Source organism: Streptomyces sp. NPDC058240, from assembly GCF_042882135.1.
In the GTDB taxonomy this organism is placed as follows: Bacteria; Actinomycetota; Actinomycetes; order Streptomycetales; family Streptomycetaceae; genus Streptomyces.
Map to the genome: position 1 here is coordinate 56,315 of NZ_JBHVWT010000009.1, position 165,748 is coordinate 222,062.

Consider the following 165,748-nt stretch of genomic DNA (forward strand, 5'->3'; position numbering starts at 1 on the left):
CGAGGCCAAGGCGGGTGGACCGCTGCCGCAGAAGCTGCGCGAGAAGGTCCGCTCGCACGCCTCCGGTGCGGACACCATCGGGGTCTTCTTCGGCGAGGACTGCTTCATCGCCATCGGCTCGATCCTGCTGATCACCGGCTTCGTGAACTCCACGTACGACCAGCACCTCGAACCCCTGCATCTGGCCCTGTGGGCGATCCCCTCCGCGATCTGCGCCTTCCTCATCCACGGGGCCCGCCTGCTCAACCTGGACCGGCAGCTGGAGCGCGAACTCGCCGTCGCCGCCGCCGAGAACGACCTGTCGGCACACGCCGGGCTCCGGACGGAGGACGCCAAGTGATCAAGTCCGAGCACTTCTTCTGGCTGGTCGGCGCGGTGTTCCTCGTCATGGCCGCGCAGATGCTCAGGGACCGCACCAACCCCAAGCGCCTCGGCTCGGCCGGCTTCTGGGGTCTGCTGGGCGCCTCGTTCTTCTACTCCACCGGGGTCGTCGACAAGTCCCTGCCCGCCGAACCGCTGGGCGTCGCCGTCCTGGCGCTGATCGTCCTGGGCGGCTGCGGTCTCACCGGCAAGGGCGAGCCGCACACCCCGTCCCGTGAGCAGCGCGCCGCCTCGGCCGCCCGCTTCGGCAACAAGCTGTTCCTTCCGGCCCTCACCATCCCCGTGGTCGCGATGATCTGCGCCACGCTCGTGAAGAACTGGAAGATCGGCGGCGAACCGGTCCTGGAACCGGGGTACGAGACCATCCTCGGCCTCGGCATCGGCGCCATCGCCGCACTCGTCGTCGGCATGGTGGTGCTGCGCGAGCGGAAGCTCTCCGTACCGCTGCACTCCGGCCGCAACATGCTCGAATCGATGGGCTGGGCGCTGATCCTGCCGCAGCTGCTGGCCGTCCTCGGCTCGATATTCCAGTCGGCGGGCGTCGGTGAGCAGGTCCGCAGGATCAGCGAGGCGGTGCTGCCCGACGGCCAGAAGTTCGTGGCCGTGGCGGTCTACTGCTGCGGCATGGCGCTGTTCACCATCGTCATGGGCAACGCCTTCGCCGCCTTCCCGGTGATGACCGCCGCGATCGGCTGGCCCGTCCTCATCGAGCAGATGAACGGCAACGCGCCCGCGATCCTCGCGATCGGGATGCTCTGCGGCTTCTGCGGCACGCTCGTCACGCCGATGGCCGCCAACTTCAATCTGGTGCCCGCCGCCCTTCTGGAACTCAAGGACCAGTACGGACCGATCAAGGCCCAGCTCCCCACGGCGGCGGCCCTGCTGGTCTGCAACGTCGCCATCATGGCCCTCTTCGCCTTCTGACCCTCCTCCCCCTGGCCCGTCCCTGCCCCTCCCTCTGGCCCGAGCCGCCCCTTGACCCGAGCCGCTCGCCCACCCCCTGGAGTGACCCCGATGTCCCCCACGCTCCCCGCCCCGTACGCCGTCCCCTTCGCGGAGCTGGCCCTCGCCAACGTCGTACGCGAATACCCCAACGCACCGGCCCACCTGTACACGGGCCCCGCGGAACTGGTCGCGCCCCGCACCCTGCACCCCGCCTTCTACGGGGCGTACGACTGGCACTCCACCGTGCACATGCACTGGCTGCTCGTCCGGCTGCTGCGCCGCTTCGCCGCCACCGGCGACCTTCCGGCCGCCGTCACCACCCGCGTCCACGAGGTGCTGAACTCCCATCTCACCCCGGAGAACCTCGCCGTGGAGGCGGCCTACCTCCGCGGCCGTCCGCACTTCGAGCGCCCCTACGGCTGGGCGTGGCTGGTGGCACTGGCGGCGGAGTGCCGCGCGCTCGCCACCCCCGAGGGCGACCGCTGGGCCGACGCCCTCGCCCCCGCCGTGACGACGGTCGGCGACCTCCTAACCGACTGGCTGCCCCGGGCCACGTACCCGATCAGGCACGGGATCCATCCCAACAGCGCGTTCGGTCTGGGGCTGATCCTGGACGCGGGTGAGCGCGCCGGGCTGCCCCGCCCGGTCCTCGACGCGGTGGCGGAGCGGCTGCGTACCTGGTTCGCGCCGGACCACGACGCCCCCACCCACTGGGAACCCTCCGGCCAGGACTTCCTCTCCCCCGCCCTGACCGAGGCGGACGCGATGCGCCGAGTGCTGCCGGTCCAGCAGTTCCGGACCTGGCTGGCCACGTTCCTGCCCGGCCTGACGGACTCTCCGCTGCTCACCCCGCCCGTGATCTCCGACCCCTCGGACCCGCAGATCGGCCACCTCCTGGGCCTCACCCTGAGCCGGGCGGCGGCCCTGCGCACGATCGCCGACGCACTGGACGAGGGCCCCGCCCGCACCGCCCTGACCGCGTCCGCCGAGGCCCATCTCGCCGTCGGCCTGCCCGCCGTCTCCTCCGGCGACTTCAACACGGACCACTGGCTGGCCACCTTCGCCGCACTGGCCCTGGACACCCCGCCCGGCCACTGACCGGTCCGGCCGTGGAGGTACCCCCCGTCGCGAGAACGTGACACTCACGCCCGATGTGTCACGTTCACCATCACCCCCACCCCACCGGAACGGTGTCGGACGGGAGGCGCCCGGAGTTGCCGGAAGCCGGCCGGTCCCGGGCTATAGGGCAAGGCCGTAACTTCACGGCCTTGGGCTATAGGGTCATCGCATGAGCGACAGTTCGCGTGCGGGCGGTGCCCACGGCGCCGACGGCGCCGATGACTCCCTCCGCGAGCGCTGGCAGGAAGCGCTCATCCGCGCCCGGGGCGGGGCTCCCGGGCCCGATCCGGCGCCGTACGCCGCCAACCTGCTGGCGCGCTGGGCCGAGCCGCAGCGGCGGTACCACACCACCGCGCACCTGGTCGCGGTGCTCGATCACATCGACACGCTCGCCGGGTACGCGGCCGACCCGGACGCGGTACGCCTCGCCGCCTGGTTCCACGACGCGGTGTACCGGCCCGACCGGTCCGAGAACGAGGAGCGCAGCGCGGCCCTCGCCGAGCGCGCCCTCCCGGAGGCCGGCGTGCCGGACGGTGTCACGGCCGAGGTGGCCCGTCTGGTGCGGCTCACCATCACCCACGACCCGGCGGACGGCGACAACGACGGCGAGGTGCTCTGCGACGCGGATCTGGCCATTCTCGCGGCGGCCCCGAGGGAGTACGCGGCGTACGCGGCGCAGGTGCGCGAGGAGTACGGCTTCGTGCCCGACGATGCGTTCCGGGAGGGGCGGGCGACGGTGCTGAGCCAGCTGCTCGGGCTGCCTCGGCTGTTCCGTACGCCGTACGGGGCGGAGCACTGGGCGCCGCGGGCGCGGCAGAACCTGCTGACCGAATTGCAGCTGCTCAGCCACTGACCCGCGGCAGCGGGTGGGGAATGCCGGGGCCGTGATCGCTGTTGGCAGCTGTCATGCCCGACTCTGCCGCTAACCGCTCTCGCATGCCCCTGGCCGTATACATCCTGGGCCTCTCGGTCTTCGCCCTGGGGACCAGCGAATTCATGCTCTCCGGGCTGTTGCCGCCCATCGCCGACGACATGAACGTGTCGATCCCCCGTGCCGGACTCCTCATATCCGCCTTCGCGATCGGCATGGTGATCGGCGCCCCGCTGCTCGCCGTGGCCACGCTCCGGCTGCCGCGCCGCACCACGCTGATCGCCCTGATCTCCGTCTTCGGCCTCGGCCAGGTCGCGGGCGCGCTGGCCCCGACGTACGAGGTGCTCTTCGCGTCCCGGGTGGTGAGCGCGTTCGCCTGTGCCGGGTTCTGGGCGGTGGGGGCGGCGGTGGCCATCGCGATGGTGCCGGTGAACTCGCGGGCCCGTGCGATGGCCGTGATGATCGGCGGTCTGTCGATCGCCAATGTGCTGGGCGTGCCCCTGGGCGCGTTCCTCGGTGAGAACCTCGGCTGGCGGTCGGCGTTCTGGGCCGTGGGCGCGGCGTCCGCCGTGGCACTGGTCGGGGTGTCGACGCTGATTCCGCGCATTCCGCTGCCGGAGCAGAAGCCGCGGCTCAAGCAGGAGATGAGCATCTACCGGGACCGGCAGGTGTGGCTGTCGATCGTGATCACGGCGCTCGCCGCGGGCGGTGTCTTCTGCGCGTTCAGCTATCTGGCCCCGCTGCTGACGGATGTCGCCGGGCTGGACTCGGGCTGGGTGCCGACGGTGCTCGCGCTCTTCGGGATCGGTGCGCTGGTCGGTACGACGATCGGCGGCCGGGTCGCGGACGCGCATCTCTTCGGGGTGCTGATGAGCGGTATCGCGGCCTCGACGGTCTTCCTGGTCGCGCTGGCCCTGTTCGCGTCGAACCAGGTCGCGGCGATCGGGCTCTCGTTCCTGCTGGGCCTGTCGGCGTTCTACACGGCCCCGGCGCTGAACGCCCGGATGTTCAACGTCGCGGGCGCCGCCCCGACGCTGGCCGGCGCGACGACGACGGCCGCGTTCAACCTCGGCAACACGGGCGGCCCCTGGCTGGGCGGCACGGTGATCGACGCCGACTTCGGTTTCGCGGCGACCGCGTGGGCCGGGGCGGCGATGACGGTGCTGGCGCTGGTGGCCGTGGTGTTCTCGCTGCGGCTCCAGCGCAGCCGCGGCTCGTCGTCCCGGCTGGTGACGGGCGCCCCTGCCGCCGCGTCGCGGGACGCGGCGGAGGCGTGCGCGCCCTCGCCGACCGCCTGAGCGCGGATCAGCCCGGTGCGGGCCGGCCCTTGGGCCGCCGCAGCCCCGCCTCCGTGATCCGGCGGACGAGCTCCTTCGAGCCGATCTGCCGGGCCCCGGCCCGCACCGCGTCCTCGTACCGTGTTTCCGGTACGTCGTAGTGATCCCGCTCGAAGGCGCGCGGCGGGCAGCCGATGGACGCCGCGAAGGCGTGCAGTTCCTCGAAGGACACATCGCTGACCAGGTGCGACCAGAGCCGCCCGTGTCCCGGCCACGTCGGCAGGTCGATGTAGACGGTCACCGCCGCAGTATCCCGCTCAGCGAACCGACCGGTGCCACGGCCACCGCGGCCTTGGTGCACACCCAGTGCGGGTCCGGGCCCAGTTCGGGTTCGACGTCCAGGGCGTGCGGGTCGCCCGCGTCGCAGACCGGGCAGAGCGGCCATCGCCCGTACCGTTCGAGCAGGGCGTCCTGTACGTCCTGGGCGACGAGCCCGACCACGAACGCCGCGCCGTCGGGCCACTGCTCGACCCACCAGCGGCGGTGCGTCACCGCGTCCTCGACCAGCGAGACGATCCCGGCCTCGGCGACGTCACCCGCGGCAAGATCGGCCATGACCAGCGCGCGGGCCGTGTGCAACGCCTGTTCCAGGGGGTTCATCTCCATGGGCCCATTGTCACCCCGCCCGCGAACCCGCCTCGCGCGCCCGCCGCTTCCGTTTCCGCGCTGTCGGCGGCAGCGACCGAAGAGGCAGGGACCAAAGGGGGGGTTGACGGGCAACCCGGTTGAAAATATCTTTCAAAGGTGACCCGTGACCTGAAGGAAAGTTTCAGCGCTGACTCCCCGCCCGCCCCGGCGGCCCTCGCGGCCAAGGTGCGCACACTCGCGCCGTCCATGACCCGTTCCATGCAGCGCGTCGCCGAGGCCGTCGCCGGTGACCCGGCCGGCTGCGCAGCCCTCACGGTCACCGGTCTCGCCGAGCTCACCGGCACCAGCGAGGCGACCGTGGTCCGCACGGCCCGCCTCCTCGGCTACCCCGGCTACCGCGATCTGCGTCTGGCCCTCGCCGGGCTCGCCGCGCACCAGCAGTCCGGCCGGGCTCCCTCCGTCACCGCCGACATAGCGGTCGACGACCCGATCGCCGACGTGGTCGCCAAGCTGGCCTACGACGAGCAGCAGACCCTCGCCGACACGGCAGCGGGGCTCGACACCGTCCAGCTCGGTGCCGCTGTGGCCGCCGCCGCCACCGCCCGGCGGATCGACATCTACGGCGTGGGCGCCTCCTCCCTCGTCGGCCAGGACCTCGCGCAGAAGCTGGCCCGGATCGGCCTGATCGCGCACTCCCACACGGACCCGCACCTCGCGGTGACCAACGCCGTGCAGCTCCGCTCCGGCGATGTGGCCATCGCGATCACGCACTCCGGCTCCACGGTCGACGTCATCGAGCCGCTACGGGTCGCCTTCGACCGCGGCGCGACGACGATCGCGATCACCGGCCGCCCCGACGGCCCCGTCACGCAGTACGCCGACCACGTACTGACCACGTCCACCGCCCGGGAGAGCGAGCTGCGGCCCGCCGCCATGTCGAGCCGTACGAGCCAACTGCTCGTCGTCGACTGCCTGTTCATAGGCGTCGCACAGCGCACGTACGAGACGGCCGCACCGGCCCTCGCCGCCTCCTACGAGGCGCTGGCCCACCGCCACACCCCACGCCCACGCTGACCGGCCCGCCCCGCCGGACCAGAGAACCCGCACCCGCACCCGCACCCGCTGAACCGTACGAGACCGAGAAAGCAGAGCCGCCCTCCATGACCTCCACCACCGACGCCGACCCCACCCCCGCCGACGGATACGGCGAGCTGCGCGCCCAGCTCGCGACACTCACCACCGAGGCGTTCCGTCCCGAGCTCGCCGAGATCGACCGGCTCGGCACGCTTGAGATCGCCCGCATCATGAACGGCGAGGACCAGTCCGTCCCGGCCGCCGTCGGCGCCCGGCTGCCCGAGATAGCCGCCGCCATCGACGCCACCGCGGAACGCATGGCCCGCGGCGGCCGGCTGATCTACGCGGGCGCGGGCACCGCCGGCCGGCTCGGCGTACTCGACGCCAGCGAGTGCCCGCCCACCTTCAACACCGACCCCTCCGAGGTCATCGGCCTGATCGCGGGCGGCCCGTCCGCCATGGTCAAGGCCGTCGAAGGCGCCGAGGACAGCAAGGAGCTGGCCGCCGCGGACCTCGACTCCCTGGACCTCACCGCCGACGACACCGTGGTCGGCATCTCCGCCTCCGGCCGCACGCCGTACGCGATCGGCGCCGTCGAGCACGCCCGCAGGAAGGGCGCGCTGACCATCGGGCTGTCCTGCAACGCGGACTCCGCGCTGGGCGCCGCGGCGGAGCACGGCATCGAGGTCGTCGTCGGCCCGGAGCTGCTCACCGGCTCCACCCGGCTCAAGGCGGGCACGGCCCAGAAGCTCGTCCTCAACATGCTCTCGACGATCACGATGATCCGGCTCGGCAAGACGTACGGGAATCTGATGGTCGATGTCCGCGCCTCCAACGAGAAGCTGCGCGCCCGCTCCCGCCGGATCGTCTCGCTCGCCACCGGGGCGTCCGACGAGGAGATCGAGGCCGCCCTCGCCGCGACCGACGGCGAGGTGAAGAACGCCATCCTCACCATCCTCGGCCAGGTCGACGGCCCCACCGCCGCCACCCTGCTCGCCGCGTCCGACGGCCATCTCCGCGCCGCCCTCGCCGCCGCCCCCCGCACCGCCTGACAACACCGGTTCCATCCCCGCACCACCTGACAACACCGGCCCCACCCCCCGCACCCCCGCACAGCAAGGCCCCACGCACCATGGCAACAGAAGACAAGAACCGCGCCACCGCCGCCGCGATCCTTCCGCTCGTCGGTGGCGCCGCGAACGTCAGCTCCATCGCCCACTGCATGACCCGGCTCCGGCTGGGCCTGCACGACCGTTCGCTCGTCGACGACGAGGCCCTGAAGGCGGTCCCCGCCGTCATGGGTGTGGTCGAGGACGACACGTACCAGATCGTCCTCGGCCCCGGCACCGTCGCCCGGGTCACGCCGGAGTTCGAGCAGCTGGTCGAGGAGGGCAGGACGGCGGACCCCGCACCGGGCGAAGCCACACCTCCCGCCCCGGCCTCCGCCTCCGCGGACGAGCTCGCCACTCAGGGCGCCGCGATGAAGGCGGCGCGGAAGACGAAGAACGCCACCCCGTTCAAGCTGTTCCTGCGCAGGATCGCGAACATCTTCGTCCCGCTGATCCCGGCGCTCATCGGCTGCGGCATCATCGCCGGCCTCAACGGCCTGCTGGTGAACCTGGGCTGGCTGACCTCGGTCACCCCCGCCCTGGCCGCGATGGCGTCCGGCTTCATGGCGCTGATCGCCGTGTTCGTCGGCTACAACACGGCGAAGGAATTCGGCGGTACGCCGATCCTGGGCGGTGCGGTCGCCGCGATCATCGTCTTCCCGGGCGTCGCGAACATCGAGGCGTTCGGCCAGAAGCTCTCCCCCGGACAGGGCGGTGTGCTGGGCGCGCTCGGCGCGGCGGTGCTCGCGGTGTACGTGGAGAAGTGGTGCCGGCGCTGGGTGCCCGAGGCACTGGACGTACTGGTCACCCCGACCCTCACGGTCCTGGTCTCCGGCCTGGTGACGATCTTCGGCCTGATGTACGTGGCCGGTGAGATCTCCACCGCCATCGGTACGTTCGCCGACTGGCTGCTCTCCAACGGCGGCGCGGGCGCGGGCTTCGTGCTCGGCGGCCTCTTCCTGCCCCTGGTGATGCTCGGCCTGCACCAGGCACTCATCCCGATCCACACCACCCTGATCGAGCAGCAGGGCTACACCGTGCTGCTCCCGATCCTCGCGATGGCGGGCGCCGGCCAGGTCGGCGCGGCCGCCGCGGTCTACTTCCGTCTCCCGCGCAACGAGTCGATCCGCCGCACCATCAAGTCGGCCCTCCCGGCCGGTCTGCTGGGCGTCGGCGAGCCCCTGATCTACGGCGTCAGCCTCCCGCTCGGCCGCCCGTTCATCACGGCGTGCGTGGGCGGTGCGTTCGGCGGCGGCTTCATCGGCCTGTTCAACCAGCTCGGCGACAAGGTCGGCTCCACGGCCATCGGTCCGTCCGGCTGGGCCCTGTTCCCCCTCCTCGACGGCAACCACGGCCTGGGCACCACGGCCGCGATCTACGCGGGCGGCCTGCTGGTCGGCTACTTCGCCGGGTTCCTCGCGACGTACTTCTTCGGCTTCAGCAAGGACCTGCTGGCGGAGTTCAACGTCTCGCAGGAACCGGCCGAATCCACAGTCGCGGCAACGGGCGGCCCGACGTCCCCGACGACGACCGGCCCCGACAGTCCGACGAAGGAACCGGCCGGGGTCTGACCCCAGGCACACGGAGATGGACGAGGGCGGCACCCGACACCGAGTGCCGCCCTCGTCCATGTCCGCTCAGACCGGGAAGTCATCCATGAGGAGCGTCGTACCGAACGGCTCCGGCAGGACCAGCGACTTCCCGAACGGCACCGGATCGGAGTGCTTGTACGTCCCGTCCTCGTTGGGCTCCGTGAACAGGGTGGCCATCGCCCCACGTGTGTCGAACCGGTCGATCAGCAGATACATCGGCACGCCCGCGCGGGCGTAGGCGCGGTACTTCTTCGTCCGGTCGTCCCGGGCGTTGCCCTTCGAGGTGACTTCGACGATGAGCAGCGCTTCCGCCGCGTCCATCGGGTCGTTGACCTCCGGGTCGGCGGCGTCGATGAGCTCCGACGGCATGACTACCAGATCAGGCACGTAGAGCTTGCCGAGCGCGGCTACGTGGATGCCGAGGGTCTGGTAGATCTCCAGCTCTTCGGGCAGATCTCTGTAAAGCCTGCGCTGCACCTTGGCGGCGATGCCGTTGTGATGCGCATGAGGCGGAGGTACCAAGACGATCCGCTCTTCATCGATCTCGGCGCACCACCCCTCGGGCACGTCCAGTTCACGCCATGTCCGCAGCAGGTAGTCCCACGGGCGGCCCCCGGATGTCTGGTCGTTCTCGACCATCGCGGCAGTCATCACGGGTCCCTTCTCCTGTGGCCTGTCGAAGGAGCGTAGATCGACGGTTCCGCGGCAGTTTCGCCGTTTCCCTCGGCGTCCCACGATCGTGTGACGCATGCAGTGACCGGCCGCGTAATACTGGCCCGGTGACCGCAGCACGCATTCTTGTCGTCGAGGACGACCACGGCCTGCGCGACGTCCTGGCCCGTGGCCTGCGCGACGAGGACTTCGACGTCGTGACCGCCGCCGACGGCGCCACCGCCCTGAAGGCGGTCGACGCGTCGGTGCACGCGGTCGTGCTCGATGTGGGGCTGCCGGACTCGGACGGGCGGGATGTGTGCCAGGCGATGCGCGGTGCAGGGTTCACCGTTCCGGTGATCTTCCTGACGGCCCACGGCAATCTCACCGACCGGCTCTCCGGCTTCGCCTCCGGCGGCGACGACTACCTGGTCAAGCCGTTCCACCTCAGCGAGCTCGCGGCCCGCGTCCGCGCGGTCCTGAACCGCGCCGGGCACCGCGGCAGCACCCTCGCCGACAGTGCGGGCGCGATGCGGCTGGACCCGATACGGCACGAGCTGACGGTGCACGGCCGCCCCGTGGCCCTGACCCCGACCGAGTTCCGCCTGCTGGCGTGCCTGATGGCGGACCCCGGCTCCGTGGTGCGTCGCCGGACGCTGCTGCGGGCGGGATGGCCGGAAGGGGCGCAGGTCAGCGACAACACCCTGGACCAGTACCTGGCCCGCCTGCGCCGCAAGCTCCGCGAGTCGGACAGTCCCCGGGGCATCGGCACGGTCCGGGGCGTCGGCTACCGCTTCGGCTGAGGTCCCCATGAACCGCCACCTCACCCCCCGGACCCTCCGTGGCCGCCTCGCCCTGATGGCCCTCGCCACCGGCGCGCTGTGGATCGGCGTCCTGACCACCGTCTTCAACCTCGCCCTCGACAAGCGGCTGCACGGCCAGGCCGACGACGTCCTGCGCACCCGCGCCGAGGCCGTGGCGGCGACCGTGGACATACGCCCGGACGGCCGGCTCGTCGTCCGGGAACCGGCCGAGGACCGGGCCCTGGACGCCGGAGTCTGGATCTTCCAGGGCGGCACGGTCATCGAGAAACCCCCCACCGCACCCGCCGGCCTGGAGGCGCGGGCGGCCCGGCTCGCCGGCCGGCGCGAGACCTTCGCCGACACCAGGGGCCCCGGCTCGTGGCGGCTGTATGCCTTCCCCGTCGACACCCCCGCCCGGGAGGGACACCCGCCCGTCCGGGCCGGTACCGTCGTCAGCTCCGTGAGCCTCGACCCCTACCGCAGCACGGCGGACACCGCCCTGATCGGTTCGATCGCCCTGGCCGTGCTCCTGCTCGCCACCATCTATCTCCTGACCCGCCTCGTCGTACGGCGGGCCCTGCGCCCCGTGACCGCGATGAGCGAGCAGGCCACCCGGTGGAGCGCCGCGGGCGCCCCGGAACGGTTCGGCGCCGAGGGCAGGCCCGCCGAACTCGCCACGTTCGCCACCAGCCTGGACGCACTGCTGGACCGGCTGGCCGCGGTCCTGCGCCACGAGCAGCAGCAGGCCGCCGAGCTGTCCCACGAACTGCGCACCCCGCTCGCCAGGATCACCGCCGAAACCGAGTGGCTCACCGGACGGCCGCGCACCGCCGAACAGCAGGAGACCTCCCTGGCGGCCATAGCGGGCGCCGCAGCGACCATGCAGCAGATCTGCGACTCGCTGCTCTCGGAGGTCCGTACCCGCAACACGCACACCCCCGGCCGCTCCCGCTTCCCCGACATCGCGCACCGCCTGGCACAGCGCTACGCGGCCCAATTCCCCGACGCCCCACCCCTGACCGTCACGGCGGACGGCACGCAGGACGTGACCATCGGCGTCTCGGAGGACGTCGCCGAACGCATCCTCACCCCGCTCCTGGACAACGCCCGCCGCTACGCGACCCGGTCGGTCACCCTCACGTGCGCACCGGGCGCGGGGGAGATCACGCTGTACGTGTCCGACGACGGCCCCGGCGTCCCGCCGGACTTCGTCGCCTCGCTCTTCGAACCCGGCCGCCGTGCCCACCCCGAGGACGGACACGGCGGCGCGGGACTCGGTCTGGCCCTGGCCCGCCGACTGGCCAGGGCCGCGGGCGGCGACATCACGCTGGACGCCACCGCCCCCGGCGCACGCTTCGTGGTCACCCTTCCCACGGGCTGACCTACCGCGCGCCGGCCGCCTCCAGTGGGTCGTCCTCCGCCACATCGCGCCGGGTCCGGGTCAGAAAGACGACGAGGCCGAGGATGACGACGAGGAACAGGATGCTGGTGCCGACCGTGCCCAGTCCGAGACCACCGTCCGCGGTGGGCTGCGACAGGTAGTCCCCCAGCGAGGCCCCGAGCGGCCGGGTCAGGACGTACGCGATCCAGAACGACCACACCGCGTTGAAGTCGAGCGTGCGGTGAGCGAGGGCGACGGCCGCGATCAGCGCCGCGAACACGATCGCGGAGAGCCAGTACCCCAGGTTCAGCTTCTCCGCCGTCAGGTCGCCGGCGGACGTGCCCAGGGCGAACGTGAACAGGATCGCCAGCCAGTAGAAGGCCTCGCGCCGCGTCGTCCGGATCGAGTGGATCGACAGCGTCCGCTCGCTCGCGTACCAGGCGAAGAACGTGACGGCGAGCGCCACCGCGAACACCACGGTCGTGGTCTGGAGCGGGACGCCGAGGTTGTCGGTCAGGTTGTCGCTGATCAGCGTGCCGACCACGCTGATCAGGACCACGGACAGCCAGTACAGCCCCGGTACGTAGGAACGCGCCCGGAACTGGAAGACCAGGGTGACGACCAGCAGCGCACTCATCAGGTACGAGGTGTTGGTCAGCCCCATGCCGAGATTGTCATTGAGCAGATCGGCCGCGGTCTCGCCCACGGTGGTGCACAGCACCTTGATCACCCAGAAGTAGAGGGTCACTTCCGGGACCTTGTTCAGCATCTGCCGCGCCCGCGTGGGCCCGCCGGGCGCGTAGGTGTCCGTCATGTCGGTTGTCATGGAACGGCACGCTGGCAGGGGCTCCCTGAACTTTTCCTGACTGCGCTCCTCCACCGGCCCCGGGAGCGCCGATCGCGACTTTGCGCATTCACTACATTACATTGCGTCACGAGCGCCCATGATCATCATGGTTTGCCACGCACCGTTGGAGAACCTCGTGCGACACATGTTCACCAAGATCGGGAGCCTCGCCGCCGTCGCGGTGCTCGCCTTCACCGCAGCGCCGCAGGCCCAGGCCACCCAGCACGGCGAGGGCGCCCAGCGCACCGCCGCCGTCGCGCCCGCGTACTTCGAGATGACCGACATCACCCGGAGCAGGTTCATCGTCAAGCTGGTGAACGAGCGCCAGATCCAGCACGCCAGGGACCTGGTGAGCGGCGCCACCGATGACGAGCCCCACCTCATCGGCAGGATCACGAAGCGCCCGGCCCCGTACAACCCGGGCTGGAGCTTCAACTACAACCCGGAGTCGGTCGACTTCTTCAACGTGGCCTTCGAGGTCTGCGACGCGACGCTGCCGTACGTCGAGGACCACCTCGACGAGGCCGGCGGCCCCTTCCTGCCCGGCCTCATCTTCTGCCCCTGGACTTCGACTCTCGTACGCGAAGTCCCTGCTCCGTAACCAAGGCGGAACGGGCCTCACCAGCCCGCTCGAAGGGCGGCACCCTCCCGGGGCGTCGCCCTTCCGTGCATCCGCCGCCGAGTCACACCCGGCGCCCGGACGCCCTCAAGGCAGCCTCCCCTCCCTGTTGACCTCCCGGACCCGGGCCCGCAGCACCTCCCCCAGTGGAGCCGGGCGCACCGACTCCGGCGGACATTCCCACTCCGGCCCACCGCCCGGCGCCCGCAGTTGTACGTACGGTCCGACGTTCCCCATCACGCGCCCCACCCGGCCGTCCCGGGTGTCCACCGCGAACGACCCCGGCTCGGGCGCGCACGGCTCAAGGCCCTCACCCGTCATGACCGGCCTGCCCCTGCGCCTCCAGCACCACGCTCAGCCGCAGCGCCGTGTCGAGGTTGCACCGGCCGAGGTCGACCAGCGGCGACACCGGGTCGCTCCCCGCACACGACACCGGGTCGATCCGCAACGACGGCAACGTGATCCCGACCCCCGAGAAACCGTCCTTCAGTCGCGCCACCGCATCCTCCGCTGCCCGCACTCTGCCCTCCGTCATCCTGCGCCGCTCCTTGATCGTCATGGCCCATCCCTTTCCACGCTGAGTAATGACAATGCATACCCAGCGTGTCCAACGCGCCGCTAACCTGGAAGAGGCGCAGAACCAACAACCGCACATGTGTCACAGGGAGTTGTCATGCCGGGTCCCAAGAAGCTCGACCCCTCCTCCTCGCCACGTGCCCTGCTCGGCGCCGAACTCCGCCACCGGAGGGAGTGCGCGGGCCTCTCCCAGGAGGAGTTGGGGCTCCCGCTGTTCGTGAGCGGTTCCTTTATCGGACAACTGGAGTCCGGTACGCGCCGGATGCAGCTGGACCAGGCCCAGAAGCTGGACGAGATCCTGGGGGGCGGACGGGTTCTTCGTCCGCAACTGCGCCGCCCTGAAGAAGTCGAAGTACCCGGACCACTTCGCGGAAGCGGCCGACGCGGAGGGGGTCGCGAAGGCGATCAGGGAGTACGGAAGCGTCCCTGGCCCTTGTCGAGTCGATGGCGGAGGGCTACGTCCATGAAGCTCAACAGCTCTGACTACGAATTGCCCACCACGACTTGGTACAAGTCCTCCTACAGTGGCGGCGAGGGCGGCAACTGCCTCGAAGTCGCGACCTGGCGGAAGTCCACGTACAGCGACGGCAGCGGCGGAGACTGCCTCGAAGTCGGCGACGGCCACCCCGGCATCGCCGCCGTGCGGGACTCCAAGGTGGCCGAGGGCCCGACGCTCGTGTTCCGGGCTACCGCCTGGACGTCGTTCGTCGCGGACCTCAAGAACGCCTAGCCGCCGCGTCCGCGCCCGCTTTCCAGGCCGTGGCAGCGATGCCCTGGAGCGCCGCGACATGCAGGGCCAGGGCTTGCCGCCCGGCAGGGGTGAGCGAGAGCCAGGTTCGGGGGCGCTTGCCGACGTAACCCTTGCGGATGGCGAGGTATCCGATCCCCTCCAGGGCAGAGGCGATCTTGCTGAGCATCGAGTCGGACACCTGGCAACTACTGCGCACCGTGGCGAACTCGGCCTCGTCGCAGGCCGAAAGGAAGGCGACGACCGCCAGCCGGGTGGGGTGGTTGATCGCCGCGTCGATCGTGGGCTCGCCCTGCGCGGAGGCGGCAGTCATCTCGCCGCCTGGAGCTTCTGCTTGATCGTCGCGTTCCGCGCGACGAACACCACCCAGGCGCCGAGCCCCAGGACGGCGAACATCGCGATCTTGCCGACCGCGTTGTCGGCCCCGAACTGCCGGCACAGTCCGTACGTCGCGCCCCCCGCGACGAGAAGGATCAGGAGGGGAGCCCCGGCCCGGCGCAGGCGTGCGGACCAGGGCAGCGTCACCATCACTCCCGACCTGCGCCTGGCGACGTTGACGAGCACCAGCACCACACCCAGGCCCGCAAAGGCGATCAGCAGGGACAGGAGCACCGCCCAGCCGCCCCACCCCTGGGCCCAGGCGTCGACGAGGGCGGGAACGATCAGGGCCACGGCCGCCGCGGGGCCGTACCAGGCGGGAGTCAGCCCGGCCGTGAGACGGGCCCGCTCCCTGGCCGTGTCGATGCCCTGCAGAGCTTCGGCCGCGAGGTCGGCGGACACGTCTATTCCGCCCGGACGGGCGGGGGTGTTCTCCTGCGGTGCCATCGTGCTCTCCCGGACCTGCTCATCACTGCCTGAACGATCTACCCCCTCATCCTGACATCTACTTTCCAGGAAGGAAAGTACTTTCCCCTCGTGGAATACGGCCGCTCCAACTACCCCACCGGACAGGGCGTTTGACGCACACCCCGGGGAACGGGGAAAAGAAGGGCGGGAATCGCTCGATTGAGTGGAGGTTTCAGGCCATACATGCGGTTTGGGTGAGGAATGGCCTCTTCGAACGCGATCATTCGGCGGTGATCTCAACATTTCGGACGGCACACCGTCCCAAGTCGCTGCGCACGGCCGGGTTCGGCGCGCTCGCCGTACTGACTCTGCTTCCGGCGATTCCGGCCGCCGCCGCCCCCGCGAAGGAGCCGACACCCCGGCCCGCCGCTCATGCACTGCCCCGTCCCGTCACCCCTGCCGAGGCCAGGACCGCCGCGCACCTCGCCTCGTTGCAGGGCAGGCCGGAGAAGCTGAAGGCCTTCTTCAAGGCGCTGCCCAAGGGGGGCGACCTCCACAACCACCTGTCGGGGGCGGTCACCACCGAATACCTGATCAAGCTCGCGGGCGAGAACGGGCTGTGCATCGACGCGACGGACACGGCCGTGGCGCCGCCGTGCGGGCCGGGCACGAGGCCCGCGATCGACGCGCAGCACGACGCCGCGTTCCGGCAGCGGATCGTCCGGGCCTGGTCCATGCAGGACTTCCCGGCCGACCAGTCCGGGCACGACCACTTCTTCGACACGTTCGGCAAGTTCGGGCTGGCCACCGCGTACACCCGCGGCAAGATGCTCGCCAATGTGGCCAACACCGTGGTCGAGCAGAACCAGTTCTACCTGGAGACCCTGGTCACCCCCGCGTCGGACAGCAGCAAGAAGCTCGCCGACAAGGTGGGCTACGACGCCGACCTGGCCGCCCTCCACCGCAAGCTCGTGGCGGGCGGTCAGCTCGACCGGGTGGTGGACGAGGCGGTCCAGGAGGCCGACGACACCGACGTGCAGTTCCGGGCGGCAGCACACTGCGACACCGCCCGCCCCGCCCCGGGCTGCAGGCTCCCCGTCAGGTGGATCTCCCAGGTGTCCCGGGGCAGCTCCCCGGTGCGGGTGTTCACGCAGATGGCGGTCGGCATGCGACTGGCCGAGCGCGACCCGAGGTTCGTCGCGGTCAACCTCGTACAGCCCGAGGACGGCGAGAGCGCGCTGGCCAACTACAGCCTCCAGATGCGGATGCTGAAGTACCTGCGCGGCCAGTACCCGGACTCCCACCTCACCCTGCACGCCGGTGAGCTGGCCCCCGGCCTGGTCAAGCCCGAGGACCTGACCTTCCACATCCGCGAAGCCGTACTCGTCGCCGGGGCCGAGCGCATCGGCCACGGCGTGGACCTGGTCCACGAGGACGACTGGCGGCAGCTGGCCCGCACGATGGCGCAGCGCAAGGTGGCCGTCGAGGTGCCGTTCTCCAGCAACAAGCAGATCCTCGGCATCGCGGGCGACGACCACCCGTTCAACGCCTACCGCCGCTACGGCGTCCCGATCGTGCTGGCCACCGACGACCCGGGCGTCTCCCGTATCGACATCAGCCACGAGTACCAGTACGCGGCCAAGACGTACGGCCTCAGCTACGTCGAGCTGAAGGACCTGGCCCGCGCCTCGCTGGAGTACGCGTTCCGCGACGGCCGCAGCCTGTGGGCCACCGGTTCCGCCCCGTCCGGCTACCGCCCGGTCTCCGCCTGCCTGGGCAACCGTCCGGGCACCGGGCACCCGAGCACGCGCTGCGCCCGCTACCTCGCCGCCAACCCGAAGGCAGCGACCGAGTGGCGTCAGGAGACGGCCTTCGCCGCCTTCGAACACAACAACCGCTGAGACACGACAACCGCTGTGCCGGGCCCGGGGCTCAAGTCCCGGGCCCGACGCTCGGGCCCCGGGCCCGGACGTGCGCCGTACGGCCTCTAGCCTGGCCGCCATCCAGCCGGCCCCGACCGCGGGAGTGCGTGTGGAACAGCCGATGGTCGACTAATCCCTTAATCCCTGGTCCCGTCCTACGAGTTGCCCGATCCTCTGGTCCGGGGCAACGGCGCCCCGGTCGCCCGGACGGCCGACTGGTGGCTCACCCTACGCCCGGAGCTCCTCGGACTCTTCGCGGAGCACATGTACGGACGGACGCCCAGCCTGCTCCCGGACGTCGAGTACACCGAGACGGCGACCGCCGTCCGGGCCCTGGACGGCGCCGCCACCCGCAGCGAGGTCGTCTGCGCATTCCGGACGGCTGCCGACCGGCACCGGATGACGCTGTTGCTGTACGTCCCCAACCACCGTGCGGGCCCGGTACCTGTCTTCCTCGGGCTGAACTTTTACGGCAACCACACCGTGGACCCCGATCCCGCGATCTCGCTCGCCGAGAGGTACGGGCTGGCCACCGTCTACTGCGGCGACCTCGCCCCGGATCACGACGACGGGTTCGACAACGGCGTCCACCGGCTGTTCCCGGCCGAGGACGGCGGCGGGCAGGGCGACGGACGGGGTGCGTCCCACACCTGGGGCGCCCTGGGCGCCTGGGCCTGGGGCCTCTCCCGGGCCCTGGACCACTTGGAGACGCGTCCCGAGGCGGACCACACCAAGGTTGGCCGTGACCGGTCATTCCCGGCTGGGCAAGGCCGCGCTGTGGGCCGGGGCACAGGACCTCCGGTTCGCAATGGTCGTCAGCAACAACTCCGGTTGCGGCGGCGCCGCGCTGGCCAGACGGACGGTCGGTGAACGGATCACGGCCGTCAACACCCGTTTCCCGCACTGGTTCAGCGTCAACCACCGGCGTTACAACGGTGCCGAGGCCGAACTGCCGGTCGACCAGCACATGCTGCTGGCCCTGATCGCGCCGCGCCCGCTGTACGTGGCCGGCGCGACGGAGGACCTGTGGGCCGACCCGCGCGGCGAGTTCCTCGCGGCCCGTCACACCGGACAGGTGTACCGGTTCCTGGGCGAGACCGGGCTGAGCGGCTCCGAGCCGCAAGCGGTGTCCGGCCCGCACGTGCCTGGCCCGCACGTGCCTGGTCCGCACGTGCCTGGTCCACACGTGCCTGGTCCACACGTATCCGGTCCACACGTGCCCGAGCCACACGTGCCCCAGCCACACGTGCCCGAGCCACACACCGAGGGTGTCGCCGAACCCGACTTCCCGGCCCCGGCCACCCCGCTGACCGAAGGCCGCATCGGCTACCACCTGCGTTCCGGTGCCCATGACATCACCCCGTACGACTGGGGCCGCTACCTGGACTTCGCCGACCGCAACCTGCTCACGCCCCGGGCCGGGCGGACGGCGCCGTAGCACCGAAACCTCGTCTCCCCCGGACTCCCTCCCCTACTGCGGGGCGGCCCAGAGATGGCTGAGCGTGCCCAGCACAAGGCGGCAGACCTCGTCCGGCTCGGCGTCGGCCAGGGGTTCCCGCGCGACGACCGTCCGCATCAGGCCGATCCCCAGCAGCCAGGCCATGGCGAGATCCGCACGCAGCGCACCGTCCGGGGCGCCGGAGAGCCCGGCGAGCGCTCTCTGGTACTCCTCGCCCAGCTCCCGCAAGGTTCCGGCCGCCTCGTCGCCCCGCCCGACCGACCGCAGATAGACCTCCAGGGAACGGTCCTCCGTCCCCTCCGCGCTACGGGTCAGCATCGAACGCAGGGCGGTCTCGAAAAGCTCCTCGGGCGGCGTCGCCCGCAACTGCTCCAGCCCGCCCAGCGCGACGACCTCCGTCAGCAAACCCCGTTTCGAGCCGAAATACCGGAACAGCAGAGCCTGATTGACCCCGGCGCGCGCCGCGATGCCCCGGACCGTCGCCCCCTCGTAGCCCCGCTCCGCGAACAGGTCGCGGGCCGCCTCCAGCAACCGGCGGCGGGTGGCCGCGGCGTCCCTGCGGCGCTCTTCGGACGGCGGGACGGAACCGGGTTCCATGGTGGCATTCCTCTCGGACGGCCCGTCAGGATAACGGCTGTAAAGCGTCGTTGACTGCCCGCGAGGGCCGCTCCTACCGTTGTAAGCAGCTGCTTACATCCGGGAGGCCGCAGTGACCACAACAGATGTCGCACCCCTCTCCTACCCCTTCGACACCCCCGACGGGCTCCAGCTCGCCGAAGCCTACGAGCACGTCCGTGACCGGCCGGGCCTCTTACAGGTCCAGATGCCGTACGGCGAACCGGCCTGGCTCGTCACCCGCTACGCCGACGCCCGGCTGGTCCTCGGCGACCAGCGCTTCAGCCGGGCCGCGGCCGCCTCGCACGACGAGCCCCGTCAGTCCGAGGGGCAGCGCAACGGCGGCATCCTCGGCATGGACCCGCCCGACCACACCCGGCTGCGCTCCCTGGTCGCCAAGGCGTTCACCGTCCGCCAGGTCGAGAAGCTGCGCCCCCAGGTCCGGGAACTGACCGCCGGTCTCCTCGACGAGCTGGAAACCGCCGGACCACCCGCCGACCTGGTCGACCTGTTCGCGCTGCCGCTGCCGGTCGCCGTGATCTGCCGCATGCTGGGCGTACCCACCGCGGACCGGCCGCGCTTCCGTGTATGGAGCGACGACGCGCTGTCTACCAGCTCGCTCACCGCCGAGGAGTTCGACGCCAGCCGCGAGGAACTGCGCGCCTACATGGCCGGGTTGATCGACCAGCACCGCCGGTCGCCGCAGGACGACCTGATGACGGCGCTCATCGAGGCCCGCGACGGCGGCGACCGGCTCTCGGAGCTCGAACTCATCGATCTGTGCGTGGGCATCCTGATCGCGGGGCACGAGACCACCGCGTCCCAGATCCCCAACTTCGTCCTCACCCTCCTCGACCACCCGGACCAGCTGGCCAGGCTCAGGGCCGAGCCCGAGCTCGTCCCGAACGCGGTGGAGGAGCTGCTCCGCTTCGTGCCCCTGGGCAGCGGCGCCGGTCAACCCCGTTACGCCACCGAGGACATCGAGGTCGGCGGAACCCTCGTCCGCGCGGGCAGCCCGGTCCTGGTCGCCGTCGGCGCCGCCAACCGCGACGCGCTGCGGTTCGCGGCCCCGGGCGTGCTCGACATCGCTCGCGAGGGCAACCAGCACCTCGGATTCGGCCACGGGGTCCACCATTGCCTGGGCGCCCCGCTGGCCCGGCTGGAACTCCAGGAGGCGCTGTCCGCCCTCATCACCCGCTTCCCGGAACTGCGTCTGGCCGGCGACGTGACCTGGAAGTCCGAGATGCTGGTGCGCGGCCCGCGCGTCATGCCGGTGGAGTGGTGACCGCCATGACCTGGAACGTACGCGTCGACCCCGAGCTCTGCCAGGGATCGGGCATGTGCGCCGGGACCGTCCCCGAGGTGTTCGCCCTGGACGGTGAGCACGCCCACGCGCGGGCCGACGGGATCGAGCCGGACGAACGGGTCCTGGACGCCGCCGACATCTGCCCGGCCCTGGCGATCACCGTGCACGACGGAACCACCGTCATCGGCCCCCGCCGCGACTGACCTGCCCCACCCTGCCCCGCCCGGTGTGCCGGAACAAGGAAAGGAAGTTCCCACCCTGCCCCGCACACCGGGCCACGGACCACGGATCCGTCCCGCCGGATCAGTCCCGGCGGATCAGCTCGGGATTCACCCGCCGCCCCACCAACGGCAATGCCCCGATCGCCGCGACCACCACCACGCCCAACGCCGAGAACAGCAACAGCGGAACGCCCTCTCCGTCCCAGAACACCGCGCCGCCCCCGGTGATCAGATAGCTGGACTCGGTGAGCTTCCCCGTCACCAGCGCAAGCAGCAGCCCCATCGCCAGCGGCAACACCACCTGGGCACACTGCACCGCACGCAGCGTCCGAGGGCGCGCGCCGAGCAGGGAGAGCGCGGTGACCTGAGCTCTGCGTTCGACGGCCCGGTCGGTAACGGACACCAGATAGGCCGCGACACCGATCACATGATCGCGGTGGTATCTCCTGTCCGTGTGACAGGAGATACCACCGCGTGGAGATTTACTCGTGCCGGGCGGTCCGAATTTCGGCCATGACCGCCTCGAAGACCGGCGCGTCACCGGCCTGGCCCGCGGTGACGTGGATGGACGGAGGCCTTGCCCGGCTGTCATCGGAATGACCAGGCACCCCCGGGCCCGGTCACGGAATGTGCGGGCGACTAGCCGAGCCGCTGCAGGACCCACTGGGAGCCGCCGTCGGGGAGAAGGACCGCACGGTTACCCTCCGTGGTCAGGTAGCCGAGCTCGCCCCGGCCGAGGGCGATGGCCACCGGCGCGCCGCCGTCCGGGCCCTGGATCGACCACTCGTCGGGCTGGTTACCGCACCGGTCCACCCGTACCACCGGCGGGTAGATCCGGATCGGCGAGAGCGCGAGGCAACGGCCTTCGCCACGCGCCTCGACGATCCGGGCCAGGCCGTTGCCCTGGTTGCGGATCTCCCACACGGTGCCGGGGTTGCACGGCTCGACATGGCCCCCGAGCGGACCTTCGCCGCCCGCGAGACACTGACCGCTGCGCGCGTCACGGATGAAGTAGGCGCCGTCGTCGGCGGCCTGGGAGGGGGTGGCGAGCGCCAGGACCGCGACGGCGGACGCGGCCAGCGACAGGATGGATCGGATACGCACGGGACTCCTCGTACGAGTTGAGTGGGGGGTGGTTCGGGCCCGATCGACCCGGCACCCAAGATCACAGGAGCCCGCTGCCTCTCTCCCGTTTTCCGCCTCGCGCCCCACCGACCCACCCCGTCAGCAGCGGCTCATTCGGAGTGCATGCGGCGCATTCGGATCACTGCGCACGCCCCCTCCCGCCAGGGATGTTCCGCCCTGAGTTCAAGCCACGAAGTCCGAGCGCTCTTTTATCAACATCCGCGTACCGAACGCGATTTCGCGCACCTCCCGGCCCGCGAGGCATCCATCGCCGCGTACATCGACCGGCTGCCCGAGGGCGCCGACATCTCCGTGAAGAAGCTGGCCAAGGTCCTCCCGTACGGGCAGTGCGCACTGCGAACCTCCCTCAACCGACTCCAGGACGCCGGGCATCTGCGGCGCGGCAGCGAGCGCGGCGCCACGGAGGCGGAGCTGCTGCGCGCCCTCGCCGACGGGCTGCCCACCCCCGTCCACCACCCGGCGGCCCTCGTCCGCAGGCGGCTCACCGACAAGATGCCACCCGAACGAGTCACTCCGGCACAACAGCAAACGGTGTTGCGCACCCTCGAATGCAGCGAATGCCGCTCGCCGGGCAGCACGGAGGCCCTGATCGGCGGCCGGTGCAGGCCGCGCCGGGGCGAATCGGTCGCCGCACCCGCCGGGCCCGGCGGAGCCGTACCGGCGGACGGCGTACGCGGCCGGATGAACGACGTACGGGCCGGACCTGCCCGACGGTCCGTACGGCCGAAGTCGCGCTGACCCGAGGAGGCGAGAAGCCGCGCCGGGTGTCCGAAACCGGCTCCCACCTGGGAGTGGTTTGATCCGCTTCCCCTAGGCGGTCGTTACGTTGCGTGTTCCTCTTGGCGCACATCGTAATCAACCGCCCCAAAGGGGAACGAACCATGTCCGAACCATCCCACGAGCAGATCGTCTCCGAGCTCCACGACAAGCCCCCCATCGCCCTGGCCCCCGGCCCCCGCCTGGACGCCGAGAAGCCCGTCTCGCTCCCACTGCCACCCAGCACCGTGTGGGACCTGCCGGGCGGTACCGCCTGGGTCTACTACGGCGAGGGGAACACCGGTCTCGTACGGCCGGTCATTTTCGCCGACGGCTTCAACACGGGGCCCAGCGAGCTGGAATTCTCCTGGGAGATCATGGAGTTCGGTGACTACGCGCTCATCAGCGAGCTGCGCCGCCGTGGCCATGACGTCATCCTCCTCGGCTTCCATGAGCGCAGCGCATCGATTCTGGACAACTCCCGCACCGCGCAGGCCGCGATCATGCAGGCCATCGCGGAGCGGCTGGGTGACACACCGCTGGCCGTCGGCGGGTTCAGCATGGGCGGGCTCGTCACCCGGCATGCGCTGGCCAAGCTGGAGTACGAGAGCATCGACCACCAGACCGCTCTGTACTTCTCGTACGACAGCCCGCACCGAGGCGCCTGGATCCCGATCGCGCTCCAGGCGTTCGCGCACTACATCAAGGATCTCGACAGCCGGTTCTCCGACCAGATCAACAGCCCGGCCGCCCAGCAGCTGCTGTGGCGGCACATCGAGAAGTGGGACGACACGCCGGACCAGAGCGTCTTGCGCGCCCAGTTCCTCGCCGAGATGGCAGCCGTCGGCCAATGGCCGCGCCGACCCCGGCTGATCGGTGTCGCCAACGGCGTAGCCTACGGCACCGGCACCGATGTGCGGGCGGGCGAACTGGCTCTGGAGGGCAAGGGCCTGTCGGTTCTGGGAACCAAGCTCTACACCCAGGCGCCGGGCCCCGACGAACTCGTCGCGAAGCTGCGGGTGGTGACGCTGAAGACCAACGAGGTGCGCACGAACGGACTCCCGTCGATCGACGGCGCACCCGGCGGCTCGCTGGAAGGCTTCGGCATCCTCGCCGACGGGCTCAACGCCCTGAACCCGCTCCTCGGCTTCAAGACCGACGTACGTATCCGGTCGCACTGCTTCGTGCCGTCCGTCAGCGCGGTCGACGTCGGCGACCTGGACACGGACGCCGAGCTGTACAAGAACATCTCGGAGCTCCCGGAGGACGCGAGCGGGCTGGACGAGTTCAAGCTCGCCTCCCGGAACGAGGGACACACTCTCGTGACGGAGGAACTCTGCACCTGGCTGCTCGACCGCCTGCCGTAGGGCTGGGCGTCCGTGGTGTCCGACTCCGACACCCCGTCATACCGGGAGCCGGACGCCCACGACGGAATGGGGGCCGCGGTATCACGTGCCCACGATGCTCCGGCGGGCATCGTGGGTGCGTCCACCGCACGCCCACGGGGGAGCCGCGGTTGGAAGGCCGATGTGACGCCGACCGGTTCGCGGCACGCCTCGTATCCGGGCGCACAAGCGCCGTTCGCCCCGGAAACGACATCGGGCCCCTGGACCAGCTGGTCCAGGGGCCCGATGCGGCAAAGCTGTACAGGAACTACCGATCCGTCAGGATCAGAAGTCCATGTCACCGCCCGGCATGCCGCCCGGAGCGGCCGCGGCGGCCTTCTCCGGCTTGTCGGCGATGACGGCCTCGGTGGTGAGGAACAGCGCGGCGATGGACGCGGCGTTCTGCAGAGCGGAGCGCGTGACCTTCGCCGGGTCGAGAATGCCCTCGGCGATCATGTCGACGTACTCGCCGGTCGCGGCGTTCAGACCGTGACCGATCGGCAGGTTGCGCACCTTCTCGACGACGACTCCGCCCTCAAGACCACCGTTGACGGCGATCTGCTTGAGCGGGGCCTCCAGCGCCAGCTTGACGGCGTTGGCGCCGGTCGCCTCGTCACCCGAGAGCTCCAGCTTCTCGAAGACGGCCGAGGCCTGGAGCAGAGCCACGCCACCACCGGCGACGATGCCCTCCTCGACGGCGGCCTTGGCGTTGCGCACCGCGTCCTCGATGCGGTGCTTGCGCTCCTTGAGCTCGACCTCGGTCGCGGCGCCGGCCTTGATGACAGCCACGCCGCCGGCCAGCTTCGCGAGACGCTCCTGGAGCTTCTCGCGGTCGTAGTCCGAGTCGGAGTTCTCGATCTCGGCGCGGATCTGGTTGACGCGACCCTGAACCTGGTCGCTGTCACCGGCACCGTCGACGATCGTCGTCTCGTCCTTGGTGATGACGACCTTGCGGGCGCGGCCGAGCAGGTCGAGACCGGCGTTCTCCAGCTTGAGGCCGACCTCCTCGGAGATGACGGTGCCACCGGTGAGGATGGCGATGTCGCCGAGCATGGCCTTGCGGCGGTCACCGAAGCCCGGGGCCTTGACGGCGACGGACTTGAAGGTGCCACGGATCTTGTTGACGACCAGGGTCGACAGGGCCTCGCCCTCGACGTCCTCGGCGATGATCAGCAGCGGCTTGCCGGACTGCATGACCTTCTCCAGCAGCGGAAGGAGGTCCTTCACGTTGCTGACCTTGGAGTTGACGATCAGGATGTACGGGTCGTCGAGGGACGACTCCATGCGCTCCATGTCGGTGGCGAAGTACGCCGAGATGTAGCCCTTGTCGAAGCGCATACCCTCGGTGAGCTCCAGCTCCAGACCGAAGGTCTGGGACTCCTCGACGGTGATGACGCCTTCCTTGCCGACCTTGTCCATGGCCTCGGCGATGAGCTCGCCGATCTGGGTGTCGGCGGCGGAGATGGAGGCCGTCGAAGCGATCTGCTCCTTGGTCTCCACGTCCTTGGCCTGCTCCAGGAGGGCGGCGGAGACGGCCTCGACGGCCTTCTCGATGCCCCGCTTGAGGGCCATCGGGTTGGCACCCGCGGCGACGTTGCGCAGACCCTCGCGGACGAGAGCCTGGGCGAGAACGGTGGCGGTGGTCGTACCGTCGCCGGCGACGTCGTCCGTCTTCTTGGCGACCTCCTTGACCAGCTCCGCACCGATCTTCTCGTACGGGTCCTCCAGCTCGATCTCCTTGGCGATGGAAACACCATCGTTGGTGATCGTGGGGGCGCCCCACTTCTTCTCAAGGACGACGTTGCGACCCTTGGGGCCAAGGGTGACCTTGACGGCGTCGGCGAGCTGGTTCATGCCGCGCTCGAGACCGCGCCGGGCCTCCTCGTCGAACGCGATGATCTTGGCCATGTGAAGTGGTCCTCCCGGACAGGGGTGGATTTCTCCGGACCGAGTGGCGCCCGCGACGGACGGCCTGCCTGACCGGTGGTTCCTTGCCCCACCGGCCTGCGGGCCTCACCGGCCCGGTCCAAGTTCTGTCACTCTCACCTGGAGAGTGCTAACGCCAATGATTAGCACTCGACCCCCGAGAGTGCAAGCGTCCCCCTCGGGATGTGGACACCGCGCCGGGGCGCGCGGGAGGCAGGCGCGGGAGGCAGGCGCGGGAGGCAGGCGCGGGACGCACTGAGGGCCCGTACCCCCGGGGTACGGGCCCTCAGTGCGTGAGTGCAGTGCGTGAGTGGCGTCGTTGGCCGACCGCTCGAACTCAGCCGACGGCGAGCTTGACCATGTCCGCCTGCGGCCCCTTCTGGCCCTGCGAGATCTCGAATTCAACTCGCTGACCCTCTTCGAGGGTGCGGTACCCGTCCATCTGGATCGCGCTGTAGTGGACGAAAACATCCGCACCACCGTCGACCGCGATGAAGCCGTACCCCTTCTCCGCGTTGAACCACTTGACGGTGCCCTGAGCCATGCCTAACTCCCCTATTACTGGCCCTTGCGCAGGACCGCACTTCGCGGACCCGGGTCAGAACTCACCCTCCGACAGGAGAGGGTGTGTGCGCCGGAACGCGTCGACCGCGGCTGAATGTATCTGCCCAACTGCCCTCTGCAACAGGTCAATCGGACGAGAATTCTCGGCAGAACCGAACGCCCGGATATGCGGAATTCATATGAATCCTGGGCAAGTCGGGCCAGGCAAAGGCGACTTATGCCTCAAGCGGATCGCGCACTTTGGCTGCATCTTGTCGTGGCCGGGCGCATTCTCGTATGCGGGCGGCACGGGCAGCTGGGGGGACTTCCCACACTGTACCGCGCTCAACCATGCAGAATTGCCCCCTCCGTTTCAATCATGGAGAGGGCAATTCGATAACGCGGTGCGGTCGGACGGGACGTCAGCAGCCGCCGGCCACGGCCGGGATGATCGAGATGCCGGCGCCGTCCGGCGTGGCCGTCTCCAGGCCGCCCTCGAAGCGCACGTCGTCGTCGTTGACGTACACGTTCACGAAGCGGCGCAGCTTGCCCTGGTCGTCCAGGACGCGGGCGGCGATGCCCGGGTGGTTCTGCTCCAGGGACTCGATGACCTGGGAGAGGGTCGAGCCCTCGGCCGGGACCTCGGCCTGGCCGCCCGTGTAGGTGCGGAGGATGGTGGGGATGCGGACCTTGACGCTCATGGTGGGTGCCCTTCCTGAAGTCTCGGGTGGTCAGCTGGTGGCGAGGCCGGCAGCGCGGAACGCGTCCAGGCTGGGCCGGATCGTCGCGGTCGCCTGAGAAGTGTCGGCCACCGCGTCGAGGGTCTTGAGGCCGTCACCCGTATTGAGTACGACGGTGGTCAGCAACGGGTCGATCAGACCGGCCTCGATGAGCTTCTTCGTCACGCCGACCGTCACACCGCCCGCCGTCTCCGCGAAGATGCCCTCGGTGCGCGCCAGCAGCTTGATCGCGTCGACGACCTGCTCGTCGTTGACGTCCTCCACGGCACCGCCGGTGCGGCGGGCGATGTCCAGGACGTACGGGCCGTCGGCCGGGTTGCCGATGGCGAGGGACTTGGCGATCGTGTTCGGCTTCTGCGGCCGGACGTCGTCGTGGCCGCCCTTGTACGCGACCGAGACCGGCGAGCAGCCCTCGGCCTGGGCGCCGAAGAGCTTGTACGGCTTGTCCTCGACCAGGCCGAGCTTGATCAGCTCCTGGAGGCCCTTGTCGATCTTGGTGAACTGCGAGCCGGACGCGATCGGGATGACCAGCTGATCCGGAAGCTGCCAGCCGAGCTGCTCACAGATCTCGTACGCCAGGGTCTTGGAGCCCTCGCCGTAGTACGGACGCAGGTTGACGTTGACGAAGCCCCAGCCCTCGCCGAGCGGGTCGCCGATGAGCTCGGAGCAGAAGCGGTTGACGTCGTCGTAGTTGCCCTCGATGCCGACCAGCTCACCGCCGTACACCGCGGCCATGACGACCTTGCCCTGCTCCAGGTCGTGCGGGATGAACACGCAGGAGCGGAAGCCGGCGCGGGCGGCGGCGGCGCCGACGGCACCGGCGAGGTTGCCGGTGGAGGAGCAGGAGAGGGTGGTGAAGCCGAAGGCGCGGGCGGCCTCGATGGCCTGCGCGACGACGCGGTCCTTGAAGGAGTGCGTGGGGTTGCCGGAGTCGTCCTTGACGAACAGCTTGCCCTGCTCGACACCGAGCTCACGGGCGAGGTTGTCGGCCTGGACGAGCTTGGTCCAGCCGGGATTCAGGTTCGGCTTCTCGGCGACATCGGCAGGGACCGGCAGCAGCGGCGCGTAGCGCCAGATGTTGGCCGGTCCGGCCTCGATGCGCTTCTTCAGCTCTTCGGGGGAGCCGCTCGGCAGGTCGTACGCGACTTCGAGCGGCCCGAAACAGGACGCGCAGGCGAAAATGGGGCCGAGTTCGAAACGCTCGCCGCACTCGCGGCAGGAAAGGCCCGAGGCGGGACCGAGGTCGACGGCTTCGGCGTTGGCGTCAGCGTCGGCGGAAGAATTGGTGCTTACTGCAACGGTCTGCGCAGCCATGGTGGCGAGGCCCTTTCTCCTCATCTTCCTCGCGGCGCGTTTCGCCACGAGACGGAATTGGCACCTTCCCCACCTGACCTCACGGTCGGCGGGGGGGTTGCCGGGACTTCAACGGGCCGTTCCCTCAGTCCCTCTGGATGAGCGCTGTGGCACCGGATCTTCGATCCGGGCATTTATCGGCGGACGGACCCCGGCATGCGATGGTCGTCCGCGTTGTTCAAGACTGTAACCGAAGCACCGGACTGTTGAGATAGTCGTCCGAACCGCGAGATGGATCACATACAGGGAGTATCGACCGTGCTGGAAGAGGTCGAATGCTGGCTGGCCAGGCGTTCCTGGTCGGCCGCCGACCGCCCGTTGGACCGCCTCCTGGCCGCCAGGGCCACGGCCGGGGAAGCGGGCCGCGGGAGCGTCAGTGTCGTACTGCCCGCGCTGAACGAGGAGGCGACGGTCGGCGAGATCGTCGCGACGATCCGGCGCGAGCTGATGGAGAAGGTCCGGCTGGTCGACGAGCTCGTGGTGATCGATTCCGGTTCCACGGACGACACCGCGAAGGTGGCCCGGCAGGCCGGCGCCCGGGTGGTGCACCGGGACGCGATACTCCCCCGGATACCGGCCGTGCCCGGCAAGGGCGAGGTGCTGTGGCGCTCGCTCCTGGTGACCGGCGGTGACATCGTGTGCTTCATCGACGCCGACCTGAAGGACTTCTCGGCGGACTTCGTCTCCGGCATCGTCGGCCCGCTGCTGACCGACCCGGACGTGCAGTTCGTGAAGGCGATGTACGACCGCCCCTTCGGCGACACGGCGGGGCAGGGCGGTCGCGTGACCGAGCTGGTGGCCCGTCCGCTGCTCAATCTGCACTGGCCGCAGCTGGCCGGTTTCGTCCAGCCGCTGGGCGGCGAGTACGCCGTGCGCCGCTCCCTGCTCGAACGGCTGCCCTTCCCCGTCGGCTACGGCGTGGAGTTGGGCCTCCTGGTCGACGCGCTGCACACGGTGGGGCTGGACGCGCTGGCCCAGGTCGACGTGGGAGTGCGCAAGCACCGGCACCAGGACGGGCAGGCGCTCGGCCGGATGGCGGCGGCGATCTACCGGACCGCGCAACTTCGGCTGTCCCGCGGCCACCTGGTACGCCCGGCGCTCACCCAGTTCGAGCGCGGCGCGAACGGCTTCGTACCGCGCACCCATGCCGTGGACACCGAGGAGCGGCCCCCGATGTGCGAGATCGCGGAGTATGTTTCGCGCCGCGCGGCCTGACTTCGCACGTTTGGGCGGTTCGTGATCGGGCTAGATTCCGCAACATGGTCTCCGAGCACGAAGCCCAGTCCTCCGCCCATCCCTCCGCCCAGGTCCTCGTCGCGTCCAACCGCGGCCCGGTGTCGTACATCCTGGGCGCGGACGGATCGCTCGACGCGAAGCGGGGCGGCGGCGGGCTCGTCTCCGGGCTGAGCGCCGTCGACGACAAGCTGTGGGTGTGCGCGGCGCTGGGTGACGGGGACCGGGAGGCGGTCCGGCGCGGGGTCGGTGAGCCGGGCGTACGGATGCTCGACATCGACGCGGACGTGCACGCCGACGCATACAACGGCATCGCGAACTCGGTGCTCTGGTTCGTCCACCACATGCTGTACCAGACGCCGCTGGAGCCGGTCTTCGACGCGGAGTTCCGGCGGCAGTGGGCGTCGTTCGAGACCTACAACCGGGCCTTCGCCGAGGCGCTCGCCGAGGAGGCGGGGCAGGGCGCCGCGGTGCTGGTGCAGGACTACCACCTGGCGCTGGTGCCGGGCATGCTCCGCGAGCTCCGCCCCGACCTGCGGATCGGCCATTTCTCGCACACCCCGTGGGCGCCCGTCGACTACTTCCGGCTGCTCCCCGACGACATCGCCGAGCAGCTGTTGCACGGCATCCTGGGCGCGGACCGGGCGGCGTTCCTGACCCGGCGCTGGGCGGACGCGTTCATCGGCTGCTGCACCCAGATCCTGGGCGGCACCGGGCGGACCAGGATCGGGGTGCACGGTCTCGGCGCGGACGGGGACTTCCTGCGCCGCCGGGCGCACGAGGCCGATGTGGACGAGCGGATGGCGGCGCTGCGCGAGCAGACCGGCCCCGGCCGGAGGACGATCGTACGGGTGGACCGAACGGAGCTGTCCAAGAACATCGTGCGTGGCCTGTTCGCGTACCGCGCGCTCCTGGACGAGCGGCCCGAATGGCGCGAACGCGTCGTCCATGTCGCCTTCGCGTACCCCTCCCGGCAGGACCTCGCGGTGTACCGCGACTACACGGCCGAGGTGCGACGGGTCGCCGACGAGATCAACGCCGTGTACGGCACGGAGGGCTGGATGCCGGTCGTGCTGCACGTCAAGGACGACTTCGCCCGCTCGCTCGCCGCGTACCGGCTGGCAGACGTGGCGCTCGTCAACCCCATCCGGGACGGCATGAACCTGGTCGCCAAGGAGATCCCGGTCGTCTCCGACCACGGCTGCGCGCTGGTGCTGTCGCGGGAGGCGGGGGCGTACGAGGAGCTGGGCAGCGACGCGGTCGTGGTGAACCCGTACGACGTCTCGGCGACGGCGACGGCGCTGCACGAGGCGCTGACGATGGCGGAGGACGAACGGACCGCGCGCACGGAACGCCTGGCCGCGGCGGCGGTCGCGCTGCCGCCGCAGCAGTGGTTCCTGGACCAGTTGGACGCGCTGCGGCGGGAGTGAGCCGCCAGGGGTGTCAGATCCGCCGGGCCAGCCCGGCCAGGAAGGCGACGACGTCGCCCGGTCCGGCCAGCAGCAGGTCGGCCCGCTCGGCCAGTTCGGGCACCTCCGCGCTGCCGCTGCAGACCAGCAGTCCGGGGATGCCGTCGGGGCCCTCGGTGCGGAGCTTCTCCACCGCGGCGTACGCGGCGAGGTCGCCGAGGTCGTCGCCCGCGTACAGCACGGACTCGGCGTCCGTCTCCCGTACGTACTGGGCGAGCGCCACGCCCTTGTCCATGCCCGGCGGGCGCAGCTCCAGGACCAGCCGGCCCGGCTCGACGATCAGTCCGTGCCGGGCGGCGAGCTCGCCGAGCGGGCCGCTCAGCGCCTCGAACGCGGCCTGCGGATCGGCGGCCCGGCGGGTGTGGACGGCGATCGCCCGGCCCTTCTCCTCGATCCAGGTGCCGTGCCACGAGCCGGCCCGGTCCAGCACGCCCGGGAGCTCGGCGCGGACCGCGGCGATGCCGGGGTGCGGGGCGGGGGCGTGGACGGTGCCGGACACGGCGTCCCAGCGTTCGGCGCCGTAGTGGCCGAGGACGACGAGGTGGTCCAGGCCGGGCACTCCGGCGAAGCCGCCGTGCCGGACCGCGACGCCGGCCGGGCGGCCGGTGATCACGGCGATGGAGGCCACCTTCGGGGCGAGCGCGGCAAGGGCTGCGACGGCGTCGGGGTGGGCGCGGGCCTGCTCCGGGTCCGGGACGATGTCGGCGAGGGTGCCGTCGAAATCGAGCGCGATGACGGCGCGGTCGGGGCGGGCGAGGATCGCGGCGAGGGCCTCTTGGCCGGCCGGGGTGGTGGGAGTCGGGAGCGCGGACGGGGTTTCGCTCGGTGTGGGTGCTTCGGGGTTGCTGCCCATGGAGGGAGCCTATAGCCGGGACGCGGGGTCGGGGCAGGTGCGGGCATTCCCGGGGGCGCTGCCCCGGACCCCCGCTCCTCGATCGCCGGAGGGGCTCGGTTCTGCCGGAGGGGCCCGATCCCGCCCTCAGCGGCGTTCGCGTCTCGCGTCCCTCACCCGGCGCAGGCGGTTGACCGTCACCGGGTCCTCCGCCAGTGCGCGGCGGTCGTCGAGCAGGGTGTTCAGGAGCTGGTAGTAGCGGGTGGGCGAGATGCCCAGCCGTTCGCGGATCGCCCGCTCCTTCGCCCCGGGGCCGGACCACGACTGCCGTTCGACGGCGAGCACGGCACGGTCCCTGTCGGAGAGGCCGTCGGGGCCGTTCGTGGGGGCGGTCATATCAGCCAACATATCGCCCGCCCGAAAGGCCGCCACCCGCTAATCCTCTTTCGCCGCCGCGGCCGAATCGCGCGCGATCCGCCCCAGCACGCTCCCGGGGCTGCCGTTCGGCTCGACCGCCTTGCCGATGTTCTCCTTGATCGACTCGCTGGACCGGGCCCAGGACCTCTTGCCGTACGGGTAGAACTGCGAGTCCGGCAGCGCGGCCAGGAACTTCCACAGCGGCTTGTACCTGGCGTCGGACTCCATGGCCGCGGAGGCGCTGTCGGTGACCGGGAGGAGGTCGTACTCGTCGGCGAAGCCGATGACGTTCTTGTCGGTGAACAGATAGTCGAAGAACTTGCCCAGCTGCACACGGTGGCCGCGCTGCTTGAAGCCCATGATCCAGTCGGCCACGCCCAGCGAGTTCTTGCCGGGGCCGCCGCTGCCGGGCATCGGCACCATCCCGACGGAGACGCCCTTCCGCTCGGCCTCCTGCATCAGCGTCGGGTGGCCGTTCAGCATGCCGACCCGGCCGTCGGTGAACGCGTCGAACGCCTTCTGGCGGTCGAGCTTCCCCGGGGCGACGGGGCCGACGAGGCCCTTGTCGACCAGGTTCGCCTTCAGCCAGTCGAACGTCCTGACGTTCTCGGCCGAGTCGATCTCGTACGAGCCGCTGTCGTCGATGTAGCCGCCGCCCCCGCTGAGCAGCCACATCATGGTCTCGGCCTGGGGCTCCTCCGGACCGAGCGGCAGCGCGAACGGGTAGGTCACGCCGCGCTGCCTGAGCACCGCCGCGTCGTCGCGGATGTCGTCCCAGGTCCGCGGGGCGTCGAGGCCCGCCTGCGCGAAGTACTTCTTGTTGTAGAAGAGCAGCCGGGTGCTGGCGACGAACGGCAGTCCGTACTGGGTGCGGTCCACGCTGCCCGCGTCGGCGAGGGACGGCAGGAAGTTGGCCTGGGTGCGGATGGACAGCATCTGGTCCGCCCGGTAGAGCTTGCCGGCCTTGGCGTAGTCGGCGTACGAGCCGATCTGGGCGATGTCGGGGGCCTGCCCCTTCTTCACCATCGCGGCGACCTCGCGGTCGATGTCCTTCCACGAATAGACGCTGACGTCGACCTTGATGCCGGGGTGGGTCGCCTCGAAGCCCTTGACGAGTCCGTCCCAGTACTTCTCGGAGCTGTTGGCGGGGCCGGTGCCGTAGTCGGCCGCGACGAGCTTGAGGGTGACCTCCCCCGAACCGCCGTTGCCGCCGCCGCACCCCGCCAGCGTCGCCGTCATGCCCAGCGCGGTCACGGCCGCGGTCAGTACCCGGTAGCGCAGCTGCACAGCCCAGACCGTCCTCATCCATCGCGTCATCCGTGCCGGCCACGCCGTCGTGGGGCCTTCGAACGGGGTGCGATCCTCCCCCAGGCCGTCGCCGATGGTCTACACCACGGCGGTATCGCTTTCGCAACGTAACCGGGCCGGTACCCGGCGCCGTGCCTGAGAGCATTGCCCCCGAACTGCGCCTACTGCTAAGTAGGTTCCGGTGCGGGTGCCTTCGGGGTCCGCCTGCCCCGCACCGCCGCTGTGCCGTACCGCCCGCACCGTTACGTTCCACGCCGCAAGGAGCCGTTCAGCATGTCGCGTACCGCATCAGAAATTGCTACCCAGCCCGGCTGCTGGCGGCGCGCCGCAGAGGCGGGGGCGGCGTTCGACGGGCTGCCGCGGCCGGGTGAGCGGGTTGCCGTCACCGGGTGCGGCACCTCCTGGTTCATGGCCATCGCGTACGCGGCGCTGCGCGAGGCGGCCGGGCAGGGCGAGACGGACGCGTACCCCTCCTCGGAGTTCCCGGCCGGGCGCCCGTACGACCGGGTGGTGGCGATCACCCGCTCCGGCACCACGACCGAGGTGCTGGAACTCCTCGGCGAGCTGCGCGGCAAGGTCGCCACCGTCGCGCTGACCGCCGACCCGAGGACGCCGGTGATGGACGCCGCCGACGCGGTGGCCGTACTGGACTGGGCGGACGAGGAGTCGGTCGTCCAGACCCGGTTCGCGACCACCGCGCTGGCCTTTCTGCGGGCCGGTCTGGAGGCGTCGGGTCCGCTTCCGGCCGGGGTGAAGACGGTCGCCGCCGCCGCGGTGGACGCGGAGCTCGCCGTGACGGAGCCGCTGGACGAGGCGGTGGTCTCGGCCGAGCAGTGGACGTTCCTGGGGCGCGGCTGGACGTACGGGCTGGCGCAGGAGGCCGGGCTGAAGATGCGCGAGGCGGCGGGCGCCTGGACGGAGTCGTACCCGGCGATGGAGTACCGCCACGGCCCGATCTCGATCACCGGGCCGCACCGGGTGGCGTGGGTGTTCGGCCGGCTGCCGGAGGGGCTCGCCGGCGATGTGGCACGGGTGGGCGGAACGCTGGTCGCGCATGCCACGGCGGACCCGATGGCGGATCTGATCCGGGCGCAGCGCCTGGCGGTCGAGCTGGCGGAGTCGAAGGGGTACGACCCGGACCACCCGCGCAACCTCTCGCGCAGCGTGATCCTTTCGCCCTGAGGTGTCCCGGGGCGGCCCGGTTCCCGTGCCGCTCCCGTCCCGTGAATCCGTGGGCGCGGTTTTGTATGGATCCGCAACAAACCGGGATAGTGGACTAGACCTTTTTGCCTCCTCGGGCGAAACTGTTTCCCGTGAAACACGTCATCGCCCTCGATGTGGGCGGCACCGGAATGAAGGCCGCACTGGTCGGGGCCGACGGCACCCTGCTGCACGAGGCGCGGCGGGCCACCGGCAGAGAGCGCGGCCCCGAAGCCGTCGTGGAGTCGATCCTCGGCTTCGCCGCCGATCTGCGGGCGTACGGCGAGGAGCACCTCGGCGAGAGCGCCGTCGCGGCCGGCGTCGCCGTGCCCGGCATCGTCGACGCCGAGAACGGGATCGCGGTCTACGCCTCGAACCTGGGCTGGCGCGACGTACCCATGCGGCAACTGCTCGGCGAACGGCTCGGCGGTGTCCCCGTCGCGCTCGGCCACGACGTACGCACCGGCGGGCTCGCCGAGGGCCGGATCGGCGCGGGCAAGGGCGCCGACCGCTTCCTCTTCGTCCCGCTGGGCACCGGCATCGCCGGGGCCATCGGCATCGCGGGCACGATCGAGGCGGGCGCGCACGGATACGCGGGCGAGATCGGGCACATCGTGGTCCGGCCGGACGGACCCGACTGCGGCTGCGGACAGCGCGGCTGTCTGGAGACCCTGGCGTCCGCCGCCGCCGTCAGCCGCGCCTGGGCCGCCGCGTCCGGCGACCCGGAGGCGGACGCGGCGGACTGCGCGAAGGCCGTCGAGTCGGGCGACCCCGCGGCCGTACAGGTCTGGCAGAACGCCGTGGACGCGCTCGCCGCCGGGCTGGTCACCGCGCTGACGCTGCTCGACCCGCACTCCCTCATCATCGGTGGCGGTCTCGCCGAGGCCGGGGAAACCTTGTTCACACCACTCCGTGCGGCCGTCGAGGAACGCGTCACGTTCCAGAAGCTGCCCCACATCGTCCCGGCGGCCCTCGGGGACACCGCCGGATGCCTGGGCGCAGGGCTGCTCGCCTGGGATCTTCTCTCCACGGAGGTATCCGCCTGATGGCCGGACGCGCAGACAGCACAGTTCTCGCAGGTGCCCGGGTGGTGCTTCCCACCGGGATCGTCGAGAACGGCCGGTTGATCGTCGAGGGCACCCGGATCGCCGGTTCCACGGCGGAGGGCGCACCGACCGTCGACCTGAGCGGCCACTGGGTGGTCCCCGGCTTCGTCGACATGCACAACCACGGCGGCGGCGGCGCGTCCTTCACCTCCGGCACCGTGGACGAGGTCCTCACCGGCATCCGCACCCACCGCGAGCACGGCACCACCACACTGGTCGCCTCCACGGTCACCGGCGAGATGGACTTCCTCGCCCACCGGGCCGGTGTCCTGTCCGAGCTGGTGGAGCAGGGCGACCTGGCCGGCATCCACTTCGAGGGGCCGTTCATCTCGCCGTGCCGCAAGGGCGCGCACAGCGAGGACCTGCTGCGCCACCCGGACCCGGCCGAGGTCCGCAAGCTGGTGGACGCGGCGCGCGGCACGGCGAAGATGTTCACGCTCGCCACCGAACTGCCGGGCGGCATCGACTCGGTGCGGCTGCTCGCCGAGCACGGCGTCATCGCCGCGATCGGGCACACCGACGCCACGTACGAGCAGACCGTCGAGGCGATCGACGCGGGCGCCACCGTCGCCACGCACCTCTTCAACGCGATGCCGCCGCTCGCCCACCGCGAGCCCGGACCGATCGCGGCGCTGCTGGAGGACGAGCGGATCACCGTCGAGCTGATCAACGACGGCACGCATCTGCACCCCGCGGCCCTGGAGCTGGCCTACCACCACGCGGGCGCCCACCGCGTCGCGCTGATCACCGACGCCATGGACGCGGCCGGCTTCGGCGACGGCCTGTACCAGCTCGGCCCGCTCGCGGTCGAGGTCAAGGACGGCGTCGCGCGGCTGGTCGAGGGCAACTCGATCGCGGGCTCCACGCTCACCCTGGACACCGCGTTCCACCGGGCCGTGACCATCGACCGGATCCCGGTCGGCGATGTCGTGCAGTCCATCTCCGCCAATCCGGCCCGGCTGCTCGGCGTGTACGACCGGGTCGGCTCGCTGGAACCGGGCAAGGACGCGGACCTGGTGGTCCTGGACGAGGACTTCGCGCTCAAGGGCGTCATGCGCAAGGGCGAATGGATCAAAGCGCCCCAGATCGGCTGATCTGCCCCATTATTGACGGTGAGTCGAATACGTAACGAAGAGACGGCGGTTGGTCCCGAGGTCTGGGCCGACCGCCACCTCTTTGGCATGATCGCCTGGAAAACAGCCAGAGAAAGCGCATTCCGTCCACGGTTTCGCGCTTCGGAGCAGGGATCGAGGGAGCGGCCGCGGTGATCCTCACGGTCACACTGAATACGGCACTCGACCTGACGTACGGCGTCCCGGAACTCGTCCCGCACGCCAGCCACCGCGTCAGCGACATGTCCGAGCGACCCGGCGGCAAGGGACTCAACGTGGCCCGGGTGCTCTCCGCCCTCGGCCACGAAACAGTTGTCACCGGCTTCGCCGGGGGCTCCACCGGAGCCGTGCTCCGCGAGCTGCTGGCCGGCCTGTCGCCGCGGGAGACCGGTACGGACTCCCCCGCACCGATCGCCGCCGCGCCGATCACCGACGCTCTCGTCGCCGTCGCCGGGAACACCCGCCGCACCATCGCCGTCGTCGACCGGGCCACCGGCGACACCACCCAGCTCAACGAACCCGGCCCGCTCGTCAGCGCCGACGAGTGGACCGCCCTCCTCGGCCGGTACGAGGAGCTCCTCACCGGGGCCGACGCCGTCGCGCTCTGCGGCAGCCTGCCGCCCGGCATCCATGTCGGCGCCTACGCCGAACTGGTCCGGTCGGCCCGTGCCGCCGGTGTCCCCGTGCTCCTGGACACCAGCGGCGAACCGCTCCGCCGCGGCATCGCCGCCCGCCCGGACCTGATCAAGCCGAACGCCGACGAGCTCGCCCAGCTCACCGGCTCCCGCGAACCGATGCGTGCCACCCGCGACGCCCGCCGCCGCGGCGCGCACGGGGTCATCGCCTCGCTGGGGCCGGACGGCATGCTGGCGGTCACCCCCGACGGCAGCTGGCAGGCGTCCCCGCCCGCCAAGGTCCTGGGCAATCCGACCGGCGCGGGCGACTCCGCGGTGGCCGGGCTGCTGTCCGGCCTCGTCGAGGGGCTGAGCTGGCCGGACCGGCTGCGGCGGGCGGTGGCACTGTCGACGGCGACCGTGCTCTCCCCGACGGCCGGTGATTTCGACCGCGCGGCGTACGAGGAGCTGCTGCCGCGCGTCGGCATCGAGGAACACGCACCGGCGGCCTGAGAGGCCGCGCCCGTCCCGAACCCGCCCGATCGCGGTTCGAAATGAAGTAGCAAGAGGTCAGCATGCCGCTCGTCAGCACCGGTGAACTCGTCTCCGCCGCCCAGGCCGAGGGACGCGGGATCGCCGCCTTCAATGTCATCACGCTGGAGCACGCGGAGGCCATCGCGGCCGGCGCGGAGCGCGCGGGAGCACCCGCCATCCTCCAGATCTCCGAGAACGCCGTGAAGTTCCACGGCGGACGGCTCTCCGCCATCGCCGCCGCGGCCGCCGCCGTCGCCCGCGCCTCGGGCGCCCCGCTCGCCCTCCACCTCGACCACGTCAAGTCCGTGGAGCTGCTGCACCAGGCGCACACGGAGGGCTTCGGCTCCGTCATGTTCGACGCGTCCAAGCTCTCGTACGAGGAGAACGTGCGGGCCACGGCCGAGGCGGTGGCCTGGGGCCACGAGCGCGGCATCTGGATCGAGGCCGAGCTCGGCAAGGTCGGCGGCAAGGAGGGCGAGGCCCCGCTCGACGCCCACGCCCCCGGCGTCCGCACCGACCCGGCCGAGGCCGCCGCGTACGTCCGCGACACCGGGGTGGACGCGCTGGCCGTCGCGGTCGGCTCCTCGCACGCCATGACCGAGCGCACCGCCGCCCTGGACCACGAGCTGATCGGCCGGCTGCGCGACGCGGTCCCGGTCCCGCTGGTGCTGCACGGCTCCAGCGGCGTCCCGGACGAGGAGATCCGCCGGGCCGTCGCCTCCTCCGGCATGGTCAAGATCAACGTGGGCACGGCCCTGAACACCGCGTTCACCGGCGCGGTACGGGCGTACCTGGCCGAGAACACCACGGGCGTGGACCCGAGGAAGTACATCGCACCGGGGCGCGAGGCGATGGCGGGGACGGTGGCGGGGTTCTTGAGCCTGATGGGCTGAGCCGCTCCGCGCCCGGAAAACGATCCGGCCCCCTCGCCCGGAGGCGAGGGGGCCGGAGTGCGTCCAGGGATGGTCAGCGCTTCACGTGACCGGCCTTCAGCGACAGCTGATCCAGGTTGGCGTCGCACTGGTCACCCTCGTTGCACGAGATCGTGATCGTGTTCGGGCCCTTGTTGAGCTGCATCCAGGAGAACGTGGTCGTCCAGCCCTTCTCCAGATCGCCCTCAGGGGCCTCGGCGAAGTTCTTCATCCTGATCTCGCGGGGAGCCTCGGCGTTGACCGTCAGGGACGTCTTGGCATCCTTGCCCGGCACTCCGTACGTCACGAACAGCGTGTACGGACCGGCCTTCGGCACCTCGACCGACCAGGTCGCCGACCGGCCGACCTCGTTGAGGTTGATGTACTGGCCGTTGGAGCTCTTGGCACCCTTGGTCGCGTTGTCCAGCTGGGCCGTGCCGCCGAGCTTCAGCGTCGCCGCGTCCTGCTTGGGGAGCTCGACCGGGGCCCCGGAGCTCGCGGACTCCTTGGGCTTCGGGGACTCCTCGACCTGGCTGCCGGGTCCGGCGGAGGAGGTGGCCTCGTCCTTCTTCTTGTCCTTGTCGTTGCCCGTGATCAGCGCGGCACCGATGCCGATGAGCACGACCAGGACCACCGCGACCGCGGCGATCAGCAGGCCCTTGGTGTTGGGGCCGCCGCTGCCGGAGGAGCCGCCGGACCGGCCGCGGCCGCCCTGCTGCGGGACCTGAGCGCCGCCGCCGGGGTACGTCTCCGGGGCGGCGTACTGCGCGTTCGGCTGGCCGTACGCCTGCTGCTGCGGCATCTGCTGGCCGTACTGACGCTCGCCGACGGTGCGTACCTGGTTGTACGAGGTCCGGGGCACCCCGGGCTGCGGGGCCGCCGGTGGGTAGCCGTAGCCGCCCTGCCGCGGCGGCTGGGCGCCCGCTGCCTGTCCGTCCTCGTACAGGTAGCCGAACGGATCGTCGTCCTCGGGCGTGTTTGCGCCGTTGTTCCCGGCCGTCATCCCTGGGTCACTCCTCACCATGTCGCCAGCCGTCGCCGAATAGTGCCAGCCGTGGCCGACCGGCCGAGCCTACCCCGAACGGCCCGCACCAAGAATTGCCGTCGCCGGTACCGGAACGGCGGCGGAGCCCGGGAAAGGCGCCGCCGTGAACGTCAGCCTGCCCTGCGGTGAACCTTCGAGCGCGACCGCTTCTCCACGTACATCCGCTGGTCGGCGGAGCGCAGCACCTCTTCCGCGGTCATGCCGCAGGCGGCCCAGCCGATGCCGAAGCTCGCCCCCACCCGCACCGCCCTGCCGTCGACCCGAATCGGCGGAATGATGGCGTTACGCAGGCGTACGGCCAGGTCCGCGGCGTCCGCGTCGCCGAGTCCGTCGGCGAGGACGACGAATTCGTCACCCCCGAGCCGGGCCACGGTGTCGCCGTCGCGTACACAGGTGGTGAGCCGGCGGGCGACCTCGATCAGCACGGCGTCACCGGTGTGGTGGCCGAAGCGGTCGTTGATCGACTTGAAGCCGTCGAGGTCGCAGAAGAGGACCGCGAGCCCCTTCGCCCCGTCGTCGTGCTCGGTGTCGGGTGCGACGGCGTGCACATGGTGGTCGTACGGGCCGCCGGGTGCCTGGTCCACCTCGTAGCCGTGCGTCCGCGCGTCCTGATCGTCGATGTCTCCGTAGGCCGCGTCCAGCGCCTCCACCGGGGTGGTGGCCGCCGCGTTCGGGCGGTCGCAGAGCCGGGCGCCCAGCCGGGAGCGCAGCTCGGCGCTGTTGGGCAGGCCGGTGAGCGCGTCGTGCGAGGCACGGTGCGCGAGATGCAGCTCGTGGCGCTTGCGCTCCTCTATGTCCTCGACGTGGGTGAGCAGGAAGCGGGGGCCGTCCGCGGTGTCGGCGACGACGGAGTTGCGCAGCGAGACCCAGAGGTAGGTGCCGTCCCGCCGCCCGAGGCGCAGCTCGGCACGGCCGCCCTCGGCGGAGGTGCGCAGCAGGGTGCCGATGTCCTCGGGGTGGACGAGGTCGGCGAAGGAGTAGCGGCGCAGCACGGACGCGGGACGGCCGAGCAGTCGGCACAGGGCGTCGTTGGTGCGCAGCAGCCGGCCGTGCTGGTCGCCGCCCATCTCGGCGATGGCCATGCCGCTGGGCGCGTACTCGAAGGCCTGGCGGAAGGACTCCTCGCTGGCCCGCAGCGCCTGCTGTTCCCGTTCGAGGCGGACCAGCGCCCGCTGCATGTTTGCTCTGAGCCGGGCGTTGCTGATCGCAATGGCCGCCTGCGACGCGTACATCTGGAGGGCCTCGCGGCCCCAGGCGCCGGGGCGGCGGCCGTTGCGCGGGCGGTCCACGGAAATGACGCCCAGCAGATCGGGGCCACCGCCGGAGGCGTACATCGGGGCGTAGAGGCGGTCCTGCGGGTGCCACTCGTCCTCGAAACGGGGATCCGGCCCGTCGGTGTGCCACTGCGGTACGTCGTCGTCGAGGAGGACCCAGCCGTCGGTGTGCGGTATGAAACGGAGCTCGTCCCAGGCCTGCCCCATCGTCAGCCGGCGCTCCCAGGAGGCACGCGAGCCGACCCGGCCGGTGATCAGGGCTTCCGCCGCGCTGTTGCCCGCGAAGGCGGCAACCACGAGATCGCCGTCGGGGCGGACCAGGTTCACGCAGGCCAGCTCGTAGCCGAGACCGGTGACGATTCCGTCGGCCACGGTCTGCAGTGTGTCGGCCAGGCTCCGCGCCGTGTTGAGATCGGCCACGGCCTGGTGCAACTGCCGCATCGTCGCAAGACGGACGTACGGCTCCGACTCGGCCTCCATTGCTCGCACTCCCCGAGACCTCGACAGCACTCCAGGTTTCATATCGACGTACTTACTGCAGTGTCACGGCAACTGAATCACAGTGAGCTGTGCAGCCGGTACACAGGGTCAACAAATATTGCACTCTGTGACTCAAGTCACAACAGATGGTAAAGGGTTGTGAGTGGCGTGCGGATCCGCTCCGTCCTTTTCTTGAACGCACATCCGTGACGCACATCCGTGACGCGGATCCGCAACGCCGGTCTGCCACGCGGACCCCTGCGTCGCGGCGCCGCCGCGTCCGCCATTGACCACGGGTCCTAGGACCCGGCTGGTCCCTTGGCCCGATGCGGAGGCACGCACTCCGCGGCTAGCGTGCCCGATGTGCTGCAGACGACGACCCCCACCCCGCGTTCCCGGCCCGTCCCCCATGCTGAGGGGGTGAGCAACGATGAGTTCCGAGGCGCCCTCGCCCGGCTGGCCGCCGGTGTCGTACTGATCACCGCCCAGGAGCCGCCGCTGGACGAGCACGGACGCGGCGAGGACGTCGGCATGACGGCGACCGCCTTCATGTCGGTGTCCCTGGACCCGCCACTGGTGATGGTCAGTCTGCGCAACGACTCCCGGATGGACGACCTGCTGTCGGAGCAGCCGCTGTGGGCGGTGTCCGTGCTCACCGAGAGCCAGCGGCACGTCGCCGGACGGTTCGCGATGAAGGGCCGGATCAGCGACCGGCTGCTGTTCGAGGACATCCCCTATACACGGGGCGAGGTCACCGCCGCGCCGTTGATCGGCGGCGCGCTGGCCACGCTGGAGTGCCGTACCGAGCAGCGGGTCCTGGCGGGCGACCACACGCTGGTGATCGGGCGGGTGCTGAGCGCGGCCCTGCCCAGCGGGGACGGGTCGCCGCTGACGTACTTCCGGGGGCGCTACCGCCGACTGGGGTGAGGACGGCGGGAGACCGGCCGCCGGGCCCCGGATGGGAGAACCGGTCCGTCACCAGTCGCGGCCGGAGCGGCCGCGCTTGGTATCGCCGCGCTGCTTCTTCTCGCGCAGCCGGCGTTCGTTGATGCCCCGCGGGATCCGCGTCTTGCGGCGCGGCCTCGGGGGCGGCGCCGTCGCCTCGGCGAGCAGGGAGGCGAGCCGCACGAGGGCCGTCTCGCGGTTGCGCCACTGGGAGCGGTGCTCGGAGGCGCGTACCGCGATCACCCCGCCGACGAGCCTGCTCTCCAGCTGCTGGAGCGCCCGCTCCTTCCACACCTCGGGGAGCGACTCGGTCGCCGCGAGGTCGAAGCGGAGCTCCACCTGGGAGTCGCTGGTGTTGACGTGCTGCCCCCCGGGTCCGGAGGACCGCGAGAAACGCCACATGAGCTCGGCCTCCGGCAGGGAGACCGAACCGCGGATGACATAGGGCCCGGACATGACACCCATGTTCCCCGGACCAGAGGGTGTTCGTCACCTTCTTTTGCCGTACCGGCCGGCCGTCCGACCGGGGGACTTCGGTAAAGAAAGTAAAGGGATCAGGAACCTCCTGGTCCCTTGTCCACGTTATGGCCTGTGACGGTAGCTTCGTGATGGCATGAAGCCCGCAATCGACGATGAAAGGGACTTCCCATGGCTGTAAGCCTGTCCAAGGGCGGCAACGTCTCCCTCACCAAGGAGGCCCCGGGCCTGACCGCCGTCACGGTCGGCCTCGGCTGGGACGTCCGCACCACCACCGGCACCGACTTCGACCTCGACGCCTCGGCGATCGCGGTCAACCCGGCCGGGAAGGTCGTCTCCGACGGTCACTTCGTCTTCTTCAACAACAAGTCGACGCCCGACCAGACCATCGTCCACACCGGTGACAACGTCACGGGCCAGGGCGAGGGCGACGACGAGCAGATCAACGTCAACCTGGCGGGCCTGCCGGCCGACGTCGACAAGATCGTCTTCCCGGTCTCGATCTACGACGCCGAGACCCGCAGCCAGAACTTCGGCCAGGTGCGCAACGCGTTCATCCGCATCCTCAACCAGGCCGGCGGCGTCGAGATCGCCCGCTACGACCTGAGCGAGGACGCCGCCACCGAGACCGCCATGGTCTTCGGCGAGCTGTACCGCAACGGCGCGGAGTGGAAGTTCCGCGCGGTCGGCCAGGGTTACGCCTCCGGTCTGCGCGGCATCGCCCAGGACTTCGGCGTCAACCTCTGACGCACGGGCACGACCACGGAAGCCCCCGGCCGTTGCGGCCGGGGGCTTCCGCGTGTGCGCGGCCGGAGCAGGGGCAGGGGCAGGGGCAGAGTGCCCCGTATGCGGTGTCACCGGACATCTACGCCCAACTCCCGCCGATTAACGAACACATGTGTATTCCATTCGGACAAGAAGTAGTCAAATAAATGTGAGGTATTTGTTAGTGCTCCGTCAATGTCGGTCATTCGATGGCACGCTCTCGACTCGTAACCCCCCCACGGAACGAGCAACGGAGAGCGCATGACCCCCCACATGAACACCCGTCGCGCCGCAGCCCTGGCCGCCGTGGCCGCGATGGTCGTCGTCGGCATGCAGACCGGTGCGGCGAACGCCGCGCCCGACAACGGCAATGACGGCCCCTCCGCCACTCACAGCGTTGTGCCCTTCAGCGCGAACAAGGCCTCGCAGCGCAACGCCGCCATCAAGTCCGCACAGAGCGAGGTCTCTTCGACCGCCGACTCGCTCGGGCTCGGCGGCAAGGAGAAGCTGATCGTCCGTGATGTGATCAAGGACGCGGACGGCACCGTCCACACCCGCTACGAGCGCACCTACGACGGGCTGCCCGTGCTCGGCGGCGACCTCGTCACCCACACCGCCCCCGGCGGAAAGCTCAAGGGCGTCACCAAGGCGACCAAGGCCCGGATATCCGTGCCCTCCACGACGCCGAAGATCAAGACCGCGGCCGCCGCCCGCAAGGTGATCTGGGCGGGCTCCGGCAAGCCCGTCCTCGCCCTGGAGACGGTGAAGACCGGGGTGCAGAAGGACGGCACGCCGAGCCGGGTGCATACCATCACCGACGCGATCACCGGCAAGAAGCTCCAGAGCTACGAGGCGGTCGAGACCGGCGTCGGCAACAGCCAGTACAGCGGCGAGGTCCAGCTGTCGACCACCGCGGCCGGCTCCGGCTTCGAGCTGACCGACGGCGACCGCGGCGGCCACAAGACGTACGACCTCAACCAGGGCGAGAGCGGCACCGGTGACCTCGTCACGGACGACGACGACACCTGGGGCGACGGCACCGGCAACGACCGCCAGACCGCCGCGGTCGACGCCGCCTACGGCGCCGCGCAGACCTGGGACTTCTACAAGTCGGCGTTCGGCCGCGACGGCATCGCCGGTGACGGCAAGGCCGCGTACTCGCGGGTCCACTACGGCGACGCGTACGTCAACGCGTTCTGGGACGACAGCTGCTTCTGCATGACGTACGGCGACGGCGCCGACAACAAGAGCGCGCTGACCGCCCTCGACGTCGCGGGCCACGAGATGAGCCACGGCCTGACCGCGTCCACCGCCAACCTCGACTACTTCGGCGAGTCCGGCGGCCTGAACGAGGCGACCAGCGACATCCTCGGCACCTCGGTCGAGTTCGCCGCCGACAACAGCACGGACGTCGGCGACTACCTCATCGGCGAGAAGATCGACATCAACGGCGACGGCTCCCCGCTGCGCTACATGGACAAGCCGAGCAAGGACGGCGGCTCGGCCGACTCCTGGGACAGCAGCGTCGGCGACCTCGACGTGCACTACTCCTCCGGCGTCGCCAACCACTTCTTCTACCTGCTGTCCGAGGGCAGCGGCGCGAAGACCATCAACGGGGTCGACTACGACTCCCCGACCAGCGACGGCTCGACCGTCACCGGCATCGGCCGGGACAAGGCCGTCCAGATCTGGTACAAGGCCCTCTCCGAGTACATGACGTCGACCACCGACTACGCGGGCGCCCGTGAGGCGACCGAGAAGGCGGCGACCGACCTGTACGGCGCGGACAGCGCCGAGCTCACCGCGGTCCAGGCCGCCTGGGGCGGCGTCAACGTGAAGTAGTCCGAACAGCAGCACTCCGACGGGAGCCGGTCAGTCCTTCGAGGCGGGCCGGCTCCTGCCGTACAGCCAGGTGTTCCACAGCTCCGTCAGGTCCTGACCGGTCGTCTTCTCCACGTAGGCGGTGAAGTCGGCGGTCGACGCGTTGCCGTGCCGGTGGGCCTTCGTCCAGCCCCTGACGAGCGCGAAGAAGCGCTTGTCGTCGTCCACAGCCTGCCGGATCCTGTGGATGACCATCGCCCCGCGCCCGTACACCGGCGCCTGCGAGATGTCCGCGGCCGTCGGCGGATCGGCCGGCGGGAAGGCCCAGTTGTCGTCGTCCTCGAAGGCGGCGTCGAACCGGCCCTGGACCGGTCTGTCGTTCTTGTCGGCCTCCCACAGCCACTCCGCGTACGTCGCGAAGCCCTCGTTCAGCCACATGTCCCGCCAGCTGTCGGGCGTGACGGAGTCGCCGAACCACTGGTGGGCCATCTCGTGGACGAGGAGCCCGGCGTCCGGCGGCCCGTGGAAGAAGGGCCGGTTCTGGGTCTCCAGGGCGTAGCCGGCGTCCCCGCTGCGCTCGACGATCGCGCCCGTGGCGGAGAAGGGGTACGGGCCGAACCGCTCCGCCTCCCACTTCACGACCTCGGGGACCCGGGCGAGAATCCGCGCGCTGTCCGCCGCCACCGTCGTGTCCGCGGCGGTGAACACCTTGATGCCGTCCGCCGTCGTCGACTCCTTCGTGTCGAAACGGCCGATGGCGACGGTCGCCAGATAGCTCGCCATCGGTTCGCCCGTGTGCCAGCGGTACGTGGTGGTACCGCCCGAGGTCCGCCGGGAGGCCAGCTCCCCGTTGGACACCGCCGTCAGCCCCTCGGGGACGGTGACGGCGATGTCGTACGACGCCTTGTCGCTCGGGTGGTTGTTGCCGGGGAACCAGGCCATCGAGCCGGTCGGTTCGCCGAGCGCGACCGAACCGTCCGCGGTCCGCAGCCAGCCCTCCTGCGACCCGTCGGGGTCGGTGAGGGTCCGCGGGGAGCCCGAGTAGCGGACGACCGTACGGAAGGTGCTGCCCCTGCGCAGCCGGCTCGCGGCGTCGGGACGCAGCGTCAGCTCCTGCCCGGCCCGGTTGACGGCTGCAGGACGGCCGTCGACGGTCGCGGATTCCACGGTGAGTCCGACGAGGTCGAGGTCGAAGGCGCTGAGGTCCTGAGTGGCGCGCGCGGTGATCGTGGCGGTGCCGCGCAGCCGGTGGGCGGCCGGGTCGACGTCGAGCGCGAGGTCGTAGTGCGTGACGTCGTAGCCGCCGTTGCCGAGCTTCGGGAAGTACGGATCGCGCAGGCCGGCCGCGCCGGGTCTGCCCTCGACACCGCCGGTGCAGCCGGTGGACGTCGTCAGCACCAGCAGGACGAGAGCGGCGGCGCGGGCCGTGCGGCGTACAGGTGTTCGCTGATCCACAGCGGCGATCCTAGGCACGGAATGCCCGGTTGGCGGGATATCGGCTCAGAGGACCGCGATCCCCAGCGGGCGGGCGCCCGCGATCACCTCGAACGGCCGCTTCCCGCCCGTGAGATCGATGACGGTGATGCCGTTGCCGTACCCGTCGCGGGTGAAGCCCTCGGTGACGTACGCCGTACGGCCGTCGTCGGACACCGCCACGTCCTCGTGCGGCCCGTCCAGCGGTACGACGCGCTCGGAGACTTCGGGGGTGCGGATGGTGAGGGAGGGGCCCTTGTCGTCGGAGAGGATCGGGCCGGTGCCGACGACGAGCAGGGTGCCGTCGGGTGCGAGCGTCGCGCCGTGCTGGTGGGTGTCGGCGGTCATCGGCTCGATAGGGTCGTACTCCTGTCGCTCGGCCTGCCAGGCCTGCTCTGTTTGCTCGACGCCTACTTGGCGAGGGAGGCGACGCCGGCCTGGGCGAACTTCTCGTCGAGGTCGCCGCTCGGGGCGCCGGCCACCCCGATGCCCGCGATCGGGGCACCCTTCGCCGTGACGGGAGCACCGCCCGCGAGGAACAGGGTGCCGGGGATGTCCTTCAGGGTGGGGGCGTTCGTCAGGCGCTGGGCCAGCTCGGAGGTGGGGGCGTTCCAGGAGACGGCGGTGTAGGCCTTCTTCACGGCCGACTCGTAGGCCTGCGGGCCGGCGCCGTCGCCGCGCAGCGTCACGATGGTGTTGCCGTTGCGGTCGACGACGGCGACGGAGACGCGCTGGTTCTCCTTCTTCGCGGCGTCGAGGGTCGCCCGGGCGGCCTTGGTGGCGGCGGCCACGGTCAGGTGGGTGGTCTGCTGGAGGTTGCGATTCGCGGCGTCGGCCTTGACGGCGGCGGGGGCGGCGGCCGGGGTGGAGGCGCTGGCGGACATCGCGCCGAAGGTCCCGGCGCCGAGGGCGGCGACGACGGCGGCACCGGTCAGGACGCGGGTGCGCAGCGACAGCTTCTTCATGGTGGGCTCCTCAGCAGCGGTGGATGAGCGTGTTCGGCTCTGTCATCGATCCTCCGGCCGGGCCCGGCCCCGTACGGTCGACGGACCGGCTCGACGCCGCGCGCGGGACGGTCGACGGCCCCATCAGCCGATCGGTTGATGCGACGGTGGTCATCCGGGGTGACCATGGACGTATCCGTGCAGGTCAGCGGTGCCGCTGACGGTGAGGAGCGAGAGGTACGAGGTGAAGCACCGAACCCCATCCGCCGCACCGGACCGGACCGGCGACCCGGACGCCCGGTGGCTCACGCTCCTGATGCACGCCGCGTTCTTCCTGCTGCTCGGCGCCTCGCTCACCCGCTTCCTGCTGCGCCACCCCGGCGAGGCCCGCACCCCGTGGATCATCGCGCTCTCCGTCGCCCTCGCCGTGCTGTACGTGCTCGGGCCGGTGCTCGGCTCGCGTCCGACACCGCGCTCCCTGGTGTGGCTGGGGGTGCTGGTCGCCGTGTGGATGGTGCTGGTCGTCCTCGCGCCGAGCTTCGCGTGGTGCGCGGTGCCGCTCTTCTTCACCGGGCTGCGCATCCTCCCGCCGCGCGCCGCGCTCGCGCTCGTCGCCCTGCTCACCCTGTTCGTCGTCGCCGCGCAACTGCGGCTGGCCGAGGGCTTCGACCCGAATCTGGTACTCGCCCCGCCCGCCGTGGCGGCGGTCGCGACGGCGGTCTTCGTCCATATGCAGCGCCAGGCCGGGCGTCAGCGCGAACTGTCCGAGCGGCAGGGCGAACTCATCGACGACCTGCTGCGCACCCGCCGCGAACTGGCCGCCACCGAGCGCCGCGAGGGCACCCTCGCCGAACGCCAGCGGCTGTCCATGGAGATCCACGACACCCTGGCGCAGGGCCTCTCCAGCCAGCAGATGCTGCTCCAGGCCGCCGACCGCACCTGGGACGCCGACCCGGTGACCGCCCGCCGCCATGTCCGTACGGCCACCGGCATCGCGGAACGCAATCTCGCCGAGGCCCGCCGCTTCGTCCACGACCTGGCGCCCGCCGATCTCGCGGAGGGCGGCGGCCTGGAGGCGGCCCTGCACGCACTGGCCGCCCGCGAGACGGCACAGGGGCAGGGGCGACTCACCGTCCGCTGCCATGTGGAGGGGGAAGGGCACACCGCGCTGCCGGACCGGGTGCAGTCCGCGCTCCTGCGCATCGCGCAGGGCGCCCTGGCCAATGTGAAGGAACACGCGCACGCGACGGAGGCGGCGCTGACGCTGACCCACCTCGACGACCGGGTCGTCCTGGACATCGCCGACAACGGACACGGCTTCGCACCCACCGAAGCCACCCGGGCCACCGGCAGCGTGCGCGGTCACGGGCTGCCCGCGATCCGGGCCCGGCTGCACCAGCTCGGCGGCACGCTGACGATCGAGTCGGCGCCGGGCGAGGGTACGGTGCTGTCCGCCGCCGTCCCGCTCACCCCGACCGCCCCGCCGACCACCCCGGAGGCCCTCGCATGACCGCGACGCCGACCGTACGCATCCTGCTCTGCGACGACCATGTCGTCGTACGCGCCGGTCTGCTCGCCCTCCTCGGCAGCGAAACGGACATCGAGGTCGTCGGCGAGGCCGGCAGCGGCGAGGAGGCCGTCGCCCTGGCCGCCAAGCTCACCCCGGACGTCGTCCTGATGGACCTCCAGCTCGGCCAGGGCATCGACGGTGTCGAGGCCACCCGCCGCATCGCCGCCACCGGCGTCCATGTGCTGGTCCTCACCACGTACGACACGGACGCCGACATCACCCGCGCCATCGAGGCGGGCGCCACCGGCTATCTGCTGAAGGCCGAGCGCCCCGAGGAGCTCTTCGCCGCGATCCGCTCGGCCGCCCAGGGCCGCACCACACTCTCCCCGCCGGTGGCCAGCCGCGTCATGGCCCGGATGCGCAAGCCCCTGCCCACCCTCACCGACCGCGAGCTCGACATCCTGGCCCAGCTCTCCCAGGGCCTGGGCAACCGCGACATCGCCCGCGCCCTGTTCATCAGCGAGGCCACGGTCAAGACCCACCTCGGCCGGATCTACGACAAGCTCGGCGTCGACACCCGCGCGGGCGCCGTCGCCGTCGCCAAGGAGCAGCGGCTGCTGCCGTAGGACCTCTCGGTGCCGACGCCCCTTCGGGCATGACACCATCGAAGCGTGCTCGACATCGGCTACTCCCTCTCCCGACGCTTCCCCGATCCCCCGCAGACCGACTACCGCCGCGCGGACGTCCACGCCCTGCGGCACGATCTGTTCTCCGGGGACGTCTACCTCGCGGACACCAAGGAGGACCGCGAGGTATCCACGGCCTGGGGATGGGTGCCGGTGCTCGACTTCGCGTGGGCGCTGTGCGACATCGTCGAGCAGATCGACCAGGACCCGCGCGGCAACCGCTCGCACCGGCAGCAGTTCGCCGAGCTGGACTTCACCGAATCGTCCGACCGGATGCTCTTCGAGCGCCGCTTCGGCTGGGTCGACGTCGAGGCGGACTGGATGCCCGGCGAGGAGCCCCCGCTCACCTTCAGCCACTCGCTGCTGCGCCGCGAGGCCCGCGACTTCCTGCACGATCTGATCGCCGACCTCGCCGACATGCACGAGGGCCTCGCCGACAACCCCGTGATCTGGGACCTCCAGGCCCGCTTCCCCCGTATCTGAACCCGGACCCGGTCCTCGCGAAAGGGTCCTACGCCTCCACGCGCACCCCGATCTGCGCCGCGAACGCGGGCGCCAGCTCCATCAGCTGCGCCGGGCTGATCACCGCGCCCGCCAGCCGCTCCACCCCACGCGCGATGTCCAGCTCCGCGACCGGGCGCAGGTCCACCGACTCCATCCGGACGGAGCTGAAGTCGGCCCGCTTCAGCACACAGTCGCGGAACTCCACCCGCACCAGCTGAGCGTCGCCGAAATCCGGCTCGGACAGCACACAGCCCTCGAACACCACGTCCTTGAGCCGGGCCTTCCGCAGATTCAGGTAATCGATCTTCCCGCCGCGCACCAGCACCCGCTCCAGCACCGCGCCGTGCAGCTGCACTCCGCCCAGCCGGGCGTCCACCACCTCCACGTCACGCAGCGACGCCCCCGCGAGATCGGTGCCCACACCCCGTACGCCCGTCAGCACCGAGTCGATGAAGCGGGCCCTGATCAGCTCCGTGCGGTCCAGCGCGCAGCCGTCCAGCGCGCAGTCCATGAACCGGGCTCCCGGACCCGACTCGTCCGCGAGATCCGTCCCCTCGAACCGCACTCCGTCGTAGTCCCCGTCCGGCTCCAGGCCCTCGCCGTCGTACGGAACGAGCGGGGGGAGCCGCACCTCCGGCCGCCGGGCCGCCGCGATGGTGTCCGTCTTCCTGCTGTTGCTGCGTGCCATGCCCTCCATCGTGGCCCATGCCACTGACAACGCCCCTCGCGCCGATGCGCACGGGACCAGGGCGGCGGGCCCGCCTCCGCCTACCGCTGCCCGCCGAGCTCCGCCAACGCCTCGTCCGTCAGCCGGTACACCGTCCACTCGTCCTGCGGCCGCGCGCCCAGCGACTCGTAGAACGCGATGGACGGGGCGTTCCAGTTCAGCACCGACCACTCCAGACGCTCGTAGCCGCGCTCCGCACAGATCCGCGCCAGCTCCGCCAGCAGCGCCTTCCCGTGGCCGCCGCCGCGCCGCTCCGGGCGTACGTACAGGTCCTCCAGGTAGATGCCGTGCACCCCGCGCCAGGTGGAGAAGTTCAGGAACCACAGCGCGAAGCCGACGACCTCGCCGTCGTCGTCCGACTCGGCGATGTGCGCGTACGCGGCGGGCCGCTCGCCGAACAGTGCCTCGTGCAGCTGCTCCTCGGTGGCGTTCGCCTCGTGCAGGGCCTTCTCGTAGTCGGCCAGCTCACGGACCATGGCGTGGATGACGGGGACATCGGCGGGGACAGCGGTACGAATCATGGGGGCAGCGTAAACAGGGGCACGTCCCTAGCCCGCCCCACCCCCTCGCCCGGCGGCACCGCCCGTTCCGCGCCGGTCAGCTCCGTCCCAGCAACTGCCGTGCGATCTCCGCCTGGTTCGGGTCCAGCCGCCGCCGGCCGTCCGACACGTCCCACAGCGCGTTCTGCAGCAGCCGCCCCAGCGTCCAGGCCCGTGCCCGCTCCCGGTCCAGGCCCAGCACCCGGGTCAGCAGATCGAACCGCCACCGGACCGCCGCCGGGTCGAACCGGTTGACCAGGGCCGGCAACAGCTCGAAGCCCGGATCGCCGACCAGTGGCTTCGGGTCGATGGCCACCCACCGGCCCGCCCCGTCGGCCAGCACATTGCCGTAGTGCAGGTCCCAGTGCAGCAGCCGGTCCCCCGGCTCCCCCGCGACCTCCCGCACCGCCGCCGCGCAGTCCGCGAGCAGCCGCGCCTCCGCCGCGTCCACCAGCTCCGCCACCGCCCCCGGCGCCGCCGCCAGCATCCGCTCCGCCAGGTCCCCCAGCCCCCGCAGCCCGCTGCCCGCCGGGGCGGGTACGGACGTCAGCCGGGCCAGCAGCCCGGCGAGAATCCCCGACGCCTCGCGCTCGTCCGCCATCCCCTCCAACGAGCGGCGTCCGTCCAGCCGTTCCAGCAGCAGCGTCCCCGTCGCGGCATCGTGGTCCAGCAACCCCACGGCCCCCGCGCCCGCCTCGCCCCACACCCGCAGCGCGACCGGCTCGCCCACCGTCTCCTCGTCCACCGGCTGGAGCTTCAACGCCGCCGGGCAGCCGTCCGCCACCCGCACCACCGGGAGCACCAGCGCACACACCCCGTGGAACGCCTCGCCGTCCCGCCGCAGCCCCCACCGCTCCAGGAACCCGGCGGCCCGCCCCGGCAGCGCCGCCAGGAATGCCCGCCCGGCGTCGCCGTTGTACTTGGACTGGGTGGCGATCAGCCCGTCCGGAATGTCGATCACGCCGACGATCCTAGGGCCGTGCGTCAATCGGATATGACTCCGAGCAGCCCCGCACCGCCCACCCGGCACCGCACCATCGCCGGTTCGTGGATCCGCAGCGTCGGCTCATGGATCCGCAGCGTCGGCTCATGGATCCGCAGCGCACCCGGCACCTACGTCTGGCTGGCCGCGCTCTTCGTCACCACGGTCATCGTCCACCAGATGTCACCGGACTTCGAAGAGGACTTCCTGCGCCAGCGCTCGACCAACATCCACGAACTCACCGAGGACCCCCTACGTGTTCTGTTCGCCAGCGCCTTCTGGATCGACGGCGGCCAGTGGGTCCCCTACGCCCTCCTGTACACCGTCTTCCACGCCCCCGCCGAACGCTGGCTCGGCACCCTGCGCTGGCTCACCGTCGCCGTCCTGGCACACGTCCTCGCCTCCCTCGCCAGCGAAGGCGTCCTGGCCTGGGCGATCCGGCACGGACATGTACCACCCGCGGCTGCCAACACCCTTGATGTCGGCGTCAGTTACGCGCTCGCGGGGGTCGTCGCCGTCCTCACGTACCGCGTCCCGCCGCCCTGGCGGTACGTGTACCTCTTCGCCGTCCTCGTCTTCTACGGCGTCCCCCTCATCGCCGGCCGCTCCTTCACCGACCTCGGCCACTTCACCGCCGTGCTCATCGGCCTCGCCTGCTACCCACTGACCCGGTCCCGGCAAAGGACGAAAACGCCCGCTCCGCAGTAACGTCCCGCCCCAGAGGAAACGCGGCCTCGCGCACACCCTCGCACCACGCTTCACGCAACACTCCACACAGGGCTTCACACCGGACAAAGCAGGGGCAACATGAGCACCGTCAGCACCGTAAACGGCGGCATATCGTTCTGGTACGCGGACCGAGGCACCCCTCTCGCCCGGGAGCCCCTGCCGGGCGACGCCACCGCCGACATCTGCATCGTCGGCGGCGGATACACCGGACTGTGGACCGCCTACTACCTCAAGAAGGCCGTCCCCTTCCTCAACATCACCGTCCTCGAAGCCAAGTTCTGCGGCTACGGTGCCTCCGGGCGCAACGGCGGCTGGCTGTACAACGGCATCGCGGGCCGCGACCGCTACGCGAAACTCCACGGCCACGAAGCCGCCGTCCGGCTCCAGCAGGCGATGAACGAGACGGTCGACGAAGTCGTACGGGTGGCCGCCGAGGAGAACATCGACGCCGACATCCATCAGGGCGGCGTCCTCGAAGTCGCCTACACGCCCGCGCAGCTGGCCAGGCTCAAGGACTTCCACTCCGTCGAGATCGCCTTCGGCGAGACGGACCGCGTCCTGCGCGGCGCCCGGGAGACCTGCGAACGCGTCAACGTCACCGGAGCCGTCGGCTCCACCTGGACCCCGCACGGCGCCCGGCTGCACCCGGTCAAACTCGTCCAGGGGCTCGCCGCGACCGTCGAGGCGCTCGGCGTCACCATCCACGAGTCGACGCCCGTCACCGAGATCGAGCCCAAGCACGCGCACACCCCGTACGGCACCGTCCGCGCCCCGTACATCCTGCGCTGCACCGAGGGCTTCACCGCGAACCTCAAGGGCCAGCGGCGCACCTGGCTCCCCATGAACTCCTCGATGATCGCCACCGAGCCGCTCCCCACGTCGGTCTGGGACACCATCGGCTGGGACGGCCGCGAAACCCTCGGCGACATGGCCCACGCCTACATGTACGCCCAGCGCACCGCCGACGACCGCATCGCGCTCGGCGGCCGGGGCGTCCCGTACCGCTACGGCTCCGGCACCGACAACGACGGCCGCACCCAGCCCGCCACCATCGAGGCCCTCCGCGACATCCTCGTCCGCTTCTTCCCCAGCACCGCGGGCGCCCGGATCGACCACGCCTGGTCCGGCGTCCTCGGTGTCCCCCGCGACTGGTGCGCCACGGTCACCCTGGACCGTTCCACCGGGCTCGGCTGGGCGGGCGGCTACGTCGGCTCCGGCGTAGCCACCACCAATCTCGCCGCCCGCACCCTGCGCGACCTGATCCAGCAGGACTCCGGCCAGTCGGGTCCCACCGAGCTGACCACCCTCCCCTGGGTCGGCCACAAGGTCCGCCGCTGGGAGCCGGAGCCCTTCCGCTGGCTCGGCGTCCACGGCATGTACGCCGCCTACCGCGCCGCCGACCGCCGCGAACTCACCTCGCCGCGGGCCGGCACGGACCCGGTGGCGAAGGTGGCGGACCGGTTGGCGGGGCGGCACTGACCGGAACAACGGACGGGCAAAGTAGGGACTCGCCCCGGCGCCGGGACGTAGCACGCCCCGCGACCGCCGCCCTCCCTCCTTCCGGCGTACGCATCCGATTGACGGCCGACGGCGACCGATGGTCGGAACGGATCGTACGGTCGCATGAACGGATCGCCCGGTCGCACGACCGGACCGGGAGCCGGAAACGGAAGAAGGCCGGTGCCCTCCCGGGGCACCGGCCTTCTTCATGAGGGTCAGGCGACGAGCTCGGCGTCCTGTGCCGGGGCCGGGGCGGGGTCGGGCTTCGTGTCGCGCATGACCAGGGCGGCCAGGACGGCGGCGGCCAGGACACCGATCGCGCTGATGGTGAAGGTGGTCGACATCGAAGAGGTGAAGGCCTCCCGGGCGGCCCGGACCAGGCCGGTGTCGCCGTGGGCCAGGGACAGCGCGTCGGTGATCGAGCGCTTCGCCTGCCCAGGTGCGTCGGCGGGCATCTCGCGGGCGAAGCCGCTGGACAGGAGCGAGCCGAGGATCGCGATGCCGAGCGCGGTGCCGGCCTGCTGGATGGTGTCGTTCAGGGCCGAGCCGACGCCCGCCTTCTCCGCCGGGATGGTGCCCATCAGCGCGCCGACCGCGGCCGGCATCGCGAGGCCCGCGCCGAGGCCGAGAAGACCGAGCGCGACCGCCGGGAGGGTGAAGCCGCTGTCGGGCGAGACGGAGGTCAGCAGCCCGAAGGCGGCGGCCATGACGATCATCCCGGCCAGCACCAGCATGCGGTTGCCGGTCTTCGCGGCGAGCCCGGTGCCGACGAAGTTGCCGATCAGCGCCGCGACGGCCAGCGGTACGAAGGCCAGACCCGCCTTGACCGGCGAGTAGCCGAGCACGAACTGCAGGTACTGGGTGAAGACCAGCAACAGGCCGCCGTTGCCGATCTGCACGAGGGTCAGCGAGAGCGAACCACCGCTGAAGTTGCGGTGCTTGAAGAGGACCAGCGGCACCATCGGCGCGGAGGTGACGTTCTCCCAGACCACGAACCCGACGAGGGCGACAACCGCGACGGCCAGGGTGATCGCGGACCGGCCGCCGAAGGCACCGTGCTGCGGGATCTCGATGATCCACCAGACCAGGGCGGTCATGCCGGCCGCCGAGAGCACCGCGCCGAGCGGGTCGGCCTTCTGCCACGGCCCCTTCGACTCCGGCATGAGGGTGAGACCCGCGAGGACGGCCAGCGCGACGACCGGAACGTTGATGAAGAAGATCGAGTGCCAGGAGAAGTGGTCGATCAGCACACCGCCGAGCACCGGGCTGCCGACCAGGCCGAGCATCGACACCGAACTCCACACCGCCATCGCCTTGTTGCGCTCCTGCTCGTCGAAGACGGTGATGAGGATCGACAGTGTCGACGGCATGATCAGGGCACCGCCGACGCCCATCGTGACCCGGGCGGCGATCACTTCACCGGGGTTGGTGCAGAAGGTCGCGGCCAGCGACGCCGCCCCGAAGAGCAGCAGGCCGATGATCATGATCTTCCGGCGGCCGAACCGGTCGCCGAGGCTGCCGGAGGTGAGCAGGAGCCCGGCGAAGACCAGGATGTAGGAGTCGAGGATCCACTGCGTGTCCTGGGCGCTCGCTCCGAGGTCCTCGGTCATCGCCGGGACCCCGACGGTCAGCGCCATGCTGTCGACCACCAGGACCAGCGAGCTGAGGCACAGCACGATCAGGATCCACCAGCGGCGTGGATTACGGGTCTCCATGACGGTCTCCATGAGGCTTCCCCTTCGAGTTGCGCACACCGCTCCTTCGATGCGAACACTGTACGCAGATGAGTACGGCGTGCGCAACCACCCCTCATGTACGCTCGATGCGAACGGTGTACGCACCTCGCCCCACCGCCGAGCGCCACGCACCGCCGAGCGCCACGCACCGCCGAGTTCCGCGCACCCCGAGTTCCGCGCACCACCAAGGAGGACGACGTCATGGCAGCCAGGACCAACCCGATCCCATCCGTGTGGACGCGGCAGCAGCGCGAGCCCGACCAGCCCGCGCTCAGCCGGGCCGCGATCGTCCGCGAGGCGATCGTGATGCTGGACGCCGACGGCATCGAGGCGCTCAGCATGCGCAAGCTCGGCGCCCGCCTGAACGCCGGCGCGACCTCCCTCTACCGGCACGTCGCGACCAAGGACGAGCTGATGGAACTCGCGGTGGACGAGGTCTTCGCCGAGATCACGGTGCCCCCCGCCGACAGCCCGGACTGGCGCGCCGCCGCCACCGAGGCCGCCCGGTCCTTCCGCTCGACCGCCCTGCACCACCCCTGGCTGGCCTCGGTCCTCGGCCAGGCGGGCCTCGCCTATCTGGGCCCCAACCTGATGTCGTTCTCCGAACGGCTGGCCGCCCTGTTCACCGCAGTCGGCTTCCCGGAGCCGAGCCGCGCGATCGACACCGTCATGACCTACGTCATCGGCATGAGCACCACCGAGGCGGCCTGGCTCACCACCGTCGCCCGCTCCGGTGAGACCGAGGCCGACTTCATGTCCCGCCTCATGCCCGCCGCCCAGCAGGCCGCGGCCGAGCACGACCACCTCGCCGACACCTTCACCGCCTCCGCGAAGACCGCCCCCGAGGAGATCCGCGACTCCAAGTTCACGTACGGCCTGGAAGTCGTCCTCGACGGACTGGCGTTGCGGCTCCCGCCCCGGACGCACTGACCACGAGCACCGTCACCGGCGGCCGGGCCCGCACGGGCCCGGCCGCCGACCCGGGCGACCCCCATCCCGACAACTGAACAAATGTTCAGTATCTGCACGCATTGACATGGGCGATCCACACTCCAAATACTGACTACTCATTCAGTAAGGAGCCCTGCGCAGTGCCTGGAGAAACCATGTCGGAACCACCCGCGACCACCCCCGCCCGGCCCCCGCGAGGCGGGCTCACCGGCGGGGAAGCCCTGGTGCGGGCGCTCGCCGCGCACGGTGTGACCCAGGCGTTCGGCATCCCCGGCACCCACAACCTGGAGATCTACCGGCACCTGGCCGCCTACCGGATCGACCACCTCAACCCCCGCCACGAACAGGGCGCGGGCTACGCCGCCGACGCCTACGCCCGGGTCTGCGGACGGCCCGGCGTGGCGATCACCACCACCGGCCCGGCCCTGCTGAACATCGCGGCCGCCGTCGGCCAGGCCTACTCCGACAGCGTCCCGCTGCTCGTCGTCTCACCCGGCATGCCGCTGCGCCACCCCCGGCAGTCGACCGGCCTGCTGCACGAGATGCGCAGCCAGACCGAGGCACTGCGGGGCGTCGCGGCCGTCAGCCACCGGGTGTCCTCCGTCGAGGAGATCGGCGTGGCCGTCGCCCGCGCCTTCACCCTCTTCCGTACGCGGCGCCCCCGGCCCGTACACATCGAGGTACCGCTGGACCTGCTCACCGCCGTGGAACCGGCCGGGCCCGTACGGACCGCCCCGCCGGCCTCCCCCGCGACGGCGGACCCGGACGCGCTCTCGACGGCCGCCGAGGCGCTGCGCTCGGCCGCCCGGCCCGCGATCGTGCTCGGCGGCGGAGCGCGCGGAGCCGCCGCCGAGTGCCTGCGACTGGCCGAGGAGCTGGGCGCCCCCGTGGTGACCTCGGCCAACGGCAAGGGCATCGTCGCGGAGACCCACCCGCTGTCGCTCGGCGCCTCGCTGCACAGCCGGGCCGTCCGGCGCTGGCTGGCGGAGCGCGACGTGGTGCTCGCCGTCGGCACGGAGCTCGCCGAGTCCGACCTGTGGGAGCCCCTGCCCGCGCTCGGCGGCACCCTGATCCGGGCCGACATCGATCCGGCGCAGATGTACGCGGGTCCGCCCGCCGGTATCCCCCTGGTCGGCGACGCCCGGCACACCCTGCGCTCGCTCCTCGCCACCCGCCCCGCCGCCGCCATCACCGCCACCGAAACGCACCACGAGGTCCACCGCGCCGTCGTCGCACTCCGCGACGAGCGGAACGCCGAGACCCGGAGCGAGGACGCGCACCTGCTGCCGTACCTGGCGGCGATCGGATCGGTGCTCCCCGCGAACGCGGTGCTCACCTCCGACAGCGCCCAGTGCTGCTACTACGGCGCGATCCCGCACCTGCCCGTCGCCCCGGAGGGCCGCTACCTGCACCCGACGGGCTTCGGCACCCTCGGCTACGCACTGCCCGCCGCCATCGGCGCCAAGACCGCGGACCCCGCCCGGCCGGTCGTCGCGCTGAGTGGCGACGGCGGGCTCCAGTTCTCCGTACAGGAGCTGGCCACCGCCGTACAACTGCGACTCCCCCTGCCCGTCGTGGTGTTCGACAACGGCGGCTACGGCGAGATCCGCGACGAAATGGTGTCCCGCGGCGACCGCCCCACCGGGGTCGACCTGCCGCCGGTCGACCTGCCCGCCCTGGCCCGCGCCTACGGCGGCCACGGCGTACGCGCCGACTCGCCCGAGGCGCTCGCCGAGGCCCTGCGCCGGGCCCTGGACACCCCCGGCCCCACCCTCATCACCGTCCCCGAGGAGCACTCCCGATGACCACGTCCCCCACGACCCCGCGGACCACCGCCGGGTCGGCCGCCCCCCTGATCTCCCTCACCTGGACCGACCAGGAGACCGGGCACCAGGGCCACCTGGTCATCGACCGACTGGTGCGCGGCGTCTCCAGCGGCGGCCTGCGGATGCGCTCCGGCTGCACGCTGGAGGAAGTCACCGGCCTGGCCCGCGGCATGACGATGAAGGAGGTGCTGCACTACAACCCGCAGGGCCGCTACATCCCGTTGGGCGGCGCCAAGGGCGGCATCGACTGCGACCCGCGCGACCCCGCCGCCTACGGCGTCCTCGTCCGCTACCTGCGTGCCGTACGCCCCTACATCGAACAGTTCTGGACCACCGGCGAGGACCTCGGCCTCACCCAGGACCTCGTCGACCGGGCCGCCGCCGAGGCGGGCCTGGTCTCCTCCATCCAGGCGGTCTACCCGCTCCTCGACGACGAGGAAGCCGCCCGGCGGCGCCTCGCCGACGCGTTCGCCATCGACGTGGACGGCATCGGCCTGGACGAGCTGGTGGGCGGCTGCGGAGTCGCCGAATCGGTGCTCACCGCCCTGGACCGGACCGGCGTCGCCCACCGGGGAACCCGCGTCGCGGTGCAGGGCTTCGGCACCATGGGCGGCGCCACCGCCCGCTTCCTGGCCCGCGCCGGACTCCACGTCGTCGCGGTCGCCGACATCAAGGGCACCGTCGCCAACCCCGACGGCCTGGACGTCGAGGCGCTGCTCGCCGCCCGCGACGGCCACGGCGCCGTGGACCGCGCCGCACTCCGCGCCGAGGACCGTGAACTGCCGGCCGACGCCTGGCTGACCGCCGACGCCGAGGTACTGGTACCGGCCGCCGTCTCGTACGCCGTGGACGCCGCCAACCAGGCGGGCATCACCGCCCGCTGGATCGTCGAGGCCGCCAACATGCCGGTGGTCCCCGAGGCGGAGACGCTGCTGGCCGCCCGGGGCATCACCGTACTGCCGGACGTCGTCGTCAACTCCGGTACGAACGCCTGGTGGTGGTGGACCCTGTTCGGCGACATCGGCGCCGACGCCGACGAGGCGTTCACGTACACCCGCCGGTCGATGCGCGCCCTGGTCGACCGGATACTGGCCCGCGCCGAAACCGAGAACACCACCCCCCGAGCCGCCGCACACGCCCTGGCCGCGGACCGGCTGCCGGTGGTCACGGAACGCTTCGGAACGTTCTGCTGACAGCTGGAATTCGGCCACTCAGAAACTCAGGGCCTCCGGACGCATCCATTTCCGCAGCCACGCGCCGAGCGCGCCTGCCGCGGCGTATGGCCCGCTCCCACCACCACGGTCGCCGTCGCATTCCCCGAACGACAAAACCCCAGCTCAGACACCATCTGAGCTGGGGTTTCACCTGAGCCCCCTGTCGGATTCGAACCGACGACCTACGCATTACAAGTGCGTTGCTCTGGCCAGCTGAGCTAAGGAGGCATGCCGGAGCAGTGTAACCAACTCCGCACCCTGCGCGGTCCCGAAATTTCGCGCCCGTCGAACTACTGACAGATTCGAAATGGCCAGGTAGCGTCGCTGAAGGTTCACTCAAGTGGACCAGACCACTCCCGCACTCGGATCGTCCGGCACGTTCCTGCCGGTGGAGGAGAAGATCCAGCATGGCCAGTGTCACGTTCGACAAGGCGTCCCGCGTCTACCCCGGCTCCACGAAGCCGGCCGTGGACCAGCTCGAGATCGACATCGCGGACGGTGAGTTCCTCGTCCTCGTCGGTCCTTCCGGTTGTGGCAAGTCGACCTCCCTGCGCATGCTCGCGGGTCTCGAGGACGTCAACGGCGGCGCGATCCGCATCGGTGACCGCGACGTCACGCACCTGCCCCCGAAGGACCGGGACATCGCCATGGTGTTCCAGAACTACGCGCTGTACCCGCACATGACGGTCGCGGACAACATGGGCTTCGCGCTCAAGATCGCCGGGGTCAACAAGACCGAGATCCGGGCGAAGGTCGAAGAGGCCGCCAAGATGCTGGACCTCACCGAGTACCTGGACCGCAAGCCGAAGGCGCTCTCCGGTGGTCAGCGTCAGCGTGTCGCGATGGGCCGTGCCATCGTGCGTGAGCCGCAGGTCTTCCTCATGGACGAGCCGCTGTCGAACCTCGACGCCAAGCTCCGTGTCTCCACCCGTACGCAGATCGCCTCGCTCCAGCGCCGTCTGGGCATCACGACCGTGTACGTCACGCACGACCAGGTCGAGGCCCTGACCATGGGTGACCGGGTCGCGGTCCTCAAGGACGGTCTGCTCCAGCAGGTCGACTCGCCGCGCAACATGTACGACAAGCCGGCGAACCTCTTCGTGGCCGGCTTCATCGGCTCCCCGGCCATGAACCTGGTCGAGGTCCCGATCACCGACGGCGGTGTGAAGTTCGGCAACAGCGTCGTCCCGGTCTCCCGCGAGGCGCTCACCGCCGCCGCGGACCGTGGTGACACGACCGTCACGGTCGGTATCCGCCCGGAGCACTTCGACATCGTCGAGCACGGTGGCGCCGCCGCGAAGTCCCTGTCGAAGGACAGCGCCGACGCCCCGGCCGGTCTGGCCGTCTCGGTCAACGTCGTCGAGGAGCTCGGCGCCGACGGCTTCGTCTACGGCGCCGCCGAGGTCGGTGGCGAGCACAAGGACCTGGTCGTCCGCGTCGGTGGCCGTGCCGTCCCGGAGAAGGGCACCAAGCTCCACGTCGTGCCGCGCCCGGACGAGCTGCACGTCTTCGCGACGTCGACGGGTGAGCGTCTCACCGACTGACGCCCCGCACACCCGCGCCACAGCGGCCCCGCACACCCTGCGTGCGGGGCCGTTCGCGCGCCATGGAGCACGAGCGGGTTTGGATCCGCACGGCGCCGGATTCCCCGGCACACCGGGCATTTCGCCACCGTTCGTCAACACCTGATTCGAAAAGCAGCCTCGAACCATCCCCCTCAAGGGTGACGAAATGTCGCCAATTCATTACTGCCCGCTACGCTCGCTGCGTGACCCACACTGCGCGCCGCATCGGCCGATCCCTCGCCTTCGTACTGCCCGTCGTGATGGTCCTCTCCGGGACCCTCGCCGTCACCAGCGTGCCGTGGGCAGCGCACAACTCCGAGCCGCAGGTCCTGACCGCGTCGGCCCACGACATCTCGAAGCGCGCCAAGACGCGCACCCCGCAGGACGCCCTCCGTGACCGGCTGCTCCTGGAGCTCCGGGAGAAGGACCCGGGTGTCGCGCTCACCGACCTCCAGCGCTCCGTCGAGGGCCGCCCCTCGCTCGCCCGGCACTGCATGTCGATCGCCAGGGCACTGGGCCGCGCCGCCGTCGAGAAGTACGGCCCCACGCACGCCCACCGGTTCTCGCGTCCCGTCTGCGACACGTCCTTCGCCTCGGGCGTCGCCCGGTTCAGCTGACCGGCCGTGCCGGGCACCGCATATCGTGCCTGGCATGCATACGTATCCGACGCAGGCCGTGGTCCTGGCGGGTGGCCAGGGATCGCGGCTGCGCCCGTACACCGATGACCGCCCCAAGCCGATGGTCGAGATCCCGGGCACCGGGACTCCGATCATCGGCCATCAGCTTTCCTGGCTGGCCGCCGAAGGCGTGACCGACGCCGTGGTGTCGTGCGGTCATCTGGCCGAGGTGCTGCAGGAGTGGCTGGACTCGGCGGTGCTGCCGCTGCGCGTGACGACCGTCGTGGAGTCCGAGCCGCTGGGCCGCGGCGGCGGGCTGAAGTACGCCGCCACCCGGCTGCCCGACCCCGAGCAGCCCTGGTACGCCACCAACGGCGACATCTGGACGCGCTTCTCCCTGCGCGAGATGGCCGCGTTCCACACCGAACGCGATGCGACCGCGACGCTGGCCCTGGCCCGTCCCCGAATCCCGTGGGGTGCCGTGGAGACGGACGCGTTCGGGCACATCACCGACTTCATCGAGTCGCCGCCCTCGCCGTATCTGATCAACGCCGGTGTGTACGTCTTCTCCCCGGAGTTCACGACGCTGCTGCCGGACCGGGGCGACCACGAGCGGACGACGTTCCCCCGGCTGGCCCGCGAGCGCAGGCTGGCCGGGTACCCGCTCCCGCACGGCGCGTACTGGCGGGCCATCGACACGGCGAAGGACCTCACCGAGGCCGCCAAGGAGCTCGACGGGCAGTAGCGGAGCCCCGGCGTACGGCGAACCCGGGCGTACGGCGAAGGGGCGGTCACCGGATTCGTACCGGTGACCGCCCCTTCGTCGTGTGCCGACGCCGGCCCGGCGGCTCAGCCGAGCAGGCCGCCGATGGGGTTCTGCCCGCCGCCGGACGTACCGCCGGTGGAGTCGCCGCCGTCCGAGCCGCCGGTGGAACCGCCGCCCGTGCCGGTGGTGCCGGAGGACGACGGGCCGGAACTGCTGGACGGGGGCTGCTGCGGGGTCGTCTGCTGCGGGGTCTGCCGGCCGGTGCCCTGGGTCTGGCTGGGCTGTCCGGCACCGGCCGCCTGGCCGGACTCGCGGACGGTGCCCGCGGCGGGCGTGGACGGCGCGGTGGAGGGCGTCGTGGCGGCGCCGCTCCGGGTCGGCGAGGGGCGCCGGCCCTCCGGCGTGTGCGAGGCCCGGCCGCTGTGGGATTCCTGCGGGATCGGGGAGCCGGGGAGCTGGTTGGTCGGGTCGCCGTTCGGGCCGGGCACGGTGACGACCCCGGAGGAGCGGACCGCGCCGCCGAGCACGGAGCCCACGAGAAGGGTGAGGCCGACGACGACGGCGGCGACGAGGGCGCCCCGGCGCAGCACCCGGCGGCGCAGGTCCCAGATCGCCGAGCGCGGGCCGAGCCTGCGCCAGGCCTCACCGGCGAGCCGTCCGTCGACGGAGTAGACCGGCGCGCCCGCGATGATCAGCGGGCTCCAGGCGGCGAGGTAGATGATGTCGGGCGCGTCGTAGACGGCGACGGTGCGCCAGCTCACGGTGACCAGCAGCGCGGCGGACAGCAGCGCGCCGACTGAGGCGGCGACCCGCTGCCAGAGGCCGAGGACGGTGAGGACGCCGACGACGACCTGGAGGAAGGCGACGCTGAGTCCGGCGCCGACGGGGTGGGAGAGCGCGAAGTCGCGCAGCGGCTCGGCCAGCGCCCAGGGGTGCAGCGAGGTCAGCCACTTGACCATGGAGCCGCGGTCGCCGCCGTCGAAGTAGACGGGGTCGCAGAGCTTGCCCATGCCGGCGTAGATGGAGATGAAGCCGAGGAAGACCCGCAGCGGCAGCAGCACGACGCCGAGGTTCATCCGGCGGCCGGGGTAGTACGCGTGGCGTACGGAGTCGCTGTTCTGGCGCCCGCTCCGGTCCCCGGTCTCCTCGTCGAAGCCGTCCTCGTCGTACGCCGCCTGCGGGTACGGGCCGCTGTCGGCGGAGTCGTAGGCGCCGACCGCCCGGCGCATGGGCGGCAGCAGGGGTCCGTTGTCGTAGCGGCCCGGCTGGTGGGGGGCGGTGATGACGGGGGTGGGCCGGGTCTCTTCGAGGAGATCGATGGCCTGGGTGCCGCCCGTGCCGTGTCCGCCGTCGAATTCCGGGGGCGCGTAGGGGCCGTAGGAGTCGTACCCGGCGGCCGGGCGGCCCGCGGTGGAGTTCCGTACGGCCTGGAGGAGCCCGGTGGCGCCGGGGTCGCCGGGGGCGGACCTGCCGCTCCACACGACGGGTGAGCGCCTGCCGCGGGCCGCTCCTGCGCCGCTCATGGCGGGGATCCTGGGCGCGCCGGCGGGGGCCAGACCGCGCAGCCGCGGGCGCTGGCCGGGGGCGAGCTGCACCCGGAAGCTGGCGTGGTTGACGATGACCTGCGCAGGGTCGCAGTCCACCTTGGCCATGCTCAGGGCGGGTTGTTCGTCGAACCGAGGCGTTCTGGTGTCCACACTCATCTAACCGAGTGACGTGTGTTTAGGACACTGCCTTGACGGGCCCGATGTGTCCGAGGCCCGTCAATGGGTCCGGCCGGGGGTGCCGGGGCCTGCCCGGCGGATCGGGGTCGGTTGTGATCCGCTGGTCAGGCCCCGGTCGGCCGCCCCCCGGCCGGGTGGACTTCAGGCCCGGCGCCGCGCGACCTCGTACAGGACGATCCCGGCCGCGACACCCGCGTTCAGCGACTCCGCGCCGCCCGGCATCGAGATGCGGACCCGGTAGTCGCAGGTCTCGCCGACGAGGCGGCCGAGGCCCTTGCCCTCGCTGCCGATGACGATGACGACGGGTCCGGCGAGCTCCTCCAGGTCCTCGACGGTGTGCTCGCCGTCGGCGGCGAGGCCGACGACCGTGAGGCCGGCCTTCTGGTAGCCCTCCAGGGCCCGGGTCAGGTTCGTGACGCGGGAGACCGGCGTACGGGCCGCCGTGCCGGCCGAGGACTTCCAGGCGCCCGCCGTCATCCCGGCCGCGCGCCGCTCGGGCACGACCACGCCGTGGCCGCCGAACGCGGAGACGGAACGGACGATCGCGCCCAGGTTGCGCGGGTCGGTGACGCCGTCGAGGGCGACGATCAGCGGGTCCTCGCCGTTGTCGTACGCGGCGGCGGTGAGATCCTCCGGGTGTGCGTACTCGTACGGCGGGACCTGGAGGACGAGGCCCTGGTGGTTCAGGCCGTTCGTCATCCGGTCCAGCTCGGGGCGCGGGGCCTCCATCAGGTTGATGTTGCCGCGCGCGCCGGCGAGCTGGAGCGCCTCGCGGACGCGCTCGTCGTTGTCGATGTACTGCTGGACGTACAGGGTCGTCGCCGGGACGCCGTCGCGCAGGGCCTCGTAGACCGGGTTGCGGCCGACGACCATCTCGGACGTGCCCTTGACGCCGCCGCGCCGGGGGGCGGGGCGGCGGTTGGCGGCCTGCTTGGCCTTGGCGGTCGCGATGCGGTTCTTCTTGTGCTTCTTACGGGCCTCGGCGGGCGGCGTCGGGCCCTTGCCTTCGAGGCCACGGCGTCGCTGGCCACCGCTGCCGACCTGCATGCCCTTCTTGTTGGACGTGCGGCGGTTCCTGCGCTGGCTGTTCCCGGCCATGACCTACCTGTTTCGTTGCTTCAGACGTGCGTGCGTATAAGTGAAAGTGTGCCGCCCGGAACGCCGGGCGGCACATGGTGGGGACTACTGGCGCGGGCCGAGTGTCCACCGTGGTCCGGTGGGGCTGTCCTCGATGACGAGTCCGGACTGGTTGAGCTGGTCGCGGATGGCGTCGGCGGCGGGCCAGTCCTTGCGCTCGCGGGCCGACTGGCGCTGGTCGAGCACGAGACGTACGAGGGTGTCGACGACGCCGTGCAGATCGTCGCCGCGGTCGCTCTCGCCCGCCCAGTGCTCGTCGAGCGGGTCGAGGCCGAGGACGCCGAGCATCGCGCGGACCTCCGCGAGCCGGGCGACCGCCGCTTCCTTGTCGTCGGCGGCCAGCGCGGAATTGCCCTGGCGGACCGTGGTGTGGACGATCGCGAGGGCCTGCGGGACGCCCAGGTCGTCGTCCATCGCCTCGGCGAAGGCCGGCGGCACCTCGGCGGCGGGCCCGACCGTCTCGCCCGCCTTCTCGGTGACGCGCTGGACGAAGCCCTCGATCCGCGCGAACGCGGACTCGGCCTCGCGCAGGGCCTCCTCGCTGTACTCGATCATCGACCGGTAGTGCGGGGTACCGAGGTAGTAGCGCAGCACGATCGGGCGCCATGCCTTGACCATCTCGCTGACCAGCACCGAGTTGCCCAGCGACTTCGACATCTTCTCGCCGGACATGGTGACCCAGCCGTTGTGCACCCAGTACTTCGCGAACTCGTCGCCGTACGCCTTGGCCTGGGCGATCTCGTTCTCGTGGTGCGGGAAGATCAGGTCGATGCCGCCGCCGTGGATGTCGAAGGCGGTGCCGAGGTACTTGTGCGCCATGGCGGAGCACTCCAGGTGCCAGCCGGGGCGGCCGCGGCCCCAGGGGGTCTCCCAGCTGGGCTCGCCCGGCTTGGACGCCTTCCACATCGCGAAGTCGCGCTGGTCGCGCTTGCCGGTCTCGCCGTCGCCGGACGGCTGGCGGAGGTCGTCCAGGTCCTGGTTGGACAGCTCCAGGTAGCCGGGGAACGAGCGCACGTCGAAGTAGACGTTGCCGTCGGCCGCGTAGGCATGACCGCGTTCGATCAGGCCGCGCATCATCTCGATCATCTCGGGGATGTGGCCGGTGGCACGGGGTTCGTAGGTGGCCGGAAGGCAGCCGAGCGCGTCGTAGCCGGCGTTGAACGCCCGCTCGTTCTCGTAGCCGATGGCCCACCAGGGGCGGCCCTGTTCCGCGGACTTCGCGATGATCTTGTCGTCGATGTCGGTGACGTTCCGGACGAACGTGACGTCGTAGCCGCGGTACTCGAACCAGCGGCGCATGATGTCGAAGTTCAGCCCGGACCGGATGTGCCCGATGTGCGGGGCTGCCTGGACGGTCGCGCCACAGAGGTAGATCGAGACACAGCCCGCTGTGAGCGGAACGAAGTCACGGATCTGCCGGGCGCTGGTGTCGTACAGGCGAATAGTCACGCCTCAAGGGTAGTGGGCGCGCACCAGTGCCCCGCGACCCCTTGGGGATCGCGGGGACAAGTTTGTGACCGCGGGGGCGTCTCAGATGCTTCCGACGACCTTGCGCGGGGTGATCCGGACGACCACGCGTTCGGCGTCGTCGGCGGCGGCCGAGGGGTTGAACTCCGCGAACTTCTTGCCGGTGTACTTCACGGACAGCTCGTCCATGAGCTCCTCGGCGCCCTCGGTGGTCAGGGCGGCGGTACCGCGGATCTCGGCGTACGTGTACGGGGCGGCGAAGGGCTGTACGACGACGGAGACCCGCGGGTCACGGTTCAGGTTCTGCTCCTTGCGGCGGCCCACCGCCGTCGAGATGAGCACGTCGTCGCCGTCGCGCTTGACCCAGACCGGGGAGGCCTGGGGGCTGCCGTCGGGCTGGACGGTGACGACGGTGACGAAGACGGGGGTGTCGAGAAGCGCTTTGAGCTCTGCGGAGAGTGCGGCGGTCATGGCGTACGTCCTCCTGGTGGGGTCGGTGATGCCTCCACCCGTACCCCAACCCCGTTCCGCCGCTCCCGCTTCCCGCTCCTGCCCACCGGAAGGGTCAGGGCGAGCGCGGCACCCGCGAGCGGCACGGCGGCGAGCGCCGCCCATCGGACCGGGCCGGGCGCCTGGGGTCCGCGGTCGCGCACCGCACCGGTGGCGACGATCTCCCCCTCGCACTCGACGACCAGCAGGGTGCAGCGGTCGGGGCGCAGACAGGCGGTGTCGGGACCGATGATGTCGGCGTGCCAGCGCGGTACGTAGCCGGACCTCAGGTCGCGGCAGACGGTGTCGAGCATCACGGCCCTCGCACCGCGGAGGTCGGCGGGGGTGGCGGTGCGCAGTACGTACCCGCCGGTTCCGGCCGCCGCCGGCGCCTGGGCCATCGTGCTCATCCGCGGGCCCACCGTCCTCGTACAACACATCGCTTGCCGCACCAGCGTACGTACAAGCGATGTGCAACAAGGTCTGGCCCCGGAGTACCGGCAGGTCAGGGCCGTGCCGGGGTCAGCCGGTGCGGTAGACCAGCGCGGTCGCGAGCCCGGCGATGCCCTCGCCCCGCCCGGTGAAACCAAGCCCGTCGGAGGTGGCGGCGGAGAGCGAGACGGGCGCTCCCACAGCGGCCGACAGCACCTTCTGCGCCTCGTCGCGCCGCTTGCCGATCTTCGGCCGTACGCCGACGACCTGGACGGCGACATTGCCGATCTCGAAGCCCTCGGCCCGCACGATCCGCGCCGCCTCGGTCAGCAGGGTCACACCGGCGGCGCCGGACCACTCGGGCCGCCCGGTGCCGAAGTGCTGCCCGAGGTCGCCGAGCCCGGCGGCCGAGAAGAGCGCGTTGCACGCGGCGTGCGCAACGACGTCGGCGTCCGAGTGCCCGGCCAGACCGGGCCCTTCGCCCTCCCACAGCAGCCCCGCACACCACAGCTCGCGGCCCTCTTCGAAGGCGTGGATGTCGGTGCCGATCCCGACCTGCGGGATCACGGGCCCGGTCCGTTCCTCAGAAGCCATCGTTCGCCCTCCTGCGTGCGAGTACCGCCTCGGCCAGCACCAGATCCAGCGGCCGGGTCACCTTGAACGCCTCTTCGTGCCCGGGTACGACCACGACGGGCGCCCCGAGCTGCTCCACCATGCCCGCGTCGTCCGTGGCGCCCTCGCCGCTGACGGCGACGGCGGTGTGGGCCCGTACGAGCGTGTCGCGGTCGAAGCCCTGCGGGGTCTGCACCGCACGCAGCCTGGCCCGCACGGGCGTGCCGAGCACCGGCTCCGGCTCCCCCGGCGCACCGGGCTCGACCTCCTTGACCGTGTCGGCCAGCGGCAGCGCGGGGACGACGGCGGGCGCCCCGTCCCGTACCGCCTCGATCACCGCGTCCACCGTGTCGACGGGCACCAGCGGGCGCGCCGCGTCATGGACGAGGACGACGGAGATGTCGGCCGGCAGCGCGTCGAGGCCGAGCCGCACGGACTCCTGGCGGGTGTCGCCGCCGGGCACGACGAGGTAGTCGGTGCGCTCGGGCAGGGCGTGCTCGTCGAGCAGGTTCTTGACCTCGGGGGCGCCGTCCGGCGGCGCGACGACGACGACCAGGGAGACGGCACGGGACGCCGCCATGGCCCGAACCGCGTGGATGAGCATGGGCGTCCCGCCCAGCGCGCGGAGCGCCTTGGGGGCGCCCGGACCGAGCCGTACACCGCGGCCGGCCGCGGGAATCACGGCGGCGGTGCGGTACGGATGCGATTGATCAGACATCGGTTGCACTCCGAAGCTTCGGCATGTTTGTTTCCACGGCCGACATGGGTATGGGCACAAGCGAGCCGGGCGCCGTGCCATGACTCGACCGGGCCCTTTCCGTGACACCCGGTCGAAGTCGGACAAGCCGCACCGGTCGCTCGGGATCGGCTGCACAAGATCGCGAGCAACGTATCGGGGGTATCACCGATGAAGCCAACGCATCGGTGAGTCGGGACGTAATCCGGACAGGCTGCGCAGAAATCCAGACATGCCGCGGCCTGATATGGGCATGCCGCGGCGCCCGACGACATACCGTGAATACGGTTGTCAGCGGGCACCGCGGCACATTGATTACGACCGGCGCGAGCCGGTTCAGGACGCGAGAACCTCGTCGAGCAGAGCCTCGGCCTTGTCTTCGTTCGTGTTCTCCGCGAGAGCGAGCTCGCTCACCAGAATCTGGCGAGCCTTGGCGAGCATGCGCTTCTCACCTGCGGAGAGTCCACGCTCGCGCTCACGACGCCACAGGTCGCGGACCACTTCGGCGACCTTGATGACATCGCCGGAGGCGAGCTTCTCGAGATTTGCCTTGTAGCGCCGGGACCAGTTCGTCGGCTCTTCGGCATACGGTGCGCGAAGCACCTCGAAGACCCGGTCCAGCCCCTCCTGCCCGACCACGTCGCGCACACCCACGAACTCCGCATTGTCCGCCGGCACACGAACCGTCAAGTCGCCCTGGGCGACCTTGAGCACCAAGTAGGTCTTGTCCACGCCTTTGATCTGGCGAGTTTCGATAGCCTCGATCAGCGCGGCCCCGTGATGGGGATAGACCACGGTGTCGCCAACCTTGAACGTCATGTGACAGGTACCCCTTCCGTGGCTATCAAGAGTAACACGAGAACCGCTTCTCCTGAATGGCGTTTTCGCAGGTCAGGGCATATCTCGGGGCTTGACAACAGCAACACGCACGTGCTGCGGAAGGCTCGCGGGGGACGGTATTCGCAGGTCGGAGCCGTTGTGCGGGCAGGGCGAAACACACACGTCGCACACATCTGAACCGCCCCACGAAGGGGTTGAACGTCCCGTTTTGCCGGATTCCAGATGATGAACTTTCCGTACTCCGTTCGGAGATCGATCACCCGTACGGAGGTAAGTGCCGTTGATCAATGGAATTGATCAGCGGCCCGGCGTGATCGGTTATGCGCACGGAATGCGCCACGTCCCATGAATTGATCACCGGCGATATGTGAACGGCATGTGTCGCCCCGTTTCGGCATGCGCGGCCCGCAGGCCTTTGCCGGGCCCGCGGGCCCGGCCCGATCCAAACGGGCGGGTCGGGTGCGGGGCGGGCGGGGCGGCTCGGTAGCCTAAGGCCGCTGACACACCCTTAGGGCGGCTTTACGTCGCTCCCCTCCCGTCCGCAGTCCGACACGTTCAAGGAGTTGCCGCCGCCGTGAGCCGCAGCCTTCGACACGGCGCCCTCGCCGCCACAGCCATCGTGTTCTCGATCGCCTCGCTCGCCGCGTGCGGTGCGGGCAATGACGCAGCGACGCTCAAGGTCAGGCCGGACACCGCTGCCACCACCATCGGTGACATCAGCGTCCAGAACGCGAACGTCGTCACCCAGCCCGAGCGCACCGCCGAGGGCCCGGCCGTCGTCGCCGCGACGCTGTTCAACAACGGCACGAAGGCGCAGACCCTGGAGGCCGTCACGCTGCCGGGTTCGAGCGCCTCGGTGCAGTTGCACGCCGCCAAGGGCGCCGGACCGGTCGTGGTCCCGGCCGGCGGCTCGGTGGTCCTCGGCGGCAAGGGCAACGCCTCCGCCGTGATCGAGAACGGCCGCGAGGCCGCCCAGGCGGGCAATGTGCAGCCCGTCGTCTTCAAGTTCAGCTCGACCGGCGAGATCCCGCTCGGCGCGTTCGTCGTGCCGGCGACGAGCTATTTCACGGACTCCGGCCCGAGCACGCTGCCGGCGCCGTCGAAGAAGTCGCCCGGGGCGACCCCGACCGGTTCCACCGCGTCCGGGGCGCCGGGCGGCACTCCGGCGGATTCGGCCAGCGACACGGTCGACCCGACCGACGCCGCGTCCGCCTCGACCGAGGCCCGCTGACCGCACGCGGGACAGCGACGCGCGGACACGCGAACGGCGGAGGGCGCCCCCGAAAGGGAGGCGCCCTCCGCCGTTCGCGTACCAGACGGTTTACGGCTCGAACTTGTACCCCAGGCCCCGCACCGTCACCAGGAAGCGCGGAGCGCCCGGGTCGGGCTCGATCTTGGCGCGCAGCCGCTTGACGTGGACGTCGAGGGTCTTGGTGTCGCCCACGTAGTCCGCGCCCCACACCCGGTCGATCAGCTGCATGCGGGTCAGGACCCGGCCCGCGTTGCGCAGCAGCATCTCCAGCAGGTCGAACTCCTTGAGCGGGAGGTCGACCTTGCCGCCGGCGACCGTGACGACGTGCCGGTCCACGTCCATCCGGACCGGGCCCGCCTCCAGGGCGGCCGGCGTGACCTCCTCCGGTTCGCCGCGGCGGCGCAGCACCGCGCGGATGCGGGCGACCAGCTCCCGCGAGGAGAACGGCTTGGTCACGTAGTCGTCGGCTCCTATTTCCAGGCCGACGACCTTGTCGATCTCGCTGTCCTTCGCCGTGACCATGATCACGGGGACATTGGACCTGCTGCGCAGCTGACGGCAGACCTCCGTGCCGGGCAGGCCCGGCAGCATCAGGTCGAGCAGCACGAGGTCGGCGCCGTTGCGCTCGAACTCGTCCAACCCGTCCGGGCCCGTGGCCGCGATGGCGACCTCGAAGCCTTCCTTGCGGAGCATGTAGGACAGGGCGTCGCTGAAGGATTCCTCATCCTCGACGACGAGCACTCGGGTCACGGAAGGACCTCCGGGGCAGGGAATGGTTCAAGGGTTTCGGGGTGAGCGGGTCCACGGGTGCCCTCGTCGCCGTTGACGAGGGGCGGTCCGCCCGAGCTGCGGTCCCGTTCCCGTACGGAGCCCGCTTCGGGCAGCCGCAGGGTGAAGGTGGAGCCCTGGCCCTCCGAGCTCCAGACGGTGACCTCCCCGCCGTGCGAGGCGGCCACGTGCTTCACGATGGCGAGGCCGAGGCCGGTGCCACCGGTGGCCCGTGAGCGGGCCGGGTCGACGCGGTAGAAGCGTTCGAAGACCCGCTCGCGGTCCTTCTCCGAGATGCCGATGCCCTGGTCGGTCACGGCTATCTCGATCTGGTCCCCGCCGGGCACGGACAGTCGCCTGGCGGCGATGCCCACTCGGGTGCGGGCGGGGCTGTAGTTGACGGCGTTCTCGACGAGGTTGCCGAGCGCCGCGGCGAGCTGGCCGCGGTTGCCCCAGATACGGAGCTCCGCGGTGCCGCCCGCCGCCATGGTGATCTGCTTCGAGCCGGCCTGCTGGCGGCACCGGTCGATGGCCTCGGCCACCAGCTCGTCCACCCGGACCGGCTCGGCGTCCTCCAGCGGGTCGTCGTTCTGCACCCGCGAGAGGTCGATGATCTCCTGTACGAGGTTGGTCAGCCGGGTCGCCTCGATCTGCATCCGGCCCGCGAACCGTTCCACCGCCTCCGGGTCGTCGGAGGCGTCCATCACGGCCTCGGAGAGCAGCGAGAGCGCGCCGACCGGGGTCTTGAGCTCATGGCTGACATTGGCGACGAAGTCGCGCCGTACCGCTTCTATCCGGCGGGCCTCGGTGAGGTCCTCGACCAGCAGGAGCACCAGCCGGGAACCGAGCGGGGCGACCCGGGCGGAGACCGCGAGGGCCTCGCCGCGGCCCGTACCGCGCCGGGGAAGGTCCAGTTCGACCTGGCGTATCTCACCGTCCCGGCGGGTGTCCCTGGCCATGTTCAGCATCGCGTCGACGGCGAGCCGTCCGCCCCTGACCAGTCCCAGCGCATAGGCGGCGGAGCTGGCCTTGACCACGCTGTCGCTCTCGTCGAGCACGACCGCCGAGGAACTGAGCACGGACAGGACCGTGTCCACCCCGGGCGGCAGGGGTGCGTTGCTGTCGGGCCGCATGGAGGTTCGCGTCGGCTTCTTCTGGTCGCGCTCGCTCCAGCGGAACGCAAGCATGGCGATCACGCCGGTACACGCACCGCCGATCGCCGCAGCTGCGGCGACTGCCGCGTTCACGTCCATACGTCAAGGTTATGCGGGTCCGGGAGGACTCTCCCAGCCATCCGAGTGCGTATCCGAACACTCGTCGCCCAGAGTTCACCGAGGAGCAAGGGTTGGTTCACTTGGGCGGCCGGAAGCCGACGCGTACGCCACTCAGGGTGGCAGCGTGGGGTTCGAACCTGGCCCCGGCCTTAAGAAGAGGACTGGAGAGGGACTTCCATGCGTGACGCGTACCACGAGGAACTCGACTCGATCGGCGAGGGGCTGGTCGAGATGGCCCGTCTCGTCGGGTCGGCGATCGGCCGGGCGACGACGTCCATGCTCGATGCCGATCTCAAGCTCGCGGAGAGCGTGATCGCCGCCGACCAGAAGGTCGACGACCTTCAGCACGACCTGGAGGCGCGGGCCATCGCCCTGCTCGCGCGTCAGCAGCCCGTGGCGACGGATCTGCGCATCGTGGTCACCTCCCTGCGGATGAGCGCCGACCTGGAGCGCTCGGGCGACCTCGCCCAGCACGTCGCCAAGCTGACCCGGCTGCGGTTCCCGCAGTCGGCGGTGCCGCACGACCTGCACGCCACCATCCTGGAGATGGGGCAGCTGGCGCAGCGCCTGATGGCCAAGGCCGCCGAGGTGATCATCACCAAGGACGTCGATCTGGCGCTCCAGCTGGAGCAGGACGACGACGAGATGGACCTGCTGCACCGCACGCTGTTCCAGCACCTGATGGACGACCGCTGGAAGCACGGCATCGAGACCGCCGTCGACGTGACCCTGCTCGGCCGCTACTACGAGCGCTTCGCGGACCACGCGGTGTCGGTCGCCAAGCGGGTCGTCTACCTGGTGACGGGCGAGCACGCCGACGAGATCCAGCAGCAGACGCCGGTGGAGGGCGCGTAATCGCGTCACCGCGCGGCGCGCACGGGCGTGCGTGGGCGCATCGGGTCGCACAAGTGTCTCTGCGCATGTGCGCCGTTGATGCGCCCGCCGGGGTGGGCATGAAATGGGGTGGGGCGGCACGCCTTGTCCGTACGCCCCGGTCGTACGCGCGTCGTTGTGGCGTACGGCCCTGTCGTACGCCTTGAGGAGGAACCATGGCCGATTCCCCCACTACCGACCCCCAGCAGGAGGCACCCGCCGAAGTGGTGCACCTGACCCTGCTCGGCGCCTGCGGCTGCGGCTCGGGCTGCGGCTGCGGCTGCCAGTCCGGTGCCCCGTGCCAGTGCGGTGGCTGCTGCGGCTGACGGGCCGCCGCGGAACACCGCGGGTGCCCCGCGCGGAGCCGCTCCGCTCCGCGCGGGGCACCGCCGTGTGCGGTACGACGGCTCTCAGCCCGTCCGCTCGACGGCGGCCTCGGCTCCGGAAGCGGGCTCTCCCCCGCCGCTCTCCGCGACCCGGCTTCCCTCGGACGCCGCCGCCCCGTCGGCCCCCGGCAGGTTCCGCATCAGCAGCCAGTACCCCAGCGCAGCCCCGGTCCCCAGGACGGCGCACGCGCCCCACAGCCACTGCGCCCCGAAGCGGTCGATCACCAGGCCCGACATCAGCGGCGCGATCAGCGCGGCGGCGGACCACGACATCGTGTACATGCCCTGGTAGCGGCCACGGCCCCGGGCGGGCGACAGCCGGACGACCAGACTGCTCTGGATCGGCGCGTTGACGATCTCGGCGACCGTCCAGACGCAGATGGTCAGCGCGTAGACCGCGACCGACCCGGCGAACGCGGTGAGCCCGAATCCGTATCCCGCCAGCAGCGACGACACGAGGAGCAGCCGGCGCGGATCGCGGTGCTGGATGAAGCGGGTGACGGGGATCTGGAGCACCACGATCAGCACCCCGTTGACGGCGACCGCGGTACCGAAGTCGGAGCTGGAGAACCCGTCCGCCCCCATGGCCACCGGCAGCCCCACGTACCCCTGCTGGAAGATCAGGGCGATGACGAAGGACAGCCCGACGACGCTCATGAACCGCCCGTCGCGCAGCACGGTCGAGAGCCGGACCTCCTCCGCACCGTCGTCGACCGCGCGTCCGGACACCACCGGCTTCTCCGGCCGCGTCTCGGGCACCTTCATGAAGACGACGACGGCGCAGGCCAGCGTCATCGCGGCCTCGCCGAGGAACCCGGCGAGGTAGCTGTACTCGGCGACGAACCCGGCACCGGCCGACGAGACGGCGAAGCCGAGGTTGATGGCCCAGTAGTTGAGCGAGAAGGCCCGCACCCGGTCCTCGGGCCGGACGATGTCGGCCATCATCGCCTGCACGGCGGGCCGCGACGCGTTGCTGGCCATGCCGACGACGAAGGCGACCGCCGCGATCGCCACCGGGTGGACCATGAATCCGAGCACGGCCACGGACGCGGCCGTCGACGTCTGCGCGATGAGCATGGTGGGCCGGCGGCCGAGCCGGTCGGTCATCACCCCCGCCCCGAGCGAGGAGACGACCCCGCCGAGCCCGTGCAGCGCGGCGACCAGACCGGCGTACGAGGCCGAGTAGCCCCGGTCCAGGGTCAGGTAGAGCGCCATGAACGTGGCGACGAACCCTCCGAGGCGGTTGACCAACGTGCTGGTCCACAGCCACCAGAACTGCCTGGGGAGCCCGGACACGGATTCGCGTGCGGCCCGTCTGAGACCGGCGACAGACATACGGAATCCCCCCAGGGAAGTACGGAACGGACACCATCGGTAAGAGGCCCGGTGGCTTTCCGTACGTTACGAATCCCGGATTCCGGTCCGCCAGTCAATTGACGCCTGCCGTCAATCGTCCGCTCCCGGCCGTCCGCCCCGACCGCCCTGTCCGCCCTGTGACCGGCCGCACGGAGCCCGTACGGGTTCGATTACGCTCGGGCCCATGGCCGACGCACCGTACAAGCTGATCCTCCTCCGCCACGGCGAGAGCGAATGGAACGCGAAGAACCTGTTCACCGGCTGGGTGGACGTCAACCTCACGGAGAAGGGCGAGAAGGAGGCAGTCCGCGGCGGTGAGCTGCTCAAGGACGCCGGTCTGCTCCCCGATGTCCTGCACACCTCCCTCCAGAAGCGCGCCATCCGCACCGCGCAGCTCGCGCTGGAGTCCGCGGACCGCCACTGGATCCCCGTCCACCGCTCCTGGCGGCTGAACGAGCGCCACTACGGCGCCCTGCAGGGCAAGGACAAGGCGCAGACGCTCGCCGAGTTCGGCGAGGAGCAGTTCATGCTCTGGCGCCGCTCCTACGACACCCCGCCGCCCGCCCTGGAGGACGGCACCGAGTTCTCGCAGAGCGACGACCCGCGCTACGCGACGATCCCGCCGGAGCTGCGCCCGCGCACCGAGTGCCTCAAGGACGTCGTCGTCCGCATGCTGCCGTACTGGTACGACGACATCGTCCCGGACCTCCTCGACGGCAGGACCGTCCTGGTCGCCGCCCACGGCAACAGCCTCCGGGCCCTGGTCAAGCACCTCGACGGCATCTCCGACGCCGACATCTCGGGCCTGAACATCCCGACCGGCATCCCGCTCGTCTACGAGCTGGACGCCGACTTCCGCCCGCTGAAGCCGGGCGGCACGTACCTCGACCCGGACGCGGCGAAGGCCGCCATCGAGGCCGTGAAGAACCAGGGCAAGAAGTAGCCCGGCACGATCGAGCCCCCTGCCTGTGGACTCTCCGCGAGCAGGGGGCTTGTCACTGCACTGAGGCCGGGCCGTCAGGTGCGGGAGGAGCCGGACCGGGCCGCATCGAAGGCGGCGGCAGGCCTGTCAGGAGGTGAGGATGGAGATGCCGTCTCCGAGCAGTTTCAGCCCGAGAACGAAGAACAGGACGGCCATCACGGCGACATTGTGCTGAGCGGCCCAGTCTTTCCAGTTGCCGAGAGTGGTCTTGGCCCGCTCTCCCCCGAGCAGGAAGACTCCCAGCGGGGCCAGCAGGCCGAGGGTGGCGATCAGGACGAAGATCGCCAGCGATGCGATCTGCTGCCCGACCGGCAGTCCGGCCGAGCCGATCGCGGCGCCCGCGGCGATGGTGAGCGGGGCGTTCTTGGCGTTGAGCGCGGCCAGGGCCAGTCCTAGTGCGAAGACCTTGACCGGCGTGAGGCGGTCGATCGCGCCCATCCACTTCGGCAGCTGGGCTTGCGAGGGATCCTTGGGACGTCGATGCCATTGCCGAGCGCCGAAGAGGACGAGGAGCACGCCCAGAGCGAGCTTGAGGGCTCCCACCCAGATGGCCGGGTGATTGTGGGCGGAGGCACCTGCGGGGGAAGCGATCGCCAGCATCACCGCGCCCAGTGCCGAGAGTCCCAGGATCCAGCCGACGGTGAAGAGGACTCCGTTGAGACGCCCCCGGGGCGTGGCGAGTACGAGGATGATCGCGATGATCGGGAGCGGACTGACCGCGACGGCGGCCGAGAAACCCAGTACGTCGCCGAGAACTTCGCCCATGGTTGCCTCCGTGTGGGGGTCGGCGTGGCGATCCTCGGCAGGGCTCTGCAGAAGCGGGTGCCACGACCGCCTGGGCGGCGCGATGGGGCGGTTGCGTGATCGGCTGCGCCGCTGTGGCCAGGGCCGCGCGGAAGGGCTGCCGAAGTGTGGTGACGCCGACGTACTCGGCATGCCCCTGTTCCATCTTCCTGCGCCAGACCTGATCTGTCCTCGGGAGCGGACGCGGCACGGAACGTCGTGACCATCACGCCCAGGAGCCGAGATGCGAGGCAGCGCATCCGTGGTGAGGATTGAGGTGTGAGGGCGATGGCGTCCCATGTTTCCGGCGCTTGGCGACCCTCGCATCGATCCGCGGCAGGAGAATCTCACGATGACTGCGACGACAGGTGCGGCCCGATCAGCTCACCCCGAGCGGCCAGGCAGGTCGGACGGGGTCTGCAGCGAGTTCACCGTCTTCACCAGGATCAAGCCCGGCGAGGCCGATGCCCTGCGTGAGGATCTCGCCACGCTCTCCGACGCGGCGGACGACGAGAGGGTCCATGCGGCGGTGCGCCAGATCGGCACCCTGCATGACGCACGGCACGTGATCTTCGACAACGACACCCGGTTCATGTTCGCCAGCGTCTTCGACGGCTCCTGGGACACCTACATCGACGACTTCGCCCAGACGGTGGTCGGGGCCCGCTTCGACAAGGTCTTCTCGCACAGCGAAGGGTTCCCCGGCGTCACCGATCCGGGAGTCAAGGACTGGTTCGTCGCCCACCAGGCACCCGCGGGGGTCTTCGTCAGCGCCTACCCCGAGCTGACCGTTCAGCAGATCTTCAAGGACCAGCGAGTGGACGACGCGTTCCAGGACGTGCTGGACACCCCCGAGTTCCGGGCAGCGCTGAACAACCCGGCGAACGCCGAGCTGGTGGCCACCCCGGCCTTCCAGAAGCTGCTGGCGGAAGCCTCGGCCTAGAACCGGGACACGACCGACCCTCAGAGCCGACCCCACATCTGTGGACCGCGTCGGCGGGCGCGGACCAGTCGCTGCCGGGGCTGTCCGGGCGGCGACCGATGTGGAGGCACGAGCAAGCATGAATGCGACGGCAAGCAGCAGCACGGCCGGCGGGCGCGTCGAGATCGACGACGTCCAGAGCGGGGCACTGCGTCCACGGCCCGTGCCCTACGAAGGAAAGTTCATCTTCCTGCGCGTCGATGACCGCCACGCCGGGCGCGCCCTGCTGCGGCGGCTGCTCCCGGTGACCTCGGGTGGCCTGCCCGGCGCGGATCGGAACCAGGACGCCTGGGTGGCTGTGGCGTTCACCTACCAGGGGCTGAGGGCCCTGGGGGTGCCCCAGGAATCGCTGGACAGCTTTCCGCGGGCATTTCGTGAGGGCATGGCCGCTCGGGCGGAGCTGATCGGCGACGTGGGCGAGAGTGCACCGGCCCGCTGGGAGGCACCGTTCGGAACGGGCGATGTCCATATCGCGTTGAGCGCCCTCTCGTCGGATACGGCCCGACTGGACAAGGAACTGGAGCGGGCCCGAGTCGCCTACGAGGACACTCCCGGTATCCAGGTGATCTGGCAGCAGGAAGTACGCCAGCTCCCGACCGGGCGCACCACCTTCGGCTTCCGTGACGGCATCAGCCACCCGAACATCGAGGGCGTCGGACTGCCCGGCTCCAACCCGCAGGAAACACCCATCAAGGCGGGCGAGTTCATCCTCGGCTACCCCGACGAAACCGGCAGCCTGCCGCCCATGCCCAGCCCCGATGTGCTGGGGCGCAACGGGACCTACGCAGCCGTTCGCAAGGTCCGCACCAATGTGGCGGCCTGGCGCCGGTACCTGCGCGCAAACAGCTCCAGCGTCGGGGAGGAGGCGCTCCTGGCGGCCAAGATGGTCGGGCGCTGGCCCAGCGGGGCGCCGCTGACGCTGGCGCCGGAGCACGACGATCCGGAGCTGGCGGCCGATCCGCACCGCGTCAACAACTTCCTGTACCGGGAGAACGACGACCGAGGGTTCCGGTGCCCCGCCGGTGCGCACATCCGGCGCGCCAATCCCCGCGATTCCACCATCATCGGCGACGCACGGATGCACCGCCTCATCCGCCGCGGCACCACCTACGGGCCGCCGCTGCCCGAGGGCGTGCTGGAGGACGACGGCGCCGACCGGGGCCTGGTCGGAGTCTTCATCGGGGCCCACCTGGAACGGCAGTTCGAGTTCATCAAGGCCGAGTGGGTCAACGACGGCAACTTCATCGGCTACCCCGGCGAGAAGGACCCGGTGGCCGGGCATCACGGCGGAACCGGCAGCGTCACCATCCCCGAGAAGCCGGTCCGGCGTCGTCTGCGGAACCTGCCCAGCTTCGTGGCCACCCGTGGCGGCGAGTACTGCTTCCTGCCGGGTCTGCGTGCCCTGCGTTGGCTCGCCGAACTGGAGGACTGACGGCAGTGCCCACCCCCCAGGTCCGATCATGCTCTCCGAGGAGAGGTCGAAGTCATGGCAACGCAGTTCGTCCGCTACACGCCTGATGTCGAAGACGATGACCCGCACTTCGACCAGAACCTGCGGACGGTGATCGAGAAGACCGAGAGCTACATCGCCGAGTCGGTCGAGGCCGGTGGTACCGGACGGGCCCTCCGCGACGCCCACGCCAAGGGCTACGGGCTGGTCCGAGGGGAAGTGGAGATCCTGGACGGGCTTCCCCCCGAGTACGCCCAAGGCATCTACGCGACCCCGGGAACCCACGATGCGCTCATCCGCTTCTCCAACGGCTCGCCCCACGCCGGAGCCGACGCGCGACTGGGCGCCGCCACCGGACTGGCGCTGAAGATCTTCGGCATCCCCGGCCCGACCCTGCTGGAAGACGAACCGGACACAGGCACATTCGACTACGCCAACATCAACGGACCGGTCTTCTTCTGCAACACGGTCGAGCACTACCTGTTCATCCAGGAATTGTTCCTGAACGCGCCGGCCTATTTCTCCCGAGGCCGACCCGGCGCACATCGCTTCTTCACCGATTTCGTGACCGGAAAGGGAACGCTGGACCAGGACAACTGGGCGTGGGACGAGTTCCTGGCCTTCCTGCGCCTGTCCAAGACTCCCCCGGCCAACCTGCTGCTGTCGAGCTACTGGACCATGGGCGCGGTCCGGCACGGGGACTACATCGCCAAGGTGCGCATCACCCCCGACCCGTCCTCCGCCACCGCGGTGGTCCGGCGCGACATCGACCCGACCTCCGCGCAGGAGGTCTTCCGGCCGGCCCTCCAAGCCGAACTGCAGGAACGGCCCTACGCCTTCGACATCCAGGTCCAGCTCTGCACCGACCTGGAGCGCATGCCGGTGGAGGACACCACCGTGGAGTGGCCCGAACAGCTCTCGCCGTCCGTCACCGTGGCGAAGCTGCGGCTGCCGCGGCAGGACATCTCCGGCCCGGAGAACCTGGAGAAGATGGACTCACTGTCCTTCACGCCCTGGCGGGTCACCGCCGAGCACGCGCCCCTCGGCAACATCATGCGGGCCCGCAAGGAGGTCTACCGGCGATCCTCCATCGAGCGCCACGAGCTCAACCGACAGCCGCGGACGGAACCCCGCAGCGCCGACGAGGTACTTGGCCCACCCCGATGAAGCCGACCGGCACCGAGGCAAGCGCCCGCCCCGGCCCCCTCACCCCGCCTGTCCGTCCGGGGCGTCGCAGAGGCTGCCGAGTTCGGCGACGAGTGCCGCGTCCCGCATGCCGGACAGGACGTATCCCTCCCCCTCGTCCCACGGGACGTCGACGTCATCCAGGTGGACGTGCCACTCCGCTCCTCCGACGGCGCGGCGCAGCTCGGTGACGGAGTCGAGCACATGGGCCGTCACCGGCAGCCACCGGCCGGGGTCGCTCGGCAGTTTCGTGGAGCCGGCGACGATCTCGTCGTCCTGGTCGTCGCCGCCCGCCTCGTACAGATACAGGCTCTCCTCGTCGTCGTACGGGAAGGACTCCGTGCGGGCGGCGACGACGCGCTCGATCGCGGCGGACTCGGCCCCGGTCAGCGGCTCCGCCCGGCGGGCGCTGTAGTAGACAGAAACGCTCATGGCCCGAGCGTACGGCGGGGGTGTGACAACGCCGGTCGGTCCACCGGCCCTGATCCGCCGGGCAGGCCCGCCCTACCCCAACGCCCGCCCCACGCGCCCCGCGAGGCCGTCCCAGGGGCGGCACTCGACCACCGGCAGCCCGTGCCGGGCCGCCTGGTCGGCGAGCCAGTGCGAGTACGCGGCGCTGACCTGTGCCCGGTGCCGCTGTTCGCCGCTGTCGGGCTCCCGGGAGGCGTAGTTGGCGGTGATCCGGTCCGGGTCCTGTTCGTGCAGGAACACCGCCCGTACCCGGCGTCCGGCCGCCCGTCCCTCGCGGATCGCTTCCGCCGCGGCGGCCGGGGTGAGGTAGTCGCCCTCGATCACGGCGGGTACGTCGACGGTCAGGCGGTTGCGGACCACGCCCAGCACCGCGGGTTCGAGGGCCCTGGCGGTGGCGATCTGGAGATCCAGCACCTGGTCGACGGTGAGCCGCGCCGTGTCGGGGATGCCGTCGAAGTGGTGGAGTGCGGGGTGGTGTTCGGCCGTCGTCATGGCTTCGACGGCGCTGACGACGTCGTCGAACTCGACCACGAACCGTTTCGACTCGTCCGATTCACCGGCCAGTTGGGCCGCCGCCCGGCTCTTGCCGACGCCCGAAGCCCCACCGATCAGCAATATGTCCCATGATGTCGCTGTCACGGGCCGACCGTATCGCGTGGGCTCCGTGTCCCTCGTCGGCGCTGGCGCTACGGTGACCCGAGTACCGGCCCTCGCAAGGGCGGAGCCGACCGGACGGGCCGTGCGGGGAGAGCAAGGAGAGCGGGGAGAGCAACCATGGGCGAGCCCCTGAAGACCTTCGTCGGCGGTGCCGAGGTCGACGTGCCCAACAGCATTCCGGCCATCCGGGCCACACTGCCCGAGGAGAGACGCGAGGAGTTCGACCGCGCCATCAACGAGGCGGGTGTGCACGAGATCCAGGCCGTGATGCGGCACTGGATGCTGGAGGCCGTACCCGATCCCGAGGCCGAACGGATCCTGGACCGGCTGGCGCAGGACGAGGCCGAGAGGCGGAGCGTCGCTTGAGCTTCCGCATCTCCTACGCACCGCCCGCCGACGACTCCCTGGCCAAGATGCGCGACGGCGAGACCTTCCGCGCCGAGATGGCACGCACCCTGGGCCTCGACCCGTACGGACACGGGTCGTCGGCCGTCAAGAGCGAGCGCGACCGCCGTGAGGCGACGGTCGCCGGGGCGATCGTGCTCTATTACGTCTCCGGGTCCGTCCTGATCGTCACCGTGGTGAGGCTCGTCCCGCTGCCCTGAACCGGCGCCGGCCCGACTCCTGGGCCCTGTCGTCAAACTGCCGTCTGCTGTGCGGGCGACGACGGCAGTCTGACGACAGGGCCTAGGAACCGGCGGGGACTTCGACGATCCGGCCGTCCTTGTCCACGCTGTGGGTCCGCCAGTACTTGTCCCACTTGTCGTCCACGTGCTCGGGGACCTTGCCCTTGGGGTACCTGACGTATCCCTTCGGCGGGTCCTCGTCGTCGGGCACACAGGCCGATCCGGTGCTTCCGATCGTCATGACCGGATACTCGCCGCCGCCACAGATCGCGTCCTCCAGCGAGCAGCCCGTGGTCAGCGCCGCCACGGTCACGGAGGCCAGGGCGAGCCCCACTGCGGAACGGCTCAGGCGGCGCCCGCTCCTCGCGGACGCCACCCGGCCGAATCGGCTGATCCCGTACATAATCGCTCCTCGTCGCTGACTGGTACTACCAGCCTGCACGGAGCGCGAAACTCCGATCATGAGTACGAATACTCACGTGCGGGACGCCACGTACTCGTCCGCCCTGCACCTAGGCCAGCTTCGCGGCCTGTGCCTCGACCACCGCGGTCGGCAGCTCGAAGTCCCCGCCGCCGCCCATCGCGGCCAGGTTCATCGAGGAGAACGAGGCGAACGAGGCGCCCTGACGCATGGCCACGAGCTTGAACTCGACCTTCTCCCCGCCCTGTTCCACCTGAACGGACCAGGCCGCCGCCTCCTCGCCACCCTTGACCTGCTCCTCGGTGATCTTGCTGACCTTCTGCTTCTCACCGGCCGCCGTGAACGCGAAGCCACCGGCGCACTCGGTGGCCGCGGTGCGCAGCGAGGCGACCGACTCCTGCGCGCCCTTGCCGTCGTACGAACCGAGGGCCAGCTGCGTCGTCGTGATGTCGAACGCCGCCTTGAACGCCTCCTCGGCGTCCCCGCTGTCCTGCTTGTCCAGGCTGCTCTTCTTCGGTTCGCTGACGACCGTGCGCTTGGTGAACGCTCCCGGCTCACCGACCTGCGCACCCATCAGCGCGTCGGCGAACGGGGTGCAGACCTCCTTCTCGACCTTGATGTCGTCGGCGGAGACCACGTCCTTGGCCGCGGCCTTGGAGATCTTGTGCCCCTTGACGTCGCCCTGGGTCAGCGCGGCCTTCTCCAGTTCGGCGGCGCTCAGCGCCCTGCCCGCGGGCGCGGCGGCCGCGGACTCCTTGCCCTTGGCGTCCGCCCCCTTGTCCCCGGAACCGGAGTCCGAGCCGCCGCCGCACGCGGTGGCGAGCAGGGCCAGGGACACCGCGGTGGCGGCAACAGCGGTACGGCGTACGGCGGTGGAGCGCATGGTCCGGTCCGTCTCTATGAGCTGGGTGTTCGATTTTGCTCACTCTATGAGCGGAAATTGGTTTGATGATCAATCAAGTCGGGCACGGGATGTGATCGTGACGGCGCTGTGATCATCCCGTGAAGGCGCCGTCCGTCACCGCGATCCGCGCACCGGGGCCCGGCCCGGAGGCACAATTGCTCCCATGCAGACAGACGGAACAACAACCTCGGCTGTTCTCCGCTCCGTTGGGCTGACGGAGGACCGGATCGCCCGATGCGCGCCGCTCGCCGGAGGCACGTTCAACACGGTCTCCCGGGTGACGCTCACGGACGGCAGCGAACAGGTGGTGAAGATACCGCCGCCCACGACCCCCGGAACACTGATGGGCTACGAGCGCGATCTGCTGGTCAACGAGGCCACGTTCTACACCTCCGCGGACGGTTCGGCACCGGTCCCCCGTGTCCTGCACAGCGAGCTCGACCCGGCCGCACCGACCGGCCCGTACGTGATCATGACGGCCCGCCCGGGGCGCCCCTGGCACGAACTCACCGGCTCCGCCTCCGCCGACGCCATGTCCGGTGCCGAGGAGCGCCTGCTCAGGAAGGACCTGGGGCGGATCGTCGCCCGGCTGCACGCCGTCACGAACCCCGCGGGCTTCGGCTATCCCTCCCTGGCGGTGGCCCCGTTGGCCCCGTCCTGGCGGCAGGCGTTCACCGCGATGACCGACGCCGTCCTCGCCGACGCGGACGCCTACCGCGCCCGGCTGCCGCGCCCGACGGCCGGTATCCGTGACCTGCTCGCCGCCGCGTCGCCCGTGCTCGACGACGTCGCACGGCCCGCCCTGGTCCACTTCGACCTGTGGCAGGGCAACCTTCTCGTCGACGGCGAGCCCGGTGCGCGGACCATCGGCGGGATCGTCGACGGCGAGCGGATGTTCTGGGGCGACCCGGTCGCCGACTTCGTATCGCTCGCCCTGTTCGGGAACATGGAGGAGGACGAGGACTTCCTCGCCGGGTACGCGGACGGCAGCGGACGACCGGTGGTGTTCGACGCGTCCCTGCGGCTGCGGCTGGCGCTCTACCGCTGCTACCTCTACCTGATCATGCTGGTGGAGACCGTCCCGCGCCGCGCTTCCCGGGAGGACCTGGAATGGGCGTGGACAGAGGTCGCCCCGCAGCTCGAATCGGCCCTGGCGGACGTGGAGTCGGCGCTGCGGACAGGGGACTGAGCGCGGCGCCCGCCTCCCGCCGGCCTCAGAGCCTGTCGCGTGACCTCTGGGCGTCGTGCAGATTGGGCGGCCACACCGCTTCCGGTGTGCCGTACGCCTCCAGCCGGGTGTGCAGATCGCCGGTGAAGTCGGGGACATCGATCTGATCGAACTCCGTCACCTCGCTGATGCCGACCGTCGCGCTGTACGGGGCGAGTCCGTCGATCCGCATCAGGCCCGCCCGGCCGTTGGTGACCCGGATGTTCCAGTGCGTGAAGCGGGCGCCGAAGAGCGGCCCCGCGCTCGCGTCACCGCCGTGCCGCCCGTTGTTGTTCACCGTGATGTCGGTGCGGACATTGGCGAACGGCATGCCCCGGTGGGAGTCGAACGTCCCCATCTCCATCACGCCGCGCGACCACACGTTGTGGCTGGACAGGCCCTCGACGTTGATGCCGTGCAGTTGCGTCCCGGCGGGCGCGGGCACGGTGCGCCGCTCTATCGTGAAGTCCTCGATCAGGTTGTCGTGCGAGCCCTCGCGGCAGTAGTACGGATGGTGCGAGCCGCGACCGGCGACCTTCGTACGGCGCAGGGTGCAGGCGGAGGCGGCGATCAGGCCGAAGCCGTTGTCGACGTGGCGGACGGTGATGTCGTCGGCCCAGCAGTCGTACGCGCACTGGAAGGCGACCCCGTTGTACCCCTTGTCGAGCAGATGCGGCGACTGCGGGGTCTCGACCGCTTCGAGCGTGAGGCCCTCGACGCCGGAGCCGGTGAGCGGGGTGACGAGGGTGGTCAGCCGCGGATCCCACTCGGGGCGGACGTCGAGCGGGAGCGGGCGCTCCAGCGTGACCCGGTGGCCGTGCACGGAGGTGACGCGGACCGGCCACTCGTAGGGGACGTACGAGGTCAGCTTGGTCTTGTCGTCCCAGTAGTACGCCTCGGGGCCGGGGCCGCCGCCCGCCATGTGCTCCAGGAGCGTGTGGCCGGCGTCGTCGGCGAGACGGAGCAGGACGAGCCCGCCGCGCCTCAGCCCCGTCGTGTCCCGGACGGTGATCGAGCGGTCGCCGCGGCGGGCGGGGGCGACGGTGGTCAGCGTCCGCCACTCGTCGCGCCGGTTGCCGGTCCAGCCCTCGAAGGGCCAGGACTTCGCTCTGATCGCGTCGGTGAGCGAGGCCCAACGGTCCTTCGGGCAGAGCCAGATGAGGCCGCCGGCCCAGGACCAGCTGGACTTGTCGCCGCCGTACCGGCTGCCGTACGCCCCGATCAGCTCGGTGAGGTTCCTGGTCGCGTACAGCTTGGTGCGCCCGCTGCCCGCGCCGCGCACCACCACGTCGCTGTGGCCGATCCGGATGATGTCGTCGATGCGGTACGTGCCTTCGGGGATGAGCACCGTGCCGCCGCCGCGCTCTCCGGCGTCGGCGATGGCACGGTTGATCGCGGGGGCGGCGTCCGTGGAGCCGTCGGGCTTCGCGCCGTAGTGCCGGACGTCGGCGACGAAGCCGCGGCCGGTTCGGCGGGGCGGGCGGGAGCCGCTTCGGTAGCCGGCCCGGCCGATGAACGGGATCTGCGGATGGGTGAACGGGGCGGCGGCGAACTCCCGCCAGAGCGGGGTGGCTGCTCGCGATCCGCCGACGGACGCCCGGCCCTCCGCGGCGGCTGCCGTGCCGCCGCCGGTGGTGCCGGTGACCGCCGTCGCGGCGACAGCCACGGCACCGGCCAGCAACCCACGCCTGCTGATGTTCCCCTCGACCGCCATGAATCCGAGCGCCATGAATCCGAGCCGCCTTTCATCCATGTGAACGACGTTCATATCTGCGTCGGCGGCGAGCATGCCATGGCTCCGCTGCGCGACGAAAGAGGCGTGCAGCGGGGAATCTTCAGGCGGGTTCCATCAGTTGGGCCGGTCGGCAGGACCTTGGTCCGACCGGTCGGCCGCGCCGCGGCCCACGGGTCATCCGGCCGGGCGCTGGGTCAGATGCGTGAACGCGTCCAGGTTCCGGGTGGATTCGCCGCGCGACACCCGCCACTCGTACTCCTTGCGGATCGCGCTCGCGAAGCCCAGTTCCAGCAGGGTGTTGAAGGAACCGTCGGCCGCTTCGAGGACCGTGCCGAGCAGCCGGTCGAGCTCCTGCGGGGTGACCACGGAGAGCGGCAGCTTGCCGACCAGATAGATGTCGCCGAGCCCGTCGATCGCGTAACTCACCCCGAAGAGGCGGAGGTTGCGCTCCAGCAGCCAGCGGTGGACCGCGGCGTCGTTCTCGTCCGGGTGGCGTACGACGAAGGCGTTGAGGGAGAGCGAGTGCTTGCCGACGCGCAGCGAGCAGGTGGTGGACAGCTTGCGCGTGCCGGGCAGTTTGACCACGTAATCACCCGGCCCGGGGCTCTCCCATTCCAGCCCGGCGTCCTTCAGAGTCGCCTCGATGACCTGCGCGACCCGCGTCGTCGCCGCTTCGGTCGGTGCCGCTCCGCCGGGTACGTCAGCCATGGTGCGAGCGTACGTCAGGCATGGAGCGAGCGTACGACGCGGCGGCGGTGTTCCTGCATCGCTGCCGTGTACACGTCGGCGGTCGCGGACGCGGCGGTGTCCCAGCCGAAGCCCTGGGCGTGCGCGGCGGCCGCCGCGCCCATCCGGGCGACCAGTTCCGGCGCGTCGGCGAACCGGGCCAGCGCCTGCGCGTACGCCTGCGGATCGTGCCCGGGTATCAGGAAGCCGCTGACCCCGTCCCGCACCGCCACCGGGAGACCGCCCACGGCCGCCGCGACGACGGGGGTGCCCGCCGCCTGCGCCTCAATGGCGACCAGGCCGAAGGACTCGCTGTGCGAGGGCATGACCAGCACGGAAGCGGCCCGGAACCAGTCGGCGAGCTGCTCCTGCCCGACCGGCGGCTGGAACCGTACGACATCGGCGATGCCCAGCCGCGCCGCCAGTTTCTGCAGCCCCTCCGGCTTGGCCAGCCCGCTGCCGCTCGGGCCGCCGACGACCGGTACGACCATCCGGGAGCGCAGCGTGGGATCACGGTCCAGCAGGACGGCGACCGCCCGCAACAGCACATCGGGGGCCTTGAGCGGCTGGATGCGGCCCGCGAAGAGCGGAATCAGGGCGTCCTTCGGCAGTCCGAGGCGCGCCCGTGCCGCGGCCCGCCCGTCGGCGGGGCTGAAGCGGTCCAGGTTGACCCCGGGGTGGACCACGGCGACGGACCCGGGATCGGCCTCGTAGAAGCGGACGAGCTCGTCCGCCTCCTCGGCGGTGTTGGCGATCAGCCGGTTCGCCGCGTCGACGATCTGGGTCTCGCCGATGACGCGGGCCGCCGGCTCGGGGGTGTCGCCCGCCGCGAGCGCCGCGTTCTTGACCTTCGCCATGGTGTGCATGGCGTGGACGAGCGGGACGCCCCAGCGCTGGGCGGCGAGCCAGCCGACATGGCCGGAGAGCCAGTAGTGGGAGTGGACGAGGTCGTAGTAGCCGGGGCGCTGGCCGGCCCACGCCTGCATCACGCCGTGCGTGAAGGCGCAGAGCTGGGCGGGCAGCTCCTCCTTGGCCAGGCCCTCGTACGGCCCCGCGTCGACGTGCCGGACCAGGACGCCGGGCGCCAGCTCGACCACCGGGGGGAGCCCGCCGGTGGTGGACCGGGTGAAGATCTCGACCTCGATGTTGATCGCGGCGAGGCGCCTCGCCAGCTCCACGATGTAGACGTTCATCCCGCCCGCGTCGCCCGTGCCCGGCTGGTGCAGCGGCGAGGTGTGCACGGAGAGCATCGCGATGCGGCGGGGCTTGCGGTGGCCGCCGGGGAACGCGGCGGGGAACCTGAGGCGCGGTGCGACACGGCTGCTGCCGAGCCGGGAGACGTACTGATTCACGTCGTCCGGTCCTCCTCATCCAGGGCATGACACCGAAGGGACCCGAGCCCCTGCGAACGGCTGCAACAGCGGAATACCTCCTTTCATTTCCGCTTTACCAAATCATTGCAGTGCGGGTCCCGCACTCCGGGCGGGCGGGCACCCGCCCACCGGACCGGGCACCCGCGCCGCCTGACGCCCGCCGCGAGATCGTTACGCTCGCTGTCATGCGCCCCATCGGCACCGCGACCCGCGGGACCACCAACCCGAACCGGCTCCGCCGCATGGACCGCTGGATCGCCGCCACCCACGGCCCGGCCCTGCGCCGCGCCGACCACCCCGTCGCCGTCGACCTCGGGTACGGCGCCGCGCCCTGGACCGCCGTCGAGCTGCTGCACCGGCTGCGCACCGCCGAGCCGCGCACGTCCGTGGTCGGCATCGAGATCGACCCGGAGCGGGTCGCGGCGGCGAAGCCGTACGAGCGCGAGGGCCTGACCTTCCTGCACGGCGGGTTCGAGATCCCGCTCCCCGAGCGCCCCGCCCTCATCCGGGCGGCGAATGTGCTGCGCCAGTACGACGAGGGCGAGGTCGCCGCGGTCTGGCGGCGGCTGTGCGCCCGCCTCGCGCCGGGCGGGCTCCTGGTGGAGGGCACCTGCGACGAGATCGGGCGCCGGCACGTATGGGTGGCGCTCGGCCCGGAAGGCCCGCGCACGGTCACCTTCGCGACCCGGCTCGCCTCCCTGGACCGCCCGTCCGACCTCGCGGAACGCCTGCCCAAGGCGCTGATCCACCGCAATGTGCCGGGCGAACCGGTCCACGCGTTCCTCCGGGACTTCGACCGGGCGTGGGCCGCGGCGGCCCCGTACGCCTCGCTGGGCGCCCGGCAGCGCTGGATCACGGCGGTGCGGTCGCTGTCGGGCGACTGGCCGCTGGCCGACGGGGTACGGCGGTGGCGCCAGGGCGAAGTCACGGTGAAATGGACCGCCCTCCGGCCCAACCCGTAGCCCAACTCGCGCTGAACAGGACCCGTGAGGCGGTGTCCGGGGAGGCGGACGGGAACGGGAACGGGGCATCGTTCGTCCAGACAGAGGGGAGCAGGGGAAGTCGGGGAGAGCCAGGGGGAGTCGAAGGGGGCGCCCTCCGGGGCTTCGGCCGTCGATCCGTGCGCCCGTCAGGACAACAGGCGTGCGCCTCTGTTGCTTTTCGGTACGGCATGGCACGATCTCGACATCGGCGAAAAGTTACTGACGGTAAATCAGATTCATTCGGAGGGGAATCTCGTGAACCGACGTCACTGTGCCTCAGCCGCGATCACTCTGGTCTGCGCGCTGTCCGTACTCATCACGCCGGTCCAGGCCTTCGCCACGCCCGCGCCCCCATCCCCCTCCGACGGGCGGGCCGCCTCCGGGGCCGAGGCACCGAAGAAGAGCCTCGAAGAGGTGCGCAAGGAGATCGACGCCCTCTACCGCAAGGCCGGGACGGCCACCGACGCGTACAACCTCGCCGAGGAGAAGGCCAAGAAGCAGTCCGGCGAGATCGTGAAGCTGGCCCGCGCCATAGTCGTGGGCCAGTCGAAGATCGCCGAGCTCAAGAGCCAGGCGGGCGCCCAGGCCCGCGAGCAGTACCGCACCGGCGGGCTGCCGCCCGGCGCCCAGTTCATGCTCAGCGACGACCCGCAGCTGTTCCTGGACGGGGTGAACCGCGTCAGGGAGGGCCAGCAGGCCGCCCAGGGCGTGCTCGGCGAACTGACCAGGACCCAGCAGGACCTGGAGACGTACACCCAGGACGCGAGCACCAACTGGAAGAAGCTCGAAGCCAACCGGATCAAGCAGGCCAAGGCCAAGAAGAAGATCAACGCGCAGATCGACGCCGCGAAGAAGCTGGAGTCGCGGCTGAAGAAGGAGGAGCGGGCCCGCCTGCTCAAGCTGGAGCAGGAGGCCGAGTACAAGCAGCAGACGGCCTGGCTCAGCTCCGGCGCTCTGAAGGACATCAACCGCAAGGCGAGCGCGAGCGGCAAGGAGGCGGTGGCCTTCGCGACCGCGCAGATCGGCAAGCCGTACGGCTGGGGGGACGAGGGCCCGAGTTCGTACGACTGCTCGGGGCTCACGTCCCAGGCCTGGGCGGCGGCGGGCCGCCCGATCCCCCGCACCTCGCAGGAACAGTGGCGGCTGCTGCCGCACATCGCCATCAAGGACATGCGCCCCGGCGACCTGATCATCTACTTCGGTGACGCCAGTCACGTGGGCATGTACATAGGCGACGGCGCGATCGTGCACGCCCCTCGCCCCGGCCGCAACGTCACGCTGGCGGGCGCGGGCTCGATGCAGATACTCGGCGTCGTACGCCCGGACAAGTAACCGCCGCCCCGGCAGACCGGGCCGCGGCCGGCAGGGCGGGCTCGTCCGGTGACTGGGCCCGTCCGGGCGGGCCTGTCCGATGACTGGGCCCGTCCGGGCGGGCCTGTCCGATGACTGAGCTCGTCCTGGCGGGCTCGTCCGGCAGATCGAACCCGTCCGACGGTTGAGGACAAGGCGTTCCCCGGACGCCCCCGGACACCTTGCCGGACACCCCACGGCACCCCGCCCGCCCCACGTGCGTGACCCGCGCCACCCGCCGCCCACCACCCCGCGTGACCTTTGTCATGCCCGGACACCCGCCCCCACCCCGGCCCATCTCGCCGGATCCGTGACCTGACGCGGCTTATGGCTGCGCATATGCCGGAGGCCGATCCCGGAACGCCATTCCGTTCCCCCACCGCGGACCGCTATCGTCCCCGTCTGGCGGGTCGTCGATCGTCGTCCCGCCGCGCCCTCGGGGGGAGGGAAGGAAACCCGAACCGATGCCCGTACCCGTACCCCCGCAAGGTGCCGACGCCGCTGCGGAGGCCTCCCACGGCGCCGACCTCACCCTCCTGGTGATCGAGGACGACCCGGCGGGCACCTTCACCGTCCCCGAGCTCCCGGCCGCGGCCGGCACGAGGGTGCGTATCCGCACCGCCCGCAACCTGACCGAGGCGGGCCGGCTCCTCACGGACGACGTCGACTGCATCCTGCTGGACCTCGCCCTGCCCACCGGCAGCGAGACCCGCGCCTCCGTGGCCGAGGACGGGGCGGGAGCCGACGAGCTCGCCGCCCTCAAGCACGTCCTGCGGATCGCCCCGCGCCACGCGGTCCTCGCCCTCACGGCGGAGGACGACACCGAGCTGGCCGCCGCGGCGGTACGGGTCGGCGCCCAGGACTACCTCTTCCGCGACGAACTCGACGGCCGGCTGCTCAGCCGCGCCATCCGGTACGCCGTCGAACGCAAGCGCGCCGACATCGCCCAGCGCCGGCTCACCGAGTCCACGCTGCGCGCCCAGGAGAACGCCCGCCTCGAACGCGGCCTGCTCCCCACACCGCTGCTCGACGGCTCCGATCTGCGTTTCGCGGCCCGCTACCGCCCCGGCCGCAGCCGCGCGCTGCTCGGCGGGGACTTCTACGACACGGTCCGCACGCCCGACGGCACCGTCCACGCGATGATCGGCGACGTCTGCGGGCACGGCCCCGACGAGGCGGCGCTCGGCGTGGAACTGCGCATAGCCTGGCGGGCGTTGACCCTGGCCGGGCTCTGCGGCGACGAACTGCTCTCCACCCTCCAGCAGGTACTGGAGCACGAGCGGGAGAGCGAGGAGATCTTCGCGACGCTCTGCACCGTGGACATCGCCCCCGACTGCCGACGCGCCGGACTCTGCCTGGCGGGCCACCCCGCCCCGCTGGTCGCCCGGCCCGGCCAGCCCGCGCACCTTCTCCCGTACGAGGACGGCGGACCGGCCCTGGGCCTGCTGCCGCGCGCACGCTGGCCGCGCCGACAGGTGGATCTCGGCGGTTCCTGGAGCCTGATGATGTACACGGACGGGCTGATCGAGGGACGCGTGGGCCCGGCCGGCACTCAGCGGCTGGGCCAGGACGGCATGGTCTCGATGATCAACCGGCAACTGGCGGAGGGGCTCACCGGCGAGGATCTCCTGGAGGCCGCGGTCACCCAGGTGCGGGAGTTGAACGGCGGCGAACTGACCGACGACGTCGCGGTCCTCCTGCTCGACCGCGACCAGGAACACGTCCGCCGCCGGATCCCCGACGGCGACCGGGGCCGGAGCATCCCGCGCCCCCGCCCCGGATCGGCATCACCCACGGCCTCCGTGAGCGCGGCGAACCCCGCGAACGCTCAGCGCCCGCCGTTGTAGGGCCCGTACGGACCGTCGCTGCTGGAGCCGCCGCGCCGGCCGCGGCCGCCACCCGAAACCGCCTGAAGGGCGGGTCGCACGTCCACCAGGAAGACGATGGAGGCGACCGCCCCCGCGAGCTGCAGGAACAGCATCGGCACGAAGAGGTTCACGGCGACGGTGATGCCGAGGATGAGCAGCCAGAAGGACTTCTTCTGCTTGTCCGCGGCCCGGTAGGCGTCCTCACGGGCCATCGCGGCCATGATCAGTGCGACCACGGCCAGCACGAGCATGACCATGTAGAGCAGCCAGACGAGTGTGCTGAATCCTGTGAGCAACATGGTGTGTGCACCGCCTAATAAGTGGATGAGCGCCTCGCGGCCAAGGTACCGGGACAACGGACCGGGCACCCCTGAAGGTGCCCGGCCCACGCCCCGCTACACACTGCGGCGCCACAGCACCGGCGAGGGTGCTGCGGCGCCGGGGTCCTACTTGGCGGTCGGCGGAGTGGTCTTCTTCGCGACCGGCTTGCGCACGGGCGCCTTCCTGGCGGGCGCGGCCGGGGCCTTGCTCTCCGGCTTGGCGGCCTTCGGCGCGGGCTTCGGCGCGGGTGCGGACTTCGCCGGGCCGGGCTTGGCGGCCGTCCCGGTCCTCGCGGTGCCCGCCGGCTTGGACTCCTTGCGCGGCTCGACGACGACGGCGATCTCGACGATCTCGTCGGCCGTCTCGCCACGCCAGTTCTTCACGGTCTGCTCGCCGCGCTCGGCGACCTTCTCGTACGTCTCCCGGGCCCGCACCGCGTACTCCGCGGCCACGCCCAGGCTGCGCAGCGCCAGGTCCTGCGCGTTCTCGCCCAGCTTCCGCAGGTCGCTGTCGAACGATCCGATCACCTCGGTGACCTTGGCCTGCATGGTGGCCTGCGCCTCCTTGGCCTGCGAGGTCACCTTCTCCTGCACGGCCTTGGGGTCGGCGTTGCGCACGGCCTCGATACGCTCCGGCGCCTCGGTACGCAGCTGCTCGATCAGCGCCGGGACCTTGCGCGCCTGCTCGACGGCGAGGTCGGCCGTACCGGCGGCGAAGTAGAGGGGGGTCGGGTCGGTGAGGGTCTTGCGCAGGTCATCGGTGATGGCCATGACTGTGGTCCTCCCGGATCATCAGACTCAGTGTGAGGGTTTCTCTGGCGTTGACGGCGTTGACGGCGTTGAAGGCCTTGCCGGCTTCGAGGCCGCATCGGCATCGGCACCGGCGTCCGGCCCTGATTCGTCGCCGGTCTCCGATCCGGCCGCGACGCCGGATTCCGGTCCGGGCTCGAACCCGTTCTCCCTGCGGAAGGAGTCGTAGATCTGCAGCAGGACACTCTTCTGCCGCTCGTTTATGGACGGATCGGCCAGAATCACCGCCCGCGTCTCCAGCTCCTCCCGCTCCCGCTCGTCCAGAATCCCGGCCCGTACGTAAAGGGTCTCGGCGGAGATCCGCAGCGCCTTGGCGACCTGCTGCAACACCTCGGCGCTCGGCTTGCGCAGCCCGCGCTCGATCTGGCTGAGGTAGGGATTGGACACCCCGGCGGCATCGGCGAGCTGCCGCAGCGACAGCTGCGCGTTGCGCCGCTGCTCGCGCAGGTACTCACCGAGATTGCCGACGTTGAGTGATGCCATACCCCGATGGTGCGCCACCGTTGCTAACTTTTGCAAGCAGACGCTTGCAAAAGTGCGCCACACCACTCGCATGGCCTCGTGGTGCACACGTTCAAGAGCGGATCGACCCTGGCCGTGTCCGCGGGAATCCCTGTCGGCGGAACAGAGCGCTCGCTATGACGACGATTGCCACGGGGGGACCGCGGTCCACCACAGGGGAGGGAACGGGAGCCGATGAGCCTTCGTCAGTTCGAGTACGCCCTGGCCGTTGCCGAGGAGGGCTCGGTGACGGCGGCGGCGGAGCTGCTGCACGTCGCTCAGCCGTCGGTGTCCCAGCAGATCCGCGGCCTGGAGCGGGAGCTCGGCGTGGAACTGTTCGCCCGCACGCCGACCGGACTGGTGAGGAGTCGGGCACCGCTGAATTCTTTTTGTCGAAACCGGACCGGCATTCGGGAATTACGTCGGCGTCAGGCGTCAAACCCTGGGGAATTCGCCGCCGTCCACGACGAGATTGCTCCCGGTCAGTCGGCTCGCCCGGTCGGACACGAGAAACAGCACCGCGTGGGCGATGTCGTCGGGCTGCCCGTCGCGCCCCAGCGGCACGGTGATGTCGTTCCGGCCGTGTGCCAGGTCCAGGCGCGCCCACTGCTCCCGCGTTGCTTCGCCGCCGGGGGTGGCGACCCTGCCGGGAGTCACGGTGTTGACCCGGATTCCGAACGGAGCCAGCTCCGAGGCCAGCCCCCGGCTGTAGTTCTCCAGCGCCGCCTTCGCCGCCGTGTAGTGCAGGAACGGTCCTACCGGGGTCAGGACCGCGGCCGAGGAGACGTGCACGATCATCCCCGAACGCCGTTCCCGCATCCCCGGCACCAGCAGCGAGTCCAGCCGCACCGACGCCAGGAAGTTCAGGTCCAGCGCGTCCTGCCACTCCTCGTCGGGGATGGCCGACGCGCCCTCGTGCGGTCGCGCCCCACCCGCGTTGTGGACCAGGACATCCACCCCGCCGAGCACCTCCTGCGCGGCCGCGGCGAGCGCCTCCGCTCCTGCCCGTGTCCGCACGTCGGCCGCCACGAAGGTGGCCCCCTCCGGCACCGTGCTCGTCGCCGACCTGGCGGTCGTGAGCACCTCGGCGCCCGCGTCCAGGAGCTGGCGCACGACGGCCGCTCCGATTCCACGAGAACCACCCGTGACCAGGGCCCGTTTTCCCGTGAGTTCCCGCGTTCCCGATCCGTTCTCGAATGTGGTCATGCCACCGGTCCCCTCGATCGCGTAATCATCCGCTCGACGGAAGAATGATCGACGTGCGCAGAGCGCGAATCTTCCAAGAAATCGCGGTGAGCACCTCGTCGAGCTGTTTCACGGTACGTACGGAAAGGAACGAGAGGCAAAGACGAAATGTCAGCACGTGCTATAGGGAATTCCTATGGCATCCCGGCCCCTCCGCCGGCGAGAACCCGTCCTCGGCCCCTCGGCCCCTCGGCCCCTTGAGCCCTTGAGCCCTTGAGCCCTTGAGCCCTTGAGCCCTTGGGCCCTTGATCGCGCTGTCGTGCAGAGTGACTCGTCCACCCGTCTCCCAGCGGTCCATCCTCATCGGCCACCACGGGCGGAAGAACAGTCGGCGCCCCGATGGTTGACCTTCACCTTGGGGAAAGCCACAGCATCGATGGGCCGGGCGATGTGCTCGGCATGAGGAGGAGCGAGCATGGGGCTGCTGACCATCGGGACGTTCGCGAAGGCGTCCCGCCTGTCGCCGAAGGCGCTGCGTCTCTACGACGAGCTGGGACTGCTGACCCCCGCTCGCGTCGACCCGGTGAGCGGCTACCGCCTCTACGCACCGGAACAACTGGACCGGGCCCGGCTGGTCGCCTGGCTCCGGCGCCTGGGGATGCCCCTGGCCCGCATCCAGCACGTCTGCACGCTGGAGTCGGCCGCGGCCGCCCAGGAGATCCGGGCGTTCTGGGCCCAGGTCGAGGCCGACACCGCCGCGCGGCGGGACCTCGCTTCCTTCCTCATCGACCATCTGTCCTGGAAGGACCCCACCATGTCTCCGACCACCAAGCCCCTGGGAATCCGTTACGCCGCCCTCTCCGACACGGGCCTCGTCCGCGAGAGCAACCAGGACACCGCCTACGCCGGGTCCCGTCTGCTCGCCGTCGCCGACGGCTACGGCAGCGCAGGAGCCCCGGCCGGCGCGGCCGCCATCGACGCGCTCAAGCGCCTCGAAACCGACAGCATTCCGGCCGGGGATCTCCTCAACGCCATCGAGGACGCCGTCGAGCAGGCCAAACAGGCCGTCAACGGCGTCGCCGGACCCGGCTCGCCCGAAGAGGCCGGCACCACACTCACCGCGATGCTCTGGACCGGCTCACAGCTGGCCCTCGTCCACATCGGCGACTCCCGCATCCACCTCCTGCGCGACGGAGAGCTGTTCCAGATCACCCACGACCACACCATGGTGCAGTCGATGGTCGACGAAGGACGTCTCACCCCGGAGGAAGCCGCCTCCCACCCCCAGCGGGCTCTGCTGATACGAGCCCTGGGCCAAGGAGCCGATGACACCCACGACATGCGCCTCCACGACGCCCGGCAGGAGGACCGGTACCTGATCTGCTCCGACGGCCTGTCGGCCGTCGTGCGGACAGAGGAAATCCGACGGGTGCTCTCCGAGATCAGGGAGCCCGAGCAGGCCGTCCGCGAACTCATCGCCCTCGCCAACGGCTCCGGCGGCCCCGACAACGTCAGCTGCGTGGTCGCCGATGTCGTGGAGCTCCAGCAGTAGGAGCGAGCGGTACGCACTTCGAGCTGCACCGGATCCGCGGGTGAACGATCACGCTGCCTACGGTCGGGCGGGGCACCGACCGTAGGCCTGTCCGCGCCGGCCGACTCCGTTCAACAGGCCCTGCAACGCTCCGCCAGGTCCCGGTGCAGGACTCCCACAAGGCCCCGCTCGGGGTCCGACGGCGGCCTCCGCACCAGGGCGCGAAGGTCCAGCAGCCCCGGCCTCTCGCCATCCATCGACGACGGCGCCTCCAGACCGTCCGCCATCTCCTCCGGACAGGTCGTCAGCGACTCGTACCACCATCAAGCCACGCAGTGCCTCGTCGTCCACGGAGGTCACCGTGGCGACCGGAGACAGCACGCTCCCCCGGTCGCGCTCGCACGCGGTGCCGGTCACGGGCAGGGTGCGGTCGAGCAGGTAGTCGTCGACCTCCTTGTCGGCACCGTCTTCTTGGCACCGCGATCCCGCACCACCCTCAGTAGCCACTTTTTTGTGGGTACTTGGCGGCGTCCGGCAACGGGGCGAACCTGGTGAGGGGCGGCCGGAGGGCTGCCTGATCCGGGCGGGACGCGGGGGTGGCGAGGCGATGAGTCAGGAGGACAACCGGCCCTCGGTGAGTTTCTCCAGACGCCGGTGGCCCCAGTCGGAGAGGGGCGCCAACGCCTCGGACAGGTCCCGGCCGAACGCGGTCAGGGAGTACTCGGTCTTCAGCGGGAGCTCGTCGTACACCTCCCGGTGCACCAGTCCGTCGACCTCCATCTCACGGAGCGCCTGAGTCAGCACCTTCTCGCTGAGACCCGGCACCTGCCGACGCAGCTCGCCCGGACGGTGCGGGCCGGATTCCAGCAGCCAGAGCAGAGCCGTTTTCCACTTTCCGTCGATCACAGCGATCGCGGCGGTCACCCCGCACACATTCGGGTCCTGGGCACGACTGCGCACCATTTCCGCCCCTCCTTCTTTCACTGATCACCCATACCTGTACGGGAGTTGAACCATGTCCTCACACACCGAGCAGTCCGCCGTCACCGTACTCGGCCTGGGTCCGATGGGCCGGACCTTGGCAGGCGCGTTCCTCGATGCCGGCCTGCGGACCACGGTCTGGAACCGGACACCGGACCGGGACCGGGAGCTCATCGAGCGCGGCGCCGTCGGCGCCCGGTCGGCCGAGGAGGCGGTCGCCGCGAGCCGGCTGACCGTGGTCTGCGTGGTGAACTACGACGCCGTGAACGCCGTTCTGCGGCGCGACGCGGTCGCCGACGCCCTCAAGGGCCGTACGGTGATCAATCTGACCGCCGACACCCCGGCCCGCGCCCGGGACGTCGCGGCGTGGGCGGCGGAGCACGGCATCGGCTATCTGGACGGTGCGATCATGACGCCGACCACGACCATCGGAACACCGGCCGCGGTCCTCATCCACAGCGGCCCGCAGGAGCTCTACCGCGAGCACCGGCCGGTACTGGACGCACTGGGCGGCACCCATACCCACCTCGGCGAGGAGATCGGCCGGGCCGCGGCGTACGACATCGCGCTGCTCGACATCTTCTGGACCGCGATGGCGGGCTATGTCCATGCCCTGGCGGTCGCGCGGGCGGAAGGGATCACCGCGCGGCAGCTGGCCCCGTTCGCCAAGGGCATCGGCGCCATCCTCCCGCCGATCTTCGAGGAGACCGCGGCGGACGCGGACGACGGAAGGTTCCCCGGTGACGGCAACCCGCTCACCTCCGCCGCGTCCTCCATGGCCCATATCGTCCACGCCTCCGAGGCCCACGGCATCGACGCCGCCGTGATGCGCGCGGCCGAGGGCCTGGCCCGACAGGCCATCGGCCACGGTCACGGCGCCGACGGATTCCTCCGGATCACCGAGCTCCTGAGCCGCCGCTGAGGGAACGCCGCGCCGCGTCCGTCAACGGTCGAGCGGCGTCAGGTCGAGCCGCTTCGGGCGTTCCGGGCCGGCCAGTACGTCGATGGCAACGATCTTCCCCGTCCGTGACGGTGACGGCCATGACGGACAACGGCCGGCCACACGCCCGTCCGGGCAGGCTTTGCCCCGTCCCGGCACCAGCGAGTGCGCCGACGGCCCGACCACGCCCGGCAGAGGCGCGACCCTGGGTAACGTATGCGGAAATATCCCCACGCCGGAGACGGATTCCCATGGATGACGACGTGGATGGCGGTGTGGATGACGGCATGGATGGCGGCGACGCCCGATCCGCAGGCCGAGGAGAGAACGCGGCCGCGGGACCCGTGGCGCGGGGGCGTGGCCGCGGGCGCGGACACGAACTCGCGCGCGGCGGTGCCTCGGTGGTGCCGAGGACCGCCGTGATCGCGGGTGGCGGAGCGCTGGCGGTCTGGGAGCCCGCGTTCACGCTCGGCGCCTACAACGTCATCTTCTACTACCAGATGCTCACGCTCTGGGCGGTGTCGACAGCCGTGCTGCTGGCCGGCTTCCTGATGCGCGAGCGCGGGCCGCGCCACGGCTGGATGTACTGGGCCTGTCTGGCGCTGCCCAGCGCATGGCTCGTCCTCGCCGCCGTCGTGCCGCGCAGCGGCAACTGGCAGGACGAGGCGTTCTTCCTGATCGGCGGCATCATCAGCGTCATCGGCACCCCGCTGTTGACCTGGGTGCTCCTCCAGCTCCTGCTGTTCGGGGAGTCGGAACTCTCCGTCCACCAGCGGAGGACGGTCATCGGTGTCGTCGCGCTCGTCGGCACACTGGCCTTCCTGCTCGGCCAATTCAACGATGTCTTCCTCACCTGCGGAGACTTCGACATCAGCGGCAACAGCGTCCCCTCCGGATGCAGACCGGGCCACGCCTCACCGCTCGGCTGACCGGTGACGGCGTTTGGGCCGGGGCGGCGGCCCGTACGCCCGCACCAGGGCGTTGCGCACGGCAACGCGTCCGGCCGCCCGGAACGCCCCGCGGTGGGAGTCGACCTCGTGCACCTTGATGCGCCGCAGAACGACCGCCACCGCGACGGCCGTTGCGGGCTCCCGGTCGGCGAGAGCGGCCAGCTCCTCGCGCACCCCCTCGATGAAGCCCTCGTGGAACGAGGCGATCTCCTCGGCCGGCCGGCCCTTGACCGACGCGCTGTCGGCGACCTCGAACTCGACCCCTTCCTCCCAGGGCTCGAAGTCCGCGACGACCTGCGCGAAGTCGGAGGGGCAGCCGGCCTGGCGCGCGTACGTGGCCTGCACGTCCCGGATGGGGTGAGGCGGGAAGACTCTGGTTCCGGGGGGCGGTTCGAGGGCCATCGGCCCACGGTAGCCGAGGCCGGAATGAATGCCGGAATGAATGAATGTGACGATCCGGTACTCCGGGCGCGATGCTGCCCCCATGACCTCCTCACAGATCGACCCGACGCCCGACTCCGGTCCCACGCCCACCACCAGCACCACCAACACCTCCGGCCCCGGCGTCTTCGAACTGGGCGGCGCCGTCACCATCCCGCGGCTCGGCTTCGGCGCGATGCAGTTGCCGGGGCGGTGGAGCGGGCCGGCCGGTGACACGGCGAACGCCGTGGCCGTGACGCGGCGCGCCGTCGAGCTCGGGGCGCGGTACATCGACACCGCCGCCTTCTACTTCTCCCCCACCCACCGGGCCAACGACCTGCTGCGCGAGGCGCTGTTCCCGTATCCCCCGGACGTCACCATCGCCACCAAGGTCGGCCCGCTGCGGGACGAGACCGGTGAGATGTACGCCGAGGCCCGCCCCGACCAGCTGCGAGGGGAGGTGGAGCGGAATCTGGAGTCCCTGGGGGTCGACACTCTCGACCTGGTGCATCTGCGGGTGGGGCGGCTGGGCTCGGACGTCGCCGATCCGATCGGCGAACGGTTCGCCGTACTGGCCGCACTGCGCGAGGAAGGGCTGATCCAGCAGCTCGGCATCAGCAATGTGACGAGCGGGCAGCTCGCGGAGGCCCGGTCGATCGCGCCGGTCGCCGCCGTCCAGAACCGGTTCGGCGTGCTCGACCAGGCCGACGCCGCGCTCGTCGACGAGTGCGCGGACGCCGGTATCGCGTACATGCCGTTCTTCGCGCTCGGCGGCGGCCGCACCGAACTCGCCGGCGAGAACCTCCGGAAGGTGAGCGAGCGGCACGGCGCGACGGCGTACCAGGTGGCCATCGCGTGGGGCCTGGCCCGCTCGCCCTCGATCGTGCAGATCCCCGGCACCGCTTCGCTCGCCCACCTCGAGGAGAACATGGCCGCCGGGCGGCTGGCCCTCGACGAGGACGACATGGCGCTGCTCGGGCGTCGCGGCTAGGCCCTGTCGTTCGGATCGTGCCGGGCACCCGCACCCCGGCACGATCCGGCCCGTCCTGGACGAGAGACCTGGACGGCCCGCAGGATGCTCATGGAGGTCGAGGCTGGTTCCGCACGCGGACCCGGTCGACGTGATTCCCGGAGCACCGCCCCGGCCTACGATCGACGCACGATCTCAGAGAGGCAGGCACGGCATGAAGGTCCTGATCGCCGGAGGCGCGGGGTACATCGGCAGCACGATCGCATCCGCCTGCTCGGACGCCGGGATCACTCCCGTCGTTCTCGACAACCTGGTCACGGGCCGCCGGGAGTTCGCACAGGGGCGGGCCTTCCACGAGGGCGACATCGCGGACGGCCCCCTGATCGACCGCGTCTTCGCCGAGCACCCGGACATCGACGCCGTCGTCCACTGCGCGGCACTGATCGTGGTCCCGGAATCGGTCGCCGACCCGGTCGGGTACTACCGGGCGAACGTGGCCAGGAGCCTGGAGTTCGCCGGCCATCTGCTGCGCAACGGCTGCACCCGCATGATCTTCAGCTCGTCCGCCTCCATCTACGCCGCCGGTGCCGATCTGACGGTCGACGAGGACTCGCCCATCGAGCCGCAGAGCCCGTACGCACGCACCAAGGCGGTGTGCGAGGCGATGTTCGCCGACATCGCCGCCTCCCAGCCGCTCCGGGTGCTGTCCCTGCGCTACTTCAACCCGATCGGCGCGGACCCGAAGATGCGCACGGGATTGCAGCTGCGGCGCCCGAGCCATGCCCTGGGCAAGATGATCCAGGCACAGGAGGAGGGTGTTCCGTTCCAGGTCACCGGGACCGACTACCCGACCCGCGACGGTTCCGGCATCCGGGACTACGTCCATGTCTGGGACCTGGCCGCCGCGCATGTGGCCGCGCTCGGCGCCTTCGACACCGTCCTGCCGACGGCCGGCTCCACCGTCATCAACCTGGGCACCGGAACGGGCACCACCGTGCGCGAACTCCTCGACGCCTTCAACGAGGTGATCGACACCCCGGTGCCGTCCGTGGACGCCGGAGCCCGGCCGGGCGATGCCGCGGGGGCGTACACCCGGAGCGACCGGGCGGAGCGGCTGCTGGGATGGCGGCCTCGGTACTCGCTGACGGAGGGCATCCGCCATTCCCTGGAGTGGGCCGCCGTACGCGAGGACGTGCTCGGCGGCTCCGTGTAGGCCCACGGCGGCTCCGTACGCCCGCCGGGGATCACGGGACAGCCTTTAGGATCCGCCCATGGCTATCGACCCCGGCTACACCTGCTCCTGCTGCGGCGAACACCACGCGGAACTCCCGATGGGGTACTCGACCATGGCACCCGATGTCTGGGACGCGAGCCTGGAGAGCGACCCCGACAGCATGCTCTCCACCGACCAGTGCATCGTCAGGCACGAGCACTACTTCATCAAGGGTCTGATCGAGATACCCGTGTTCGGGAGCGAGGAGCCGTTCTCCTGGGGGGTCTGGGTCTCGCTCAGCCGGGAGAACTTCGCCCGCGCCCTCGATGTGTGGGAGACCCCCGGCCGCGAGTCCGAGCAGCCGTACTTCGGCTGGCTGAGCACCGAGCTGGGGCTGTACTCGCCCCGCACGACCAACCTCAAGACCAACGCCCACACCCGCCCGATCGGCCGGCGCCCCCGCATCGAGCTGGAGCCCACCGACCACCCGCTCGCCGTGGAACAGCGCACCGGCATCACCCTGGACCGGGTACGGGAGATCGCCGAAGCGGTGCTGCACGCCGACGACGTCCGGGCCTGAGCGCCCCGCCGGGACCCGTTGCTACCGCTGTTCCCCGAGCCCCGTCCGCAACTGCACGAAGGCGAGTTCGGCCGACTCGACCGCGTCCGCGTAGACCTGTTCCGCGCTCTCCCCCGCGTCGATCCGTCGCCAGTTCTCCAGGGCCAGGATGCGCAGTACGGCGATGATCTGGCCCGCGGCCAGCCTGTCCCGCACCCGGTCGCCCAGCGCACGGGCCAGTGCCGCCTCCGAACGGCTCTGATAGGCGTACAGGCGGGCCACCAGGGACGGCGTCCCGTACAGGAGGCGCTGGTACGCCAGCACCTGCGGCACATCGCAGAGCCCGGTGACCGGGTCGCCCCGCTCCAGGCCGTCCAGGAAGTTGCGGCGCAGGGCGTCCAGGGGGGATTCGGTGTCCGCACGGGTGGCGACCACGCGGGCCGCCTCGTCCTCGTGGTCGGCGAACCGGTGCAGGACCAGGTCCTCCTTGGCCGGGAAGTACCGGAACAGTGTCGGCTTCGAGATGTCGGCCGCGGCCGCCACCTCCGCCACCGAGACCTTGTCGAAGCCCCGCTCCAGGAACATCGCGATCGCGGCTTCGGAGACCGCCTGATAGGTCAGCCGCTTCTTCCGCTCCCGCAGACTCATCTGCTCGTTCCCGGGCTTCTCTCCGTCCATGAGCATGAAGCGTACGCCCCCGACTTCAACCGGACTTGACCTCCGGGAGGGGTCGTACGCGCCCCCGACCAGCCGGGAACCGACAACTGGAGCGACACAATCCGCATGTGTGAGGTGGTGACCGGGACAAGCCACGTTGACATCGGCCCCGACGGGCCGCGGGGCCCGACAGGCTCTCAGGCCCGGGACCGCGCCCGCGCCTCCACCAGGACCTCGATCCCGTCCAGCACCCGTTCCAGCCCGAACCTGAATTCGTCGTCGGGCTCGCGCGGCGCCCCCAGCACCTCGGACTCCAGGAGCCGGGAGAGCGACGGATGGCGTACCGGGTCGACGAGCCGGTTCAGGGTGCGGGTGTATCCGTCCGTCACCTCCTGCGCCGGGATGCCGCGCGCTTCCACGGCGGCCGCGAGATCCCCCATCAGCAGCGCCTCGTTCCGTACGAACCCGCTGACGAGGAGGATCACGGAGACCTCCTCGCCCGCGTCCAGGCCGGCGCCTTCGAGGGCCTGGAGGCCCTGCTCCCACCAGGCGGCGGAGTTCGGACTGGCGGGCGGGCCCGAGACGGGGATGCGGAGCATCCACAGATTGCGGTGGAACACCCGGCGCTGCGCCCACGCCCACTGCGTGAGCGCCTCCCGCCAGCCGGCCCCGCTCTCCAGTGCGGGCAGCGGGGGCGGCGGGCCCAGCGCCGCCTCCTGCATCAGGACGTACAGCTCGCTCTTGGCGGAGACGTACCGGTAGAGCGACATCGTCGAGGCCCCCAGGTCCTTGGCGACCCGCCCCATCGACACCCCACCGAGCCCCTCGGCCGCCGCCACCGCCACCGCGGCGTCCACGATGCGCGCCAGACTCAGCCCCGGCTTCGGCCCCTTGACCGGCCGCGCCCGCAACCCCCAGGCGGCCTCGATACTGGCCGGCAGGCCCGTACCACCCGACGAGTCCTTCTCTTCAGTCACCTGGACCCCCACCTTCCCTTGATCCCATCCTAGATATGCGTACCGCGTACACAATTTCGTGTACTACGCACACGGGGAGGCCGGTCAAGGAGCGGTGGCGATGCGGGGGTTCGACGTGAACCGGTTCTCAGAACACGTCCGGGCACCAGGCCCGCCGCCCCGCCCGGAGCATCCCTTCCGCCACCGCCACCGCGCCCGGGGTGAGTTCCTCGACGCGCCCCAGGGCCGCCAGGCGGGCGGGGGACTCGTCGCCCAGGTAGAGAGTGCCCAACTCCCGTATGTCCAGGGCGAGATCGGCGTCGGCCGTGGTGGGGGTGCAGATGGCGCCGGAGGCGGAGGCTTCGAGGCGGTAGCGGCCGCTGGTCAGGCCCGTGGCGTCGTGGATGTCGAGGGTGAGCGTGCCGGGTACCGCGTAGGTACGGGCCTCCAGGGCACGTACGACGTCCAGGACGCGCACCCACAGCCAGTCCGCCTGGGTCACGACGCGGGCCGCGCGCGGGTCCGGGAGGAGGAGGGGCAGCAGGTCGTCGGGGGCGCGGTGGCCGGAGCGGACCGTGGTGATCCAGTCGATCGAGCAGACGAAGTGCCACAGCGCGCGCTCGGCGGCCGGGGTGACGGCGATCTGCCCGAGCACCGTGGCCCGGTTCAGCGGCTGCTTGGCGTCGTTCCAGTTGTCGTCGGCGCGGTAGGCGATCAGGCCGTCGGCCTCGCCGGCCGCGTTGCTGTAGACCGCGTAGAAGGGCTCCGTCCAGGTCTCGGGGCCGGGCTGGACCTCGCCGGTGTTCACTTCCCACCAGCGCGCGTCGCGGTTGATCACACCGTGCTGCCGGGCGCGCAGCCGGTCGTGGAGTACCGGGCCCAGCTTGCGTACGTCCGCGCCGCTCACCAGGTCGATCCGGCCGCCGTCCTGCGCGGACGGGCCCGACCAGCGCGGGTCGAGCCCCGCCCTCGGTACGTCGATCTCCCACTCGGTGGTCCAGGCCGCCGGGCCGAAGCCGTACCGCCCGTAGATCGGGTACTCGGCGGCGATCAGCGTGGCGACCACGTCACCGCGCTCCCTCGCCGCCGCGAGGTCCGTGGCCATCATCCGGCTGAGCAGCCCGCGGCGGCGGTGCGTGGGCGACACCGTGACATTGGAGATCGCGTCGGCCGGCACCGCCGCACCGCCGACGACCGTGAGCTCCTGCGCGAAGGAACGGAACGTGGCCACGCACCGCCCGCCGTCGAACGCGCCCTGCGTGCGGGCGAGATCGGTGTGCGGAAGGCGCCGCTCCGCCTCCTGTTCCGTCCCCGTCGGCGCTTGCAGGAAACCGGTGTGCTTGGCGCGCAGCCAGTCGGGGAACTCGGCGGCGGTGATCGTACGGACGTCAAGAGCCATACGGACCACGCTAGGCACACGGCCCACCGGATGTCGCCCGGTTTTCCGCCGCCGCGGAACGGGCTGGTCAGAAAGCCGCCCGGATCTCGCCGACCTCCCCGCCACCGCCCAGCAGCGGCGCGTGTCCGATCCGGGAGACCACCGGGGCGTCGATGCCGAGCAGGCGCAGCGAACGGGCCAGTACCGGCCCGAGCGCCCGCGTCGCACCGTCGTCGATCTTGAAGGCCAGCGCCCGGCCGTCCGCCAGCGCCACCGCCTGCACCGCCTCGGCGCCCATCTTGGAGAGCGTGCCCGGCACCTCCCGCATCAGCCAGGTGTCGGGGCGACGGGTTCCGGCCACGTACTCGGGGTGGGCCCGCATCGCGTCCCCGACCCGGCGCTCCGCCGTCCCGGGCTCCGCCAGCACGAAGGAACGGAAGGCCCGCGCCAGGCCCACCAGGCTGATCGCCATCAGCGGCGCCCCGCACCCGTCCGTACCCACCGCCGTGACCGGCTCGCCGGCCGCCTCCTCGACGACCTGGTGGACCAGCTGCTGGAGCGGGTGCGACGGGTCGAGGTAGGACTCCTGGTCCCAGCCGTTCACCGCGCACACCGCGAGCATCGCCGCGTGCTTGCCGGAGCAGTTCATGGTGATCCGTTCCCGGACGTGGCCCGCGGCGAGATACGCCTCCGCCTCCGCCGGGTCCAGCGGCAGATCGGGCGGGGTCTGCAGATCGCCGGGCGTCAGTCCGTGCTCGGCGAGCATCGTGCGGACGAGTTCGAGGTGGAAGCCCTCGCCGGAGTGGCTCGCGGCGGCCAGTGCCAGCCGCTCCCCGGACAGATCGAGCCCGGCCCGCAGCACGGCCGCGGCCTGCATCGGCTTGTTGGAGGAACGCGGGAAGACCGGCGCCGTCGGGTCGCCCAGGGACCGCTCCACGCTGCCGTCGGCGGCCAGGACGACCAGCGAGCCCCGGTGACGGCCCTCCACGAAGCCGGACCGTACGACCTCGGCCAGGACGGGGAGAGCGGGGGATATGGCGGATGGGGCAGCGGGGGCGGCGCTGGAGGTCATGGTGGCCTTCCGGGGACGGGCGGAACCCGCCCCCGGAAGGGTCGCTTCAGGCGAGCAGGTCGTCTACTTGTGCTTCACCGTCACGGTACCTGCGGGCGATCTCCGCGCTGCAATCGTCCGTGGTGCGTTGCAGCTGGTGACGGCGTCGGGACACCTGCTGTTCGTAGCGGACCAGGCGCCCCATCGCGGTGTGCAGCTCCTCGTCCGTACGGGCGTCGAGGTCGGAGAGTTCGACCTCGGCGAGCGTCTCGGCGGCCAGCCTGCGGTACTCGTCGCTGCGCGGCGTGGTGAGCGTGACGTGCCGGGCGGAGGAGCGGTGCAGGGACGGGGCGTCGGCGAGGATCTCCGAGAGCCGGTCCACCACCGGTGCCTCCGGATCCAGCCGCCGGGCCAGTTCGGCCCGCAGGATGTCGATCCGGCCCTGGACGAGCCGGCGCACATAGCTGAGGTCGGCCTCGTCGCGCTGCGCATCGCGGCGCAGTGTGCGCAGCTCGGGCAGCCGCAGGGCGCCCAGCTCGGGCTGCGGCCCGGCGGACAGGCCTTCCTCCAGACCGTGACCGGTTCGCTGCACGGGTGGGCGCATGGTGCTGGTGCTGGTGCTCGTGCTGGCGCCGGTACGCGTGACCGGTACGGCGCCGGGGGACTGCCCGGTTCCATAGGTACTCATGCTTGTGTCCATCCCCTCGACCGGTGCGTCGGCACACCGCCTTCCGAGCATGGTGCCACTCCAGTGGGCCTGTGTGGATGCTCTGTACCCGTTCAGCCCAAGATAGGTTGGTCTGTATGCGTGCAGTGATACAGCGGGTGGACGGCGCGAGCGTCACGGTGGCCGACGGCGCGGACGGGTCGGGCGGGCCCGAGGTGGTCGGCGAAATCGTCGGCGAAGGGCTGTGTGTGCTGGTGGGAGTCACCCACGGGGACACCCCGGAGAAGGCGGCGCAGCTCGCCCGCAAGCTCTGGTCGCTCCGCGTCCTGGAGGGCGAGAAGTCCTGCTCCGATGTGAATGCACCGCTTCTGGTGATTTCGCAGTTCACTCTCTACGGGGACGCCCGGAAGGGCCGCAGGCCCACCTGGAACGCCGCGGCGCCCGGCGAGGTCGCCGAGCCTCTGGTCGACGAGGTGGTGGCGCAGCTGCGGGCGCTGGGCGCGCAGGTGGAGACGGGCCGGTTCGGAGCGGACATGCGCGTCTCGCTCACGAACCACGGCCCGTTCACCGTCGTCGTCGAGGTCTGAAAGAACCGGCCCGGTCACCGCGCGGGACGGCCTACGGCTCGACGACCGTCTCCTGGGCCGCGGCCGTTTCCCCCGCGAGCAGTTCGGCGTCCACCGCGACGTTCCGCTTGACCAGGGCCAGCGCGATCGGCCCCAGCTCGTGGTGGCGGGCGGACGTGGTGATGAAGCCCAGCTGGCGCCCTTCGGCACCGTCCGCGGCGAGCCGTACCGGCGTGCCGTGTCCGGGCAGCAGGACCTCGCTGCCGTCGAGGTGCAGGAAGACCAGCCGGCGCGGCGGCTTGCCCAGGTTCTGCACCCGGGCCACCGTCTCCTGGCCGCGGTAGCAGCCCTTCTGGAGGTGTACGGCGGTGCCGATCCAGCCCAGCTCGTGCGGGATGGTGCGGTGGTCCGTCTCGAAGCCGAGGCGCGGGCGGTGCGCCTCCACGCGCAGCGCCTCGTACGCCAGGATGCCGGCCACCGGGCCGTGCGCCGCCGCGTACTCCTCCAGGTCGGCGCGGGGCAGGAACAGGTCCCGGCCGTACGCCGTCTCCCGTACCGTCACGCCGTCCGGGACCTCCGCGATGGAGCCGGCCGGCAGATACACCACGGCGAAGTCCTCGGTGCGGTCGGCGACTTCGACCCGGTAGAAGAACTTCATGGACTCCAGGTAGGCGACGAGGTCGCCCTGGGTGCCCGGCTCGGCGTGCATCCACACGGTCTCGCCGTCGTCGACGAGGTAGAGGGCGTGCTCGATGTGCCCGTTGGCGGTGAGGATCAGGGCCTCGGTGGCCTGGCCCGGGGCGAGTTCGCTGACGTGTTGGGTGAGCAGGAGGTGCAGCCAGGCCAGCCGGTCGCTGCCGGTGACGGTGACGACGGCGCGGTGCGAGAGGTCGACGAGGCCGGAGCCGTCGGCGAGGGTGCGCTGCTCGCGGAACAGGTCGCCGTAGTGCGCGGCGACGCCTTCGTCGCGGCCTTCGGCGGGGACGGCGCCGGGCAGGGACAGCAGGGGGCTCTTCATGCGACCAGCGTACGACGCGGTATGAACAACGCGGTCCGGGAGCCGCCGGCCGGCTCCTGCGCGCCCTACGGCTTGGGACCGGCCGCTTCGGCGGACGTCCCGTCGGCGCCCTCGGACGCCGCCTTCGCCGTGCACCCGGCACAGCGGCCGAAGATCGCGAAGTGCTTCATGTCCGTCTCGAACCCGAAACCGCTCTGCAGCTTCGCGGTGAACTCGGCGACGACATCGACATCGGCCTCGATGACGTCCGTGCAGTCGCGGCAGACCAGATGGATGTGGTGGTGACGGTCGGCCAGGTGGTACGTGGGCGCCCCGTGTCCCAGATGGGCGTGGCTGACCAGCCCCAGCTCCTCCAGGAGCTCCAGGGTCCGGTAGACGGTGGAGATGTTCACGCCGGACGCGGTCCTGCGCACCTCGGAGAGGATGTCGTCGGGCGTCGCGTGTTCCAGCGTGTCGACGGCTTCCAGGACAAGCTGCCGCTGCGGCGTCAGCCGATAGCCGCGCTGCCGGAGATCGGTCTTCCAGTCGGTGCTCACCACACGCCCAGTGTAGGACCGGGTGAGCACCTGTCCGCTGCTGTGCGCGAGCGGAACCCGTGAGCCGGTGGGCTACTTGAAGAAGGCGATGCCGTCGTCCGGCAGGTCGCCGAGGCTCTTCGCCATCGCCTCGACCTCTTCCGGGGTGACGACCTTCTTCAGGTGCGCCGACATGTACGGACGCAGCTCCACCTCGGGGGTGGCCTTCTCGCCGACCCACATCAGGTCGCTCTTCACATAGCCGTACAGCCGCTTGCCACCGCTGTACGGGCCGGAGGCCGCGGTCCGGGCCACCGCGTCGGTGACCAGGTCGATCTGCGGCTTCTTGTCGGCCAGCTCGCCGTACCAGATCTCGATGACGCCCTGGTCACGGGCCATGACGACCTCGACCTTGCGGTCCTTGTCGATGCGCCAGTAGCCGGACTCGGACTCCAGCGGCCTGACCTTCTCGCCCTCGGCGTCGAGCACCCAGCTGTGCGAGACGTACTCCAGGAAGTCGCGGCCGTCGTGGCTGAAGGTGACTTCCTGGCCGAAGTTGCACTGCTCGGCGCCGGGGAAGTCGGAGACACCCACACCCGCCCAGTTGCCGAGGAGGAAGGCCAGCGGGACGAGGTCCGGGTGGAGGTCGGACGGGATCTCGATCATGAGCGGCTCAGACGATCTGTGAGGTGGGGGTGGCTGCGGACGTGACACATCGGGTGCGAGGTGTCACGTTGCTGTGACGGGGCACCCGCGCAAGTGGAGGCGGGGCGTGCGCGGAGTGGTCAGCGCTGACCCTGGTAGAGCTTCTTCACGGTCACGCCGGCGAAGGCGAGAACGCCGACGCAGACCAGGACCAACAGGGCGGAGAAGAATGCCTCAAGCACGGGAACTCCTTGCAACGAGCGTTATGACAGCAGTACGGGGCCGGGCCCCAGCCTAATGGGTTGGGGCCCGGCCCGCCGGTCCGGGGCTTGGCCGGGCCCGCCCCACCCGACGATTACAGTTCGGCGTATGCCGAAGAAGCTCGTGATCAAGGTGACCGCAGGTGCCGACTCCGCCGAGCGCTGCTCGCAGGCGTTCACGGTGGCCGCGGTCGCCGTCGCCAGTGGCGTGGAGGTCTCGCTCTGGCTGACCGGGGAGTCCTCCTGGTTCGCGCTGCCGGGACGCGCCGCCGAGTTCGAACTGCCGCATGCCGCGCCGCTGCCGGATCTGATCGAGTCGATCCAGGCGGGTGGCCGGATCACCCTGTGCACGCAGTGCGCGGCCCGCCGTGACATCACCGAGCAGGACGTCCTGGAGGGCGTACGGATCGCCGGTGCGCAGGTCTTCGTCAGCGAGATCATGGTCGACGGCGTCCAGGCCCTCGTCTACTGACGCCGCCGAAGACGGGCACGAGGACGAAGAGGCGAGGAGAAGACGGGGCGGAGGGGCGCTACCGCCGTTTCTTGCCGTCGAGCTCGTCCCACCACTCGTCGGACTTCGGGTCGCCGGACGGATCGTCCCACCAGCGGTCGTCCGGCCCCCGCCGGTTGGCGACCATGGCCGCGACGGGCGGGATGACCATCGCCACGACGCACATCGCTATCGCGGCGGGCATCGACCACAGCCTGACGAAGGACCAGGCCGATACGAAGAGGACGATGCAGCCGCCCATCATCAGGAAATAGCCGCGACGGCGCCGCGCGTACATGACTCCAGGGTAGGCCTCATCGCCTCCCGTGCGAACGACTCGGACCGCCCGGACGGCGCGAAGGGCCGTACCCCGTCCAGGAAGGCGTCCAACCCCCTGGGGCACGGCCCTTCGGCCGATCTGTGTCGCGGCACGCGGGCCGCGGCGGGAACCGCAGGATCCAGGCCCTGCCCGGTCCTCACCCGAACGGAAGACCCTGGGGCGTGTTCTGGAAGCCCCGGCTGTCTCGCGGGGTCTGACACGCACGCTCGCCGCGTTGCCGAAATGCCCTAGACGGCGATCGCGACCTCGGAGAGACCACCGGTCTGCGCCACGACCGTGCGGTCGGCGCTGCCGCCGGGGACGAGGGCGCGCAGCGTCCAGGTGCCCTCGGCCGCGTAGAAGCGGAACTGTCCGGTCGCCGAGGTCGGGACCTCGGCGGTGAACTCGCCGGTCGAGTCCAGCAGGCGCACGTAGCCGGTGACGGGCTCGCCGTCGCGGGTCACGCTGCCCTGGATGGTGGTCTCACCGGGCTTGATGGTCGAAGCGTCGGGGCCGCCGGCCTTTGCTCCACACATGGTGTTACGTCCTTCTGGGTCGGGGGTCGTGCTGGTCCGGGTCGTGCGGAGTTACTTGTTGGCGCCGAGCTCGATCGGCACACCCACGAGAGAGCCGTACTCGGTCCACGAACCGTCGTAGTTCTTGACGTTCTCCTGGCCGAGCAGCTCGTGCAGCACGAACCAGGTGAGCGCGGAGCGCTCGCCGATACGGCAGTACGCGATGGTGTCCTTCGCCAGGTCGACCTGCTCGGCCTCGTAGAGGGCCTTGAGCTCGTCGTCCGACTTGAAGGTGCCGTCGTCGTTGGCGTTCTTCGACCACGGGATGTTGCGGGCGCTCGGCACGTGGCCGGGGCGCTGGGACTGCTCCTGCGGGAGGTGCGCCGGGGCGAGCAGCTTGCCGCTGAACTCGTCGGGCGAACGCACGTCGACCAGGTTCTGGTTGCCGATCGCCTTCACGATGTCGTCGCGGTAGGCACGGATCGACTCGTCCTGCGGCTGGGCCTTGTACTCGGTGGCCGGGCGGGACGGGATCTGGTCGCCGTCGACCAGGTCGCGGGAGTCGAGCTCCCACTTCTTGCGGCCGCCGTCGAGCAGGCGGACGTCCTGGTGACCGTAGAGCTTGAAGTACCAGAACGCGTAGGACGCGAACCAGTTGTTGTTGCCGCCGTACAGGACGACCGTGGTGTCGTTGCCGATGCCCTTCTCGGACAGCAGCTTCTCGAACCCGGCCTGGTCGATGAAGTCGCGGCGGACCGGGTCCTGGAGGTCCTTGGTCCAGTCGATCCGGATCGCGTTCTTGATGTGGTTCTTCTCGTACGCCGAGGTGTCCTCGTCGACCTCGACGAGAGCGACCTTCGGGTCGTCGATGCGGGCCTCGACCCAGTCGGCGTCTACCAGGACGTCACTGCGGCTCATTCTGTTCTCCTCCGGGGCAGTCTGCGGCGAGATGATGCGAGACGGTGCGTGATGCGGGTGTACGGCGGCGCGGCGTGCGGCACACGTACAACGGCGATCGGGATGGGCCCTGACGTCGGTCCGAGGGCCGGGGGAATGCGGGGTGCCGAAGGCTCCCGCTCAGACAGTGCGACAGAGCATGGCGGCGACGCGGCACAGGTCCACTGCCCGCCGCTTCGTGAGATCCGCCCGTCCCCGCTGTGGGAGACCGCCAATAGAGCACTGCATGGGACCGATCGTAGGGAGGTTCGGGCGGACATGTCACCGCCGTGTCGAATCCTGAGACGCGATCGTCCGTCATGCGAGATGGGACGGGGATCGAGGCGCCCCTCGCGCCGCTCCCGTGCCATCGGCGGGCATCGGCCATCTACGGATCGGACATGGCCGTCTCAATATGTGGCGCGTGCGGGCGTCGAGGCATGCGGCGGGCGGGGCGCGATCCGGGCTCGGGGCCTCAACCGGCGAGCTGCACGTCCGTACCCGTGACCGAGATCTCCAGGCCGTCGGCGGTCGGCTGGATCTTCTGGAGCTTCAGACCGCTCGGCAGGCCGCCGACCTCCCGGTCGAAGTCGGTCTTCTGGCGCACCATCCCCTCCAGCCCGGGGACGCCCGCACCCGGCACCTTGTCCGCGTGCACCCGGAGGGTGTGGCCGTCGACGAGGGTGACGGTGGAGAGCACGCTGCGCGAGATCGGGCGGCCGAGGATGTCGACCGTGCCGGTCACCTTCACCTTGTTGTTGCCGCCGTACTCGACGGCGACGCCGTCGCTGGCAGCCTCGGTGAGGTCCTTGTACGAGATGACGGCGGTGCCCGTGGCCCGGGCGGCGGTGGCGCTGGAGTAGTCGTCGGCCAGCTTCACGTCGTGCAGCGCGGCGTCCATCCTGCTGATCCGGAGCCGGCGGCCGTTGGTGGCGGTCTCGATGCCGGTGATCTCGACATCGACCTCGTCGAGCCGGTCTCCGGCGACCTGCGTCAGGAACGGGAATCCCTTGATGGAGACGTCCGTCGAGCCGATCATGGCACCGGTGATCCGGATCCGCCCGGCCGCCTGCGACTCGGCGAAGTACACCGCCGCCCGGTCGACGGCGACGAAGATCCCGCCCAGGACCACCACGATGACCAGCAGTATCCGCAGTGCACGCATGCCCGCTCTTTCCCCCACCCTGCAATCCGGCCGGATCCCTGGCGCCCCGCACGTCCACCGAACGTGCACGGCGCCCCGGGTGATCGACGAGCGGGCACCCCTCTTCGGTTCCCTGGGCGGTCCGGTCCCGCGCTACGAGATCGCGCGGCCGATCAGGTACACGGCGGGCGCCGCGGCGGTGAGCGGCAGCGCCACACCGGCGGTCATGTGGACGAAGCGCGACGGGTAGTCGTAGCTCGCCACCCGCAGCCCGATCAGCGCACAGACCCCCGCCGCGAGGCCGAGCAGCGCGCCCTTCGTGCCCAGGTCGGTGAGTGTCCCGGCCACGGCGCCACCACCTGCGGCGGCGAGCAGCGCCACCACGACCGAGGCCGGTCCGGGCAGCGGCACCGCGCGGACGAGCACCGCGACCGCGACGGCCACCGCGCCCACCGTCACCGCGTCCGGGACCGCCGCGAGGTGTCCGGCGGCCAGGACCGAGAGGGCGGCCGACGCGACGGTGGCCATCAGCCCCTGCATCCGCTCGTCGGCGCTCGCATGGCTGCGCAGCTGGAGGACCACGGTGAGCAGCACCCAGATGCCGAGGGTGCCGAGGATGGCGGCCGGTCCGTTCTCCCGGCCCGCGGCGAGCAGCGCGATGTCGGCGACGAGGCCGCCCGCGAACGCGAGCGCGATGCCCTGCCGGGCCGGCCACATGCCGTTGAGCCGGAACCAGCCGGCCGCGGTCACGGCCTGGAGCAGCACCAGCGGTACGACCAGGGCGTACGGCCCGATCGCGGCGCCCAGGGCGAGCAGCAGCCCGAGTCCGGCGGTGATCCCGGCGGGCTGCACGCCCGGCGCGATGATCGGCGAGCGGCCCTCGGCGCGGGCCCGCTGGGCCTCGGTGATGCGGCTGTTGCCCAGGGTGGTGGGGGCGCTGTAGCCGGCCGCGTCGTGCGCGGAGTCGGGGGGCGTGGCGCCCTGGGCGGGCCCGGCCGGCTCGGCGGCGGGGGCGGCAGGTGCCACCGGCGCCTCGGGCGGCAGCGGGTACGAGCCCGAGGCGCCCTGCGGCGTCAGATGGGGCGGCAGGTAGGCGGTCTCGGCGGCGGCCGGAACGGGCTGCACGGGCTGGGCCGGCTGCGCGTGCCGGGCGGACTGGATGACCGGCTGGTACCGGGTGTCCCAGGTCTGGCCCTCCCACGTCTGCGCGACAGCGGGGTCCTGCGGAGCGTGGGCCGCGGGCGCGGCGGGCTCCTGCGCGTAATCACCCGGCCAGGCCTGCCCGGGACTCGCCTGAGGTGCCTGGGGCCCCTGGTTCTGGTCGTACACGCCCTGCGCCTGCTGCGGGGATCCGTACGACGGATACGAGGGCTGCTGACCGTACGGCTGCGCGCCGTAGGCCTCTCCCCCGTACGACTGCGCACCGTACGACTGGTCGCCGTACGACTGGTCGCCGTACGGCTGCGCACCGTGTGCCTGCGGCTCCCGGCCGTCCGACGGGTCGTCGTGGCCCGGACCGTACCCGTGACGCGGGTCCTGTCCGTACGGATGCTGTTGATCGTTGCTGCTCATGTTCTGCGGTTCACCCTCCTGCGAACGGCGGGAGCACCTCGACCGTGCCGCCCTCGGCAAGGCGTACGGTCTCATGGCCGCGGGTCCCCACGGGGTCACCGTCGATGAGGAACGAGCACCTTTGCAGCACTCGGGTGAGCTCTCCGGGGTGCCTTTCACGCACCGCGTCGAGCGCCTCGGCGAGGGTCGCAGCCGTGTACGGCTCCTCCGCGGTCCCGGCCGCGGCCTTGGCGGCGGCCCAGTAGCGGATGGTTCCCGCAGGCATGGTGCCACTCCTCTCGTCTCTCGTCAGCTGTCCATCATCGGTCACGGCGCCGTCGCCCAGTCGGCGATGCGGGTGAGCAAGGTCTCGTCCGCGGCGTTCTCCGCATGCCCCATGCCGCGCTCCAGCCACAGTTCGGCACCGTCGCCCGCCGCGTCGGCCAGCGAGCGCGGGTGGTCCAGCGGGAAGTACGGGTCCCGGTCGCCGTGCACGATCAGCAGCGGCGCCGGAGCGATCAGTCCGGCGGCCTCGACCGGCGAGAGCGGCACCGGATCCCAAGCGTTGCGGTCGATCCGGGTGTGCAGGCCGTAGCGGCCGACCACCCGGCCCATGGGGCGGGTGACCACCCAGTGCAGGCGGCGCATCGGGGCCGTGCCCCGGTAGTACCAGCGGGCGGGAGCGCTCACGGCCACCACCGCATCCGCGTGCGCCTCCATACGCGCCCCGGTGCGCCCCTCACGCTCCACAACGCCACCGGCTTCCGCGTCGTCCGTCGGCCGCGCCGCGTACAGCGCCCCGTGCCGCAGCACCACGGAACCGCCCATCGAGAACCCGACGGTCACCACCCGGCGGTGTCCGAGCGCCCGCGCCCACGCCACCGCCGCCGCCAGATCCAGCACCTCGCGGTCGCCCACCGTCGACCGCCCGCCGGACCCGCCGTGCCCCCGGAACGAGAACGTGACCACGGCCGCACGCCCGGCGAACACCCCGGCGGCACGGCGCACCGCGGGCCTGTCCACCGAGCCGGTGAAACCGTGCGCGAGCACGATCGCAGTACCGTCGAAGGATGCCCCCGCAGCGGCCCCGGAACCCGCCGTACACGGTTCGTACACCGCCTCGATCCGCACCCCGTCATCGGTACGCAATGTGGTGCGCAGGGGACCGGGCGTGATCGAGGGAACAGCGGAACTCCGAAATCGCCCCTCGGACACAGAACTCATGTGGGCTATTGTGCTGGGAAGAGGATCCGGGCAGAGCAGCCCCCGGGTCCTTTTGTGCTTTCCAGGCGTTGTTACGGCGACGTTTCCACAAGCTCAGCGGTCCCAGGGCGCGGGACCGCACCCGTGGGACCAGCACGAAACGTACGAAGAAGTGCCGCATACTCCCCCGGGCCCGGCCCGGGAGTGCCCCTCTCGCAGGGAACGAGGAGGACCGACGTAATGGGCGAGCGAACCGTGCACGATCATCGACCGACGACCCAGGCAGGTGGGCGGCGATGAGTTCACTGCTGCTCCTGACGAATGCCCTTCAACCGTCGACGGAGGTGCTCCCCGCCCTCGGTCTCCTGCTTCACAGTGTGCGGGTGGCGCCGGCCGAAGGCCCCGCTCTCGTCGACACGCCCGGTGCCGACGTCATCCTGATCGACGGCCGCCGCGATCTCCCCCAGGTGCGGTCGCTCTGCCAGCTGCTGCGGTCCACCGGACCGGGCTGTCCGCTGATCCTCGTCGTGACGGAGGGCGGTCTCGCGGCCGTCACCGCCGACTGGGGCATCGACGACGTACTGCTGGACACGGCGGGACCGGCCGAGGTCGAGGCCCGGCTGCGGCTGGCCACCGGCCGGCAGCAGATCACCGCCGACGACTCCCCGATGGAGATCCGCAACGGCGACCTCTCGGTCGACGAGGCCACGTACAGCGCGAAGCTGAAGGGCCGGGTCCTGGACCTGACCTTCAAGGAATTCGAACTGCTCAAGTACCTGGCGCAGCACCCGGGCCGGGTCTTCACCCGCGCCCAGCTGCTCCAGGAGGTCTGGGGCTACGACTACTTCGGCGGCACGCGCACGGTCGACGTCCATGTGCGGCGGCTGCGCGCCAAGTTCGGCCCCGAGCACGAGTCGCTGATCGGCACGGTCCGCAACGTCGGCTACCGCTTCGTGGCACCCGAGAAGGTGGAGCGCGCGGCCGACGAGGCGAAGGACCGGGCCGCGGCGAGGGCGGCCGCCGAACCCGTAACCCGTTCGGAGCAGTCACGGGCTGCCGGGGTACCGGAAGAAGCCCCGGTCCGGCCTGCCGGAAGGTAGGTATATCCGCGTAGACTGCCGCGCGTGGCCAAGGTGACGCGGGACGATGTGGCGAGACTGGCGGGGACGTCGACCGCGGTCGTCAGCTACGTCATCAACAACGGACCGAGGCCGGTCGCCCCGGCCACGCGCGAGCGGGTACTCGCCGCGATCAAGGAGCTGGGCTACCGGCCGGACCGGGTTGCCCAGGCGATGGCCTCGCGGCGGACCGATCTCATAGGGATGATCGTGCCGGACGCCCGGCAGCCGTTCTTCGCGGAAATGGCGCACGCGGTCGAACAGGCCGCCGCCGAGCGCGGGAAGATGGTGCTCGTCGGCAACTCCGACTACCGCGACGAGCGCGAGGTCCACTATCTGCGGGCCTTCCTCGGCATGCGGGTCTCCGGCCTGATCCTGGTCAGCCAGGGCCCCAGCGAGCGGGCGGCGGCCGAGATAGAGGCGTGGGACGCGCGGGTCGTGCTGTTGCACGAGCGGCCGGAGGCGATCGACGACGTCGCGGTCGTCACCGACGACGTCGGCGGGGCCCAACTCGCCACCCGGCACCTGCTGGAGCACGGCAACGAGTACGTGGCCTGCCTCGGCGGCGTGGAGTCCACCCCGGCGGTCGGTGACCCGGTCGCCGACCACGTCGAGGGCTGGCGCCGTGCGATGCACGAGTCGGGACGCTCGACGGAGGGGCGGCTCTTCCAGGCCCCGTACAACCGTTACGACGCCTACCAGGTGGCGCTGAAGCTGCTCGCCGGGCCGGACCGGCCGCCGGCGATCTTCTGCTCGACGGACGACCAGGCCATCGGTGTGCTGCGGGCCGCGCGCGAGCTGCGGATCGATGTGCCCGGGGAGCTCGCGGTGGCGGGCTTCGACGACGTGAAGGAAGCCGGTCTGACCGATCCGCCGCTGACGACGGTCTTCTCGGACCGCCCGGCGATGGCACGGGCCGCGGTGGACCTGGTGCTCGACGACTCGCTGCGGGTGTCGGGGTCGCGGCGGGAGCGGCTGAAGCAGTTCCCCTCGGCGCTGGTGGTACGGCGCTCCTGCGGCTGCGGGGAGCCGACGGCCAGGTAGACCGGTCCTCGGGCAGCCACTCCTTATATCGGGCATACGAGGTTCTGCCGGGCTTCTCAGGACGTGCTCAGGTTTCTCTCATCTTCGCCGGACACGCTCGTAGGCATGACAGAGAGCCAGCGCCCGAGCGGCGAGTACCCGATGTACCCGTACGGCAACGGCGACACGGCCTACCCGCCGCCGCCGTCATACCGGCCCGCGCAGCCGATCGCGACGGGCCCCGGAACCACCGTGTGGCCCGGCGGGAACGGCTCCGACGGGCACGGCGGCGACGGCGGCAGCGGACCCGCCTTCCCGCCGCCCGCGCCGCCGGAGCCGGCCGCGCCCCGGCACCGGGCCAGGCGGCCGGTCGCCCTGCTGGCAGCCGTGGCGATCGCGGCGGCGATCGTCGGCGGCGGCACCGCCACCGTCATCGAGCAGCTCACCGGCAGTAGCACGAACAGCGCGAGCAGTGTCATCCCCGGCACCACCGTCTCGCAGAGCAGCAAGGGCACCGTCGCCGGTGTCGCCAAGGCCGTCTCGCCGATGATCGTCGAGATCAACGCGACCTCGACCGCGGGCGAGTCCACCGGCTCCGGCGTGATCATCACCCCCGACGGCGAGATCGTCACCAACAACCACGTCATCTCCGGCGCCTCGTCGGTCAAGGTGTCGCTCAGCACGGGCAAGACGTACACCGCCGACGTGGTCGGCACCGACCCCGCCAAGGACCTCGCGCTCATCAAGCTCCGGGGTGCGAGCGGCCTGAAGACGGCCACGCTGGGCGACTCCTCGGCGGTCGCGGTCGGCGACCAGGTCGTCGCGATCGGCTCGCCCGAGGGCCTCACCGGCACCGTCACCAGCGGCATCGTCTCCGCCCTCGACCGCGATGTCACCGTCGCCAAGGAGGACGGCAGCGGCCAGGGGCAGGGCGGGCGGGGCGGCAACGGGCAGAGCGGCGGCGAGCAGTGGCCGTTCGAGTTCGGCGGCCGGCAGTTCAACGGCGACACCGGCAACTCCACCACCACGTACAAGGCCATCCAGACCGACGCCTCGCTCAACCCCGGCAACTCCGGCGGCGCGCTCATCAATATGAATGGCGAGATCATCGGCATCAACTCCGCCATGTACTCGGCGAGTTCGGCCGGCGGATCCGACAGTTCGAGCGCGGGCAGCGTGGGTCTCGGCTTCGCCATCCCGGTGAACACGCTCAAGGCCGATCTCGACACCCTGCGGGCCGGCAACAGTTCCTGAGGAGACACTCATGCACCACCCCGCCCACACTCCCACCGGCCCGGCCGACCTGGCTCTGCCCCTCGCCCTCGTCACGGAACGGGCCGCGCACGGGCCGCGCCGGGCCCCGGAGGTCCGTGCCACCACCGGTCGCGGGCGCCGGGCCGCACGACGACGCGCCGTGGCCGTGCGAGGCTGAGAGGCGGAAGGCACAGCGGTACGGGAACGAGAAGAGGACAACGAGCGATGAGCCCCGCCGAAGACGATCCGCAGCGCATCCTGATCGTCGACGACGAGCCCGCCGTACGCGAGGCCCTGCAACGCAGTCTCGCGTTCGAGGGCTACGGCACGGAGGTGGCCGTCGACGGTCTCGACGCCCTCGCCAGGGCCGAGTCGTACGCCCCCGACCTCATCGTCCTCGACATCCAGATGCCCCGGATGGACGGCCTGACCGCCGCCCGCCGGCTCCGCTCCACGGGCACCACCACCCCCATCCTGATGCTCACCGCCCGCGACACCGTCGGCGACCGGGTCACCGGTCTCGACGCGGGCGCCGACGACTACCTGGTCAAGCCCTTCGAACTGGACGAGCTCCTCGCCCGCATCCGGGCCCTGCTGCGCCGCAGCTCGTACGCGGCCGCGGCGGGCGGCGGCGTCCCCGACGACGATGTGCTGGCCTTCGCGGACCTCCGGATGAACCTCGCCACCCGCGAGGTCACCCGGGGCGCCCGCCGGGTCGAGCTGACCCGCACGGAGTTCACCCTCCTGGAGATGTTCCTGGCCCACCCCCGGCAGGTGCTGACCCGCGAGCAGATCCTGAAGGCGGTGTGGGGCTTCGACTTCGAGCCGAGCTCCAACTCCCTGGACGTGTACGTGATGTACCTGCGCCGCAAGACGGAGGCGGGCGGCGAACCGCGCCTCGTGCACACGGTGCGGGGGGTCGGCTACGCGCTCCGCTCCGGCGGCGGTGACGGATGACCGGGGCGCTGCGCCGGCTCCGCGCCCTTCCGCTGCGCTCCCGGCTCGCACTGCTGGTGGCGACGGCGGTGGCGGCTGCCGTCGCGGTGGTGGCGGCGGCCTGCTGGGTCGTGACGAAGGTGCAGCTGGAGAACCAGATGGATGCCTCGCTGCGCAATGTCTCGGTCAGCGACGAGTACATGCAGAAACTGTTCATCGCCTGCACCCGCCCCGACCGGGCGACCGTCCCACCGGTCGGAGGGACGTACACCGTGCAGCTCGTCACCGTGTCCGGGAGCACCTGCACCTCCGCCGGGGCCTCGCCGATCGGCGTGACGGCCGCCGACATCGCCGTGGCCGCCGGTGTGCGGGACAACGCCCTGCACACGGCCAGCACGAAGAGCGGCAAGAAGATGCGCGTGTACACATACGCGTACGAGACCCACAACCCGGCGCCCGGCCTGGTCCCGGGAAGCTTCGCGGTCTCCGTCGCCCGTCCGATGAGCGAGATCGACGACCCGCTGTCCACCCTCGCCTGGGTACTCCTGGCCGTCGCCGGTATCGGCGCCGTCGGCGCGGGCGCGGCCGGCCTCTGGGTCGCCCGCACCGGGCTGCGCCCCGTCGACGAGCTCACCGAGGCCGTCGAGCACGTCGCCCGTACCGAGGACCTCACCGTCCGCATCCCGGTCGACGGCGAGGACGAGATCGCCCGGCTGTCCCGCTCCTTCAACTCGATGACCGCGTCGCTGGCCAGCTCCCGCGACCGCCAGGCCCAGCTGATCGCCGACGCGGGGCACGAGCTACGGACCCCGCTGACGTCCCTGCGCACCAACATCGAGCTCCTCGCCCGCAGCGACGACACCGGCCGCGCCATCCCGCCCGACGACCGCAGGGCCCTGATGATCTCGGTCAAGGCGCAGATGACCGAGCTGGCCTCGCTCATCGGCGACCTCCAGGAACTGGCCCGCCCCGACGCCCCCGGCCCCGGCCCGCTCCAGGTCGTCGCGCTGCACGACATCGCGGACACGGCCCTGGAGCGGGCCCGGCTGCGTGGACCCGAGCTGACCATCAGGGCGGACCTGACCTCTTGGTACGTACGGGCCGAGCCCGCCGCGCTGGAACGGGCGGTGGTCAACGTCCTGGACAACGCGGTCAAGTTCAGCCCGCCCCACGGCACGATCGAGATCGCCCTGCGCGACGGCGAACTGACCGTACGGGACCAGGGACCCGGCATCCCCGCCGACGAACTCCCCCACGTCTTCGAACGCTTCTGGCGTTCCCCCTCCGCCCGCCAGCTCCCCGGCTCGGGCCTGGGGCTGTCGATCGTCGCCCGCACGGTCCAGCAGTCGGGCGGCGAGATCACCCTGCGCCCGGCGGCGGACGGTCCGGGCACGGTCGCCTCGATCCGGCTGCCGGGGGCGCCGCAGCCGCCGCCGGAACTCTGACCGCGGGCCCTCAGACCCCCGGGTTGTGCCGGATCAGGGATTCGACCAGGCCGGACCGGGTGGCGGGGAAGTCCAGCGGGACGATGCCGAGGCCGGTCCAGCCGGCTGCCTCCGAGCCGTCCAGGAACGACTGCACCTGCGGGTTGAGCCGGTCCGCGTTCCAGCGCGGCGGCATCAGGGCGGCCGTGCTGACGTAGTTCATGTATAGCTTCCCGGGCTGCTGGGCGGCCTTGCGGAACTGGGCCTCGATCTTCGGGTACTTGGCGAACGGCTCCGCCATGTAGTCGTCCTGGATGTCGAAGAGCTCCGAGTCGGCGTACCGGACACCGGGCAGCCCGCCGTTGTCGGCGAGCAGCACGACCTTGCCGCGCGCCTCGCCCAGCGAGGGCAGCGCCGGATCGATGCGGAACAGCGGCCGCCAGCCCCTGCCGTCGAGGTAGTCGTCGAAGACCGCCCGGAACGCCGCGTCGCTCTCCTCCGAGTACTCCTGCTTGACCCGCATCAGCACGGTCTCGGTGGGGTGCGCCGCCAGGAAGTCCCAGCAGGCGCCCAGCACATCGCCGAACATCAGGTTCTGGTACGAGGCCCCGTGATGGATCGCGAAGGAGCCGCCGGTGATTCGGCACCGTACGTCGAGAAAGCGTATGCCGCTGTTCAACTGCTCGGCGATCGTGGTGTTCTGGCACTCGGTCCAGGGGCCGCCATAGCGGGCGCCGGAGTCGTGCGACCCGGGGATCGTGAGGCGTTGCAGCACGGTGGCGTCGGAGATGGCGCCCATCCAGTCCTGGGTGGTGAGGACTTGGCGGGTCGCGGCACCCGCGGGGCCCGTGCCGATCAGGACGGTGGCGGTGGCGGCGAGGGCGCCGGCCAGGAAGTTCCGGCGAGTGGCGGTGTACGGGCTCATGCGGGGGTTGCCTCCGTCTGCCGTGGGGGGTCAGCCGTCAGATTATGGCGGGTGCACGTCACCACGGGAACCCGGGCGGACGGTCCACTCGATCCAGGCGCCCCGGTGACTCAGCGAGAAGCCGCAGGGTTCGCCGCGATGGAGCGCGCCGACGGCACCGACGCATCCGCCGCCGTCGACCCAACTCAGCGCCCGATGCCGCTCCATGGGCGGCAGATCGGCGGCCAGCGCGCGCACGTTCAGCCGGATGAAGCGGATGGCCTCGGCGGGGTCGAGGGCCATGTGCCGGGACACCTCGGCGATCTCGTCCGCCTCCATCGTGCGGTAGGTGACCCGCTCGCACCAGAACACGCGCGTTGCGGAGGGTACGGGTTGTTGCTCGCGCACGGAACTCCTCCTGGCGCCACATCGGAACCGCCCCGCACCTGCGGCCGGCGTGACGAGCGGCAGGCGCGGGACGACCCTTCGGAACGCCGCTCAACCGGCGCAGGTTTGAACGGAGTTGCACATCCGGTCATGACTCACCGAGGAGCCGAGCCGACTGGAGGCGCCACCCGAAGCTAGCGTTTTAAGCGAGCCCGTTTCAAGTGTTTGACGTCTAACGAGTGAGGTGCAGATAGTCGACGCGTGCAGCCCGACCGGCTAATTCAAGCCACCCGGATACACCAAGGGCGGCCCCCACCTGCGCCGATGGGAACCGCCCGAAGCGAGAGCGCCAGAGATCAGGCCAGATCGTCGAACTCGCCTTCCTTGGCGCCACCGAGGAAGGCACGGAGCTTGGCCCGGGTCGTACGGATGACCACGCCCGGGTTGTCACTCTCGCGCATCAGGATCTCGCCACCGTACTCGGCCAGCTCAAGGCAGTTATTGCCATCGGCATTCGATGACTTCGACGACTTTCGCCACTGGATTTCTATTGTTCTCACGCCTTCATACTTGTAGTGCGATGGTACGAATGAAGTCCCGTGTCTTCTCCGGGTCGAGGGAACGCTCTTCGGTCCGATTCAGAGCAACCCGCCAGTTCTCAAGGCTTGTTTCAGCGTCCAGGAACCCCGATCCGGTCGCAGTGTCCGTCTGCGCGGTGTCGAGCTGTGGCACGGGACCGTAGAGGTATTGTGCCGAACTGTTGGCGTGCGGGAAACCGCCCGCCGCGAAGGGGATCGCGCGGATGACGACGTTTTCCCGCTCCGACTGCAGCAGCAGATAGTCGAGTTGACTGCGCGCAATGGCGGAGCCGCCGTAGACCATCCGCAGCGCCGCCTCGTGGACCAGGAACACACAACGGGGCTGATCCACCCGATCGAGCACGTCCCGGCGCTTCAGCCGATGGGAAAGCAAGCGCCGTTGATGCGCCGGGCTGAGCGGCGGGACGGCCTCCGCGAACACGGCCCTCGCGTAGTCCTCGGTCTGGAGCAGCCCAGGAATGTGCATGATCTCGACCGAGCGCAGGCCAGCGGCGTGGTGCTCCAACTCGGCCAGGTCGAGGGCGTCGCTGGTGAGCTCGCCCCGATAATCCTCCCACCAGCCGTTTATGCGCTCTCGCGCCATCTCCGCGAGCGCATCGATATATGCCTCGTCGGAGCACCCGTAGTGCTCGGCCCATGCACGAACCCGCTCGGTGCTGACACCGAACCGCCCGGATTCGATGTTGCTCACCGTGGTGCGGTCCGTGCTCAGCATCGCACCTGCTTCCGTGAGCGAAAGCCCCATGCGCTCACGCATCTTGCGCATCTCAGCACCCAGTCGGCGCTGGCGCGCCGTGGGCGCCTTCCTTGATGGCATCGATCTCTCCTCTCCCCGGGTCAGTGTGGCCCGTTACCCATCGAGGCGCACATCGTTCATGACATTACACAGATGCGTCCAACGCGTGAGGCGCATCGGCTATGGTCGCCACACCACCGCGCCGCTCGCCGGTAGACCCGAAGTGCAGCCGTACACACGCATGTTGACCCGCGTCTGCGTACGGCCATCGCCACGGACGACGAGCGACGCACCCGTTCGCACCGCACCGCGTTGGGAGAACGACATGACCCACGTCCACGCCACCGCATACTCCACGCCACCGGGCCCACAGGGCGGCGAGATCTATCGGCTCGCCCTGCCGAACACGTCCAGCGCCGCGAAACTCTCGCGCGACTTCATCGCGTCGCTGCTCACCGTCAGCAGACACCGCGGCCTGGTCGACGACGCGCGTCTGTGCGTCACGGAGGTGGTCACCAACGCCCACCGTCACACGCGTACGTCCCTGATCCGGGTCCGCGTGACCGTCCAGCGCAAGCTGGTCACCGTCTCCGTCGCGGACGACGAGCACTGGGCCCTGCCCGAGCCACCGGCCTTCCGCGAGGTGAGAGAACAGGAGGGCGGGCGTGGGCTGTTGCTCGTGGAGCAGCTGGCGTTCACCTGGGGGATGACCGTGCTGGGTGGCTGCTTCCCGTACCGGAAGGCGGTCTGGTTCACGCTCGCCCGAGCCGGGTCGGCGCCCTGAACGGGCCGTGGAAACGCGGAAGGGCGGTGGGCCCGCCGGCCCACCGCCCCGCTCACCCGCGTACGGGAGTTACTGGATGACCGTGATCCGGTCCGCCGCCGGCGGGGCCAGCGGTGCCTCGGCCGTGGAGTGCGCCGCCAGGTAGGCGTTGAACACGTCCAGGTCAGAGGCGCCGACCAGCTTGTTCGTGCCCTGGCCGAGCGCCGCGAAGCCGTCGCCGCCGCCTGCCAGGAACTCGTTCATCGCGACGCGGTAGCTCTTGGCGGGGTCGATCGCCTCGCCGTTCAGCTTGATCGTGTCGGTGACCACGCGGGCCGCGCCGGTCTTCGTCATGTCCAGGGTGTAGGTGAGGCCCTTGGAGATCTGGAGGATCTTCGGGCTGGCCTCGTTGGAGCCGCTGACCTGCTGCTGGAGCGCCTCGACCAGCTGGGCGCCGGTCAGGTCGACGACGTTCATCATGTTGGTGAAGGGCTGCACGGTGAAGGACTCCCCGTACGTCACCACCCCGTCGCCCTCGGCGCCGCTCGCCTTGTGCACCAGGTCCGCGCGGATACCGCCCGGGTTCATGAAGGCGACGACCGCCCCGCCCTTGTCCGCCGGGGCCAGGCCCTCCAGCTGGGCGTCGGCGATCACGTCACCGAGCGGCTTCTCAAGGGCCTTGGAGCCGCGGCCTTCGATGTCGGCGGAGATGTAGCCCTGCGGCTTGTTCGCGATGGGCGCCGCGAGGGCGTTCCAGCGGGCGATCAGGAACTCCATGTCGGAGGCCCTGCGCTGGTCCCGGCTGACGATGTGGTTCGCCGACTTCGGGTTCGAGGCACCGGCCGACTCCACCGACGTACGGACGATGTCCTTGGTGCGGCGGTCGTAGGTGAGGGTCGTGTCCGTGTAGACCTTACCGAACGACGACGCCGAGGTGACCAGGCGCGGGTTGCCCGCCGGGTCCGGGATCGTGCACACGTACGCCTGGTGGGTGTGGCCCGTGACCAGGGCGTCGACCTTGGGCGTGATGCCCTTGGCGATGTCGGTGATCGGCCCGGAGATGCCGTCACCGGCGCCCGAGCTGTCGCAGTCGTAGTTGTACGAGCTGGAGGCCGGGGCCCCGCCCTCGTGGATCAGCGCGACAATGGACTTGACGCCCTGCCGGTCCAGCTCCTTGGCGTACTTGTTGATCGTCTCGATCTCGTCGTGGAACTTCAGGCCCTTGACGCCGTTGGCCGTGACCACGTTCGGCGTGCCCTCCAGGGTCACCCCGATGAAGCCGATCCTGACGCCGTTCTTCTTCCACACCGTGTACGGCTTGAGGATCGGCCTGCCGGTCTTCTCGCTCGTCACGTTGGCGGCGAGGTAGGGGAAGTCGGCGCCCTTGAACTTCTTGTTCTTCTCGTAGCACCCCTCGACCGGGTGGCAGCCGCCGTTCTGGAGGCGGGTCAGCTCGGTGGCGCCCTCGTCGAACTCGTGGTTGCCGACGCTCGTCACATCGAGGTCGATCTTGTTGAGCGCCTCGATGGTCGGCTCGTCGTGGAAGAGACCGGACAACAGCGGGCTCGCGCCCACCATGTCACCACCGGCCGCGGTGATCGAGTACGGGTGGCCCTTGCGCGCGGTGCGCAGCGAGGACGCGAGGTACTCGACGCCACCGGCCGGAATCTCCTTGGCCGAGCCGTCGGGCTGCGTCTCGAAGACCTTGCCCGCCTTGCCGTCCGGCGGCTCCAGGGTCCCGTGCAGGTCGTTGAAGGACAGCAGCTGTACGTCGACGGTACGGCCCGGCTTGTGGTGCCCGTGCCCGTGTCCATGGCCGTGGCGGTCCTGGGCGCCGGCCGGCATCGCGGCGACAAGCGCGCCGACGGTGGCAAGCCCGGCCGCCGCGGCGAGCACCCGCCGGGGCGCGCGGTTCTTCTGCGGTGTCGCTGACATCGGTCCCCTTGTGAGTTCAGCGGGAGGTTCGAAAGTGATGACGAGTCTGGAGACTTCGTGCGCAGCCTAGGGTCAACGCGCGTAGCGCGACAGGTTTCCCGGGTTACGAACTGGTTGCCATGCGGTGGGTATGGCCCCAAACAGCCACAGGTCACTCGTATGGCTCACATATGCGGGCAGAAACGTCCCGGCACGCATGTACGGCGCAAGCCTGTACGCCATGGACAACGAAACGGAATCCAAGGCCGTCGTACCTGGCCAGCGGGCGTCCGAACTACCACCGGGCTTCCACGAGATGATCGACGACCTGAAGTCGATCGTGCGGGGCGCACATGTGCGGGCCCAACTGAAGGTCAACACCGAGATGCTCCAGATGTACTGGGAGATCGGGCGGACGATCCTGACGCGACAGCGGGAGGAGAAGTGGGGCGCCAAGGTCATCGCCCGCATTGCCGCCGAGTTGAAGGCGGAGTTCCCGACCCAACGGGGATTCAGCACGCGGAGCCTTCAGTACATGCAGCAGATGGCTCGAACATGGCCCGAACGATTTGCGCAACAGGCTGTTGCGCAATTGCCGTGGGGCCACATCGTCTCCCTCATGACCGCCTGCAAAACCCGCCCTGAACTGAACTTCTACGCCCAGCACGCAGTCCGCAACGGCTGGTCCCGGGACGATCTGACCTCGGCGATCCACCACGCCCTGCACCTCTCCCACGCCGCCGCGATCAACAACTTCGACGCCGTCATCCCCGAACGGTCCGAGGCCGCGAAGGAGATCATCAAGGACCCGTACCGGCTCGACTTCACCGAACTGGGTGGCAGGCACACGGAGCGGGACCTGGAGGACGCCCTCGTGGCCCACCTCATCAGGTTCCTCACCGAGCTGGGCGTGGGCTTCGCCTTCGTGGGGCGGCAGTACCCCGTGGTCGTGGGCGACAGCGAATACCGCATCGACCTGCTCTTCTACCACTGCAAGCTGCACTGCTACGTCGTGCTGGAACTGAAGACCCGAAAAGCTCACCCCGAGCACTTCGGGCAGCTCGGGTTCTATGTGTCCGTGGTCGACGATCTGGTGCGGGACAAGGAGTTCGACGGGCCCACCATCGGCATTCTCATCGCCGAGAGCCGCGACCGGTCGATGGTCGAGTACGCGTTGCGCGGCCACAACCAGCCGCTGGCCGTCAGCACCTACGCCGGCCTGCCCGACCGCGTGCGCGAGCTGCTGCCCAGTGCCGAAGATCTCTCCCGTATCGCCGACGGTGTACTGAACACGCCGCAGACCACGGCCTGAGTCCCGAAGCACCCGCACACCACCCCGGCACCCACCCCGCCCCCGTACGCTCGTAGGCATGACGACTGACGCACCCCTCCCCGCCCCCGGACGCGAGATCCGGACGCTCGACGTGCTCTCCCCCGAGCAGGCGGAAGCCGTATCCGATCTGCTCGCCGAGGCGGCCCTGTCCGACGGCCGGCAGGCCGTGTCGGAGCAGGGGCGGCTGCAGCTGCGGGGCGGGCGGCGCGAGGGGGTGCGGCATCTGCTGCTGAGCAGCGGCCCGGTCCTGGTCGGGTACGCGCAGCTGGAGGACACCGACCCCGTCGAGGCGCCGGCCGCCGAGCTGGTCGTGCATCCCTCGTACCGCGGGCAGGGCCACGGGCGGGCGCTGGGCGCGGCGCTGCTCGCCACGACCGGGAAGCGGCTGCGGGTGTGGGCGCACGGCGGGAAGTCCGCGGCGCGGCATCTCGCGCAGGTCCTCGGCCTCTCGCTCTTCCGCGAACTGCGCCAGCTGCGCCGCCCGTTGAGCCCGCTGGGCATCGGTGAGCCGGTACTGCCGCCCGGCGTCACCGTCCGCACCTTCGTGCCCGGCGAGGACGACGCCGCCTGGCTCACGGTGAACAGCGCCGCCTTCGCGCACCACCCGGAGCAGGGTTCGCTGACCCAGCGCGACCTGGACGACCGCAAGGCGGAGCCGTGGTTCGACCCGAAGGGGTTCTTCCTGGCCGAGCGCGACGGCGAGCTGATCGGCTTCCACTGGACGAAGACGCACGCCGAGGAGCAGCTCGGTGAGGTGTACGTCGTCGGCATCCTGCCCGACGCGCAGGGCGGCGGACTCGGCAAGGCGCTCACCGCGATCGGGCTGCGCCATCTGGCCGCCCAGGGGCTGCCGACCGCGATGCTCTACGTGGACGCGGACAACAAGGCGGCGCTGGCCGTCTACGAGCGGATGGGCTTCGTGACGCACGAGGTGGACCTGATGTACCGCACGGAGTCCTGAGGCAAGGGGCTACAAGCCCAACTCACCCGGGGGCGGCGTCGCTTGACGCCGCCCCTTCCTTGCGCCACTCTTTCACTACTCAATTAGTGAAAGGGGTGAACATGGCAGAGTCCGCAGCGGTCGAGTACCGCATCGACCGGCGCAGCGGCGTCGCCACGTACCTCCAGATCGTCCAGCAGACCAAGCAGGCGCTCCGCCTCGGCCTGCTGGAGCCCGGCGACCGGCTGCCCACCGCGCGCGAGGTCGTCGAAGCCACCGCGATCAACCCGAACACCGTGCTCAAGGCCTACCGGGAGCTGGAGCGCGAGGGCCTGGTCGAGGCCCGGCGCGGGCTCGGCACCTTCGTCACCCGGGCCCTCGGCGGCGCGGCGGCCGCCGACGACGCACCGCTGCGCGCCGAACTCGCCGACTGGACCCGCCGGGCCCGCGCGGCCGGGCTGGAGAAGGACGACGTGAGCGCGCTCTTCACCGCCGTACTGGACAGGACTTTCGAGGGGGATCAGGCCGGATGACAGGCGCTGCGATCGAGGCCACCGGCCTCGGAATGAAGTACCGGGGCAGAGGCAGGGGCTGGGCGCTGCGCGGCTGCTCCTTCCGGCTGCCCGCCGGGCGGGTGTGCGCCCTCGTCGGGCCCAACGGCGCGGGCAAGTCCACCCTGCTCGCCCTCGCGGCCGGCTTCCTGCGGCCGTCGGAGGGGACGGTACGGGTGCTGGGCGCGGCGCCCGGCCAGGCCCGTGCCCGGATGGCCTTCGTGGCCCAGGACAAGCCGCTGTACCCGCAGTTGACGGTCGCCGCGACGCTCTGGGCGGGCGCCGAGCTGAACCCCGCCACCTGGGACCAGGACACCGCCGAACGCATCGCCGGGGAGCTCCCGCGCGACGCCGCGGTCCGTGCCCTGTCCGGCGGCCAGCGCACCCGGCTCGCCCTGGCCCTCGCGCTGGGCAAGCGGCCCGAACTGCTGCTGCTGGACGAGCCGATGGCCGACCTCGACCCGCTCGCCCGCCACCAGCTGATGGGCGCGCTGATGGCGGAGGCCGCCGAGCACTCCACCACCATCGTGATGTCCTCGCACATCCTCACCGAGCTGGAGGGCGCCTGCGACTACCTCCTGCTCGTCGACGGCGGCCGGGTCCGCCTCGGCGGCGAGACGGAGGACCTCCTCGCCGCGCACACCCTGCTCACCGGTCCGGTACGGGACACCGCACCGCACACCGTCGTCGAGTCCCGCACCGCGGGACGTCTGAAGACCGCACTCGTACGGAGGCAAGGACCCGTGGACACGGACGTCTGGGAGGCCACCGAGCCTTCCCTGGAGGAACTGCTGCTGGCGCATCTGCGGTCGCCGGAGGTCCCGGCGCTGCTGACGCCGAGCGCCGAGGCCGGGCTGGAGGTGGCGGCCGTATGAGCACGATCGCCCTGCGCGGCCCGAACCGCGTCGTCCTGGCTCAGCACCGGCAGGCCCTTCAGCTCCTGGGCGCGCTCCCCCTCCTGGCCGTCGTCGCGCTGGTCGGCACCTGGCTGTGGACCGACCATGTCGCGAACGCCTTCGCCGCGACGGGCTGCTCGGTCCGGCACACCGTGCCCGGCTGTGTCGACACGGTCAACGAATACCTCGACCGCCAGAACTGGATGAAGGATGTCCTCGACTGGTCCGGCCTGCTGATGTTGGTCCTCCCCGCGTTCGTCGGCATCTTCGTGGCCGGCCCGGTGATCGCCCGCGAGATGGAGAGCGGCACATACAAGCTTGCGTGGTCCCAGTCCGTGACACCCACACGCTGGCTCGCCGCCAAACTCGCAGTACCCGCCGTCGCGACGCTGGCCTCCGTCTCCGTGCTGTCGGCCGCCTGCGCCTGGGCGCAGACACGGGAGAACGCGATACACCGCCCGTCCGAGCGGTACTCCCGTGAGTGTACGGCTCAATCGGGACCGTCCCCGTCGGCTACGCCCTGTGCATGCTGGCCCTCGGCGCACTCGCCGGGCTGCTGCTGCGGCGCACCGTCGCCGCGATGGTCGTGACCGTGATCGGATACGGCGCGCTGGTGGTGGCCCTGAACACCGTGCGCAACGGTCTGTGGCCCTCGCTGACGCACACGTTCAAGCCGTTCAGCGAATACCGGTTCCCCGACGGAGCCGTCGACACCGGAGAAGGCTGGGTGACCAGCAGCGGCGAACGGCTGCCCGCCGATGCATGCCTGAGCTGGCACAACGACCTCAAGCAGTGCCTGGCCGACAAGGACATCACCCTCCGCTACCTCGACTACCACCCCGCCTCGCACTTCTGGCCCCTCCAGCTCGTCGAGACCGGCATCCTGCTCGCCCTGGCCGCCCTCGCCGTCGCCGTCGCCTTCCGGGTGCTGCGCCGCCGCCACGGCTGACGTCCGTACGTTCCGGGCCCCTCCCCGGGGCCCGGAAACGGTTCATATGACCAATCCGCGCACGGCACACCGCTTCCTGCACGTCATGTCGCCGTTACCAGCCATTCAGAAGCGCTTGCGACCCTCTCGAAATGCAGCCAGCTGTGCCGACCCCCCGCAACGGGAGAAATCCCGGCGGAGACCGCACGAACGACGTCAACCGTGCGTTCCCCGCGATCTCCGCACCTTCCGGCGCGCCCCCGGAGCCATCCGCGCGGAACAATAGGGCCATGAGCCAGCAGCCCAGCTCCGAGGTACCGGTCCAGTCCACCGTGCAGCCGTCGGTCGGCTCCCTCGCCGCACACCGGCCGCACGCCGTCGCCGCGTCCAACGGCGCCGCACTGTCGACCGCGGCCGATCTGGATCCCGATATCGACGCCGACGTCGACGCGTACGAACCCGATGTCGACGGCGACGAGCTGCCCCAGGGCCGCTTCCTGGACCGCGAGCGCAGTTGGCTCGCGTTCAACGAACGAGTGCTCGAACTGGCCGAGGACCCGGCTACCCCCCTACTCGAACGGGCTAATTTCCTCGCCATCTTCGCCTCCAACCTGGACGAGTTCTTCATGGTCCGGGTGGCCGGTCTGAAGCGCCGTATCGCCACCGGCGTCGCCACCCGTTCCGCCTCCGGACTCCAGCCCCGCGAGGTCCTGGACCTGATCTGGACCCGCTCGCGCGAACTCATGGCCCGGCACGCCGCCTGCTACCAGCAGGACGTCGCCCCCGCCCTGTCCGACGAGGGAATCCAGCTGATCCGCTGGCCCGAGCTGACCGAGAAGGAACAGGCCCGCCTGTTCACCTTCTTCCGGCAGCGTGTCTTCCCCGTGCTGACTCCTCTCGCCGTCGACCCGGCGCACCCCTTCCCGTACATCTCGGGGCTCTCGCTCAACCTCGCCGTCGTCGTACGCAACCCGGTCAGCGGCCACCGCCACTTCGCCCGGGTCAAGGTGCCGCCGCTGCTGACCCGCTTCCTGGAGGCGTCGCCGCAGCGGTACGTGCCCATAGAGGACGTCATCGCCGCCCACCTCGAAGAGCTCTTCCCGGGCATGGAGGTCCTCGCCCACCACATGTTCCGGGTCACCAGGAACGAGGACCTGGAGGTCGAGGAGGACGATGCCGAGAACCTCCTCAAGGCCCTGGAGAAGGAGCTCATGCGGCGCCGCTTCGGCCCGCCGGTCCGCCTGGAGGTCGAGGAGTCCATCGACCCGTACGTGCTGGACCTGCTGGTACGCGAGCTGAAGGTGTCCGACGCCGAGGTCTACCCGCTGCCCGGCCCGCTCGACCTCACCGGGCTCTTCGGCATAGCGTCGCTGGACCGGCCCGAGCTGAAGTTCCCCAAGTTCATCGCCGGCACCCACCGCGATCTCGCCGAGGTCGAATCCGCCTCCGCGCCCGACATCTTCGCCGCGCTGCGCGAACGCGACGTGCTCCTGCACCACCCGTACGACTCCTTCTCCACCTCCGTACAGGCCTTCCTGGAGCAGGCCGCCGCCGACCCCGACGTCCTCGCCATCAAGCAGACCCTGTACCGGACCTCGGGCGAATCCCCGATAGTGGAAGCCCTGATCGACGCCGCCGAGTCCGGCAAGCAGGTCCTCGTGCTCGTGGAGATCAAGGCCCGCTTCGACGAGCAGGCCAACATCAAGTGGGCGCGGAAGCTGGAGGAGTCGGGCTGCCATGTCGTCTACGGTCTCGTCGGCCTCAAGACCCACTGCAAGCTCTCGCTCGTCGTCCGGCAGGAGGGCGACACCCTGCGCCGCTACTCCCACGTCGGCACCGGCAACTACCACCCCAAGACGGCCAGGCTCTACGAGGACCTCGGCCTGCTGACCGCGGACCCGCAGGTCGGCGCGGACCTGTCCGACCTCTTCAACCGGCTCTCCGGCTACTCCCGCCGCGAGACCTACCGCCGTCTCCTGGTCGCCCCGAAATCCCTGCGGGACGGGCTGATCGCCCGGATCAACAAGGAGATCACGCACCACCGGGCCGGGCGGACCGCCTACGTCCGCATCAAGGTCAACTCGATGGTCGACGAGGCGATCGTCGACGCCTGCTACCGGGCCGCGATGGCCGGCGTACCGGTGGACATCTGGGTACGCGGCATCTGCGCGATCCGTCCCGGTGTCACCGGTCTCTCCGAGAACATCCGGGTCCGCTCGATCCTGGGCCGCTTCCTCGAACACTCCCGGGTCTTCGCGTTCGGCAACGGCGGCGAACCCGAGGTGTGGTTCGGCAGCGCCGACATGATGCACCGCAATCTCGACCGCCGGATCGAAGCACTGGTCCGGGTCACCGATCCCGCCCACCGTGCCGCACTCAGCCGTCTCCTGGAGACCGGCATGGCCGACACCACCTCCTCCTGGCACCTCGGTCCCGACGGGAACTGGACCCGGCACGCCACGGACGCGGACGGCCAGCCGCTGCGGCACGTACAGGAAATGCTCATTGACGCCCGGAGGCGCCGGCGTGCGACGCCATGACCACCAGACGACGCAGGCGGACCTTACGGCAGGCGCGGTACTCGCGCCCTACCTTCAGGAACAGGCCGCCGAATTCCTCCGCAGCCTGCGCCTGCACCGCGAGAACAGCGCCCCCACGGACGCCGGAACCCACAGGGCCGAGGAGGCCGCCGGCGCGCTGCGCCGCTCCTCGCGCCGGATCAGCGGCACGCTGCACACCTTCCGGGCGGCGCTGGACGCCACCTGGGCCGAGCAGCTCCGTACCGAACTGGCCTGGCTCTCCGGCACCCTGGCCAGGGAACACGCCTACGCGACCCGGCTGCACCGGCTCCTCGAAGCGCTGCACGCCCTGTCCGGCACCTCGCTGCCCAGCGCCCGCAACGGGGCCGGCTCCGACAGCGCCGCCGACAAGGAACGCGCCGCCCTCGGCGTCGGCGCGGCCCGCGCCGGAGCGCTCCTGGAACGGCAGCTGACCCTCGCCCGGACCCGCGCCCACTCCGCGGCGCTCCAGGCGCTCGGCTCCTCCCGCTTCCACGCGGTGGCCGACGCCGTCGCACTGCTCGCCTCGGAGGTCCCGCTCGCCCCGGCGGCCGCGGCCCCGGCCGAGGAGATGCTGCACGGGCCCGCCGACCGGGCCGAACAGCAGCTGCTCGGCGCGGTGGCGGCGCTCCCGTCCGGCCAGGCGGTCGAGCCGTACAACGAGGCGCAGGACGCGCCCTGGCACCGGGCCCGGCTGCTGCTCCGGCTGCACCGGTACGCCCACGAGGTGGTGCGGGGCGCCCCCGACCCGGTCCTGGCCGCGCCGGGCCACGCGCTCGATCTGCACCGGGACGCCTCGGAGGCGGCCGCGGCGGCGGCATCGGCGGCCCGCACACCCCGCATCGCGCCCGCGACCGCGTACGCCCTGGGGGTGCTCCACGCCGACCAGCGCCATGAGGTGGAGGCGGCCCGCGGCGTGTTCCGGACGAGCTGGCCGTACACCGCCGCGGCCGTGATCGCACCATGAGCGGGGCGGTGGGCGCCCGCGGCGCCAAGCGCACCGTGAACGGGCCGGTGCTCGCCGCGGGGTGCGTGCTGTGGCGCCGGTCGGAATCCGGCGGGCTGGAGATCTGCCTGGTCCACAGACCCCGTTACGACGACTGGTCGCACCCCAAGGGCAAGCTGAAGCGCGGCGAGCCCGCGCTGGACGCCGCCCGGCGCGAGGTCCTGGAGGAGACCGGCCACCACTGCGCCCCCGGCGCCCCGCTCCCCACGGTCCGCTATCTCGCGAACGGCCGCCCCAAGGAGGTCGCCTACTGGGCGGCCGAGGCGACCGGCGGCTGCTTCGTGCCCAACGCCGAGGTGGACCGGGTGAGCTGGCTCTCCCCGGCGGCGGCCCGTACCCGCCTCACCCAGGACCGTGACCGGGATCTGCTGGACGCCCTGCTCGCGATCCTGCCGAACGCCTGACCGAGGGCCAGAACCGCACCGTCCTGCACGGTTCACCTTCCGTTCACTCTCCCCCGTAGGCCGCTTCACCTGTTCTGCCTAACTTCGGCAGTACACGGTGCGCGGCGCTACGCCGGAGCACCCAACACATCGCACGCCGTCGTAGAACGAAAAAGACCTCGGCGGCTCCTGGAAGGAACACCCGAAAAGTGAAGCTTCAGCGCAAGAACCGGCTTCGTGCCACCGCGCTCGGTGCCCTCGCCGTCTCCGGCGCCCTGGTCCTCACGGCGTGCGGTTCGGACGACAACAGCGGCGGCTCCACCGGCGGCAACGGCGGGAAGACGAGCGCCGCGTCGAACATCAAGTGCGACGACGCCAAGGGCCAGCTGCTCGCCTCCGGCTCCAGCGCGCAGAAGAACGCCATGGACCTCTGGGTCAAGAACTACATGGCCGGCTGCTCGGGCGTCGAGGTCAACTACAAGTCGTCCTCCTCCGGTGACGGCATCATCGCCTTCAACGACGGCACGGTCGGCTTCGCCGGTTCCGACTCGGCGCTGAAGCCCGAAGAGGTCGCCAACTCGAAGAAGATCTGCAAGGGCGGCCAGGGCATCAACCTCCCGATGGTCGGCGGCCCGATCGCCATCGGCTTCCACCTGGAAGGTGTCGACAGCCTCACGCTGGACGCCCCCACCCTCGCCAAGATCTTCGACGGCAAGATCAAGAAGTGGAACGACCCGGCGATCGCCAAGCTCAACAGCGGCGCGAAGCTCCCGGACAAGGCCATCCAGGCCTTCCACCGTTCCGATGACTCCGGCACCACCCAGAACCTCGGCAAGTACCTGGGCGCAGCCGCCCCGAGCGACTGGAAGTACGAGGCCGAGAAGAAGTGGCCGGCCCCCGGTGGCCAGTCCGCGTCCACCTCCTCCGATGTGGCCGCTCAGGTGAAGCAGGTCGACGGCGCGATCGGCTACTTCGAGCTCAGCTACGCCACCTCGCAGTCGCTCTCCACCGTCGACATCGACACCGGTGGCGCCGCCCCGGTCAAGGCGACCCCGGAGAACGCCTCCAAGGCCATCGCCGCCGCCAAGATCAAGGGCACCGGCAAGGACCTGGCGCTCGACCTCGACTACGGCACCAAGGCCGAGGGCGCCTACCCGATCGTCCTGGTGACGTACGAGGTCGTCTGCGACAAGGGCAACAAGGCCGAGACCCTTCCCACGGTCAAGTCCTTCCTGAACTACACCGCCGGTGACGAGGGCCAGAAGCTCCTCATCGACGCCGGCTACGCGCCGATCCCGACCGAGATCAACGCCAAGGTCCGCGAGACCATCGGCTCCCTCTCGTAACCGGGACGCGCAAGCACCACCAGTAACACCTTCAGCAACACCAGCAACATCCGGCGGACCGGTCCGGTGCACCCCTCCGGACCGGTCCGCCACCACCCATCCGGTGCACCGCCGCCAGGGGAGCCAGACCGCTCCCCCACACAGACCGGAAAGACCATGGCTTCCACCACACCGATAGAAACGCCGCCGGCAGCGCCGGTGGCGCGCAAGCGCGCCGGGACCAAGTCCGGGCGCGTGGGCGACAAGGTCTTCCTGGGCCTCTCCAGGGGCTCGGGCATCCTGCTGCTCGTGATCATGGCGTCGATCGCCGTGTTCCTGACCTACCGCGCCTCGCTCGCCGTGTCCAAGGACGAAGGCAACTTCCTCACCACCCTGGACTGGAACCCGGCCGGCGACCCGCCGGTCTTCGGCATCGCGGTCCTCCTCTTCGGCACGATCGTCAGCTCGGTCATCGCGATGGCCATCGCCGTCCCGGTCGCTGTCGGTATCGCCCTGTTCATCTCGCACTACGCGCCGCGCAAGCTGGCCGCGCCCCTCGCATACGTCGTCGACCTGCTCGCCGCAGTGCCGAGCATCGTGTACGGCATCTGGGGCGCCCTCGTCCTGGTCCCGTACCTGGAGGGCACGAACCTCTGGCTCGACCAGTTCTTCGGCTGGACGTACATCTTCGAGAAGACCGAGGTCGGCGTCGCCCGCTCGCTCTTCACCGTCGGCATCCTGCTCGCGATCATGATCCTGCCGATCGTGACCAGCGTCAGCCGCGAAGTCTTCCTCCAGGTCCCGAGGATGAACGAGGAAGCCGCCCTCGCCCTGGGCGCCACCCGCTGGGAGGTCATCCGCCTCTCGGTGATCCCCTTCGGCCGCTCCGGCGTGATCTCCGCCTCGATGCTGGGCCTGGGCCGTGCGCTCGGCGAGACGATGGCCGTCGCCACGGTCCTGTCGCCGAGCTTCCTCATCTCCGGCCATCTGCTCAACCCGGGCGGCGGCACCTTCGCCCAGAACATCGCCGCGAAGTTCGGCGAGGCCGACGAGCTCGGGCGCGACGCCCTGATCGCCTCCGGTCTCGTGCTCTTCATCCTCACTCTGCTGGTCAACGGCGCGGCCCGGCTGATCATCGCCCGCCGCAAGGAATACTCGGGGGCCAACGCATGAGCCAGGCAGCCAACACCGGCATACAGGAGCGCCCCGCCCCGACGGCGTCCGCCCGCCCGACCAGCCTGAGCAGCCGGGCACTCCCCCGCTGGGCCCCCTTCGCCTTCGCGGCCGTCGCAATCGTGCTGGGCGTGGGCACCGGCATGGCGGCGGGCTGGCAGAGCCGCACCCAGTGGGGGCTGTTCTCCGCCCTCCTCTTCGTCGTCATCTCGTACGTCACGACCTCGGTCGTCGAGAACCGGCGCCAGGCCAAGGACCGGCTCGCCACCAGCGTCGTCTGGGTCTGCTTCCTGCTGGCCGTCGTGCCGCTCGCCTCGCTGCTGTGGACGACGATCAGCCGCGGCGCGGAGCGCCTGGACGGGTACTTCCTGACCCACTCGATGGCCGGCGTGCTCGGCACCGAGGCGACCGGCGGTGTCTACCACGCACTGATCGGAACGCTGGAGCAGGTCGGCATCGCCACCGTGATCTCCGCCCCGATCGGCATGCTGACCGCCGTCTACCTGGTGGAGTACGGCAAGGGCGCCCTGGCCAAGGCCGTGACCTTCTTCGTCGACGTCATGACGGGCATCCCGTCCATCGTCGCGGGTCTCTTCATCCTGTCGATCATGCTGATGACGAAGATCCCGCCGTCCGGTCTGATGGGTGCGCTGGCGCTCACGATCCTGATGATCCCGGTCGTGGTCCGCTCCACCGAGGAGATGCTCAAGCTCGTCCCGAACGAGCTCCGCGAGGCATCGCTGGCCCTCGGCGTCCCGAAGTGGCGCACGATCCTGAAGGTGGTCCTGCCGACCGCGATCGGCGGCATCACCACCGGTGTGATGCTCGCGATCGCCCGGATCGCCGGTGAGACCGCGCCGATCATGCTGCTGGTCTTCGGCAGCCAGCTGATCAACACCAACCCGTTCCAGGGCGCACAGTCCTCGCTCCCCTTGTACATCTGGGAGCAGTACAGGGTCGGCACCGACCAGTCGTACGACCGTGCCTGGGCCGCCGCGCTGGTCCTGATCGCCTTCGTCATGATCCTCAACCTGGTGGCCCGCGGCATCGCCCGCTGGAAGGCCCCGAAGACCGGCCGCTGACCGCGGCACGAAAGAAGCAGTGATTCAGATGGCCAAGCGCATCGACGTCAGCGGCCTGTCCGCCTACTACGGCTCCCACCTCGCCATCGAGGACATCTCGATGACCGTGGAGCCCCGCTCCGTGACCGCCTTCATCGGCCCGTCCGGCTGCGGCAAGTCCACCTTCCTGCGCACCCTGAACCGCATGCACGAGGTCACCCCCGGTGGCCGCGTCGAGGGCAAGGTGCTGCTGGACGACGAGAACCTGTACGGGGCGAACGTCGACCCGGTCACCGTGCGCCGCACGGTCGGCATGGTCTTCCAGCGCCCGAACCCGTTCCCGACCATGTCGATCTTCGACAACGTCGCCGCGGGCCTCAGGCTGAACGGCTCGTACAAGAAGAGCCAGCTGCCCGACATCGTCGAGAAGTCCTTGCGCGGCGCCAACCTCTGGAACGAGGTCAAGGACCGGCTGAACAAGCCCGGCTCCGGTCTCTCCGGCGGTCAGCAGCAGCGCCTGTGCATCGCCCGCGCGATCGCGGTCGAGCCGGACGTGCTGCTGATGGACGAGCCGTGCTCCGCCCTGGACCCGATCTCCACCCTCGCCATCGAGGACCTGATCGGCGAGCTGAAGGAGCGCTTCACGATCGTCATCGTGACGCACAACATGCAGCAGGCGGCCCGTGTCTCGGACCGCACGGCGTTCTTCAACCTCGCGGCGGTCGGCAAGCCCGGCAAGCTCGTGGAGATCGACGAGACGGAACGCATCTTCTCCAACCCGTCCGTCCAGGCCACCGAGGACTACATCTCGGGCCGCTTCGGATAGTCACCCGGCAACGGGGCTGACGTGGGCCGGGGGCGTGGGTGGTTACGCCCGGTGGTGGTTTCCACCGGCGAACCGCCTCACCCCTCCGGCGAACCGGCCTCGTCCCCAGACGGCCTTGAGGTGCTGCATGGCGGTGCCACCGCAAGGCGAAGGGGCCGCCCCCGCTCCCCGCAGAGGGAGTGGGGGCGGCCCCGTTTCCGTACCGCCGTGATCATGGCCGGCCGTCAGCCGAAGAGCAGAACCACGACTCCGTAGCTCGCGGCGGCGACCAGCGCCGCGGCCGGCATCGTGATGAACCAGCCCAGGATGATGTTCTTGGCGACACCCCACCGCACGGCGTTCACCCGCTTCGTGGCGCCCACACCCATGATCGCCGAGGTGATCACATGCGTCGTGGAGATCGGCGCGTGGAACAGGAACGCCGAACCGAACATGATCGACGCGCCCGTCGTCTCCGCCGCGAACCCCTGCGGCGGGTCCAGCTCGATGATCTTCCGGCCGAGCGTCCGCATGATGCGCCAGCCACCCGCGTACGTACCCAGCGAGAGCATCAGGGCGCAGACCAGCTTCACCCAGACCGGGATCGGGTCGCTCGGGCTCTCGACGTCGGCGATGACCAGCGCCATCACCACGATGCCCATCGTCTTCTGCGCGTCCTGCAGACCGTGGCCGAGCGCCATGCCCGCGGCCGAGACCGTCTGTGCGATCCGGAAGCCGCGCTTGGCCTTGTGCGGGTTGGACTTCCGGAACATCCACATGATCGCGACCATCACCAGATAGCCGACGACCAGGCCGATGACCGGCGAGACGAACATCGGGATGACGACCTTGTCCAGCACCCCGTCCCAGTGCACCATCGTCCCGCCGGCGAGCGCCGCGCCGACCATGCCGCCGAACAGGGCGTGCGAGGACGAGGAGGGCAGCCCGAAGTACCAGGTGACGAGGTTCCAGATGATCGCGCCGACGAGCGCGGCGAAGAGGATGCCCATCCCCTTGTGGCCCTCGGGCGTCGCGATCAGACCCTCGCTGACGGTCTTGGCGACACCGCTGCCCAGGAACGCACCCGCGAGGTTCATCACCGCGGCCATCGCCAGCGCCGCGCGGGGCGTGAGTGCGCGGGTGGAGACGGACGTGGCGATGGCGTTCGCCGAGTCGTGGAAGCCGTTCGTATACGTGAAGCCGAGCGCGACACCGATGGTCACGATCAGCACAAAGGTGTCCACGTGGTTCAGGACTCCTTGACCGCGATGGTCTCCACCGTGTTGGCGACGTGCTCGAACGCGTCGGCCGCCTCTTCCAGCACGTCCACGATCTGCTTGAGCTTCAGCACCTCTATGGCGTCGTACTTGCCGTTGAAGAGATGGGCGAGCAGTTTGCGGTGGATCTGGTCGGCCTGGTTCTCCAGACGGTTGACCTCGATCCAGTACTCGGTGAGATTGTCCATGGTCCGCAGCCCCGGCATCGCCTCGGCGGTCAGCTCGGCCGCCCGGGCCAGCACCTCGATCTGCTGGGCGACGCCCTTGGGAAGTTCCTCGACCTGATACAGCACGACCAGGTCGACGGCCTCCTCCATGAAGTCCATGATGTCGTCGAGCGAAGAAGCGAGGTTGTAAATGTCCTCGCGGTCGAAGGGCGTAATGAAAGAGGAGTTCAGCTGGTGGAAGATCGCGTGGGTGGCATCGTCCCCCGCGTGCTCCGCTGCCCGCATGCGCTCCGCGATCTCGACTCGGGAGGCAGAGTCCGCCCCGAGCAGTTCCATCAGGAGTTTCGAGCCCGTGACGATGTTGTCCGCGGATGCGGAGAACATGTCGTAGAAGCTCGTCTCCCTGGGGGTCAGACGAAAGCGCACGTGGGGTCCTCGGGGTGCTTTGGATTCGGTCAGGCTGATGCTAGGCGCATCATCCGGCCACGGCTAACCGGCGTTCTTCAGTGTCGCGCATCAGGCACAGTGATGAGCACGGGCCCCCGGTCACGTTTCAGCTGAATTCGTTAAGATATACCCACCAGGGGTATATAGACGGCAGGGTAAAGGGAAAACGGGAGGAAGTAATGACCACCACCGAGACCGCCGGGACCACCGCCGAGACGGAATCCACCGTCACCGATCACGACCGCGGCATACACGGTTATCACCACCAGAAGGCCGAACACCTCAAGCGGCTGCGCCGGATCGAGGGCCAGATCCGCGGTCTCCAGCGCATGGTCGACGAGGACGTCTACTGCATCGACATACTGACCCAGGTATCGGCGTCCACGAAGGCGCTCCAGTCCTTCGCCCTCCAGCTGCTGGAGGAGCACCTGCGGCACTGCGTCGCGGACGCGGCGGTCAAGGGCGGCGAGGAGATCGACGCCAAGGTCGAGGAAGCCACGAAGGCGATCGCCCGGCTGCTCCGCACCTGATGGCGGGGGTCCTCGGGCCGCGGGACGCTCACCCCCGGTGGTCGCCCTGCCGGGGGACGGTGGACCGCTCGGTGATCACCCGGACGTTGAGCACCTCGTCGATACGGTCCGCACTGAGCCGTTCCCCGATCGCGGCCGACGCGGCGATCATCAGCTCACCGCAGAGCTCGATCTCGGCGAGGGCCACATGGTCGGATACGGTCCGCGTGCTGAGCGTCACCACGTCACTCACCTCTCACTGCCGTCGCCGGCTTCCTAGCGTAGGGAGCGGACCACGGGCCGCGCATGGCACGGACGGACCATTTCGTCACCGCCGGCATGCCTATGCCTCCGCCCGCACCCGTCCGCCCCTCGGCTATCGCTGTCGGATCTGCCCCGTATAGATGTCGCGGCCCTCCGGAAGCCGTACGGAGACCGGCACCCCGAAGCCGAACAGCAATGTGGTCGACACCACCTCCACCGCCGGCCCCTCGTTGGCGAAGCTGAACCGGTGGCGCACCTTGCACAGCCGCCCCTGCTCGTCGAGGTACGCGTCGAACGGCACCGTGTCCGTGCTGAACCCTTTCGCTGCCGCCGCCAGCGCCCCGCCCGATCCCGGCGCGGCCTCGCGAGCGGCCAGCCCGATGTCCGCCGTCCCCCGGTAGTGCCGCACGGGGACCCCGGCGAGCACGGTCTTCCCCACGTACGTCACCTGCCGCGCCCCGCGCAGCAGTTCGGCGGCGGCCATCGGATCGGTCACCCCGCCGGTGACGAGATTGCCGTCCTCCAGGGCCGTCGTGTCGACCCTGACCCATTTGTCCGCGGGCACTCCGGCGCCGCGGTTCATCATGTAGAGCGCGCCGGGGGCCAGCAGTTCGGTGATGGGACGGTGCTCCTCCTCACCGGCGGCGTCCTTGGGCAGCACGACCATGAGCCGGCCCTTCCGGTTGCGGAAGTCGTACGTGCCCCGGCCCCTGATGGTCACCCGCGTCCCGCCCGCCGCGGTCTCCATCGACGTACGCACCTCGGCGGTCCCGGCGGTGTACCCGGGAGCGGAGGCGGCCACCGCCACCGTTCCGGTCCCGCTCACCGTCCCCGCCAGCACCGCGGCCGCGCGGTGGACCGCGTCGAGGGCATCGGCCGCGCCCCGCTCGTCGGCCACGGCCCGGTCACCGCCGCCACCGCTGCCCGAACATCCGGCGGTCGCCGCCATCACACCCACCACGGCAAGGGCGCAGACAGCGCGCGCCCCGCCTCCGGACCTGTGCTGCCGCACCACCATCGCCTGCCAACCCCCAACGCCGTAACGCCTGCCCGAGAGGCCCATCCGTCCGGATAACGACGCCCCGTGTCCCCCGTCACGCCGCCCCCGTCGGCCACACCGCCGGGTGGCCGTGCCCAGTACCGTGGACGGGTGTATGACCAACGCCCCGACGAGGTCCCGCCGACCGCCCCCGCCCCCGTGTCCGCCGGGCACGAACCCACGACCGTCGAACGCGGCTCCTTCTGCACCGCACGCTGCGCCTGTGGGTGGTTCGGACCGGCCCGCCGCTCCAGAGACCGGGCGCGTACGGACGCCGCGGAGCACCGCGCGGCACCCTGACTCCTCCCCCGGTACGTCCGCCGTCCCCGGCGTCTCCGGCTGATCCCCCGCACCCCGGCCTCCGCCCCCACCGTCCGGCCCTTGAGCGCCAAGACTCGGAGATCCGATGAACCTGCCACCCCTGCCCGCCCGGCGCACCCTGCTCACCGCGGGCGCCGCGGCAGCACTCACCGGCGTCACCACCACCGCCTGCAGCGGCACTTCAGGTACTTCCGGCACCTCGGGAAGCACAGGGGGCACGGGGAGCACAGGGGGCACGGGGGGCACCGGAAGCACGGGAAGCTCTCCCGCCTCACCGGCGTCATCGGCCCCGCCGAAGCCCTCCCCCGCCGGACCGGCGGACTGGTCGGCCCTGGCCAAGAGCCTCGACGGCAGCGTCGTACGGCCCCAGGACGCCTCCTATCCGACCGCCCATCAGCTCTACAACACCCGCTTCGACGGCCTGAAACCCGCAGCGGTCGCCTACGTCCGGCACGAGGCGGACATCCGCGAATGCCTGTCCTTCGCCCGCCGCACGGCCACCCCGGTGTCCATCCGCAGCGGCGGACACTCGTACGCGGGCTGGTCGAGCGGAAACGGCCGCCTCGTCCTTGACGTCTCGTCACTGTCCCGCGTCGGGGCGAACGGCACGATCGGCGCGGGCGCCAAACTCATCGACGTCTACCAGGGCCTCGCCCGCAGCGGCCTGACGATCCCCGGCGGCTCCTGCCCCACCGTCGGCATCTCCGGCCTCACCCTCGGCGGCGGCCACGGCGTCGCCTCCCGCGCATACGGCCTGACCTGCGACAGCCTGACCGCGGCGACCATCGTCACGGCCGACGGCAAGACCCTCACCGCGGACGCCAAGCGCCACCCGGACCTCTTCTGGGCGCTGCGCGGTGCGGGCAACGGCAACTTCGGCGTGGTCACCGAGCTGACGTTCCGCACCCGCCCGGCCCCGCAGACCGTCACCGCGTACATGTCGTGGCCGTGGTCACGCGCCCGGTCCGTCGTCTCGGCCTGGCAGGAGTGGGGCCCGTCCCAGCCCGACGAGATCTGGTCCTCCGCACACCTCGCCGCCGGCCCCGGGGGCGGCAACCCGACCGTTTCGGTCGCCGCGTTCAGCCTGGGTACCTACGGCGACCTGCAGAACGCCGTCGACCGCCTCGCCGACCGGATCGGTGCCCCGGCCTCCTCCGTCTCGCTGCGCCGCCGCAGTTACCAGGAGTCGATGCTCGTGTACGCGGGCTGCTCGGGCATCACCGACGCGCAGTGCCATCTGCCGGGGACGACGCCCGGCCGCACCACCCAGGGCACGCTCCAGCGCGAGACGTACGCCGCGGCGTCCGACTTCTACGACCGCTCCCTGTCCCCGGCGGGCGTGCAGGCCCTGCTCGACCGGACCGAGGCCTTCACCCGGATCCCGGTGACGCAGGGCGGCGGTGGCGGCTCCATCGCACTCACCGCGCTCGGCGGGGCGATCAACCGGGTCTCCCCGCAGTCGACGGCCTTCGTCCACCGCGGCTCGCGCGTGCTCGCCCAGTACATCGGTTCCTGGAACCCCGGCACGGCGGGCGGCGCCCAACAGGACTGGCTGAAAAACACTCATGCGGCGATGCGCCGGCACGCTTCCGGAGCGGCGTACCAGAACTACACCGACCCGGCGCTGACCGACTGGCGCCGGGCCTACTACGGCTCGGCGGCCGACCGCCTCACCGATCTGAAGAAGCAGTACGACCCGGAGCGCCTCTTCGCCTTCCCGCAGTCGCTCTGACGGGCGGTCGCGGGGCAGGGGTGCCGTGCGATCGGGGGCGCGGGTGCCGTGCGATCGGGGGCGCGGGCCAGACGCGCCGCCCCGCACCCGCGCGGCCGGGTCCTACGCGGCCAGGTCCTTCTCGCCGTCGCCGCCGCCCGTGCCCGGACGCGGCTCGGGGATTCCGAACGCCCCGGCCCGGCTCCCGGCCGCGGTCACCGGCTCCGGTCGCCGCGACCGTACGAGCCGGCCGAACCGGTCCGAACGCGAGACGGCCGCCGTCAACGGGGTCAGCAGCATCATCGCCAGCGGGGCGAGCAGCAGGGCGATCGCCGTGCCGAGCGCGAATCCGCCGATGACGTCGGTCGGGTAGTGGACACCCATGTAGATCCGGCAGAAGCCCTCCACGAGGGCGAGGGCGATAGCGGCGATGCCGAACTTCCGGTTGGCCACGAAGATCCCGACGGCCAGTGCCATCGCCATCGTGGCGTGGTCGCTCACGAAGGAGAAGTCGTTCTTCCCCGCCACCAGGACGTCCAGCCCCTGGTGGTCCTTGAACGGGCGGGGCCGGTGCACGAATCCGCGGATCGGAATGTTGATCAGGAGCGCGATCCCGGCGGCGAGCGGTGCCCAGACGATCCCGGAGACGGCCGTCACCGAGTCGTCGGCCGTGCCGCGCCGGCGCACGCTCCACCAGCACCACAGGACCACCAGGACCATGCCGAGCATGATTCCGTACTCACCGACGAACTCCATGACCCGGTCGAACCAGGTGGGAGCGGACTTCGCGAGTCCGTTGATGTCGTAGAGCAGGCTGACGTCGGGGTTCGACCCATCCAGTGCGAGTCCAGCCATCTGCTGCGGCCCCTTGCCTTGTCTGCTGCCGCGGGCACACCGGTGTGCACCGCTTTGACGAACCCCCGTGTCGGTTCGATCACTGCGTGGATCACTACTGCGTAAGTCGGTGCCGCGCCGCATGGTCGATGCGCCGTCGTTCCGGTCCACCCAGGGAACGATGTCCCGTGTGTGTGCGTTCCACTCTCCACCGAATGATCACCATGACGTTATCGAAGAGTGACTCATCGTCGCAGCTCAGGGCCCAGGCTTCACGGAGAGTTCCGGCCACCGCCGCCACCGCGTCATGCCGTCGGCAGGGCCGTCGGAAGGGCCGCCGCCCCGTCCTTGGTCACGCGCGTCGCGCCGAAGTAGTCGGCCGCGTCGATCTTGTCGAACCGGATCACGGCCCCGGTGTACGGAGCGTTGATCATGTACCCGCCGCCGACGTAGATCCCCACGTGATGGATGGCCCGCGAGTTGCCCAGGTCGTTCGAGAAGAACACCAGGTCGCCCGGGAGCAGCTCGTCGCGGGAGGGGTGCGGCCCGGCGTTGTACTGATCGTTCGCCACCCGGGGCAGCTCGATGTCCACGGTCCGGTACGCGGCCTGGGTCAGCCCCGAGCAGTCGAACCGCCCGTTCTGCTCGGGCGTGCCGTTGCCGCCCCAGAGATACGGCGTACCGAGCTTCTTCTGTGCGAAGTAGATCGCCCCGGCCGCCTGCTCCGAGGGCTGTACGCGGCCGACGGGCCTGGCGAAGCTCTTCTCCAGGGAGCGGATGATGGTGACGTAGTTCTGCGTCTCCGAAATGTCCGGAACCCCACCGGACCGGATCACCCGGTACGCGCCGGCGTTGTACGCGGCCAGCATGTTGTCCGTCTGATCCCCCGGCACCTTCTTCACATAGCCGGCCAGTTCGCAGTCGTAGGAGGCGGCGGACGGAATCGCGTCGGCCGGATCCCATACGTCCCGGTCGCCGTCCTTGTCCCCGTCGATCCCGTGTCCGGCCCAGGTGCCCGGGATGAACTGGGCGATGCCCTGCGCGGCGGCGGGACTCTCGGCCCGGGGGTTCCAGCCGCTCTCCTGGTACAGCTGGGCGGCCAGCAGCGCCGGGTTGATGGCGGGGCAGAGGTTGCCCCACTTCTGCACCAGCGGCTGGTACTTCGCGGGCACGGCCCCCTTGGCCAGCGCAACGGCGCCGCCGCCGGACCCGGCGAGTCCGGCGGCGGCGGAGTACGTACCGACGACGAGCAGCGCCACGAAGCACATGGCCATGCCGACACCGATGCCACCGACCACCCAGAATTTCCGCACCCCTCAACCATCCCCCATCGAGGACGCGTTCATGGCCGTTTTCGACGGTGTGTACGAGTCATGCGAGTCATCGGGGGTCACCGACCGGTCAATCCGGCGCACGGGATCACCGGTCCGGCGCACGAACCACCGGTCCGGCGCACCGGACACCCGGCCGGCGCACTCGGTGCACCGGCCGGATCGGCCGGTGCACCGAGTGGCCGTCAGGATGCTCCGGCGGACCAGTGGTCGGAGCGCACATTGGGGCTCGGGAGCGGATAGACGCCCTTGTAGGCCGGCCCGTTCGGCTTGGACTCGGAGTCGGCGACCTTCGACTCCTTCACGCAGGGGCTGTCCGCCTCGAAGAAGGCCTGCCCCTTGGCGCGAACGCTCACGCTGATGCCGAATCCGTCCTTCGTCACCGCGTAGACCGCCGGGAACTCCGTGTCGTTGTTCTTCGCCTTGATGCGGTAATCGCTCGTGCGCCAGAACTTCTCGACCTGGTCCAGGAAGCTCTGCCTGCGGTCCGCGGACACGATGGTCATGACGGTGCGCCTGCGCGTCACATCACAACTGCCCTTGGTCGTCGGGCCGTGGGCCCACTGCACCTCGGGGTCGATCTCCTTCAGCACGGCGTCGAGCATGCTGTCGGCCCGGTCGGCAGCCTCCTGCATGTCCATGCTGCTCCCCTTGGTGCCCGTGGCGCTCTTGGTGGCCGTGGTGCTCGTGTTCGCACCCGACTGCGCATTCTCGCTGCCGCAGGCGGACAACGTGAAGCCGACAGCCAGAGCCACCGCAATGATCTGGAACCTTCGACTCATCGCTGTTCCTCCATCTTGAGCCGGTCGGAGTGTCCCGACACGATAAGAGCGATGCTGTCGGCGGACATGGCGTCCCGTACCGGGTTGAAGTAGTTCGAGTGTGCATCGAAGCTCAGACCGTCACCACTGACCAGTGGCTGGCCGGGGGCCACCGGGAACCGCGTGGCGCCGAAGGCCTTGCTCGCCGGGTCCTTGCCGAACCAGAGGTCGTCGTCGCCCGGGTCGGCCAGGTCCCCTGCGGCGTACGCACCGGCCGGACCGCCCAGGATCATCCCGATCCCACCCACGACGACCTGCGTCTTGGACGGGAGCTTGGTCACCGGGTCGTTGGCCGCGGCGCCGACGAAGACGTGTCCGGCACCGACTCCGAGGTCCACGGCCCGGTCCACGCCCACCCCGGGGCTGCCGACCAGGATGATGTCGTCCACCCCCGGAATCCCGCCGAGGTGCTCAGCCGCGGCGCCGACGGTGCGGGAACCGTAGGAGTGCCCGATGGCCGTGATGTGCGGGTCCTTGTTCTGGTTGGTGGCCGAGATGCCGCTCATGAAGTCGTTGTACGCCACGCCGCCCTTCTCCGCCCGGCCGGTGCCCGCGACCGCCAGGCTCGACAGCCCGTCCGGCGTCTGCGGTGCGTCGTATCCGAGCCAGACGATCGCCGCGCTGGACGGGTCGTAGCCCTGGGCGCCGATCGCCGTGTCACGGGCGCGCTTGAGGTCGTTCTTCGCGAATTCCTCGTCGAGGGAGGTGTTCAGTCCCGGCACGTAGGCCGACACGTTCTTCGAGGTGTCGGGGTTCCCGTACGAGACGATCGCCCGCCCGTTGCCCTCGTCGCTGATGCCGATGAGGTACATCGGGGGCTGACTGCCCTCCTTCAGCTGCCGGTCGATCTCCCGCAGCCCGGCCAGCTTCTCCTTCGACGCCTTGTCGCTCTGGCCCTCCAGCTTCGAGATCAGATCCGGCAGGTTCCGGCGGTTGGCCGTGTCCCGGTCCGCCACCGGAATCCCGTCCAGGCCGCCGATCTGGTCCGGGGAGAGCTCCAGGTACCGATCGCGCTGCTGCTGCGTCAGCCCGTTCCACCAGGCCTCGCGGCCGGCCGGGCTGGAGCCGCGCGGGATGCGGTCGTTGAGGTACTGCCGCTCACCGTCCCGTACCGCCGACTCGACGCGCGTACCGGACCCGGGCAGCCCGGTGAGCGCGCCGCCGCCGCCGGAACCCTTGGCCACGTCCCAGGCAGCGGCCACGTACTGGCCCTTGTCCCACTTGCCGCCCGCCTTGTTCGCGACCTGTGCGTACTGGTCGACGACGCCCTTGGCGGTGTCGCCGGGGTGCGCGATCGTGTCGATGGCCCCGGTGACGTCGCCCAGCAGCCCGTCGTCGCCCACGATGCCGGTGAAGAAGTTGCCGTCCGAGCCGCCCTTGGTGCCCGGGACCGGGGTTTGTCTACCCGCGTTGACCTCTGTAGAAGAACCGCCGGTTCCATCCGAACCACCGGCCCCACCGGAACCACCAGCACCACCAGAACCACCCGAGGCCCCGGCCCCACCGGACCCGCTGCCGCCGGAGCCGCTGCCGCCGGAGCCGCTGCCACCGGAGCCGCTGCCACCGGTCGAGTCCGACCCGCCGGAGCCCGTTCCACCGGTCACGGTCGCGCCTTCGGACCCTGCGCCGGAACTGGTGCCGTCACCGCTGCCGTTCCCGTTCCCGTTGCCGTTCCCGTTGCTCCCGCCACCGGCGACGGCACCGGGGGGCGGGCAGGCACTGCCAGTCAGCTGGCAGATGGCGTTCCGGAGCTGGCCGGACACCTGCCCGCCGATCCCCGTGGCCACGAGCCCGCCGATGAGGGCCACGACCACGAGGATCATGCCCAGGTACTCCATCGCGGTCTGACCGTTGTCGCGACGCGACTTGATCATCCGTACGATGCTGAACGGCCGGTGCTCGACGCGCTCTTCGGGGGCGAGCCGGAACCATGCGCGCGACCGGGGCCGGCACAACAGGACGAGGACGACGACGGGCATCACCAGTTGCGTCACGCCCCTGCCGTTGTCCGCGTCGTTCAGCGTCGCCAGCGCACCGAGCGTGAGCCAGGCATGCACGGCCAGGAGCCCGCGCCAGACCCAGACGCCACCGCTGCGCAGGTACAGCGACAACCCGAACCCGATGATGCCGGGCAGCGCCGCGTACAGCACCATGCCCAGCAACCGACCGTCCACCGCATCGACGGAGGAGGCCACGAGCAGTACGTCGAACGTGCCCACGACCGTGAGGACGAAGAGCAATCGGACGAGAATCAGTACCGCCTGCAAGGGGCGTGACAATGGCTGCCTGCCCGGAGGGACCTCGGCGGTGCTCACGTCAGCACCACCCGGTACCGCTAGTTCTCGTATGCCAGACACGGCGAGTCTCCCCAGCTTTGTGAGTGGGCGCAGCGACAGTTCCCCCCGGTATCCGTATGCGACCACAACAACGCAGGGCCCGGCATGGGCCCCAGGGCCCAATGCCGGACTCAATGTTCGGGCACCCGCCCAGCCCTCCCCTTTCCCTCACCGACCGTGCCGTTACGGGTCATTGGGGGCGGTGGCGGGGCGTCAGGAAGCTCCGGCGGACCAGAAGTCCGAGTGGACGTTGGGGCGGGGAAGGGGGTAGAAGCCGTCATAGCCGGGGCCGTTCGGCAGCGTGGTGGATTCCGCAACCTCCGACTCCTCCACGCAGGGGCTGTCCACCTCGAAGAAGGCCTGGCCTGCGCCACCGATGCTGAGACTGACTCCGAAGCCGTCTTTCGTTTGCGCATAGATCGCCGGAACATTCACATTCTTGTTAACGGCCTTGATCCTGTACCCACTCCGGCGCCAGAAGCGGTCCACAACGCCCAGAAAATTCCCCCTTCGACCTTCGGATACAACAGTCATGACGACACGCATACGAGAAACATCGCAGCTACCCGTACTGGTTGGCCTGTGCGCCCACTGGACTTCCGGCTCGATCTCTCCCAGTACGGCATCAAGAATCTGATCAGCGCGATTCGCCGCATCCTGCATGTTCACACCCTCACGCCCTCCCGGACTTGGCGAAGTAAATCCTTCTACGCAACCAGACAGCACCGAAGACAACACCATCACTACAACAAGAGCGCGAAACTGAGACCTCACCGAAGCTCCTCCATCTCGATATCGTGAGACCTCCCCGCAGTGATCAACGCAATACTGTCTGCGGACAGGGAGTCCTTCTTCGGATCGAAGTACTGGGAGTGCGCACCGAGCGAGAGACCATGTCCACCAACAAGGGGAGGCCCCTCTTTGACGGGGAAGCGTCGAGCACCGAAGGCTCCACTCGCCGGATCCTTGCCGAACCAGAGGTCGTCGTCCCCCTGATCTGCAATGTCCCCTGCCAAATATCCGGCCACTGGACCGGCAGCGATCGTTGCCACGGCGCCTACGACATCCTCCCGCCCAGACGGGAGCCTGGTCACCACATCATGTTCGGCTGCTCCAACGAAGACGTGATCCCTGCCGACCCCGAGGTCCTCAGCACGATTGACACCTACCCCAGGGCTGCCTACCAAGACGATGTCGTCAACTCCCGGAATGCCAGCGCCGTGTTGCGCCGCAGCTCCTACCGTGCGCGAACCGTACGAGTGCCCGATTGCCGTCAGGTGCGGGTCCCCGGTTTCGTTAGTGGCCGAGATCCCAGCCATGAAACCATTGAAGGCAACGCCACCCTCCTCGGCTCTTTTCGTTCCCATCACCGATAAACTTGCGATGCCATCCGGCAATTGCGGTGCGTCATATCCGAGCCAAGTGATGGCTGCACTGGAGTGATCGTATTTATGAGCACCCTTCGCAGTGTCCCACGCCCGCTTGACATCGCTTGTTGCAAATTCCTTATCCAACGAAGTGTTCAGCCCAGGGACATAAGCCGCCACGTTCTTCGCCGTATCCGGATTACCAAAGGAGACGATCGCCCGCCCGTTCCCCTCGTCCCCGATGCCGAGCAGGTACATCGGAGGTTGGGTCCCCGCCCGCAACTGCCGATCGATCTCCCGCAGCGCCGCCAGCTGTGTCTCCGACTTCGCGTCGTCCCGCCCCTCCAACTTGCCGATCAGCAGCTGGATGCTGTCCCGGTTCGCCGCATCCCGCACCAAGGCCGGAATGTGCCGATCTGGTCCGGGTACACCGCGAGGTACTCCTCGCGCTGTTCGTCCGTCAGGCCGGACCACCAGGCCTTGCGTTCGGCCGGTGACGCGTCGCGCGGGATCGCGTCCTTCAGGTAGCCGCGCGCCGCGTCCCGTACCGCTGCCGCGTCGCCCGCCGCGTCCTGCCATGTCGAGTCCGGGACCTTCAGGCCCTCCTCGGCCTTCAGCTTCCGCAGGATCCGGGCGTACCGCCAGTCGATCTCGGCCGCCGTCCGCACGGCCTTCGCCACCCGGTCCGCGATGTCCTGCGCCTTCGCCACGTTCGGGTTGGGGGCCACCAGGGGCGAAGGCGCATGCAGTCCGGGCGCCTCGCCCCCGACCACCGCCGTGCCGCCCGGCAGGGGCTTGCCGTCGATCAGGCCCTCGCCCGCCGCCGGGTACGTCACCGAACCGTCCGCGTGCACGGTGAGCTTCAGGTTCTCCGCGTCGTCCAACGCCTCCCGCAACGCCCGCTGTTGGGCGCGCAGTTCATGGGCCATGCTGTTCAGTGTCGTACGGAGCAGACCGCACTCCGTGTAGACGTAGCTCAGGTTCCGGCTCATCTGCCGCAGCCGCCCGACCGCCGCCCTCGCCGCCTCGCCGTGCTGCGTATCGCGCAACCCGTTGAGCAACTGTGTCTCGATCCGGTCCCGGCCCGCGTCGGCGCGGTTGCTCGCCTTGCCCCACCCGTCGGCCGCGCCCTCCAGATCGCGGAGCGGCACTGTGCCAAATCCGGTGGCGGCGACACGCCACACATCCGGACGCCAGTGGGCGGAGCGGGCCCTGGTTCCCGGGCGTCCCAACGCGGTGCCCCCGAGCGCGGATCACCCGAACGGTGGACGGATGCCGGGCCCTACCCGCGTCCGCCGCCCCCGCCGTACGTCCTCGGGTCCGCCGTGGCGAGCCGGTGCAGCACCGCGGCGGCCCGGTCCTCGGGAGGGGTGCCGTCCTCCGGGATGTGCCACATGAAGTGCTGCCAGGAGGCGTATCGGGCGTGTCAGCGGTGTCAGGCGCGCGAGCCGTTCCCGGGGTGGCCACCAGAGGGCCCAGCACATCCGTCAGTGCGGCGCGGGCCGCCTTATGGCGTTCTGGTCCGTCGGCGTTCCGGCGGGCCCGGCAGCGCGTATCCCCCTCGGGGGAGCCTGCCGGCGGGCTCCGCGCGATGAAGGCGCAGGGCGTAGACGTACAGCGAGAGCCCGGGAGTGAGCGCACCGCGCCCTTCCGGGGCGCTCAACGGGCGGGGTGGGTCTCGATTCCATGAGTCATGCGCGGAGTCTGGCAGGCGCCGCTGACCGCTCGCCAGCACTTTTCACCCCCGCCCCGCCACGCAGCGCACGGCCCGAATCCGAGCCCGAACCGGGATCCGAAGCCGAACGGGAACCCGAACCCGAACCGGGATCCGAGCCCGAGCCCGAACCCGAGTCCGAGGGAAGAGCCGGTTCTTAGGCCGATTCCGGGGACGTCAGCAGGACGTCAGTGAGACGTCAGCGGAACGTGAGCGATCCACAGGATGCTTTGGTTGTCAAGAGGTCAGAGAGAGCGGTTCGCCGCAGGATCCGGGCCTTGTCTCACGCTCATCCTGGGAGAATTCCATGCGTACGATCCGCACCCGCAAGCACACCGCTGCTCTCGGCGCCGTCACCGCGGTGCTCGCTCTGGCCCTCACCGCCTGCGGCGGGGGCGACACCGGCACGAAGTCCGCCGGCGACGCGAGCGACGCCGCCACGGTCGCCTCTTCGACGGACACCTCCAAGTCCGGCGACGCCGCGAAGACCGCGGACCGCTCGAAGACCGGTGGTACCGCGCAGAACACCGGGGCCACGAAGACGGGCACCTCGAACACGGGCACGTCCAAGGGCGGCTCCGCGGCGAGCGGCAACACCAGCGACAGCTACGCCTACAAGCACCCGTGCAAGCCCGGGGACCTGTCGGTGCGCGTGTACCCCCGCGAGGGTTCGGCCACCCAGCACGTGATCGAGATCAACAACACCGGCGCGAACTCCTGCGGCCTGAGCTACTTCCCGCGGGTCAGCCTGGGCGCCGCGAAGGCCGCGGACCACAGCAAGGACATCACGCCGGCGGTTCCCGGTGGCCTGGGCGGCGCTCCCGCGTACCCGGTCAAGCCCAAGACGGCCGCCATCGCGGTGATCGACCTCAACCCGAGCGGTGCGAACGGCGTGACCTGGATCGACGAGATGAACGTGCTCGCCGACGGCGACCACATGCCCAACGCGGACACGCAGAACTTCCCGCTCGGCCCGGACGTCAAGGTGCTCGACCCGAAGCTGGGCCTGTACCGGAGCACGGTCGCCGACGCAGTGCGCTCCATGCAGTCGGCGGGCAAGTCCTGACCCGCTTAGCCGGACCGTACGACGAACGCGGTGGGACGCACCATCTCCCCCTCCCCCTTCGCCGTACGCCCCGCACCCGACACCGAGGGCCCGGATCACATGGGATCCGGGCCCTGCGACGTTCACGGCCGCGAGGCGCTGCGCATGCAGCAGGCGGCGGCCGTCGTCATCGCGCGCCGCGGGAACTCCGGAGCGGCACGACCGACCTTCGGCGCAGGCGCTAAATCGAGCCAGTTCGCCAAAGCGGGCAAAGCCGTGCTCCGGATCGAATACTCCCTGCCGAACCCCGGGTTCCGCGCGGACCGCGCCCGTCCCGGGCTCACCTCGCCGCACGAGAACCTGAAGCTGGGCGCCTGGCGCGAACCCCGACGACGTCCGTTCCCGAGGCGGCCCCGCGCCGCGGTGGATGACCTGAGGACGGTCCGAAAACGACCAGAATCCGGACGAGGACCGCTACGCGGGATGGGTAACGTTCGACGGGTGTCAGAGTCGTTGCCACGGGGGGCGAGGTGAGGGCAGTGAGCGGCGTAGTTGTCCATCTGCCACGGGTGGGCGGTGGCGTCGGAGGGGTGCCGTTCGGTGGCCCAGTGACGTTACGGCTCGGCCCGGGGGAAGTGGCGCGTTTCGGACGGGGCTCGGCTACGACCCCGGTCGAACTGCGCCTCGACGACGCGGCCATCTCCCGGCTGGCCGGCGAGATCCGGGTCACCGACGACCACTGGCAGCTCAGCAACCACAGCGCGACCCAGAGCTACCTTGTCGAGAACCCGGAGGGAGCGGGAGAGTATCTGCGGGTCCCGCCCCGGCGGGCCGGCGCCCCCATCCCCTTCGAGTTCTCCCGGGTCGTGCTGCCCACCCGCCGGGGCACCACCGTCGCCTTCCAGGTGTTCGCACCCGACCACGTCTATCTGGACCCCGACGGCATGGCGGGCCAGTGGGGCAGCCGCACCGTCATGGCGTACTCGCTGGACGAGACGGCCCTCTACTTCCTGGTCCTGGTCGCGCTCTGCGAGCCTCGGCTGCGCGACGAGTCGCCGGTCGCGGTGCCCACCACCCCGCAGATCGTCGAACGGCTCAGGAGCCATGCCGCGTGCGGCCAGTTGAAGGCCCGCGCGGTCAGCTCGCACATCGACTACCTCGCCGAGGAGAAGATGCGGATCAGCGCTCCCCCCGAACGCCCCTCCGGAGCCGGAGCCGGAGCCGGAGCCGGAGGAGCGCGCCGCAATGGCAAGCGGGAGGCCCTCGTCGGGATCGCGCTGCGGTTCGGACTCGTACGGGAGGAACATCTGGCGCTGCTTCCGCCCCGGTGCGGGCGGGGTACCGGAGGGGGAGACGGTGCGTGGCAGGGGCGACACATCGGGAAGTGACCGTACGGAGCTGCTCCCGCGCGGCTACCGGGTCGGCGGCTGGGAGGTCACCGAGCCGATCGCGTCCGGCGGCTGGGCAACGGTGTACGCGGGCCGGTCGGTCGATCCGGCGCAGAAGCCGGCCGAGGTCGCGCTCAAGTTCCTGCCGACCGCGGGGCTCGCACCGCGCCAGGCCCGCAAGGTCGCGGAGACCGCCCGGCGAGAGGTCGAACTGGACCGCCGGGCCGGCCATCCGCGCCTGATCCACCTGCTGGGCTCCGTCGTGATCAGCGATCCGGACCGGGCGTTCCTGGACGGAGCGATCGTGCTGGTGATGGAGCGCGCCGAGCGCAGCCTGCGGGACCTGTTCGACGCCGGGGTCGCGGAGGCGGACGTCGCCGGGCTGTTCGCCGGGATCTGTGAGGGCCTGGCCCATCTGCACGGCAGCGGCTGGGTGCACGGCGACCTGAAGCCGGAGAACATCCTGCTGATGGCCGACGGTGCGCTCAAGCTCTCGGACTTCGGGCTCGCCACCGAACTGACCGGCACCGACGGCACCCACGGGTACGCGCCGCCGATGGGCACCCTGGACTACCTCCCGCCCGAGCGCTGGCAGGCCCCGCTCGGCGAGCACGGCGTGGAGGTGCGGCCCAGTGCCGACATCTGGGCCCTGGGCATCATGGTCCACGAGGTGTTCGCGTCCGGCGCCTCGCCGTTCCCCGGCGCGACACCAGTGGCGCGCGGCGCGGCGGTACAGGAGTACGCCGACGGGCGCGCGCCGCTGCGCATCGACAGTGCGGTGCCGCCGTTCTGGCGCGCCCTGGCCATCGACTGCCTGGCCCCCACCCACGCCGACCGCTCCGCGCACAGCGCCGGGAGCCTCCTGGCGCGCATCACCGCTCGGTCGGCCTCGCCCCGCCCGGTACGCCGCCGGCGGGGGACCCGCGCCATCCTGGTGACCGTCGCGGTGTGCGCGGTGGCCGCGACGGTCTGGTCGCACGCTGCCGACGACGCCGCGTCGGGCGCGAAAGGTGAACCGCCGGGCCGGCTACGGGTGTTCAACGCCGACGACGACTGCAGGGACCGTACGGACCGGAACCCGCAGTGCAGCCTCGGCCTGGCGATCGACCCCCTTCAGCCGTACACCGTCGACAACGTCGTACCGACACGGGTGTGGCACGGCGACGTCCTCGCCGTCGACTGCCGCCTCCCCCAGGGGATACCGATCATCGACGAGTCGGACGCGAGCTCCACCGAGTGGTACCGGATCCGTCTGCCGGCCGGCGCCACCCGCTCCTCGGCCTGGCTTCCCGCCGTACGCACGACGGACCACCCCCGGGTTCCCGACTGCCCGCGGCCCAAGCCCGTTCGATGAGTGTCGGCGTTCGCGCCGCGGGCTGTCACTCCGGATCGTTCCGGATGTCCTGCCCGGCAGCCCGACGACTACTTTGCGGACCGGCAGCCACCGGAAGGAAGAGGGACCAGCCCATGCACGGCACGCGCTCGCTCCTGCTCGACGGGGCCCTCGCCCTCGCCTCCCTGACAGCGCCGACCCTGCGGTGCATCGACGACAGCTCCCCGGGCTTCCGTACCTGGCCGTGCGACGACACCCCGTACCGGAGCTGATCCTGACCCCGAGCACCGATCAACTCACTTTCCCCGCAAGGCTCTTCCGACTCGAAGGAGCAGTCAGGTGCGTGGCTCGACCGAACGACGCGCGATGTGGAGATCAGCGGTCCTGCTGGTCGTGGTGGCCGTGACCGGCCTCGGCAACCCGGCTTTCGCCCAGGGCACCCGCGACGTGCCGGGCCCCCTCGGGAACTCCGCCCCGGCCGCGCTGTACTGCGACATCCCGGCGGACCGGGACATCGCCGTGACCCGCAAGGTGTACGAGGTCGGACAGCGCCGCGGCGTGTCCGACAAGGTGATGCTCGCCGGCTTCGAGACGGGCTGGGTCGAGTCCCGCATGAACAATCTGGCGTGCGGGGACCGGGATTCGCTCGGTGTGTTCCAGCAGCGGCCCTCGATGGGCTGGTGCGAACCCGCCCAATGCCTCGACGTCGACTTCGCGGCGAACAAGTTCTTCGAGGTGGCCCAGCAGATGGAGCCCGACTGGGACACCGCGGGCGAGCTGGCCCAGGCCGTCCAGCGCTCCGGATACCCGGAGCGCTACCCCCAGGCGGAGGGCTATGCCCGGGAGCTGATGGCCGAGGCGTTCCAGCCGTACGGCACGATCGGGGCGAAGTACGCCGGCCTGGGCGGCCCCGGCGGCCCGCTCGGCCCACCGGTCCGCGCCGAGGAGGACTCCTCGCTCGGCGGACGTTTCCAGCAGTTCCAGAACGGGATCGTCATCTGGCACCCCGACGAGGCCCACGCGATATACGGGGACATCCTGACGAAGTTCTGGGACACGGACGCCGAACGCCGCTGGGGCTTCCCCACCACGGACGAAGCCGACGCCGCACAAACACCCGACGGAACCCGCGGCCGCTACCAGTTCTTCGAACACGGCCTCTTCCTCTGGTCCCCCCAGACCGGCGCACACACCGTCCACGGCGCCATCTACGACGCCTTCCACGCCGCCGGACACGAAAGCGCACTCGGCTACCCCCTCACCGACGAAACAGACGAAGCAGGCGGCAAGGCCCAGAAGTTCCAGAAGGCCACCATCCACTGGAACGCCGACCGAGGCACCTGGATCACCGACAACTAGCCGTCCCATCCCCACTGCCACTTCCGACCAGGAGGTCGTGTTGAACGACTACCGTCCCACCCGCAGGAACGTCCTGAAGACCGCAGGCGGCCTCTCCGCCGCACTGGCGCTCGGCGCCGCTGGCGTCCTCGCGACAGCCACGGCGGCGAGCGCGGCCGGTGACGGCTTCGGGCTGCACATCGTGGACCGCAACGAGAACGATCCCCGCATGAAGTACTACCGGTTCCAGACCGACGCGATCGGCTGGAACCCCGGCGTCAACGTCCTGCTCCCCGACGACTACGCCACCAGCGGCCGCACCTACCCGGTCCTCTACGTGTTCCACGGCGGCGGAACGGACCAGGACTTCATCACCTTCGACCGCCTGGGCATCCGCGACTGGACCGCGGGCAAGCCGGTCATCGTCGTGATGCCCGACGGCGGCCACGCGGGCTGGTACTCCAACCCGGTCAGCTCCAACACCGGCCCCCGGAACTGGGAGACTTTCCACATCGCCCAGCTGCTCCCGTGGATCGACGCGAACTTCCGGACGTACGCCGAGTACGACGGCCGCGCGGTCGCCGGGTTCTCGATGGGTGGCTTCGGCGCGTTGAAGTACGCGGCGAAGTACTACGGCCACTTCGCCTCGGTGAGCGCCCATTCCGGCCCGGCCAGCCTGCGCCGCGACTTCGGCCTGGTCGCCCACTGGGCCAACGCGTCCTCCGCGGCCCTGGACCTGGGCGGCGGCACGGTCTACGGGGCGCCGCTGTGGGACGAGGCCAGGGTCACTGCCGACAACCCGGTCGAACGCATCGAGAGCTACCGCAACAAGCGGGTGTTCCTGGTCGCCGGTACGAGTCCCGACCCGGTCAACTGGTTCGACACGGTCAACGAGACCCAGGTGCTCGCCGGGCAACGGGAGTTCCGGGACCGGCTCGGCGCGGCGGGTATCCCGCACGAGTGGCACGAGGTGCCCGGCGGGCACTTCGTCCGCCCCGATCTGTTCCAGCGCGACCTCGACGGTGTCATCGCCCGACTCCGTAAGGCCTGACGCGGCGCCGTGAATGGCCCGGCGCCTTGAACGACCCGGCGCCTTGAACGAGGCGGACCCACGATGTCGGGACCGGTCGGAACACCCGGTCCCGACGTCGTGTTCTCTCCTCCCCCGCCGGTTCGTACCGGGCCCCACCCCACACCCCCTCAGCCACACGGAGGAACGACCATGTCCACTCCCTCGCAGCCGGAGCGCCGAGACGCCTCCCGCCGGTCGGCGCTCAAGGCAGGCATGGGCTTCGCCCTCGGCGCCGGCCTGCTGGGCGCTGCCCCCGGTGTGGCAGCCGCTCGCGACCGATCCGGGCCGGCGGCCGCCGGACGACCGGCTCCGCGACTGCTCCAGACCGGGACGCCGCTGTGCGAGCAGCCCGGCGACTCGGCGAGCGCCCAGGGTCTCGGCTCCGGCGACCTGGCGATCCCGTACTACCGGGAGCACGACAACACCTGGGGTTACGTGTTCGGCGACGCGTTCGGCGGAATCGCCCAGGCCGACCCCTACCTGGGGTCTCCGGTGATCCTGAACCAGGCCGGCTTCGACGCCTCCGGCCAGACCCCGATCTCGTTCTCCTGGGCGATGCCCACCGGCGGCGCCGCCGACCAGTGCTTCGACTACGCACACTGGGCGGACAACGGGCACGGTTTCGAGATCTCCCGCATTCCCAACGACTGCATCGAGTTCGGGGGACGCACCTACATCCAGTACACGTCGGTGGCCCTGTGGGAGAAAATCCCGGCCGGGTACGACGGCTCGCTGATGTCGGGCGTCGCGTACTCGGACGACTATGGCGTGACCTGGCAGGACTACCCGTACCACTGGCCCGGCGACACCCAGGGGACGAACCAGTCCATGTACGGGATGTGGTCGTTCGCGGGCATCGACCCCGACGGCTGGCTGTACATCTTCTCCAAGCGCTGGAACGGCACACACGCGAACACCGCCGACGGCGGTGCGATCCAGCTGTTCCGCATCCGGCCGGACGAGTTCCGTGCGGGCAACTTCGGAGCCCAGGAGAACTGGGCCTATCTGGAAGGCCGTTGGCAGTGGACGACGACGGCGGCACCGTCGATCATGCTGTCCGGGAACAAGATCGGGGAGTTCTCCGTCAAGCGGATCGGCAACACGTACTGCATGAGCTACTTCGACGTGGACGACTACTCGATCTGCACCCGCACCGCACCCCGCCCGGACGCCGCATGGACCGCCCCCAAGCCCCAGATCGTCGGCGACGGCCTCCCGCCACACCACTGGGGCAAGCCCCAACTCCCTTTCCTCTACGGCGGATACATCCACCCCGGCAGCGCGAGCGCCACGTCCCTGACCCTGATCGCCTCGCAGTGGCAGTCGGTGAACCACGGAAAGACGCCCTACCGCGTCCTCCAGTACGACGGCATCCAGCCCTGACGTCCTGCGGCGGGCCCGCTCCCGGGGGGGGGGCGCCCGGGTTTCTCCCAGGTCCCCCCCCCTTGTGGGGAAAAGCAACAAAACAGGGAGAGGGGAATGGTTTGACAGCCCCCCCTCGTCCCT

Annotated in this window: 171 protein-coding genes, 1 tRNA gene, 7 pseudogenes and 1 riboswitch (1 of these 180 only partly in view); of the genes and pseudogenes, 93 read left to right on the forward strand and 86 right to left on the reverse strand. The window is 70.6% G+C overall.

The genetic code is table 11. The features are described from left to right. The 5 genes from ACFVX4_RS17665 to ACFVX4_RS17685 all read left to right on the forward strand — a co-directional run. Nucleotides 1–340, forward strand: the 3' end of a protein-coding gene (locus ACFVX4_RS17665; RefSeq protein ID WP_389977730.1) for a DUF969 domain-containing protein. 392 nt of this gene lie to the left of the window's left edge; the window shows 340 of its 732 coding nt (coding positions 393–732); its start codon lies beyond the left edge, outside the window; its stop codon occupies nt 338–340. Beyond that, complete coding sequence (locus tag ACFVX4_RS17670) at nt 337–1,305, forward strand: DUF979 domain-containing protein (protein WP_389977733.1); 969 nt, start codon at nt 337–339, stop codon at nt 1,303–1,305. The genes ACFVX4_RS17665 and ACFVX4_RS17670 overlap by 4 nt, the downstream gene beginning before the upstream one ends. Nucleotides 1,306–1,395: 90 nt before the next feature. Next, complete coding sequence (locus ACFVX4_RS17675) at nt 1,396–2,424, forward strand: DUF2891 domain-containing protein (RefSeq protein WP_389977736.1); 1,029 nt, start codon at nt 1,396–1,398, stop codon at nt 2,422–2,424. A gap of 190 nt (nt 2,425–2,614) precedes the next feature. Next, nucleotides 2,615–3,298: a hypothetical protein gene (locus ACFVX4_RS17680; protein WP_389977739.1), complete on the forward strand. Its 684-nt coding sequence runs from the start codon at nt 2,615–2,617 to the stop codon at nt 3,296–3,298. 83 nt (nt 3,299–3,381) lie between these two features. Then, nucleotides 3,382–4,614 carry a Cmx/CmrA family chloramphenicol efflux MFS transporter gene (locus ACFVX4_RS17685; protein WP_389977742.1) on the forward strand — a complete coding sequence of 411 codons (1,233 nt, stop codon included), beginning with the start codon at nt 3,382–3,384 and terminating at the stop codon, nt 4,612–4,614. A gap of 7 nt (nt 4,615–4,621) precedes the next feature. Here ACFVX4_RS17685 and ACFVX4_RS17690 read toward each other — a convergent pair whose 3' ends face one another. Together ACFVX4_RS17690 and ACFVX4_RS17695 are read right to left on the reverse strand one after the other, a co-directional pair. Next, nucleotides 4,622–4,894 carry a DUF4031 domain-containing protein gene (locus ACFVX4_RS17690; RefSeq protein WP_389977744.1) on the reverse strand — a complete coding sequence of 91 codons (273 nt, stop codon included), beginning with the start codon at nt 4,892–4,894 and terminating at the stop codon, nt 4,622–4,624. Continuing rightward, a complete protein-coding gene (locus ACFVX4_RS17695; protein WP_072487914.1) occupies nt 4,891–5,259 on the reverse strand; it encodes a hypothetical protein in 369 nt (122 codons plus the stop codon). The genes ACFVX4_RS17690 and ACFVX4_RS17695 overlap by 4 nt, the downstream gene beginning before the upstream one ends. Before the next feature lie 138 nt (nt 5,260–5,397). Between ACFVX4_RS17695 and ACFVX4_RS17700 the strand changes: the two genes are divergently transcribed. The 3 genes from ACFVX4_RS17700 to ACFVX4_RS17710 all read left to right on the forward strand — a co-directional run bounded on the left by ACFVX4_RS17700 (nt 5,398) and on the right by ACFVX4_RS17710 (nt 8,995). Next, the gene (locus ACFVX4_RS17700) at nt 5,398–6,315 is read left to right on the forward strand and encodes a MurR/RpiR family transcriptional regulator (protein ID WP_266416029.1); all 918 of its coding nucleotides are present in this window, start codon (nt 5,398–5,400) and stop codon (nt 6,313–6,315) included. Between the two features lie 86 nt (nt 6,316–6,401). Continuing rightward, the gene (gene murQ, locus ACFVX4_RS17705; protein ID WP_389977748.1) at nt 6,402–7,367 is read left to right on the forward strand and encodes an N-acetylmuramic acid 6-phosphate etherase; all 966 of its coding nucleotides are present in this window, start codon (nt 6,402–6,404) and stop codon (nt 7,365–7,367) included. Nucleotides 7,368–7,447: 80 nt separating this feature from the next. Further along, nucleotides 7,448–8,995 carry a PTS transporter subunit EIIC gene (locus ACFVX4_RS17710; protein WP_389977751.1) on the forward strand — a complete coding sequence of 516 codons (1,548 nt, stop codon included), beginning with the start codon at nt 7,448–7,450 and terminating at the stop codon, nt 8,993–8,995. Nucleotides 8,996–9,061: 66 nt separating this feature from the next. Here the strand turns inward: ACFVX4_RS17710 and ACFVX4_RS17715 are convergent, their stop codons facing one another. Continuing rightward, a complete protein-coding gene (locus ACFVX4_RS17715) occupies nt 9,062–9,667 on the reverse strand; it encodes a Uma2 family endonuclease (protein ID WP_389977754.1) in 606 nt (201 codons plus the stop codon). A gap of 128 nt (nt 9,668–9,795) precedes the next feature. On the opposite strand from ACFVX4_RS17715, the gene ACFVX4_RS17720 reads away from it, so the two are divergent. Next, nucleotides 9,796–10,470, forward strand: coding sequence for a response regulator transcription factor (locus ACFVX4_RS17720; RefSeq protein WP_389977757.1), 675 nt, complete (start codon nt 9,796–9,798; stop codon nt 10,468–10,470). A gap of 7 nt (nt 10,471–10,477) precedes the next feature. Then, the gene (locus tag ACFVX4_RS17725; protein WP_389977760.1) at nt 10,478–11,851 is read left to right on the forward strand and encodes an ATP-binding protein; all 1,374 of its coding nucleotides are present in this window, start codon (nt 10,478–10,480) and stop codon (nt 11,849–11,851) included. A 1-nt stretch (nt 11,852) separates the two neighbouring features. Here the strand turns inward: ACFVX4_RS17725 and ACFVX4_RS17730 are convergent, their stop codons facing one another. Further along, a complete protein-coding gene (locus ACFVX4_RS17730; RefSeq protein ID WP_389977763.1) occupies nt 11,853–12,677 on the reverse strand; it encodes a hypothetical protein in 825 nt (274 codons plus the stop codon). 166 nt (nt 12,678–12,843) lie between these two features. Here ACFVX4_RS17730 and ACFVX4_RS17735 point away from each other — a divergent pair, with 166 nt between their 5' ends. Continuing rightward, entirely contained in the window at nt 12,844–13,299 is a 456-nt protein-coding gene (locus ACFVX4_RS17735) for a calmodulin-binding protein (protein WP_389977767.1), read from the forward strand. 105 nt (nt 13,300–13,404) lie between these two features. Here ACFVX4_RS17735 and ACFVX4_RS17740 read toward each other — a convergent pair whose 3' ends face one another. Together ACFVX4_RS17740 and ACFVX4_RS17745 are read right to left on the reverse strand one after the other, a co-directional pair. Next, nucleotides 13,405–13,638 carry a hypothetical protein gene (locus ACFVX4_RS17740; RefSeq protein ID WP_389977769.1) on the reverse strand — a complete coding sequence of 78 codons (234 nt, stop codon included), beginning with the start codon at nt 13,636–13,638 and terminating at the stop codon, nt 13,405–13,407. Beyond that, nucleotides 13,628–13,876, reverse strand: coding sequence for a hypothetical protein (locus tag ACFVX4_RS17745; RefSeq protein ID WP_389977772.1), 249 nt, complete (start codon nt 13,874–13,876; stop codon nt 13,628–13,630). The genes ACFVX4_RS17740 and ACFVX4_RS17745 overlap by 11 nt, the downstream gene beginning before the upstream one ends. Before the next feature lie 114 nt (nt 13,877–13,990). Here ACFVX4_RS17745 and ACFVX4_RS17750 point away from each other — a divergent pair. Both ACFVX4_RS17750 and ACFVX4_RS17755 read left to right on the forward strand, forming a co-directional pair. Next, nucleotides 13,991–14,324, forward strand: a pseudogene (locus ACFVX4_RS17750) (multiprotein-bridging factor 1 family protein); the annotation flags it as partial. Between the two features lie 32 nt (nt 14,325–14,356). Further along, nucleotides 14,357–14,623, forward strand: coding sequence for a DUF397 domain-containing protein (locus ACFVX4_RS17755; RefSeq protein WP_389977775.1), 267 nt, complete (start codon nt 14,357–14,359; stop codon nt 14,621–14,623). On the opposite strand, the gene ACFVX4_RS17760 is transcribed toward ACFVX4_RS17755, so the two are convergent. Further along, nucleotides 14,610–14,954, reverse strand: a complete 345-nt coding sequence (locus tag ACFVX4_RS17760) for a winged helix-turn-helix domain-containing protein (protein WP_389977778.1) — start codon at nt 14,952–14,954, stop codon at nt 14,610–14,612. The two genes, ACFVX4_RS17755 and ACFVX4_RS17760, sit on opposite strands and share 14 nt — an antisense overlap. Beyond that, nucleotides 14,951–15,466 carry a hypothetical protein gene (locus tag ACFVX4_RS17765; protein ID WP_389977781.1) on the reverse strand — a complete coding sequence of 172 codons (516 nt, stop codon included), beginning with the start codon at nt 15,464–15,466 and terminating at the stop codon, nt 14,951–14,953. Before ACFVX4_RS17765 ends, ACFVX4_RS17760 begins: the two co-directional genes overlap by 4 nt. A 251-nt stretch (nt 15,467–15,717) precedes the next feature. Between ACFVX4_RS17765 and ACFVX4_RS17770 the strand changes: the two genes are divergently transcribed. The 3 genes from ACFVX4_RS17770 to ACFVX4_RS17780 all read left to right on the forward strand — a co-directional run bounded on the left by ACFVX4_RS17770 (nt 15,718) and on the right by ACFVX4_RS17780 (nt 18,787). After that, a complete protein-coding gene (locus ACFVX4_RS17770) occupies nt 15,718–17,328 on the forward strand; it encodes an adenosine deaminase (protein ID WP_389977784.1) in 1,611 nt (536 codons plus the stop codon). Between the two features lie 183 nt (nt 17,329–17,511). Then, entirely contained in the window at nt 17,512–18,219 is a 708-nt protein-coding gene (locus ACFVX4_RS17775) for a hypothetical protein (protein WP_389977787.1), read from the forward strand. After that, entirely contained in the window at nt 18,125–18,787 is a 663-nt protein-coding gene (locus ACFVX4_RS17780) for a hypothetical protein (protein ID WP_389978146.1), read from the forward strand. The genes ACFVX4_RS17775 and ACFVX4_RS17780 overlap by 95 nt, the downstream gene beginning before the upstream one ends. Before the next feature lie 33 nt (nt 18,788–18,820). Here ACFVX4_RS17780 and ACFVX4_RS17785 read toward each other — a convergent pair whose 3' ends face one another. Further along, entirely contained in the window at nt 18,821–19,405 is a 585-nt protein-coding gene (locus ACFVX4_RS17785; RefSeq protein ID WP_389977790.1) for a TetR family transcriptional regulator, read from the reverse strand. A 112-nt stretch (nt 19,406–19,517) separates the two neighbouring features. Between ACFVX4_RS17785 and ACFVX4_RS17790 the strand changes: the two genes are divergently transcribed. Together ACFVX4_RS17790 and ACFVX4_RS17795 are read left to right on the forward strand one after the other, a co-directional pair. Next, a complete protein-coding gene (locus ACFVX4_RS17790; protein WP_389977793.1) occupies nt 19,518–20,708 on the forward strand; it encodes a cytochrome P450 in 1,191 nt (396 codons plus the stop codon). 5 nt (nt 20,709–20,713) lie between these two features. After that, nucleotides 20,714–20,932, forward strand: coding sequence for a ferredoxin (locus ACFVX4_RS17795; RefSeq protein WP_389977796.1), 219 nt, complete (start codon nt 20,714–20,716; stop codon nt 20,930–20,932). 100 nt (nt 20,933–21,032) lie between these two features. On the opposite strand, the pseudogene ACFVX4_RS17800 reads toward ACFVX4_RS17795, so the two are convergent. The 3 genes and pseudogenes from ACFVX4_RS17800 to ACFVX4_RS17810 form a co-directional block, all read right to left on the reverse strand. Next, nucleotides 21,033–21,377 (reverse strand): annotated as a pseudogene (locus ACFVX4_RS17800) (ABC transporter permease); the annotation flags it as partial. Nucleotides 21,378–21,441: 64 nt separating this feature from the next. Next, nucleotides 21,442–21,540 (reverse strand): annotated as a pseudogene (locus ACFVX4_RS17805) (IS5/IS1182 family transposase); the annotation flags it as partial. A gap of 49 nt (nt 21,541–21,589) precedes the next feature. Next, nucleotides 21,590–22,054 (reverse strand): hypothetical protein, encoded by a 465-nt coding sequence (locus ACFVX4_RS17810; protein WP_389977799.1) that lies wholly within the window; start codon nt 22,052–22,054, stop codon nt 21,590–21,592. A gap of 144 nt (nt 22,055–22,198) precedes the next feature. On the opposite strand from ACFVX4_RS17810, the gene ACFVX4_RS17815 reads away from it, so the two are divergent. Continuing rightward, nucleotides 22,199–22,834 (forward strand): hypothetical protein, encoded by a 636-nt coding sequence (locus ACFVX4_RS17815; protein ID WP_389977801.1) that lies wholly within the window; start codon nt 22,199–22,201, stop codon nt 22,832–22,834. A gap of 143 nt (nt 22,835–22,977) precedes the next feature. Further along, the gene (locus ACFVX4_RS17820; RefSeq protein WP_389977804.1) at nt 22,978–24,219 is read left to right on the forward strand and encodes a hypothetical protein; all 1,242 of its coding nucleotides are present in this window, start codon (nt 22,978–22,980) and stop codon (nt 24,217–24,219) included. A 303-nt stretch (nt 24,220–24,522) separates the two neighbouring features. Here ACFVX4_RS17820 and groL read toward each other — a convergent pair whose 3' ends face one another. The 4 genes from groL to thrC all read right to left on the reverse strand — a co-directional run bounded on the left by groL (nt 24,523) and on the right by thrC (nt 28,760). Continuing rightward, the gene (gene groL / locus ACFVX4_RS17825; RefSeq protein WP_136201462.1) at nt 24,523–26,145 is read right to left on the reverse strand and encodes a chaperonin GroEL; all 1,623 of its coding nucleotides are present in this window, start codon (nt 26,143–26,145) and stop codon (nt 24,523–24,525) included. Between the two features lie 355 nt (nt 26,146–26,500). Next, nucleotides 26,501–26,707, reverse strand: a complete 207-nt coding sequence (locus tag ACFVX4_RS17830; protein WP_003967346.1) for a cold-shock protein — start codon at nt 26,705–26,707, stop codon at nt 26,501–26,503. A 421-nt stretch (nt 26,708–27,128) separates the two neighbouring features. Continuing rightward, nucleotides 27,129–27,407: a MoaD/ThiS family protein gene (locus ACFVX4_RS17835; protein ID WP_072487929.1), complete on the reverse strand. Its 279-nt coding sequence runs from the start codon at nt 27,405–27,407 to the stop codon at nt 27,129–27,131. Nucleotides 27,408–27,437: 30 nt separating this feature from the next. Next, on the reverse strand, nt 27,438–28,760 hold the full coding sequence (thrC, locus tag ACFVX4_RS17840; RefSeq protein ID WP_389977807.1) for a threonine synthase: 1,323 nt from the start codon (nt 28,758–28,760) through the stop codon (nt 27,438–27,440). Nucleotides 28,761–28,777: 17 nt separating this feature from the next. Continuing rightward, nucleotides 28,778–28,904: riboswitch (SAM riboswitch) on the reverse strand. A gap of 153 nt (nt 28,905–29,057) precedes the next feature. Between thrC and ACFVX4_RS17845 the strand changes: the two genes are divergently transcribed. Beyond that, nucleotides 29,058–30,014 (forward strand): glucosyl-3-phosphoglycerate synthase, encoded by a 957-nt coding sequence (locus ACFVX4_RS17845; RefSeq protein WP_389977810.1) that lies wholly within the window; start codon nt 29,058–29,060, stop codon nt 30,012–30,014. A gap of 44 nt (nt 30,015–30,058) precedes the next feature. Next, nucleotides 30,059–31,462: a trehalose-6-phosphate synthase gene (locus tag ACFVX4_RS17850; protein WP_389977813.1), complete on the forward strand. Its 1,404-nt coding sequence runs from the start codon at nt 30,059–30,061 to the stop codon at nt 31,460–31,462. 13 nt (nt 31,463–31,475) lie between these two features. On the opposite strand, the gene otsB is transcribed toward ACFVX4_RS17850, so the two are convergent. The 3 genes from otsB to ACFVX4_RS17865 form a co-directional block, all read right to left on the reverse strand. After that, nucleotides 31,476–32,354 carry a trehalose-phosphatase gene (otsB, locus tag ACFVX4_RS17855; protein ID WP_389977816.1) on the reverse strand — a complete coding sequence of 293 codons (879 nt, stop codon included), beginning with the start codon at nt 32,352–32,354 and terminating at the stop codon, nt 31,476–31,478. A 126-nt stretch (nt 32,355–32,480) separates the two neighbouring features. Beyond that, nucleotides 32,481–32,729, reverse strand: a complete 249-nt coding sequence (locus ACFVX4_RS17860) for a DUF3263 domain-containing protein (RefSeq protein WP_389977819.1) — start codon at nt 32,727–32,729, stop codon at nt 32,481–32,483. Nucleotides 32,730–32,768: 39 nt separating this feature from the next. Next, nucleotides 32,769–34,055, reverse strand: coding sequence for an ABC transporter substrate-binding protein (locus ACFVX4_RS17865; RefSeq protein WP_389977822.1), 1,287 nt, complete (start codon nt 34,053–34,055; stop codon nt 32,769–32,771). A gap of 276 nt (nt 34,056–34,331) precedes the next feature. Between ACFVX4_RS17865 and ACFVX4_RS17870 the strand changes: the two genes are divergently transcribed. From ACFVX4_RS17870 to ACFVX4_RS17890, 5 genes are all read left to right on the forward strand, one after another. Beyond that, the gene (locus tag ACFVX4_RS17870) at nt 34,332–35,240 is read left to right on the forward strand and encodes an SIS domain-containing protein (protein WP_389977825.1); all 909 of its coding nucleotides are present in this window, start codon (nt 34,332–34,334) and stop codon (nt 35,238–35,240) included. 131 nt (nt 35,241–35,371) lie between these two features. After that, nucleotides 35,372–36,304, forward strand: a complete 933-nt coding sequence (locus tag ACFVX4_RS17875; protein WP_389977828.1) for an ROK family protein — start codon at nt 35,372–35,374, stop codon at nt 36,302–36,304. Next, the gene (nagA, locus tag ACFVX4_RS17880; protein WP_389977831.1) at nt 36,304–37,458 is read left to right on the forward strand and encodes an N-acetylglucosamine-6-phosphate deacetylase; all 1,155 of its coding nucleotides are present in this window, start codon (nt 36,304–36,306) and stop codon (nt 37,456–37,458) included. Before ACFVX4_RS17875 ends, nagA begins: the two co-directional genes overlap by 1 nt. Nucleotides 37,459–37,628: 170 nt before the next feature. Continuing rightward, nucleotides 37,629–38,603, forward strand: coding sequence for a 1-phosphofructokinase family hexose kinase (locus ACFVX4_RS17885; RefSeq protein WP_389977834.1), 975 nt, complete (start codon nt 37,629–37,631; stop codon nt 38,601–38,603). Nucleotides 38,604–38,665: 62 nt separating this feature from the next. Beyond that, entirely contained in the window at nt 38,666–39,517 is an 852-nt protein-coding gene (locus ACFVX4_RS17890) for a ketose-bisphosphate aldolase (RefSeq protein WP_389977837.1), read from the forward strand. A gap of 73 nt (nt 39,518–39,590) precedes the next feature. On the opposite strand, the gene ACFVX4_RS17895 is transcribed toward ACFVX4_RS17890, so the two are convergent. After that, complete coding sequence (locus tag ACFVX4_RS17895; protein ID WP_389977839.1) at nt 39,591–40,538, reverse strand: carbohydrate-binding protein; 948 nt, start codon at nt 40,536–40,538, stop codon at nt 39,591–39,593. A 152-nt stretch (nt 40,539–40,690) separates the two neighbouring features. Continuing rightward, nucleotides 40,691–42,334 (reverse strand): diguanylate cyclase CdgB, encoded by a 1,644-nt coding sequence (gene cdgB / locus ACFVX4_RS17900; protein ID WP_389977842.1) that lies wholly within the window; start codon nt 42,332–42,334, stop codon nt 40,691–40,693. A 420-nt stretch (nt 42,335–42,754) separates the two neighbouring features. Here cdgB and ACFVX4_RS17905 point away from each other — a divergent pair, with 420 nt between their 5' ends. Further along, complete coding sequence (locus ACFVX4_RS17905; RefSeq protein WP_389977845.1) at nt 42,755–43,261, forward strand: flavin reductase family protein; 507 nt, start codon at nt 42,755–42,757, stop codon at nt 43,259–43,261. A gap of 48 nt (nt 43,262–43,309) precedes the next feature. Here the strand turns inward: ACFVX4_RS17905 and arfB are convergent, their stop codons facing one another. Continuing rightward, a complete protein-coding gene (gene arfB, locus ACFVX4_RS17910) occupies nt 43,310–43,744 on the reverse strand; it encodes an alternative ribosome rescue aminoacyl-tRNA hydrolase ArfB (protein ID WP_389977848.1) in 435 nt (144 codons plus the stop codon). 183 nt (nt 43,745–43,927) lie between these two features. Here arfB and ACFVX4_RS17915 point away from each other — a divergent pair, with 183 nt between their 5' ends. Both ACFVX4_RS17915 and ACFVX4_RS17920 read left to right on the forward strand, forming a co-directional pair. Beyond that, nucleotides 43,928–44,503 (forward strand): TerD family protein, encoded by a 576-nt coding sequence (locus ACFVX4_RS17915; protein WP_389977851.1) that lies wholly within the window; start codon nt 43,928–43,930, stop codon nt 44,501–44,503. A gap of 279 nt (nt 44,504–44,782) precedes the next feature. Beyond that, a complete protein-coding gene (locus ACFVX4_RS17920; protein WP_389977854.1) occupies nt 44,783–46,363 on the forward strand; it encodes a M4 family metallopeptidase in 1,581 nt (526 codons plus the stop codon). 30 nt (nt 46,364–46,393) lie between these two features. On the opposite strand, the gene ACFVX4_RS17925 is transcribed toward ACFVX4_RS17920, so the two are convergent. The 3 genes and pseudogenes from ACFVX4_RS17925 to ACFVX4_RS17935 form a co-directional block, all read right to left on the reverse strand. Further along, nucleotides 46,394–47,797, reverse strand: coding sequence for a M1 family metallopeptidase (locus ACFVX4_RS17925; protein WP_389977857.1), 1,404 nt, complete (start codon nt 47,795–47,797; stop codon nt 46,394–46,396). A gap of 45 nt (nt 47,798–47,842) precedes the next feature. After that, nucleotides 47,843–48,172, reverse strand: a pseudogene (locus tag ACFVX4_RS17930) (hypothetical protein); the annotation flags it as partial. A 53-nt stretch (nt 48,173–48,225) separates the two neighbouring features. Beyond that, nucleotides 48,226–48,780, reverse strand: a complete 555-nt coding sequence (locus ACFVX4_RS17935) for a heme-binding protein (RefSeq protein ID WP_389977859.1) — start codon at nt 48,778–48,780, stop codon at nt 48,226–48,228. Between the two features lie 223 nt (nt 48,781–49,003). Between ACFVX4_RS17935 and ACFVX4_RS17940 the strand changes: the two genes are divergently transcribed. From ACFVX4_RS17940 to ACFVX4_RS17950, 3 genes are read left to right on the forward strand one after another with little or no spacing between them, the layout of a single operon-like run. Beyond that, entirely contained in the window at nt 49,004–50,269 is a 1,266-nt protein-coding gene (locus ACFVX4_RS17940) for a sensor histidine kinase (protein ID WP_389977862.1), read from the forward strand. Next, nucleotides 50,266–50,895, forward strand: a complete 630-nt coding sequence (locus ACFVX4_RS17945; RefSeq protein WP_389977865.1) for a response regulator — start codon at nt 50,266–50,268, stop codon at nt 50,893–50,895. Before ACFVX4_RS17940 ends, ACFVX4_RS17945 begins: the two co-directional genes overlap by 4 nt. Before the next feature lie 45 nt (nt 50,896–50,940). Then, entirely contained in the window at nt 50,941–51,438 is a 498-nt protein-coding gene (locus ACFVX4_RS17950; RefSeq protein WP_124717226.1) for a hypothetical protein, read from the forward strand. A gap of 28 nt (nt 51,439–51,466) precedes the next feature. On the opposite strand, the gene ACFVX4_RS17955 is transcribed toward ACFVX4_RS17950, so the two are convergent. The 3 genes from ACFVX4_RS17955 to ACFVX4_RS17965 all read right to left on the reverse strand — a co-directional run bounded on the left by ACFVX4_RS17955 (nt 51,467) and on the right by ACFVX4_RS17965 (nt 53,686). Further along, nucleotides 51,467–52,147, reverse strand: a complete 681-nt coding sequence (locus ACFVX4_RS17955; RefSeq protein WP_389977868.1) for a pentapeptide repeat-containing protein — start codon at nt 52,145–52,147, stop codon at nt 51,467–51,469. Nucleotides 52,148–52,227: 80 nt separating this feature from the next. Continuing rightward, nucleotides 52,228–52,707, reverse strand: a complete 480-nt coding sequence (locus ACFVX4_RS17960; RefSeq protein ID WP_389977871.1) for a GNAT family N-acetyltransferase — start codon at nt 52,705–52,707, stop codon at nt 52,228–52,230. A gap of 76 nt (nt 52,708–52,783) precedes the next feature. Further along, complete coding sequence (locus tag ACFVX4_RS17965) at nt 52,784–53,686, reverse strand: aminoglycoside phosphotransferase family protein (protein ID WP_389977873.1); 903 nt, start codon at nt 53,684–53,686, stop codon at nt 52,784–52,786. A gap of 33 nt (nt 53,687–53,719) precedes the next feature. Here ACFVX4_RS17965 and ACFVX4_RS17970 point away from each other — a divergent pair, with 33 nt between their 5' ends. Together ACFVX4_RS17970 and ACFVX4_RS17975 are read left to right on the forward strand one after the other, a co-directional pair. Further along, nucleotides 53,720–54,415, forward strand: coding sequence for a rhomboid-like protein (locus tag ACFVX4_RS17970; RefSeq protein ID WP_389978149.1), 696 nt, complete (start codon nt 53,720–53,722; stop codon nt 54,413–54,415). A gap of 99 nt (nt 54,416–54,514) precedes the next feature. Then, the gene (locus ACFVX4_RS17975; protein ID WP_389977875.1) at nt 54,515–55,915 is read left to right on the forward strand and encodes an NAD(P)/FAD-dependent oxidoreductase; all 1,401 of its coding nucleotides are present in this window, start codon (nt 54,515–54,517) and stop codon (nt 55,913–55,915) included. A gap of 236 nt (nt 55,916–56,151) precedes the next feature. Here ACFVX4_RS17975 and ACFVX4_RS17980 read toward each other — a convergent pair whose 3' ends face one another. Then, nucleotides 56,152–57,651: an MFS transporter gene (locus ACFVX4_RS17980; RefSeq protein ID WP_389978152.1), complete on the reverse strand. Its 1,500-nt coding sequence runs from the start codon at nt 57,649–57,651 to the stop codon at nt 56,152–56,154. Between the two features lie 222 nt (nt 57,652–57,873). Here ACFVX4_RS17980 and ACFVX4_RS17985 point away from each other — a divergent pair, with 222 nt between their 5' ends. The 3 genes from ACFVX4_RS17985 (at nt 57,874) to ACFVX4_RS17995 (ending at nt 61,642) form a co-directional block, all read left to right on the forward strand. Continuing rightward, the gene (locus ACFVX4_RS17985; protein WP_389977878.1) at nt 57,874–58,602 is read left to right on the forward strand and encodes a TetR/AcrR family transcriptional regulator C-terminal domain-containing protein; all 729 of its coding nucleotides are present in this window, start codon (nt 57,874–57,876) and stop codon (nt 58,600–58,602) included. A 176-nt stretch (nt 58,603–58,778) separates the two neighbouring features. After that, complete coding sequence (locus ACFVX4_RS17990) at nt 58,779–60,428, forward strand: 5-guanidino-2-oxopentanoate decarboxylase (protein ID WP_389977881.1); 1,650 nt, start codon at nt 58,779–58,781, stop codon at nt 60,426–60,428. Continuing rightward, a complete protein-coding gene (locus tag ACFVX4_RS17995; protein ID WP_389977884.1) occupies nt 60,425–61,642 on the forward strand; it encodes a Glu/Leu/Phe/Val dehydrogenase dimerization domain-containing protein in 1,218 nt (405 codons plus the stop codon). The genes ACFVX4_RS17990 and ACFVX4_RS17995 overlap by 4 nt, the downstream gene beginning before the upstream one ends. Before the next feature lie 175 nt (nt 61,643–61,817). Here the strand turns inward: ACFVX4_RS17995 and ACFVX4_RS18000 are convergent. Next, nucleotides 61,818–61,891 (reverse strand) — tRNA-Thr (locus ACFVX4_RS18000). Nucleotides 61,892–62,070: 179 nt separating this feature from the next. Here ACFVX4_RS18000 and ACFVX4_RS18005 point away from each other — a divergent pair. The 3 genes from ACFVX4_RS18005 (at nt 62,071) to ACFVX4_RS18015 (ending at nt 64,590) form a co-directional block, all read left to right on the forward strand. Next, the gene (locus ACFVX4_RS18005; protein ID WP_266416119.1) at nt 62,071–63,207 is read left to right on the forward strand and encodes an ABC transporter ATP-binding protein; all 1,137 of its coding nucleotides are present in this window, start codon (nt 62,071–62,073) and stop codon (nt 63,205–63,207) included. A 224-nt stretch (nt 63,208–63,431) separates the two neighbouring features. Further along, nucleotides 63,432–63,845, forward strand: a complete 414-nt coding sequence (locus ACFVX4_RS18010; protein WP_385332421.1) for a hypothetical protein — start codon at nt 63,432–63,434, stop codon at nt 63,843–63,845. Between the two features lie 34 nt (nt 63,846–63,879). Continuing rightward, nucleotides 63,880–64,590, forward strand: a complete 711-nt coding sequence (locus ACFVX4_RS18015; RefSeq protein WP_389977887.1) for an NDP-sugar synthase — start codon at nt 63,880–63,882, stop codon at nt 64,588–64,590. 104 nt (nt 64,591–64,694) lie between these two features. Here the strand turns inward: ACFVX4_RS18015 and ACFVX4_RS18020 are convergent, their stop codons facing one another. The 8 genes and pseudogenes from ACFVX4_RS18020 to ACFVX4_RS18055 form a co-directional block, all read right to left on the reverse strand. Beyond that, a complete protein-coding gene (locus tag ACFVX4_RS18020; protein WP_389977890.1) occupies nt 64,695–66,314 on the reverse strand; it encodes a DoxX family membrane protein in 1,620 nt (539 codons plus the stop codon). 162 nt (nt 66,315–66,476) lie between these two features. Then, on the reverse strand, nt 66,477–67,433 hold the full coding sequence (rlmB, locus tag ACFVX4_RS18025) for a 23S rRNA (guanosine(2251)-2'-O)-methyltransferase RlmB (RefSeq protein WP_351258461.1): 957 nt from the start codon (nt 67,431–67,433) through the stop codon (nt 66,477–66,479). A gap of 84 nt (nt 67,434–67,517) precedes the next feature. Continuing rightward, the gene (cysS, locus tag ACFVX4_RS18030) at nt 67,518–68,921 is read right to left on the reverse strand and encodes a cysteine--tRNA ligase (protein WP_389977893.1); all 1,404 of its coding nucleotides are present in this window, start codon (nt 68,919–68,921) and stop codon (nt 67,518–67,520) included. 81 nt (nt 68,922–69,002) lie between these two features. Further along, nucleotides 69,003–69,410: a PPOX class F420-dependent oxidoreductase gene (locus tag ACFVX4_RS18035; protein WP_389977896.1), complete on the reverse strand. Its 408-nt coding sequence runs from the start codon at nt 69,408–69,410 to the stop codon at nt 69,003–69,005. Nucleotides 69,411–69,544: 134 nt separating this feature from the next. Next, a pseudogene (locus ACFVX4_RS18040) lies at nt 69,545–69,838 on the reverse strand (N-acetyltransferase); the annotation flags it as partial. Nucleotides 69,839–69,950: 112 nt separating this feature from the next. After that, nucleotides 69,951–70,454 carry a 2-C-methyl-D-erythritol 2,4-cyclodiphosphate synthase gene (gene ispF / locus ACFVX4_RS18045; protein WP_266416132.1) on the reverse strand — a complete coding sequence of 168 codons (504 nt, stop codon included), beginning with the start codon at nt 70,452–70,454 and terminating at the stop codon, nt 69,951–69,953. Then, complete coding sequence (gene ispD / locus ACFVX4_RS18050) at nt 70,444–71,190, reverse strand: 2-C-methyl-D-erythritol 4-phosphate cytidylyltransferase (RefSeq protein ID WP_389977899.1); 747 nt, start codon at nt 71,188–71,190, stop codon at nt 70,444–70,446. Before ispD ends, ispF begins: the two co-directional genes overlap by 11 nt. A gap of 354 nt (nt 71,191–71,544) precedes the next feature. Then, entirely contained in the window at nt 71,545–72,027 is a 483-nt protein-coding gene (locus ACFVX4_RS18055) for a CarD family transcriptional regulator (protein WP_006380568.1), read from the reverse strand. A 595-nt stretch (nt 72,028–72,622) separates the two neighbouring features. Between ACFVX4_RS18055 and ACFVX4_RS18060 the strand changes: the two genes are divergently transcribed. After that, entirely contained in the window at nt 72,623–73,279 is a 657-nt protein-coding gene (locus ACFVX4_RS18060; protein ID WP_389977902.1) for a DUF461 domain-containing protein, read from the forward strand. A 90-nt stretch (nt 73,280–73,369) separates the two neighbouring features. Here ACFVX4_RS18060 and ACFVX4_RS18065 read toward each other — a convergent pair whose 3' ends face one another. Further along, nucleotides 73,370–74,050, reverse strand: a complete 681-nt coding sequence (locus tag ACFVX4_RS18065; RefSeq protein ID WP_072487966.1) for a response regulator transcription factor — start codon at nt 74,048–74,050, stop codon at nt 73,370–73,372. Beyond that, entirely contained in the window at nt 74,047–75,321 is a 1,275-nt protein-coding gene (locus ACFVX4_RS18070; protein WP_389977905.1) for a sensor histidine kinase, read from the reverse strand. The genes ACFVX4_RS18065 and ACFVX4_RS18070 overlap by 4 nt, the downstream gene beginning before the upstream one ends. Nucleotides 75,322–75,519: 198 nt before the next feature. On the opposite strand from ACFVX4_RS18070, the gene phoU reads away from it, so the two are divergent. After that, nucleotides 75,520–76,197 (forward strand): phosphate signaling complex protein PhoU, encoded by a 678-nt coding sequence (gene phoU, locus ACFVX4_RS18075; RefSeq protein ID WP_383772493.1) that lies wholly within the window; start codon nt 75,520–75,522, stop codon nt 76,195–76,197. 194 nt (nt 76,198–76,391) lie between these two features. Beyond that, nucleotides 76,392–76,541 (forward strand): hypothetical protein, encoded by a 150-nt coding sequence (locus tag ACFVX4_RS18080; RefSeq protein ID WP_177328251.1) that lies wholly within the window; start codon nt 76,392–76,394, stop codon nt 76,539–76,541. An 84-nt stretch (nt 76,542–76,625) separates the two neighbouring features. Here the strand turns inward: ACFVX4_RS18080 and ACFVX4_RS18085 are convergent, their stop codons facing one another. Then, complete coding sequence (locus tag ACFVX4_RS18085; RefSeq protein WP_389977908.1) at nt 76,626–77,936, reverse strand: MDR family MFS transporter; 1,311 nt, start codon at nt 77,934–77,936, stop codon at nt 76,626–76,628. Nucleotides 77,937–78,141: 205 nt separating this feature from the next. Between ACFVX4_RS18085 and ACFVX4_RS18090 the strand changes: the two genes are divergently transcribed. Then, nucleotides 78,142–78,900, forward strand: a complete 759-nt coding sequence (locus tag ACFVX4_RS18090) for a phosphoglyceromutase (protein WP_266416147.1) — start codon at nt 78,142–78,144, stop codon at nt 78,898–78,900. 126 nt (nt 78,901–79,026) lie between these two features. Here ACFVX4_RS18090 and ACFVX4_RS18095 read toward each other — a convergent pair whose 3' ends face one another. Then, entirely contained in the window at nt 79,027–79,704 is a 678-nt protein-coding gene (locus tag ACFVX4_RS18095) for a GAP family protein (protein ID WP_389977911.1), read from the reverse strand. Between the two features lie 370 nt (nt 79,705–80,074). Between ACFVX4_RS18095 and ACFVX4_RS18100 the strand changes: the two genes are divergently transcribed. From ACFVX4_RS18100 to ACFVX4_RS18110, 3 genes are all read left to right on the forward strand, one after another. After that, nucleotides 80,075–80,665, forward strand: coding sequence for a hypothetical protein (locus tag ACFVX4_RS18100; protein WP_389977913.1), 591 nt, complete (start codon nt 80,075–80,077; stop codon nt 80,663–80,665). Nucleotides 80,666–80,783: 118 nt separating this feature from the next. Further along, nucleotides 80,784–82,136, forward strand: a complete 1,353-nt coding sequence (locus ACFVX4_RS18105; RefSeq protein ID WP_389977916.1) for a Dyp-type peroxidase — start codon at nt 80,784–80,786, stop codon at nt 82,134–82,136. A 54-nt stretch (nt 82,137–82,190) separates the two neighbouring features. After that, complete coding sequence (locus ACFVX4_RS18110) at nt 82,191–83,321, forward strand: catalase family protein (RefSeq protein WP_389977918.1); 1,131 nt, start codon at nt 82,191–82,193, stop codon at nt 83,319–83,321. A 39-nt stretch (nt 83,322–83,360) separates the two neighbouring features. On the opposite strand, the gene ACFVX4_RS18115 is transcribed toward ACFVX4_RS18110, so the two are convergent. Both ACFVX4_RS18115 and ACFVX4_RS18120 read right to left on the reverse strand, forming a co-directional pair. Beyond that, nucleotides 83,361–83,771, reverse strand: coding sequence for a hypothetical protein (locus ACFVX4_RS18115; RefSeq protein ID WP_389977921.1), 411 nt, complete (start codon nt 83,769–83,771; stop codon nt 83,361–83,363). A gap of 72 nt (nt 83,772–83,843) precedes the next feature. Continuing rightward, nucleotides 83,844–84,449, reverse strand: a complete 606-nt coding sequence (locus ACFVX4_RS18120; RefSeq protein ID WP_389977924.1) for a hypothetical protein — start codon at nt 84,447–84,449, stop codon at nt 83,844–83,846. Between the two features lie 135 nt (nt 84,450–84,584). Here ACFVX4_RS18120 and ACFVX4_RS18125 point away from each other — a divergent pair, with 135 nt between their 5' ends. Next, nucleotides 84,585–84,833 carry a hypothetical protein gene (locus ACFVX4_RS18125; RefSeq protein ID WP_266416166.1) on the forward strand — a complete coding sequence of 83 codons (249 nt, stop codon included), beginning with the start codon at nt 84,585–84,587 and terminating at the stop codon, nt 84,831–84,833. Then, nucleotides 84,830–85,072, forward strand: coding sequence for a hypothetical protein (locus ACFVX4_RS18130; RefSeq protein ID WP_093540259.1), 243 nt, complete (start codon nt 84,830–84,832; stop codon nt 85,070–85,072). Before ACFVX4_RS18125 ends, ACFVX4_RS18130 begins: the two co-directional genes overlap by 4 nt. 82 nt (nt 85,073–85,154) lie before the next feature. Here the strand turns inward: ACFVX4_RS18130 and ACFVX4_RS18135 are convergent, their stop codons facing one another. Both ACFVX4_RS18135 and ACFVX4_RS18140 read right to left on the reverse strand, forming a co-directional pair. Beyond that, the gene (locus ACFVX4_RS18135; RefSeq protein WP_389977927.1) at nt 85,155–85,496 is read right to left on the reverse strand and encodes an SCO0607 family lipoprotein; all 342 of its coding nucleotides are present in this window, start codon (nt 85,494–85,496) and stop codon (nt 85,155–85,157) included. Nucleotides 85,497–85,605: 109 nt separating this feature from the next. Then, nucleotides 85,606–86,397, reverse strand: a complete 792-nt coding sequence (locus ACFVX4_RS18140) for a hypothetical protein (RefSeq protein ID WP_389977930.1) — start codon at nt 86,395–86,397, stop codon at nt 85,606–85,608. Between the two features lie 184 nt (nt 86,398–86,581). Between ACFVX4_RS18140 and ACFVX4_RS18145 the strand changes: the two genes are divergently transcribed. Continuing rightward, complete coding sequence (locus ACFVX4_RS18145; protein ID WP_389977932.1) at nt 86,582–87,607, forward strand: phosphotransferase family protein; 1,026 nt, start codon at nt 86,582–86,584, stop codon at nt 87,605–87,607. A 25-nt stretch (nt 87,608–87,632) separates the two neighbouring features. Here the strand turns inward: ACFVX4_RS18145 and ACFVX4_RS18150 are convergent, their stop codons facing one another. The 3 genes from ACFVX4_RS18150 to mshA form a co-directional block, all read right to left on the reverse strand. Further along, nucleotides 87,633–89,378, reverse strand: a complete 1,746-nt coding sequence (locus ACFVX4_RS18150) for a glycosyl hydrolase family 28-related protein (protein WP_389977935.1) — start codon at nt 89,376–89,378, stop codon at nt 87,633–87,635. Nucleotides 89,379–89,534: 156 nt separating this feature from the next. Further along, nucleotides 89,535–90,068 (reverse strand): YbjN domain-containing protein, encoded by a 534-nt coding sequence (locus ACFVX4_RS18155; protein ID WP_266416177.1) that lies wholly within the window; start codon nt 90,066–90,068, stop codon nt 89,535–89,537. A 14-nt stretch (nt 90,069–90,082) separates the two neighbouring features. Further along, nucleotides 90,083–91,438: a D-inositol-3-phosphate glycosyltransferase gene (gene mshA / locus ACFVX4_RS18160; protein WP_389977943.1), complete on the reverse strand. Its 1,356-nt coding sequence runs from the start codon at nt 91,436–91,438 to the stop codon at nt 90,083–90,085. 206 nt (nt 91,439–91,644) lie between these two features. Here mshA and ACFVX4_RS18165 point away from each other — a divergent pair, with 206 nt between their 5' ends. The 3 genes from ACFVX4_RS18165 to ACFVX4_RS18175 all read left to right on the forward strand — a co-directional run bounded on the left by ACFVX4_RS18165 (nt 91,645) and on the right by ACFVX4_RS18175 (nt 95,639). Next, nucleotides 91,645–92,421: a class I SAM-dependent methyltransferase gene (locus ACFVX4_RS18165; RefSeq protein WP_389977946.1), complete on the forward strand. Its 777-nt coding sequence runs from the start codon at nt 91,645–91,647 to the stop codon at nt 92,419–92,421. Nucleotides 92,422–92,697: 276 nt separating this feature from the next. After that, on the forward strand, nt 92,698–93,774 hold the full coding sequence (locus tag ACFVX4_RS18170) for a C40 family peptidase (protein WP_389977949.1): 1,077 nt from the start codon (nt 92,698–92,700) through the stop codon (nt 93,772–93,774). Nucleotides 93,775–94,256: 482 nt separating this feature from the next. Further along, on the forward strand, nt 94,257–95,639 hold the full coding sequence (locus ACFVX4_RS18175; protein WP_389977952.1) for a PP2C family protein-serine/threonine phosphatase: 1,383 nt from the start codon (nt 94,257–94,259) through the stop codon (nt 95,637–95,639). On the opposite strand, the gene ACFVX4_RS18180 is transcribed toward ACFVX4_RS18175, so the two are convergent. From ACFVX4_RS18180 to ACFVX4_RS18190, 3 genes are all read right to left on the reverse strand, one after another. After that, a complete protein-coding gene (locus ACFVX4_RS18180) occupies nt 95,621–95,959 on the reverse strand; it encodes a DUF2516 family protein (protein WP_385332349.1) in 339 nt (112 codons plus the stop codon). The two genes, ACFVX4_RS18175 and ACFVX4_RS18180, sit on opposite strands and share 19 nt — an antisense overlap. Nucleotides 95,960–96,106: 147 nt before the next feature. Next, the gene (locus tag ACFVX4_RS18185) at nt 96,107–96,751 is read right to left on the reverse strand and encodes a hypothetical protein (protein WP_389977955.1); all 645 of its coding nucleotides are present in this window, start codon (nt 96,749–96,751) and stop codon (nt 96,107–96,109) included. A 27-nt stretch (nt 96,752–96,778) separates the two neighbouring features. Further along, a complete protein-coding gene (locus ACFVX4_RS18190) occupies nt 96,779–97,273 on the reverse strand; it encodes a helix-turn-helix domain-containing protein (protein ID WP_389977958.1) in 495 nt (164 codons plus the stop codon). A 213-nt stretch (nt 97,274–97,486) separates the two neighbouring features. Here ACFVX4_RS18190 and ACFVX4_RS18195 point away from each other — a divergent pair. Further along, a pseudogene (locus tag ACFVX4_RS18195) lies at nt 97,487–97,654 on the forward strand (LysR family transcriptional regulator); the annotation flags it as partial. Between the two features lie 72 nt (nt 97,655–97,726). Here the strand turns inward: ACFVX4_RS18195 and ACFVX4_RS18200 are convergent. Then, on the reverse strand, nt 97,727–98,497 hold the full coding sequence (locus ACFVX4_RS18200) for an SDR family oxidoreductase (protein ID WP_389977961.1): 771 nt from the start codon (nt 98,495–98,497) through the stop codon (nt 97,727–97,729). A 454-nt stretch (nt 98,498–98,951) separates the two neighbouring features. Here ACFVX4_RS18200 and ACFVX4_RS18205 point away from each other — a divergent pair, with 454 nt between their 5' ends. Further along, on the forward strand, nt 98,952–100,028 hold the full coding sequence (locus ACFVX4_RS18205; protein ID WP_389977964.1) for a MerR family transcriptional regulator: 1,077 nt from the start codon (nt 98,952–98,954) through the stop codon (nt 100,026–100,028). Between the two features lie 591 nt (nt 100,029–100,619). Here the strand turns inward: ACFVX4_RS18205 and ACFVX4_RS18210 are convergent. Next, nucleotides 100,620–100,970, reverse strand: a complete 351-nt coding sequence (locus tag ACFVX4_RS18210; RefSeq protein ID WP_389977966.1) for a winged helix-turn-helix transcriptional regulator — start codon at nt 100,968–100,970, stop codon at nt 100,620–100,622. Between the two features lie 52 nt (nt 100,971–101,022). Here ACFVX4_RS18210 and ACFVX4_RS18215 point away from each other — a divergent pair, with 52 nt between their 5' ends. Further along, nucleotides 101,023–101,910: an NAD(P)-dependent oxidoreductase gene (locus ACFVX4_RS18215; RefSeq protein WP_389977968.1), complete on the forward strand. Its 888-nt coding sequence runs from the start codon at nt 101,023–101,025 to the stop codon at nt 101,908–101,910. Between the two features lie 269 nt (nt 101,911–102,179). Further along, complete coding sequence (locus ACFVX4_RS18220; protein WP_389977971.1) at nt 102,180–102,857, forward strand: hypothetical protein; 678 nt, start codon at nt 102,180–102,182, stop codon at nt 102,855–102,857. Here the strand turns inward: ACFVX4_RS18220 and ACFVX4_RS18225 are convergent. Then, nucleotides 102,843–103,364: a hypothetical protein gene (locus ACFVX4_RS18225; protein WP_389977974.1), complete on the reverse strand. Its 522-nt coding sequence runs from the start codon at nt 103,362–103,364 to the stop codon at nt 102,843–102,845. The genes ACFVX4_RS18220 and ACFVX4_RS18225 overlap by 15 nt on opposite strands. On the opposite strand from ACFVX4_RS18225, the gene ACFVX4_RS18230 reads away from it, so the two are divergent. The 3 genes from ACFVX4_RS18230 to ACFVX4_RS18240 all read left to right on the forward strand — a co-directional run bounded on the left by ACFVX4_RS18230 (nt 103,363) and on the right by ACFVX4_RS18240 (nt 106,061). Continuing rightward, nucleotides 103,363–104,289 carry an oxidoreductase gene (locus ACFVX4_RS18230; protein ID WP_389977976.1) on the forward strand — a complete coding sequence of 309 codons (927 nt, stop codon included), beginning with the start codon at nt 103,363–103,365 and terminating at the stop codon, nt 104,287–104,289. The genes ACFVX4_RS18225 and ACFVX4_RS18230 overlap by 2 nt on opposite strands. Nucleotides 104,290–104,482: 193 nt before the next feature. Then, entirely contained in the window at nt 104,483–105,481 is a 999-nt protein-coding gene (gene galE, locus ACFVX4_RS18235) for a UDP-glucose 4-epimerase GalE (RefSeq protein ID WP_389977979.1), read from the forward strand. A gap of 58 nt (nt 105,482–105,539) precedes the next feature. After that, nucleotides 105,540–106,061, forward strand: coding sequence for a DUF2199 domain-containing protein (locus tag ACFVX4_RS18240; protein WP_266416217.1), 522 nt, complete (start codon nt 105,540–105,542; stop codon nt 106,059–106,061). A gap of 21 nt (nt 106,062–106,082) precedes the next feature. On the opposite strand, the gene ACFVX4_RS18245 is transcribed toward ACFVX4_RS18240, so the two are convergent. From ACFVX4_RS18245 to ACFVX4_RS18265, 5 genes are all read right to left on the reverse strand, one after another. Beyond that, the gene (locus tag ACFVX4_RS18245) at nt 106,083–106,724 is read right to left on the reverse strand and encodes a TetR family transcriptional regulator (protein ID WP_389977982.1); all 642 of its coding nucleotides are present in this window, start codon (nt 106,722–106,724) and stop codon (nt 106,083–106,085) included. Nucleotides 106,725–106,894: 170 nt separating this feature from the next. Further along, nucleotides 106,895–107,674, reverse strand: a complete 780-nt coding sequence (locus ACFVX4_RS18250) for a TetR/AcrR family transcriptional regulator (RefSeq protein WP_389977985.1) — start codon at nt 107,672–107,674, stop codon at nt 106,895–106,897. Between the two features lie 127 nt (nt 107,675–107,801). Next, nucleotides 107,802–109,052 carry a GNAT family N-acetyltransferase gene (locus tag ACFVX4_RS18255; RefSeq protein ID WP_389977988.1) on the reverse strand — a complete coding sequence of 417 codons (1,251 nt, stop codon included), beginning with the start codon at nt 109,050–109,052 and terminating at the stop codon, nt 107,802–107,804. 67 nt (nt 109,053–109,119) lie between these two features. Continuing rightward, nucleotides 109,120–110,103 (reverse strand): asparaginase, encoded by a 984-nt coding sequence (locus ACFVX4_RS18260; RefSeq protein ID WP_389977991.1) that lies wholly within the window; start codon nt 110,101–110,103, stop codon nt 109,120–109,122. 46 nt (nt 110,104–110,149) lie between these two features. Then, on the reverse strand, nt 110,150–110,770 hold the full coding sequence (locus ACFVX4_RS18265; RefSeq protein ID WP_389977994.1) for an ABC transporter substrate-binding protein: 621 nt from the start codon (nt 110,768–110,770) through the stop codon (nt 110,150–110,152). Between the two features lie 116 nt (nt 110,771–110,886). Here ACFVX4_RS18265 and dtd point away from each other — a divergent pair, with 116 nt between their 5' ends. Beyond that, on the forward strand, nt 110,887–111,336 hold the full coding sequence (dtd, locus tag ACFVX4_RS18270) for a D-aminoacyl-tRNA deacylase (protein WP_385335552.1): 450 nt from the start codon (nt 110,887–110,889) through the stop codon (nt 111,334–111,336). A 31-nt stretch (nt 111,337–111,367) separates the two neighbouring features. Here the strand turns inward: dtd and ACFVX4_RS18275 are convergent, their stop codons facing one another. From ACFVX4_RS18275 to ACFVX4_RS18285, 3 genes are all read right to left on the reverse strand, one after another. Next, nucleotides 111,368–112,333 (reverse strand): YgfZ/GcvT domain-containing protein, encoded by a 966-nt coding sequence (locus ACFVX4_RS18275; protein ID WP_389977997.1) that lies wholly within the window; start codon nt 112,331–112,333, stop codon nt 111,368–111,370. Between the two features lie 65 nt (nt 112,334–112,398). Beyond that, a complete protein-coding gene (locus ACFVX4_RS18280) occupies nt 112,399–112,872 on the reverse strand; it encodes a Fur family transcriptional regulator (protein ID WP_389978000.1) in 474 nt (157 codons plus the stop codon). Between the two features lie 69 nt (nt 112,873–112,941). Next, nucleotides 112,942–113,514 (reverse strand): FABP family protein, encoded by a 573-nt coding sequence (locus ACFVX4_RS18285; protein WP_389978002.1) that lies wholly within the window; start codon nt 113,512–113,514, stop codon nt 112,942–112,944. 348 nt (nt 113,515–113,862) lie between these two features. On the opposite strand from ACFVX4_RS18285, the gene ACFVX4_RS18290 reads away from it, so the two are divergent. Beyond that, nucleotides 113,863–114,225 carry a DsrE family protein gene (locus ACFVX4_RS18290; RefSeq protein WP_389978005.1) on the forward strand — a complete coding sequence of 121 codons (363 nt, stop codon included), beginning with the start codon at nt 113,863–113,865 and terminating at the stop codon, nt 114,223–114,225. Between the two features lie 58 nt (nt 114,226–114,283). Here the strand turns inward: ACFVX4_RS18290 and ACFVX4_RS18295 are convergent, their stop codons facing one another. The 8 genes from ACFVX4_RS18295 to ACFVX4_RS18330 all read right to left on the reverse strand — a co-directional run bounded on the left by ACFVX4_RS18295 (nt 114,284) and on the right by ACFVX4_RS18330 (nt 119,932). Beyond that, complete coding sequence (locus ACFVX4_RS18295) at nt 114,284–114,541, reverse strand: DUF3099 domain-containing protein (RefSeq protein ID WP_266416239.1); 258 nt, start codon at nt 114,539–114,541, stop codon at nt 114,284–114,286. A gap of 269 nt (nt 114,542–114,810) precedes the next feature. Beyond that, nucleotides 114,811–115,098: a DUF1416 domain-containing protein gene (locus ACFVX4_RS18300; RefSeq protein WP_018490348.1), complete on the reverse strand. Its 288-nt coding sequence runs from the start codon at nt 115,096–115,098 to the stop codon at nt 114,811–114,813. A gap of 51 nt (nt 115,099–115,149) precedes the next feature. Further along, entirely contained in the window at nt 115,150–115,995 is an 846-nt protein-coding gene (locus ACFVX4_RS18305; protein WP_385335566.1) for a sulfurtransferase, read from the reverse strand. A 159-nt stretch (nt 115,996–116,154) separates the two neighbouring features. Beyond that, entirely contained in the window at nt 116,155–116,262 is a 108-nt protein-coding gene (locus tag ACFVX4_RS18310) for a putative leader peptide (RefSeq protein ID WP_350983699.1), read from the reverse strand. A gap of 226 nt (nt 116,263–116,488) precedes the next feature. After that, entirely contained in the window at nt 116,489–117,178 is a 690-nt protein-coding gene (locus ACFVX4_RS18315; protein WP_389978008.1) for a DUF2993 domain-containing protein, read from the reverse strand. A gap of 132 nt (nt 117,179–117,310) precedes the next feature. Further along, nucleotides 117,311–118,729: a hypothetical protein gene (locus tag ACFVX4_RS18320; protein ID WP_389978011.1), complete on the reverse strand. Its 1,419-nt coding sequence runs from the start codon at nt 118,727–118,729 to the stop codon at nt 117,311–117,313. A 10-nt stretch (nt 118,730–118,739) separates the two neighbouring features. After that, nucleotides 118,740–118,994, reverse strand: coding sequence for a MoaD/ThiS family protein (locus tag ACFVX4_RS18325; protein WP_124717298.1), 255 nt, complete (start codon nt 118,992–118,994; stop codon nt 118,740–118,742). A 41-nt stretch (nt 118,995–119,035) separates the two neighbouring features. Further along, nucleotides 119,036–119,932, reverse strand: a complete 897-nt coding sequence (locus ACFVX4_RS18330) for an alpha/beta hydrolase family protein (protein ID WP_389978014.1) — start codon at nt 119,930–119,932, stop codon at nt 119,036–119,038. Nucleotides 119,933–120,207: 275 nt separating this feature from the next. On the opposite strand from ACFVX4_RS18330, the gene ACFVX4_RS18335 reads away from it, so the two are divergent. The 6 genes from ACFVX4_RS18335 (at nt 120,208) to ACFVX4_RS18360 (ending at nt 125,687) form a co-directional block, all read left to right on the forward strand. Continuing rightward, complete coding sequence (locus ACFVX4_RS18335; RefSeq protein ID WP_389978017.1) at nt 120,208–121,011, forward strand: winged-helix domain-containing protein; 804 nt, start codon at nt 120,208–120,210, stop codon at nt 121,009–121,011. A 24-nt stretch (nt 121,012–121,035) separates the two neighbouring features. After that, nucleotides 121,036–122,073, forward strand: coding sequence for a LacI family DNA-binding transcriptional regulator (locus tag ACFVX4_RS18340; RefSeq protein WP_266416251.1), 1,038 nt, complete (start codon nt 121,036–121,038; stop codon nt 122,071–122,073). 105 nt (nt 122,074–122,178) lie between these two features. Next, nucleotides 122,179–123,306, forward strand: coding sequence for a S1C family serine protease (locus ACFVX4_RS18345; protein WP_389978020.1), 1,128 nt, complete (start codon nt 122,179–122,181; stop codon nt 123,304–123,306). A gap of 10 nt (nt 123,307–123,316) precedes the next feature. After that, the gene (locus tag ACFVX4_RS18350; protein ID WP_389978023.1) at nt 123,317–123,484 is read left to right on the forward strand and encodes a hypothetical protein; all 168 of its coding nucleotides are present in this window, start codon (nt 123,317–123,319) and stop codon (nt 123,482–123,484) included. Nucleotides 123,485–123,531: 47 nt separating this feature from the next. Continuing rightward, the gene (locus ACFVX4_RS18355; RefSeq protein ID WP_389978025.1) at nt 123,532–124,263 is read left to right on the forward strand and encodes a response regulator transcription factor; all 732 of its coding nucleotides are present in this window, start codon (nt 123,532–123,534) and stop codon (nt 124,261–124,263) included. Next, the gene (locus ACFVX4_RS18360; RefSeq protein ID WP_389978027.1) at nt 124,260–125,687 is read left to right on the forward strand and encodes a sensor histidine kinase; all 1,428 of its coding nucleotides are present in this window, start codon (nt 124,260–124,262) and stop codon (nt 125,685–125,687) included. The genes ACFVX4_RS18355 and ACFVX4_RS18360 overlap by 4 nt, the downstream gene beginning before the upstream one ends. Nucleotides 125,688–125,697: 10 nt before the next feature. Here ACFVX4_RS18360 and ACFVX4_RS18365 read toward each other — a convergent pair whose 3' ends face one another. From ACFVX4_RS18365 to ACFVX4_RS18380, 4 genes are all read right to left on the reverse strand, one after another. Next, nucleotides 125,698–126,591 (reverse strand): phosphatidylinositol-specific phospholipase C, encoded by an 894-nt coding sequence (locus ACFVX4_RS18365; RefSeq protein WP_389978030.1) that lies wholly within the window; start codon nt 126,589–126,591, stop codon nt 125,698–125,700. Nucleotides 126,592–126,633: 42 nt separating this feature from the next. Beyond that, nucleotides 126,634–126,978: a hypothetical protein gene (locus tag ACFVX4_RS18370; protein WP_389978033.1), complete on the reverse strand. Its 345-nt coding sequence runs from the start codon at nt 126,976–126,978 to the stop codon at nt 126,634–126,636. Nucleotides 126,979–127,313: 335 nt separating this feature from the next. Further along, complete coding sequence (locus ACFVX4_RS18375; RefSeq protein WP_266425566.1) at nt 127,314–127,508, reverse strand: DUF397 domain-containing protein; 195 nt, start codon at nt 127,506–127,508, stop codon at nt 127,314–127,316. 13 nt (nt 127,509–127,521) lie between these two features. Further along, entirely contained in the window at nt 127,522–128,373 is an 852-nt protein-coding gene (locus ACFVX4_RS18380; protein ID WP_389978036.1) for a helix-turn-helix domain-containing protein, read from the reverse strand. Nucleotides 128,374–128,617: 244 nt separating this feature from the next. Between ACFVX4_RS18380 and ACFVX4_RS18385 the strand changes: the two genes are divergently transcribed. Further along, nucleotides 128,618–129,076 (forward strand): ATP-binding protein, encoded by a 459-nt coding sequence (locus ACFVX4_RS18385; RefSeq protein WP_389978039.1) that lies wholly within the window; start codon nt 128,618–128,620, stop codon nt 129,074–129,076. Nucleotides 129,077–129,145: 69 nt separating this feature from the next. Here ACFVX4_RS18385 and ACFVX4_RS18390 read toward each other — a convergent pair whose 3' ends face one another. Beyond that, nucleotides 129,146–130,990 (reverse strand): bifunctional metallophosphatase/5'-nucleotidase, encoded by a 1,845-nt coding sequence (locus ACFVX4_RS18390; RefSeq protein WP_389978042.1) that lies wholly within the window; start codon nt 130,988–130,990, stop codon nt 129,146–129,148. Between the two features lie 220 nt (nt 130,991–131,210). On the opposite strand from ACFVX4_RS18390, the gene ACFVX4_RS18395 reads away from it, so the two are divergent. The 13 genes from ACFVX4_RS18395 (at nt 131,211) to pstB (ending at nt 143,949) form a co-directional block, all read left to right on the forward strand. Further along, nucleotides 131,211–132,281, forward strand: a complete 1,071-nt coding sequence (locus ACFVX4_RS18395; RefSeq protein ID WP_389978044.1) for a YhcG family protein — start codon at nt 131,211–131,213, stop codon at nt 132,279–132,281. 58 nt (nt 132,282–132,339) lie between these two features. Continuing rightward, nucleotides 132,340–133,263 carry a mycothiol synthase gene (gene mshD / locus ACFVX4_RS18400; protein WP_389978046.1) on the forward strand — a complete coding sequence of 308 codons (924 nt, stop codon included), beginning with the start codon at nt 132,340–132,342 and terminating at the stop codon, nt 133,261–133,263. A 101-nt stretch (nt 133,264–133,364) separates the two neighbouring features. Continuing rightward, nucleotides 133,365–133,775, forward strand: coding sequence for a GntR family transcriptional regulator (locus tag ACFVX4_RS18405; protein ID WP_360540100.1), 411 nt, complete (start codon nt 133,365–133,367; stop codon nt 133,773–133,775). Then, entirely contained in the window at nt 133,772–134,668 is an 897-nt protein-coding gene (locus ACFVX4_RS18410) for an ABC transporter ATP-binding protein (protein WP_389978049.1), read from the forward strand. The genes ACFVX4_RS18405 and ACFVX4_RS18410 overlap by 4 nt, the downstream gene beginning before the upstream one ends. Then, on the forward strand, nt 134,665–135,279 hold the full coding sequence (locus ACFVX4_RS18415; RefSeq protein ID WP_389978052.1) for a hypothetical protein: 615 nt from the start codon (nt 134,665–134,667) through the stop codon (nt 135,277–135,279). The genes ACFVX4_RS18410 and ACFVX4_RS18415 overlap by 4 nt, the downstream gene beginning before the upstream one ends. Further along, entirely contained in the window at nt 135,216–135,638 is a 423-nt protein-coding gene (locus tag ACFVX4_RS18420) for a hypothetical protein (RefSeq protein WP_389978055.1), read from the forward strand. The genes ACFVX4_RS18415 and ACFVX4_RS18420 overlap by 64 nt, the downstream gene beginning before the upstream one ends. A gap of 269 nt (nt 135,639–135,907) precedes the next feature. Further along, nucleotides 135,908–138,157 carry an RNA degradosome polyphosphate kinase gene (locus tag ACFVX4_RS18425; protein ID WP_389978057.1) on the forward strand — a complete coding sequence of 750 codons (2,250 nt, stop codon included), beginning with the start codon at nt 135,908–135,910 and terminating at the stop codon, nt 138,155–138,157. Further along, nucleotides 138,144–139,142, forward strand: coding sequence for a CHAD domain-containing protein (locus ACFVX4_RS18430; RefSeq protein WP_389978060.1), 999 nt, complete (start codon nt 138,144–138,146; stop codon nt 139,140–139,142). The genes ACFVX4_RS18425 and ACFVX4_RS18430 overlap by 14 nt, the downstream gene beginning before the upstream one ends. A 35-nt stretch (nt 139,143–139,177) precedes the next feature. Then, nucleotides 139,178–139,585 carry an NUDIX hydrolase gene (locus ACFVX4_RS18435; RefSeq protein WP_389978155.1) on the forward strand — a complete coding sequence of 136 codons (408 nt, stop codon included), beginning with the start codon at nt 139,178–139,180 and terminating at the stop codon, nt 139,583–139,585. A gap of 188 nt (nt 139,586–139,773) precedes the next feature. Beyond that, nucleotides 139,774–140,910 (forward strand): phosphate ABC transporter substrate-binding protein PstS, encoded by a 1,137-nt coding sequence (gene pstS / locus ACFVX4_RS18440; protein ID WP_389978063.1) that lies wholly within the window; start codon nt 139,774–139,776, stop codon nt 140,908–140,910. 156 nt (nt 140,911–141,066) lie between these two features. Then, nucleotides 141,067–142,062, forward strand: a complete 996-nt coding sequence (gene pstC, locus ACFVX4_RS18445) for a phosphate ABC transporter permease subunit PstC (RefSeq protein ID WP_389978066.1) — start codon at nt 141,067–141,069, stop codon at nt 142,060–142,062. Then, the gene (gene pstA, locus ACFVX4_RS18450; protein ID WP_389978069.1) at nt 142,059–143,144 is read left to right on the forward strand and encodes a phosphate ABC transporter permease PstA; all 1,086 of its coding nucleotides are present in this window, start codon (nt 142,059–142,061) and stop codon (nt 143,142–143,144) included. Before pstC ends, pstA begins: the two co-directional genes overlap by 4 nt. 28 nt (nt 143,145–143,172) lie before the next feature. Beyond that, the gene (gene pstB, locus ACFVX4_RS18455) at nt 143,173–143,949 is read left to right on the forward strand and encodes a phosphate ABC transporter ATP-binding protein PstB (protein WP_389978072.1); all 777 of its coding nucleotides are present in this window, start codon (nt 143,173–143,175) and stop codon (nt 143,947–143,949) included. Nucleotides 143,950–144,173: 224 nt separating this feature from the next. On the opposite strand, the gene ACFVX4_RS18460 is transcribed toward pstB, so the two are convergent. Together ACFVX4_RS18460 and ACFVX4_RS18465 are read right to left on the reverse strand one after the other, a co-directional pair. After that, complete coding sequence (locus ACFVX4_RS18460; protein ID WP_266914046.1) at nt 144,174–145,172, reverse strand: inorganic phosphate transporter; 999 nt, start codon at nt 145,170–145,172, stop codon at nt 144,174–144,176. A 5-nt stretch (nt 145,173–145,177) separates the two neighbouring features. Then, complete coding sequence (locus tag ACFVX4_RS18465) at nt 145,178–145,798, reverse strand: DUF47 domain-containing protein (RefSeq protein WP_093899728.1); 621 nt, start codon at nt 145,796–145,798, stop codon at nt 145,178–145,180. A gap of 200 nt (nt 145,799–145,998) precedes the next feature. On the opposite strand from ACFVX4_RS18465, the gene ACFVX4_RS18470 reads away from it, so the two are divergent. Then, nucleotides 145,999–146,349: a metal-sensitive transcriptional regulator gene (locus tag ACFVX4_RS18470; protein WP_329814405.1), complete on the forward strand. Its 351-nt coding sequence runs from the start codon at nt 145,999–146,001 to the stop codon at nt 146,347–146,349. 28 nt (nt 146,350–146,377) lie between these two features. Here the strand turns inward: ACFVX4_RS18470 and ACFVX4_RS18475 are convergent, their stop codons facing one another. Continuing rightward, nucleotides 146,378–146,572, reverse strand: a complete 195-nt coding sequence (locus ACFVX4_RS18475; protein ID WP_389978076.1) for a hypothetical protein — start codon at nt 146,570–146,572, stop codon at nt 146,378–146,380. Between the two features lie 132 nt (nt 146,573–146,704). After that, a complete protein-coding gene (locus ACFVX4_RS18480; protein ID WP_389978079.1) occupies nt 146,705–147,610 on the reverse strand; it encodes a hypothetical protein in 906 nt (301 codons plus the stop codon). 132 nt (nt 147,611–147,742) lie between these two features. Here ACFVX4_RS18480 and ACFVX4_RS18485 point away from each other — a divergent pair, with 132 nt between their 5' ends. Then, nucleotides 147,743–147,931: a hypothetical protein gene (locus tag ACFVX4_RS18485; protein WP_389978082.1), complete on the forward strand. Its 189-nt coding sequence runs from the start codon at nt 147,743–147,745 to the stop codon at nt 147,929–147,931. A gap of 106 nt (nt 147,932–148,037) precedes the next feature. After that, the gene (locus tag ACFVX4_RS18490) at nt 148,038–149,684 is read left to right on the forward strand and encodes an FAD-binding oxidoreductase (protein WP_389978084.1); all 1,647 of its coding nucleotides are present in this window, start codon (nt 148,038–148,040) and stop codon (nt 149,682–149,684) included. Between the two features lie 102 nt (nt 149,685–149,786). On the opposite strand, the gene ACFVX4_RS18495 is transcribed toward ACFVX4_RS18490, so the two are convergent. The 6 genes and pseudogenes from ACFVX4_RS18495 to ACFVX4_RS18520 form a co-directional block, all read right to left on the reverse strand. Continuing rightward, nucleotides 149,787–150,518, reverse strand: coding sequence for a phosphatase PAP2 family protein (locus ACFVX4_RS18495; protein WP_389978087.1), 732 nt, complete (start codon nt 150,516–150,518; stop codon nt 149,787–149,789). A gap of 284 nt (nt 150,519–150,802) precedes the next feature. Next, nucleotides 150,803–151,765 (reverse strand): NlpC/P60 family protein, encoded by a 963-nt coding sequence (locus tag ACFVX4_RS18500; RefSeq protein ID WP_389978158.1) that lies wholly within the window; start codon nt 151,763–151,765, stop codon nt 150,803–150,805. Nucleotides 151,766–152,013: 248 nt separating this feature from the next. After that, nucleotides 152,014–152,610: a hypothetical protein gene (locus ACFVX4_RS18505; RefSeq protein WP_389978090.1), complete on the reverse strand. Its 597-nt coding sequence runs from the start codon at nt 152,608–152,610 to the stop codon at nt 152,014–152,016. Then, nucleotides 152,607–154,916 (reverse strand): alpha/beta hydrolase, encoded by a 2,310-nt coding sequence (locus tag ACFVX4_RS18510; RefSeq protein ID WP_389978093.1) that lies wholly within the window; start codon nt 154,914–154,916, stop codon nt 152,607–152,609. The genes ACFVX4_RS18505 and ACFVX4_RS18510 overlap by 4 nt, the downstream gene beginning before the upstream one ends. 282 nt (nt 154,917–155,198) lie before the next feature. Beyond that, a complete protein-coding gene (locus ACFVX4_RS18515) occupies nt 155,199–155,648 on the reverse strand; it encodes a hypothetical protein (protein WP_389978161.1) in 450 nt (149 codons plus the stop codon). 107 nt (nt 155,649–155,755) lie between these two features. After that, a pseudogene (locus ACFVX4_RS18520) lies at nt 155,756–157,536 on the reverse strand (alpha/beta hydrolase). Nucleotides 157,537–158,373: 837 nt separating this feature from the next. Between ACFVX4_RS18520 and ACFVX4_RS18525 the strand changes: the two are divergent. The 7 genes from ACFVX4_RS18525 (at nt 158,374) to ACFVX4_RS18555 (ending at nt 165,625) form a co-directional block, all read left to right on the forward strand. Continuing rightward, the gene (locus ACFVX4_RS18525; RefSeq protein ID WP_389978096.1) at nt 158,374–159,132 is read left to right on the forward strand and encodes a DUF4232 domain-containing protein; all 759 of its coding nucleotides are present in this window, start codon (nt 158,374–158,376) and stop codon (nt 159,130–159,132) included. A gap of 518 nt (nt 159,133–159,650) precedes the next feature. Next, on the forward strand, nt 159,651–160,499 hold the full coding sequence (locus ACFVX4_RS18530) for a serine/threonine protein kinase (RefSeq protein ID WP_389978099.1): 849 nt from the start codon (nt 159,651–159,653) through the stop codon (nt 160,497–160,499). Beyond that, nucleotides 160,468–161,853: a serine/threonine-protein kinase gene (locus tag ACFVX4_RS18535; RefSeq protein ID WP_389978102.1), complete on the forward strand. Its 1,386-nt coding sequence runs from the start codon at nt 160,468–160,470 to the stop codon at nt 161,851–161,853. The genes ACFVX4_RS18530 and ACFVX4_RS18535 overlap by 32 nt, the downstream gene beginning before the upstream one ends. 113 nt (nt 161,854–161,966) lie before the next feature. Further along, complete coding sequence (locus ACFVX4_RS18540; protein WP_389978105.1) at nt 161,967–162,104, forward strand: hypothetical protein; 138 nt, start codon at nt 161,967–161,969, stop codon at nt 162,102–162,104. Nucleotides 162,105–162,198: 94 nt separating this feature from the next. Continuing rightward, nucleotides 162,199–163,191, forward strand: coding sequence for an LGFP repeat-containing protein (locus tag ACFVX4_RS18545; RefSeq protein ID WP_389978164.1), 993 nt, complete (start codon nt 162,199–162,201; stop codon nt 163,189–163,191). A 40-nt stretch (nt 163,192–163,231) separates the two neighbouring features. Next, complete coding sequence (locus ACFVX4_RS18550; RefSeq protein WP_389978108.1) at nt 163,232–164,221, forward strand: alpha/beta hydrolase; 990 nt, start codon at nt 163,232–163,234, stop codon at nt 164,219–164,221. A gap of 171 nt (nt 164,222–164,392) precedes the next feature. Further along, nucleotides 164,393–165,625: a DUF4185 domain-containing protein gene (locus ACFVX4_RS18555; RefSeq protein WP_389978111.1), complete on the forward strand. Its 1,233-nt coding sequence runs from the start codon at nt 164,393–164,395 to the stop codon at nt 165,623–165,625. Nucleotides 165,626–165,748: the final 123 nt, after the last annotated feature.

Coding starts and splice junctions, on each gene's coding strand:
- ACFVX4_RS18345 (WP_389978020.1), top strand. CDS start 122,179: ATGACAGAGAGCCAGCGCCCGAGCGGCGAGTACCCGATGTACCCGTAC.
- ACFVX4_RS17990 (WP_389977881.1), top strand. CDS start 58,779: ATGTCGGAACCACCCGCGACCACCCCCGCCCGGCCCCCGCGAGGCGGG.
- ACFVX4_RS18305 (WP_385335566.1), bottom strand. CDS start 115,995: ATGAGCCGCAGTGACGTCCTGGTAGACGCCGACTGGGTCGAGGCCCGC.
- ACFVX4_RS18135 (WP_389977927.1), bottom strand. CDS start 85,496: ATGTACGGGATCAGCCGATTCGGCCGGGTGGCGTCCGCGAGGAGCGGG.
- ACFVX4_RS18295 (WP_266416239.1), bottom strand. CDS start 114,541: ATGTACGCGCGGCGCCGTCGCGGCTATTTCCTGATGATGGGCGGCTGC.
- ACFVX4_RS18310 (WP_350983699.1), bottom strand. CDS start 116,262: ATGCAGTGCTCTATTGGCGGTCTCCCACAGCGGGGACGGGCGGATCTC.
- ACFVX4_RS18330 (WP_389978014.1), bottom strand. CDS start 119,932: ATGAGTTCTGTGTCCGAGGGGCGATTTCGGAGTTCCGCTGTTCCCTCG.
- ACFVX4_RS18265 (WP_389977994.1), bottom strand. CDS start 110,770: ATGAGTACCTATGGAACCGGGCAGTCCCCCGGCGCCGTACCGGTCACG.
- ACFVX4_RS18300 (WP_018490348.1), bottom strand. CDS start 115,098: ATGTGTGGAGCAAAGGCCGGCGGCCCCGACGCTTCGACCATCAAGCCC.
- ACFVX4_RS18500 (WP_389978158.1), bottom strand. CDS start 151,765: ATGTGCTTCGTGGCGCTGCTCGTCGTCGGTACGTACTCCGCCGCCGCC.
- ACFVX4_RS17975 (WP_389977875.1), top strand. CDS start 54,515: ATGAGCACCGTCAGCACCGTAAACGGCGGCATATCGTTCTGGTACGCG.
- ACFVX4_RS18140 (WP_389977930.1), bottom strand. CDS start 86,397: ATGCGCTCCACCGCCGTACGCCGTACCGCTGTTGCCGCCACCGCGGTG.
- ACFVX4_RS17760 (WP_389977778.1), bottom strand. CDS start 14,954: ATGACTGCCGCCTCCGCGCAGGGCGAGCCCACGATCGACGCGGCGATC.
- ACFVX4_RS18225 (WP_389977974.1), bottom strand. CDS start 103,364: ATGGGGGCAGCATCGCGCCCGGAGTACCGGATCGTCACATTCATTCAT.
- ACFVX4_RS17920 (WP_389977854.1), top strand. CDS start 44,783: ATGACCCCCCACATGAACACCCGTCGCGCCGCAGCCCTGGCCGCCGTG.
- ACFVX4_RS17985 (WP_389977878.1), top strand. CDS start 57,874: ATGGCAGCCAGGACCAACCCGATCCCATCCGTGTGGACGCGGCAGCAG.
- ACFVX4_RS18395 (WP_389978044.1), top strand. CDS start 131,211: ATGGACAACGAAACGGAATCCAAGGCCGTCGTACCTGGCCAGCGGGCG.
- ACFVX4_RS18360 (WP_389978027.1), top strand. CDS start 124,260: ATGACCGGGGCGCTGCGCCGGCTCCGCGCCCTTCCGCTGCGCTCCCGG.
- ACFVX4_RS17815 (WP_389977801.1), top strand. CDS start 22,199: ATGCGGCGCATTCGGATCACTGCGCACGCCCCCTCCCGCCAGGGATGT.
- ACFVX4_RS17795 (WP_389977796.1), top strand. CDS start 20,714: ATGACCTGGAACGTACGCGTCGACCCCGAGCTCTGCCAGGGATCGGGC.
- ACFVX4_RS18325 (WP_124717298.1), bottom strand. CDS start 118,994: ATGCCTGCGGGAACCATCCGCTACTGGGCCGCCGCCAAGGCCGCGGCC.
- pstB (WP_389978072.1), top strand. CDS start 143,173: ATGGCCAAGCGCATCGACGTCAGCGGCCTGTCCGCCTACTACGGCTCC.
- ACFVX4_RS18480 (WP_389978079.1), bottom strand. CDS start 147,610: ATGGTGGTGCGGCAGCACAGGTCCGGAGGCGGGGCGCGCGCTGTCTGC.
- ACFVX4_RS17710 (WP_389977751.1), top strand. CDS start 7,448: ATGGCAACAGAAGACAAGAACCGCGCCACCGCCGCCGCGATCCTTCCG.
- ACFVX4_RS18380 (WP_389978036.1), bottom strand. CDS start 128,373: ATGCCATCAAGGAAGGCGCCCACGGCGCGCCAGCGCCGACTGGGTGCT.
- ACFVX4_RS18080 (WP_177328251.1), top strand. CDS start 76,392: ATGGCCGATTCCCCCACTACCGACCCCCAGCAGGAGGCACCCGCCGAA.
- ACFVX4_RS17935 (WP_389977859.1), bottom strand. CDS start 48,780: ATGAAGAAGCTGTCGCTGCGCACCCGCGTCCTGACCGGTGCCGCCGTC.
- ACFVX4_RS18320 (WP_389978011.1), bottom strand. CDS start 118,729: ATGAGCAGCAACGATCAACAGCATCCGTACGGACAGGACCCGCGTCAC.
- ACFVX4_RS17870 (WP_389977825.1), top strand. CDS start 34,332: ATGTCGCGTACCGCATCAGAAATTGCTACCCAGCCCGGCTGCTGGCGG.
- murQ (WP_389977748.1), top strand. CDS start 6,402: ATGACCTCCACCACCGACGCCGACCCCACCCCCGCCGACGGATACGGC.
- ACFVX4_RS18150 (WP_389977935.1), bottom strand. CDS start 89,378: ATGGATGAAAGGCGGCTCGGATTCATGGCGCTCGGATTCATGGCGGTC.
- ACFVX4_RS18035 (WP_389977896.1), bottom strand. CDS start 69,410: ATGACCGCCGCACTCTCCGCAGAGCTCAAAGCGCTTCTCGACACCCCC.
- ACFVX4_RS18155 (WP_266416177.1), bottom strand. CDS start 90,068: ATGGCTGACGTACCCGGCGGAGCGGCACCGACCGAAGCGGCGACGACG.
- ACFVX4_RS17735 (WP_389977767.1), top strand. CDS start 12,844: ATGTTCACCAAGATCGGGAGCCTCGCCGCCGTCGCGGTGCTCGCCTTC.
- phoU (WP_383772493.1), top strand. CDS start 75,520: ATGCGTGACGCGTACCACGAGGAACTCGACTCGATCGGCGAGGGGCTG.
- arfB (WP_389977848.1), bottom strand. CDS start 43,744: ATGGGTGTCATGTCCGGGCCCTATGTCATCCGCGGTTCGGTCTCCCTG.
- ACFVX4_RS17685 (WP_389977742.1), top strand. CDS start 3,382: ATGCCCCTGGCCGTATACATCCTGGGCCTCTCGGTCTTCGCCCTGGGG.
- ACFVX4_RS18200 (WP_389977961.1), bottom strand. CDS start 98,497: ATGACCACATTCGAGAACGGATCGGGAACGCGGGAACTCACGGGAAAA.
- ACFVX4_RS17730 (WP_389977763.1), bottom strand. CDS start 12,677: ATGACAACCGACATGACGGACACCTACGCGCCCGGCGGGCCCACGCGG.
- ACFVX4_RS17755 (WP_389977775.1), top strand. CDS start 14,357: ATGAAGCTCAACAGCTCTGACTACGAATTGCCCACCACGACTTGGTAC.
- ACFVX4_RS18470 (WP_329814405.1), top strand. CDS start 145,999: ATGACCACCACCGAGACCGCCGGGACCACCGCCGAGACGGAATCCACC.
- ACFVX4_RS17960 (WP_389977871.1), bottom strand. CDS start 52,707: ATGATTCGTACCGCTGTCCCCGCCGATGTCCCCGTCATCCACGCCATG.
- ACFVX4_RS18020 (WP_389977890.1), bottom strand. CDS start 66,314: ATGAGTGTGGACACCAGAACGCCTCGGTTCGACGAACAACCCGCCCTG.
- otsB (WP_389977816.1), bottom strand. CDS start 32,354: ATGGGCAGCAACCCCGAAGCACCCACACCGAGCGAAACCCCGTCCGCG.
- ACFVX4_RS18115 (WP_389977921.1), bottom strand. CDS start 83,771: ATGAGCGTTTCTGTCTACTACAGCGCCCGCCGGGCGGAGCCGCTGACC.
- ACFVX4_RS18090 (WP_266416147.1), top strand. CDS start 78,142: ATGGCCGACGCACCGTACAAGCTGATCCTCCTCCGCCACGGCGAGAGC.
- dtd (WP_385335552.1), top strand. CDS start 110,887: ATGCGTGCAGTGATACAGCGGGTGGACGGCGCGAGCGTCACGGTGGCC.
- ACFVX4_RS18315 (WP_389978008.1), bottom strand. CDS start 117,178: ATGCGTGCACTGCGGATACTGCTGGTCATCGTGGTGGTCCTGGGCGGG.
- pstC (WP_389978066.1), top strand. CDS start 141,067: ATGGCTTCCACCACACCGATAGAAACGCCGCCGGCAGCGCCGGTGGCG.
- ACFVX4_RS18055 (WP_006380568.1), bottom strand. CDS start 72,027: ATGACGTTCAAGGTTGGCGACACCGTGGTCTATCCCCATCACGGGGCC.
- ACFVX4_RS18070 (WP_389977905.1), bottom strand. CDS start 75,321: ATGGACGTGAACGCGGCAGTCGCCGCAGCTGCGGCGATCGGCGGTGCG.
- ACFVX4_RS18425 (WP_389978057.1), top strand. CDS start 135,908: ATGAGCCAGCAGCCCAGCTCCGAGGTACCGGTCCAGTCCACCGTGCAG.
- ACFVX4_RS18215 (WP_389977968.1), top strand. CDS start 101,023: ATGTCCTCACACACCGAGCAGTCCGCCGTCACCGTACTCGGCCTGGGT.
- ACFVX4_RS17725 (WP_389977760.1), top strand. CDS start 10,478: ATGAACCGCCACCTCACCCCCCGGACCCTCCGTGGCCGCCTCGCCCTG.
- ACFVX4_RS18275 (WP_389977997.1), bottom strand. CDS start 112,333: ATGAAGAGCCCCCTGCTGTCCCTGCCCGGCGCCGTCCCCGCCGAAGGC.
- ACFVX4_RS18185 (WP_389977955.1), bottom strand. CDS start 96,751: ATGGCCATCACCGATGACCTGCGCAAGACCCTCACCGACCCGACCCCC.
- ACFVX4_RS17680 (WP_389977739.1), top strand. CDS start 2,615: ATGAGCGACAGTTCGCGTGCGGGCGGTGCCCACGGCGCCGACGGCGCC.
- ACFVX4_RS18415 (WP_389978052.1), top strand. CDS start 134,665: ATGAGCACGATCGCCCTGCGCGGCCCGAACCGCGTCGTCCTGGCTCAG.
- ACFVX4_RS18410 (WP_389978049.1), top strand. CDS start 133,772: ATGACAGGCGCTGCGATCGAGGCCACCGGCCTCGGAATGAAGTACCGG.
- ACFVX4_RS18405 (WP_360540100.1), top strand. CDS start 133,365: ATGGCAGAGTCCGCAGCGGTCGAGTACCGCATCGACCGGCGCAGCGGC.
- ACFVX4_RS17895 (WP_389977839.1), bottom strand. CDS start 40,538: ATGACGGCCGGGAACAACGGCGCAAACACGCCCGAGGACGACGATCCG.
- ACFVX4_RS18165 (WP_389977946.1), top strand. CDS start 91,645: ATGCGCCCCATCGGCACCGCGACCCGCGGGACCACCAACCCGAACCGG.
- ACFVX4_RS18525 (WP_389978096.1), top strand. CDS start 158,374: ATGCGTACGATCCGCACCCGCAAGCACACCGCTGCTCTCGGCGCCGTC.
- ACFVX4_RS18540 (WP_389978105.1), top strand. CDS start 161,967: ATGCACGGCACGCGCTCGCTCCTGCTCGACGGGGCCCTCGCCCTCGCC.
- ACFVX4_RS17995 (WP_389977884.1), top strand. CDS start 60,425: ATGACCACGTCCCCCACGACCCCGCGGACCACCGCCGGGTCGGCCGCC.
- ACFVX4_RS18260 (WP_389977991.1), bottom strand. CDS start 110,103: ATGACCTCCAGCGCCGCCCCCGCTGCCCCATCCGCCATATCCCCCGCT.
- ACFVX4_RS18100 (WP_389977913.1), top strand. CDS start 80,075: ATGACTGCGACGACAGGTGCGGCCCGATCAGCTCACCCCGAGCGGCCA.
- ACFVX4_RS18490 (WP_389978084.1), top strand. CDS start 148,038: ATGAACCTGCCACCCCTGCCCGCCCGGCGCACCCTGCTCACCGCGGGC.
- ACFVX4_RS17740 (WP_389977769.1), bottom strand. CDS start 13,638: ATGACGGGTGAGGGCCTTGAGCCGTGCGCGCCCGAGCCGGGGTCGTTC.
- ACFVX4_RS17745 (WP_389977772.1), bottom strand. CDS start 13,876: ATGACGATCAAGGAGCGGCGCAGGATGACGGAGGGCAGAGTGCGGGCA.
- ACFVX4_RS18355 (WP_389978025.1), top strand. CDS start 123,532: ATGAGCCCCGCCGAAGACGATCCGCAGCGCATCCTGATCGTCGACGAC.
- ACFVX4_RS18515 (WP_389978161.1), bottom strand. CDS start 155,648: ATGCAGGATGCGGCGAATCGCGCTGATCAGATTCTTGATGCCGTACTG.
- ACFVX4_RS17865 (WP_389977822.1), bottom strand. CDS start 34,055: ATGAGGACGGTCTGGGCTGTGCAGCTGCGCTACCGGGTACTGACCGCG.
- ACFVX4_RS18180 (WP_385332349.1), bottom strand. CDS start 95,959: ATGTTGCTCACAGGATTCAGCACACTCGTCTGGCTGCTCTACATGGTC.
- ACFVX4_RS18145 (WP_389977932.1), top strand. CDS start 86,582: ATGCAGACAGACGGAACAACAACCTCGGCTGTTCTCCGCTCCGTTGGG.
- nagA (WP_389977831.1), top strand. CDS start 36,304: ATGGCCGGACGCGCAGACAGCACAGTTCTCGCAGGTGCCCGGGTGGTG.
- ACFVX4_RS18245 (WP_389977982.1), bottom strand. CDS start 106,724: ATGCTCATGGACGGAGAGAAGCCCGGGAACGAGCAGATGAGTCTGCGG.
- ACFVX4_RS17830 (WP_003967346.1), bottom strand. CDS start 26,707: ATGGCTCAGGGCACCGTCAAGTGGTTCAACGCGGAGAAGGGGTACGGC.
- ACFVX4_RS18095 (WP_389977911.1), bottom strand. CDS start 79,704: ATGGGCGAAGTTCTCGGCGACGTACTGGGTTTCTCGGCCGCCGTCGCG.
- ACFVX4_RS18190 (WP_389977958.1), bottom strand. CDS start 97,273: ATGGCATCACTCAACGTCGGCAATCTCGGTGAGTACCTGCGCGAGCAG.
- ACFVX4_RS17820 (WP_389977804.1), top strand. CDS start 22,978: ATGTCCGAACCATCCCACGAGCAGATCGTCTCCGAGCTCCACGACAAG.
- galE (WP_389977979.1), top strand. CDS start 104,483: ATGAAGGTCCTGATCGCCGGAGGCGCGGGGTACATCGGCAGCACGATC.
- ACFVX4_RS17695 (WP_072487914.1), bottom strand. CDS start 5,259: ATGGAGATGAACCCCCTGGAACAGGCGTTGCACACGGCCCGCGCGCTG.
- ACFVX4_RS18290 (WP_389978005.1), top strand. CDS start 113,863: ATGCCGAAGAAGCTCGTGATCAAGGTGACCGCAGGTGCCGACTCCGCC.
- mshD (WP_389978046.1), top strand. CDS start 132,340: ATGACGACTGACGCACCCCTCCCCGCCCCCGGACGCGAGATCCGGACG.
- ACFVX4_RS18285 (WP_389978002.1), bottom strand. CDS start 113,514: ATGATCGAGATCCCGTCCGACCTCCACCCGGACCTCGTCCCGCTGGCC.
- ACFVX4_RS18495 (WP_389978087.1), bottom strand. CDS start 150,518: ATGGCTGGACTCGCACTGGATGGGTCGAACCCCGACGTCAGCCTGCTC.
- ACFVX4_RS17850 (WP_389977813.1), top strand. CDS start 30,059: ATGGTCTCCGAGCACGAAGCCCAGTCCTCCGCCCATCCCTCCGCCCAG.
- ACFVX4_RS17970 (WP_389978149.1), top strand. CDS start 53,720: ATGACTCCGAGCAGCCCCGCACCGCCCACCCGGCACCGCACCATCGCC.
- groL (WP_136201462.1), bottom strand. CDS start 26,145: ATGGCCAAGATCATCGCGTTCGACGAGGAGGCCCGGCGCGGTCTCGAG.
- ACFVX4_RS18085 (WP_389977908.1), bottom strand. CDS start 77,936: ATGTCTGTCGCCGGTCTCAGACGGGCCGCACGCGAATCCGTGTCCGGG.
- ACFVX4_RS18335 (WP_389978017.1), top strand. CDS start 120,208: ATGAGTTCACTGCTGCTCCTGACGAATGCCCTTCAACCGTCGACGGAG.
- ACFVX4_RS18505 (WP_389978090.1), bottom strand. CDS start 152,610: ATGAGTCGAAGGTTCCAGATCATTGCGGTGGCTCTGGCTGTCGGCTTC.
- ACFVX4_RS18125 (WP_266416166.1), top strand. CDS start 84,585: ATGGGCGAGCCCCTGAAGACCTTCGTCGGCGGTGCCGAGGTCGACGTG.
- ACFVX4_RS18230 (WP_389977976.1), top strand. CDS start 103,363: ATGACCTCCTCACAGATCGACCCGACGCCCGACTCCGGTCCCACGCCC.
- ACFVX4_RS17860 (WP_389977819.1), bottom strand. CDS start 32,729: ATGACCGCCCCCACGAACGGCCCCGACGGCCTCTCCGACAGGGACCGT.
- ACFVX4_RS18210 (WP_389977966.1), bottom strand. CDS start 100,970: ATGGTGCGCAGTCGTGCCCAGGACCCGAATGTGTGCGGGGTGACCGCC.
- ACFVX4_RS18005 (WP_266416119.1), top strand. CDS start 62,071: ATGGCCAGTGTCACGTTCGACAAGGCGTCCCGCGTCTACCCCGGCTCC.
- cdgB (WP_389977842.1), bottom strand. CDS start 42,334: ATGGAGGCCGAGTCGGAGCCGTACGTCCGTCTTGCGACGATGCGGCAG.
- ACFVX4_RS18385 (WP_389978039.1), top strand. CDS start 128,618: ATGACCCACGTCCACGCCACCGCATACTCCACGCCACCGGGCCCACAG.
- ACFVX4_RS18175 (WP_389977952.1), top strand. CDS start 94,257: ATGCCCGTACCCGTACCCCCGCAAGGTGCCGACGCCGCTGCGGAGGCC.
- thrC (WP_389977807.1), bottom strand. CDS start 28,760: ATGGCTGCGCAGACCGTTGCAGTAAGCACCAATTCTTCCGCCGACGCT.
- pstA (WP_389978069.1), top strand. CDS start 142,059: ATGAGCCAGGCAGCCAACACCGGCATACAGGAGCGCCCCGCCCCGACG.
- ACFVX4_RS18205 (WP_389977964.1), top strand. CDS start 98,952: ATGGGGCTGCTGACCATCGGGACGTTCGCGAAGGCGTCCCGCCTGTCG.
- ACFVX4_RS18390 (WP_389978042.1), bottom strand. CDS start 130,990: ATGTCAGCGACACCGCAGAAGAACCGCGCGCCCCGGCGGGTGCTCGCC.
- ACFVX4_RS18240 (WP_266416217.1), top strand. CDS start 105,540: ATGGCTATCGACCCCGGCTACACCTGCTCCTGCTGCGGCGAACACCAC.
- ACFVX4_RS17980 (WP_389978152.1), bottom strand. CDS start 57,651: ATGGAGACCCGTAATCCACGCCGCTGGTGGATCCTGATCGTGCTGTGC.
- ACFVX4_RS18555 (WP_389978111.1), top strand. CDS start 164,393: ATGTCCACTCCCTCGCAGCCGGAGCGCCGAGACGCCTCCCGCCGGTCG.
- ispD (WP_389977899.1), bottom strand. CDS start 71,190: ATGTCTGATCAATCGCATCCGTACCGCACCGCCGCCGTGATTCCCGCG.
- ACFVX4_RS18105 (WP_389977916.1), top strand. CDS start 80,784: ATGAATGCGACGGCAAGCAGCAGCACGGCCGGCGGGCGCGTCGAGATC.
- ACFVX4_RS17675 (WP_389977736.1), top strand. CDS start 1,396: ATGTCCCCCACGCTCCCCGCCCCGTACGCCGTCCCCTTCGCGGAGCTG.
- ispF (WP_266416132.1), bottom strand. CDS start 70,454: ATGGCTTCTGAGGAACGGACCGGGCCCGTGATCCCGCAGGTCGGGATC.
- ACFVX4_RS18545 (WP_389978164.1), top strand. CDS start 162,199: ATGTGGAGATCAGCGGTCCTGCTGGTCGTGGTGGCCGTGACCGGCCTC.
- ACFVX4_RS18255 (WP_389977988.1), bottom strand. CDS start 109,052: ATGGCTCTTGACGTCCGTACGATCACCGCCGCCGAGTTCCCCGACTGG.
- ACFVX4_RS17945 (WP_389977865.1), top strand. CDS start 50,266: ATGACCGCGACGCCGACCGTACGCATCCTGCTCTGCGACGACCATGTC.
- ACFVX4_RS17765 (WP_389977781.1), bottom strand. CDS start 15,466: ATGGCACCGCAGGAGAACACCCCCGCCCGTCCGGGCGGAATAGACGTG.
- ACFVX4_RS18365 (WP_389978030.1), bottom strand. CDS start 126,591: ATGAGCCCGTACACCGCCACTCGCCGGAACTTCCTGGCCGGCGCCCTC.
- ACFVX4_RS18350 (WP_389978023.1), top strand. CDS start 123,317: ATGCACCACCCCGCCCACACTCCCACCGGCCCGGCCGACCTGGCTCTG.
- ACFVX4_RS18420 (WP_389978055.1), top strand. CDS start 135,216: ATGCTGGCCCTCGGCGCACTCGCCGGGCTGCTGCTGCGGCGCACCGTC.
- ACFVX4_RS17955 (WP_389977868.1), bottom strand. CDS start 52,147: ATGGCACGCAGCAACAGCAGGAAGACGGACACCATCGCGGCGGCCCGG.
- ACFVX4_RS17835 (WP_072487929.1), bottom strand. CDS start 27,407: ATGAGCGTCAAGGTCCGCATCCCCACCATCCTCCGCACCTACACGGGC.
- rlmB (WP_351258461.1), bottom strand. CDS start 67,433: ATGGCCGGGAACAGCCAGCGCAGGAACCGCCGCACGTCCAACAAGAAG.
- ACFVX4_RS18015 (WP_389977887.1), top strand. CDS start 63,880: ATGCATACGTATCCGACGCAGGCCGTGGTCCTGGCGGGTGGCCAGGGA.
- ACFVX4_RS17715 (WP_389977754.1), bottom strand. CDS start 9,667: ATGACTGCCGCGATGGTCGAGAACGACCAGACATCCGGGGGCCGCCCG.
- ACFVX4_RS18110 (WP_389977918.1), top strand. CDS start 82,191: ATGGCAACGCAGTTCGTCCGCTACACGCCTGATGTCGAAGACGATGAC.
- ACFVX4_RS18220 (WP_389977971.1), top strand. CDS start 102,180: ATGGATGACGACGTGGATGGCGGTGTGGATGACGGCATGGATGGCGGC.
- ACFVX4_RS17915 (WP_389977851.1), top strand. CDS start 43,928: ATGGCTGTAAGCCTGTCCAAGGGCGGCAACGTCTCCCTCACCAAGGAG.
- ACFVX4_RS17785 (WP_389977790.1), bottom strand. CDS start 19,405: ATGGAACCCGGTTCCGTCCCGCCGTCCGAAGAGCGCCGCAGGGACGCC.
- ACFVX4_RS17890 (WP_389977837.1), top strand. CDS start 38,666: ATGCCGCTCGTCAGCACCGGTGAACTCGTCTCCGCCGCCCAGGCCGAG.